This window comes from Thermococcus barophilus MP (assembly GCF_000151105.2).
Lineage (GTDB): Archaea > Methanobacteriota_B > Thermococci > Thermococcales > Thermococcaceae > Thermococcus_B > Thermococcus_B barophilus.
In genome coordinates, this window is record NC_014804.1 from 57,672 (window position 1) to 277,946 (window position 220,275).

Here is a 220,275-nt window from a genome sequence, read left to right on the forward strand (position 1 = left end):
CAAGCTTCATCTTCTCAAGCTCTATTGCCTTCAAGTTACCGTGTTCATCTCCTATAAAGCGCTTGGGTGAGACTAAGAACATGAATTTAACTCCTTCTTCTTCAGCGTGGTGAATTTCCTCTATACGAGCAGTCATCTCTTTTCTTGTTCTTCTGTAGAGGATCCAGACTTCAGCACCAAGCCTCAACGCAGAACGGGCTGCGTCCATTGCTGTGTTTCCGCCGCCGATAACAGCGACCCTCTTTCCTACTTTTATTGGAGTGTCATATTCGGGGAATTCATAAGCCTTCATGAGGTTTATTCTTGTTAGGAATTCGTTAGCTGAGTAAATTCCATTCAGGTTTATGCCCTCCCATTTGACAAATCTTGGCGTCCCTGCACCGGTTCCTATAAAGATGGCATCGTACTCTTCCCTCAGCTCGTCAAATGTAACTGTTTTCCCTACTAATGTGTTTGTCTCAATTTTTACTCCAAGCTTTTTGAGGTTCTCAAGCTCTTTTTTCACGATTTGTTTTGGTAGTCTGAATTCTGGGATTCCGTATATTAGGACTCCTCCCGGTTTGTGGAGGGCTTCGAAGATTGTTACGTCATAACCCATTTTTGCTAATTCTGCGGCGCATGTTAAACCAGCCGGTCCGGCTCCGATGACTGCGACTTTCCTTCCGTTCTTCTTTATTCCTTTTATTTGCTCCCCTAATAGCTCGGCATCTATTCCTTTTTCTCTTGCGTAGTCTGCTACGAATCTTTCGAGTTTTCCTATGTTTATTGGGTCGCCTACTTTGCCCATTACGCAGACTCCTTCGCATTGGTCTTCTTGTGGGCAGACCCTGCCTGTAATGGCAGGCAAAGAATTACAAGCCCAAATAACTTCTAAGGCTCCTCTAATGTCCCCTTCTTTAATCTTGGCTATGAAGGCGGGAATGTTTATGTTTACGGGACAACCTTTAATACACGGAGCGTATTTTTCTGGACACTGCAAACAGCGCTCAGCTTCTTTCTTTGCAAGCTCAAAATCATAACCGAGGTTAACCTCAAAGAAGTCCTTGTTCCTCTCCTCTGGTGGCCTCTCTGGAGTTGGAACCCTCTCCTTGATAATCTGCCTTTTTGGCATTTAAACCATCCCCCTCTCGCGCTTCCACTTCTCAAAAGAAATCTTCTCCAAATCCTTGTAATAGTCCAGACGCTTCATCAGCTCATCCCAGTTCACTTGATGTGCATCGAACTCTGGTCCATCAACGCAGGCAAATTTTATCTCTCCTCCAACTGTGACTCTGCACGCTCCGCACATTCCAGTTCCATCAACCATGATTGGATTTAAGCTGGCAACTGTCTTTATGCCATATGGCTTCGTGAGCTCTGCAACAAACTTCATCATAATTGTTGGCCCAACAGCATGGACAAGATCGATTTTTCTCCCTTCATCTATGAGCTTTTGAAGTGCATGAGTTGTGAATCCTTTCATTCCATAACTTCCATCATTTGTAGTTACTATGACTTCATCACTAACTTGTTTCAGCTTATCCTCCCAGAACACAAGCTCTTTTGTTCTGAACCCAAGAATTGATATGACATAATTGCCAGCCTCTTTCATGGCTTTTGCGACTGGGTAGATCTCTGCAACACCAACTCCGCCACCTATCATCACAACCGTTCCAAACCTGTCTATGTGGCTTGGCTTCCCTAAAGGACCAAGGAAGTCGAGGATGAAGTCCCCAACGTTGTATGTTCCAAGTTCGTGTGTTGTTTTTCCGACTTCCTGTGCAACTATTGTTACAGTACCCTTCTCTGGATTGGTATCGGCTATTGTTAGGGGTATTCTTTCTCCCCTTTCGTGGAGTCTTAGTATAACAAACTGACCCGGCTTAGCTTTTTTTGCAATCCTTTCGGCTTTAATTTCGAAGAGATTAATCCCTGGAGCTAATTTTTCTTTACGCAAAATTTCAAACATTTAAGCCCCACCATTTTTTAATATCTGTTTTGCGAATATAAAATTCTTTTCACTATTAGTTGATAACTAACCGTTGCAAAAATCCTTAAATCAGGTATTTGACAAATATAAACAAGAGAAGCAATCTTTCGGGTGATGATCTTGAGATATGTAAAGCTTCCCTCTGAGAATTTTGAGGAGTTTTTCAATTCTCTCAAAAACTGGGGAACCGTTTATGCTCCAGTGAAACAGGGGAACATTTATTCTTTTAAGCAAGTTGGTACTTTAGAAGAAGTTTCATTAAATTACACTCGAACCATGCTTCCCCCGAAGAAATTCTTTGTAAAGCCACGGGAGATACTTTTAAAGTTGAAAAATGGAAAATGGGAAGAAAACAGAAAAGCTGAAAAAATAGTTCTCTTTGGAGTTCACTCATGCGACGTTCATGGACTTCAAATTCTTGATAAGGTATATCTTGAAGAACCCGCGGATCCCTACTACAAAGAAAGGCGGGAAAACACCATTATCATAGGGATAAGTTGCATGCCAGATGAGTACTGTTTCTGCAAGAGCTTAGGAACGCACTTTGCAATGCATGGGTTTGATCTCTTCCTGCATGAGCTTCCAGATGGCTGGCTTGTGAGAGTGGGAAGTGTAAAAGGTCATGAAATCGCATGGGCAAATGAAAGCCTTTTTGAGGATATTGACGAGGAAGATCTGAAGCACTTCAAAGAATTTGAAGAAAAGCGTTCTGCATCATTTAAAAAGCATCTGAACAAGGAAGGGTTGGCGGACTTGCTTGATCTTGCATTTGATAGTCCAGTGTGGAAAAAGTATGAACGCATTTGTCTCGGCTGTGGAAACTGCAACATGGTGTGTCCAACATGCAGATGTTATGAAGTCTGTGACTACTGGGTCAACGCATATGAGGCGGTGAGGGTCAGGAGATATGATTCTTGTTTCATGGAAAGCCATGGGCTTGTTGCGGGTGGTCACAACTTTAGACCAACGCGTTTGGATCGTTTCAGACATCGATACTACTGTAAAAGCTATTTTGATCCATCTGCGGGTTTCAACTGTGTTGGATGCGGCAGGTGTGATGAGTTCTGTCCAGCTAAGATAGAACACGTTAAGGTTCTTGATGAGATTAGGGAGGCGTTGAAATGAACCCCTTTCAAACCTATGATGCGAGAATTTTGGAAGTAAAGGAGCTTACTCCGAGGGAAAAGCTTTTCACTCTTAGGTTTGTAGACCCAGAAATTAACAGGGAATTTACCTACCGGCCAGGTCAGTTTGTTATAGTTGACATCCGGGGTTTTGGTGAATTCCCAATAAGTCTATGTTCCTCCCCAACGAGGACGGGGTACTTCCAGCTGTGTATAAGAAGGGTAGGAAGGATGACAAAATATATTCACAAACTTAAAGAGGGAGATATTGTGGGCATTCGGGGACCTTATGGCAATGGCTTCCCTATGGAGGCTATGGAAGGCTCTAATCTGCTCTTGGTTGCTGGGGGTCTTGGGATGGCTCCGTTGAGAAGTGTTCTGTGGTATGCCATTGACAGCGGAAAGTACGAGCAGATATACCTGTTTTATGGAACCAAAAGCTATGAAGATATTCTCTTCAGAGATGAGATAATTCACCTTCTTAAACATGGAGAGGCTATGAACTGCAGGGTAAAGCTTGCCTATGAGGTTGAGAGCCCTTCCTGCATATACCTCGAGAAGGGCTTTGCTCCCAAGGTCTGCAAAGGGGTTGTGACAGATTTGTTCAGAGGGGAGGAGTTTGATGTGGACAATACATATGCCTTAATATGCGGACCTCCGGTAATGTACAGATTTGTGATAAGGGAGCTCTTGGACAGAAAGCTTGCCCCTGGCAGGATTTACATGACGCTTGAGAGAAGAATGAGATGCGGGATAGGGAAGTGTGGGCACTGCATTGTAGGAACCAGCACGTCAATAAAATACATCTGCAAAGATGGACCCGTCTTCACTTACTGGGAAGCTCTCTCCACAAGGGGGTTGATCTAAATGCTGAAGCTGGGAGTTTTTGAGCTTACCGACTGTGGAGGCTGTGCTCTAAACATCCTGTTTCTCTACGAGAAGCTGTTTGATCTGCTGGAGTTTTATGACATAAAAGAATTTCACATGGCATCAAGCTTTAAGGAGCATGATCACCTTGACGTTGCGATTGTTACGGGAACGGTATCATGCCAGAGGGATCTGGAAGTTTTAAGGCATGCTCGCAATTATTCCAATTACCTGATCGCATTGGGGACTTGTGCAACTCATGGCTCTGTTCAGGGAGCTGTTGAAGGAAAGCTCAGGGATAAGCTTGAAAAGGTGTATGGGACAAGGGCGAACACCATGAAAGCCCTTGATCCGAAGCCGGTAGTGGAATACGTGGCCGTTGACTTCGCTCTCCCCGGATGCCCTTATGATAAGATGGAGATTTATCAGCTTCTCCTCGATCTTGCAAAGGGTGTGGAGCCAATAAAGAAAGACTATCCAGTGTGTATTGAATGCAAGCTCAATGAATACGAATGTGTCTTGGTAAAAAAGGGACTCCCATGCTTGGGTCCAATCACAGTGGGTGGATGCAATGCTATATGTGTTAAATCGAAACTCGGATGCATAGGGTGCAGGGGGCCTTTGCCAAAGGAAGCAAATCCTGCTGGAGAGTTTGAGATACTGAAGAATCTTGGCTATGATGAAGAGTATCTGCGCAGGAAGTTCAAGACATTTGCAAGGGGTGAGCTGAGATGGTGATCCTTGAACTTGGGGAATTCACGAGGGTTGAGGGAAACGGAAAGGCGGAAGTTATCATTGAAAACGGGGAAGTCAAAGAAGCGAGGGTGAAAATAGTTGAGGGTCCAAGATTCTTTGAATTGCTGACACTCGGCAGGTATTATTGGGATGTTCCAGATTTGGAAGCAAGAATTTGTGCAATCTGCTATCTGGCGCATTCGTTTGCCTCGGTGCTTGGGATAGAGAATGCCTTCGGAGTTAAAGTCCCGGAGGAGATTCAGCTTTTGAGGGAGCTTGGTTTGATTGGAGAAATTCTTGAGAGCCACAGCCTTCATCTCTATCTTCTGGTCGCCCCCGATTTGTTCGGCTATCCAGATGCTATCAGAATGGCAAGCAAACATGGGGAGATAGTGAGAGAGGGACTCGCACTCAAGGCATTTGGTAACTACATCAGGGAAGTGATAGGGGGAAGAGAAATTCATGGAATAAATGTTAAGCCCGGAGGATTCGGGAGGTATCCTACAGAGGATGAGCTTGAAAAAATTGATAAAAGCTGTGATGCACTTTTAAGGTTTGCAAAAAGGGCAGTTAACATCTTTGCAACTCAAGAAGTTTTTGGGGCGGTTCCTGAATACCATGTTGCTACGGATGGTTACCTCTACGGAGAAAAGCTGATTGCATCTGATGGAGAAAGGTTCGATTATTTCGAGCATATCGAAGAAAAATCTCTGCCCTACAGCTTTGCAAAGCAGAGCCATTATAAGGGAAGTGTCTTCATGACTGGAGCCCTCTCAAGGTTAATGGTTAAATCTGACAGGCTAACACCGATTGCAAAGGAGCTGTTTGAACAGCATAAGGAAAAGTTATCTCGGGGGTATGTTAGCCTAAACAACTTAGCACAGGCAATTGAGCTTGTATATTCACTTGAGAGAGCTAAGGAGATTGTGAGTACTCTCTTGGATCATGGGATCAAAGGGGAAAATGTTCCAATAGAGCCTAAAGAGGGGGAGGGAATAGGATACGTTGAGGCTCCCAGAGGGGTTCTCATTCATCACTACAGAATTGACGAAAATGGAAACATCACTTATTCGAACATAATAACCCCCACTGCATTAAACCATGCATTGATGGAGCTGAGCCTTTATGAGGAAGCAAGAAAACAGTATGGCACTGTAGATGAAAACTTTCTGAAGCACAAGCTTGAAGAAACTGTCAGAGCCTTTGACCCATGTATCTCCTGTTCGGTACATTTTGTTAGGCTTTAGCCGTCTATTCAAAATTTCTCTATCTATTTTTGTTAAATCAAAATCATTATAAAATTTAAGGGATTTGATATAATTGGGGACACATTATGAGAAGAGCATTTGAAGCTGTAACCCGAATTATGGACTCCCTGAAAATGGGTGAGACTGTACTGTTAATATATGATGAATCATTAATTCCCGAATTTTCATTTTTGTTTTTTGTTGAGTATGCATCTCAGAAGGGTGTTCCAGTTATTGTAGATGATATTCTCGACTCACTTTATGTTATTAAACAGCACTTGGAGTTCATTGGGATAGATACTAAGTTTTTTGAAAACATCACCGTTATCAAAGTTGGAGGCACAAACATAGTTGGAAACGTTCGCCAGCACATACCATTGGAAGGTGCTTATAGGGAGAAGTACCGCCTGGCGGTTAGAGAAGTTTACAAGGAGAAGAGTAATGCCATAAATCTCGTACTGGGAATTGAAAACCTTTTTTACTTATCAACAAAACCCAGTGATGTCATGGATGTAATCTCCGAATTGATATCTTTCTTAGGCGAAAAAAGTCGCATAGCAGTATATATAATTAACAAAAATATCACGGAAAAAGCACCAGTGAATCCTCTTCCTTTCTTTGAGAGGATTGCAAGTACTGTTATATATACAGAATCCCATCCAAGAAAAGCAGTATTAAGGATTGGGAAATGCTCATCTCTTGAGTTGGTTGGAAAGTCTCTCGTAATAGAACTTGATGATCTACTCCAGTACTGGGGACGGTGAAAATGGGCATTTTTAGAAGGATCTTTAAAAAACCCAAAAGAGAAGTCAACAAAATTGAAATAGTTTCAAGAAAGCCAGTTGGAAGGTTTAGAGTCCTTCAGGTTTTTAATATTTTTGGGAAGCAGGTACTTGCTGGTGAGGTAATTGATGGGATTATATATCCGGGATACAAGCTGAAAGGGAGAGACGTTGGAATAGTGAGGAATATTGAGAAAAACCGCAAAAAGGTTGATTTTGCAGTTTCTGGAGATGTTGTTGCTTTAATGCTCGAGAACAAAATGGATGTTAATGATGGAGAACTTCTTGAAGTTTACCAATCATGACTTAAGGCTTAAAAGTCCATAAGCTTAGCTCTTTTTGGTGACAAAAATGATAATATTCGACAATCATTTTCACGTTGATCCCTTTAAGGGGCTCTTTCTTGAGGCAGTAAAGCAGTTCCACAGAGCAGGCGGGACACATCTTGCTGTTGTGTATAAAACAGCTCACGATTACGGCTTTGCTGGGATGAAAGCAGAGGACTTCATAGAGGCTATGGATTTCCACATAAAACTCGTTGAGAAAATAAACAAAGAGACTCCAGTGAAGGCTTTTGCAGTTGTTGGTGTTCATCCAGCTGAGTTTGTGTATTTGGCTGAAAAGAAGAGCTTAGAATATGCTAAGGATGAGGTCATGAAAGCCCTGGAATATGCTCAAAAGCTGTGCCTTGAGGGTAAAGCAATAGCCATCGGAGAAATTGGCAGACCTCATTTTGAGGTTAGCGGAGAAATATGGAGAGCAAGCATTGAGCTGATGAAGTATGGAATGGCTCTGGCTAAAGAAGCTGATTGTGCTGTTCAACTGCATACAGAGAGTTTCACGGAAGAGAAGTTCAGAGAGCTTGGAAAAATAGTTAAGGAAGTCGGAATAAAACCGTACAGAGTCGTCAAACACTATTCCCCACCTCTCGTGAAAATTGCAGAAGAAGTTGGGGTTTTTCCCTCAATTTTGGCGAGCAAAAAAGCTATGATGGAGGCTATAATGCAGGGGAACAGGTTTTTCATGGAGACCGATTACATTGATGATAAAAGAAGACCTGGAGCAGTGTTGGGACCAAAGACAGTGCCAAAGAGAACGAAAGCTTTCCTCCAGCAGAGAATCTTCACCGAGGAGGACGTTTACAAAATCCATGTTGAGAATCCAGAAAAGGTTTATGGGGTGGAGATGGAGGAGTAGTAACTTTAAGTTTCTACACTCTTCACGACCCTAACCCTTCCTGGCTTTCCCACTTCTCCCTCAACTTTAAACACTTTTCCAAAGAACTGCTCGACGACCCAAACATTCGTCACTAAATGCTTTGTAATCTCGCTGACCCATATTTCTCCACCGGCAAAAGCCAAGAACGGGATGAGCTGGTCTCCAAGAAACTTATCCACCGCATGCCTCGGCTTGAGCTGGTTCAAAAGCTCTATTGCCGCTTCTTCTCCGACCATTTCGGCAGGCTTGCCCCTCTTTCCAAGTGCATCACCGCCTAAGCGTAAGACATCGGTGTTTGCCCATACAACAATTCCGCTCCCCGGACCTAAGTGAGGGTCTTTGTCTCGCTCGTAGTACTCCTCTATAATATTAATAGGTATATTGGGATAAGCCCTCTCAATCACCTGCTTTGCTGCCTTTGCCTGCCTTACTGCAACGTGAGATGGTAGCTTTACTGCGTGACTTATCCCTTCAAAGCTCTCAATTTTTGTAAATCTTGTAGCCCTGAGCTCTCTTTTCTCTTCCCAGGGTTCAACTTTTCCCATAACACTCCCTCCACCTTTAGGATAATGCCCTCTCCTCCTTATTTCAATCTCCGCTCTAAGTCCTATCTTTTCAAGAGCGAAGAGGGTAACGTTTTTGAGATAATCAATAGGTGGTGACCAGGGAACATCTGTTCCTCCAGTTATCTCAAAGGTTACTTCCCTGTCAGCAAACGCCATTGCAGGTAATAGGGCTTGTAGAACGAGTGTTATGCTTCCAGCGGTTTTTATTGGAACCTTAATGTGTTTTGATTGGATTTTACCTGGATAGAACTCCAAAACTTTTGAACCCACTTCAGCCCCCTTGACCTTAGCGTTGCAGAGTTCTTTTAATGCTAAAATTCCATGCAGATGCTGGGGTCTTAAGCCAGGATTGGGTCTGTTAGCTCTTATGTTGATTATTTTAATCGGCTCTCCTGTAATAGCGGAGAGAGCGACAGCAGTCCTTAGGATTTGACCTCCACCCTCTCCATAACTACCATCAATAACCTTCATGACCTTCACCGATCATTATTACCAGTGCTGCCTTTAAAAGCTCTGATGTTTCCTTTTCTGGATTCCTGAGTTTAAGTTTTTCAACGAGCCTCTTTAGGTCTTTAAGAGCTTTCATTGTTCTGTATTCTTTGGGGAGTTGTCTAAGGACCGAAAGAGGAATTTCAACACCGAATTCTTTTAAGAAAAGCTTTTTCAACATTTCTTCATCAAAACTCGGGAACTTAATCCTAACTGGAAATTCTAAGCCTTCATACTTGCTGGCATCTTTAGTCTCAATTAGGAGGGTAAAATCGACTGGTATCTTGTAGTACCTGACTCCAATTGGAAACTTCACGTACCCTCTACGCTTTATTCTCTTGAGCTTCCTAACAAGCTCAATGGGCGGGTCTGAGAGCATCAAGTAGCCTCGGTAAGCCTTCAGAAATAGAGGCGCCGAGTAAACTCTATCCTCGACTTTTCTGAATTCAAACTCTTCTGTGCTGTCAACATAATAATCCCAGCAAATTACAGGTGTTTTTACCAATACCCATTCTGCATGGGAAGCCAGCTTTTCATGAATTTCCTCATCAAAAACCTGTATGATGTTTTCATAAATTTCCAAATACCTTGGTATTTTTACTTTTCCTTTAATGCACTTTTTGAGTATCTTGTCCAGCTCGAGTCCTGCCTCGTTGATTATTATTGCATCTTCTCTGAGTTCTAAGAGCATTAATGAGCTCAGAAATTCCTCAGGAACGTCATCTGTTATGGACTCTACGTCAACATGTGGCTCAGTCTCTGCAACTTCAAATTCTCCCTGATCTTCTTTTTGCCCTTTGATTTTTTCTAATAGCTCCTTACTCACAGTGGTTATCTGGTAGATTCTGTCTTTTCCCTCCAGATAAAGCACACCGTTAGAAAGCAACTTTAAACCTAACCTTGCTAAATATGCCGAAAGCTCATCCTCAGTTCGCGTGCTTATTATTTTTTTGTCTCTGACATCTTCAAATCCTTCATCTACGAGGATGAAGTCTGCTGGATGGAGGTTTTTTTCATTAAAGAAACTATTCAGAACCTCAAGTGCCTTTTCCTTGTCTTCTCCGTAAACTTTGATAAACTCTATCGTGCCATCCCGGGTCATTCCAACAAAAATTACAGAGTCATATCTTTCTCTTGGAGCTGACAGCTCATCCATATCTCTCTACCTTTTAGATTCTTTGTTCCTTTGGATTTATAGCATTTTTTACTAAAGGCTCATAAACCCAAGGGGTTCTTCTGTGTCAAGGTTAATTATCTTCACTTCTCTTTTCTTTGTGTCAAGAAATGCAACGCTTTTAATCCCCGTAACATATCCACACACTTCTCCAGGATTCACAAGTATGCTCCTCCCCGTTTCTCTAATCTCATATCTGTGAGTATGGCCCCGAATAATAACGTCGTACAGCTGACTCTTTGCAAAGGCATCAACTACCTTTTCATTTGTCCCATGGAGAACAATTATTTTCATACCGTCTGCTTTAACTTCAAGTATATCTTCCGAGATTCCCAGTGCCTTATTTAGACCCTTTTTCTCTCCGTCATTATTTCCGAAGACACCTTTTAATGGTGCCCTTAGCTTTAGGAGCTCTCTTCTGACGAACGGGGCAACGTAATCTCCTGCATGGATTACAAGATCAACACCTTCTCTGTTAAAAAGCTCAACGGCTTTTGCTATAGCAGATAGATTGTCATGAGTATCGCTCATTATTCCAATTAACATAAGCATCACCTTAGCTTTCTTTTTCTTTATGGGTTTATAGAGTTTCCTCCAATAATGCTGTTCATGTGGGAAAGTTTAAGAAATATTGGCATCCACATAATAGATGACATTGGGTGATGATTATGTTTGCGGGCAGAACTTTAATTGCTGTAAAACTGCTCAAATCCTTTGGCGACTGGAAAGCTGGTGATATGGTGCTAATTGAAGATTGGAAAGCCAAAGAGCTCTGGGAGAGCGGGATAGTTGAAATAATTGATGAGGCTGAAAAAGTTATAGGGGAGCTTGATAGGGTTATTGCTGAGGAAAAAGAAAATGAGCCCATAACCCCGATTCCAGAAGGATTGTACGAGAGGGCAGAATTTTACATCTATTATCTGGAGAATTTTATAAAGGAAAATTTTGAGGGAAATGTTGATGTGCTTAACGTAAAAATGACGAGACTGGCAAATTTGAAGAAGAAATACTACTATCTTAAAAAGCTTCGCTTTAACAAAATTCTTAATGCAATAATGTTCCGTCCGAACAGCTTAGAAGTTCTTTCAAGATTGTCTCCCGAGGAAAGGAGAGTTTACCTCCAGATATCAAAGATAAGAAATGAATGGCTGGGTGAGAAATGATGGATAAGGAAGAGATGATCAGCCGTTTTGTAAATTTTCTTAGAGAGTACTCTGACGATAAGGGCAGTAAGGTTTATCTTAACAAGATTAGTGATATCCTAACTGTCACTCCAAAGCGTTCAGTTTCGATAAACTGGGAGCATTTGAACGGGTTTGATCCTGAGTTAGCTCAGGAGCTTTTGGAGAATCCAGAGGAAACCTTGCTTGCGGCTGAAGATGCGCTCCAGATAATCCTTCAAGAAGAGTTCTTCAAAAAAGAACCTCTAAAGATTCATGCACGCTTTTACAATCTGCCAAAAACCCTCTTGGTTAAGGAGCTTGGCAGTGAGCATATAAATAAGCTCATCCAAGTTGAGGGCATTATAACAAGAATGAGCGAAGTCAAGCCATACGTTGCTAAGGCAGTTTTTGTGTGTAAAGACTGTGGAAATGAAATGATCCGTCTCCAAAAACCTTTTGCTCCATTAGTTAAACCGAATAAGTGTGACCAGTGTGGAAGCAAAAACCTTGAGCTTGATGTAGATAAGAGCAACTTCATCAATCTGCAGACGTTCAGACTGCAGGACAGACCAGAAAGTCTGAAAGGTGGGCAGATGCCTCGTTTTGTCGATGCAATCCTCTTGGATGATTTAGTTGACACTGCCTTACCGGGTGATAGAGTTGTAATAACCGGCATTTTGAGGGTTATCTTAGAGCAGAGGGAGAAAAGACCAATATTCAAGAAGATACTCGAGGTCAACCACATAGAACAGATAAGCAAAGAAATTGAAGAGCTTGAGATAACCCCAGAGGATGAGCAGAAGATTAGAGAATTAGCGAAGAGAAAGGACATAGTTGACGCAATTGTAGATTCAATAGCTCCAGCCATTTACGGTTACCGCGAGGTCAAGAAGGGGATAGCATTGGCTCTGTTTGGTGGTGTTACGAGGCAATTACCAGATGGGACCAAGCTGAGAGGAGAGAGTCACGTTCTGCTCGTTGGTGATCCTGGGGTTGCGAAAAGCCAAATTTTACGCTATGTCGCTAATTTAGCCCCGAGAGCGATTTATACGAGTGGTAAGTCAAGTTCGGCAGCCGGCCTTACGGCCGCAGCCGTCCGCGACGAGTTCACAGGGTCTTGGGTCCTTGAAGCGGGTGTTTTGGTCTTAGCAGATGGTGGGATTGCCTGCCTTCATCCAGATACAAGGGTTCTCGTTGATGGAAAATACAAACGAATTGAAGAGCTTTTCGAGGTAGAGAACTCCTATAAAGCTAAATCTGGAGATGAAATAGTTGATATTGAGGAGAAAAAGCTGGAAGTCGTGGCTATTGATCTCAGCAAGATGAAAACAAAAAGAGCAATATCCACGGTAATACGGAGGAAACCTTGGAAAGGTGAACTGACTAAAATAAAGCTCCGTTCTGGTAATGAGATAACATTAACCCCGGATCATCTACTCATAGATGGAAGAACTCTCGAATGGAAAGAGGCAGGGAAGTTTAAGGTGGGGGACTTGATAGTAGCGCCGTTAAAACTGCCCAATGTCAGGGAAAAAGTCTACATTCTTGACATACTGCCTGATGAGTGGAAGGTCAAGCTTACCGACGAAGAAAAGACGGAATTGAAGAGGGAAGTTCTCAAGAGATTTAGAAGTTTTGCAGAATTCAACCGATATTACGGTATTTCAAAGGATTTTCTTTCTGGGAAAGGCACTATAACTGTTGGAAAGTTCAGAGAGATTCTTAAAGATTTTGGGATCTATGAAGATTGGAAGAAAAAACCATTAGCAGTTGGCCCGCACTCGAGGCGGGAGAGGCTTAAAGTGGCTTATATCACACCGGAGCTTGCTTATTTCTTGGGATTCCTTTACGGGGATGGCTGGATTAAAAGGAATGGTTCGAGAGTACAAGTGAGGATAGTGCAGTCAAAAGTTCACAAAAAACAAATTGAAGCCATAAGAAATGTATTCCATGCGTTTTACGAGGGAGATCTTAGAGAGTACGAACGCGTAACGGAGAGCGAAGTGGCTGGAAATAAAATTTCAAGCAAAACGATAACGTTTCACATTAGTTCTCCCCTCATTGCATATATATATGAGTATTTAACCAAGAATGCTCTTGAAAACATCTTTGTTCTTGATGATGAAGCAGCGAAAGCCTTCATAGCAGGTGCCCTTGATTCAGATGGATGCGTCTCAATTAAAAAGAGCACAAAGGGTAGGGTAATCCATGTTGAGTTTCTCCTTTCAAACGACATTGAGAGTGACAGAGCATTTGCACTTTTGCTCAGGAGATTTGACGTCTATGCTCGGATAATCCCGGATAAGGGCGTAAACAGAATTCGCATAGCAGGAAGGGAAGATGTTAAAAACCTTCTCATCGCAGTGCGGAAGTACAGTGTCAAGGTTAAGGAAATCCCAGATATGAAACACCTTGTATCTTCAAGGAGTGATAAGGTCCCGGCTGAGCCTGTAAAGCAGATAGCAAGGAAAATAGTTGAGAGAGTTCCATCGACTGTTCTCCAAAAGAAGGGTCTGTGGAGCACCCTTTACGCCTACATGAAAGGGGGCTACCTCCCAAGTAGGGCACAGCTCAGAAAGATTCTTAAAAGACTTAACGATTTTCTTGACGAAGAAACGAAGTTCAAACTTAACATTCTGATAACAAGAGATTACTTCCTTGATGAGATTGTTTCGATTGAGCGCATTCCTTATGATGGCTATGTATATGATTTATACGTCCTAGATTTGCATAATTTTGTTGCGGGAGGAATAGTTGTGCACAACTGCATAGATGAATTCGACAAGATGAGTGACAGAGATAGGAGTGCCATACACGAGGCGCTTGAGCAGCAGAGCTATCATAAGGATTTTGAGTTACTTCTTGCTGACGGTAGAAAGGTGAAAATTGGCGAATTTGTGGATGAACTCATTGAGAGAAACCGCGATAAAGTTATTGTTGGAAAAGACACAGAAATACTGCCCGTTGATGATGTTTATCTTCTTGCCTATGATCTTGAGAGAATGAAAGTCATTAAGGTTAAGGCAGACAGGGTGAGCAGACATAAAGCTCCGGAGAAGTTCATACGGCTCCGTTTCTCCAACGGGAGAGAGATAATCGTAACACCAGAACACCCTATAATGGTATGGGAAAACGGAAAAATAGTTGAAAAGAGAGCAGATGCTGTAGAGAAAGATGATCTTGTTGTTGGAGTTAAGGATTATCCCCTTCTTGGAGACTTAGAGGGTGCCAGAGATCTGGCACTGTCTCTGTTTACCAAAAGCTACAGATTCAAAAAGAGCGCAAGACTGCCTCCAGAAGTTTTCAAACTAAAAAGAGAAGAGCTTGAAGAATTTTTGAGAACGATATGGGAAATCCGTGGAAGTATAATTAATGGAAAGCCGTGCATAAGGTTTCCAAATAGGGGGCTTGCTGAGGATATACAGGATATCCTCCTAATGCTTGGCATAAGTTCTTCCATATATGAGAGTCCAACCACCATAACACTGATCGTTCATGAAAAGGAAAGTGTAGAAAGGCTTATGAGGATAACCGGAAAGGCATTTGGAGTACAAAGGTCAAGTGAAATCATCCCGGGGGACTTAGCGAGGAGGTTCTTAGAAGTTTCAAAGCTTCTGCGCGTGTGGATTTCTCACAAAGATAGGGTTAAATTGTACAGAGACTACGTTCCAAGGGATGTCCTACTTAAGTATTATAACAATGCAAAAGCTGAACTTGAAAGATTGAAACAGGTTATAGAAAAGCAAAACTATGAACCTCTTCTCAAGATAATATCAACGTACAGGATATACTCCAAGTATGGCATATCCCCTCTGTCTTTGAAGAATCTTCTGAGAAAGGGTGATAAGAGGGCACTTGAAATTGTTCTAAGTGAGGCTAAGAAAGTTGTAGAGCATGCTGAGAATATCCTTGTTCAAATCGGGAAAATATTGAACTCAAATATCAAATTCATTAAAGTAATCAAAGTCGAGGAAGTTGAAAACAGGGATTCGGAATGGGTCTATGATGTTACAGTTGAGCCATATAATCTCTTTGTTTCCCACGGACTGATACTGCACAATACGATCAGCATTTCAAAAGCTGGAATTACGGCAACTTTAAACGCAAGAACAACAGTCATTGCAGCTGCGAATCCAAAACACGGAAGGTTCAACAAGATGAAGCCTCTTCCAGAGCAGCTTGATCTGCCACCAACCCTGCTCAGCAGATTTGATCTCATATTTGTTCTCATAGATGAGCCAAATGAAAAACTTGATGCCGAAATTGCGTCACACATCTTAAAGGTCAGAAAAGGGGAGGCAGAGGCTATAACGCCGAAGATTCCATACGATCTGCTCAAAAAGTACATAGCCTACGCAAGAAAGAACATCCATCCCGTTCTCAGCAGGGAAGCGATGGATGAAATCCTTCACTACTATGTCAAAATGAGAAAAGGTCTAAAAAGGACCACGGAGGCTGAGGGCGTTAAACCTATCCCAATTACTGCGAGGCAGCTTGAGGCATTGATAAGATTAGCTGAGGCACACGCCAGAATGCGCTTAAGCGAGATAGTTACAAGAGAAGATGCAAGGGAAGCAATAAAGCTGGTGGAATACACTTTAAGACAGATAGCCGTCGATGAAGAAGGGGTAATGGATATTTCGATCCTTGAGGTAGGGAAATCTGCAAGAAAGATAAATAAGGTTGATAAACTGTTGGAGATAATTGAGGCACTCCAAGACCAATCAGAATATGGAGCCCCAATAGATGATATAATCAAGGAGGCAATGAGGGCAGGAATTGACAAGAAAGAAGTTAGAAAGCTTATTGAAGACCTCAAGGCAAATTCAAGAATTTATGAGCCGAGGAATGGATATTATAAAGTGCTGTGAAAAGGTTATAAAGGGAAAGGAGTAGCATTTTTGGAGGTGTTGAAATGGGCGAGAAAGGAATCGAAAAAGTTGAATATGATTATTACGATTATGAAAAGCTATTGGAGAAAGCCTACGATGAGTTGCCGGAGAACGTTAAGCACCACACATCAAGATTTGAGGTTCCAGTTGCCATAGTTACAATTGAGGGCAACAAAACAATTATAGAGAACTTCAAGGATATAGCTGAAGCTATGAATAGAGATCCAAATCACCTGCTTAAGTTCATTTTGAGAGAAGTGGCTACCGCAGGAACCCTTGAAGGAAGAAGAGTCATCCTCCAGGGTAGATTTACACCATATCTCATAGCAAACAAGATGAAAAAGTATCTCAAGGAGTACGTTATCTGTCCAGTGTGTGGTTCACCAGATACAAAGATCACCAAGAAGGGCAGGTTCCATTATCTCAAGTGTGAAGCATGTGGTGCAGAAACACCAATTGCCCACCTGTGATTTAATTCACTCAATCCTTTATTTTTCTAATTTTGTTGTCGAGCGTTTCTGAGCAATTTCTGTGCAATAATTTTACAAAATTAAAAGAGAGGGGTTAGGTTTTGAGCGTTCAGCTGTAGGCATTTGTTCATTATTTTGCAATCATAAAAACCCTTTTAAACTTTACAAACTACAAAATTTAGACTAATGCTAACGGGGGATTTCTATGAGCATGGAGGAAAAGGTGAACGAACTGTATGAAAAGAAGAGGAAAATCTTGCAGATGGGTGGTGAGGCCAAGATTCAGAAGCAGCATGAGAAAGGTAAGCTTACGGCAAGAGAGAGGATTGAGAAACTCCTTGATCCAGGAAGCTTTGTTGAGATCGGTATGTTCGTTAAGCACAGGAACACTGAATTTGGCCTCGACAAAATGGAACTGCCGGCGGATGGCGTTATCACTGGATATGGAACAATCGATGGTAGGTTGGTTTTTGTATATGCCCAAGACTTCACAGTGATGGGGGGTTCATTAGGGGAAATGCATGCAATGAAGATTAAACGCGTCATGGAACTTGCACTTGAGGCTGGAGCCCCAATAATTGGACTCAATGACTCTGGGGGAGCAAGAATCCAGGAGGGTGTAGATTCACTTAAAGGCTACGGGGAAATCTTTAAGATGAACACGATTTTAAGCGGCGTTGTTCCCCAGATTACAGCTATTATGGGCCCCTGTGCTGGTGGTGCAGTTTACAGTCCAGCAATTGGCGACTTCATCCTCATGGTTGACAACCCTGCCACATTCATGTTCATCACCGGGCCACAGGTTGTTAAGGCAGTTACTGGAGTTGAAGTTTCGCCAACTCAGCTCGGCGGAGCAATGGTTCACGCGCAAAAGAGCGGGCAAGCTCATTTAATTGGCAAGAGTGATGAGGAAGTCCTCATGCTCATCAGAAAGCTGTTAAGCTATTTGCCATCAAACAATATGGAGAAGCCTCCGAGGGTTAAAACAAATGACCCACCGTTTAGAAAGAGCGACAGGCTTTACGAAATCGTCCCAGATGATCCGAACAAGGGGTATGATGTTAGGCAGGTGATTTATGAGATCGTTGACAGAGATGCAAATGGAAACCCAGACTTTCTTGAAATACTCCCATATTATGCACCAAATGCTGTCGTTGGCTTTGGACGTTTTAATGGTCAGACAGTAGGAATTGTGGCTAATAACCCCATACACTTGGCTGGTGTCCTTGACATTGACAGCTCGGATAAGATTGCGAGGTTCGTTAGAACTTGCGATGCGTTTAACATTCCAATTGTGACACTCGTTGATGTTCCAGGCTATCTACCCGGAGTCCAGCAGGAGTATGGGGGTATCATAAGGCACGGTGCTAAGGTTCTTTATGCCTATGCAGAAGCAACGGTTCCAATGGTAACTGTTATTTTAAGAAAAGCTTACGGTGGAGCTTACTTAGCCATGGGGAGCAAGCATTTGGGAGCGGATTTCGTTTTCGCATGGCCTACTGCTGAGATTGCCGTTATGGGACCAGAGGGAGCTGCAAATATTATCTTCAGGAAAGAGATCGCAAAAGCAGAAAATCCGGAGGAGTTCAGGCAGCAGAAGATTAGAGAGTACAGGGAGAAGTTTGCCAACCCGTACGTTGCAGCTGGAAGAGGGTACATTGATGATGTCATTGATCCGGCAGAGACAAGAGGAAAGATCATTATGGCTCTTGAGGCTTTGGAGAGCAAGAGGGTTAAGCTTCCACCGAAGAAGCATGGAAACATTCCGTTGTGAGGTGTTTTTAATGCCGGCTGTTACCATGCAGGAATTCCTTGAAGGGCTTTACATAACAATCCTTGGGGTTACAGTAGTCTTTACCGTCTTAACTATTTTAGCGATTGCAATGTATGCGATTGGTTACCTTGAGCGTAGGTTGGTTGAAAAGGAGAAAGCAAAGGAAGCACCTGTGATAAAGGAGGAAGCTAAAGTTGAAGAGAAACCTAAGATTGAACCTAAAAAGCTTGCTGTAATAACAGCTGCAATTTTAGCGTATATAGCTGAGAAAAATGCTCAGCTGAGACCTGTTCCGTTTAAAAGGAAACCTTCTGATACCTGGCGTTTGTATGGTTTACAAAGTCAAATGGAGGAAGTTGAGGATTTCAACTATGAGTTGGGGAAGTGGTGAAGATGAAAGGCAAAGTTAAGGTCATCGTCGATGGTGTCACTTACGAGGTTGAAGTTGAGGAACTTGGCACAGGCAAATTCAGAGTATCATTTGAAGGAGAGAGCTATGAAGTTGAAGCTAAGGACTTAGGGATTCCGTTGAGTGCAGTGGAGATGCCGGCTCAGGTGCAAGCTCCCTCAGCGCCGGCTCCAGCTCCGGTAACGGCCCCAAGTCCGGCGGTTTCGGCCCCGGTTCCAGCTCCAGTGACGGGTGGGGGTGTTGTTTCTGCGCCTATGCCTGGTAAGGTTTTGAGGATTCTTGTTAGGGAGGGGGATGAGGTTAAGGCTGGTCAGGGTTTGCTTGTGCTTGAGGCAATGAAAATGGAGAACGAAATCCCAGCACCAAAAGACGGCATTGTAAAGAAAATCCTCATAAAAGAAGGCGACACCGTAGACACAGGACAACCACTAATAGAAATAGGGTGAGGAAACATGGGATTAGAACAGGCAATAATAGACTTTTTTGCACACATGGGGTTGCTTAACCTAACTGTAGGCAACGTGGTTATGATACTTGTAGGGCTTACGCTTGTCTATTTGGCAGTTGTCAAAGGTATGGAGCCCCTGCTGTTGCTCCCAATCGGTATAAGTGCCGTGCTCGTGAATCTGCCGTTTACAGGAATAGCTGATCCACCTCATGGGCTGTTCTATCTGATCCATCGATACTTAATCAGCACAGAAGTAGTTCCCCTGCTAATATTCTTTGGTCTTGGTGCAATGACTGATTTTGGTCCAATGATTGCTGATCCTAAGACGGCACTACTCGGTGCAGCTGCTCAGATTGGTGTCTTCATTGCGATGCTCACAGCAGTTGCTTTGGGCTTCACTCTTCAAGAGGCGGCTTCGATTGGCATTATTGGTGGTGCCGATGGCCCTACAACGATTTATTTGACGACAAAACTTGCACCACACCTCTTGGGCGCAACGGCTGTGGCAGCTTACAGCTACATGAGTTTAGTTCCGCTGATCCAGCCACCAGTTATTAAAGCCTTGACAACTCCGGAAGAGAGAAAGATAAGAATGGAGCAGTTAAGACCGGTCTCAAAGCGTGAAAAGATTCTCTTCCCAATTGCATCTATGTTAATTATCGGTCTGCTCGTTCCTTCAGCGGCTCCGTTAATTGGCATGCTCATGATAGGCAACCTCTTCAGAGAGAGCGGTGTCGTTGAAAGGCTCAGCAAAGCGGCAAGGGAAGAGCTTATGAATATCGTCACAATTTTCCTTGGGCTTGGTGTCGGTTCAACAATGAGGGCGGAATATTTCTTAACAGCGAAAACCTTAATGATTCTCGCCCTTGGCGTTATCGCATTTGCAACAGCAACGGCCGGTGGTGTCCTCTTAGGAAAGCTTATGATGAAGCTCAGTGGAGGAAAGATAAACCCGATGATAGGAGCGGCTGGAGTTTCAGCAGTGCCAATGTCAGCAAGAGTCGTTCAGAAATTAGCAGCTGAAGAGGATCCAGGTAACTTTATATTAATGCATGCGATGGGTCCAAACGTTGCTGGAGTTATAGGGACTGCTGTCGTCGCTGGAGTCTTGCTTTCAGCGCTTGGATGACTTTCTCTTTTATTCTAATCTTCAGACAATGTTTGAAAGCTATTTGGTCTGGTATTTGACGATTTGTCAATGAAAAGTTTAAATAGGAGTACGGCATTTTAGTTAAGACCGGTGGTAAAAGTGAAAGTTAAGAGCATAATGACGCCAGATCCTGTCGTTATTGAACTGCCTGCAACGAGGGGTTATGCCCTTGAGCTGTTTAAAAAACATAAAGTTAGGTCTTTTCCGGTAGTTAGGAGAGGAAATAAAGAGCTGGTTGGTATTGTGAGCATTAAGAGGGTCCTTGTGAATCCTGATGAGGATCAGTTAGCAATGCTCGTTAAGAGAGATGTCCCTGTAGTCAAACCGACCGATGACCTTAAGAAAGCTGTTCGTTTGATGCTCGACTATGACTATAGGAGGGTAATTGTTGTTAATGATGATGGCAAGGTTGTTGGGATCCTAACAGTTGGTGATATTATTAGGAGATATCTTGCAAAGAATGAGAAGTATAGAAATGTTGAAATTGAACCGTATTACCAGAGAAATGTCAGTGTTGTGTGGAAGGGAACCCCATTAAAAGCTGCTTTGAAGGCTTTACTCTTGTGCAATGCAATGGCAATTCCAGTGATTGATGATGATGGAAATTTAGTTGGAATAGTTGATGAGACAGATTTACTTAAGGACAGCGAAGTTGTCAGAGTCATGAAGAGTTCTGCTTTGGCGGTCTCAAGTGAAGAGGAGTGGATTCTTGAGAGTAATCCAATCCTGCTCTTTGAAAAGGCGGAGCTTCAGCTTCCCAAGAAACCAGTTGAAGACATTATGACGAAGAATCCAATAATAGCGACGCCTCACATGAGTGTTTACGATGTTGCAAACAAAATGGCTAAATACAAGATTGAACAGCTTCCGGTCATTAAGGGAGAAGGGGACCTTGTAGGATTGATTAGAGACATGGACTTAATAAAGGTAATTGTGAACAGAAGATGACCGAGGTTTTCCTTTCTTTTATAGGTTTTGGAAATGTGGGGAGAGGGGTTGCGAGAGTTCTAATTGAAAAAGCGGAGCAGTTTAGAATAAAGTATGGTTTGAAATTTAGAATCGTCAGCATTTCTGATTCTAAGGCAACGATCTGGGATGAGAGCGGAGTAGACCTGAAAGATGCGTTAATGGTAAAGGAAACCTTTGGAAGTTTAGATAAATGGGGCAACGACTATGAGATTTATCAGATGTCCCCCATGGAGGTTGTAAAGGAAGTTGAAAGCGACGTTGTTGTTGATGTGACCAACGATGTAAATGCCTGGAAATGGCATATGGAAGCTTTCAGACATGGTAGGCATGTTGTAACTTCGAACAAACCACCTTTAGTTTTTCATTTCATGGAACTCACCCAGGAGGCGTATATGAGGAGAGTAAATTATCGCTTTGAAGCAACTGTGATGGCTGGAACTCCAATAATAACTCTTTTGCAGGAAAGCCTCTTGGGGGATGAAATTCTGAGCATTCGGGGAGTTTTCAACGGGACAACAACTTTCATTTTGAGCCAGATGGAGAGAGGACTGAGCTTTGAAGAGGCATTAAAAAAAGCTCAAGAGCTCGGAATAGCTGAGAGAGATCCAAGCACAGATATCAAGGGGATAGACGCTGCTTATAAGGCCACAATTCTCCACAATGTTGCTTTCTATCCAATAAGCTTTGAAAAGTTAAAGATCAGGGGTATCGCTGAAATATCAATGAGGGAGATAGAGAGAGCTAAAAAAGAAGGCAAGGTCATAAGGTTGGTTGCTGAAGTTAAAAAAGGGGAAGTTTCTGTTGAGCCGAAAACTGTTCCAAAAGATTCGTCATTAGCTGTTTATGGAACACAGAATGTTGCGGTTATTGAAACGGATTTGCTGGGGAAGCTTATAGTTAAAGGTGCAGGTGCAGGGGTTAAAGAGACAGCTTCAGCCGTTGTGAGTGATATCATTAAAGCCGTGATAAGAGAATAACCAAATCTTTATATTTCTATAGTCGAGCTTTCTTCGGTGAGAGCATGGAGCATGTGATTGCACTTCATCAGGTATATGGCGAGCTTATATTCAGAGGGTTGAAGTCTCACGAAATTAGACGTTCGAGAGTTTTTAATGAAGGGGATATTGTCTTCCTTTACATAGCGAGAGGGAATTTATTCACCCTTAAGAGAACACTTGAGAAACTCGGCTTAACTGAGGAGCAACTGTTAACTAAGAGGGGAACAATTGCGGGTGGTTTTGAGGTGGGAGAGGTCATAAAGGCTGATTTCGAGACCCTTTGGGAGCTTACAAAAGACACAAGCGGCTTAACCTTCGTTCACGGGGAAGAGCGGGGCAAGCGGTGGCTTAAGGAATATATCAAAAATTACGGCTACGCCTTTACCATTGAGGAGCCATTCCTCTTCAAGGAGCCTATAAGCAGAGAAGAGATGAAAGAAAAGTACGGTGTCTTTGTGGAGGGTATTATTCACCTCTCAAGCAAGACGAGACAACCTTGGGTTAGGGCTCTGCTTGAGGACTTAATGAGTAGGGAAACAGTTTTTATTTAGCATTTTCTTTCTCAAGTTCTTCTGGTTCAATTACCACATAAGGTCCTGTGCTGAGCTTTTTAATTTCTTCCTTTGTCAAAAGTCTGCTCTTGACTTTTTCACCTATCAATGCGCTGTTTCCGAAGGGATCCATAATTTTAACTGTTAATGACCTTCTACCTTCCTTAACATCTTCAATGTACTCCAAAAGCTCATCAATTCTATTAACTGCTTCTTTATCGTTTTCCTGTTCTTTAAAGTTCCTTGCCATCAGAAGAGTTTCTTTAACTCTCTCCAAAACACCTTCAACGTTGCTTACGAATCCCTGACTCGCTGGTCCGGGTTCGATCTTTATGCCGAGTTCTTCCAGTTCAATTGTCCCGCTCTTGCTCCTCACAACCCTCGTAAACAAATCTTTTTCGTCTTCAACCTTCACTGTGTATAGCTTTGGTTCCTTTTCCTCCAATATCATCACATCTGCACTTCTGTAGCCGCATTTTTCACAGATGATCGTTGACTCCATGACCTTGCCGAAGTAGGGGATATCATGAATATATTGAATGGCTTTGAGGGTATCTTTTCCTCCACAGATTGGACAGTTCCCAAGTCTGATCTCTTGAATATTGGCTGTCTTTTCGTTCATGAGAGTCACCAGTAGAAGAGTTCCAGGGGGGTTTATAAATTCATTGTTGAGGAAAGGAAAGAAAGGTTAGCCCCTGTATATCTTTATGTCTGGAGGTGTTACAATGAGCTTGATTTCATACTTAGAAACTTTTGCAAGATCCCCACCAAGCCCATGTACCATACCTTTTATTTGCTCCGCAATCTTCTCCAGTATCTCCTGCTTTGACTCAAGGGGGGTTAAGTCAACTATGACAATATTTCCTTCCTGAATTTCTTCGGAAATCTTTTCCAGATCAGTGTAGCTGGTGACAACGATTTTTTTGATGTATCTAATTTCGGGCTTTGCAATTTCCTTTGCAAGCTCATCTTCCTCCATGGGAATAACATCAATATCTGCCCTTACTTTCCCTTCAAGTTCCTTCCTTGAAAATTTTAGGGGCTTTCTTTTTGGCTCTTCTTTCTTAATAATTTTGTCAAACAGTCCCATTATTTTTCCCTCCATGAACCTTAGACTGAATTATTTTTGTGCATTGGTGTTTATATTTCTTGTGGAAGGGCGACAAGGGGCGAAGCCCCTTATCTCCCTTTACCCTCAATCCCTATCTTTCTCTATTGGGGAAACTACGTTTCCCACACCCTTCCTTTTTTCTTAGCTATCGGGGGAGCTATGCTCCCTTTGCCCCTCATATTTTTGAGTTCCAGAGATAAGACCTTCTCTTTACCTTCAATCTTATATTTATTAGGGAAACGCAGTTTTTTCAAACTTTTCTGGAGTTAATTTAGTGTTGTCTCCAAAGCTTGTTCCTCTTTTTCTTTCAGCGTCCTTTGAGCGCTTACTTGAGTGGAACATCGATAAGGTGAGGTCATTAAGGGAAGTTTACTCAAAACAACAACCTTGTAGGATGACGTACGAACTTTGATCAAACTTTGCCTTCGCAAAGTTTGCTTTGCAAAAATTTTTCACACCTCAAAGACAGAAAAAGGGTGGAAGGGTTCGAAAGTCTTTTAAATACTTTCCTTTTACTCCATCACAGCTTCCCCATGTGTATAAGTGAAGGATGAGCAAAAATGACATTACACATCTTCATTCCAGATTCGCTCCTTGAAGAGACAGCCGACCCGAAAATAAGGACATACAAAGTTGGGCAGATAGCAAGGGCAGCTGCAATCTTCGGTGTTGAACACATATGGATTTACAAAGCCGGCGGCAAGGATGGAAAGTTCATAAAACTGATCCTTGAATACGCAGAAACCCCCCAATACCTCCGCAAGACATTGTTCCCGATAAGGAAGGAGCTTAAATACGTTGGGGTGATTCCTCCTTTAAGAACCCCACACCATAAGCTCAAGGGAAGACCCAAGCTGGGGGAAATTCGGGAGGGTGTAATCATTAAAAAGGGAAAGCGGCTTTACGCGGACATTGGCCTTGATGAGCTGGCTCTCGTTGAAGGCTCTGGAGAAGGGCGAATGACGTTCAAAATAGTCTCAGTGAATCCCCTAAAGGTAGTTCCGGCAAAACCTGCTGAATATTGGGGATACAGGGTTCATCTCACGAACAAACCACTGGCAAAAACACTTAAAAAGGCAAGACTTGACTTAGCAATCGCAACCTCACGTAAAGGTGAGGATGTAAGGAAAGTTAAGCTCCCTCCGCTGGAGGGAGATATCGGATTCGTGTTCGGATCGCCGAGAAAAGGCGTGATGGAGATCCTGAGAGACTTCAATGAGGATTATCCCTTTGATCTAATCCTCAATACGATTCCAAATCAAAAGACAAAAACGGTTAGAACCGAAGAAGCCGTGTTGGCGACTTTGGCGGTGTTTAATTTCATAAGGAGGGATTGATATGGGTAAGATTAGCAAGCCAAGAAGAGGTTCACTGGCGTATTCCCCAAGAAAAAGGGCCAAGAGCATAGTCCCAAGAATTAGGAAGTGGCCTCAAGAGGAGGAAGTGAGGTTACTCGGATTCGCTGGATACAAGGCAGGAATGACTCACATACTCATGATAGATGACAGACCAGGACTTACAAAGGGCAAAGAAATATTCATGCCGGTTACAATAGTTGAGACTCCACCAATGGTTGTCTTTGGAATCAGAGCATACAAACAGGGTTATCTTGGTCTTGAAACAGCAACAGAGGTCTGGATTCCAAATCTCAATCCAGACCTAAAGAGAAGGATCAAAACACTTCCAAAGAACTACGATGAAGGGGCATTCCAGCAGAAGCTTGGCGAGCTTGAAGACTTAGTTAAGAGCGGTGAAATTGTTGAAGTTAGGGCATTGGTTCACACTCAGCCAAGGCTCATCAAGCTCAAGAAGAAGCCGGAAGTTATGGAATACGCCGTTGGTGGAAAGAGTGTGGAGGACAAGTTTGCCTATCTAAAGGAAAAGCTTGGAAAAGAAATCAGGGCTAAGGAAGTCCTCAAGGAAGGTGAGCTTTTAGATGTTATAGCCGTCACAAAGGGTAAGGGAACTCAAGGTCCAGTTAAGAGATGGGGCATTAAGATTCAGTTCCACAAGGCTCAGAGAGCTGGAAAGGGAAGGCACGTTGGTAATCTCGGCCCATGGCATCCAGCAAGGGTTATGTGGACAGTTCCACAAGCCGGTCAGATGGGCTTCCACCACAGGACAGAGTTCAACAAAAGGTTGATCGCTATTGGTGAGAACGGATTTCTTGAGCTCAATGGCAACAAGATCGAGATTACACCAAAGGGCGGCTTTCCACACTATGGAATCGTTAGGAGTGACTTCCTCATGATTGCAGGTTCAGTGCCAGGTGCGATTAAGAGAATCGTCAGAGTCAGACCAGCAATCAGACCACCAGCTAAGAAGCCACCTGTTGAGAGGCCACAGATTACATACGTTAGTAGAGAATCAAAGCAGTGAGGTGAGTTAGATGAAGGTTAAGGTATTTTCACTCAACGGCGAGCCAATTGAGGAAATTGAGCTGCCCAAGGTATTTGAAACTCCCTTCAGACCAGATTTGATTAGAAGAGCGGTCATCGCTTCATGGACACACAGAATTCAGCCCCAGGGTAGAGACCCAATGGCCGGTAAGAGAAGGGTCACAGAGAACATTGGTAAGGGTCACGGAATGGCAAGAGTTGAAAGAATAAAGACCGCTCCAAGGTTTGCTGCATTCGTCCCATTTGCAAGGGGAGGTAGAAGGGCTCATCCGCCAAAGGTCGAGAAGATAATCTGGGAGGATATCAACAGGAAAGAGAAAAAGCTTGCCCTCATGAGTGCAATTGCAGCAACAGCCAACTATGATTTGGTTAGAGCGAGAGGGCACATAATCGACAACGTTCCGCAAATTCCACTCATCGTTGAGGATGAGCTCGAGAAGATAGGTAAGACAAGGGAGACAAGGGAGATATTCAAGAAGCTCGGCATTTGGGATGATATTGAGAGAGCTAAGAAGAACACAAAGGTTAGAGCTGGAAAAGGTAAGATGAGAGGAAGGAGATACAAGAAGGCCAAAGGTCCACTCATCGTCGTTGCAAAGAATGAGGGAATAATCTTAGGCGCAAGGAACCACCCAGGTGTTGATGTTGTATTAGTAGATAACCTTGGAGTTGAGGTTTTAGCACCAGGTACACACCCAGGAAGATTGACAATCTGGACAAAGGGTGCAATTGAGAGATTGAGGGAGATTTACGGGTGATGGAAGATGGATCCGTACAAGGTTATTATTAGACCTGTTGTTACAGAAAAGGCAGTTTCATTGATTGAGAAAGAAAACAAGCTCACATTCATCGTTGACAGAAGAGCCACAAAGCAAGATATCAAGAGAGCAGTAGAGGAGATCTACAATGTTAAAGTTGAAAAAGTGAATACACTTATTACAATGAAGGGCGAGAAGAAGGCATATGTTAAGCTCAAGCCTGAATACAGTGCAAGTGAAATCGCTGCCAGGATAGGATTGTTCTGAGGTGGGTGAGAATGGGTAAGAGTTTGATTCAACAGAGGAGAGGTAAAGGAAGTCCAACCTTTAGGGCCCCGTCTCACAGGTATAGGGGAGCTGTGAGGTATATACCCCTTAACCTGACAAAGGAAAAGACAATCGTTGGTAAGGTCGTTGAAATCCTCCACGATCCTGGAAGAACCGCACCAGTTGCAAGGGTTAAGTTTGAAAACGGTCTTGAAAAGCTCATTATAGCCCCAGAGGGACTCTTGGTTGGAGATGAGATAGCAATTGGACCAAACGCACCAATCAAGATAGGCAACACACTTCCATTAGCTATGATCCCTGAGGGAACTTACATCTATGACATTGAGGCAGTTCCAGGTGATGGAGGAAAGTTCGTAAGAGCCGGCGGTAGCTATGCATTAGTTGTCAGCAGAGAAAAAGACAAGGTCATTGTTCAACTGCCGAGCGGTGAGCTTAAAGCATTCAACCCAATGTGCAGGGCAACAATTGGTGTTGTCGCCGGTGGTGGAAGGTTGGAGAAGCCATTAGTTAAGGCGGGTAAGGCATACTATGTCATGAAAGCAAGGAACAGGTTCTGGCCGAAGCCAAGAGGTGTCAAGATGAACGCTGTGAACCACCCACACGGTGGTAAAGAGCACCACATCGGCAGACCAAGCACCGTCTCTCGTAGAGCTCCACCCGGAAGAAAGGTTGGTCATATTGCTGCGAGAAGAACGGGTAGGAGGAAGTGAGGTGATTTGAATGGCAAGAAAAGAGTTTAGATATCGCGGTTACACCCTTGAAGAGCTCTTAAACATGCCTCTTGATAAGGTAGCTGAGCTTTTCCCTGCAAGACAGAGGAGAAGCTTGAAGAGAGGCTTTAGTCCAGAGCAGAAGAAGCTCTTGAGGAAGATTAGGCTGGCTAAGAAGGGCAAATACAAGAAGCCCATCAGAACACACTGCAGGGACATGGTAATCCTCCCAGAGATGGTTGGTATAACCATCTACGTCCACAATGGAAAAGAGTTCGTGCCCGTTGAAATAAAGCCAGAGATGATAGGACACTACTTGGGTGAGTTTGCATTAACAAGAAAGAGAGTCCAGCACGGTTCACCTGGTGTTGGTGCAACAAGATCATCAATGTTCGTTGCAATCAAGTGAGGTGGTATGAATGTCCAGAGGAAGATTTGGCTACTCTTTCCAAAATTTTGATCCAGAAAGGATGGCGAGAGCAAGTGGAAGGGACTTAAGAATCTCACCAAAGTTTTCCGTCGAGATATGCAGAGAGATTAGGGGAATGATGCTTAACGATGCAATAAAATTCCTTGATGATGTAATTGCAATGAGGAGACCAGTTCCATTGAGAAGATTCAACGACTCACAGGGACACAAGAGAGGAAAGGGCTTTGGTCCAGGTAGGTATCCAGTCAAGGTTGCAAAGGCAATAAAGAAAGTTCTCCTGAATGCAAAGAACAACGCAGAGCAGAAGGGACTTGATCCAGACAAGCTTAAGATCATCCATGCAGCAGCCCACAGGGGCCCAGTGCTCAGGGGGTACATCCCAAGGGCTTTTGGAAGGGCTACACCATTCAACGAGGAGACAACGCACATTGAGATAGTTGTTGAAGAGGTAAGGAGGTGAGCTCATGGCTATTGAGAGATACTTCATTAGAGAAGCAGTTAAAGAAATGCTCATCGATGAATATCTGGAAAAGGAATTAAGGAGAGCAGGTTACGGTGGACTGGACATTAAGAAAACACCTCTTGGAACAAAAGTTATAATTTTTGCAGCGAATCCTGGTTATGTTATAGGTAGAGGTGGGAGAAGAATCAGGGAGCTCACAAGGATTCTTGAGAGGCAGTTCGGATTGGAAAATCCACAGATTGAAGTTGAGGAAATTAAGAACCCTTATCTAAACGCAAAGGTTCAGGCAGTTAGGCTTGCCCAAGCTTTAGAAAGGGGCGTTCACTTCAGAAGGGCAGCTTATGCGGCAATTAGGGCAATTATGAGGAATGGTGCAAGAGGCGTCGAGATTCGCTTAAGCGGAAAGCTTACAGGTGAGAGAGCAAAGAGCATTAGATTTTACCAGGGCTACCTTGCAAAAGTCGGAAACCCTGCCGAAACCTTAGTCAGCAAGGGATATGCACAGGCTTTGCTTAAGCTTGGTGTTATTGGTGTTAAAGTCGCGATAATGCCGCCAGAGGCAAGGCTTCCAGATGAAATTGAGATTATTGAGAAGCCACTTGAAGAAGAGGTGAGCGAAGGATGAAGCCCAGTGAAATTAGGGAGATGAGCTTGGAAGAGATTGAGCAGAAAATCAGAGAGCTTAGGCTTGAGCTTGCTAAGGAAAGGGGAATGCTCACGATGGGAACGTCTTTGGAGAACCCAATGGTTATTAGGAATCTTAGACGGGATATAGCCCGTTTGTTAACAATTAAAAGGGAGAAGTTGAGAGAAAGAAGGTGATGTTTGGTGCCAAGGATAGTAAACCCTCTGGATGAGATGTTGTTTAAAGAGGTATTGAAAGAACAGCAGAGGATTAAGGTCTATATTGAACGTGCAAGGTATGGAAAGCTGAAGACAATAATTGAAGGTATAGACGAGAAGGAATTTGACCTTGAGGAAATAGCAAAAAAACTGAAGGCGAAGCTGGCATGCGGAGGAACAGTAAAGAAGGGAAGAATCGAGCTTCAAGGGGATCACAGAGAAAAGGTCAAGCAATTGTTGGCAGAGTATGGATTTTCAGAGGACTTAATAGAAATCGAGTGAACAAGAAAACATTAATATGGCACGAGCTAATAGGGCTGAAGGTGAGAATCAGGAAGAGCTCTCATCCAGAGCTGGTTGGCATTGAGGGTTATGTAATAGACGAGACCAGAAATACGCTTACAATCGTCGGGGAAAAGGTTTGGATAATCCCCAAGAACGTTGTTGAATTTGAGTTTGAAGTTGGCAATAAGAAAATCGTGATCGATGGAAAGGAACTGATTGGAAGACCCGAGATGAGATTGAAGAAGAGGTGGAAAAAATGAGAGACATTGGGTTGAGAATTCAACCTCCCGCTGAAAAATGTGATGATCCAAAGTGCCCCTGGCATGGGCACTTGAAGATCCACGGTAGGGTATTTGAAGGAATAGTTGTCAGTGACAAGCCAAGAAGAACAGTTACAGTTGAAAGGCAGTACTACCACTACCTTAGAAAGTACGAGAGATACGAGCTCAGAAGGAGCAAAATACATGCACACAATCCGCCATGCATCAATGCCAAAGCCGGTGATAGAGTGTTGATTGCCGAGACAAGGCCGTTAAGCAAGACAAAACACTTTGTCGTCGTTGCAGTTTTGCAGAAAGCTGGTAAGAGGTGATTGCGATGGCAAAGAGAGGAAAGAAAGGTGCTGGTGCAACCAGAGGTGTTTCCCCTGTAAGGCCTACAAGGGCTTTACCCGTTGGTGCTTACCTTAAAGTTGCTGATAACAGCGGTGCGAAGGTAATCCAGATCATTGGTGTCGTTGAATACCATGGCGTTAGAAGAAGGCTGGCAAGTGCAGGCGTTGGTGATATGGTAGTTGCGACGGTTAAAAAGGGAAGACCAGACATGAGGCACCAAGTCGTTAGGGCAGTCATTGTTAGACAGAGAAAAGAATACAGAAGATTGGATGGTATGAGGGTTAAGTTTGAGGACAATGCAGCTGTTATTACAACAGAAGATGGTGTTCCGAGAGGAACTGAAATCAGGGGACCAATCGCAAGAGAAGCAGCTGAGAAGTGGGTTAGATTGGGTGGTATTGCGAGCATAGTATTGTGAGGTGAGAGAGATGAGACTTAAGAGTAAGCAACCAAGAAAGCAGAGGAAGTTTTTATATAACGCTCCTCTCCACTTAAGGCACAAGATAATGAGTGCCACACTATCACCAGAGCTCAGGGAGAAATACGGCGTAAGGAACCTGCCAATAAGGACTGGTGATAAGGTTAGAATTATGCGCGGAGATTACAAGGGTATTGAGGGTAAAGTTGTTGAAGTTGACTTAAAGAGATACAGGATTTACGTTGAGGGAGTCACACTTAAGAAGGTCAATGGAACTGAAGTGTTCTACCCAATACATCCCTCAAACGTTATGATTGTTGAGCTTAACCTTGACGATGAGAGAAGGAAGAAGATAATTGAGAGGAGGGCTTGAATATGGCAAGGAAAGGTGCTAAGAGGCATTTAAAGAGGCTTGCAGCTCCAACTCAATGGTATATTGAGAGAAAAGCCTATAAGTGGGCTGTGAGACCAAGGCCAGGACCGCACAACATGAGAACATCAATTCCACTTCTCTACATTGTTAGAGATTACCTTGGCTATGCAAAGACGGCAAGAGAAGCAAGAAAGATACTCAACGAAGGCAAAATCCTCGTAGACGGCAAGGCAAGAAAAGACTACAAGTTTCCAGTTGGAATTATGGATGTTGTTTCAATCCCCGAGACTGGTGAGCATTACAGGGTTCTACCAAACAGAATTGGCAAGCTCATCCTCCATCCAATAAGCGAGGAAGAGGCTAAGATAAAGCCGCTTAGAATTACCAGGAAGGTCATGGTCAAGGGAGGAAACCTTCAGATTGGCTTCCATGATGGGACTAACTATCTCGTAAAGCTCAGCTCACTCACAGATGAAGTTAAAGACCGCTTCAAGACATCATACACGGTCTTCATGAAGATGCCGGAGAGAGAAATCACTGAGATACTTCCGTTTGAAATCGGTGCATACGTCTTCGTCACACAGGGTAAGAACGTTGCAAGAATCGGTAAGATAGTTGAGGTCAGACACTTCCCAGCGGGCTGGCCAGATGTTGTTACAATTGAAGATCAAGAAGGCGAACTCTTCGACACACTCAAAGAGTATGCCTTTGTTATTGGAAAGGACAAGCCAGGGATTTCACTGCCATGAGGTGAATTGAAATGATAGCAAATAGAGAGGCAATCTTAGCGGATTGGGAAGCTCATCCAATGAGGAGACCGAGGATAGCTAAGGTTACAATCAACATTGGTGTTGGCGGGAGCGGAGAAAGGCTAACCAAAGCAGAGACAATGCTCCAGCAGCTTGTTGGACAGAAGCCAATTAGGAGAAGGGCAAAGAAAACAAACAGGGATTTTGGAATTAGAAGAGGAGAGCCAATAGCTGTAAAAGTTACACTCAGAGGAAAGAAAGCCTATGAAATGCTCAAGAGACTTTTAGCAGCAGTTGACAACAAGCTCAAGGCATCAAGTTTTGATGAACACGGAAACGTCTGCTTTGGAATTGATGAGCATATCAATATCCCGGGAGTTGAATACGACCCAGAGATCGGTATCTTCGGTATGGATGTCTGTGTCACCCTTGAGAGACCAGGATTTAGAGTTGCAAGAAGGAGGAGAAAGAGAACAAAGATACCCACAAGACACAAACTGACAAAAGAAGAAGGTATGGTTTTCATGCAAGAGGAGTTTGGCGTTGAGATTGTGGAGGGATGATTAATGGCGAAGGCAGACTACAACAGGAGAAAACCGAGAAGGTTTGGTAAGGGTGCGAGAAGGTGCATTCGTTGCGGACAGTATGGGCCGATCATCAGAATCCACGGACTTATGTTGTGCAGGCACTGCTTTAGAGAGATGGCTCCAAAGTTAGGATTTAGGAAATACGAGTGAGGTGAGAGAAAATGACTTTGCTTGATCCGCTGGCAAATGCCCTGTCTCATATCACAAACAGTGAGAAGGTTGGGAAGAAAGAGGTTTACATAAAGCCAGCCTCAAAGCTCATTGGGGAAGTTTTGAGGGTCATGCAGGAAAACGGTTACATCGGTGAATTCGAGTTCATCGACGACGGAAGGGCTGGAATTTATAGGGTTCAGCTCATAGGCAAGATAAACAAAGCTGGGGCAATAAAGCCAAGATTCCCTGTCAAGGCGAGAGACTATGAGTACTGGGAGAAGAGGTTCCTCCCAGCATTCGAGTTTGGAATACTGATAGTCTCAACATCCCAAGGAGTAATGACCCACAAAGAAGCAAGAGATAGGGGAATTGGTGGAAGGCTGATAGCCTACGTCTACTGAGGTGAGAGAAATGCCAATTGATGCGTGGGTAAGGGAAGAAGTTGAAATTCCAGAGGGAGTTGAAGTCACCGTTGAAAATAACCTTGTTAAAGTAAAGGGGCCAAAAGGTGAGCTTGAAAGAGAGCTGAAGTATCCAGGAGTTAAGATATTCACAGAAGATGGCAAGGTTGTGATTTACAAGGACTTTCCAAGGAGAAAGGACATAGCAATTGCAAGAACATTCAAGGCACACATAAACAACATGATTAAGGGTGTAACAGAGGGCTTCACATACAAGCTTAAGGTTGTTTACAGTCACTTCCCAGTTACTGTTAAGGTTCAGGGAGATAAAGTTATCATCGAGAACTTCCTTGGTGAAAAAGCTCCAAGAATAGCTCAAATATTGCCGGGAGTCAAGGTCAAAGTTCAAGGACAGGAAATCATTGTTGAAGGAATCGATAAAGAAAAAGTAGGACAAACAGCTGCAAATATTGAGCAGGCAACGAGGATTACAAAGTGGGATAGAAGAGTGTTCCAAGATGGAATTTACATTGTTGAGAAGGCTGGCAAGCCTATAAAATTCTGAGGTGTGAGAAATGAATGAGAAAGCGAGACTCTTAAGAATTAGGGCAAAGCTCAAGAGGAAAAAGCCCAAGTTCCTCAGGCAGGAGTGGTGGCGCTTTCCAAAGTTCAAGAACGATCCAAAGTGGAGAAGGCCAAAGGGAATTGACAGCAAGATGAGACTCAAGAAAAAGGGTAAGCCAAGGTCACCAAGCATTGGATGGAGCTCACCCAAACTTGTTAGAGGATTACATCCAAGTGGGTATGAGGAAGTGTTAGTGCACAACGTCAAGGAGCTTGAGGCACTTGACCCGGCAAGACAGGCAGCAAGGATTGCAAGAACCGTCGGAAAGAAGAAGAGGATTATGATAGTTGAGAGAGCCAGAGAACTGGGTATTAAGGTGCTCAACGGGTGATAATCATGAGAATGCAGAGAAGAATTGCTGCTGAGATTTTGAAATGTGGTGAGAACAGAATCTGGATTGACCCTGAGAGAATTGAGGATGTCAAATCCGCAATCACAAGGGAAGATATCAAGCGTTTGATAAAAGAGGGAGTTATTAAGAAAAAGCCAGTCAAGGGACAGAGCACTTACAGAGCTAAAATAAGGCACGAGCAGAGGAAGAAAGGAAGACACAGGGGGCCAGGAAGCAGAAAGGGCAAGAAGACAGCGAGAATGGGCAAGAAAGAGAGATGGATTATGACCATCAGGGCATTGAGAAAAGAACTTAGAAAACTCAAGGCAGAGAAGAAGATAGATGTTCACACCTACAGGAGATTGTACATAAGAGCAAAAGGTGGACAGTTCAAGAACAAGCACCAGCTCTACCTGTTCCTTGAGGAGAAGGGAATATTGAAGAGGTGATATAAATGGCACACGGACCAAGATATAGGGTTCCATTCAGGAGAAGGAGAGAAGGTAAGACTAACTATCACAAGAGGCTTAAGCTCCTCAAGTCGGGCAAGCCAAGGTTAGTTGTTAGAAAAACATTAAACCATCACATTGCCCAAATCATCGTTTACGATCCAAAAGGAGACAGAACTTTGGTTTCAGCTCATACAAGGGAATTGATGAGAGACTTTGGCTGGAAGGGACACGGTGGAAACACTCCAAGTGCTTATCTGCTTGGTCTGCTCATCGGTTACAAGGCGTTGCAGAAGGGAATAAGCGAAGCCATCCTTGATATAGGCTTACACCCACCAACAAGAGGTTCGAGCATCTTTGCTGTCCTCAAAGGTGCAGTTGATGCTGGTTTAAACGTTCCACACAGCGAGGAAATTTACCCAGAGGATTATAGGATCAGGGGAGAACATATAGCCGAATATGCTAAGATGCTCAAAGAGGAAGATGAGGAGAGGTACAGAAGACAGTTTGGCGGTTATCTCCTTAAGGGTCTCGAACCTGAAAAGCTCCCAGAGCACTTTGATGAGGTCAAAGCGAGAATAATTGAAAAGTTTGAGGAGGCGAGAGAATGAGCCAAGACTGGAGGGAATACGCTCAAAGGGTATTGGAGGAGTGGCAGCCCAGGACTAAGTTAGGCATGCTCGTTAAAGAAGGACAAATTACCGACATTCATGAAGTGTTCAGAAAGGGGTACCAGATTAAGGAGCCGGAGATTGTTGACGTTTTACTGCCAGAGGTCAACGCAAGGGAAAACCAGCAAGTTCTTGACATTGCCCTGACAGTTAGAATGACTGACAGCGGTAGAAGGGTAAGATTCAGGGTCTTGGCTGCAGTTGGCAACAGAGATGGCTATGTTGGACTGGGCATTGGTCACGGAAAGGAAGTGGGAATTGCAATTAGAAAGGCAATAAACTATGCCAAGATGAACATCATTGAAATTAAGAGGGGCTGTGGTTCATGGGAGTGCAGATGCAAGAGACCGCACTCAGTCCCATTTGCAGTTGAAGGGAAAGAGGGAAGCGTTAGGGTTAAGCTCATGCCTGGACCAAGAGGTCTTGGTCTCGTCATAGGTGATGTGGGCAAGAAAATACTAACATTGGCGGGAGTTAAAGACGTCTGGAGCCAGAGCTTTGGTGAAACAAGAACAACAGTTAACTTCGCAAAGGCAGTGTTCGATGCACTCTACAACACTAACAGGGTTGCCATTAAACCAGAAATGATTGAGAAGTACGGTATAGTCGTTGGTAGAGAGATGCCCCAGAGCTTTGAACTGTGAGGTGAGCAAAGATGGCAAAAATAGCAATAATTAGGGTTAGAGGAAGGGTTGGAGTTAAGAGACCAGTGAAGGATACACTTGCGATGCTCAGACTTCATAAGGTTAACCATCTCGTTATAGTTGATGACACGCCAAGCTACAAGGGAATGATTCAGAAGGCAAAGGACTACATTACATGGGGTGAAATTAATGCAGAAACACTTGCAAAGCTCATAAGAAAGAGGGGCAGGCTAATTGGAAACAAGAGAGTTACAGATGAGTATGTTCAGGAGAAACTTGGGATGACAATTGAAGAGTTCGCCGAAAAGGTCATCAGCGGAGAAATGAAGCTCAGCGACTTGCCAAATCTCAAGCCAGTCTTTAGGCTCCATCCACCAAGGGGTGGCTTCAAGGGAAGCAAGAAGAGGACATTCAAAGAGGGAGGAGCTTTGGGCTACAGAGGCGAGAAGATTAATGAGCTTATAGAAAGAATGCTGTGAGGTGCTTATGATGATTAGGAGAAGGAAGAAAGTGAGAAAGCTTCGTGGTTCCCACACTCATGGCTGGGGATGCAAGAAAAAGCACAGGGGTGGAGGTCACAAAGGCGGTAGAGGAATGGCAGGAACTGGAAAGAGGAAGAAGACAAAGTGGACTTGGGTTATTAAGTACATGCCTGATCATCTCGGTAAGAGAGGATTCAGCAGACCAAAAGCTGTCCAGAGAGAAATCGTTGCTGTTAACTTGAAGTTCATTGATGAGCACTTGGACGAGCTCATGCAGATGGGAGTTGCATATGAAGAGAATGGAAAGATCATCGTTGATACAACCCAGTTCGCCGACAAAGTCTTAGGAACTGGAAAGCTTACAAAGCCTTTGGTCATTAAAGCTTATGCATTCTCCCCCAAGGCTCAGGAAAAGATTAGAGAAGCAGGGGGAGAGGCTGTCCTTGCTTGATCTTTTTATTTTAACTTTTGGCAGGTGTTAATCATGGGCGTAAGAGATGTAGTATATGCATTGGAAAGATGGTTTCCAGAAATCGAAAGACCAAAACGACATGTCCCCTTGAAAGAAAAGTTTGCTTGGACGGGTATTGTGTTGTTGTTATACTTTATACTCTCAGAAATACCCCTATTTGGCATGCCTCCAACTGTTCAGGATTATTTTCAAACTTTGAGAGTTGTTCTTGCGGGTAGAAGTGGAAGCATTCTAACTCTGGGTATTGGGCCTATAGTCACAGCCGGAATTATCATGCAGCTTTTAGTCGGTTCTGAAATTATTAAGCTTGATTTATCTGATCATGAGGATAGAAGGTTTTATCAGGCACTGCAGAGAGTATTCGCAGTGTTCATGTGCTTCTTTGAGGCAGCTATATATGTATTCGCTGGAGCATTTGGAAATCCTGCAACCAGTATTAAAATACTCCTGATGCTACAGCTGGCTATGGGCGGAATACTGCTCATCATAATGGATGAACTTGTGAGCAAATGGGGAATTGGGAGTGGTATAAGCCTTTTCATTGCGGCTGGTGTTTCCCAGACTATAATTACAAGAGCGTTCAATCCACTAACCACAACTCAAGTGATTGATCCCCTCACTGGAAAACCTGCTATAATTGGTGCGATTCCTGCGTTTATCCAGCATTTAATCAACGGTGATTTGACAGGTGGATTTTATAGAGGGAACCTGCCAGACATGAGCAATGTGCTTGCAACATTTGTTGTCTTCCTCATAGTGGTTTACTTAGAAAGCATGCGTGTTGAAATTCCACTCAGCTACGGAAGGGTCACGGTTAGGGGGAGGTATCCAATAAGGTTTATGTACGTTTCAAACATTCCAATTATCCTGACCTTTGCACTTTATGCAAATATTCAGCTCTGGGCAAGACTGCTACAGAGACTTGGCCATCCAATTTTGGGGCAGTTTGATCCAGAAACAGGTGCAGCGATTTCTGGATTTGTCAGATATACGATTCCTCCAAGGGACATTTTCCACGTTACTGCAGACCCAGTAAGGGCATTGATCTATGCTATCATGACAATATTCTTTTCCCTGATGTTCGGATTCCTCTGGGTTGAGCTAACTGGATTGGATGCAAAAAGTATAGCGAGACAACTGCAAAGAGCAGGGCTCCAGATTCCGGGATTCAGGAGAGATCCGAGAATACTTGAGAGGGTCCTCCAGAGGTATATTCCATATGTTACTTTCTGGGGTTCATTTACACTGGCAGTGGTTGCAATACTGGCAGATTTCCTTGGGGCATTAGGAACTGGGACTGGAATACTGCTGACTGTTGGTATACTCTACAGGTTCTATGAAGAGATAGCCAGAGAGCAAGTAAGCGAAATGTTCCCAATGCTTCGCAGGTTCTTTGGTTGACATTTCTTTTTCCAAAAAATCTTTAAACCCCCACTTCTTTTATCCCTTTGACAGCAAATCTCATTGAACTTAATCTCAGATTCATTAAGGTGATATCGATGCCGTTTGTGGTCATGATAACTGGTATTCCTGGGGTGGGTAAGAGTACTATAACAAGATTAGCTTTAAGAAGAACCCGGGCTAAATTCAGGCTCATCAACTTTGGAGACTTAATGTTTGAGGAAGCTGTAAAGTTGGGCTGGGTTAGGCACAGGGATGAGATGAGAAAACTGGATCTGCCAAAGCAGAGAATTCTTCAGCAGAAGGCAGCAGAAAAAATTGCAGAGATAGCAAAAAAAGAACCCGTCTTGTTGGATACCCATGCAACGATCAGAACTCCTCTTGGCTATCTGCTTGGATTTCCCCGGAAAGTTATTGAGACAATAAACCCGACTTTCATTGTAATAATAGAAGCAACTCCAAGCGAGATCCTCGGAAGAAGATTGAGGGATCTCAAAAGAGATAGAGATGTTGAAACTGAAGAGCAGATTCAAAGACATCAAGATTTAAATAGGGCTGCTGCGATAAGCTATGCAATGCATTCCAATGCACTTATAAAGATAATTGAAAACCATGAAGATAAAGGTCTTGAAGAGGCTGTTAATGAGTTGGTAAAAATACTTGATTTGGCGGTGGAGGAATATGCTTGAGCCTATATATGCTGTACTGGATAAGGTATTTGGACCGTTGCTGGTCTCAACTCATCCATTATGGGTAGTGACAATTTCAGGAATACTCTTGGGTGCATTCTTTACGTTGGTAAATTATTTCTTAGTTGACCAGGAAAAGATGAAGAGACTTCAGAAACTCAGCAAAGAGTTTCAAAAGGAATGGAATGAAGCAAAGAAGTCGGGAGATGAAAAGAAACTTAGAAAACTTCAGCAGAAACAGATGGAGCTTTTAAAGCTCCAGAATGAAGTTATGAAGGATACGTTCTTTAAACCAATGCTCGTGACAATGCCAATATTCTGGATATTCTTTGGATGGATGAGGAGATGGTACACCGAAGTTGTTGTTGTAAAGCTGCCATTCAACTTTTTCCTTGCTGACTTTTTCCACAAGTCATCGGCTCTCCATGCAAATGAGCTCGGCTACATTGGATGGTACATCCTGACTTCAATGGTAGTAGGACAGGTTTTAAGAAAGCTGCTTGACATGGCTTAGTTAAGTTTAAAAATGCTGAACAAAAATGCTAAGCGAGGTGGAGAAAATGAAACCAATGTATAGATCAAGGTCATGGAGGAGGAAATACGTTAGAACCCCTGGAGGAAGGACTGTCATACACTTTGAGAGAAGGAAGCCAAAGATAGCCCACTGTGCAATGTGTGGAAGGCCACTTAACGGCATTCCAAGAGGAAGACCAAGTGAACTGAGGAAGTTGCCAAAGACCAAGAAAAGACCAGAGAGACCAATGCCACACCTCTGTCCAAGCTGCATGCGCAAGGTTATGAAGGCTCAGGTTAGAGCTCAAATTTCCTGATTTTTTAAAACTTTTATAAGTGGTTGAGATGCCAAAAGGTTGCTTAGTGATAACAGTAAGCGGTTTAGCTGGTTCAGGCACAACGACGCTCTGCAGGAACATCGCCAGGCACTACGGATTTAAGCACATATATGCCGGCTTAATTTTCAGACAGATGGCAAGGGAAATGGGAATGACCCTGCAAGAGTTTCAAAAATACGCTGAGCTCCACCCAGAGATCGACAGGGAAGTAGATCGGAGGCAAGTTGAGGCTGCAAAGGAGTGCAACGTCGTGATTGAGGGTCGTTTAGCTGGTTGGATGGTTAGGAATGCTGACCTTAAAATATGGCTTGATGCCCCAATTAAAGTTAGAGCTGAAAGGGTTGCGAGAAGAGAGGGCATTAGTGTTGAAGAGGCATTCATGCAGATTGCCGAGAGGGAAAAGCAAAATAGGAAAAGATATTTAAACCTTTATGGCATTGACATCAACGACCTTTCGATTTATGATTTGGTTATAAACACTTCGAAATGGTCGCCCGATGGGGTCTTCGCTATTGTGAAGGCCGCCATCGACCACCTGTACCCCGATGGCGACACGGGGTTTAGAAAGAAAAAATGAGGAGGTGGGATGAATGCCAGCAATTGATATAGGGAGAATAGCTGTTGTTATTGCCGGAAGAAGAGCTGGACAAAAGGTTGTTGTGGTTGATATAATTGACAAGAACTTCGTCCTCGTTACCGGAGCTGGTTTGAACAAGGTTAAGAGAAGAAGGATGAACATAAAGCACATTGAGCCGCTTCCGGAGAAGATTAACATCCCGAGAGGAGCAAGCGACGAGGAAGTTAAGGCTGCTTTGGGAGCAGGCTGGAATCAGCTTGGCTTAGTTTCAAGCCAAGCTTTTTGACTTCTCTTTTCTATTCTTACCTGGGTGAGATTTATGAAAAATGCACTTGTTACTGGAGCTTCCGGTGGAATTGGAAAGTTAATTGTAAAGAAGTTGATTGAAGAGGGTTATTTTGTTATTGGAGTTGGCAGGAATGAAAAAGCCCTGAGAGAGCTTAGCACACTCGAAAATTTTGACTACATTATTATGGATTTAAGTGAAAAGGAAGCGGCAAAAAGGATTAGAAAGGCGCTGGAACAAAGGAGTATTGGGAGGCTTGACCTTCTCATCAACAACGCGGGCTTTGCTATAGCTAAACCCCTTCTTGAGCAGGATGAAGATGAGCTTGAGAGGCTTTTCAGGGTAAATGCAATAGCCCCAATTGCGCTTACGAAGGAGCTTCTGGACATGATTCCAAAAGGTGGGAAAGTAGTTTTTGTAATTAGTGGTGTTGCTTTTATAAATTCTGTGGATTTACCGGCTTATGGTGCATCAAAGGCAGCCCTCCACTATCTTGCAATGAATCTTGAAAAAGAGCTTAAAAATAGGGGCATTAGTGCCATTCGGATTTACCCAAAACAGGTTGCTACCCCTTTCTGGAAGAGAGTACCAAAGGGAGCAATCCCAGCAGAAAAAGTTGCTGATGCCATTATTGAAGCAATTCACAAAAACAAAAGTGAGGTTTTTGTTCCCTTTTACATCAGGATGGCGAAGTACTTCCCGGGATGGCCCGCATTTGATTATAAGTTCAAATTCTGAGGGCAGATTTATAAAGCAAAATACTAAATTTTAATGAGGTGAGAAAATGCTAACTCTTCACGCAGTGATATGGGAAGAAGAGGGAGTGTACGTGGTTAAGGAGGTCTTTACAGGAGTAACTACCCAAGGTGAAACTATTGAAGAAGCACTTGAAAATTTAAAAGAAGCTGTAGAGTTGTATTTGGAGGAGTTTCCGGAACTAAAAGAGGAACTTAGGAAAATAAAGCTTATTGGGGATTTCAATGTCCAGATTGCCAAAGCTCTCGGGTGAGGAAGTTATCAAAGTTCTCGTTAGGAAGTTTGGGTTCAAAGTTTCAAGACAAAAAGGAAGCCATGTAGTACTGGTTAAATATATTGATGGCAGAAAAATAGGTACTGTTGTTCCCTTGCATGAGGAGTTAAAACTTGGAACACTTTTAGGAATTCTTAAATTAGCTGGCGTAGATAAAGATGAATTTATTGAAGTTTTAAATGATCCATAGGTGATGCTCATGGCGAGAGATGAGGTTAGGAGAATCCTTCCTGCAGACATCAAGAGGGAAGTGTTAATCAAAGATGAAAAAGCTGAAACTAACCCAAAATGGGGCTTTCCTCCAGAAAAAAGACCAATAGAAATGCACATGCAGTTTGGTATAATCAACTTAGACAAGCCTCCAGGGCCGACAAGTCACGAGGTTGTTGCGTGGATTAAAAGGCTCTTTAACTTAAAGAAAGCTGGTCATGGGGGAACACTTGATCCAAAGGTCAGCGGAGTTTTGCCTGTCGCCCTTGAGAAAGCAACCCGTGTTGTTCAGGCCCTTCTACCTGCTGGAAAGGAGTATGTGGCTTTAATGCATCTTCACGGTGATGTTCCAGAGGATAAAATCTACAAAGTCATGAAGGAGTTTGAGGGGGAAATCATCCAGAGACCACCGCTTAGGAGTGCTGTTAAAAGAAGATTGAGAACAAGAAAAGTTTACTACATCGAGATTTTGGAGATTGACGGCAAGGATGTGCTCTTCAGAGTCGGTGTTGAAGCTGGAACCTACATACGTTCACTAATTCACCACATAGGACTGGCTTTGGGAGTCGGTGCTCACATGGCCGAGCTGAGAAGAACGAGAAGCGGGCCGTTTAAGGAGGATGAAACATTAGTGACTTTGCACGATCTTGTAGATTACTATCACTTTTGGAAGGAAGATGGAATTGAAGAATACTTCCGCAAAGCAATCCAGCCGATGGAAAAGGCTGTGGAACATCTGCCAAAGGTCTGGATTAGGGATTCAGCGGTTGCTGCCGTGACTTATGGAGCTGATTTGGCAGTTCCTGGGATTGTTAAGCTTCATGCTGGCATAAAGAGGGGGGATTTGGTTGCTATAATGACGCTCAAAGATGAGCTTGTTGCGTTAGGAAAAGCTATGATGACGAGTCAAGAGATGCTCAACAAGAGCAAGGGAATAGCTGTTGATGTTGAAAAAGTCTTCATGCCAAGGGACTGGTATCCAAAGATGTGGTGATTGTGGGGTTTTCATAGACTTCTTTTTTCCACTGTTGCACTCATTTGGATATCACTTTACTCCCTCTAAATAGGCTAGTGAAACTATAGCTGGAATACCTCAATTCCACAAAAAAGCGGAAATAATGACGTTTGGTAAAAGGAAAGGTTATAAGGAATTGAACATTAATTTGAGTGACCACTATGGAGATGTGGTAATATGATGTCATGGGACAAACTAGGAGTCTATGCTGGTATGTTTATTGGCTCATTGTATTTTCTTTTCCTTTTAGTGTATCGGAAAAGGATAGGTAGAGAAGGCTGGCTCTTAAATATTGAAATAGCGTTGTTTGTTTTGTCCATAAGCATTGCAAATTATATGTCTCTTCGAGGATATACAGGGGCAACTGTTCCTGGAGCCCTGTCTTGGGCATGGTTAATCATCATAGCTTTGACCACACTGTATGTAGTTAAATCCGGACATTGACAGGGTGATAACTTCATGTCTCTCAAAAATCTCTCCCTCATAGATTGGGGTAATCATTAGCTTTTTTCCACTGTTGCATAACACATTGTCTCATAGAGCCATCTTTTTAAACCCTCCAACAAATCTTCAACCATGAGCCACTACTATTCCAAAAATCCCAATGTTCCACTAAAAACCAAGACAATTAAGGTATTTATTAGAGGACAGTATTTTAAGTTCATTACAGCGAGCGGAGTCTTCTCCTTTGGTAAATATGATGAAGGCACTCGGTTATTGGTTGAAAATGCTATTCTCGAAAAAGACTGGCGTGTTTTGGATTTGGGCTGTGGGTATGGTGCAATTGGCATTGTGATATCTAAATTCGTTGATTACGTTGTCATGACTGACATTAACAGGAGAGCAGTAAGCATAGCAAAGAAAAACTTAAAAATCAACAATGTGAAGAATGCCGAGGTTAGGTGGGGCAATCTTTATGAACCCATCAAAGGAGAAAAGTTTCACAGCATAATTACAAACCCTCCGGTGCATGCTGGCAAGGAAGTTTTGAGGGAAATAGTTATAAATGCTCCCAAGCATCTCTACGATGGAGGTCTGCTCCAGCTGGTGATAAGAACTAATCAGGGCGCAAAGTTTATTAAAGCCCTAATGGAGCAAACCTTTAATGATGTAAGAGAATTAGCTAAAGGGAGTGGTTATAGGGTATATGCCGGGATCGCCTAGCCTGGGATGGCGCGGGCCTTGAGAGCCCGTGGGCGTTTGCCCGCCGGGGTTCAAATCCCCGTCCCGGCGCCAAAATCCTCTTTGAAGGATTGAAGCTGGAGGTGTAGTTATAATGGCAGATTTCAGACACATCGTTCGTGTTGCGGGAGTCGATTTGGATGGGAATAAGCAACTTAGATGGGCGCTCACAGGAATAAAAGGGATAGGCATAAACTTTGCCACGATGGTGTGCAGAGTTGCTGGATTAGATCCATTTCAGAAGGCAGGTTATCTAACAGACGAGCAGGTTAAGCTCATTGAGGAAATCCTTGAGGATCCAGTTAAACATGGAATCCCACCCTGGGCAGTAAACAGACCAAAGGACTACGAGACTGGAAGGGACATGCACCTCATTGGTGCAAAGCTTGTCATGGCATGGCGTGAGGACATCAACAGGCTCAGGAGAATTAGGGCATACAGAGGCATTAGGCACGAGCTTGGCTTGCCATTGAGAGGACAGAGAACAAGATCAAACTTCAGAAGAGGAACAACAGTCGGTGTAAGGAGAAAGAAGAAGTGAGGTGATATAAATGGGAGACCCTAAGAGACAAAGGAAGAAGTACGAAACTCCCTCTCATCCATGGATTAAGGAAAGGCTTGACAGAGAAAGAGTTTTGATGAAGAAGTATGCTCTCAAAAACAAGAAAGAGCTTTGGAAGCACGAGACTCAGCTTAAGGAGTTCAGAAGAAGAGCAAGAAGACTTCTTGCGGCAAGAGGGAAGCAGGCAGAGATTGAGAGACAGCAGCTCCTTCAGAGATTAACAAGGCTTGGGCTTCTTCCAGAAAATGCAGTATTGGATGATGTTCTCTCACTTACAATTGAAGACATCTTGGAGAGAAGACTTCAGACACTTGTTTATAAGAAGGGACTTGCAAGGACAATTAAACAGGCAAGACAGCTCATTGTTCACGGGCACATAGAGGTCAACGGGCAAATAATCAGGTCACCAAGCTACCTCGTTCTCAGAGAAGAAGAAGATGGCATAACCTATGCAAAGACCTCGCCTTTTGCTAAGGAGTCACACCCCGAGAGGGTTGTTATTGAGCAGGCTAAGCAGGCGGGTGAGGCTCAATGAGTGAGGAGGTAAATATTAAGAAGAAGGAGAAATGGGGAGTTGCTCACATTTACTCCTCATACAACAACACCATAATTCACATAACTGACCTCACAGGTGCAGAGACAATTTCAAGATGGAGCGGTGGTATGGTTGTTAAGGCAGACAGAGATGAGCCATCTCCGTATGCAGCAATGATCGCTGCCAAGAGGGCAGCTGAAGAGGCTTTGGAGAAGGGTATTGTTGGTGTTCACATTAAAGTTAGAGCCCCCGGAGGAAGTAAGAGCAAAACACCTGGACCTGGTGCTCAGGCGGCAATTAGAGCTTTAGCCAGGGCTGGTCTCAAAATCGGTCGCGTTGAGGACGTAACACCAATACCTCATGATGGTACAAGACCCAAGGGCGGTCGTAGGGGTAGAAGAGTTTAGCTTTCTTTACAACTTCTTTTTTGGTGAGAAAAAATGAAAATCAAAGTTCTTGAAAAAAGGGAAGATGCAATTCGCTTTATCTTAGAGGGCGTTGATGCAGCTTTCGCAAATGCACTGAGAAGGGTGATAATCGGAGAGGTCCCGACTTTTGCAGTTGATGAGGTTGAGTTCTATGAGAACGATTCAGCCCTTTTCGATGAGATTATAGCCCATCGCTTGGCTATGATACCCCTTACCACTCCATATGACAGGTTTGAGCTTGATGCTCTTGAGCTTGATGAATATACTGTCACTTTAAGCTTAGAGGCTGAAGGACCGGGTGTAGTGTACTCAGGTGATTTAAAGAGTGATGACCCTGATGTTAAGCCTGTGACACCAAACATACCGATTGTAAAGCTGGCTGAAGGTCAAAAATTGACTCTAAACGCCTATGCCAAGCTTGGAAGAGGAAAAGATCATGCGAAGTGGCAGCCGGGCTTTGCTTATTACAAATACCTCACAGAGATTCATGTCAGCAAAGAAGTTCCAGAGTGGGAGAAAATAAAGAAGCTGGCAAAGAAAAGAAAGCTACCTACCGAAGAAACCGAAGAGGAGCTGGTAATAAAGACAATAACCGCTTTCTATCTTCCAAGAGAATTTGAGCAGTACATTGGCACTCTGATTAAAGAAGAAATTGTGCCGGATACATTCGTGTTTACAGTAGAAAGCAACGGAGAACTGCCAGTTGAGGAAATAGTGAGCATAGCGCTCAAGATTTTAATGAGAAAGAGCGATAAATTTATAAACGAGCTTCATAAATTAGCCGAATAGCCGTAGTGCGGGGGTTGCCGAGCCTGGTCAAAGGCGCGGGATTCAGGGTCCCGTCCCGCAGGGGTTCCGGGGTTCAAATCCCCGCCCCCGCACCATAATGATCACCCCGTCCCTCGCTGCGAGAAGGAATTGAGGAGGAATGCTCATGAAGAGAACTGGTCCAACTGATATTAATTTGAGAAGGCTTATAAGATATTTAAGGAAGAAGTCAAACGAGGAAGGAGTAAAGATATGGAAGGACATAGCTTGGCGTCTTGAAAGACCAAGAAGGCAGAGAGCTGAGGTAAACGTCAGCAAAATTAACAGATACACAAAGGAAGGGGACGTTGTTATAGTCCCAGGAAGCGTTCTTGGTGCAGGAAACCTTGACCATAAGGTTATTGTCGCCGCGTGGAAGTTCAGCGAAAAAGCTAAAGAAAAGATTATCAACGCTGGTGGAGAGGCAATAACAATTGAAGAATTAATCGAGAGAAATCCAAAAGGTAGTGGAGTAATCATAATGGAGTGATGGGCTATGAGAATTATTAACGCTGAAGGTCTCATATTGGGAAGACTTGCATCAAAAGTCGCCAAGATGCTCCTTGAAGGTGAAGAGGTTATTATTGTCAACGCTGAAAAAGCTATAATCACTGGAAACAGAGAGGACATCTTTGCAAAGTATAAGCAGAGGACAGAGCTTAGAACAAGGACAAATCCAAGAAGAGGTCCGTTCTATCCAAAGAGAAGTGACGAGATCGTCAGAAGGACAATCAGAGGGATGCTTCCATGGAAGACCGACAGAGGCAGGAAGGCTTTCAAGAGACTCAAGGTTTACGCCGGTGTTCCAAAGGAGTTTGAAGGAAGAGAGTTTGAGACAATAATGGAAGCACATATGTCAAGGCTTAAGACACCTAAGTATGTGACGGTTGGGGAAGTTGCAAAGTATTTGGGTGGAAAATTCTGAGGTGATAATAATGAGGATCATTCAAACGGCCGGAAAGAGAAAGACCGCAATTGCAAGGGCAACGATTAGAGAGGGTAAGGGCAGGATAAGGATCAACAACAAGCCCGTTGAAATCATTGAGCCGGAAATCGCAAGATTCACAATCCTTGAGCCGCTTATCTTAGCTGGTGAAGAAATCGTCAGCAAAGTTGACATTGACGTCAAAGTACAGGGTGGAGGATTCATGGGGCAGGCTGAGGCTGCAAGAGTCGCAATTGCAAGGGCTTTAGTAGAGTGGACGGGAGACATGAATCTCAAGGAGAAGTTCATGAAGTACGACAGAACAATGCTTGTCGGTGACAGCAGAAGAACTGAGCCACACAAGCCAAACAGGTCAACAAAAGGTCCAAGAGCAAAGAGGCAAAAGAGCTATCGTTGAATTGGTTTGCTTTCCTTTAACACTTTAGGTGAAAACGTTAAAAGGTGATTTGGTTGATAGTTCCCGTGAGATGCTTTACATGTGGAAAGGTCATAGGTGATAAATACTACATCTTTAAAGAGCGCGTTGAGAATGGTGAAGACCCTGAGAAAGTGCTTGACGACCTTGGATTGGAGAGATACTGCTGCAGGAGAATGCTGCTCACTCATGTTGAGTTGATTGATGACATAATGCAGTATAGAGTGTATTGAAAAAACCACATTTCTTTAGGTGGGGCCGTGGGGTAGCTTGGTCCATCCTCTCGGCCTGGGGCGCCGGAGACCCGGGTTCAAATCCCGGCGGCCCCACCAAAATTGGCATATGTGATAAACATGTTCAAGTACACGAGATTTGAAAAGGCGAGAATCATTGGAGCAAGGGCACTGCAGATAGCAATGGGAGCTCCCGTCTTGATTGACGTTCCAGAGGGCATAACCCCGTTGGATGCTGCAATATTGGAGTTTGAAAAGGGTATAATACCAATAACCGTTATAAGGCCGAGCTGATGAAAGATGACGATAATAGAGAACGTTGTGGGTAGGGTTACAATCCTCAGAGGTGGCAAATATTCGATTGAAGTTGATGTTATAACCAGCTCTGGCTTTGGGAGATTTGCAGCTCCCGTTGACGAGAACCCTTCCCTATACATTGTTGAAGCCCACAGAGCTGTTAGCGAAGTAGATGAGATTATAGGCCCTGAATTAATTGGGTTTGATGCTCAAGAACAGGAGCTCATTGACAGTTATCTCTGGGAGATTGATGGGACGGACAATTTGAGCCATATAGGTGCCAACACTGCATTGGCTGTTTCAGTAGCTGTCGCAAAAGCTGCAGCTAACGTCAAGAAGATGCCTCTTTACAGCTACATCGGAGGGACATTTACAACGGAACTTCCAGTGCCGCTCATCGGCTTTGCAAGTGATGAGGCTTTTGAGTACTACGTTATGGTCAGAGATTTGATGGAGATAACAGATGTTGTTGATGCGATGGTCAAGATTGAAGAACACGCAGAAAAAACAAGTGTTGAGGAGCTTTCAAAGGCTTCAGAAGCCGCAAGTGATGAACTTGGATTGGATATTGCAATAGGGATTGTTCAAAAAAGACCTCTTGAGCTTGAAGAAGTTCTCAGGACGGTAGAGGACAACAACATAGCCTATATAAAGCCGCTTGGAGGGGAAGAGCTTTTCCTTGAGCTCATTGCCAGCACACATGGAGTTTTTGTTGATGGTGAATACCTCTTTAAGGAGAAGGATATAATTGATAGGAGGTACTACAACGCGCTTTCAATAAAGCCTATAAACTTCGGCACACTTACCGACTTATACAACCTTGTGAATGATGCGAAATCCGAGAGGATTACGCCCATATTGGCTGAGGCAAAGTTTGAATCAGCTGATGAGGCTTTGCCTCATATGGCTGTTGGGCTCAAATGCCCAGCTATAATGCTTTACAAAGATTCGCTCGTTAAAATAAACGAACTGATTAGGATAGCCGAAGATTTGGGTGAAAGAGGAAGGATAATAACATTTGAGGGGTGAAAGGAATGGATGAGTATTTGGTTCCACTTGACCAATATTTGGCGGCTGGAGTTCACATCGGAACACAGCAGAAAACTAAGGATATGAAGAAGTTCATATATAGGGTCAGGCAAGATGGTCTCTACGTTTTGGATGTTAGGAAGACGGATGAAAGGCTCCGCATTGCTGGTAAGTTCCTTGCAAAGTTTGAGCCAGACAAGGTCTTAGCGGTCAGCGTTAGACTCTACGGTCAGAAGCCTGTTAAAAAGTTCGGTGAAGTTACAGGGGCGAGGGCAATTCCGGGGAGATTCCTTCCAGGGACAATGACAAATCCAGCAGTCAAAAACTTCTTTGAGCCAGATGTTTTGATTGTCACAGACCCGAGGGCTGACCACCAGGCACTCAAGGAAGCTGTTGAAGTTGGAATTCCCATCGTAGCCTTAGTTGATACCGAGAACTTGCTCAGCTATGTTGACTTGGCAATTCCAACAAACAACAAAGGTAGAAAGGCTCTGGCCTTGATTTACTGGATACTTGCAAGGGAGATCCTCTACAACCGCAAAGAAATCGAGAACAGGGAGGACTTCAAGGTTCCAGTCGAGGACTTTGAGATGAGGATTATTAGGACTTAAGCTTTCTTTTCTTCATTCTTAGCTTAATGATTTTAACCAAAATGCTATAAGTTCTTCTGCGTAACTTATTTTGGGTGGTAGTGATGATTAGGTATCCTGCCGTAGCAGGCAGCTTTTATCCCACTGGCGAAGAGCTTGTGATAATGCTTGAACGCTTTTTCAGTGACTTGGGTGAGCTTGGCAGTGAGAGAAAGATAACAGCAGGCGTTGCACCTCATGCCGGCTATGTTTTCTCTGGTTATACGGCTTCAAGAACATACAAAGCTATTTATGAAGACGGTCTTCCAGAGACATTCGTCATAATAGGACCAAATCACACTGGCTTAGGCTCACCTGTTGCCGTATATCCAGAAGGAGAATGGATCACTCCGTTAGGAGGGGTTGAAGTGGATGCCGAGTTAGCCAAAGCAATTGTCAAGAATTCCAGCATTGCTGACTTGGATGAGCTGGCTCACAAGTATGAGCATTCCATAGAGGTTCAGCTACCATTTATACAGTACATAGCTGATAAAGCTGGCAGGAAAATCAAAATAGTGCCGATAACTCTTGGGCTTCAAGATGAGGAGGTTGCTGAGGACTTAGGAAAAGCAATTTTTGAAGCATCTCAAGAGCTTGGCAGAGATGTTGTTGTGATTGCAAGCACTGACATGATGCACTATGGCTACATGTACGGCTACATTCCCTTCAGGGCGAGAGGAGAAGACTTGCTCGGCAGGATTAAGGAGTGGGATTTCAGGGTTATTCAGAGAATCCTGGAGTTTGACTACAAAGGTATGTTCGATGAGATAAGGAAAATGGATCACACAATGTGCGGTCCAGGTGGAGTTGCCGCTGGGATAGTGTTTTCAAGGTTAGCTGATGCTAATGAAGCAGAACTTTTACACTACACTACAAGCTTTGAAGTCAGCAGAAGTACAGATGCAATAGTTGGCTATGCGTCAGTTGTGATGAGAAAGACGTGAAAAAGCCAAAAAGAGTGTTAACGATATGGCAGTTGATGGCATGACCCAAAAATTGCTTAAAGGCGTGGGCTTTCTCCTTTTTATACTTGCTGTTATCTACCTGCTGGAATTTCTGCTTAACATGGATACTCCTTATTTTAATGACTCAGATGCTGTGGAGCTTATCTTGAAGTCTGCCGTGTATTTCTTTTTAGTTGGTGGAATGCTGATATTATTTGCTGTAGCCTACTCTGAAATCAACAACTCATGTGTAAAAGCTTTAGGTGGAACAGTTCTTTTAGGGTTAGCTGCACTACCCGGATATAGTGTTAGTGTAAAGTATCTAACAAGGAAATGCTGTTCTTCCTGCAGTACATTTAAGATGCATTGGATTGTTGATGTTATAGGTTTGTTCATTTTTACATTTGCCGTTGGAGGTATAATCCTTCTATGGTTTCAATATCTAAGAGTCCTGTGTGAACAACCAAAAGGAAAATAAATTCGATGGATGTACTTTAAACCATGAAGATTGAAGATGCAGTAAGAAGAATCCTCGATCTTGACAAAGAGGGAAAAGTTAAATTCATAATTCTGTACGGCTCTCATGCGAGAGGAGAAGCTCGAAAGGATAGCGATGTTGATTTATGCATTTACTATGACGGCACAAAGAGAGAGGCTTTTGAATTCAGGATGAAGATCCTTGGGGAACTTCCAGATAATTACGATGTGCAAATCTTCAACTTGTTGCCAATCTTTCTCAGAAGGGAATGCCTAAAGGGTGTTGTGCTGTTTTGCAGGGATTGGGGATTTTTGTATGACATCGCATACAAGACCATTGAAGAGTTCGAAGATTTCAAGCGGTATTACTATGACTACATTGGTTTGGAGGCGATAGAATGAGAACCCTTGAAGAGATACAAAAGATACTCCAGACTCATAAAGAAGAACTCTACAAAAAATTTGGAGTTAAGAGGATTGGGATCTTCGGGTCTTATTCAAGAGGGGAGCAAAAGGAAACAAGTGATATTGACATTTTAGTTGAATTTGGCAGACCTATTGGATTTATTGAGTTCATTAAGCTTCAAGAATATCTCGAGAGTCTACTTGGAGTTAAAGTTGATTTAACTACAAAAAAAGCATTGAAGAAACCAATTAGAAAGCAAAATTCTCCAAGAGGTGAAATACATATGAGAAATCCATATCTGTATATTGGAGATATCCTTAGGTCAATTGAAAAAATAAAACGTTACACCGCCGGCATGTCTTTTGGAGATTTCATGAGAGATGAAAAAACTATCGACGCAGTCTTAAGAAACTTGGAAGTTATAGGAGAAGCTGCCAAAAATGTCCCAGAAGAAATCAAGCAAAAATACCCTCAAATCCCTTGGAAGGAAATTGCTGGAATGAGAGACAGGCTTATTCATGCTTATTTTGGAGTTGATTTAGAGATCGTCTGGCAGACTATAATCTCAGATTTGCCAAGCTGGAATTTGAATTATTTAAAATTATCAAGAAGGAGGGTCAGAAATGAGAGTTCTCGCTTCAGCTCCAGCTAAAATTATTCTCTTTGGTGAGCACAGCGTTGTTTATGGAAAACCTGCCATAGCAGCCGCTATTGATTTGAGAACTTATGTCTGGGCTGAGTTCAACAAGAACGGGAGAATTAGAATTGAGGCAAAGGATATTAAAATCCCCGGGTTAACCGTGTCTTTTTCGGAAAGTGAAATTTACTTTGAAACCGACTACGGAAAAGCAGCTGAGGTTTTGAGCTACGTAAGAGAAGCCATAAACCTTGTTTTAGAAGAAGCAGGAAAGCAAAAGGGAGTTACAGTATCTATAACGTCACAAATTCCTGTTGGTGCTGGTTTGGGTTCATCAGCAGCTGTGGCAGTTGCAACAATCGGTGCAGTTTCAAAGCTTTTAGGCTTGGAGCTCACAAAGGAAGAAGTTGCAAAGCTCGGACATAAAACTGAGCTTTTAGTCCAGGGAGCTTCGAGCGGAATTGATCCAACAGTTTCGGCAATTGGTGGTTTCCTTTACTATGAGAAGGGTACGTTTGAGGAGTTACCAGCAATAGAACTGCCGATCGTTGTCGGATACACTGGTTCAAGCGGCAGCACAAAGGAGTTGGTTGCAAAAGTGAGAAGGAGCTTTGAGGAGATGCCCGATATTATCACTCCAATCCTGAACTCAATGGGCAAGGTCGTTGAGAAAGCCAAGGAGGTTATTCTGGCGGATTATGATAAAGAAATTAAATTCCAGCTTCTTGGACAACTCATGAACATAAATCATGGTTTGCTTGACGCTCTTGGAGTCTCAACAAAGAGCTTAAGTGATTTGGTATATGCTTCGAGGGAGGCTGGCGCTTTAGGGGCAAAAATTACGGGCGCCGGTGGTGGGGGGTGTATGTACGCCTTAGCTCCAGGAAAGCAGAGTGAAGTGGCAACAGCAATAAAGATTGCCGGTGGAATGCCTATGATAACAAAGATCAGCAGGGAGGGTCTTAGAATAGAGGAGGTTGAGGAATGATAATCATCAAACTTGGTGGAAGTGTAATAAGTGACAAAGAGAAGGAATACTCGTTTCACAAGTACATAGTAGAGCAGATAGCTGAAGAAATTGCCCAGTTTTATCCAGAAGAGAACTTCATATTGGTTCACGGTGGCGGGAGCTTTGGGCATCCAAATGCAAAGGAATACAAAATCCCAGAAGGGCTTGTTGGAAATGTTGATAGAAAGAGAATTGGTTTTTCAAAAACGCATCAGGCAATGCTCAGGCTTAATGACTTGATAGTTCAAACTTTCTTAGAGAAAGGCTTGCCCGCTTATTCTGTATCTTCCTCATCGATTTTTCTGATTGAAAATAAAGAGATAGTTTATGCTGAGCTTGAGATTTTGAGAAAGCTTCTCGAGCTTAAGTTTATCCCCATTCTGTTTGGGGACACGGCAATAGCTCTCGATAAGGGCATAGGCATTCTTTCGGGAGATCAGATAGTAAGCTATTTAGCAAAGATGCTTAAGCCGAACAAAGTCATCTTTTTGATGGACGTTGATGGAATTTACAACAAAAATCCAAGGGAAAGAGATGCAAAGCTGATTGAAGAGCTCAATGCTGAAGAAATTAGGCATTTGCTGGAAAGTTCAGAGTCAGCTGGAATTGATGTAACTGGAGGAATTGGAAACAAGCTGAGAGAGGCTTTAAAGATAGCAGAGCACAGTGAAGTTTATTTCATAAACGGGAAAGTTAGAGGAAATCTGGGCAAGGCCATCAAAGGTCAAAGAGTTGGCACAAGGCTTAGAAAACTTGAGCATCCAAAAATCTCTTAACCTATTCTTGCACTTTTCATTTAGGAGGTGCTTTTATGGGCAAGGAGGAGCTCACGATAATTAGGAAGTTTGAACATATTGAGCACTGCCTAAAGCGGCAAGTTGAGGCTCATGTAACCAATCAATTCGAAAATATTCACTTTGTCCACACCTCTCTCCCGGAAATTGATAAAGATGAAATTGACTTGAGCGTTGAGTTTCTTGGAAGGAAATTTGACTATCCTATAATGATTGCTGGAATGACAGGTGGAACAAAGGGCTCTCAGCTCGCTGGAAGGATAAACAAAACCTTAGCTAAGGCTGCCCAAGAGCTGAACATTCCAATGGGGGTTGGAAGTCAGAGGGCGATGATTAGAAATCCAGAGACATGGGAGAGCTACTACGTTAGGGATGTTGCACCCGATATCTTTCTTATTGGAAACTTAGGTGCTCCCCAATTCGCTGAGACCATGCCAGATCGTTATGGTATTGAAGAGGCACTAAAGGCTGTCGAGACGATTCAAGCCGATGCTTTAGCTATCCACATGAATCCCCTCCAAGAGAGTGTCCAGCCTGAAGGGGATACTCAATACAGGGGGATTCTTAAAGCGTTGGCTGAACTTAAGAGTGAGTTCCCATATCCAATAATAGCCAAAGAAACAGGCGCTGGAGTTTCAATGGAGGTTGCGATAAAGCTTGAGAGCATTGGCATTGATGCGGTTGACGTTGGTGGTCTTGGAGGCACGAGCTGGAGCGGTGTTGAGTATTACAGAGCAAAGGACGAGAGGAGCAGAAATCTGGCTCTGAAATTCTGGGACTGGGGAATTCCCACAGCAATTAGTGTTGTGGAAGTTAAATATGCAACCGACTTGCCGATAATAGCAACTGGCGGAATTAGAGATGGTATAATGATTGCAAAAGCCTTAGCCCTTGGAGCAAACTTGGCTGGAGTTGCGTTGCCTCTGCTGAAACCTGCGGTTAAGGGCGATGTTGAAGGAGTCATTAGGGTTCTCCAGAGGTACATTGACGAGCTTAGAAATGCCATGTTTCTTGTTGGAGCGAGAGATGTGGAAGAGCTTAGAAAAGTTCCGCTGGTGATTACAGGCTTTGCAAAAGAGTGGCTGGAGCAGAGAATCGATTTGGCTGAGTTTCTCAGAGTAAGGCGGAGAAAAGCTTAGCTTTTTAAACCCTACCTTCAATTATTACTTAGCTTGACCTTATGCTCGTGAGAGCTTAGAGGTCAAACACGGGAGGAAAAGACATGATAAATATTTACACTTTAGGCGGTTATGAGGAAGTAGGTAAGAACATGACGGCTGTTGAATACAACGGGGAAGTTGTGATAATAGACATGGGCATTCGCTTGGATAGGGTTCTCATTCATGAAGATGTTGAATTTCAGAAAATGCCTTCAAAGGAGCTGAGAAAAATAGGTGCAATTCCTGATGACACTCCAATTAGAAATAAGAAAGTCGTTGCAATTGCCTTTTCTCACGGTCATCTCGACCATATCGGTGCGATAGCAAAGTTGGCCCCTCACTATCCAGACGTTCCAATTTACGGAACTTCATACACCATAAAGCTTGCAAAGAGCGAAGTTAAAAGTGAGCAGTATTTTGAAGTTAAAAACCCAATGTATGAAACTCAGTATGGTGAAATTGTCCAAGTTAGTGAAAATTTGGCAATTGAATTTGTTCAAATCACTCATTCAATCCCTCATTCTTCAATAGTTGTTGTCCACACTCCAGAAGGTGCTGTGGTTTATGCATGCGATTACAAATTTGACAACAACAGTCCTCTTGGGGAAAAACCTGACTATAAGAGACTTAAAGAAATTGGCAAAGAGGGAGTTAAGGTTTTAATAGCAGAATCAACGCGTGTTGCTGAGCAGACAAAGACTCCAAGTGAAGCGGTTGCAAAAATGCTCCTTGAAGACTTTTTCTACTACGACGGAATGGATGAAAAAGGGTTGATAGCGACAACTTTTGCTTCTCATATAGCCCGCCTTCAGGAGCTTATAGAGATAGCCAACAACATAGGACGGCAAGCTATTTTGGTTGGCCGTTCTTTGGCAAAGTACACCGGCATAGCTAAACAATTGGGGTTAATAAAAATGAAAGGATCGAGAGTTCTCAGGAGTCCAAATGCAGTTCAAAAAGTTCTCAGAGAAGTCTCTCAGGCGAGGGAAAATTATCTCTTAATTGTAACTGGACATCAAGGAGAACCAGGGGCGGTTTTAACAAGAATGGCAAATGGGGAGCTTTACAATATAGGAAAGGATGATACCGTTGTTTTCTCCGCGGGGGTTATTCCAAACCCTCTAAACATAGCTCAGAGGTATGCGCTGGAAACCAAATTGAAGATGAAAGGTGTTAGAATGGTAAAGAATCTTCACGTTTCTGGTCATGCCTCAAGAGAGGATCACCGTTATCTGATTAAGATGCTCAACCCTGAAAACATCGTTCCGGCTCATGGAGAGTTTAGAATGCTCACTCATTACGCTGAACTTGCAGAAGAGGAAGGATACCTAATTGGTAGAGATGTGTTTGTCTCAAGAAATGGATATAAAGTTGAAATTTCGAGGTGATACTATGAGCAAGTTTGACGCACTCTTCAGGTCAATAAAAGAAAAAGCAAAAGTCGTTGATGATGTCATCTTTGAGCTTTTACCTGAAAAAGAGCCAGAAGAATTATATGAGGCAACCAGACACTACCCATTAGCTGGAGGGAAAAGAGTTAGACCTTTCGTCGTTCTAACTGCCGCAGAAGCTGTTGGGGGAGACTGGAGAAAAGCCCTCTATCCAGCGGCGGCAATAGAAATTCTCCACACTTATACGTTAATCCATGATGACATCATGGATATGGATGAGACAAGGAGAGGAAGAGCAACAGTTCACAAAGTATGGGGTATTAACATGGCGATTCTTGCTGGAGATTTAATGTACTCTGTTGTCTTTGATGCGGCAACAAAAGCTCCAGTCAGTGCAGAAAAGATTGTTGAAATTGTCAGGGCGATAGCAAGAGCGGGCATTGAGATATGTGAGGGGCAGGCTCTTGACCTTGAATTCGAGACAAGAGATACAGTCACAATTGAGGAGTATCTGAAGATGATTGATGGTAAAACTGCAGCCCTCTTTGATGCATCGGCAAAGATAGGCGGCATAATTGGAACAGACAACCAAGAGTACATACAGGCTCTGTCAAAGTATGGAAGAAACGTTGGGATGGCATTTCAGATTTGGGATGATGTCCTTGACTTAATTGCCGATGAGAAAAAGCTCGGAAAGCCCGTTGGGAGTGACATAAGGAAAGGCAAGAAGACGCTTATAGTTGCTCACTTCTTCCAGCATGCGAGCGAGGAAGATAAAGCCGAATTCTTGAAGGTGTTCGGCAAATACGCTGGAGATGTTAAGGGAAAGGGAATAATTGAGGAAGACATCAGAGAGGAGGTTGCAAAAGTAATTGAGTTGCTCAAGAAGTACGGAAGCATTGATTATGCCTCAAGATTTGCCAAAAACTTAGTGAAGGAAGCCAAAGAAGCCTTGAAAGTTCTTCCAGAAAGTGAAGCAAGGAAGAATCTTGAGTTATTAGCTGATTTCATAGTGGAGAGGGAGTATTAGTGGATGCTCCCTACTCCCTTCGCTTGAATGATTACGAGGGGGAAATAATTTCGCTGGCTTTCATTTTATTTGTTTTATCTGGTTTAGTTTTGAGTCCGCTGGATTTCAGCATTAACTTTGCATCTTTTTGGAGTGTTTTACACTATTTGCTCCTTCCGTTAATATTTGTTGTTCTGACTCATGAAGGACTTCATGCCCTGACTGCAAGGCTCTTTGGAGCTAAGGTCGAGTTTGGAATTTCAGTTTTTGGAAAAATAAATTTGGCTCCATATACTGCCGTGAGGACTCCTCTAAGAAAGAAGAAATGGATGTACATTATAATTGCTCCTGTTTTGCTGTCTATCATAGCTTATGTTCTCGCCTTCACCTTGCAAAGCCCATGGTGGGGAATTGTTTTTGTTTTTAACACTTCTGGTTTAGCTGGTGATTTGTTAATCTTGATGATTCTCGGCAAAATGCCTGATGACGCTTTGATTGCGGATGAAGGAGTCGTGATGAAGTCCACACATGGATTCCCAGGAATTTCGAGGAGAGTTTCCATGATTATCAAGATCATTGCTTTAGCTTTGCTGCTCTATATCATTTTGAACTTTAAGGTTGAGGTTGTTGTGGAGAAGTGAAGTCACTAAGGTCAAACACCAAATAGCCTTTCTCCCTAAGTTCTTCTTTCCTATCGGCATGTTTTGCAATCAATCCGTAATGCTCTGCTTTTGTGTTTATTTTAATGCTTTTGCGCTTTTCTTTTAGTTCCTTTAAGATTTTTATTGCATCTTTGTACGAAAGTTCCTTCCATTTGACCTCAAAGAAACCCGCTTCGTGCGTGATGCTATTAATAATCACCAAGTCAATCTCTTTTTCTTTGTCCCACCATCTGCCAATTTTTGTGAACTTGAAGGGAAGTTTGCTTTCAATATTCAGTTTAATCAGAAATTGCCTTGCAACTATTTCAAAAACTTCTCCAAGATATTTATTGAAATCCTCTCTAAAATCTTCAAAGCTTATTGCTCCAATCTCTATGTCATCTTTGTAGGGATAAACAAAGCGAAGCCAAAAACGATAGTAAAAGTCTTTTACTCGGTAAACTCCAAACTTTCTGCGCTCTCTTTGTGTTATCGGAAACTCTTTGTAGACTAAGTCGAGTGTTTCAAGTGTTTTCAGGTATTTTGGTAGGTTTGTTATTGCAATCTTGGTTTCGTTGGCTATCTCCGTGAGCTTTGTTTTTCCTTCATTGATGGCTTTTAGAATATTTAGATAGTCTATTGGTTCTCTAAGTTCATCTTTTAGAAGTCTCTCGGCATCCTCATAAAGGATGCTCACCTTGTTGTAAAAATTGCGTTCGATGTTTTCTTCAACGCTCAGCGAGTTGTCAAAGTGCTGGAAATATGCGGGAATTCCATCGATGCATCCGTAAACTTTCACGAGCTCATCCCATGAGTAGCGGGGAAAAACTTCTTTTAAGTGGAAGAACCCAATAGGTGAGAGCTTTAGCTGAGCGGTTCTCCTTCCGTAAAGGGGGTTTTTGTAGCTCATCAAGCTTTCCATTGTGGAAATTGAAGATCCGAGAAGAATGAGCATAATCTGTGAGTCTTTTAAAATTTCATCCCATATGTACTGAAAAACTGAAGGAATTGATTTGTCCTCCTCCACCCAGTATGGAAACTCATCAATGACAAAGACAAGCCTTCCAAAATCTTTAACTTTTTCAAAGAACTCCTCCAAGCTGTGGGCTTCAATGAAGACGTTGAACTTTCTGTTAAAATTCTGGATTAGACGATTAAGCTCAAGTTCTATTGGCTGTTTTCTCGCTAAGAAATAAAAGCTCGGCTTGTCTTTTATGAACTGCTTTATTAGCTCAGTTTTTCCAATTCTTCTACGTCCATAGATTAGGATAAGGTGCGCTCTATTTTGAATGTAAAGCTCCTCGAGGGCTTTGAGTTCTCCTTCTCTATTGATGAATTTTAGTATCATGATATTTAATATCACGTTATTAAATTTAAGAATTTCGGTTGTGACTCTCTCGGAGAATATTTTTAATCAAGATGTTGAATATTTAAATATGGAGCAAACTATGAGCAAAGACAACCTAAAATATTGTTGGGAGGAGTACTATTATATTGGACTGCAAGAATTAAATTCATCGAAGTGTTTATTTGAGCACGATTTTTATCCTCAGGCATTATTTCATCTTCAACAAAGTGTAGAAAAGCTTGTTAAGACTGTATTCTTCATGACCATTTGGGGATTGTATTCCAGTAATTTTTCTTTGTTCAAAAAAGCACTAGAGGACTGCAATATTCTCAGAAAAAGCCAAATAGGGAAATTAACATTAGAAAATTTCTGTATTGAGTTACCAAGAATGTTTGGCCACAATCCCACCAAAAAATACTTGGAATTCCTCGTTTGCGTGGCTACTAAATACTATGAACAGGGTCCCCAGGTTGTGAGTGACAACAAGAAGGAGAAGGTGGACAATATGATAAAGGATCTCAGAGAGTTCTTAGGAAAACCTGGAAAAGTTATAAGGGGATTTACTCCAACCCTTGTCCTAGAAAAGGTAGCAGAAATAGAGCATATCAAAATGGATCCCGATGAAATGCGTTCTTATTTAGATGAGCATATTGATAGCATCTCCTCAGAAAATGATCGAATTCCATCTGAAACGTTTAAATATTTTTATAAGGAATTTTTACCTCTTTTCATAGGTTGGTTTAATGCATTTTTGGATATATTTGAGATAGTATGGCTTGGAATACTTTTTGAAGCAGATAATGTCCATAGTTGGACTAGGTATCCTACTGAAAGCATGACTCCCTTAGAACTTACAGAAGAGAAAATGAAAGAATTCAAGTTTCTTGAGTTACTGGATACTGTGGGTAGACTTTACACCTTGCCAGAGCAGATACTTCAAATGAAGACTAGTTTTGAGGAGAAAAAGCCTTTATTCAAGAAATTTTTTAAGCAACTTGTCCAAACTCAGGAAAAAAGAATATAATGTTATATAAAATAAAGAATAAGGGTTAAGATTTGGAATTACTCAATAAACACCGCAGGCTTCATCGGCATTGCCTGTTTAGCTTTTCCACCCTTGTCCTCCTCTGGATTAATGATTATTTCTAAGCCAAGCTCTTTCTCAATGAAGTCTTTTGCTTCTTTCAATGCTTTTTCCTCATCAATGCGCTTTATCTCAAAAGCCCTCTCCTTAATCAGCTTGTTCACCAAGCTTGCAACTTCTTTGCCCTTCTTTCTCATCTCTGGATCCTTCATGACTTCGCTCATCACGGCTTTAAAGTCTCTCTTCTCTGCGACAATCTCAGCAACCTTCCACTTCCACTCTGGGGCAGTGTAGATGTAAGCCCTCTTTGCATCTTCCAGCTTTGCAACCCTTATGATTTCCTTAATGTCCTCAATCAGCGACTTAATGTAATTTTCTTCCAGCTCTATTGTTTCGTTCCACCACTCTGGATTTGGCTCAGGCCACTTAGCCAGACTGACAAATCCATCTCCGCCCAACTTTTCCCACAGCTCCTCACAGATATGCGGTGTAAACGGTGCCATCAGGCGAACCCATACATCTGCCAGTGTTCTCAAGACATAGCGCTTTGCTTCGTCGTCTCTGCCTTCAGTTCTCCTCATGTACCATCTCAAGTCGTTCAATATGCTGTAGAATGCCCACTGGACAGCAGTCCTTGTTCTGAATTCTTCCAAGGCTTTAGTTGCTCCCTCAATTGCCTTATTTATGCGGTGCAGCATCCACTTGTCAATGTCTTTCAGCTCGGCTGGCTTCGCATCATATTCTGCAAATTCGCTTATCAGCTCATAGAACCTCTCCAGCTGTCCTTTCAGCTTTGATACCTCTTTGCTCCTCCAGTCAAAGTCGCTGTCATGCTCAGCCAGGCTCATTATGTACAGCCTCACAACATCGGCTCCGTTCTCATTTATTGCATCAATGAAGTTCAGCACGTTTCCTTTGCTCTTGCTCATCTTTTTGCCTTCCAGCGTTCCGTAGCCGTTGACGGCTATTCCCTTTGGCCAGTACTTCTTGTCAAAGATTGCTACATGGTTGAAGACGAAGAACGTCAGGTGGTTTGGGATTAGGTCCTTAGCGGAACATCTCCAGTCCAGCGGATACCAGTACTCAAATTCCTCCTTCATTTCCTTGATTACCTCTGCTGGGATTCCAGTCTTGTTACTCAGTTCCTTCTCTTTCTCTCCGCTCCTCTCTTCCAAGAAAATGTAATCGAACAGCTCTGGAATCAGTTGCTCCCCTTTGATGCCGTACTTGTTAATAGCTCTTGAGATTGTATAGTAAGCCATGTAAATCGTCGAATCGCTCAAGCTCTCAATCACCCATTCTGGATCCCAAGGTAGCGGGGTCCCCAGTCCAATCTTTCTGGCACATGCCTTCTTCTCTATCCAATCAAACACCGCTCTAAACTGGGCTCTCCTTGACTCTGGAATTATTTTCATCTGCTCCAAGCACTCAAAAGCCTTAGCTTTCCACTCTGGGTTTCCATAGTCAATGAACCACTGGTCGTGGATTATCTTAACCACAGCTCTGTTTCCAAATCTTGAAATAACATTCTTATCTGCGAACTCGTACATAATATCGGCGATTCCTTTCTTCTTCATGTCTTCGGCAACTAAGTCCTTGACTTTGCTGACTGGAATGCCCTTGTACGGCTCAATCTTGAAGATGCCCTTATGGTATTCAGCCTTGTATATTGTTTTTGTTGCCTGCTCCAGCTTTTCTTTATCCTCTTGACTTTTTACTCCCAATTTTTCTGCTTCCTCAACTGCTGGGAACTCGCCGTAGCCTTCCAGCTCAATCAGCGAGATGTATGTGATGTTTTCGACGATTCTTGGGTCAATATCGTATTTCAGCAGAATCTCTGTGTTTCTCTTTAAATCTTCTAAGGCGGCATGATCAAATGGAGCATGCGCTGGAACGCTCATAACGACACCTGTTGCATTATCTGGATCTACGAAATCTGCTGGTAGAATTATTACCTCATCTCCAGTGACGGGATTCTTAACCCACTTGCCTATCAGCTTCTCCCCCTTGAACTCCTCCAAGACTTCAATCTCTTTATCTTGGAAGCTCAGCTTATATGCTGCCTCTTTGCTGACTATCCACGTCTCTTCCTTCCCTTTGTATTTCACTTTAGCTTTGACATATGTGGCATTGGGATTCAGCCACATGTTGGTTACTCCGTAAACTGTCTCTGGCCTCAGTGTTGCAGCTGGTAAGTAGATAATCTCACCATTCTCCTCCAAGATGAACTTAATCAGGATGTACTCCAAAATTGGAACATCTTCTCCATCCATTAAATCGTGGTCACCGAGCGGAGTGCCGACTACGGGATCCCACCTAACCCTGTGGGCTCCCTTGACTATCAGTCCTTTCTCTTTCAGCCTCAAGAACTGCCAAGTTATGAAGGCGTTAAACTGTGGATGCAGAGAAGTTGTGTGAAACTCTCTACTCCAGTCAACGCTGAATCCAGCCCTAATGAATGTCTCTTTTGCTGCTTTCATGAAGTATTTGACGATGTTTATTGGGTCTTCAAACGTCCACAGAATTTCTTCCGGTACTTTGTAAACGTCTCTGTAAACGAAAATCGTCTGAGGATCGCGGTGCTTTATTCTTTCAGCAATTCCAACTATTGGAGAACCTGTGATGTGCCATGCCATTGGGAACAGGACATTGTAGCCCTGCATTCTCTTGAATCTCGCTATAACATCTGGGATTGTGTACGTCCTTGCGTGCCCAACGTGCAGATGCCCTGATAGGTATGGGAAAGCAACTGTAATGTAGAACTTTGGCTTATTTCTATCTATCTTTGGCTCAAAGATTTTCTCTTCGTTCCACTTCTTCTGCCACTTCTCCTCAATAGCCCTAAAATCTACCATAGTCTGACCTCCTTATGGTTGTTTGAACATCAAAAAGAATTGACGAGAATTTTTGAGAATGCCAAATAGGGGGATTATCGAAGAAATACTCAGCCTTGATAGTTGAGAACGCACTCCCCCCTCATTGGCATCGCCATAGATTTTGAATTGGAGTATTTAAAAGTTGTGGTTGTTTGAGTATCTTTGGAATTTTGATAGGAAAAATCGCAACTTTTAAAAACTCAGACTCTAAACTCACCTCGACCAGGCGGGGGAAACCCGCGGGATGTTCCGCTCTGCGGAGAACCACAAACAGCGAAAGCGAGGTGGAAGGAATGGGAATGTACAAATACATTAGGGAAGCTTGGAAGAGCCCAAAGAAAAGCTATGTTGGACAGCTTTTGAAGGTTAGAATGATTAAGTGGAGAAGGGAGCCAAGCGTTGTTAGGATTGAGAGACCAACAAGGCTTGACAGAGCAAGGAGCTTAGGCTATCAGGCAAAGCAGGGTTATGTGATCGTTAGGGTTAGAGTTAGGAGAGGAGGAAGAAAGAGGCCCAGGTGGAGGGGCGGTAGAAAGCCAAGCAAGATGGGTATGGTAAAGTACTCACCAAAGAAGTCTTTGCAATGGATTGCCGAGGAAAAGGCAGCAAGAAAGTTCCCCAACCTTGAGGTGCTCAACTCCTACTGGGTTGGCGAGGATGGAATGTACAAGTGGTTTGAGGTTATAATGGTCGATCCGCACCACCCAGTCATTAAGTCTGATCCTAAGATAGCTTGGATTGCAATGAAGGTTCACAAGGGCAGAGTCTTTAGAGGCCTCACAAGTGCGGGTAAGAAGTCAAGAGGACTTAGAAACAAGGGCAAGGGTGCTGAGAAAGTCAGACCAAGCATTAGAGCAAATAAGGGTAAGGGCAAGTGAAGCTTTTAGCTTTTTCTTGTTCTCTTTTCTGTTAGATTTTATGCACTGTTCTAATCTCTAATTTATGAATCAATGTTTTGAATAGCTTTGGTATGTGTATTATTTGTGATTTTAGGTGGTTAAACTAAACCTGAATAGCAGGGTAAAATTTCATTAATGCTAATATGAGTGTTAAAAAGTCAGAAAATTTAAATAGTCATAATAAGAACTATGGGTTGAAGTGATGTCATGGCAACATATGGATTGTGGTATTTTAAAGCATAAGATGGAAATTACTACAGTGCTAATATAAACAATGTTGATGAAGTGAGGAATTAATGTCCAGAGTGGTAGATCCCAAAAAATTACTGACTTTGTTTTTTGTTCTACTCTTATTTATAACTTCCCTATCTATCTCCTTAGCTCAGGATGTGGAAATTTTTAACGTCTATTCCTTTGGAGATAAAGCAGCTTTTATCGTTGTGAATACAACTACCTTTGAATCGTATGCTTTAATTTACAACGGAAGTTTTGTTGAAATATATCCTCTCAACTTCAGTCTTAGATACACACCCGTGCATTGGAACGGCAAATACTGGCTCCTCCAAAAGGGAAGGAGAGGAACTGTTGAGCTTTATATTTACAACGGCACCTTTAAACACATTAAAACCTTTAAGAACGGCAGTCTCTGTGTGGATAATGACCTAAAGATTAAGTGGAATAGCAAAGAGTACTTTCTAACCTTTATAGGAGCGAGTCCTTACGACAATCCCAACACTGGAGAGTGTATTCTCAAATTTAAGCACTTTCTCCTAAAAGATGGGAATCTAATTCCCATAAATGTCTCAGGATCACCTTACTGGATTCCACCCCTTAACGTTTGGCTCGTGGGGACTTCTTTTGTGGATGAGGATGGGAATATAACTCACCTTAACATTGTTAATGCAAGTCTGTACAGCGAGGGAGTTGCATATAACGATACTCATGTGTGGCTTATCATAGCATGGAACTCTGATACATACACAAATGTCGTGATATACAGGCTAAATTGATTTGCTCTCGTTAAAGTGTACTCCGCAAAACTCGAGGGTTATGCTTATCCTCCAGATTTCTGGAGGGGTAACCCAATTCTAATTCAAAGAACTACCACATCAAAAGGCTCCAATATGTCTGTTTTATTGTTCAATGGAAGCGCACTTTTGAAAATACACACCTGGGATGAATGCAGTATGCTCTATCCTGTTCCAGTTGGAGGAAGAATTTTTACTCTTTGTTTATCAAAAAGCAAGGCAAAATATACCTCTAATATATTAGAGCTCTTTGAAGTCAAAAACAAAAATAAGAAAGCTGAGCTTCTCAACATCTTCAGAACGAAGGGATATATCTATGTGTATGATGTTGATGATTTTAAAGGTTTTCCTGCCTTCAAATTATGGAAACACTCGAGCTTAATAATTTACACCAACGAGTCTATTTTTCTTTTCAACTCTACTCATGTCCTAAATCTGCTGACAAACGAGAGAATAGAGCTTTCCGAGGGTTTGAAGAATATGGAATACTATGTAGCCTATTGTTGCAATGGATGGATTCTTTTTACTAAAAGTGGAGCTTACAGCCTTAAGAATGATAAATTTGAAAACCTAACTCCAAAGCTCATAACTTTTCTTGAAAATGTCTCACTTGATTATTCTAAAGAATCTGTAAAATTGCCATCAACACTAGAAAATATAAAAAATGGTAGCATTTTCTTTCCCATAAACAAGATCTTCACAGTGATAATCATTGGAATTACTACAGTACTTATTATAATGATATTGCGGAGAAATCGCCGATGACCTTTTTAGAGGTTTTTGGTAGTTAAAAGCTTTTAAACCTTAACTCCACCCAATCTTTAAGTTAGTGGCAAAACTTTAAGCTTGCTGTGCTGTTAGTGCAAAATTATGCCTACCTTGCCTATGTTTCGATTTAGGGAGTGTTTTACAGCCGTTTTTTAGAAATGCTTAAATTTCATGAGCGACATATTTTAAAGTGAGAGAGTGAAAAGTGTTTGAGGTGAGAGCTATGGCAAAGCTTCAAGCTCATAGTGTAAAAATTAGAACGTTCATTCATGCAACTGAAGACCCTGAGAAAGTGCTGGAGGCTTTGGAAACTCTATTTCCGGAGGATTTGTCACCTCAAGATGTAGACTTCGAGATAATTGAAACAGAGGGTTACTTTGGAAACCCGATCCTCGTCATGGATGCAGAAATTAGGAAAAGCAAAAATGTAAGAAGATTCCTTGAAAACCTCAAAGCGCTGCTCAGTGAGGAGGACAAAGCCTACCTCATGGAGCATGCTGAAGAGAAAGTTGACGAGACTGGAACCCTTTACATTCGCTTTGATAAGCAGAGAGCATACTTAGGGGAGGTTAAAGTAACTGAGGGAGAAGATGTAATACATGTGAGAATTAAGGTCAAAGCTTTTCCAATGAAGAAGGAAAGCGTTGTAAAATCAGTTAAGGAGTGGCTGAGCGAATGAAGTTCATTGAGATGGATATCAGGGACGAGAAAGCTTACGAATTAGCTGAGGAATGGTATGATGAGGTTGTCTTTACAAAAAAGCTCCCATTAAACGGCAGTCCAGACTATGAAAAACTGAAAGAAGAAATCAGAGAGCTCAAGAAAAAATACGGCAAAGTTGCTCTTCTCGTGATTACAAATAAACCCTCACTAATTAGAGAACTTAAAAACCGTAATCTTAGGGCTTTAATTTATGTCCAGGGGGGCAATATGAAAGTTAACCGCTTTGCTCTTGAGATTGGTGTTGATGCCCTCATAAGTCCGGAATTTGGGAGAAAAGATAACGGATTTGATCATGTTCTTGCGAAAATTGCCGCTAAGAATGATGTTGCAATTGGCTTTTCTATATCCCAGCTTTTGAAGGCAAATCCATATGGGAGGGCTAATATTTTGAAGTTTATGATGAAGAACTGGCAGCTCGTTGAGAAGTACAAAGTGCCAAGATTCATTACATCCTCGGCAGAGAGTAAATGGGAAGTTAGGGCTCCAAGGGATTTAATGAGCCTTGGAGTTGCTATAGGGATGGAGATTTCTCAAGCAAAGGCTTCAGTTGGTTTTTATCCCGAAAAAATTGTAAAAAGAGCATATTAAGAGCCTTCTAAAATTGGAAACTCCTTGGGTTCGTAGTCATTAAGTCTTCCTTCAAGGAAGTCCTCGTATCCTTTAAGGTCAAGCAATCCATGTCCGCTTAGATTGAATAGGATAACTTTCTTCTCTCCATTTTCTTTTGCTTTTAATGCTAAGTCAATTACGCCTTTCACCGCATGGGCACTTTCTGGTGCTGGAACGATACCTTCGGTTCTTGCAAATAGAACTGCCGCCTCAAATATCTCCGTTTGATGATACGCCTTAGGCTTTACTATACCGTGGTTTATTAGAATGCTCAGTGTTGGAGCTAAGCCGTGATATCTCAGCCCTCCAGCATGAATTGGGGGAACATAATAGGTGTGTCCCAAGGTGTGCATCTTTATCTTCGGCGTTAGCCTTCCGCTGTCTCCATAGTCGTAAGTGTAAACTCCTCTTGTCATTGAGGGTGCTGCTCTCGGCTCTATCGCATAGAACTCATATCCTGCTTTGCCTTTCAAAACATCTCTAACGAACGGATAAGCTAAGCCAGCAAAGTTGCTTCCACCTCCAACACAGCCGACTATTGTTGTTGGCTCTTCATCAAGCAGCTCCATTTGAAGCCTTGCTTCCTCTCCAATAATTGTCTGATGCATTAAAACGTGATTTAAAACACTACCAAGTGAGTAGCGGGCATTTTCGTCATTCAAAACATCTTCTATAGCTTCACTTATTGCTATCCCCAATCCCCCTGGATGATTGGGGTCTTGAGCTAAAAACTTCCTTCCAATGCTTGTTCTGTCGCTTGGTGATGGATAAATCTCTGCTCCATAGGTTTGCATTAGTATTTTTCTGTAAGGCTTCTGCTGATAGCTTGCCCTTGCCATGTACACCCTAATTTTCAGCCCAAACAGAGCTCCCGCTAAAGATAGAGCTGTTCCCCACTGACCTGCACCAGTTTCAGTGACTAACCTCTCAATACCTTGATTTTTAGCATAATAAGCTTGGGCTAAGGCAGTGTTTATTTTGTGACTTCCTGTTATCGTTGCTCCTTCATACTTGAAGTAAATCCTTGCTGGTGTTTTGAGAGCTTTTTCCAAGTGTGTTGCCCTGAAAAGCGGGGTTGGTCTTCCAATCTTAATATACACCTCTAAAATTTCCTCCGGTATTTCAATGAACCTTTTACTGCTCATTTCCTGCTTAACTAACTCTTCAGCAAAAATTCTCTTCAGCTTCTCTGGATTTATTGGCTTATCTGTTTCTTGGTCTAATGGCGGAGCCAGCGGCTCTGGCAAATCGGGCAAAATGTTGTACCACTTCTTTGGCATTTCTTCTGGCTTCAAAACGGCTTTAACCTTTTCCATTTAAACCACCTCCGTAGTTTTTGTTCAAAAAAGTCCCAAAGGTGAGGGAATAAGAGTTGGGGGAATTAATTCCTTTAATTGTGCAGGGATGGACAGAACAGACTAACCCTGAATTATTAGATCCAAATAAGGACTCTCCAAAAATCCTCCCCCCAGATCACACTAAAGAACGAGCCAAAAACAATCCCGCCCTTCAGCTATAAGGCTAACCGAGAAACCTAAGAAACCTTCATTTTTAGCTCCAAAAACAATCACTCCTGATTACCATGGTACATCAACGCATAAAGATGCCCTTGCGTCTTAAATGCTTTTTGCTCATAGATTCAGCAGAATGCCAAAAATCACTTGGTTTTGATAGCAATTTTTGATATTATGCCAAAGGATAAAGCTTTAATACAGTTTTCCCAAGTTTTTAAACATGAAAGAGAGACCAAAAACTTTACCCCCAACGCTTCGCGATAAACACCGCTACATTGCTTTTCAGGTAATTGGGGAGAGGAACTTCAAAAAAGATGAAATCAAAAAAGCGATTTGGGATGCCGCCCTAAGAGTCCTTGGAGAATTAGGAACTTCAAGGGCAAAACCTTGGTTCATTAAGTTTAACGAAAGAACTCAAACCGGAATCCTCAGATGTGATAGAAAGCATGTGGAAGAAGTTCGTTTTGCTTTGGCTATGCTAACTGAAATTAATGGGTCAAAAGCTATAATAAGGACACTTGGGGTTTCTGGGACGATAAAGCGTTTGAGACTGAAGTTTTTGAAGGAATTTGGATGGTAAAACAACAAAGGGGAGAATCCTTTCCTTTTGTCCTTATAGAAAAGCTTAATTATCAACTCCAATAACTTATCAATCGGAGAGTATATAAAGCAAGGAACGCAAGTTTAACTTAATCAAAAATTACGATAACTCATGAGGTGATGTAAAATGGCGTTTGTACCACCACAAGCCGGGTATGATAGGGCTATAACTGTTTTCAGCCCTGATGGAAGGCTTTTCCAAGTACAATACGCAAGAGAAGCCGTTAAAAGAGGTGCAACAGCTGTAGGAGTAAAATGCAAAGAAGGTGTGGTTTTAGCTGTGGAAAAAAGGGTAACAAGCAGGTTAATTGAGCCAGAAAGTTATGAAAAGATTTTCCAGATTGACGACCACATAGCGGCTGCATCAAGTGGTATAATAGCGGATGCAAGGGTTTTGGTTGATAGAGCACGTTTAGAGGCTCAGATTTATCGCCTAACATATGGTGAACCAGTTCCCCTCACCGTTTTGGTAAAGAAGATTTGTGACCTCAAGCAGATGCACACCCAATATGGTGGTGTTAGACCATTTGGTGCTGCTCTTTTAATGGCAGGCGTTAATGAAAAGCCTGAACTCTTTGAAACAGATCCAAGCGGAGCATACTTTGAGTGGAAGGCAGTAGCAATTGGCAGTGGAAGGAACACAGCTATGGCAATCTTTGAAGAGAAATACAGGGATGATATGACCCTTGAGGATGCGATAAAATTGGCAGTGCTGGCTTTGGCAAAAACAATGGAAGAACCTTCCCCAGAGAACATAGAGGTTGCAGTGATCACAGTTAAGGAAAAGAAGTTCAAGAAGATAAGCAAAGAGAAAGTCGCAAAGTGCCTCGAGGAGGCAATAAAAGAGGCGGAAGAAGAGGAAGTTGCTGAGAAAGAAGAAGACTACACCGAATTAGACAGCAACTACTGAGGTGGTGGCTATGCCAATAAGTGTTGATAAGGCAGTGATTGCAAGGTTAAAGACACATGGGGAAACATTTGAAATTCTGGTTGACCCTTATCTTGCCAGAGATTTCAAAGAGGGTAAAGATGTACCAATAGAGGAAATTCTTGCCACTCCTTATGTTTTTAAAGATGCACACAAAGGGGATAAAGCAAGCGAGCATGAGATGGAAAAAATCTTTGGAACAAGTGACCCATACGAAGTCGCAAAGATAATTCTCAAGAAGGGAGAAGTCCAGCTTACAGCCCAGCAGAGAAGGGAGATGCTCGAAGAAAAGAAAAAGCAAATAGCTACAATAATTCACAAGCATGCAGTTGACCCAAGGACTGGTTATCCTCATCCTGTTGATAGAATCCTGAGGGCTATGGAGGAGGCAGGAGTCAGGGTTGACGTATTTAAGGATGCCGAAGCCCAAGTTCCAGACGTCATAAAGGCTATTCGAAGGTTCTTGCCGCTTAAGATTGAGGTCAAGGTGATAGCTGTAAAGATACCTTCTGATTATGTAGGAAAAGCTTATGGAGAAGTTAGAAAATTTGGAACAATTAAAAGAGAAGAATGGGCAAGCGACGGCTCATGGATGTTTCTTATTGAGATTCCAGGTGGAGTTGAAGAGGAATTTTATGAAAAACTTAACGCCCTTACAAAGGGCAATGTTGTGACTAAACTTATAGAGAGGAAGGGACTATGAGAAGGGTTTTTGTACAAAATAGAGAATTGGTGGTTCCAGGAACGCTGTTGGCACAGGGGCCGTTCAAGAACGGCAGAGGCACTTTCAAGGAAGGAAACAGAATTTACTCAACGGTTGTTGGTCTTGTGGACATAAGGAATGACTTCATAAGGGTCATTCCGCTTGAAGGACCATACATCCCAGAAGTCGGAGACAATGTCATTGGGAAGATAGTGGATGTAAAATTCTCAAGCTGGACTGTAGACATTGGAGCACCTTATCAGGCGACACTGAGAATACAGGATGCTGTTGAAGAAAAAATTGATCTCCTAAAAACAGATTTAAGGAAAATATTTGATATTGGAGACATAATTTATGCGAAAGTGAAAGCCTTCAATGAAGTGAATCAGATTGATTTAACAACAAAGGGAATGCCTTTTAACGGCGGTCCATTGAAAGGTGGGCAGATTGTAAAGATAACCCCCTCTAAAGTGCCCCGTTTGATTGGTAAAGGCGGTTCTATGATAAATCTAATCAAAAAAATGACCCAGACAAGAATTATAGTCGGGCAAAACGGATGGGTATGGGTCAGTGGGAGAAAAGAGGAGCTTGAGAGAGTAGCAATTGAGGCAATACTTAAGGTTGATAGAGAAAGTCACACACAAGGACTGACTGATAGAGTAAAAGAGCTGCTTTTGACAAGATTAAAGGAGCTTAAAGAGCAGGGAATTATTGGGGAAATACCTCAAATAGAAGAGGGTGAAGGAAATGATGGGAAAGCCTGAAGATATAAAGCTTATTGATGAGAATGGAAGAAGAATTGATGGCAGAAAAAAGTATGAGCTCAGACCAATTAAAATGGAAGTTGGTGTTTTGAAGAATGCTGATGGTTCTGCTTATATAGAATGGGGGAAGAACAAAATTCTCGCCGCGGTTTATGGGCCAAGAGAAATTCATCCAAAGCACTTACAGAGACCAGATAGAGCAATATTAAGAGTTAGATACAACATGGCTCCCTTTAGTGTTGAAGAAAGAAAAAAGCCCGGACCAGACAGGAGGAGTGTTGAAATAAGCAAAGTCATCAGAGGGGCATTGGAGCCGGCAATCATACTGGAGCTTTTCCCAAGAACTGCAATTGATGTTTTCATTGAGGTTCTCCAGGCAGATGCAGGAACGAGAGTTGCTGGAATTACTGCCGCTTCTTTGGCACTGGCAGATGCGGGAATTCCTATGAAAGACTTAGTTTCCGCATGTGCTGCTGGAAAGATCGAGGGACAGATTGTCCTTGACTTGAACAAGGAGGAGGACAACTACGGAGAGGCTGATGTCCCAGTTGCAATAATGCCGATAAAGAACGATATAACCCTTCTGCAGATGGACGGTTACTTGACAAGAGAGGAGTTCCTTGAGGCTGTGAGGCTTGCAATAAAAGGTGCAAAGGCAGTCTATCAAAAACAGAGAGAGGCATTGAAAGAAAAATACATCAAGATAGCCCAGGAGGTAGGTGAGTAAAATGGAAGTTATGGCTTCAATTATGAAAGATCACATCGTTGAGCTCTTAAAAGAGAAAAAAAGAATTGATGGAAGGAGTCTGGAAGATTTAAGACCTCTTGAAGTGAAGGTAAATGTCATCGAAAAAGCGGAAGGTTCAGCATGGGTCAAGCTCGGCAATACTCAGGTTCTTGTTGGAATAAAGCTTGATTTGGGTGAGCCATTCCCAGACCTGCCGGATAAAGGTGTTATGACAACGAACGTTGAGCTCGTTCCGTTGGCTTCCCCGACATTTGAGCCTGGTCCTCCAGATGAGAGAGCAATTGAGCTGGCAAGAGTTGTTGACAGAGGAATAAGGGAAAGCCAAGCAATTGACTTGGAGAAGCTTGTCATTATCCCCGGAAAGCTCGTTAGGGTTGTTTTCATTGACGTCCATGTCCTTGACCACGATGGGAACCTTGTAGATGCCACTGGAATTGGGGCAATAGCAGCTCTCTTGAGCACAAAGATGCCAAAAATTGAGTACAACGAGGAGACTGGCGAAGTTATGATGCTTGATGAGTATGAGCCATTGCCCGTAACTAAGATTCCAATTCCAGTGAGCTTTGCTAAGATTGGGGGAACAATAGTCGTTGACCCAAATCTTGAAGAGGAGCATGTAATGGATGGAAAATTAACAATAACAACAGATGAGAATGGTTACATATCAGCAGTGCAGAAGAGTGAGGGTGGAAGCTTTAAGCTTGAAGAAGTCATGTATGCAGTTGATGTTGCATTCAAGAAAGCTCAGGAGATTAGAGAGAAGATCCTTGAGGCTGTAGGAAAGAAGGAGTAGTATTTTTGTCTTCTTTTCCTTTTCAGACGAAAAATGCAAGAAAGATTTATAAACTAAATTTTTGTTCTCTATTTGGGTTTTAGGAAAAGCCTTTTAAATAAAACTCTGCTATACCCTTCAGCTTAAAGATCATTAGAGGTGATGCTCATGGCAACTAAAAAGGTTGGTTCAGCTGGAAGATTTGGCCCAAGGTACGGTCTCAAGATCAGAAGAAGGGTAGCTGCTGTAGAAGCAAAGATGAAGCAGAAGCACACATGCCCAGTCTGTGGAAGGAAGGCTGTAAGGAGAATAAGCACCGGAATTTGGCAGTGTCAGAAGTGCGGTGCAACCTTTGCCGGTGGTGCTTATCTGCCAGTAACACCAGCTGGAAAAGTCGCTAAAAGGATAGTTTCAAGGGCTTGAGCCCTGATAAATCTTTTTTTGGTGGGAAAAATGGTTGAAGTTGTTTATAGATGTGCAAAATGTGGAAAAGAGGTTAAGCTTGATTTAGCGATTACAAGGGAAGTCCGCTGTACATACTGCGGAAGCAAGATACTCTACAAACCGAGACCTAAAGTCGCAAGAAGAGTAAAAGCGATCTGAACTCTTTTGAAAGTTTCGATTTTTCAAAAAGCTTTTAATTGCTTTGCATTACTTATGAGTGATAGCGATGATGCTGATAACCACCTCCCACAGACCTACAAGAAGAACGAGGAGTTTTGGACATGATCTGGAGAGGGTGTTCCCCAACTCCACGTATTTAACAAGAGGAAAGAAGACAATCCAAGACCTGCTTATGGAGGCTTACGACAGGGGTTATGAGAGACTTTTGATAATAAATGTCTGGAAAGGAAATCCGCTTAAAATGACTTTCATCAAAGTTTCTCCTGACGATTGGGGATATCTCGGCTATCTCTACCTTCATGGAATTAAACTCCAGAGAGAGATTGGTTTTAGGAATATAAGGCCGATTCGTGAGGAGATGCCGTTTATTGTCACAACTGCAAAGAGGGTTGGTCTCGATCATATAGCCTTTGCCCAAGCTTTTGCTGAACTTACAAACGGAAAATTCATCCCAAGAGGGGATAAGAGCTTAACCTATATAGCGGACAAATACAATACTGATGTCCTTGGTGTTATTGAAAGACATCCGAGAGGGATGGCAATCAATTTCTACCGCTTAGATATAACAAAAGAAAGACCAGTTGGACCTTTAATCAGTGTAAAAATTTGGATCATGGAAGATGGAAGGAGATGGGACTATAAAGAGGCACTGGGCATTAAAGTCAAAAGGAGAGAGGGTGAATGAATAAGATAAGGGGAACCATAGAGATTGAGTTCCCAAGTGAGGAGATTGCGAAAATTGTTTACGAGAGCGTCCTTTTTGAGCATTTAAGTGTCCCCTATCGGAGAAGTGAAATTGAGTTTAAGAGGGAAGGGAATAGAATTATTTTGCACTTCACGGCTCAAGATAACTCAGCTCTAAGGGGAACTCTCAATTCCTATCTAAGATGGATTAAAGTTGCTATGGATGTTGCAGAGCTTTAGCAAAACCTTCTTAAATGTTCTCACTGATTTTTGGTTGGATTAACGATTATGGAGGTGTGTTGAAATGCAGAACATTCCACCGCAAGTTCAGGCTTTATTGGGGCAGCTTGAGAGCTATCAACAGCAATTACAACTTGTTATCCAGCAGAAACAGAAAGTTCAGGTTGATTTGAATGACGCTAAGAAAGCTCTTGAGGAGATTGAAAAGGTTGAGGAGAATACTCCGATCTACAAGACTGTTGGGACCCTAATAGTGAAAACCAGCAAGAATAAAGCCGTTGAAGAACTTAAAGAGAAAATCGAGACCCTTGAAGTTAGACTGAATGCCCTTAACAGACAGGAGCAGAAGCTCAATGAAAAAATCAAGGAGCTGACTCAAAAAATACAGTCAATGCTCAGACCAACAGCCGGCTGATTCTCTGCCTAATTTTAATCTTTAATCCTTGTATGGTGATTGGAATGACAAAAAGAGTTATTCACATCGGACTACCAGAGCTCAGTGAAGATGAGCTCATTGCTTTAGGGGAGTTAGCTCAAGAGACTGCAATTGAATATATATTTGAGCACCTAACAAGAAGTGAAGTGAAGGACATAGAGGTTACAGCCAGAATAAACAAGGAAGAGACGCTTGATTTGGAGCTTGAGATATACCTTGAGGTACCAATATTTGTGAAGGTTGATGTTGATAAGCTGGTTGAGGAGGCTTTAGAATTAGCCTATGAAAAAGTTGAGGAAAGGTTGAGGGAGATAGCTCATGAAGGATTACAAAAAAATAGCTGAGGAATTTGGGAGAGAGGTTTCAAAGCTTCTGGGAGATCAGTTGGTGAAGGTTATTCTCTTTGGGTCTGTAGCAAGAGGGAAGGAGAGGGAGAACTCAGATATTGATGTTCTAATTATAGTAAGGGATAATTCATGGAAAATCCAGCAAGATGTAAGCGGGATTGTTCTCAAGTATCTTATTAAATATGGTGTTTATATATCTGTCAAGGTCGTAACCGAAGAGGAATTTGAAATAATGAGGGATATGCACTCCTCATTTTATCATGAGGTTTTCAGGGAGGGTATAAGGATTGCATGAGTTTGAGGAATACCTTCAAAAGGCTCATGAGAAGCTAAAAGCTACAGAAATTTTATTGAGCAATGGTTTCTATGAGGATGCCATAAGTAGAGCATACTATGCAATGTTTTATGCAGCTCGAGCACTTTTATCTACTAAAAACATTTATCCAAAAACACATAGGGGTATAGTTCAGAAATTTGGGCTTGAATTTGTAAGCAAAGGGTTAATAGAGGGGTTTTATGCAAAGGCACTTATCGCAGTTCAGGAGAGAAGGGAAAGAGCTGATTATGACATATACTACATTCCAACTTTTGAGGAAGCAAAAGAAATCTTCGAAACTGCTCAACGTTTTGTGAAGAGAGTTGAACAAGCAATTTCGGAAATGGTGAAAAACAATGAGAGGCAAAATAAAACTTAAGCGATTTTTGGGGGAGGCAAAAGAAAAGGAATATTCTTTTCTGCTCTTATGTCACCACAATGCTGATCCAGATTCATTGGGTAGTGCAATTGCTTTTTCTCGATATCTCAACAGTATGGGTTTAAATAATCGAATTGGTGTTGCCCAAAGTGTCTCTTCTTATGCGAAGCGTTTGTTATCCTTTGCAAAAGTAGAAAAAGACCCTGAAGTTAAAGAAGATGTAGTTATCATATTCGATACTTCATCAATTGAACAGCTTGAACCAGTTGAAATTCCAAAAGATAAGTTTGTAATTGTAATTGACCATCACATCGAGAAAGAAAATCCAATAAAAGCTCACATAAGAATTGTTGATTCTTCAAGAACATCCACAGCTGAAATAGTGTGGGAGCTTTTAAAGTACTTCAACTTTTATGATGAAATTGCAGCAAAAGCAATACTTGCGGGAATAGCAACAGACACGGCTAATTTCAGATACGCAAATGCAAAGACATTTAAAACCGTAAGCGAAATTCTTGAGAGATTTCCAATCCAGATGGGGGAAATCTACAACTTAACAGCCCCGGTAAGTGATGAGAACATTGACCAAGCGAAGAGGATGGCTATTTTAAAGGCATGCCAGAGGATGGAAATTAAAAAATTCAGGAAATACATAATAGTGACATCCAAAGTCTCTGCTTATGAATCTTTAGCGTGTAAAGTCTTTCTCCAGCTTGGAGCGGACGTTGCAATAGTGGGGAGTGAAAAGAAGGGTGTTAGGATTTCTGCAAGAGCAAAGGAGCATTTAGTAAAGAGAGGACTTCACTTAGGCAAAATAATGGAAAAAGTTGGTCCAATCATTGAAGGTTCAGGAGGAGGTCATGCCGGAGCTGCTGGGGCAAATGGTAAGAGAAATCTTGATGAAGCCATTAAGTTTTTAGTGAAAGAGATTGAAAAATTCTTGAGGGGGATTTAAATGGCACGATGCCCAATATGTGGTGAGGCATTAAAATGGGAAGAGCTAATTGAGCAGATGCTCACGCTTGAGAACTTTAGTGAGTTGCTGACTGATAAGGGAGCATTTATTTCTGCATTTGAGGAATTTATTTTTATGTGTCCACATTGCAAAGAGGAATTTTATGGTAGGCACCTTGAAATGAAAGAAGCAGAAAAGGTCTTTGAGTTGTTGAATGATTTTAAAGGTGGGATAGATTACGAAAACAAAAAAGTTAAGCTGAAGCTAACCAACTTGCTTGCCCTTGATATGATGCTTGAGGAGTGGGATAAGAGGGTTAAGCGGTGAACTCGATGAGGGAAATTGAAAAGCTCATTAAGGAAAGGAAAATAAAGGATGCCATAGAAGTTGCCCTCAAGATGGAGAACACAATTTTAAAGCTTGAAGTTCTGGCGTATATTCTGCGGTCTGTTGATAATAGAGATCATCAGGAGTTCATTTTTTCTCAGATGTTTGAGGTTGCTGAATCTTTAGATCGCCCTCAGGACAAAGCTGTTGCTCATGCAATACTGGCATATTCCGCATATGTTATGGGAAAAGAGAAAGTTGATGAGCATCTTTTTCAGAAGGCTGTTGATGTTGCAAAATCTTTGCCCCATCCATCTTGGAAAGCAGATGCCCTGGCTGACATTGCATATTATATGGCAAAAGCTGATTTGTTTGAAGAGAGCTTTAAAACTTTCCTTTTAGCTTACAATACAATAAAAAGCTCAAAAGAGCCTTATTCAATTACAGTCTCTGTTCTTTCAAATATTGCAAAGCGATTAGTTAGGGCTGGGGATAGCATTCCAAACAGCCTCTCAATTCAATTTTACAGCCTTGCAAAAGAGATTTATCAGTCCATTCGCTTCATGACGCAGGCAAAACTGGTCAATGAAAAGATAGAATTTGTCCAAAATGTTCTCAAGCGGAAGAACTTGGCCATTGCTGAATTTCTTGGAAAAGGTGACATTGAAAAAGCAATTACCTCAATAAGGTACCTTGATCCAAAAGAACGAGTGCTGGGACTCTTAGAGATCTCTTATTGGCTGATTCTTCATGATAAACCGGAGCTTGCAAGAAAAATCTTGACTGATGCTTTCAACATGATGCTGACAGGCAAGTTCAAGCCCAATGACATGGAGTTGGTGAGAGTTGCCCAAAAGTTCATGAAAATAGGACTTCTTGAAGATGCGTTGATATTGGCAGGGATAATTGAAGATAGAGTCAAAGCCTCAGAAGTTCTGGGTGATATAGCCTTAACATATGCTCGCTTTGGAAAAAAGGAGAAAGCTCTTTCAATAGCTGAGGGCATTCAAAACGAAACTGTTAAGAGTAGAGTTCTAAAAGCTCTGAAAGGTGAGGGGAATGTGGGACACGAGTAAGGATTACCGCTTACTCACCGCAGAAAAAGCGGTTGAGCTATTCTTAAAGACAATTGAACATGCCAAATTTAAAGGCAGATGGGACAAGAAAAAGGCGATAAAGTTGGCCAAGGAGATGATTCCCGAGTTGCAGGCAATGAGATACTCATATCTTGATCCCAAGGAACTCATTGATACTCCACAAATGGAGGCTCTTAAAGAGAAAGCCCAAGGGATAATTGAGGCATTAGGTGGAGAGGAGTGGCATCACAAGTTCTTAAGCTTGGCCGACAAGAGTGAAAAAGAGAAAGTAGAGGAAGCAGTTGCTAAAGTTAGATTTTTCCTCAACACAATACTTAATTTGGACAAGAGATTGGCTTTAGGAAAAATCAATGACCCAGTAATTGCCGTGGATATAAAAGTTGGTGAGGTCATGAGCGTAGGAAAGCATCCAAATGCTGATAGACTTTTGGTTTGTAATGTGAACATTGGGGATAGAGCGATAACAGTTGTCACAAATGATTTAACAGTCAAAGAAGGGAACAGAGTAGCTGTTGCTTTGTTACCGCCAGCAAACTTCAGAGGAATTGTCAGCGAAGGAATGTTCCTCGGCGCTGGAGATGGAGTGCTGAAAGATGTGAAAGGAGAAATTGGAGGATTACCTAAGGGGATTCCGCTCGATGCCTTGAAGGAGACGAGGAACTTAGTGGAGGCATTCTTAAAAAGCTAAACACATTCTCTCGCTCTCTTTAAATCCTCTTCACTTAAACGCCAGCCCATAGCACCGAAGTTCTCCTTTAAATGTTCCTTATTGATTGCCTTGGGGATTGCAATTACATTTTCGTGCCAAATTAAATAGTTCAGTGCAACTTGAGCAGCCGTTTTGCTGTATTTTTCCCCTATTTTGGCTAAGCATGGATTTCGAGCCAACTGTCCCTTTTCCAGCGGTGTGTATGCTATCAGAGCTATATTCTCCTTTTTCATATATTCAAGAAGGCCTGTTCTTTCAACTCGTCTATCCATGAGGGAATACTTCACTTGGTTTGCTACAATTTCATGTTTCCTCATAACCTCTTGACTTCTCTTCAAGAGCTCCAAATCAAAGTTGCTGACACCAATGTAGCGTATAATCCCTTCATCAACCAAATCCTCCAGTGCCCATAATGTCTCTTTGATCCTCTCAAAATCATCAATTGGCCAGTGGAGCAAATAAAGATCAATATATGTTCCAAGCCTCTTTGCACTGTTCCGAGCAGCTTTCTTTGCTTTTTCATAACCAAAATTGGTGGGCCAAACTTTGCTGATGATGAAAATGCTATCCCTTTCATATTCCTTAATGGCATTTCCGACTATTTCTTCGCTATGTCCAGCACCATAGAATTCGGCAGTGTCAATTAGGTTAATTCCTAAATCCAGGCCGTAGCGTAAAGCTTCAACACTCTCTTTGTCTCTTGAATAATCTGCTCTTTCTCTTCCACCTATTCCCCATGTGCCCATCCCCACCGCTGTAACCTTGTCATCCCCGATTTTCTTTAAGTCGTTAAACGGAATTACCCTCTTCACGTCATTCACCCGAAATTAATTTTGTGTTAACATTTATTAATTCAATGATGGAGGTCTCATTGATGATGAATACGGGGCCACCTGAGTGATGATGAAATTTCCCCAATGCTGATATTCCAAAAATCTATATACTCTCACATCCCTAATTTTATTGTGGGATGGAAATGGTAAGCTTGCACTTCAAACATATTCTCCTCAAGCTTGGGCTTGACAAAGAGAGGATAGAGATCTTGGAAATGAAAGGTGGCATAGTTGAGGATGAATTTGAGGGTTTACGCTATCTTAGGTTTAAAGACTCAGCGAAAGGCCTAAGAAGAGGAACTGTTGTTTTTAATGAATCCGACATTATTCTTGGGTTTCCTCACATAAAGAGAGTTGTCCATCTAAGAAATGGTGTAAAGCGAATTTTCAAAAGCAAGCCCTTCTATGTGGAGGAGAAAGTCGATGGGTATAACGTTAGAGTTGCTAAGGTTGGAGAGAAAATTTTAGCTCTAACAAGAGGCGGTTTTGTTTGTCCGTTTACCACTGAAAGAATTGGGGACTTCATAAACGAGCAGTTCTTCAAAGATCATCCTAATTTAATTCTCTGCGGTGAGATGGCAGGTCCAGAGAGCCCATATTTAGTAGAAGGCCCGCCATATGTTGAGGAGGACATTCAGTTTTTCCTCTTCGATATTCAAGAAAAAAGAACTGGAAGGAGCATACCAGTTGAGGAAAGGATAAAGCTGGCTGAAGAATACGGTATTCAGAGCGTTGAAATCTTTGGTCTTTATAGCTATGAAAAAATTGATGAGCTTTATGAGCTGATTGAGAGGCTCAGCAAAGAGGGGCGAGAAGGAGTAGTCATGAAAAGTCCGGATATGAAGAAAATCGTGAAGTATGTAACGCCCTATGCAAATGTTAACGACATAAAGATTGGCTCAAGGATTTTCTTTGATTTGCCTCATGGCTACTTCATGCAGCGCATAAAGAGGTTGGCATTTTATATTGCAGAGAAGCGCATAAGGAGAGAAGACTTTGATGAGTATGCAAAAGCCCTTGGAAAAGCTTTGCTCCAGCCCTTTGTGGAGTCAATATGGGACGTTGCAGCTGGTGAGATGATTGCTGAGATTTTCACGGTTAGGGTAAAGAAGATTGAAACCGCTTATAAGATGGTATCCCATTTCGAAAGGATGGGGCTTAACATCCATATTGATGATATTGAGGAACTTGGCAACGGCTATTGGAAGATTACATTCAAGAGGGTTTATGACGATGCAACTAAGGAAATCAGAGAGCTTTGGAACGGGCATGCTTTTGTGGACTAATGCTGAGGGAGAAGAGAAATTTCAATTTTTAACTCTTTCCAACTTTCTCCACAAGCTCATCCAGCACTTCTTTGAACTTGGCAGCGTCTACCCATTTAATTCCCATTTTCTCGGCCCATGTTAGAATACCAACATCGGCTGAAACTATTATTGCATCGAGCTCTTTAGCCAATAAAATCAGCTCAAAATCCTCCTTGCTGTCCACTATTCCCTCTCTTAGAGCTTTTCTGTAGTTTCTACGAAGCTTTTGGATTATCTTGTCAACATTATCGGTATCGAGGACGCTCTCCCTAACAGCTTTCTCCGCAACTCTTAACCCTTTATCAATTCTCCGTCTAATGTCTTCAATCAGCTCATAGACTACAAAAGCCGGAATTTTGATGTCATGAACGTTTGGAGGCTTCTTTATTATGTAAAGCTCAACATCAGGAGAAACCTCGCTCTCATCAACGAAGTGCATAATCTCCCTATAAATTCCGGGAGACATATAAAATTCCACCTTACCAAACAGATTTTCAGCGTATTCTAAAAATTTTTTCATAGCTTCAGTTGGTGTTTTGCCAAATTTTGCCCTGACATCTGGATTGACAAAAATGCTGGTATCAAGGACAAAGCGAATCATTGCAACCACAAGTTTATTTAGTTCTTTTGGTTTAAAACGCTAACCTTAAATAAATTCGATCAAATTAAATAACAGGTGGAATTATGGAGGTCATAAAAATATCAGTAAAGCGGGACATAATTGAGAGCCTCAAGTTTTACAACAAAGACTTGAAGGATTTGGAGAGAGAAGCTAAGGTTCTCCTAGCTATTGAGCTCTTTAAAGAGGGTGTTTTATCTCTTGAACAGGCTGCAGAATTTGCCGAATTGCCCCTGCAGAAGTTCATAGATGAGCTTAAAGCTCATAATGTTCCGATTCTTGAATATGACGAAAGTGAGCTTGAGGAGGAGCTTGCAAGTGTCAATAGTCTCTAACTCCTCCCCACTCATACTTCTCGCAAAAATAGGGAGGTTTAACCTCTTGAAGCAATATGAAAATGTGTTTATTCCCAATGCCGTATATATAGAAGTATGTATCCACGGTAAAAGCTTGCCGGGAAGTGATGAGGTAAAAAGAGCTATACATGAAGGCTGGATCCAGATAAGAAAAGTCAAAACTCTCCCTGAATTGGAGTTTCTATTGGGTAGGGGAGAAGCTGAAGCAATAACTCTGGCAAAATCCCTCAACTTTCCTATTTTAATTGATGACCGGAAAGGTAGGATATTGGCAAGAAAGATGAATTTAACTGTTTTTGGAACGTTAGGAGTTTTAGTTAACGCTTATAATCATGGATTGATCGAAGATTTAGAGTCCGAAGTTCAAAAGCTGGTTAATGCTGGTATCAGAATAAGCCCCGTTTTATTAAGAAAACTGATGGAGGAAATAAAATGAAAGTAGGGGTTGTCTTTGGAGTTAGCGAAATTGCAGATCCAAAAAGGTTTGAGAAAAAAGCATCGCAGTTTTTAACAAAGCTTTCTGAGGAGTTTGAAGTTGTTGGTGGAACATTTATTTCGACAAAAAAGGAGTTCAAAGACCTTAAGGAGGAAATAGACTTCAATAAGGTTGATGCGATTGTTTTATACCCATTAACTGGGGGAACCGAAAATCCGCTGAAGGAGTTTGCTATCTACAGAAAGCCGGTGATTCTCTTTGGGGATTCCTTCAACAACTCAATAGCAGCTGCTGTAGAGATCAGGGAGTATCTAAGAGACAGGCTTATACCGTCAACACTGGTTACAAGTTATGAAGAGCTTAAAGCAGCCCTTCTTGGCTATGATGATATGAAAGAGATACTCGATAAGTTCCTAAACTTGAGACTTGGGTTAATTGGCAGAATTTCCCCATGGCTCATTAACGAGAAGTTTGAGCTGCCTTATGTTCATATAAGTCTGAAGAAGTTTTATGAATATTATGAATCTGTAACTGAGGCAGAAGGATGGAAGGTCATTGAGGATGTGATAGCAAAGGCAAGGGAAATCAAAGAGCCCAACAGGGAAGACCTTGTAAAAGCTGGCAGAATTTATGTTGCACTAAAGAGAATCATTGAGGACTATAAACTTGATGGCTTTACAATAGGTTGCTTTGATCTTATTGGAAAGATTAAAGCAACACCATGCTTGGCATTGGCATTGTTCAATGCCGAAGGAATACCGGCGGCATGCGAGGGGGAGCTTAACTCCCTGCTTGGAATGGCAATAATTAGAAAATTCTTCAATAAACCAGCATTTATGGGCAATATAGCCGATTACGGAGAGGATTATATCATCTTAGCTCACTGTACTGCTCCCTTAATCGCTGGCTATACTTTAAGATCCCACTTTGAAAGCGGTATGGGGGTTGGAGTTGAGGTAGATTTGCCTCGGAAAAAAGCATCGCTCCTTAAGATAAGAGGAAGAAAAGCTGTTGTAGCCAGTGTTATGGTAGCTGAAAGAGAAAAAAGTGAGCAGAGATGCAGAACCCAGCTTAAGCTCAAAATTGAGGACGCTAAAGACTTCGTGGATGGCACATTAGGAAATCATCATCTTTTGGTCTATGCTGACAGCGAAGAGCTGGCCGATCTGTTAAGTGAGCTTGGGTTTGAGGTCATGCTTTACTAACTTTTATTTTCCAAATCTCTTTGTGAAGAATCTTTTTATTTTTGAAAAAATTGATTCATGCTCGCTGTTTTCAAAGGTAGCATTTTGTTGGTATTTTCTTGCCTATAACTCGGCATCTTTTCTCTTCATTTCGTAACGTGATGTTGTATCTTTTACTCCCCACTTATGCTGGGACTCAGGATTACCACCGGGGATTATTACCATTGCATCCTATTTAAGTTTTTACTCATATCACGTAAACTGGCACAAGTTTTATAAATTCTCGATCTTTATTATACTTTGGTAATTAAAACTGAAAAAGATTAAGCTCTATAGTTATAGTGTTATAGTGTTAGTGAGGTGAGAATGTGGAGGAAAAGACAAAGAAAGTGGTTATCTGGTTAATAGACAAGTTTGTAGATTTTATCATTATAACAGCCGGTGTTGCTTTAGGCATAATAATTGCTGCAGGGTTTATCGCAAAGCACATGATTGCAGCACTTCCATAGGGGGGAGTAAATTGAGAGGACAAGCGGCAATTGAATATTTGTTCATGATTTTACTGGCCCTGCTCATAGTAAGCTTAGTTATACGATACATAAAGAACATAGCCAATGAAGCTGGTCAGACAATAGAAAATGCCACAAGGGTATTATTGAGGGAGCTTCAGAGTTCTTATTCAAATATTGGAAAATAAAAGAAATGTCAAGATTTTCTTGCATATAGTATAACACCCATAATTGAAAGCACAACCAAGGCTATTGGAATTGGGTGTAATGTCGCTCCTACTAGTCCAAGTGCACCAAAGATAACCCTGAGTTCTTTTCTTATTGGTTTCTTATAGTAACCCGTGATAGCTATTGATAGGAGATACATTATGAGTATTGTTGCTATGAAGTAGTAGAGTACTCTGAGTGCAACTTCTGGTGTCCACTGCTGAACTGTTATCAGGAACATTTCTGGATGGGTAAAGTATATGTATGGTCCAATGTAGCCGGCTAAGGCATATTTAACCGAATTAGTTGCGGTTTTCCAGAAGTCTCCTCCAGCTAATGCTGAACCCGCGTATGCTGCCAGGGCAACAGGAGGTGTTAGATCAGCAAGTATTCCAAAGTAAAACACGAAGAAGTGAGCTGCTAACAGCGCGATTGGGGTTGCATACCCTGGAACCGATGCAGAGTAAATTGGATTGTTTGCCACAGCGTTAAAGACTGCTGGAGCTGCTACCAATGACGTGATAACGTAGTTTGCGGTTGTTGGCACACCCATACCAAGTATTAGGCTGAATATCATTGCCATCATTAAGAGCAACAGTAGGTTTCCTCCGGCTAAGTCAACAAGTCTGTATCCAAGAGACGTTACCAGCCCTGTCATTGTAAGGACACCTTGAATTAAACCAGCACTTGCCGCTGCAAGCATAACTGTTGTGCTTGTTTTACCTGCACTTATCATGGACTCATAAGTTGCCGAATACATTGCTTTGCCGCCTTCTGTTTTGGATTTGTATCCAACTATTAGAGAGAAAATTATTCCAAAAACACCGCTCATTAAAAGGATTTCTTCTTTTCTCATATAAAGAAACTTCCCGAGTGCCACAAGGAATATGAACAGCATGCTTATGTAGAATTTTTCATTGAACTCTACTTTGTCTGTTGTAATTGCCATGATGATTAGTGCCAGTCCAATTATCAGGAGAATAATTCCCACAGGTTTTGCATGTTGTCTTCCTGTGAACATTAGGAGGGTTGTAATAAGAACTGTTGCCACATAAAGTGGTTCATGTCCAGGAATTTCATCTTTTGAAACCCATGCAACCCAGATTGCAATACCCAGTGAGGAAACTGCTGCAATATGTGGGGCAATACCCCATACCAACGCAACAGTAATTACAAGTATTGGCAACAATATGTACAGTTTCCTCAGAAAATACCTTATTGGTTTAAAGTGTTCTCTTGGCATTCCCTTCAAACCTAAGCGTTTAGTCTCAAGATCAATGAACAGATAGACCCCTGAGTAATAGATTAATGCCGGCAGTACTGCTGCAATGATAAGCTTATTATATGGGACACCAAGAAACTGTGCCATGATAAATGCAGCCGCACCCATTACTGGAGGCATCAGCTGACCTCCAGTTGAAGCCACGGGTTCAACGGCACCGGCGATCTCTGGCGGATAACCTGCTTTTTTCATAAGTGGGATTGTGAATGTTCCTGTTGTTAGAACGTTGGCAACTGAACTTCCGCTTACTGTTCCCATCATACCACTTGAGATAACAGCTGCCTTTGCAGGGCCTCCAGGTCTTGGGCCAAATATTGATATCATGAATTCGGTGATGTAGTCACTTACTCCAATTTTCAGCAAGAATGCCCCAAAGAATACGAATGCAAAGACGTAGATTGTCATGACGTAGAATGGAATGCCAAAAATACCCTGATCGAGGTAGAGATACTGAGCTATGCGTGTCCAGTTGAAACCCGCATCTTTTATACCATAGAGAAGGAATACAGTGACTATTGTTGGCAGGATCCATCCTATCGCTCTTCTGGTGGCTTCTAAGACCAGGATTATGGCGAGGAAACCAAATATAACATCTGTCTGGTTAACGTCATAGTACACCATATATGTCGGCCATCTCCAGAATTTATACAGTGCGGCTGCTAATCCAAGAAGTATTAAGATGTAGTCTATTAGCTGCACTTTCTTGAGGTACTTGTCCTTCTTTATTATTGGGTATCTAAGGAATGCTATAACAAATATCATGCCCAAAACAAACGCCATTACCTGCTGATCCTGAAAATCAAGCTTTAAAATTTCGATTCTTATGCCCAATCTGTCGAATAGGGAATATACTGTAAATGTAAAGTTAAATATAAACAGTATCTCGAAGATACCTATGAGTATTGCTGCAGCCTTTACTACATTTTCCAGCTTTGGTGGTAGTGTTCTCGTTTTTTCGAGTGCTATTTTCTTTTCAATTTTTTCAAGGTTCTCTCCCATAATCAACACCTCCTACTTATTATCAACAAGATTGGAACCCTCCTAATCTCAATTTTCATGATGCCGTCCTCTTTTGGCTGGACAAAAACAATTTTGTCATTGATTTTTATGGTAGCGTTGTTAATGGGAATGAACCAATACTCCCATTTCTTTCCAAGAAATTTGTTCATCTTTTTTACATAGAAACTCCCAGCTCGATAGTTAAAGTCCAGTGGTTGTCCTGCAAGAAACTCCTGCCATCGTTCCTCCACGGCAAAAATACCTCGCTTTGAAACACGATACACATCCACGACTTTGGTTAGCGATACGCTGTGAGTATAACTAATTTCGAGTGTGGAATTTGAGCCAAGGAAATAATAACATGCGGTATTCTCAAATTCTATTCTAATTACGGAAACCGGGACAAGCATTACAACTGCAATTAAAAGCAAGAAAAAAAGAAAAAATTTCTTCAAAAAGTTCACCCCATCATCCCTTAAGGTTGTCTGGAACTTTTATGCCGTGCTCTTCATAATATTTGACGGCTCCTGGGTGGAGTGGTATCATAAGACCATCAAAGGCATGCTTCATGTCGATCTGCTTTGCAACTTGGTGAGCCTTGGCTAATTCATCAATGTTCTCGTAGAGTATCTTAGTAATCTCATAAACAACTTCATCTGGCAAGTCTTTGTGAACGACAAGTGTTGCTTTGACTGCAATTGTCTGTGTGTCCTCGGTCATTCCTTTGTATGTTCCTTTTGGAATAATTACCTTAACATAGAAGGGATATCCTTGGTCATGAAGCTTTTTAATGACATCGTCCGGGATTGGAATTAATCTAACTGGGACCTTAACTGCAATCTGGTCAATTGCTGGTGCAGGATATGCAATAACTGTGAACTCAGCATCTACCTGTCCGAGGACTAAGCTTTGAGCAGCTTCCTCGAAGGTCTGGTAAACTGGTTCAATTTTGTCCCAGACTCCAGCTGCCTTGAGGACTCTCTCGGCTGTTGCAGCAACACCGCTACCTGCGGCACCAACAACAACCTTCTTACCGGCCAGGTCTTGGAGCGTCTTGATGTCGCTGTCGGCTCTTACAACAATCTGGACGGGTTCTGGATAGAGGGTTCCTATGCCTCTGAGAACCTTAATTGGATTGCCCTCGAACTGGTATTTTCCTTCCCAAGCATACCAGGTAACATCATTCTGAGCTATAGCAACTTGGGCTTCTCCTTTTCCTATTGCTTTACAGTTAGCAACACTTGCTCCACTTGTGACGGCTTTTGCGGCAATTAGGTTACTCTTTTTGTTTATAACTTTTGCAAGCATTGAACCAATTGCAAAATAGACGCTACCAGGACCAGAGCCGGTATATATTGTAATCTCATACTTGCCTTCCTCATTCTTTGTCACAATCGGTGCTTGAGTTTGTGTGCCGGTTGTAGTCGTTTTTTGGGTACATCCTGCGGCTACTAAGGCCAACACCAAAACAAAAACCAAACCTAAGGCTTTCCACCTTCTCATTTTTAGCCACCTCAAGGAAGTGGGGGACTATGTCCCCCAGCATCTTAATTGTTTACAAACTTAAACATTATATATTTTTTGTTTTTTTGGAAGATTTACATACAAGTAAACAAAGGAAATGGTAGAGAGGCGAAAATTTTTCAGTAGTAGTACCAGATTGTCCAGTAGTCATTGGGGTCTTCTCCTATACTTTCAAGATACTCAAGGTATTCTTTGATTGGGACATCTGGATATGTATAGAGCTTGGTCTCGCTGATACCCTTCTCCCATGGGTGCATGAGATAAATCCTGCTTCCATCCGGTCTGATTCCAACTAACTCTCTATCCTGCCATGCTCTCAGATGGTTCTTACCCATTCTTGGGACATTAAAGACAGGCTCGTCTGGTCTGAACTGTCCGGGTAATAGTCTTGCTTCCTCTTTTCTCTCCTGGACAACCCTTGCTATTGGCACGAGGTAATCTTTCTGCTCAATCTTGCCCTTTGGATAGAATGTATAGTATGGATCAATCCCTACTTTTCTCAGAGCAATTCTCAATGCAACATTTTCGAATCTCCTGCTAACATTTCTCTGGTAAACCAGCTGATTGTAGATGTAAATTCCTTGTCTTCTAATCTTGTATGTTGCTTCTGCTACTTCCGGGGTTACTTCATAGGCAGTTTCAAAGTGAGTTGAAATTGAGACATTTCTCTTTCCTGGCTCAATATAGCTTCCGAGAATTTCTGCCAAACTGTTGGTGATTCTCATTGGAACTGTTACAAAAATCCTGCTTCCCCACCTGATGTTGACAACATGGTCAAACTCCGAGAGCCTGCTCATAATCTTGTCAATAATCTTGTCACTTAGTGCTAAAGGATCCCCACCGGTGATTAGGACGTCAAGCATCGACTCATGTTCACCAAACCACTCTATCGCTGCTTCAATCTTGTCCCATCCTGGGAATGAACCTGCCATAAATGGCTCAAGAACTTCCCAGTTTCTCTGACAGTAAACACATATTTGTGGACATGTGTCGTAAGCTTTGAGAATAGCTATTGTGACATATCTCCTTGTAATAAGGTCAAGTGGTGAAGTGTCGTGTTCTCCCATGAAGTCGAAGTAGTATTCTCTATCCTCCCTATGCTGGAGCATGTTTGAGACATACCATGTGGGTGGCATTACTTGCCTTCTTACATGTCTGTCTTCTTTATATGGGTTCTCAAAGTCCCAGAGGTGCAAATAGTACGGAGTAATTCCCCAAGGTATGCCATACTTCACAGCGATTTCTACTTGTTTCAAATCTTCTTCTGGAACTTTTACTATCCCAAGTTCATTCAGTTCTCTAAGGGTTTCAAGACCTTTTTCTCTCTTTAGCACGTGGGAGAACTGCCATCTATAGTCAAACCACTCGTCTTCAGTTATGCCCCAGTATTCCATAAGTTTTTCTCTCTGTCTCTTTCTCTTTTCAATAATATGCTTGTCAAGACCGCTCGGATACTTTTTGAGATAGCTCTTAATGTATTCCCATACTTTGTCAAGATACTCCGATCTCATAAGGGCAGCTTTTCTTCCTTTTATTTTGCTGAAATCAACAAATTTAACTCCAGCAGCTTCCAGTTTTGGTCCAAGCCATCCTTTTGAATATCCTGTTACTCCAGCCATTGCCTTGAAGAGGTGCTTGAACTCTTCCACAAAACCTTCTGTGATTATGCTTAGAACCCTTTTGTCGCCTTTCGTAGCTTTCCAGAGATACTCCAATGTAGAAAATCCAGCAGCTTTTTCGCCATATTCAGAGATTATGTTTAAGAACACATTTATAGCCTCGATGGCAAGCCATCTGTCCATTGCATCGACATCAATGTCCCCATTCTTGTACTTCCACAGCAAATCTTCAGCGAATCTTCTTAGCTTGTCTCTTGCTTCCTCAACATTTTCGCTGGTGAGTAGGATCTCTTTAATTTCAGGAAGAGGATCAAAAATTTTCAAAAAATCTTCATGATTAATTCCCTGTTTTAATCCCCAGGGGGACTCTTCAATGTTAAACGTTGAAACTGCGCTTTCCATTTGCTTTTCCATACCTATCACCCCATGCCCATATTTGGGCATTAGTGCCCCTCAGATGCATAAGTGTACTTATCACATCATTGGGGCTATTTTACAGATGTTAATGGATATATGTAGTGTTATATATTTTGCGTTTACAAGCATGTAAAACATTACAAAATTCAAATTTATCAGTTAATATAATGAAAAAATTTTACATAATTGGTCATTTCTTTCTAAAATTTTGCTGAACATTTCTAAATACATGGCTTATAATCCAGATTGTCTTGATAAATGTAAATAATTGTTGAAAGAGTTGAAATGTTAAGGATATTGGTGTTGCTTGCTTGGATATATTGTCCATCATAAAGTAATCTAAACATTGTATTAAGAACATAAAACTTCACTGAGCTTTTACAAAAAGCCTTTTAATAATTTAAACACTTGTGGTCATTTGGGGATGATTGTATGAAAATCATAATGACGACTAAAATTGATTTGGCTTCAGCGAATATAAAGCAAAAACTAATTGAAAACTTTGGGTTTAAAGAAAGTGATGCCAAATTTGATAGTAACGTAGTGTACAAGAAGGGAGACATTCTGATTCTTACAACAAATCAAGAGATGATATATTATGATTATTTAGACAAAGAAATCGAAAGGCAACTAAGTATCAGACCAGAACTTATCATTTTTGCTTCAAGACATTCAAGCAAACAGAAACTGCCTACTTTGACAACTCATGTTACTGGAAACTGGGGTAAATCAATGTACGGTGGCAGAGATAACAGCTTGGCTATAGCCCAACCAACTGCAATGAAGCTGGCATTATTGAAAATGAGTGAGCTCAATGATTTGGGATGGATGGTCTGTTATGAGGCAACACATCATGGACCAAGTGAAGTTAATGTCCCCTCGCTTTTCATTGAAATCGGTTCAAGCGAAAAAGAGTGGGTTAATGACAGAGCTGGAGAGATCTTGGCAGAGACAATAATGTATGTCATCAGCAATTACTTAAAGAAGGACTTTAAAGTTGCTATTGGAATTGGTGGAGGGCACTATGCCCCAAAGCAAACAAAAGTTGCACTGAGTTCAGAGCTTGCTTTTTCTCATATTGCAGCAAAGTATGCTCACCCTGTATCCAGAGAGATGCTGCTAAAGTCTATTGAAAGAACAGCCGAACAAGTTGAGGCAATATACGTAGATTGGAAGGGCAGTAAAGGTGAAACAAGGCAGTTAGCAAGATCCTTGGCAGAGGAACTTGGCTTGGAGTTTATCAAAGATTAGCTGGACAAAATCTTTAAAGCATTTCACCTTCAAATTTAAGAATTAGCTGTGTAATCTTAGCTAAAATTTATATATTGCTTTAAACTACAGAATTTACCAGATGTTAAATTGTTTCCATAGGAGGGTGAAGAAATGTTAAAGTTAATTGAAAGTGCAATAGAAAGAACATCCCAAGAGGCGGGCAAGGTGAATGAAGTACAAGTTCCTCAAAGCGATGTTGATGAAGAGCTTAGAAGAATTTTAGAGCAGATACAGGCTAAGATCTATGTCGTTGGTGTCGGCGGTGCTGGTTGTAATACAATAAATAGAATGATGGAAGTTGGTATTCAGGGTGCTAAGGTTATTGCAATTAACACTGATGCTCAGGATTTGCTCAAGGTTAGAGCTCATAAAAAGATACTCATTGGTAAAGATCTCACAAGGGGGTTAGGAGCTGGAAACAATCCAAAAATCGGTGAAGAAGCAGCAAAAGAAAGTGAAAAAGATATCAGAGATGCTCTTGAAGGGGCGGATATGGTCTTCATCACCTGCGGCCTTGGTGGAGGTACTGGAACGGGTGCAGCTCCAATTGTTGCTGAACTGGCAAAGAAGATGGGAGCTCTAACAGTTTCCGTCGTTACACTTCCTTTCACAGTTGAAGGCATTAGGAGAATCAAAAACGCTGAGTATGGTCTTGAAAGGCTCAGAAAGAACAGTGATACTGTTATTGTAATACCAAATGATAAACTCATGGAAGTTGCTCCAAACTTGCCAATCCACTTAGCATTCAAAGTCGCCGATGAAATACTTGTCCAAGCAGTTAAGGGAATCACCGAACTCATAACGAAACCTGGCTTAGTTAACCTTGATTTCGCTGATGTTAGGGCAGTCATGAAAGATGGCGGTGTTGCAATGATCGGTATTGGTGAGAGTGACAGTGAGAAGAGAGCACTTGAAGCTGCAACACAGGCTTTAAACAGCCCATTGCTTGATGTTGATATCAGCGGTGCCAAAGGTGCGTTGATAAGCATTGCTGGAAGTGATGTAAAGCTTGAGGAAGCACAGCAGATAATTGAGCTTGTTACAAGCAAGCTTGATCCTGAGGCGCAGGTAATCTGGGGAATTCAGCTTGATGAGGAGCTTGGTAAGACTATAAGAGTTATGGTTGTAGTTACAGGTGTAAGCTCTCCATATGCTGTTGTTGAGGAGGAGGCAACATATTTCTCTGAAGAGGGTGAGAGAAAAGTCATTCACCTCGATCTGGAGGAACTTTGATCTTCTCTTTTTACCCCAAACTTTTAAAACCCAAACCCGTACCTAAGATTAACAAAAGACTTAAAAAGCTACTGGGGTGTTAGATGTGCCAACAAGAGGATACATGGAAAAACTTAAAAACTTCTTATCAGAGTCCAAAAGGGTTTTATTAGTCACAAAAAAACCAAGCGGCAAGGAGTATAAAATGGCCGCAAAAATAACAGGCCTTGGAATAATCCTTATAGGTCTAATAGGCATGATTATCCGTATTATAGGTACTTTAATTACAGGTCAATGACGGCATTTTGGTGATGAAGATGAGCGACAGCAAGATATTCGCAGTAAGGGTTACAGTGGGGCAGGAAGAAACAACCGCCAGATTAGTTTATAGTAAAGCAAAAACATACAACTTGCCAATCTACGCTATACTAACCCCCTCAAAAGTTAAGGGATACATCTTTATTGAAGCGCCGAGTAAGAGCGCGGTTGATGAAGCTATAAGAGGAATAAGACACGCGAGAGGGACCCTCCCGGGAGAGGTTGCATTCAGCGAGATTGAGCACTTCCTTGAAGAGAAGCCAGCTGTCAGTGGCTTCGAGCCAGGAGATATAGTTGAGCTCATTGCTGGACCTTTCAAAGGCGAAAAAGCCAAGGTCATTAGGGTGGATGAGGCGAAGGATGAAATCGTCGTTGAGCTCATCGGTGCAATAGTTCCAATCCCCGTTACAGTTAGGGGTGAATACGTTAGGCTTATAAGCAAACGGTCAAAGGAGTAGAGGGGTGAAGAGAATGCCAAAGCAAGTTGTTGAGGTTTTAGTTGAGGGTGGTAAGGCCACTCCTGGCCCTCCCCTTGGCCCTGCTATCGGTCCACTTGGGTTAAATGTTAAGCTCGTCGTTGACAAAATAAACGAAGCAACAAAAGACTTTGCGGGAATGCAGGTGCCAGTGAAAATTATCGTTGATCCAGCAACAAAGCAGTTTGAGATTGAAGTGGGTACACCACCAGTTAGCCAGCTTATCAAGAAGGAGCTTGGACTTGAAAAGGGTTCAAGCGAACCAGTGAGAAACATTGTTGGTAATCTGACAATGGAGCAGGTCATAAAGATAGCAAAGGCTAAGAAGCACCAAATGCTTGCTGCTGATCTTAAAGCAGCTGCAAAAGAGGTCATTGGAACAGCATTGAGCATGGGAGTTACAGTTGAGGGCAAAGACCCAAGGGTTGTGCAGAAAGAAATTGATGAAGGAGTTTACGACGAGATATTTGCAAAGGCTGAGGAGAGCTGATTTAGGGAAAAGTTTAAAAGCTCTTCTTTTTACGAAATTTTGATTTTTCAATTTAGCTTAAATAAAAAAGATTGGAGGTCAGAAAAATGGCCTTTGACAGGCAAAAAATCGTGGAAGCGGTGAAGGAGGCTAAAGCCCGGGCTAAGCCGCGTAACTTCACACAGACCGTCGAAGTGGCAGTGAACCTCAAGGATATTGACCTCAGGAAGCCTGAGAATAGGTTCAAGCTTGAGGTTGTTCTGCCACATGGTAGAGGGAAAGATGTGAAGATCGCGGTCATCGCTGATGGTGCCGTTGCTGAAGCGGCTAAAAAGCTCGGGCTTGATGTTATTAGTGGTGAGCAGCTTGAGGAAATAGCTAAGAGCCCAAGGGAAGCAAGGAAGTTAGCTAAGAAGTATGACTTCTTCATTGCCGCAGCACCACTGATGCCGAAAATTGGTAGATATTTGGGTAGATATTTAGGTCCAAGAAACAAGATGCCGGTGGTTGTTCCACCGACACTGACAAACTTAGAGCCAATTGTCAACAAGCTCAAGAAGACAGTAAGAATACAGCTCAAGAACAATCCAGTCGTCCATGCTCCGGTGGGAACAGAGACCATGGAGGATGAAAAGATTGCAGAGAATATAGAAACGGTTCTCAATGCAATCATTGGTAAGCTTGAGAGGGGAGAGAACCAAGTCAAGTCAGTGTACGTTAAGACAACAATGGGTCCAGCTGTAAAGGTGGAGGTGAGATAATGGCTCACGTCGCTGAATGGAAGAAGAAAGAAGTAGAAAGACTTGCCGAGATTATCAAAAGCCACCCAGTAGTAGCGTTGGTAGATGTCGCTGGGGTACCAGCTTATCCTCTCTCAAAGATGAGAGAGAAGCTCAGAGGAAAAGCATTGCTCAGAGTCTCAAGGAACACACTCATCGAACTTGCAATCAAGAAGGCAGCAAAAGAGCTTGGAAAGCCAGAGCTGGAAAAGTTAGTTGACTATATCCAAGGCGGAGCTGCAATCCTTGCAACTGAAATGAACCCCTTCAAGCTCTACAAGCTCCTCGAAGAAAGCAAAACACCCGCACCTGCCAAGCCCGGCGTTCCAGTTCCGAGAGATGTTGTTGTCCCCGCTGGTCCAACTCCACTGTCACCGGGTCCAGTTGTCGGTGAGATGCAGGCTTTAGGAATTCCAGCCAGGATTGAGAGAGGTAAGGTTACAATCCAAAAGGACACAGTTGTTTTAAAGGCTGGGGAGATTATCACCCCACAGCTTGCAAACATCCTTAACAAGCTTGGCATTGAGCCCCTTGAAGTTGGACTTAACCTGTTGGCAGCTTACGAGGATGGAATCATTTATACACCAGAAGTCCTTGCAATTGATGAGGAAGAGTACATAAACATGCTCCAACAGGCTTACATGCATGCATTCAATTTGTCAGTCAACATAGCATATCCAACAGCCCAGACAATCGAAGCGATAATACAAAAAGCATTCCTCAATGCAAAGAGCGTTGCTGTGGAGGCTGGATACATCACAAAAGAGACTGCTGGAGACATATTTGGCAAGGCATTCAGGGTTGCTCTGCTCATAGCACAGCAGTTGCCAGAGGAGTTGCTTGATGAGAAGACCAAAGAGCTTTTAAACCAACAAGCTCAATTAGCAGTTGCCGCTCAACCTCAGCCAGAAGAGGAGAAAGTCGAAGAGGTTGAGGAGGAAGAAGAGGAGGAAGCATCTGAGGAAGAAGCCCTCGCTGGATTGGGGGCATTGTTTGGTTGACGCGCATCTAATAATTGAAAACTAAAGCTAATTTGGAGGTGTAAGGAGATGGAGTATGTATACGCTGCTTTATTGTTACACGCCGCTGGAAAGGAGATAACTGAGGAGAACCTTAAGGCTGTATTGGAGGCTGCTGGAGTTACTCCAGACGAAGCAAGGATCAAGGCATTGGTTGCTGCACTTGAGGGAGTTAACATCGATGAAGTCATTGAGAAGGCTGCAATGCCAGTTGCAGTTGCCGCTGCTCCAGCTGCTGCTCCAGCCCCAGCTGAGGAAGCTCCAGCTCAGGAAGAAGAGGAAGAGGAGGAAGAAGAGGCAAGCGAAGAAGAGGCTCTCGCTGGACTTGGAGCCCTCTTCGGCTGAAGTCTCTCTTTTTCCCCCATTCTATTCCTTCATTTCGAATTTTCTGTTCGGCATAAAGCTTATCTTTTTGAAATCCAACTCACTCAATGGTGGCATACGTGAATGAAGTGTTGCCTCCCGATATTCAAAAAGGGGAGGGAAAAAGCGTTGATGAGTATCTTTCAGAAGGGTTTAATTTAATCATTTCAAATCCTAAAATTCTATTCCCGTTTGTAATACCCCTGATAGTTAATGTCCTTTATGGAGTTTATCTCCTTGAGCATTTCTTTAGAGGATTGCATTTCACTTCAATACAGCTTTTTAAAGTCTCTATTCCGAATTGGGGACATTTTTTGATGATATCAATATTGGCCGTCATAATAATTGTGGTTTTTATGCTGTGGGGAATTGAAAGCATTGCTTATTTTGTAATAAAAGAGCAAAATATATCTAAAGCAATTAGTTTTGGAGTAAAACGGCTGCCAGTAGCTTTTGTTAACTACATAATTGTCTTGTTAATTATCTCTGCTCTCTTTGTTCCTGTTGTCGTTGTCCACTCTCTGTGGCTTATCATCCCCTACAGCTTTTTAATTGCCATTTTAGTTTCTCCTCTGATTTTTCTTTTGTCACCGGTGATAATCGAGAAAACTTTTGGGATAGTTGATACCTTTGTACTTTACAAACGCACCTTCAAAAGGAGTCTGATTCTTGGGCTTCTTTACTCCCTTGTCTCATCTGCAGTTAGCTCTTTAATCCCAATAGTTGGAGGAGCGTTGAATGTTTTGCTCGTCATACCTGGGTTTGTTGCAACGTATTCTCTTCTCTATAGAGATTACAGAGAGAAGGGGAATAAGGAATCAGGGTTTATTTCTTCTCTTTGATAAAGCCAAGTGCTGGCTTCCTTGATAATTTCCTCTATATGGCTTTGATGTTGGTTCTTCTAAGCGATGGAATATTATTTGGACAAATCTCTCGCCGTATTCAAGTTCAATTTCCTCGTTTGAGCCGTTAAAAATTCCCAGAGTCAAATTTCCATCCCAGCCCGGGTCTACCCATGCAAAGCTTCCAATGAGTCCTTCCCGTGCTAATGAGCTTCTTAGTCTCATCTCACCCATAACATCATCTGGTAGCTTAATCCTCTCCAAGGTCAGAATTAAGGCATATCCTTTAGGTGGAATAACGACTTTCCCATCTTCTTTGACATTAATGAACTTTCCATTAACCATAGCTTCACTGCCGACCCTTAAGTCATATCCTGCAGGCTGAAGGGATTTTTCACTGAATGGTTCAATTAAAATTTCCTTCACAATTTTATGGTCTGGCAGTATCATTTAATCACCGTAAGCTTTATGTAAAGCGCAAATTAAAATCTTTCTGAGGGCCCGTGGCCTAGGGGATAGGGCGTCGGCCTTCGGAGCCGAAGGTCGCGGGTTCAAATCCCGCCGGGCCCGCCAACAAACTTTCCGATGAAAAGGATCAAAATTATTTGTCCTATTTTAATTGCTGTTCTTTTAGGTATTCCACTTAATTGGCAGTTCTTTAAAGGGTCATTCGAAAAGTGCCCTAAAGAATTTATAAGTTTCAACTAAACTTTGGGAAAAGTTTAAAACTGCATCCCCGTGTTTTTCCCGGCTCTCCTCAACTATTGGGGATAATGCTTTCTTAACGTCTTCTACTTCCTTCATTCCCATAGGCTACAGGTATGTCTTAGCCTCTGAAATCTATTAATTCTGAGCAGTTAGTTTTTCTTAAAAAGCATGCTTGTGTCTTTGTTGCTTAATGTTGCTGTCAAGTGTTGAGAGGGGACTCCCTATCTCATGGTGGAATCTGCTTTTGTGTCTTTTTTCGACCAATGAGAGTCGTGAGATTTATACCTCCATGTATCCCTATATTTGAATAGAAGGCACTACCCAGGTGGTGCCTTATATTTCGCTGATTGTCTATATATCGGGGTATATCAAATCCAGCATATCTAAAAATTTTCAGTTGGGGATTTACATGTGATATATTAACGTACAGCTGATTAAAAGCCATGAGATTGCTCTATTTACCGAAAGGTTTATATATCTTTAAACGCAGAAAGAATATTGAAGAACCCTTTAAGGAGGTGTTGTGAATGGCTGAGTTGCCAATTGCCCCAATTGACAGACTTATTAGGAAGGCTGGTGCTGAGAGAGTCAGCGAAGAAGCAGCCAAGGTTCTTGCCGAGTACCTTGAGGAGTACGCAATTGAGCTTTCAAAGAAGGCCGTTGAGTTTGCCAGACACGCTGGCAGAAAGACAGTCAAGGCTGAGGACATCAAGCTCGCTATTAAGGCTTGAGGATATTGCCCTTGCTTCTTAGCTTTTCTATTTTGATTTTTGGGCAATTTTTAAAAATCCATTCTGAAAGTTTTTTATCATGCATGAAATAGCAATCCGCATGACAAAAAGGAATCATAATGCTTTTGTTCACCTCCTTGGGGCATTAGAGAGCCAGGGATTTGACATTAGTGGTTTTTTAATAACTAAAGACTTCAACGAAATCCTCAAAGCGAAGCCCAAAGTTGTTCTGTATTCTTTCTTCACTGAGGAAATCTGGGAAGTTGAGAAGGAAGTTAAAATCCTGAAGGAAAAATTTAGCCCTCTCTTAATTGCCGGAGGTTATCATGCTACCGCAATGCCAAAGCACACTTTGAATGTTTTGGGCTTTGATATTGCTGTAATTGGAGAAGGAGAAGAGGTTCTCTATCAACTTCTGACAACTCTAAAACGAACCAAATTTAAAATTACAAAGGAGCTATTGTCTATTCGCGGTCTGGCATTCTATTTAAATGGAGAATTTGTATTCACAGGATTTGCCAAAGTTGATGATTTTGCTAAGTTTCCTCCCTTTGCGGAAAGCTCTTTTTTAATAGCACCTATTGAGATAAGCAGGGGCTGTCCCTTTGGGTGCTACTACTGCCAGACTCCCTACATTAAGGGATTTAAGATGAGACATAGGCCAATAGACCAGATTGTGAAGTATTCAAAAAGAATGAGGGATATGCGTTACATCACTCCAAACGCCTTTGCTTACGGAAGTCCAGGAGCAATTTTAAAACTTGATAAACTTGAAGCCCTTCTAAAAGCTCTTCAACCGTTAAGAAAAGAAGGACGGCGTTTATTTTACGGAACGTTCCCGAGTGAAGTGAGGCCAGAATTTGTAAAACCCGAAACCCTTGAGCTTCTCATCAAATATGCAGATAACAGAAGACTCGCCATTGGAGCACAGAGCGGAGATGATGTCATGCTTAAGGCTATGCACCGCTTACATACAGTTCGTTATGTGATGGAAGCTGTTGAGTATATGATTGAATACGGGATTGAGCCGGTTGTTGACTTCATTGTCGGCTTGCCTAATGAAAGTGAAGAAAGCCAGAGAAAGAGCATTGAGCTGATGAAGTGGATTATGCGTAAGGGCGGAAAGGTTAGGGCGCACTACTTCATGCCTCTACCAGGAACCCCTTGGGCGAGATGTAAACCCTCACCATTAAGCGAGGAGATGAAGAAGTTTTTGGGCAGGATGGCAGCAAAGGGCAAAATCGAAGGAGCATGGGGCATTCAGATTCAGCTTTCCAAAAAACTGCAGAAGTTGATTGAAGAATTTTATGAGGAACCTATGAGCTATGTTGGGAAAGTCAATGAGATTTGCTGAGTAAGATTGTCATATTTATGCAACCTTCTTCCCAAAAATTTATAACCTCATAAACTTCTCATCAACACGACGGCAAAATGTATGCCGAAAACTATAAAAGATTCGAACTGCTGATAGATAAATTGCGAGAGTTTGATGGTGCTATCATCGTGGAAGGTTTGCGAGACGAGGTGGCTTTAAGGAAATTGGGGGTCAGAGCGGAGATAATAAGGCTCTCACGCTTACCGCTCTCAGAAGTGGCTTTAATTGCTTCACAGTATCATGAGGTCATGATATTAACTGATTTGGACAGAAAAGGTGAAGAGTTGGCGAAAAAGCTGACTCAGTATTTGGAAGGCTATAAATGCAGAGTAGATACAGAGACAAGAAAAGAACTCAAAATGATTGCAAAAAAGGACATTAAGGGCATTGAGGACTTGTATGGGCTCTACACTAAAGTCACTCTCCGTTTCTGACCCCCTTAAGGAGGGGATTTCCTTGAAAAGAAAAAGGACAGTGCTCCAACATATTTTGTCGGAAAAGCAAAAGTTTGAAAAAAGAAAGGTAGGTGGGAACATGTCAGCAAAGGACGATTTTGGAACAACTAAATATGTGATCTATGCTGAATTTGAGGCAAATGGAGTTGTTGAAAGACCTGACGTTGTTGGGGCTATTTTTGGTCAAACTGAGGGGCTACTTGGAGACGATTTAGATTTAAGAGAGCTCCAAAAGACTGGTAGAATTGGAAGGATAAAAGTTGAAGTTCACACAAAGGCTGGAAAAACATACGGAACAATTACAGTGCCATCAAGTCTTGATAGAGTCGAGACAGCAATCTTAGCGGCTGCACTGGAAACAATAGATAGGGTTGGGCCATGTGAGGCAAGGATTAAAGTGATAAAAATCGAAGATGTTAGGGCAACAAAGAGGAAATACATCATTGAGAGAGCTAAGGAAATACTTGAAACGCTCATGGAGGAGGAAATTCCGGAGAGCCAAGAGCTCACTGAAGAAGTCAAAAAGGCAGTCAGGGCAAAGGAGCTCATTGAATATGGTCCCGAAAAATTACCAGCTGGGCCTCATGTGCCGTTCTCAGACTCAATTATCGTCGTTGAGGGAAGAGCTGATGTGCTTAACCTTCTCAAGCACGGAATAAAGAATGCCATTGCCGTTGAGGGAACTTCAGTTCCAGAGACAATTATCAGACTGAGCAAGGAAAGAATTGTAACGGCATTTACAGATGGAGACAGAGGTGGAGAGCTTATCCTTAAGGAGTTGCTGCAAGTTGCCGATATTGATTACGTAGCAAGAGCGCCAGAGGGAAAGGAAGTTGAGGAGCTTACAAAGAAAGAGATAATAAAAGCTTTGAGGAGCAAAGTACCAGCAGAGCAGGTTATAAATGAGCTGTTCTACAAAGGCAAAAGCTTCTATGATTTAATCAAGGAAAAAGAGAGAGAAAAGTCTGAAGAAACAAGAAAGGAGGAAGTTAGAGTAGAGAAGCCCCCTGTTGCAGTTAAAGAGGAGGGAAAAGAAGCAAGAGTCGAACAAAAGAGGGAAGAGAGATTTATAAAGCCGATTCAGGTTCCAAAAGCAGCAGAACTTGAGAAATTCAAGGAATTCGTCGAAAAAGTGAAAAACAATTCAATGGCTATCTTGCTGGATGAGGATAGAAACGTCATTGCGGAAATACCGGTTAGAGATCTACTTAGCTCTTTAAATGACAAAGAGGGGATACATGCAATAATATTCAACGGCATAATAACGCAGAGGTTAATTGACATTGTAAGTGAAAAGGGTGTCAAATACTTAATTGGGGCAAGAAAGGCAAATGTAGTCAGAAGACCAGTTGATTTGAAGATCATTACCTTTGCTGAGTGATTTTTATTTATTTCGCCTCAGCTAACCCTCTTTTCTTCATCAATTCAGAGTGGCTAACGATCATCATTGGCTAAGAGTTTTTAAAGAAAAGAGAATTAAAAGCTTTGGGATGATGTGCGTTTACCGGTCTGAGCTGTGATGATATCGGCACTGTCTGACCTATTCTTTTTTGTTTAAAATTTCATGTTCAACTAACGCAACTATATCATTGTGTATGTCCTCAATTGATGCAAGAGCATTTACAATTTTCATTTCTGGGAACATTTCAACGAGTTTAAGGTAGTTCTCTCTGACCTTTTTTTGTAGCTCTGCTATTCTATCAAACTCAGATTTTAGCTGTCTTCCATTTATCCTTTTCATACTCTCTTTAACAGGTAAGTCAAGGAGGATCACCAAATCTGGTCTGATTGCAAATTTGTTCAGATTTATAAGCCATTCCAAATCTAAACCACGGGCCCATTGATAAGCAAGGGAGGAATAGAAATATCTATCTGAGATTACAACTTTTCCAGTCCTAAGGGAGGGTTCTATTAATTTCTTCACATGCTCGGCCCTGTCAGCAGCGAACAAAAGGGCTTCAGCCTCATGGCTTATCTTTGCCCCATCTATAATACCCTCCCTGCCCCCTGTCAGAACGAGTTTTCGTATCAGTTTTCCAAATGCCGTATCTGTTGGTTCTTTTGTTAATACCACGTTATATCCTCTCTTTTCAAACCATTTTGCCAGTAATTTTGCTTGTGTTGACTTGCCTGCACCATCAATGCCTTCTATCACGATGAAAATACCCACAGCTGACACCTCCATGATCAAAACAACTGCATATGCTTAAATCTTAAAGTGAACATTTTGTTTTTAATCCTTTTTGCCAAGGTAAGAAATTAAATAGAACCAGGATATTACAATCTCTTTAAATATTCGAGAAACTTCCACATACTTCCAAAGGATTTTTCTTCCCCTGCCTTGTATAGCTCAATAATGCCTTCTGGCTTAAAGCGTAGCCCAAAGTCGTACTCTCCTTTCTTGAGTTTTTGCAGAAAGACCTCTTTTGGTTTCGGTGGCAAATAGCTTGTCATCATGTCATTTATCAAATCTGCCTCGAATCCAAAGTGTTCATTGAGTCTTGGGAACAAAAGCACTGCTGGGGTATTCATGCAGTCCACAAGGGCTTTTCCCTCCACTCTAAAGTTGTGATGCTTGAATATTTCATGCAGAAAGTCATCAAGGGCATTTGGATAATACACGGTTGCTCCGATATCATTTGGAGGAGCCTCGATGAAGTTCTTACTTTCAACTATTGCTTTAATTTCATCAACGTCAAGTCCGCTAACTTCAACCCGTACTCCCCCGTGGTAATAGACGTATGCCAATGGAAGCCCCTTCCTATGGGCAAAATCCTTTAGTGCAATCAACGGGATAAGCCTAACATCCATAATCGTTGAGCCAGTGCTTACGATACCAACAACAAGTGCTCTCTTTCCATACCTTGATATTGCCCTTCCATCCCTTCCCACTATTATGGTTCCTTGGGCAACAGTCCCGATTGCTCTACCCAGCAAAGCTAACTCTTCAGGATTAAATTTTTCCGAACGATAAATCTCCATTTGTATCACCTCAATCTGGCAGGATTATGCTTTCTTTTCCAATTCTTGACTCAACCCAAATCTTGACATTCGCACCAACTTTGCTGAACTCTTCTATTACGGTATTATCACCAATAACGCTTCCTGCCTCTATTTCAACACCTTTACCTATATACACATTTTCCCCGATTATCGCCTCCCTTATCTCGGCGCCTTCCTCGATCGTAACATTTGAGAATATTACTGAACGTTCTATTTTAACATTTCTGCCAATTTCGACATTATTTCCCAGCACGGCAAAACCCCTGACTTCAAATTTTCTGAGCTTGCATCTTCTTCCAGTGACTATAGCCCCTCCATATTCCAAGTTTCCTTTTAATGTGTCCACTCTAATCTCTGGCAATCTTAGCTTTCCGAGGAAAACATCTTCCGTTGCCTGAAGATAACTTGATGGTCTCCCTACATCGTTCCAGTATTCTTTAAAGGGAAATCCATAGAGAGGCAAATTCTCTTCAAGCATTTTGGGGAATAAGTGGAGAGAATAGTCAAAATTTGTTTTAGGTGGTATTAAATCAAAGACTTCTGGTTCAAATACATAAATCCCAGCATTAACAAGGTTGCTGAATGCTTCCTCTGGCTTGGGTTTCTCTTTAAAGCGAATTATCCTATTTTCGTTATCAACAATTGCAATGCCGTATTGGGTTGGGTCTTCTACTTCGCTGAGAGCTATTGTTGCCAATGCTTTTTTCTTTTTGTGATACTCATAGAGTGCCTTTATGTCAAGGTTCGTTAGTACATCGCTTGATGCAACTATGAAGGTGTCCTCAATTTTGTCCACTACTTTTTTTGTGGCTCCAGCAGTTCCGAGTTTTATGTTCTCCCCATTAGAATAATGGATTTCAACACCAAATTCACTACCATCTCCGAAGTAATCCATTATCCTTTCTTTTAAGTATCCAACGAGAACAAAGATTTCATCAACACCAGCATCTATAAGGCTCCTAAGTATGTACTCCATCAGCGGTTTATTGAAAAACGGTATCATTGGCTTTGGTCTGTAAACGGTGAGCGGTAACAAACGCGTTCCTTTGCCTCCTGCCATTATTACTGCTTGCATATTTAACACCTAAGAATTAGTTAAGTAAGGAGATATTTAATATACTTTTTGCTGCATTCCTTATAAATCAAAAGCTTTTATGGAAAACCTGGACTCATAAGGAAAAAGCTTGTGTGAAACTTTTTAAGATGCTCATTTAAACTTATGATGGTGATATTAATGGAGATCACACCCATTGAATATCTGAAAGAAAGACTTGAGCCAGAGCAGTTTAAGAAAATTGCTGCGATAAATAACCCTGAACTCCACGAGTTTCTCGCAAAATACATAAAGCTTCTCAACCCTTCAAAAATCTTTGTTGCTACGGACAGCAAAGAAGATGAGGAGTATATAAAGAAAAAGGCAATTGAATATGGGGAGGAGAAGCCATTAGCGACTCCGGGACATACAGTGCACTTTGACAACTATTACGATCAAGCGAGAGATAAAGCGAATACAAAAATCCTTGTTCCAAGGGGCGTTGATTTAGGACCATTCATCAATACTAAAGATAGAGAAGAAGGCTTAAGGGAAATTCACGAACTTATGAAGGACATAATGGTTGGAAAGGAGCTGTTCATATTGTTCTTCGTTCTTGGTCCAAAAAATTCAGTGTTCACTATTCCGGCTGTTCAGCTTACAGATTCAGCTTACGTAGCTCACAGTGAGTTTCTCCTTTACAGAAAGGGTTATGAAGAGTTCAAGCGTTTAGGAAGGGAAGCTAAGTTTCTTAAGTTTGTCCACTCTGCTGGCGAGCTTGATGAAAGAAAGACAAGTAAAAATCTTGACAAGAGGAGAATTTACATTGACTTAGAAAGTGAGACTGTTTATTCCGTAAATACACAATATGGCGGAAACACAATCGGTTTGAAGAAGTTAGCCTTCCGTTTGACTATAAGGAGAGCAGTTAAAGAGGGCTGGCTTTCAGAGCATATGTTCCTTATGAGGGTAAACGGTCCAGAGGGAAGGAAAACCTACTTTACTGGAGCATTTCCATCAATGTGCGGCAAAACATCAACAAGCATGATTCCGTGGGAGAACATAGTCGGCGATGATTTGGCATTTATAGTTGACATGAAAGGCGAGGCAAGGGGAGCAAATGTTGAGGCTGGAGTCTTTGGAATTATCCATGGGATAAACAAGGAAGATGATCCAATAATCTGGGAAGTTCTCCACTCACCTAATGAGATAATATTCTCGAACGTCCTAATTAAGGATGGAAAGCCCTACTGGACGGGAATGGGGGAGGAAATCCCAAATGAAGGCGAAAATCACAGTGGAAAATGGTGGAAAGGGAAGAAAGATGCTGAGGGGAACGAGATCCCACCAAGTCACAAGAATGCACGTTTTACAGTTAGACTTGATGCCTTCCCAAATCTTGATAAAGAAGCCTTAGATGCTCCCTGTGGAGTTAAAATAGGTGGAATGATCTATGGAGGAAGGGATAAAGATACTTGGCCTCCAGTGAGGGAGGCATTTGACTGGACTCATGGAGTAATAACTATGGGAGCAGCACTTGAAAGTGAGACAACCGCTGCAACCCTTGGCAAGGAGGGAGTTAGACAGTTTAATCCAATGTCGATCCTTGATTTCCTTTCAGTTCCAATTGGTGAATACATACAAAACTACATCCGCTTTGGAGAGAGGCTTAGGGAGAAGCCAAAGATATTTGCAGTAAACTACTTCCTTAGAGATGAGAATGGAAACTGGCTGAACGACAAGCTTGACAAAGCAGTCTGGCTAAAGTGGATGGAGCTTAGAGTTCATGGGGATGTGGATGCTATAGAGACACCAATTGGCTATATTCCTAAGTATGAAGACCTCAAGCGCTTATTCAAACAGGTACTCAACAAAGAATACAAAAGAGAGGACTATGAGAAGCAGTTCATGATAAGGGTTCCAGAGCTTTTAGCAAAGATTGATAGAATAGAGAAGATATACCGTGAGAAAGTCAAAGATGCCCCCGAGGTTCTTTTCAGGGTGCTTGAAGAGGAGAGGAAGAGACTTCTCGAGGCAAGAAAGAAATATGGTGACTACATCTCTCCATTCCAGTTTGAGAGGGCTTAAAATTTTCAGCATTTTTTCAACCTTTTTATGGAAAAACCTAAAAACGGGATATGCATACTGACCTTTGGTGAGGATAAAGGATGGAGGATATGGAAGAGTTTGAATATCAGCCAAGGAGTGTTAAAGATCTCTTTATTGAGATGAAGAACATTGCTGAACTCATGGTCGATCTGGCATATACCTCTATTCTGTTTGGTGATAAGGAAATTGCTGAGGAAGTTGTGGATTTGGAAGAGAGGATGGATTTACTTAACTACCAGATGACACTTCATGCTGTTTTAGCAGCAAGAAACGTAAAAGAAGCCGAAAAAGTGACATCAATTCTCCAAATGGCGAATGCTATAGAAGACATCTCCAACGCAGCTGGGGACTTAGCAAAAATGGTTCTTGAGGGCCTTGAACTGCATCCAGTTATAAAAGAAGCTATTCTTGAGAGCGAAGAAGTCATTGCAAAAATTGTTGTCAGTCCAGATTCAGTTCTTGTTGGAAAAACACTTGGAGAGCTTGACTTAGCAACGAATACAGGGGTTTGGGTTATAGCAGTTAGAAGAGGCAGAAGGTGGATTTTTGGTCCAGATAAGGATTTCAAGATAAAACCTCACGACGTTCTCATAGGAAGAGGAACCCATACTTCGGTTGAGCACCTAAAGGAAATAGCGAGAGGGGTCATTAGGGTGGTCGGCAATGAAAGAGCTTGAGGAGATTAAAGATTGTTTAGTTGAAATGAAGAACCTCTCATCTCTTATGGTAGATCTGGCATTTTCTTCCGTTATGTATAACAGTGAGGACATAGCTGATGAAGTGTATATTCTTGAAGAAAAAATGGATGAGCTAACTCTGAAGGTGAAAAAACTCGCGTTAAGGGCAGCAAAAAATGAAAGCGATCCAGAAAAGCTTTTGAGTATTATAGAGATGGCAACAATAAATGAGCAGATATCAGATTCAGCATATGAAATAGCGGATTTAATTTTAAGGGATGTAGAGCCGCATCCTATAATACGAAAAATAATGCACGATGTCGAAGAAGAGATTGGGCGTGTTAAAGTCAATAAAGGGTCGATTTTGATTGGCAAGAGCTTAAAACAGTTGAAATTGCCGACGAAGATAGGTGTCAGACTAATAGCTATAAAACGCGGAAGCAAGTATATATACAACCCTAATAAGGATGAGGAGATAAAAGAAGGGGATATTCTCATAGCGGTTGGTTCTGGAATTGATCGGTTGAGGGAACTTTCCAATGAAAAAGGCGAAGAAGGAGAAAGGATAGAGGAAGAATAACTTCTAATTTTTGTTTTTATCATGATGCTTTTCTTTTTCCAAAATACTTTTATGTATCACTGTCAATGAGTATGGTAGTAGGGAGTATAAAACTACGGGGTGTTGAAGAATGGTGGTCGAATCAACGATTAAAGAGAAGCTTCCTGAAAATATTAGGGGCTTGGCAAAGCTTGCTTATAACTATTGGTGGAGCTGGGATCACAAAGCCACAAAAATGTGGATGTATATCGATGAAGAGCACTGGAGGGAGTATAAAAATCCAGTGAAGCTTCTCCTCGATGTAGATAAGGAAAGATTAAAAGAGCTTGCAAGAGATGAATTCTTTCTTGATTTATATGAGCTTGTAATGAGCAATTTTGAAAGATACATGAGTGAGAAGAACACCTGGTTCTCTATTAATTATCCAAAGTGGGACAAGCCGATAGTGTATCTGTGCATGGAATATGGTATCGGAAAAAGTCTGCCCATTTATTCTGGTGGTCTTGGTATCCTTGCTGGGGATCATATAAAGACGGCAAGTGATTTGGGTTTGCCCCTTATTGCAGTGGGTCTTCTCTATAAGCATGGCTATTTCAAGCAGGAAATAGATGAAAACGGTAGACAAATTGAGGAGTTTCCAAGTTATGATCCAAAAGAAATGCCCATAAAGCAGATTCTCAAGGAGAATGGGGAGCCACTCCTAATTTCAGTTCCAATTGAGGATAGAGAGGTATATGCAAGGGTGTTTGAGGTAAACGTTGGGAGGATCAAGCTGTATCTACTTGACACCGATGTAGAACAGAATGAGGAGGACGACAGAAGAATATGTGACTACCTTTACAATGCTGAGCTTGACAAAAGAATTAAACAGGAAATTCTGCTTGGGATTGGAGGAATGAGGCTTTTAAAAGCTCTTAAAATTGAACCTGGGGTCATACATTTAAACGAAGGCCATCCGGCTTTTGCAAACTTTGAAAGGATTGTATGGTATATGGAGGAAGGACTAAGCTTTGAGGAAGCATTAGAAGTCGTTAGGGGAACGAGTGTTTTCACAACTCACACACCTGTTCCTGCTGGACATGATGTTTTTCCAGTCTGGTTTGTTGAGGAGAAGCTTGGAAAGTTCTTTGAGGGTTTACCCAAGGAAAAATTCTTGGCTTTAGGTAAGGTTGAGGAAAAAGATCCCAACTTTAATATGAGCCTTTTGGCTATAAAAACCTCTAACTTTATAAACGGCGTCAGTAAGCTTCATGCAGAAGTCACAAAGAAAATGTGGCTTAATCTTTGGAAAGGAGTCCCTATTGACGAGATTCCAATTGAGGGAATAACAAACGGGATTCATACACCAACATGGGTTCATGAAAAGCTTGCTCGTTTGTATGACAGATACATGGGGAAGGTCTGGAGAGAACATGTGAACTTGGAGGGTATCTGGTATGCCATCGAAAGAATTCCAGACAAAGAGCTCTGGGAAGCGCATCTAAAAGCCAAAAGAGAACTGATTGAACTAATCAAGAGAAAAATCAGGGAGAGAAATGCCCGTTTAGGTATTGAGGAGCCAGTTCCAGAAATTGATGAAAATGCTTTGATAATAGGATTTGCAAGGAGATTTGCAACATATAAGAGGGCAACTCTAATTCTGAGCGATCTTGAGCGCCTAAGGAGGATAATGAACAATCCGGAGATGCCTGTGTATCTAATCTTTGCAGGAAAAGCCCATCCAAGGGACGAAGCTGGAAAGGAATTCTTGAAGAAAGTTTACGAAGTTTCCCAAATGCCCGAGTTTAAAGGTAAAATACTCATTATAGAAAACTATGACATGGGTTCTGCCCGTTTAATGGTTGCTGGTGTTGATGTGTGGCTCAACAACCCAAGGAGACCTCTTGAGGCAAGTGGAACGAGCGGCATGAAGGCTGGACTTAACGGCGTCCTTAATTTAAGCATCTATGATGGATGGTGGGTTGAAGGATACAACGGAAGAAACGGCTGGGTCATAGGGGAGGAGACAACAGAACCAGAGACCGAAGAAGATGATATAAGGGATGCTCAGAGTTTATATGATATTCTCGAAAATGAAGTAATCCCCCTTTATTATGAGAACAAAGAAGCTTGGATAAGCATGATGAAGGAGAGCATAAAGAGCATAGCGCCAAGGTTCAGCACCCACAGGATGGTCAAGGAGTACATGACAAAATTCTATACAAAGGCTATGGAGCATGGAATCTGGCTTGTGAGAGATAACTTCCGCTGGGCAAGAGAGATAGCAGCTTGGAAAAAGAAAGTGCTTGAAAATTGGGGGAATGTAAGCATTGAAAAAATAATTACAGAGGATGCTAAGGCAATGGAAGTTGTCATAAACCTTGGAAATCTGAGTCCTGAGGATGTAAAAGTTGAGCTCTACTATGGAGTGAAGGTCAGGGACTACATAATTGAGAAGCCCCACATAGTTGAACTAAAGAGGCCCGAATCTCTGGGGAATGGAAAATACAGATACAGATATGAAGGAAACGCTTTGAGGAATATAATCAATCCATGCTGGCACTATGCTGTGAGAGTTTATCCCTACCATTCAAAGTTGCCATACAGATTCCTGATGGGGGGCATAATAAAGTGGCGTGGATTGCTTGAGTGACTCTTTTCTTTCTATTTAATTTCCTGATCCTCAAGAAATTTTATATACCTGTCCCAATTGAAATTATGATTAAATCAAGCAGCCTGGGGTGATTAAATGGAGGAGAGGACAAAATGGACTATTTACTTGACATTTTTAGTGGCGGGATTTGCTACAGGGATAGGCACCATGGGTCTGTTTCCCCAGTTTTGGCTTCAGTACGGGATAACAGGACTGACAGTGTACTTGATCTTCACACTATTCTTCACGTATCTTGCTATACTTGAGGCAGAATCAACTCAGAAAACGGCATATCACTTTGTAGAGCTTTATACAAAGCTCACAAGAACATCTGGTATGATCATTGCGATTTTACTTGCGATCATGGTGTTCTTATCCTACTACACAGCAAACACAGCCCTTATACTGCTGTCCCCATTCCTTGGAACTGGAGCTCTCGGAAGGCTTATTGCAAAGCTTATTTTGTTAGCTGTAACATTTATAATAATCACAAGGGCCAAAGAGAAAACATTCCTCATAATGGCTGGTGGTTCAGCACTTTTCGTGATCTTTGCTGTGATAACAGCAATAGCATTCAAGACAAAAATACCAGCTGAAAACTTTTATCTGGACCTTGTTAAGGGAATGATATTTGCAAGACAACCACTTTCATTAGCTTTGTTAAGGGATGCTGCTATTAGGGCTTTATATGGTGTCGGTTTGGGCTTTGCGTTCTACTTGATGATTGGAAGCTTTATGGGGAGAAACTTTAACTCTAAGGTAATTATTGGAACTGGCGTAGCTATCCAAGTATTTATTGGAATCATTGCAACGTTTACCGTGATATACTCAGTTGCTCCCGGAACTCCAGGGTTGCTTCTTACATATGCAACAGGTGGAGAAGAAGGTTCAATTAAATTCATGGAGGCTTTGCCTCATGTATTGGCTAATTATCAAATTTTGCTACTCATGATTGCGATGTCGCTCTTTTTTGCAGGTCTTACAAGCATTGTTCCAACAGCTGAAATTGGACTTCAGATTACCCAAATGCTAACTGGCCTAAGCAGAGAAAAGGCTGCAACATATTTTATCAGCTTTGTGGTTCTGCTTGGAATCATTGACTCATACCCTCCAGTTGCCGACATGATGCTTCAGGCAATAAATGTTTTTATCTTCATTGGGGCGATATTTGAGATATATCCCATACTAACAAAACTGAGAAGACAAAAAAGCCCAGTAGAGCATGCAATAGCGACTGTGGGAGCAGTAGTTTTTGCATTATTGGGCATATATGTCATGATTTCGGAGATCAGGATTGGAGGATACAGGGTGGTTTCAACAGTAATAGCCATCGTCCTTTTGATCATAGGAATTGCAATAAAGGAATTCGGAAAGGCTTCGAGATAACTTTTCACTCTTTTGCTTTTATCCACCCCACTGGAGGATGCTCTTCCCCATATTTTTGGAGTTTTTCGCAAGCACTCTCCCACTTTTTGAGTAATATTTCTCGCTTTCTTGTGTCTCTGATCTTCTCAGCATATTTTCTTGGAATATAAGCTAAGAAGTGCGGCAAATTTGGTTCAAAAGTTCCACATTCTTTTATTTTTCCGCCTGCTCTTTCCACAAACTCAATCAACTTTTCAAGCTGGAAATAATGCAGGTCATCCTTCCTACCATAAAGTGCTTCGAATATCTCCTCTCTAAGGTTGTACATCTCCAAGTGAGTCTCTTGTCCCTTTGTTCTGGCTATTGGCAAACTTTCAGCAATAAAAATTTCATCAGCAACGCGGAGCATCTCGCTAATTACTTTAACAATTGTCTCCTCATTTCTTAGACTTCTAATCCCATGAATTAAAACTGCCAAATCAAAGCTCTTGAAGGGAAATGGTAAATTTTGGGCATCAATTTTCATAGGAATGACTCTCCTCCAAAGCCCAGCGCTCTTAATAATCTCTTTAAAATACGTCCACCTTGCTAAATCCACAGCAACGACTCTTCCAGTTTCCCCAACCATGTAAGCTAACGGCACTGTTGATATGGCATGAGCTCCGCAGCCTATCTCAAGAATGTTCATTCCTTCTTTAATCCCAGCAAATTGCAAAACTTTAAAACGTTCGAGCATCTCAATCTGGAGCCAGTTATTTGGGAGGGGAGGCTCATTCCTCAATGGAATTTTTGGAAGGATTTCATTTTTGAACTTTTCTTCAGAATTCACAGCTGAACACCAATTGTATTGTAAAAACAGCTCTCTTTAAAGCTCTTTTGCAGAAAAAGATTTAAAAGCTGAAGTTGATATTTATGCAGACAAAAATTTTAACTTGCGATTGTTTAATTTTATGTTTGGGTGCTATGGCATAGAAATTATCTTTTAGAGCAATGAGGCAAAAAAGATTTAACTCTTCTTAAAGTATTTCTCCAAAATCAAATTACCAATTCATTCACAATTTTTTCACCAAATTTTTAAACGATTAATGCAAAGGTTAGAGTGGTGAGTTTGGTGGCTACAAAGATAAAGAACTCGGAAGGTGTTAAGCTTCTCATTAATGAAGTTGCAAAGGCTGTTGGTGTTTCGCCTAAAGAGCTTATAGAATATTATGAATGGAAGGCTAACTTAAAGAAGCTCAAGACCAAGAAAATAACCAGAAAGGAGATCCAACAAGTGTTGAACGAGTGGAAGAGCAAAAGGACTGGTATAAGCGAGGAAAAAGCAATTGAGATTTATTATGAGGCTGAGGAGGAAATTAAAAGATGGAAAGAAATCGAAAGAAAGCTCAAAAAGCTCGGTTTAGAGTAGTCGTTGATACTTCAGTTTTAATTGCCGCTCTGATGTCTTCTCAAGGATATGCCTTTGAAGTTATTGAAAAAGTCCTAACTGGTCAGATAACTAACTATTACTCTCGAAAAACACTCCAGGAATACAAGACTGTGGTGGCATATCCAAAAATAATAAAGAAGATTTCAGCTGAAGTTGCAATGTTAAGAGTTAGTGCTTTTGTAGCTTCTTCTAAGCTCATATCAATTAAGAAGAGCCTCCAAAAGAGTAAGCGCATTAAGGAGCTTGTGAAAGATGAAATGGATATTCCGTTTCTTGACGTTGTTTACAATGCTAAAGCTGAGTTTTTGATAACCTATGACAGGAAGCATTTGCTTAAAATCAGAGATAAAGCGAGAAAGTTTAAGCTGAACTCTCATGAGTTCTATATCCTAACACCAAAAGAATTCATCAAGGAATTTTATGAAGTAAAAAGTTAAAGTTGAAAACAAAAATCACTTGTGGGCAAATATTGCCTTAACGACTCCATTTTCAATGGTATCGATTCTGACAAAGCCGAACCTTTCGAACTGCACTATGTCGTCAACTTTAACATCTGCATCTTTCTCAAGCAGACCTTTCTTGACTATGAGCTCATCTCCTTCCGGAATTATAACTTCACACTCTTTTCCTTCTGGAACCCAGTGAATCATGTGCCATCTGTGTTCTCTCGCTTTTTCATATTCGATGCTGTCAAACTCTGCAACTATCTTCTCTTCGCTAACTTCAAGGAGTTTGACGTTGAAGAGATCTTTGAGCCTTATGTATTCGCTCTTCTTGAGCAGTTCTAAATCGTCTTTTGATACATAAACCGGCTTTTCTGGTGTGAATTTTAGCTCTCTGTACCCTTTCTCCGGATGATCTGGATGGAGCGGAACTTTTGCGGTGAATTCTTCCTCAAATCCTTTAATGTACATTGGAATTGGGTCGGCAACGAAGAAATAGCGGTTTGCTACCGGGTCAATCAGCTTTCTGTTTATCGCAGCCAAGTTGTCCCAGCTTATGGTTGTGTCACTCCTCTTGAGCCCAACGCTTATAATCAGTTCTCTTATTGCTTCTGGGAGAATTCCTCTTCTCTTTAAAGCTCTTATTGTTCCTAATCTTGGATCATCCCAGCCTAAGTATTTGCCCTCTTGAATTCCTTTTCTCGTTTTTGATTTGCTCAGAATTACCCCCTCAATTGACAATCTACCGTGATGAACAGTCACTGGATACTCCCAGCCGAAATAGTTGTAAATATAGCGCTGCCTTGTCTCATTCTCAGCATGCTCCTGTCCCCTGAAGATGTGAGTTACGCCAAGGTCATGGTCATCAATGGCTGATGCAAAGTTGTAGAGTGGCCAAACTCTGTATTTGTCCCCAGTTCTGGGATGATCTGGATTGTCAATTATTCTTAAAGCAGGCCAGTCCCTCACAGCTGGGTTCGGATGGTTTAAATCGGTTTTTATCCTAACAACAGCTTCTCCTTCTTTGTAAGTACCGTCAAGCATCTTCTCCCATCTTTCAAGCTGAATTTCAACGGGTTCATCACGGTGAGGGCATGGCTTTCCTGCATCTCTGAGCTTTCTGAATTCTTCTGGCTTGCAGGTACAAACATAGGCTTTTCCCATCTTTATTAGCTCTTCAGCATACTTGTAATAAATCTCAAGTCTGTCGCTGGCGTAATGAATCTCATCAATCCTGAAGCCGAGCCATTTCAAATCCTCGATTATCCACTCATAAAAGATGAGCTCGGGTCTCTTCACCTTTGGATCAGTGTCGTCAAATCTCAGTATGAACTTGCCATCATATATTCTCGCATACTCGTGGCTTAAAATAGCTGCACGAGCATTTCCCAAGTGGAAAGCTCCATCAGGGTTTGGAGCAAACCTTGTAACCACTTTGCCCTTTTCAGCTTTGGGAAGAGGAGGCAACCCTTTCTTTTCTTCATGTTTCTCTTCTTTTTTCTCAAAGAACTCCGGATAAATCTCCCTGAGCTTTGCCTCTTGCTCCTTTATACCCATCTTGTTGACTTCTTCAACTATCTTATTCACGAGAGGGACTATTTCCCTGGCTTTTGGTCTCAGCTCCGGATGACTGCCGAGAACTTTGCCTATGACTGCCTTGGGGTTAGCTTTTCCATTGTGCTGTATTGCATTGATGAGCGCGTACTTTAAAATCAACTCTTCCATGTTATCACCTCTAAGAGAGTGAGCGTTGAGAGAGTTATAAATCTTCTGAAATCATCCATGATAAAAATAGTGGAAGGTAAAGATCATTTTCTGTAGTTATCGGAGAATCTCAAAAATGCCGATGGAACCAGGAATACCATCGTAAATGTTGATATGGCAAATGTCGGTAATCCGGGAGCTCCAGATTTCCAGACAACATAGCCAGCCCCACTGACAAATAGACCAATAGCTGTCATTATCATTCTCTTTTTGAAGGGAATCTCCGATGTATCTGGTAAGTTAAATTGTTTAAATGATGAATATCCAACAACTGCGCCAATCAGGGAGCCCTCAACTATTGAGAATGTCTCATTGGCATATCCAATGCTTCTTGATATCACTGGAAGCAGAAGGCTTAGGATAATTCCTAATAAAGCAACTTTTGGCGTGTATTTGACTTTATTCTTTAGGTATACCCCCAGAGAAATAACTGCTGTTCCCAGTACAATTCCACCAAATATATCCCTCCAGTAATGGACTCTCAGAACTATCCTTGAAAGGGAAATCAAGGCTATCATAGTCAGGCAGAAAACTCTAAATCCAATTCCTTCCCTTGTGTAGGCAAAGTAACCAAAGACCATGCTCGAGCCTTGAGCATGTCCGCTTGGAAATCCATATCCTTCAGCTTCAACTATCCTAAGATTTTCTGGAGGTCTCGGCAGCTTGAAGAAGTTTTTAAGGAACAAATTGAGCCACATGCCAAGGATGAAGGGAATGAAGAGTGCTATTCCATATGATGAACTGTAGCCGAGATATATCACTGGGATTAAAACCATGTAAAATTTCTCGTATCCGAGGAATGTTATAGCCTTCCAAAATGCATAAACTTGAAAGTGGATAGCTAAAACGGAAGAAAGCATGAGAAAAATTGAAACTATAAGTAAGGCCTTGTCGAGTTTCCTCATGTCTGTACACCTTAGAGATGTCTCTCGAAAAACTCCAGAATTCTCTTCTTGTATTCATCCTTTGCTATGAGTATTGTCCTGACATGAGGAGCTTCTGTAACCCAAAGCTCAACGTTTGGATTGATTTTCTTGTTCCTTTCGTAGAACTCCTGAATTTCTTCAACTTTAACGAGCGGGTCTTTCTTTCCAGCTATTAGTAATAGGGGCTTCTTCACTTTGTCTGCATATTCTAATGGGTGAACAACTTTTCCCCCACTTATTATCAGTGTAAATGGCTTCACAAATATATACAGCCACTCTGGGAGCTTTGCAAAATACTTTAAACCACGTGCCCCGGTCTTATCAAGGTGCATTGGTGGAGAATCAGCAACTCCACAGCAAACTCTTTCGTCTTCAGCCAGAGCCCTTATAGTGACCATTGCACCCATTGAGAAACCTATAAGTCCGATCTTCTTAGCTTTCTCCGGATGATTCTCCTTAAGCCAGTCAATCGCTGAGATTAAATCAATCAGCTCTTTGTCTCCAACCGTCGTGTATTTTCCTTCACTCTTCCCATGTGCCCTGAAATCAAATGCAAGGACGTTGTATCCGGCGTTCAGCAGAATTTCCATTGTCGGCTTTATGTAGAGGTCGTTCCACTTGCTTGAGGTGTAGCCGTGAAGGGGAATTACAGTTTTTTCATTCCCTTGGTCAATCCACCATCCGTGAAGATTTAAGCCGTCTTTTGTTTGTATCGTTACTTCCTCGTAGTCATAACCCAAGTCTTTTGGTGTCCATCCTTTGATCTCTCTCGGCGGCTTAACCATTTTGTACGCTACAAAGACTACGAAGAGAAAAAACAGAATTAAAAAGAGGATTAAGATTTTTATAATCATTGCTTCTCACCCGGCTCAAGGTTTTTCATGCGCCATATCATGGGCATTGCCAACAGCACAAGCAATGCACCGATTGGGAACAGAATGCGGTAATTTTCACCGGCTAAGTCAACTATTGCACCACCAATTGTTCCTGCCAAGAGCACTGGTAGTGAGCGAGTAGCCTCAAAGAATCCATAGTATCTGCCTGTAAATGCTTCTCTTTCATAGTGCGTCAGTAGGTCTCCGATAACTGGATAGGATGCTGCCATTAGTATTCCCCATCCTATTCCAGCCAATCCGAGGGCTATCACTATCTCTGTTTGCGTACTTATGAACCATCCCCAGAGCTGTGGCAGGGCAAAGATGATGCCTCCAAGGATTATGCTGAGCCTTCTTCCAAGTTTGTCATAAATTATTCCACCAGGTAATGCTCCAAGCAACACCGTGATGTTAAAGAGTGCCATTAGGTACAGGCCGAGGGATGTTACGGCTTTAACGTTCTCTTCAGTGGCTGCGCCATGGAGGATAAACGCTAAGATTCCATATAGGAAGATCGCTATGAACTCAAAGCTCATCCACCAGAGAGTCTGGGCTGCATAAAACTTTAAGAAGTCCCTGTTTTCAACTATGCTCTTTAAATACCCTATGAGGCTTTCATCCTCTTCAATTTCTGGGGCTTTCGGCTCTTTAACTATGAAATACACGAACAATGCTGCACCAATGAGAAAGACAGCAGTTATTATGAAGGGTATCTTAAGGTAAGGGGTTTGGGCTAAGGCTTTTATGCCCTCAGCTTCTCCTGTTTCGGCTACAGCTTTGGCTATTAGAAATCCAGCCAACCCAAAGAGGAAAAGGTTACCTGCCCACTCCAAAAGCGTAATTACACCACTTGCTTTTCCCCTCTCACCGCTTTCTATTGTATCTGGCATTAATGCCCTAAACTGTGCGGTGTATAGGTGCATCGAGAAGTAGAAGAATGCTAAGGTTAGTGCAAAACCTGCCAGTGGGATTCCAAGTGCATAGGCAGTGTAAATCATCAGTGCTGCTATTCCTGCCAGAAATCCTCCAATCATTATGAAAGGTCTCCTCCTTCCGTGTTTTGATTTTAGTGTATCGCTGTAATACCCCAAAAGTGGTGGGATTAACAACCCTATGATCCCTTCAAGGGCTAAGATAGTACCCTTGACAAATGCAGACTGGGTATAGCTGGAAAGCAGTGGGAATGAAAGTCCTTTATTTAATGCCCACCCTACACTTCTGCTAAACCCAAGAAGTGCTAATCCCAAGACTATTCCCCAGCTAAACTTCTTGCGTTCCATCTCAGCACCCCCTTATTGCTAAATAAAGATTAACGCTCGGAAAGTTTTATGCTTTATGGTAAACGGAGAACAAGAAAAAAGCAAAAAGAAAGTCAATCCATATCTGGGATTAGCTCGTATATGTCCTGCGGTTTTTGTCCTACAATGTCTCCCCTTCTGACAAACTGCACTGCAATCAGTGCCAAGACAAAGAACATTGTAGCAAAGATGAGCAACGACTGATATCCGAAGTGGTCTATTGCTATTCCAGAGAGGGGAGGTGCAAATATGTTCGCTGCCATTGAGAAGAAGTAGTAGAGACCAGTGTATCCCCCAACTTTTTCCTCTGTTGTCATGTCAACGACCATTGGGAGTGAGTTTACGTTCACCATTCCCCATCCAAAGCCTCCGAGAAGGAATAGTGCGGCAAACGCCTTTACTACAAAGTTTACTTCAATTTTTCCGCTTGCGGCTTGGGTTCCGAGATATAAGGCAATAAGCATTACAGCTATTATCACAAATAGCCCGAGTGTTATTGTTTTCTTTCTCCCGATTCTTCCTCCTATAAATCCTGCAGGGATTGAGAACACCATAAATCCTAAGGCAAAGAGCCCAAGCAAGAATGCCCCAGTGCTTTCCTTTATTCCGAGCTCAAACTTGGCATAGCTCGTGAAGAATGTTTCAAGGGAATTGAATGCTATGAACCACAAGAATATTGCCAGCAAAATGAATAGAAGGCTCTTTTCTTGGCTTGCAAAGACATCTTTGAGGTTCTCTTTCAGCTCCCCAAAGCTCTCGTGGCTCGTTTTCTTGAGCAGCTCCCATAAGTTGACCTTTTTCTTTGAGGGCTTTCTGTATTCCTCCGGCTCTTTTATAAATATAACAACCAGCAAGTTGGCAATCAGCATCATTGCGGCTCCAACATAGAAAGGCAGGGCATAGTTAATATCATAGAGAGCTTTTCCTCCAAAGTAAGCGAAGAGTGCTCCTAATCCGCCCATGAAGTTTATTATTCCGTTTGCTTGGCTTCTAAATCTTGAAGGAGTTATATCCGGCATCAGGGCAATTACTGGAGACCTAAAGACTGCCATGAAGAAGTTCATCAAGATTATCGTTCCCATCATCAAAGCCAAGTTCTTATGCGCCCTTGCAACTGGTATCAAAGCAAAGAATATTGCTGCGGATGGTGCACCGATTAAGATGTAGGGCATTCTTCTTCCCAATCTTGTCCTTGTTTTATCACTTAGTGCTCCAAGGTATGGGAGCATAACTATTGCAAAGACATTGTCTATAACCATTACGATTCCAATTATAAACGAGCTGAGTGCAAAATCCTTTAGAAAAATTGGCACATATGCGTTGTACAATGCCCAGATGATGCTTATCCCAAAAAATCCAAATCCCAGAATGAATATCCTCTTATAGCTGAACTTCTCGTTCATTATTGTACACCTCCTGCATTTGATGCATATTTTTGTCTAAGTGACAAGACATTTTTAAGTTTTGAGTATGTGTATTGGAACAGTGATAAGCATGTCTCAAACCATAGTCCTTGGACACGGCGGGTTTAGGGATGTGTATCCGGAAAATACCATAATAGCCTTTGAAAAGGCGATTGAAGCTGGAGCGGATGGAATTGAGTTCGATGTTTGGCTCACAAAAGATGGAAAGCTGGTTACGCTTCATGACGGCAAATTTAGGACAAATGATGAAGTGTACTATATTAAAGAATTGAGCCTAAAGAGCCTCAGAAAATTTCATCCTTATGGCAAATTTATCCCCACCGTCGATGAGCTTTTTGAAATGTTCCCCAACTTGATTTTCAATATTGACGTGAAGGATAAAGAGGCTGTAAAGCCTCTTTTAAAGCTTGTTGAGGAGTTTGACAGCTTTGATAGGGTTATATTCTCATCTCCAAGCCCTGAGACGCTTAGACTTATTAGGAAACATTCCAAAGAAGCTAAACTTGGATTTTCTATAATCACTGAAACGGGAATAGTCAAGGTAGCATTGCTTAAAAGAAACTTGAAGTTATATTCTCTTCACGTGCCGTTAGATGGCATCAGCTATGTCGGATTTCCTATGTTTGTTGCCCTCTTAAAGTGGGTGAGAGGATTGGGAATTAAGATCTTTATGTGGAACTATGAAATGGATGAGCTCTTCTGGTTGCCCAGATTAAAGGGATTATATGACGGGATTATTGCAGATAATGCCGTAAAAGTGCTTAATCTCATAGAATTGGGTGTTCTTTAGGCAAAAAGTTTTTAAACTGCTGAAGATGCTTCTTTTGAGGCGATGAGTATGCCAAGCTGGGAAGAAAACAGAGTTTTAATCCTTGGGCATAGAGGTTTCATGTCGAAATACCCCGAAAACAGCATTTTGGCATTTGTTGAGGCAATTAGTGCAGGTGCAGATGGTATTGAGCTTGATGTCTGGCTGACCAAAGATGGAAAAGCGATAATAATGCACGATGAAACCTTAGAGAGAACTGCAAAGATAAAGAAAAAGACCAAAGACGTTACCCTTGAAGAAATAAAATCAGCTGATTTGGGAATGGGGCAGAGGGTTCCAACCCTTGAGGAAGTTTTTCAGGTCATTCCAGAGGACTCTCTCATTAACATTGAAATAAAGGATGTAGATGCTGCAGAAGAGAGCATTAAAATTGTCAAAAAATTTGATGCCTGCGATAGAGTTATGATTTCTTCATTCAACATCGATGCCCTCAGGAAAGTTAGAGAATACAGTAAAGATGTTAGGCTTGGTCTTTTAATTGATAATGAGCAGATAGTCCCACAGATTCCCAAGCTGAAGGAAGAGCTTAATTTATGGTCGATAAATGCACCTATGGAAGGAATCCCAATCATTGGATTCGAGAAGTTCAAGCAAGCCTTGGCGTGGGCTAAGAGCCTGGGATTAAAAGTTGTTCTCTGGACTGAAAATGATGAGCTGTTCTACGTAAATGACAACTTAAAGCGCTTAGTAGGTTTTTTTGATGTCGTCATTGTCAACGATGTTGTGAGAATGATTGACTATTTAAGGAGTTTGGGTTTGAGGTGATTCTTTTTCTCTCTTCATGCTTGAGCGAGCGAAGGAATTATATATTGCCGTCCTGACGATGTTCTTATATCGCTCAAGCTTCCCAGAAAGGAGCTTGAAAGGGAGCTTAAGCTTGAGTTAGCGGTTATTTTTTATCAGCGGGGAGCATTGTCACTTGGGAAAGCCGCTAAACTTGCGGACATTACAAAAAGGGAGTTTTTAAAGGAGCTTGCAAAAAGAGGGATTCCAAGACACTACACAGAAAAAGAGCTGAAGGAGGATTTGGAGTTTGCCTGTGGTTAAGTTTCTTTTGCCTTCAATCCCTTAACCCTCGACTCGCCAAGCTTTTCACCCATCTTTTCTGCGAGCTTTTCGAGCATCTCCTCCTGCTCGAAGCGCTTAAGACGGTGATAGGATATTACCGTTGCTACCGTGGCGATTAAAGAGGCAACGGATGCCAATTTGACTACCCAAGCAGAGTCTTCCATCACTTTCATGAGCGCTTCTGGGTCTGAGTATAGGAGCATTGAGCCCCCTATAATTCCTAAGAGAATTATCAAACACCGTTTAAAGTCCTCATCCGCTTCTTTTTTATCTTTAGGGTTCTCAATTAAGATGGCTAAAGCATAAAAGCCTCCCGCCATTATCGAAAACATCAATACCACTACACCAAGAGCACCTACCGAGCCCATTTCCCTTCTCCCGAAGGGTTAATATATAAGCTCTACAACATCCATAATTAGAGGGCTTACAATGAGCATTAGCGAGGAGATTAAGCTCCATATTAAGCTTGCCGAGGAAGAGCTTGCCCCAGCCAATGCGCTGCTTGAGCTTGGATATTATAGAGATGCCATAAGCAGGGCATATTATTCCATGTTCCATGCGGCGAAAGCTCTCCTTCTAACAAAAGGCATCAATCCAAAAAAGCATTCTGGAGTTGTCAAGATGTTTGGGTTGCATTTTGTAACGGAAGGGTTTGTTGAGGAAACATATGCCAAGGCTTTTAACCGTGCATTTGCCTTGAGGTCGAGGGCTGACTATGACATCTACTATTCCCCAGCAAATGAAGAAGCCAGAGAAATCGTTGAGAGTGCCGAGGCATTTTTGGAAAGGGTTAAAAGTGCATTGGAGATGATCAGCGATGAAGAAAAAGCTCTTGAAGCCTTTTTAGAAGAACTGAAGGGTAAGTTTGGGGATAGAATTGAGGAAATTATTATTTTTGGTTCCTATGTAAGAGGAGACTATGACGAGGAAAGCGACATTGATGTCATGATAGTTGGCAATGTATCGTTTGATGAAATTATAAATATCTCAACAAAAGTGCTCCTTAAGTATGGTGAGCTCATAAGCCCGATAATTATCAGTCCCGAAGAATTTAGAAGAAGAAATGATTCCTTTATAAAAACTGTTAAGAGGGAAGGAATAAAGGTTTAGGTCTCTTTTATTTGTTTAGAATTAAAGGTAAATGAAGATAAGTCGTCTCTCACCGAAGGATTAATATATCTACCTTGGTAATTTTTCATTTTGGTGGACATCAATGGGCAAGTTTATACTTTCTCTTGATGAAGGAACTACGAGTGCAAGGGCGATAATCTTCGACAGGGAAAGTAGCATCTTGGGGGTTGGACAGTATGAGTTTCCTCAGTATTACCCAAAGCCCGGCTGGGTTGAACATAATCCTGAAGAAATCTGGGATGCTCAGCTTAGGGCCATAAAAACAGCCTTAAAAAATGCCAAAATTACTCCAGAGCAGATAGCGGCAATTGGAGTAACAAATCAGAGGGAAACAACGATAATCTGGGACAAAAATGGAAAGCCCGTTTACAACGCTATTGTCTGGCAGTGCAGAAGAACCGCGGAGATGATTGAAGACATTAAGAGAAATTATGGAGAGATGATAAGGGAAAAAACCGGTTTAGTTCCAGATGCATACTTCTCAGCATCAAAGATAAAGTGGCTCCTTGACAACGTTCCGGGTTTAAGAGAAAAAGCTCAGAAAGGAGAAGTGATGTTTGGAACAGTTGACACTTTCTTGATTTACAAGCTTACAGGGAAGCATGTTACTGACTATTCAAATGCCTCAAGAACTATGCTCTTCAACATCAAGAAGCTTGAGTGGGATGAGGAGCTTTTGGAAATCTTCGGAATTCCAGATGCAATTCTGCCCGAGGTTAAGGAATCAAGTGAGATTTATGGTTATACTAAAAAAGAGCTGTTTGGTGTTGAGATTCCAGTAAGCGGAGATGCTGGGGATCAGCAGGCAGCTCTTTTCGGTCAGGCATGTTTTGATGAAGGGATGGTGAAAGCAACATATGGCACTGGGAACTTCATACTCGTAAATACGGGAGACAAAATAAAGTATTCCCAAAACCTTCTCACGACCATAGCTTGGGGATTGAATGGGAACATCAGCTATGCCCTTGAGGGAAGCGTTTTTATAACCGGCGCAGCTGTCCAGTGGCTTAGGGATGGGTTAAAAATTATCAATAGTGCAGCTGAAACTGAGGAACTTGCATCAAAGTTAGCATCAAATGATGGAGTTTACTTTGTGCCAGCCTTTGTCGGTCTCGGTGCTCCTTACTGGGATCAGTTTGCAAGGGGTTTGATAATTGGTATAACAAGAGGCACTACAAGGGAGCACTTTGCGAGGGCTACGCTTGAGGCGATAGCGTATCTCACGAAAGATGTGATAGGTGAGATGGAGAAGGAAGTTCCAATCAAAGAGCTTAGGGTTGATGGGGGAGCAACCAAGAACAACTTCCTCATGCAGTTCCAAGCTGATATCTTGGGAAAGACAGTCATAAGACCTGTTGTTCAAGAGACAACCGCTTTGGGAGCTGCATATCTGGCTGGTTTGGCGGTGGGTTACTGGGAAAGCTTAGAGGAAATTGGGGAACTTTGGAAAGTTGAAAAAGTGTTTGAGCCGAAGATGAATGAGAAAGAGAGGGAAAAGCTCTATAGAGGCTGGAAAGAAGCCGTAAAGAGAGCCTTAGGGTGGGCGAGGATTCTGGGAGTCTAAATTCCAAATAGTTTAAATTTTTTAATTTTAGGATGTCGTTGAAACTATTTTCACATTTAGAGCCTGTTTGAAGCAGAAAATATTTAAATTAATTCAATCTAAACTCTAAGATCTTTAACTGAAAGCCATGGAGGGGTATTCATGAAGACAAAAGTTGCTATTATCGGTGCGGGGATTGTTGGTGCGAGCATTGCCAGAGTTCTCAGCAAGTATGAGAACCTTGAAGTTCATCTCATTGAGAAGGAAGCTGATGTTGGTTGGGGAGTCAGCAAGGCGAATACAGCTTTAATCCATGGAGGTTACGACGATGACCCAGACAAATACCCAATGAGGGCAAAGCTGTGCATAAAGGGAAATCGCTTATGGCACCAATGGGTTAAGGAGCTTGAGATTCCCCACATATGGAATGGGGCATTGATTGTTGCCCTTAAAGATGAAGACTTTGATGAGCTTGAGCGGTTGTTAGAGAGAGGACAGAGAAATGGCGTTCCAGAAATGAGGATAATTGATAGAGAGGAACTGTTTCATCTCGAACCCAATGTGAATCCAAACGCCTTGGGCGCTCTTTATGTTCCAATAGTTGGTCAGATAGGGCCAATACCAGCTGTAATTGCAATTGTTGAGAATGCTGTTGCTAACGGGGTAAAGGTTCACTTAGAGACAGAAGTTAGAAGGATAAAAGTAGAGAATGGGGAAGTTAGAGGTGTTGAGACAAACAATGGCTTCATTGAAGCTGATATTGTAATAAATGCTGCTGGTCTCTATGCCGATGAAATATCAAAGATGGCTGGAATTGATTACTTCGAAATTCACCCGAGAAAAGGTGAATACTGGATTTTTGATGAAGGAATTCCAGGTCCAAATCATGTTCTCTTTCCAACACCGACTCCAATAAGCAAAGGTGTTGTTGTCACAACTGAAATTTCTGGTCATCTAATGATTGGGCCAAACGCTCAAGACCTGCCTAAGGACTACAAGGAGGACACAAGCACAACGAGGGAGGGTCTTGAGGAAGTTTGGCAAAAAGCTCAGGAAATCTGGCCGAATTTACCTCCGAGATGGAAGGTCATCAGGACTTTTGCTGGGTTGAGACCAGAACCTACTGGAGGAGACTTTATAATTAAGGCTGAGGAAGAGGTTCAAGGCTTCATAAATGTTGCTGGAATCAGGTCGCCTGGCTTAACTTCAGCTCCAGCAATAGGATACGAGGTTAGGGACATCATTGAGAGGGATCTGGGGATCAGGCTTAAGGAAAAGGAGAAGTGGAATCCATATCGCAGAGAAATCACTCACTTCTTCATGCTTCAGCCTAATCAAATCAATGAACTCGTAAAGAAGAACCCAGCTTATGGCAGAATTGTCTGCCGCTGTAACAAAGTTAGCGAAGGGGATGTTTTAGAGGCAATTGATAGGATGAAGTTCATTGGGGTTAAAACGCCAAGTGTTGATTCGGTTAAGTTCAGAACAAAAGCCACAACAGGAACTTGTCAAGGCTCATTCTGTAAGGTGGTGATAGTCAATTTGCTTGCTAAAGAATACGGTATTCCTCCGTGGAAGGTTACCCTCAAGGGCAAAGGCAGTGAGATTGGTATTGGGGATGTTAAAGTCCTCCTTAGGGGTGAGGCACAATGAATTCAACCATGCTCCAGTATGATGTTGTCGTTATCGGTGGTGGTCCAGCGGGTTTAGCTGCTGCTGTTAAAGCTAAAGAGTATGGATTAAATGTCCTTCTCCTCGATGAGAACGATTATCTGGGCGGAATTTTGCCCCAGTGCATTCATCCAGGCTTTGGGATTCACTATTTCAGGGAAGAGCTTACTGGACCGGAGTTCTCTCACAGATTCGTGCAGAGGGTTAAAGATCTTAAGATTGACTACTTTGTGAAGGCAAGAGTTCTTGAGATTAAGAACTATTCCGACTTGGAAAAGGTCGTTGTATTTACATCTCCTAAGGGTGTTTTTGAGGTGTGGACTAAGGCAATCATCTATGCCACTGGAGCAAGAGAGAGGCATGCATTTGAGATTGGCATTGTTGGGGATAGAGTGGCCGGGATTTACACAGCTGGAGAAGCTCAGACGCTCATGGACATTTACGGTGTCATGCCGGGAAAAGAAGTTGTGATAGTTGGCTCTGGAGATGTTGGCTTGATAATGGCTCGCCGCTTTGCACTTGAAGGAGCAAAAGTCAAGGCAGTGATTGAGCTGATGCCCTATCCTGGGGGTTTGGCGAGAAATGTGATGATTCTGAGGGATTTCAACATTCCACTATACTTGAGCCATAAAGTTGTTGAGGTCAGAGGGAAGAAGAGGGTTGAGAAGGTTAAAATCATGAAAGTTGATGAAAACCTAAGGGAAATTCCAGGAACTGAGTTCTGGATTGATTGTGACACTGTTGTGATTTCAGCTGGTTTGATTCCACAAGTGAAGCTCTTAACAGAGATAGGTGTTGAAATAGACCCAACCACTGGAGGTCCTGTGGTCAATGATCTCTTAGAAACCACAGTTCCTGGAATATTTGTCGCTGGAAATTCCCTGCTCATAAATGACCTGGTGGATTATGTCGCTGAGCAAGGTGAATTAGCTGCCTATGGAGCAAAGCTGTTCATTGAAAACAGGGGAATTCCAGCTGAAAAGTGGATAAAACTTGAAAAAGGCAACAACGTCCGCTTAGCTGTTCCTCATTACTTAAGCGGCAAGAGAGATGTTTACATTTATGCAAGAGTTAGAAAGCCAATGGAGAATGTTGTACTTAACTTTCCAGAGATTGACAAAAAGATAAGGCTGCCTGTTGTGAGACCCGCAGAGATGCTCAGAATTAGGCTCAGGAAAGAGGAGATAGCGAAAGCTAAAGACAAGATTACAATGGAGGTGGTTCAGCAATGACCGTCTATAAGTTTACGTGCATCATCTGCCCGCTTAGCTGTGATATTGAAGTGAAGGTAGAGAACGGGGAGATTAAGGAAATCAAAGGTTACACATGCCCAAGGGGGAAAGAATGGGCTATCGAGGAGATTAAAAATCCCAAACGTGTAGTTATGAGCGTAATTAAAGTCAAGAACGGCAATATGCCAACGGTTTCTGTCAAAACCACCAAGCCAATTCCGAAAACAAAGATTCCAGAACTCATGAAGCTTTTGGCAGAGATTGAAGTTGAAGCACCGATAAAAGTTGGACAGATAATTCTTGAAAATCCTCTCGGCTTGGATACAAAGATAGTTGCGACAAGAGAGGTTGAGAGGGCTTAGCCCTCCTTATGGACAAAAGTACCTGTGCCTTTACTTCTTTATCCTTTTAAGATCTTCGGCCCATTTTGGAGGGTTATATTCGTAGGAGAATTTTATCGTATAGTCTCCTGTTGCATCTATGGTTTCATTGGAATATAGGTATGTTATCTTTGCATTGCTTTTCATTTTCAGCAGCAGTGGCTTTCCGTCCTTGTCTACTAAGAGAACGCCAGCTATGTTTTCCCTCACGAGCTTCCTCATCACGTTCATATATTCCTGAACTTCACTTGCATTGCCGGGATATGACTGCAATATGCTTGGTGTTGAAATGTATTGCCTGTATAGAACAAATTTAATCTCATACCTGTCCCCTTTTTTTGTTATCTCTGTGATGTTTGCCTTTGAAAGCAGATCCTTAACATTGAGGATTTCATCTCTGCTCTCGATGAATTTATTGAGTACTTGATCTCTGGGTAGATCCGGGTAATACTGTTCATATGCCTTGTAAATGTCATTAATGGTGAATGCCCATGCTCCATTGGTTTCCTTTCCGTTCTCGTTGGTTTCCATCTTTACATAGTTTTTTGATCCATCGAAATATTGCAGCATTTTTGTTCTTTGAAATTGACCATTGGAGTACGTTGCATTTATCTCTAACAGCTCAAAGAACTGCTTTTCTTGTCTGTTTATCCCCGAGTATATATAAACCACCCTTGTCAGCGATGGGTATCTCATTATCATCTTTTTCTCATATGTGTAGGTATCAACACTGTCAATTGCCTGTAAAATTGTTTCTTTGGTTGGTGGCTTTGAACCTTGGAGGCATCCTGAAAAACTCATGATCAAAATGACTGCAACAAGCAGCCCGAGTACTTTCTTCATTTTTTCTCAACCTCATAAACCCATTCCGGAAGCTGGTATTTATAGGTGACGGTTACGTTGTATTCAACATGTCTATGCATTGTAACATTTGCCGCCCGATATTTCTCAATAATTGACTTTTCCACCTTGAATTTTACAGGTAGAGATTTGTTATTAACCCACACAATGCCCGTTATGTTCTCTGTAACGTTTCTTCTCAGTGTATTTATGTAACCTTGTATTGCTTCGGAATTTTCTGCATTTGTGTTCAGAAATGTTGGGGCTTTCTCATAGTGTCTGGTAAGTGTGAACGTGATTTTGTAAAGCTCTCCATCATTTTCGATTGAGGTTATGGTCGCATTTTCAATCATTTTTTTCAAATTGTTCAGCACATCTTTAGTCTTCACAGTCATTTCAATAAACTCTTCTCTGCTCATATTCTTATAGTATATGCTCATATTTTTGTAAATCTCATCAATTGAGGCTTTTCCTCCCCGGGTGATGTTTTTCTCCGAATCTTCAACTCTGAAATAAACATATGAACCATCAAAATACTGCCACAGCTTAAAAGTGTACTCCTCAGTCTCTATTTTGGTGAACTCAAAAAATTGGAGGGTTCTTCTATCTATCCCAATAAAGCTGTATATGCGGTAAGTCCTGTTTCCAATTATCCCCTTTTCACTAAGCTCATGGGTGTAATCATCGACATTATTAAGTGCGTTTATAATTGAGACTTTTGTCGGCTGTTGAGTCTGTTGAATGCAATCAGATACTTTAACGGTGAGCAGTATTACGAAGACAAGACTTAACATCTTCTTCATTTTTCTGTCACCCTCCTGACCCATTCTGGCCTTTTATACTCGTAGAAAAAGCTGATTCTAAGGTCGTATTTTCTAATTGTTGAGTGGTTTTCGTTTGTCTGTGCTATTCTCATGGCACTGATTTCCGCTTCTATGGGAAGATTGTTCTTAATCAGCATTTTTCCATTCCCTTTATTTGTTATGTAGAGGACATTCCCAAAGTTGCTGTATCTTTTTTGGATTTTAAATGTAAATTCAATAAGATGTCCCTTATTTGTTTTCTCAATTTTTGTTATGTTGCTGTTTTCTAAGAGCTCCTTTATAAAATAAAGAGGATTTTTCATTGGATCACTTCCTTTGAGGATTTTCCATTTGAGGTCCTCTGGACTTGTTATGTTGGTGTTATCTTTGATGGAGTCAAAGTATTCTTGGAGAGTTTCAGTCACTTGAGAATCCTCAACAATCCTACCCCCAGCCTTCAGGATGTATGAGTAGTACAGTAAGTCCCCTAAAATAGTCTCATTTATGTATCTAACGGCTTTTTCTTCGTGTATCTCAATCTCCCAATAAGCTTCCTCTCTGCTGTAATAAAAGCCTCCGCGAATGTAACTTGTGAAATTGTTTATCATCTTACTCCCGCTATCTCTAAGCTCGCCCTGAAATTCATATCTATCAACATCTTCAATCGCTTTAGCAACACTCTCCTTAGTTGGAGGCTTTGTTGACATACAACCAAAAGCAAGTACCAACAAGCTCACTAAGATAAGAACAGCAAGACCTCTTTTCATATTCTCACCAAAATATATTAAACTGTGGAGTTTGATAAAGTTTTTGCTGAACAAAAGTAAAAGTTAAAGGATCTCAAACTTCTGAAGGAATATCCTGAGGTCTGTCTTAAAAGGCTCCTGAGCCTTGGAGATTTCTTTTTCCACAAGTTTTCTGAATCCTTCTTCATCGGAAATCTTGTCTTTTAGTTTGTTGACAGTTTCCTTCAGCCTATCATAGTATTCCACATAGGGTCTTGCTTCAAACAGTGCTTTTTCAATTTTCTTTTCAAGTCCCTCCATATCTCCTTCCTCCCACAAACCAGTACCACCACTGCTTTTCTAAGTCTTCCTTCTGTCCAAGCATTATAAAGTATCTAATTAGCGCCAAGTTCAGGAAGAGCAACATTATAACAAGTATGTAATATGATGGAACCGCTATTGCAAGGAACGCATAGTAATCCCAGATGAAATGCAGTAAAATTACCAGTGCAAAATAGTTGGTTACGCTGTGAATTTTGCCCTCTGCTTTAAGCCCATATCCAACGCCAACTATGGCACTCCATGTTGCGTGAGCGATTGGCGTTAAGAATGCCCTTGTTATAGTAGTTCCAACTCCATAACCGAGACCGTATAATAAATTCTCGGTAGCTGCAAAGCCCAATCCCGCAGCAACACCGTAAACAACACCGTCCATTATACCATCCATCTGACCTGCTTTGTAGGGCCATCTGATTGCAAGAGCTTTTGCAGGTTCTTCTACAATACCTGCAGTCAGAGCCAGATAGAATGCTGTAGCTGGGAAGATAGTGTAGCCAAAATTTACCTTTCCTGGAGTCAAAATACTCTCAATTATGAAAGCAACTATAACTGAAAGTGTGCCTCCGAGTATGAATGTCCCTATCACGTATCTCTTTGGTTCCGGTTCAAATTTATCCTCATGATAGAAGTACCATAACAACGCCAATGCAGGTGCATAGGCAAAAAAGATTATTGTGCTCAGCACATCCATGCTATCACCGAATTGAGTTCTGCTTTTAAGCTCTTAAATTTTCCTGAGAACTTCTCTAAGCTGCTTCATAGTACTGAAGTTTAAGAGTTCATCTTCAATTGGCACAACAACTTCTGCATCCTCGATGTTGAACTTCAGAAGGAATGGGGAAACAATCTCCCTTAGAATGTCATTTCCATATGCCCAAGGCGTAAAAGCGGGCAGAACAATGAGTTCCTCACTCAGCAAGAAGATAGGAGCTTTAATCAATGCTCCAACTTCATCCCTAAGCCTGATTGCGGGATGTTCATGTCCTATTATGAACTTGTTTCCCTCAACAATCTTATGCCCATGAACTATTTTCCATCCGCTGATTTCAAGCTCATCAACAGCTTCAACTCCCAATTCCTTAATCCACACTATTCCGACATCATGATTGCCCTTGACGACAACAATCTCGTTTACGAGCGGAGAAATTTCCTCAAAAAACGCTTTTAATTCGAGCTTCTCCCTCCTAAATGGGATGAAGGAGTGCTTTAAATCACCGTTTATAATTAGCCTTTTTGGTTTCTCTTTTTGAAGCATGGTTTTTAAGGAGCTTATCATTTCATGGAATGCTTTTGGCAAGTATGCCCCTTCTCTGGCTAAGCTTTCTTCATACCCTAAATGTAAATCGGCGATAATGATGTTGTTTCCAATTTTCAATGCCTTATTTGGGAGAGGCTGGGGTCTCATGGTAGACAATAGATTGCTTCGATTTTTAAACCTATTGAATTTTGTTAGGTGAGCAAAACATTTTTAAGTTCGAACTCTGAATTAGTATCAGGTGGGGAATTTGGCATACATTGGGTTTGCAAGGACGAATTTTGGTCCTTATGAAACATATGAAAGAATCCTCGAAGAACTGGGAAAAAGGGGATTTGACATAACTTTTTCCAAGCATCATTGGATGGGGGATGCCCCGTTTGGCCTGATAATTGCGGATAGTGACAAAGGAAAAATAGCAGTTAGATGGTCGCTGGGAAAGGAGTTTGAGCTTAAGCTGGAAGAAGTAAGCGACGAAGATTGGGATGAATTCATTGAAGATACCCTTGAATACCTAAGTGGAGATTGATCATTTTAACTTCCTTTCCTGCTTAATCCTTTCAATTACATCAAATAAGCTCCATAAGTCTCTAATTACATGCAAATGGGGGATTTGAGCTAAGATTTCCTCCTTTACGTATTTTGCTGTTGGTGGAAAATAATACCACACATACTCTGTGTTCTCGTCTCCTCTGCCTATAAAGCGCCAAGGTTTGTCGTCCACCCATACAAAAATTTCATCTCCATATTTTTCCCTAACCAGTGAAAATGCTTCACAGAGAGTAATGTCTCTTCCGAAGATTATAACATCATCGAAAAGATCATAAAATCCGCTAACTTTTAAGCGGTATTCTTTCATGCCGTCTATGAAGTCTTCGGCTGAGAATGATATCACTATGTGTCCTTCTTCCTTCAGCTTTTTCAAAAGTTCCTTTGCGTTGTCAAGTTCTTTTGTTAGCTTTGCCCTCTCCTCAAACCACGTTCTGAAAAACTTAAACTTGAAGATAAACGGCTGTTTTATTTTCCCACCATGTTTTCCAAAGCGAGGTCTTTCAAGGTATTCCTCAATTTTTGTCAGGACTTTAGCCCAGAATTCTTTAAATGGAAGCCAGCGAAAGTGTTTTTCTAAAGCTCTTTTAAATGCTTCTTCAATTACCGAATAGCTGTCAACTAAGGTGCCATCAAAGTCAAACGCAACTATCACTTTCTATCACCTGGTCAGGTATCCGTTGCTCCATCCATTAAAAGTTTATCTCATATCACAAAGCATATATTCTATAGACGGGAAATATTTAGATGATCATTTAAAAAGGTGATGCCAATGGGAAAGCAGTATCTCCCTAATCTGGCACATAAAGAGGAAATGCTTAAGGAGATTGGATTTGACAGTATTGATGAGCTTTTCTCGGATGTTCCAAGAGAAGTAATGCATGAGTTCAATCTTCCAGAAGGGAAGAGCGAATACGAAGTGTTTTTAGAGATGAATCAAGTTCTCAACAAGAACAAGACGGTCCTGGAAATGCCATCGTTTTTAGGGGCTGGGACATATTTCCACTATGTTCCAGCACACGTTAAGTACCTCATAGAGAGGAGTGAATTTCTGACAGCTTATACACCCTATCAGGCAGAGATCAGTCAGGGAATGCTCCAGGCACTCTTTGAGTACCAAAGCTTGATAGCAGAGCTTGTAGGTTTGGAGATTGTAAATGCCTCGATGTACGACTGGGGAACTGCCTTAGGTGAAGCAGCATTAATGGCGGCAAGGGTTACCAAAAAGAATAAGTTCGTAGTTCCAAAACACATGAGCCCGGAGAGAAAGAAAGTCCTTGAGACATATGTCGCTGGGGCTGGGATGGAGATAGTTTATGTGGACTGGAACGAGAAGGGGCAGATTGACTTAGAGAAGCTCAAAGAGAATGTTGAAAATGCCGCAGGAGTTTATATTGAGATGCCAAACTTTTTCGGACTAATTGAAGAGAACATCGTTGAGGTTGGTGAAATTGCTCATGACAGCAGAGCTCTATTTGTCGTTGGAGTTGATCCAACAATTCTTGGGATAGTTGAAGCTCCCGGCGAATTGGGTGCGGATGTTGTGATTGGTGAGGCAGCTTTCTTTGGAAACCCAATGAATTTCGGCGGCCCAAGGGCAGGAATTTTTGCGACAAGGAATGATAGGAAGCTTATCAGGCAGATGCCAGGAAGGATCATAGGAATGACAAAAGATGCCGATGGAAAGAGGGCCTTCGTAATGACACTCCAGACAAGAGAGCAGCACATTAGGAGAGCAAAGGCAACATCGAACATCTGTTCAAATGAAGCCCTTGTGGCAGTTGCAGCAGCGATACACTTAGCTTCACTTGGTCCTCAAGGTCTGAGAAAGCTTGGAGAGATAATCCTCAAAAACACTGCATACTTCAAGAAGAGAATAAGCGAAGTTGCTGAGTTGCCTTTTGATGGAATTAACTTCAAAGATGTTCTTGTGCAATTTGAGGTGCCTTATGATGTGATTCACGAGCGCTTATTAGAAAAGAACATTCATGGCGGTTATTACGTCAAGCCACACTTCCCAGAGCTTGGCGAGAGTGCATTATTTGCAGTGACTGAAACAACAAGAAAGGAATGGATTGAGAAGCTTATAGTTGCGTTGAAAGAAATAATAGCCGAGGCCGAGCTGTGAGGTGATGAAAATGTACAGACAAGCTAAATGGGACGAACCTTTAATATTTGAACTCTCAAAGCCTGGAAGAATTGGCTTTTCACTTCCAGAACCAATTGAGGATGTTGAAGTTGACATTCCTGAAAAGCTCAAGAGAAAGAAGCTTGAGCTGCCAGAGTTGAGTGAGCCTGAGGTTGTTAGACACTACACAAGACTGAGCGAGATGAACTATGGTGTTGACAGTGGAATGTATCCTCTTGGCTCTTGTACAATGAAATACAATCCTAAGATAAATGAGGAAATTGCTGGGCATCCAAAGGTTGCATTTATACACCCATATCAGGATGAAAGAACAGTCCAAGGTGCTTTGCAAATAATGTGGGAGCTTGAACAGTGGCTTAAGGAAATCACAGGTATGGATCGCTTTACGCTACAGCCAGCCGCTGGAGCCAACGGTGAGTTTACCGGAGTTATGATCATCAGAGCTTACCATCTCGACCGCGGTGAGACACAGAGGAACGAAATAATTGTTCCGGACTCAGCTCATGGAACAAATCCGGCATCAGCGGCAATGGCTGGCTTTAAAGTCATTGAAATTCCGTCGAACGAGCAGGGAATGGTCGATTTAGAGGCTTTGGAGAATGCCGTGAGTGAGAGGACAGCCGGATTGATGCTCACAAATCCAAACACTCTGGGAATTTTTGAGGAGGATATCTTGGAGATCGCAAAGATAGTTCACAAAGCTGGAGGACTGCTCTACTATGATGGAGCAAACTTAAACGGCATTCTCGGAAAGGTTAGACCTGGAGACATGGGCTTTGATGTTATTCACGTCAATTTGCACAAAACCTTCTCAACCCCTCACGGTGGCGGCGGACCAGGGGCTGGACCTGTTGGTGTTAAAGACTTCCTGAAGGACTATCTCCCGGTGCCGGTTGTTGAATACGACGAAGAGAACAACCGCTATTACCTTAACTACGACTTGCCGAAGAGCATTGGAAAGGTGAAGGAGTTTTACGGTAACTTTGCCGTTCTGGTTAGGGCATTGACGTATCTCAAGATAATGGGCAAGAACGGGCTTAAGGCTGTAAGCGAGATCGCTGTGCTAAATGCCAACTATCTAACGCAGAAGCTCAAGGGAACAAGAGGCTACGCACTGCCTCACAAGGAGCTTAGAAAGCACGAAGTAGTCTTTAGCGCGGAGCCCATGAAGAAAGAGACTGGAGTCAAAGCCCTTGATGTGGCCAAGAGATTGCTTGATCACGGCTTACACGCGCCGACAATTTACTTCCCACTGATTGTGCATGAAGCTTTGATGATTGAGCCCACTGAAACGGTAACCAAGGAAGACCTTGACTATTACGTTGAAGTTCTCAAGAAGATCAGCGAAGAAGCTTATAGCAATCCCGAAGTAGTTAAGAGCGCTCCGCACAATACAGCGGTTAGAAGGGTTGACGATGTTTTGGCAGCAAAGAGGCCTGTCATAACTTGGAGAATGTACAAGCAGCTTAAAGAGAAGGGAGAGATTGACATTTGATGTTCTTCTCCCTTTGCTTATTTTTATGTTCTTAGGTTTAAACAGCGATTACTAATAGTGCGAGTTCGCTTTTGAAAACAGTCAACAGCTTATGATCAAACTTTCATCAGCTGGCTTATCAAGCAAAGATTGACTAAAGAGTAAACTCCTATCTAACTATTAGAGAAAATCTCCATACTTGAAAAGCGAACAATTTTAAAAGTGACATTATAGATCTTGGTCAGACTTTTGCCAGAAAAGTTTGCTGGTGGGCCCGCGGGGCTTCGAACCCCGGACCACGCGGTTATGAGCCGCGCGCTCTGACCAGGCTGAGCTACGGGCCCATAAAACTGTTGGCGCCGCCGCCCCGACTCGAACGGGGGACCACGCGGTTAACAGCCGCGCGCTCTACCAACTAAGCTACGGCGGCACAGCCCAATGATAGAGATACGAGGATGATTTATAAAGATTACGGTGCTCTTAAATTCAGCGAAAACTTTATATATCTACCGAAACTTTTCTTCATTCGGTGCCCCGGTGGCTCAGCCTGGGAGAGCGGCGGACTTGTAATCCGCAGGTCCCGGGTTCAAATCCCGGCCGGGGCTCCAGTCTTTTGGCTTGGGGCCGTGGGGTAGCTTGGTCTATCCTGCCGGCTTTGGGAGCCGGCGACCCGAGTTCAAATCTCGGCGGCCCCACCAGTTTTAATGCCCCGGTGGCTCAGCCTGGTGGAGCGGCCGCTTGGTAAGCGGCAGGTCGCGGGTTCAAACCCCGCCCGGGGCTCCATTCTGCGGTTTTAATGAGCCCGATGATATTTAAGCCTGTAGAATGCCCATCCATGTTCATCAATGTGGGTTTTCGGCTATAAGAACCCTTCTTAAACTTTACGCAAGGAATATAAACCCTATCTCCGATTTATCTCACGAAAAGCTTATATACCCAAAGCGAAAGCTGGAGGTAGTGAGAGATTATACTTTCTAAAAATTCTAAGGGGGCAATTCTCGGTGGCGGCGAAAAAGGAGTTTAATATATTTGATCATGAATTAGTTCCTGAACACAGAGTATTAAGCGAAGAAGAAAAGGAGGAACTGCTTAAAAAATACAGGATAAAGATTTCCCAGTTACCCCAGATAAAGGCTAAAGATCCGGCTGTTGTGGCATTAGGAGCAAAGCCGGGAGATATAATTGAAATCAAGAGAAAAAGTCCAACTGCAGGTGTTTACTATTACTACAGGATTGTTGTTGAGGATTGAATTTTTGAGGTGAGAACATGAGAGGTCCAACTGTTGTTGAGGTTACTCCGGATGACCTTTGGAGCGTTATGGAAAGTTATTGGAATGAAAAAGGACTTGTCAGGCAGCATCTTGACTCTTATAATGCATTTATAGACCACGGAATGCAAGAAGTCATCAATGAATTTGGCGGCATAAAGCCAGATATCCCAAACTTTGAAGTTAAGTTCGGAAAGATAAGACTTGGGGAGCCGGAATTCCAGGAGGCACAGGGTCAAAGAAAGCCACTTTATCCGATGGACGCAAGGATAAGGAACCTCACTTATGCTGCTCCGATATATCTTGAAATGATCCCAGTCGTTAACGGCATTGAGCAGGAACCCGTTGAGGTCAGGATAGGAGAGCTCCCGATAATGCTTAAGTCAAAGGCATGCAGGCTCTACGGGAAGAGCGAAGAGGAATTAATAAAGCTTGGAGAGGATCCGAAAGATCCAGGTGGTTACTTTATTATTAATGGGTCAGAGAGAGTTATTGTATCTATTGAAGACTTGGCTCCAAACAGAACCTTAGTTGAGAAAGATGAAAGACAAGATAAGGTTGTTGCAAAGTGCTTTTCATATAGACATGGCTACAGAGCTCTGATTGCTGTGGAGAGAAGAAAGGATGGCTTGCTTTACGTTTCTATACCCAATGTTCCTGGTGTTGTCAAGTTCGTTTATGTAATGAGGGCCCTTGGTCTTGAGAGTGATAAGGAAATCGTTGATGCAATAAGTGATGATCCAAGGATACAGCAGGTTCTTTTCGACAACCTTGAGGATGCAAGCGATATTCAGACCCAAGAAGAGGCTTTGGATTACATTGGTAAGAAAGCCCTTCCAGGGCAGCCAAGAGAGTACCGGCTAAGGAGGGCAGAGTCAATAATTGACAACAACCTCTTGCCTCACATGGGAGTTAGACCGGAGGACAGAATTAAGAAAGCGTATTATCTTGGCATGATGGCACTCAAAGTGCTTGAGCTTTCACTTGGTCTGAGAGGAGAAGACGACAAAGATCACTATGCCAACAAGAGGCTTCGTTTGGCTGGAGATCTGCTTAGAGACCTGTTCAGAGTTGCATTCGGTCAGCTTGTTAAGGACATGCAGTATCAGCTGACCAAGACCTATCAGCGGAAAGGAGAGAAATACGTTTTTGAAAACGTTCAGAGATTTGTGAGAAATTCTGTGAGACCGGACGTTCTTACGGAGAGGATTGAGCACGCCTTAGCAACAGGCGCCTGGCCTGGTGGAAGAACTGGTGTCAGCCAGCTTTTGGATAGAACAAACTACATGTCAACTCTCTCACACCTGAGAAGGGTCACCTCACCGCTGAGCAGAGACCAGCCGCACTTCGAGGCAAGAGATCTGCACGGAACCCACTGGGGAAGAATCTGCCCAACTGAAACGCCAGAAGGTCCAAATTGTGGTCTTGTTAAGAACTTAGCATTGATGGCTCAGATCACAACTGCTATTCCAGAGGAAGAGGTTCTCAAGTACCTGAGGAAGCTCGGCATTGTTTCAATTGAAGAGAGGAGACCAAACCCACATGTCTGGAGAGTATATCTTAATGGTGTGCTGATTGGGACGGTTGAGGATGGCATAGCTTTGGTAAACAGGATTAAAGCCGACAGAAGGGCTGGCAAGATTAGCGATGTCATAAACGTTGCATACTATGATGACGTCAGGGAAGTTTACATTAACAGCGATGACGGTAGAGTTAGAAGACCTCTTATCGTCGTTGAGAACGGTGTTCCAAAGCTTACAAAGGAGCACGTTGAAGGAATAAAGAATGGAACGCTTACATGGAGCGATCTAATTAAAATGGGTGTCATCGAGTATCTCGATGCGGAGGAAGAAGAAAATGCATACGTTGCAACCTGGCCGTGGGAAGTCACAAAAGAACACACCCACTTAGAGCTGATGCCCGCTGCAATCCTTGGTATTCCTGCATCACTCGTTCCCTATCCAGAGCACAACGCAGCTCCAAGAAACACCTATGGAGCGGGTATGGCTAAGCAGAGCCTGGGTTTAGGATGGGCTAACTTCAGAATCAGAGTTGACACCAGAGGACACCTCTTGCACTATCCACAGATCCCACTTGTCAACTCAAGAATAATGAAGGCTGTCGGTTTTGAGGAGAGACCTGCTGGTCAGAACTTTGTCGTTGCTGTCCTCAGCTACCAGGGTTACAACATGGAAGATGCCATCGTGATCAATAAGGCATCAATTGAGAGGGGATTGGCGAGATCAACATTCTTCAGAACATATGAGGCTGAGGAGAAGAAGTACCTTGGCGGTCAAACGGATAAGTTTGAAATTCCAGACCCAACTGTTAGGGGATACAGGGGAGAGAAGTACTACAGACACTTGGATGAGGATGGTATAATCTTCCCAGAGTCAAAGGTCAGTGGTAAGGATGTTCTTGTTGGTAGAACTTCACCGCCGAGGTTCCTTGAAGAGCAGAGCGGATTGGGTGGAATAATCCTTCAGGAGAGGAGGGAGACAAGCATAGCTGTAAGGCCAAGTGAGAAGGGTGTAGTTGATAAAGTCATAATTACTGAGACTGGAGATGGAACCAAGCTCGTTAAAGTTACCGTTAGAGACCTTAGGATTCCAGAGCTTGGAGACAAGTTCGCAAGCAGACATGGACAGAAGGGTGTTATAGGCTTAATCGTTCCACAAGAGGACATGCCGTGGACAGAGAGCGGAATAGTCCCTGATCTCATAGTCAACCCACACGGTATTCCATCTCGTATGACTGTCGGACAGCTCATTGAAGCAATTGGTGGAAAGGTTGCATCTCTTAAGGGAAGGAGAATTGATGGAACGGCATTCATTGGAGAGCCAGAAGAGAAGCTTAGAAAAGAGCTCGAGGAGCTCGGATTCAAGCACAGCGGAAGGGAGATCATGTATGATGGAATTACTGGGAGGAGATTAGAGGCAGACATCTTTATCGGTGTCATCTACTACCAGCGTTTGCACCACATGGTCGCCGATAAGATGCACGCTCGTTCAAGAGGTCCAGTGCAGGTTCTTACAAAGCAGCCAACTGAAGGTAGGGCAAGGGAAGGTGGTCTTAGATTCGGTGAGATGGAAAGAGACGTTCTCATTGGGCACGGTGCTGCAATGCTCCTTGTGGAGCGTCTATTGGAGGAGAGCGACAAGACAGAGGTCTGGGTCTGTGAGACCTGTGGTCACTTAGCGTTAGAAGATAAGAGAAGGGGACAAGTGTACTGTCCAGTATGTGGAGAGACTGAAAAGATAAGTAAAGTTGAGATGAGCTACGCATTTAAGCTGTTGCTGGACGAGCTTAAGGCTATGGTGATAAGGCCTGCTTTGAGATTAAAGGAGAGGGTGTGAGAGCGATGCAGTCAATTAAAAAGGTTATCGGTTCAATTGAGTTTGGTATCCTTTCCCCTCAAGAGATTAGAAAGATGAGCGCTGCCGAAATTACAGTTCCAGACACTTACGATGACGATGGCTATCCAATAGAAGGAGGACTGATGGACAAGCGCTTGGGCGTTATTGATCCGGGTCTGAGATGTGAAACCTGTGGTGCAAGATACGGTGATTGCCCTGGCCACTTTGGACACATTGAGCTCGCTCGTCCAGTAATTCACGTTGGATTTGCCAAGACAATCTACCGCATCCTGGAAAGCACTTGTAGGGAATGTGGCAGGATAAAGCTCACCGACGAAGAAATTGAGGAGTACATGAAGAAGTTTGAGCTGATCGGTGATAGGAAGAAAACAAAAGACAAGCTCATCAAAGAGATTCACAAGAAGGCAAAGGAAAGAATGGTCTGTCCCCACTGTGGTGCTCCACAGTTCCCACTGAAGTTTGAGAGGCCAACGATTTATTGGGAACTCAGAAGGGATGAGCAGGGTAACGAGTACAAGCACAGAATGATGCCCACTGAAGTCAGAGATAGACTTGAGAAGATTCCCGACAGGGATTTGCCTCTTCTTGGTCTTCATCCTGAAAAATCTCGTCCGGAATGGATGGTTCTCACGGTTCTGCCCGTTCCTCCTGTCACTGTAAGACCATCCATCACCTTAGAGAGCGGTATAAGAGCTGAGGATGATTTGACTCACAAGCTGGTTGATATCATTAGAATCAACAACAGACTTAAGACTAACATTGAAGCTGGTGCACCTCAGCTGATTATTGAGGACCTCTGGGATCTCCTCCAGTACCACGTTACCACCTACATCAACAACGAAACCTCGGGCGTTCCTGCTGCGAAGCACAAGAGCGGACGTCCATTAAAAACCTTAGCGCAGAGATTGAAAGGCAAGGAAGGAAGATTCAGAGGAAACCTCAGCGGTAAGCGTGTCAACTTTTCAGCAAGAACCGTTATTTCTCCAGATCCAATGCTCAGCATCAATGAAGTTGGTGTTCCCTTGGCAATTGCTATGGAGCTGACAGTTCCTGAAAAGGTTACAGACTTCAACATTGAGAAGCTCAGAAAAATGGTTTTGAATGGTCCAGAAAAGTATCCGGGAGCGAACTATGTAATTGATCCGCAGGGAAGAAGGATTAGACTCATGGAGAGCAACAGAGAAACAATTGCAGAGATGCTCGACATAGGTTGGACGGTGGAGAGGCACTTAATGGATGGGGATATTGTCCTCTTTAACAGACAGCCTTCTCTGCACAGAATGAGTATCATGGCTCACCGCGTTAGGGTAATGCCTTACAAAACCTTCCGCCTCAACTTGGCAGTATGTCCGCCTTACAACGCTGATTTTGATGGAGACGAAATGAACCTCCACGTTCCACAGACAGAGGAAGCACAAGCTGAAGCAAGGATTTTAATGGAAGTGCAGAACCACATAATTTCACCAAGATATGGAGGACCAATCATCGGTGGAATTCAGGATCACATCTCGGGTGGATATCTGCTTACAAGGGAGGGAGCATACTTCACAAGGAGCGAAGTTGAGCAGATGCTCATGTTTGCTGGTGTTGACATTGACAAGCTTCCAGAGCCGGATAAAGTTGAGGATGGTATTGAATACTGGAGCGGAAAGACAATATTCTCCCTCCTCCTTCCAGATGACCTAACAATATGGTACAGAAATAAGCTCTGTGACGACCCAAGCAAGTGCGAGCCGCTTGAAAAGCTCATTGAAGAAAAGCTCCTTCCGGATCCAGAAGAAGTTAGGAAACTGGCATATGATGGATTCGTTTACATTCAAAACGGTAAATTGTTAAGCGGTGCAATTGACAAAAAGGCTTACGGTAGAGAGGATGGCAAGATCCTTGACATAATAGTTAGAGAGTACGGCGTTGAGAGGGCGAGACAGTTCCTTGATCAGGTTACAAAGCTCGCAATCTGGGTGATAACGCACAAGGGCTTCACAACGGCAATTGATGATGAGGACTTGCCTGAGGAAGCAATGGACAGGATTAAGGAGATTATCAGGGAAGCTGAGGAGAGAGTAAAGAGACTCATTGAGGCTTACAAAGCTGGAGAGCTTGAGCCACTGCCCGGTAAGACTCTTGAGGAAACACTGGAGAGCAAAATCATGGCAGTCTTGGCTGAGGCGAGAGACAACGCCGGTAAAGTCGCCGAACAGTACCTTGGTATGAACAACTTCGCAGTTATCATGGCAAAAACCGGTGCAAGAGGTAAGATACTCAACATCACGCAGATGGCAGCTTTACTCGGTCAACAGTCAATCAGAGGTAAGCGTTTGTACAGGGGTTATAGAGGAAGAGTGCTAAGTCACTTTAAGCCTGGCGACTTAGGTGCGAGAGCGAGGGGATTTGTTATCAATTCATACAAGAGCGGACTGACACCACAGGAATATTTCTTCCATGCAATGGGTGGTAGAGAAGGGCTGGTTGATACAGCAGTCAGAACAGCCCAGAGCGGTTACATGCAGCGTAGATTGATCAATGCTCTGCAGGACCTTAAAGTCGACTACGACGGAACGGTTAGAGACCCAACTGGAATAATCGTCCAGTTCCGCTATGGTGAGGATGGTGTTGACCCAATGAAGAGCTGGCAAGGGAAAACTGTTGATATCGACAGAATTATTGTGAGGTCTCTGATTAAATTGAGGGCAAACAGCAAGTGAGGTGATTTGGATGGTTGCTCCTTCCACTATTAAATCTTTAATTGAGAAGAATGCTCCTCATCTTCCCGAGAAAACCAAGGAAGAGCTTTATGAGAAGCTTGTCAAGTACAACGAAAAGTACAAGCTCAAGAAGAAGGAAGTTGAGGCGATTATAGAGGAAGTTGTTAAAGAATATGAAAACGCTGTGGTTGAACCCGGTGAGGCAATTGGTACTGTGGCTGCTCAGTCTATTGGTGAGCCTTCAACACAGATGACGCTTAACACTTTCCACTATGCTGGTGTCGCTGAGATCAACGTTACCCTTGGTCTGCCAAGAATCATTGAGATTGTTGATGCAAGGAAAAATCCCTCAACACCAATCATGACGGTTTATCTTGATGAGGAGCATCGCTATGATAGGGAAAAGGCATTAGAAGTTGCGAGAAAGATTGAGGGGACTACTTTAATTAATTTGGCCCAGAGCATGACAATGGACATTCTTAACATGGAGTTTGTTGTTGAGATTGATCCAGAGCGCTTGGAGAGAAGCGGTTTAACAATGGAGAAGATTAAAAAGAAGCTTGAAAGCTCGTTCAAGACAGCTGAATTTGAAGTTGATGGATATACGCTTATAGTGAGGCCCAAGAAGGCGGAGAAGCTTTCCGACTTAAGAAGGATTGCCGAAAAGGTTAAAAGCCATCGCTTAAAAGGTCTCTCAGGCGTTGGAAAAACTATAATCCGCAAAGAGGGCGATGAGTACGTTATCTACACAGAGGGCTCAAACTTCAAGCAAGTACTGAAGGTTCCAGGTGTCGATCCAACAAGAACAAGAACAAACAACATCCACGAAATCGCAGAAGTTCTGGGAATTGAAGCAGCGAGAAATGCAATCATTGAGGAGATTGTAAATACTATGCAGGAGCAAGGTCTTGAAGTAGATGTGAGACATATCATGCTCGTCGCTGATATAATGACCCTTGATGGGATCGTTAGACCCATCGGAAGGCATGGTGTTGTTGGGGACCCGGCGAGCGTATTAGCAAGGGCAGCTTTCGAGATAACCGTTCAACATCTGTTTGAAGCCGCTGAAAGGGGAGAAGTTGACCCCTTAAACGGTGTCGTTGAAAATGTCCTCATCGGACAGCCTGTTCCAGTTGGAACAGGCATAGTTAGGCTCGCTATGAGGTTACCATTAAAACCAATAGAAGAAGAGTAGGAGGTGTGATTAATGGATGTAGCTTTCGAGCTTAGAAAGGCTCTCGAAACAGGAAAGGTAGTCATCGGTTCAAACAAAACTGTAAAATTAGCCAAGATCGGTGGTGCAAAGCTTATCATCGTTGCAAAGAATGCGCCGAAGGAAGTTAAGGACGATATTTACTACTATGCCAAGCTCAGCAATATACCAGTCTATGAATACGAAGGAACAAGCGTTGATCTGGGAACTGTCCTCGGTAAGCCATTTGTAGTGGCATCCTTAGCTATAGTAGATCCGGGAGAAAGCAACATTTTAGCCTTAGCTGGGGGTAAGCAGTGATGCCCCTGAAGTTAAATACCGACCAGATCAAGTATATTGCCCTCTTTGAGAGCTTCACAGGAGCTACAGTGCTTGACTGCATTATAGATCAAGACAGAAACCGCCTGATCTATGTTATAAAGAAGGGCGAGATGGGATTGGCTTTAGGGAAGAGGGGAATGAACGTTAGGAGAATACAGAGCATGCTTGGAAAGGAGATTGATCTCATCGAGCACTCAGAGAATCCAGAAGAGTTTCTCAGGAACATTTATAAAACAATGGGCGTAAGAGTTAAAAAAGTCCACATAACTGAAAAGAAGAATGGTAAAAAGGTCGCCCTCCTTGATGTTAATCAGAGGGATAAGCCGAGGGCGATCGGTAGAGGCGGTCATAATATAAATCTCGTTAAGGAATTAATGGAGAGACACCATGGAATTGAAGATGTGGTCATAATTTGAGGTGATGATCATGCCTGGAAAGAAAGCACCATATGGAGAATTTGCTGGAAGAAAGCTCAAGCTCAAGAGAAAGAAGTTCAGATGGAGCGATATCACATTCAAGAGAAGAGTGCTTAGACTCAAGGAGAAGAGCGATCCCCTTGAGGGTGCTCCACAAGCAAGAGGAATTGTCCTTGAGAAGATTGCCGTAGAGGCAAAGCAGCCCAACTCTGGAATGAGAAAGGCAGTTAGAGTTCAGCTCATCAAGAACGGTAAGGTCGTTACAGCCTTCTGTCCTGGTGATGGAGCTATTAACCACATTGACGAGCACGATGAGGTAATCATCGAGGGTATCGGTGGTCCAAAGGGTGGTTCAATGGGTGACATCCCAGGAATTAGATACAAGGTCGTTAAGGTCAACAGAGTTTCACTCAAAGAATTGGTTAAGGGTAGAAAGGAGAAGCCAAGAAGGTGATGCTCATGGCAAAGCCATTACAAGAGAGATTTTTCATCCCAAAGGACTTGAAGGTCTTTGGAAAGTGGAGCACTGAGGATGTCGTTGTAAACGACCCATCACTCAAGCCATACATCAACCTTGAGCCTCGCTTGTTGCCCCACACTCATGGAAGACACGCAAAGAAGCCCTTTGGTAAAGCTAACGTTCACATTGTGGAGAGACTCATCAACAAGGTCATGAGAAGCGGTGCATCAAGTTATAAAGTAGCGGGGCACTTCATGAGAAGAGAACACCGCTCGTTGATGAGCAAAAAGATGAAGGCTTATGAGGTCGTCAAGGAGGCATTTGAGATCATTGAGAAGAGAACAAAGCAGAACCCAATCCAAGTTCTCATCAGGGCTATCGAAAATGCCGCTCCAAGAGAGGACACAACAACTGTTATGTTTGGTGGTATCAGATATCACGTTGCCGTTGATATCTCACCATTGAGAAGGCTTGATGTTGCTTTGAGAAACATTGCATTAGGCGCATCTGCAAAGTGTTACAGAAACAAGATGAGCTACGCTGAAGCACTTGCAGAGGAAATCATTGCAGCAGCAAACAAGGACACAAAGAGCTACGCTTACAGCAAGAAGGAAGAAATCGAGAGGATTGCACAGTCCTCAAGGTGAGGGCTGTTTTTATTTCCCTCACTTTTCTATATCACCTGATCTTAAATTCACGAGATGCAGTGTTTGAGGATATTACGTTAAGAGGCTTTTTCCAACCATCTCTTTGGGCTTCTCAATTCCGAAGAAAGTTAAAACCGTTGGAGCTATGTCCATAAGACATGCATTCTCAATATTGACATTCTCAAATCCCCATAAAATTAATGGAACTTTCACAACTTGTTCATTCATTGAGCCGTGCATGCCCTTAACCCAGTAGCTTGTCCCCTTAATGCCTTTACACTTCGCATGGCTGCAGAACCAGTATCCCTCTTTAGCTGAAACCATCAGCTCTCCACTGTTCGGTGTATTTAGGTGAGGCAAATCATCTCTGAAAAAGACGTGCTTAACTCCTGGGGCTTTTAGTAAAACTTGATAGGCTTCTTCAGCTTGATTCGGATCTTTCAGATAGATATGCACTCCCCCACCTGAAGAAACACGGAGTGTTTCAATACCATGCTTCTTCAAATAAGTCTTGAGGTTCACCCAGGTGTGAACGTTCTCCTGCCCGTGGTCTGCAAAGATAATGAAAGCGTATTCATCTTTTAAACGCTTCCAAATCAGCTTGAGCATCTCGTCAACGGTTTTTACAGCTTTTAGAGCCTCTTCGCTCTTAATACCGTAATCGTGCTGCATTCCATCAATTGAGCAGAAGTGAACCAGCAATAGATCTGGCTTGCATTCCTCATAAAGGTATAATGCTGACTGTGCAACCCATACGTCTTTCCTCCAATCCCTTCCATGCTGTCTGTAAAGCTTGTCATCACTGAAGAATGGTGGAAAAATCCTCACGTTGGTTCCGCTGAAAGGTGGCATTGTATAGCCGCTGACAGAGGCACTCCTTATTCCTTTTTCCCTGAGAATATCAACAATTGTTCTTGCCTTTATCACCTTATGGGGATTAAATGCAACCTCATAATCGTAGAAGTTTATCTTCCTGTCAGATAGGCGGTCATAGTAGCCATTCTCAACAACACCGTGGTCTTTTGGATAAACGCCAGTCATTACAGAGGTGTGGACTAAGTCAGTGAGAGTGGGAAAGATGGAGTCAACTACCTCAAAGGATCCCTCTTCAATCAAACTGCGGAGGAAGGGCATGTGCTTAAGATTGTAAACTCCATTCCCATCGAGACTTATTAAAGCAAGCTTTTCTCTCATAAAAGCACCTCAATTAGCTGTCAGCCTGACGTGCAGTCATCACCACTCAGACCTAGCGAACTTCATCATCTACGGGATTTCTTAGATACCATAAAATTAAAAGTTTTTCAAAAATTCATCGAGTGTCATCTGTTTCTTCCGCATCTTTAAGAGCCAGCTCTTCTCGAGATATTTCTCAAGAGGGTGCTCTAAGAGCTTTTTAACTTCGTTTAAAGCCTCCTGCAGTGTGTCGAATTTCCCAACTGGGTTTTTCAGTGCCTTTTTAACTCCCAATCTAATCTGCCATACTCCAACAGGAGCATAATATTTCGGGGTCACTTCTCTGAATACTAAAATCCTTGCTTGCCTTTTTCTATTCCTTAGGAATTCAAGAACACTTAAGCGAGCCGCATAGTAGGCGCCGGTTGTTTCTTCAGCATACCCTCTGATGCCCCTCCAATCTTCATAGTCATGAATCACTTGGGGCTCTTCGCTTCCAAACAGCGAGCCCTTGAGCCACACCTCTAAGAGCTCAAATGCATAGCTCTCCGGCATCAAAAGCACAGCGTATCTGTTCCCAAGGAATTCGTAAAAGTAAAGCTCGAACTCGTTTATTGTGTCATATTTTAGAATCTCTTTTCTCAAATGCTTTCCAATGGTGTCTTGAACTGCTGTGATGCTCCATCTCGTTGGCACAAGCTTTCTGCTAATCCCCAACAAACCAGCTGAAAGCAATCGTATAATGTAATATTCGTCAAATTCCCAAGTGTAAAGCTTTATAATGGCTTCTTCAGCCTTTAATTCATCGCTTACAACATAGTCGATCTTCCTTGGGATTCTTGGATTTTCTGTAAGTTCAAAGTCTAAGAGTTCAGCCTTTGGTCCAACTGGTGGGGCAAACTCATTTGGCAGAACTTTTAAAATTGGCTTTCTCTTGAGAAGAATTTCGCTATCTACTGGTCTTATTGACATTGCCAACTCTTGAATTTCGCTCAGAATTCGCTGGCTTTTGCTCACTTTTACATCAGCCTTCGTTTCTCCCATAACCAAAAGCGAGCGGTATTTGAGAATGTCATTTATTGTTTTGTTTTCCCATTTAAGGGGGTTGTCAAGATAAGATGTGTTTCCTTCAATTGGCGGCACAAGGGGGCCAATTCTAACCCTTGGATATCCAAACTCCCCAACGAATATACTTGGCGGTGAAGAGCCAAAAATTTCCCTTCTGTTTACAATTCTCTCGACACTTTTAACTACCCTAAATCTCTCAAGAATTGGGCATGTGGGTCGCCCACAGAGTAATTTACGACCTTTGCATAATGCACATAGCCTTGAGTTAAAGAGCTGCATCATTATTAGTTTATGCACTGGTATTTATAATTGCCCCCTCCAAAAAGCTTAAATACCCACTGCTTATGAGTAATAACCGTGCCGCGGTAGCCTAGCCTGGTAGGGCGCCGGCCTGCTAAGCCGGTGGGCGTGGTCCCTCCGGGGTTCAAATCCCCGCCGCGGCGCCAGCCTTGCTTCTCTGGGTCAAATGCCGGGATAGCCTAGAGGTGAGGCGGGGGACTGCAGATCCCCTTTACGGGGGTTCGAATCCCCCTCCCGGCTCCATAAAACTTTTTCTAATAAAAAAGTTCGATCAAAGTTTGTTTTGTCTTTGTGTTTTTCTTAAAGTGGAGTTTCTTTAGATTGGCGTATTTTCAGGTCTTCACTAAAAAGCGTCCTATGAACGCAAGAAGAAAAGAGACTGCTTACTTAAAATGCTGCATCTCAAATAACTTTTAATCCAGATCCAGTTAAAGGCAACAGTACTTTTGAACCTTTTTCAAATTCACCTCTCTCAAGAAGTTTCTTAAATGCAGCAAAGACTACTGCAGAAGTTGGCTCAATCAAGAAACCCATTGAAATGAGGTCATTAAAGGCTCTGTCTATTTCGCTATCACTAACTGACATGCAGAATCCTTCGGTTTCTTTTAGAGCTTTGAGCATTTGCTCCTTTCTTGGAGGTTCTGGGATTGCTATCCCCTCTGCAAGCTTACTTTTCCTTTTGCTCCGCTTGCATAAGCTTTCATAACCTTCAGCTTGAACTGCAATTAGCTTCGGCATTTTAGCTTTTTCGAAATTCTTGATCTCTTTGAATCCTTTATACAGTCCTAAAAATAGTGTCCCACTTCCTGTTGGGACTAAGGCATAATCAACTTCTCCAATTTGCTCAAAAATCTCATATGCAGCGATTTTCGTACCCTCTAAGAAATAGGGATTATACCAGTGTGAAATATAAAATGCATCTTTAAACTCACGGGCTTTCCAATGTACTTCCATTCTTGAGCCTTTGATTTCATGAATTTCAGCCCCTAAAAGTTTTAAAATCCTTTTCTTCCCTTTGCTTGTGTGCTCTGGAATAAATACATGAACTTTAATCCCTTCAGCTTTTCCAAAAAGTGCAAAGCTTATGGCCGCATTTCCTGATGAATCGATGCTTATCTCCTTGATTTCTTCCTCTTTCAGCTTTGAAATTGTTACGTAAGTTCCTCTATCCTTGAATGAGCCGGAAGGCATCAAATATTCAAGCTTGAAAAGAACTTTCACGTTTTCAACATCCATCTCCACTGTTGGGGTTATTGGGAGGACTAACTTTGGAAGAACTCCTTCGTTGATTGGTAAGAAGTTCAAGTAACGTCTTACATCTAAATATTCCTTCTTTAAAAGCCTTTCAAAGCTCCCTTTAAACTCCATTACAACATCGAGAAGTCCACCACATTCACAAACTAAACGAAACTTTTCATACGTTTTTCCACATTTTTGACATTTTAGCATGTACTCACCACCAAGATTTATGCGAAGACTTTTATTTGCTTTTTGCAAAGCTTATGATAAGGTGATGGAGATGAAGTTTGTATCAGCAGATAGACCCCAAACCGAAGAAGGGTACCAGTACCATATAGCCTGCAAGCCAGGGGATGTGGCAAGATACGTTCTATTGCCTGGAGATCCAGAGAGGGTGCCTAAAATAAGTGCCCTGTGGGATGAGGCGAAGGAAATAGCCTTCCACAGGGAGTATCGGACTCATACTGGAAAATACAAGGGAATCCCAATAAGTGTAACTTCAACGGGGATTGGAGGGCCTTCTACGGCAATAGCAATTGAAGAATTGGCAGCTATAGGGGCTGACACCTTCATAAGGGTCGGTTCAACTGGAGCAATTCAGCCAGGAATAGAGATTGGTGACTTGATCATTGCAAAAGCTGCCGTTAGGCTGGAGGGAACATCAAAGCAGTACGTTAGGATTGAATATCCAGCGAGTGCAGATTATGAGGTGACCTTAGCATTGATTGAAGCCGCTGAGACGTTGGGAGTTCGCTATCATGTGGGAATTACAGCATCAACTGACAGCTTCTATGTTGGTCAGGCAAGACCTGGGTTAAATGGATATTTCCCAAGCTTTGCAAAGCATCTGATTGATGATCTGAGACAGGCAAAAGTCACGAACTTTGAGATGGAAGCCGCGACACTCTTTACATTGGCTAACATCTACGGTCTTAGAGCTGGCTGTGTATGTGCGGTCTTTGCGAATAGAGTTACCAATGAGTTCGGGAAAGCTGGAGAGAAAGAGGCGGCATTAGTTGCAAGTGAAGCCGTAAAAATTTTGGCGGAGTGGGATGAAGAGAAGGAGAAAAAAGGAAAGAAGTACTGGTTCCCAAGCTTGAGGAAGCTTTAGCTTCTCTTTTTGACTTTTAATTTCTTAACATGTGGAGTCTTGACTTTGAGCAAAACATTGTATTCTTATGGTAACTTTGCATGAAACAACTGAACTCCAATCAGGTCTTCTCAGAAAGGTTTGTGGTGCGGTGGCCGGGATTTGAACCCGGGCCCGCGGCGTGGCAGGCCGCTGTCCTAGGCCAGGCTAGACTACCACCGCACAGCCCGTTAAATACTAACATAAGAGTGCCTTTATAAGCTTTTCGCCAGCAAACTTTATAAAGAGCATTTTTTAAAACCCAATGAGCGCGCCCCGGTGGCCTAGTCTGGATAGGGCGCGAGGCTGCGGACCTCGAGGTCCGGGGTTCAAATCCCCGCCGGGGCGCCATTCTCCTAAAAACAGAATTAAAAAAGAGAATCAGTCTCCCGTAGCACCTTTTAGGGCATCTTTGCACATGCATCTCCTTTCCTTTGGTATGTATTCGATCGCCTTCATAAGAAGATACTTTATCTCCTCGCTCTTCTTGGCCATCAGCTCGACTACTTCTGTGTGAGTCAGCTTTTGGGAGCTTATTCCTGCAGCAAAGTTTGTAACTATTGCAACACTTGAATAACACATCTCAAGCTCCCTTGCTAAAATTGCCTCTGGACATTGGGTCATTCCAACGACATCTGCCCCTAAAATCCTTAATGCTCTGATTTCAGCTCTTGTCTCAAACCTTGGTCCTTCCATACAAGCATAAGTGCCCTTTGGGTGGTAGCTGAATCCGAGCTCCTTTGCTGCTCTAATAAGGGCATTCCTGATCTCTGGACAGTATGGGTCAGTAAAGTCTATATGGGCAACAAATTTCCTGTCATGTGGTGAATCTTCTCCATCATAGAACGTGTACACTCTGTTTTTTGTAAAGTCCATAAGCTGGTCAAGAATCACGAAGTCTCCGGGCTTCATAGCTTTATTCAATGAGCCCACAGCTGAAGTTGCTAAAATTCTTTCAACACCGAGTTCATATAGCCCCCAGATATTTGCACGGTAGTTTATCTTATGGGGGGGAACGCTGTGTTTTTCTCCGTGTCTTGCTAAAAAGGCTATTTCTTCGCCTTTATATGTCCCTATTTTCACTTTGATCTTTCCGTAGGGGGTGTTTATTTCCTCCTCTCTTATATTCTCTAAAAGCTTGGGATCATAGACTCCAGAACCTCCAATAATTGCTATCCTTACCATTTTTATCACCTTAAGAAAAGAGTATAACGGAAGGTTTAAAAAAGCTACTTTTCCCACAGTGTTTTCTGTTCATTAGCTCTTTTTTCTAAATCATCCTCAACCTCTTTGCTTTTAGCAAGTTCTAATATCTTCACAAGCAACTCTCCAAGGAGCCATGAACCCCATTTGGGGTCTTTAACTTCCAATGCTGTGTCAATAGCCCTGTCGATATCCCCCTCTTTGAGCAGATTCACAGCTATGCTACCAAATGCTAAGGAACGCAAATGGCTGTCCGTTACTCTATGGGCAAAATGGAGAGCTTTGTTATACTCTCCGACTTTTGCTAAGAATGTCACTACTTTCACAAGAATGGCTTCGTTTCCTGTCCTTGCTCCAATAGTTTCAACAACCTTGATATATTTTTTGTCGGGCTTTTCTAATAATTTTGTAAGCAGAAACTTCGCTACTGGGATAAACTCTTCCCTGCCGATTTTAATCATCAATATCCTTAGCAATTCTTCATCCTCTATAATCTTGGCTGAAATTTCCTTCAAGGTTTTAATTCTCTCTGCGGGAGGCATCTTTTTGATAATTTTGATAACAGAATCTATCTCTCCCGAACTGCCAAAGCCTACAAGCAAGTTTCTAAGGGCATCAAAGCTAAGTTCATCTGCCATGGTCAGTGCAGCATCAACAAATTTTTCAAAAGTAGCCCTTGGTGCCCCGTAGTTTTTTAGATGGATGGCAATTTCCTTCATCGCTTCGTTTATCCAGTATTTACTTCTTAAACTCTGCAATATTTTCATAGCACTCCCAAATTCTTCCCTCTTTAAATGTGTCTTGAGAAGTTCAACGGCTGCTATTGAGTACCATGGTTCCTCATCTATGATTTCGAGAATTGAATATGCTTTTCTAACTTTTCCAGTATTTATGTAGGAGATTAGCAGTCTGAGGAGCATTTCATTTTTTCTGATTTTATCCTTTATTTCAGAGGTGTACATGAGGGCTTCATCGTGCATTTTAAGCTCTATTAATGTGTTAACTATGCTCTCAATGAGTTCGTCATGCACCGGGTTTGGAATTGCCTTTGTCATCTCAAATGCTTGATGAAAGACTTTAACAGCTGCTGCGATCTTAGCTTTCCTTAAATATTTGCCGATTTCTATAAGCGTTTTTATCATTACGATTGGATCTTCAATCATTTTTACAGTTTCAACAGCCTTGGTAAATGCTTTTTTGTATCTGTTGTCCCTGAGCAGGAACAGCTGGTACCCAATCCGAGCATAGGAAATAGCGCGAAAATAGGGATCCCTTATCATTGATGTGAGTTTGAGAACTTCACCTGCAACATCTACCTTGGTCATGGTTACCAAATTGAAAGTCTGATTATGAAGTATTTAACAATTTTTGAGATTAAAGCGAATGGTAGAAAAGTATACGACAAAAAACGAAAGCTTACATCAGCTAAGATCGTCATACACAATGCTCACTGTCTCACCGTCATCTAAAGCTACAAAGCTGATCTTGACTTTTTTTCCTGTTCTTGGATCAACAACAATGAAATCTGGGTTATCAAGGTATCTACTTGATGGGATTTTCCAAACATCGCTGTAATGCTTCTTTAGCTCTTTTACAAATTTGTTGACATCTTTTTTAATAATAGCTGTCATAGATATCACCATATATATGTACAACCCTAAAGTATAAAAAGCTTTTTAATCGCTATTCGTTAAAGATATTATCGACAATTGTCTATTCAGAGGGTCTTGCAAATCATTGCACCTTGTGGAACATTTAACTCCCTTGCCACAGGTTTGCATTTTGCCTTCAGAAGAAAGAACACCCTATCATCTTTAATCTCACTTAGTGTTTCGAAGTTGCCTTGTCCTTTAGCTATTATCACATCGGCTTTATTAAATATCTCAATGAAATCTCTGCTGACTTTATTCATGGGAACACCGACTATTCTTGTTCCCGTAGAAATTATTTTTCCAAATTTGTCTATACCTGCCTCTTTTAGATCATTAACAGTTGCATCGTTTATTATGGCATCCTCTTTTCCAGCGATGTAAACTTCCAGCTTGGGGAACTCTTCTCTGATTTTTTCCAAGAGCAGTTTGTCAAAATAGATCTCTCCACAATTGTCAGTTATATACAACAGAATTTTTGACATCTTTAGTGTGTTAAACAGCTTTTTACTTTCATCAATGTATAGCCCCTCTTTTATCATTTCTAAAATGTCCTCCTCAATTTTTTCGGGATTATATCCAACGGCAAAGTCAATTACATTGCCTGCTATAGCCAGCTTAAGGGCAGTGTTTAGGTCAATCTTAAGCTTTCTTTTTAAGTCATCTGCCACTTTTCGTGCAAGTTTGTTAGACATCTCCTTGTATCCTTTAAATGGATCGTTAACCCCCAGATACTCATAGAGCCTAAGGAATATTTCACTTCCGACAACAGCTGGAATTGAGTTTTCATTGAAGTAATCTGCAAAAAGCTTGGATGAAAAAATCATAGCTCCTCTTCTTTTCTCTAAATCTTCAGTGCTGAATTCTGCTATTCTCTGGCACTGAAGCACTTGGCATGCAAGACACTCGTAATGTACCTTCATTTTTTCATCCCGCTTTTTTAAAGTTTTTACTCCTTCTTAATTCTTGCGCTGTGTTTTATGTTCATATCATGAAGTTATATCTCATAGCTTTTGGAGAATTTGCAGTTGCGGTAGTGAAAAGATTTTTAAGTTAGTTAACCGAACAAATGTTCGGTGAGGCAAAGTGGAGGTCATAGAGAATTCAAGGTTTGGAAAGTTCCATTACAGATTGCTGGCAGTCTTAGGCACAATATGGGCGTTTATAGCAATTAACACTCTCTCTGTGGCATTTATAATTCCGTTGCTGAAAAAAGAACCTGCATTTCAAGGGAGCCTAACGAAGCTTGGAGCAATGGGTTCAGCGGCATTATGGGGCATGCTGCTTGGAGCGTGGTTCTTCGGAATACTGGCTGACTATATAGGAAGAAAGAAGAGTTTGAGCCTGGCAGTGGCCACATTCGGCATTGCCTCAGTGGTGAGCTCATTTGTTCAAAGCTTGGATCAGCTGATTGTTCTAAGATTTATAGTTGGTCTTGGTTTGGGTGGTTCTCTCCCAGTTGCAAGCTCATACTTCGCCGAATTCATGCCAAAGAAGATCAGGGGTGCTATGATTTCAATTTTGGAAAGCTTCTGGGCAATTGGTACGATAATAATTGGAATTGTTGCTTTGATAGTGAAGGCAGATTGGCGGGGAATACTTCTATTTGGAGGTGCAATCATATTAGCATTGCCTTTCTTGGCTACACTACCAGAATCTCCTCGCTTTCTGCTTCTCAATGGGAAGATTAGAGAAGCTGAGGAGATAATAAGAAGAATCTTTGGAGTTTCTGTAAAACTGGAAATGCCCAAGAAGGAGCACAGAAAAATCACAATTGCAGAACTTTGGAGGAAACACGCCAAAACAACTTTCATGTTGACAGTTGCATGGTTCAGCATTGCATTCGCTTACTATGGATTCTTTATATGGCTTCCAAAGTTTCTTGCATCAACGCTTAACATCACTGTTTTTAAGAGCTTTCAGTATTTCATAATTACTGCACTTGCGCAGTTGCCGGGCTACTGGAGTGCTGCATATTTCATTGAGAAAGTTGGAAGAAAGAAAACATTATCTGGTTATCTATTCGTATCAGGTTTGGCTGGACTCTTATTCTATAAATTTGCAAGTTCTGGAAATGCTCCAATGATACTTCTGAGTGCTGTGTTATTCAGCTTCTTTAACTTGGGTGCATGGGGAGCAATCTATGCTTATACTCCTGAGCTATATCCAACAAGTGTCAGAGGCACAGGAACTGGCTGGGCTGGAGCCATGGCAAGAATAGGCGGCGGATTGGCACCTATAGTTGCTGGAAGAGTTATGGAAATCTCAACAGTCGGGATGGCAGTGCTCATAATAGCAATAATCTCAATAATAGGTGCCTTGGATATTGCAGTACTCGGAAAAGAAACAAAAGGAAAAGCCTTAGAGTAGTTCTTCTAAATATCCAAGCTCTTCCGGTACTGGCTTTTTCTTTTTCTTTTCCATCTCTCTAATGATCATGTAGCCGTGAAGGAGTGGTAACCATTCCATATCTCTCACCTCCTTTTTCTTTTTTCCTCATACTCAATAATTATTTGATATTTTGGGCTTAAAAGTCTTGTGCGCTCTGAAATGGCTGTGAATGTTCTTCTGAGGTCAAAACTCACGTAAAACAGCCTAAATGTTCCATTTCCAGATATAATGTACATGTTTGGACATAAAGAAAGGTTTGGATTAGACTATTTGATGAAAACGTATTCATTAATACAATTTGGCAAAACCTAAGGATTATAAAGTTGTCATCACTCTTTCTTATGGTGGGAAGAAATGGCTTTAGAGAGTCTTGGTAAGGCATTAAACGCTGCATTAAAAAAACTCGCACGTGCAGGTTCTGTTGATGAAGTGCTGATTAAGGAGGTCGTAAGGGATATTCAGAGAGCTTTAATAATGAGCGATGTTAATGTTAAACTTGTTCTTGACTTAACTAAGAAAATTCAAAAAAGAGCCTTAGAAGAAAAGCCTCCTGCTGGAGTATCCAGAAGGGAGCACATTATAAAGATAGTCTATGAGGAGCTCACAAACTTCCTCGGAAAGGAAGCGAAACCCATAGAGATAAAAGAAAAGCCAACTATTCTGCTTACGGTTGGAATTCAGGGTTCTGGTAAGACAACGACAGTTGCCAAGCTTGCTCGGTATTTCCAGAAAAGAGGATATAAAGTTGGACTGGTGTGTTCTGATACTTGGCGTCCCGGGGCTTATCACCAGCTTAAGCAATTGGTTGAGCCCTATTCAATTGAGGTTTTTGGTGATCCCAATGAGAAAGATGCCGTTAGGCTTGCTAAAGAAGGAGTGGAGTACTTCAAGCATAAAGGAGTTGACATAATCATAGTTGATTCTGCCGGGAGGCATAAAGAAGAGAAAAGTCTAATCGAAGAAATGAAACAGATAAGTGATGCGATAAACCCCCATGAGGTTATTCTCGTTATAGACGGAACGATTGGTCAGCAGGCTTATAGTCAAGCTTTAGCATTTAAAGAAGCAACCCCGATAGGTTCAATTATTGTAACAAAACTTGATGGTTCAGCAAAGGGAGGAGGGGCACTATCAGCTGTTGTGGCAACAGGTGCCCCAATAAAGTTCATTGGTGTTGGAGAGAGAATTGATGATTTAGAGCCTTTTGACCCAAAGAGATTTGTATCAAGGTTACTTGGCTTAGGTGACATTCAAGGTCTTTTAGAGAAATTTGAAGAGCTAAGCAAGGCTCAGGAACTCAAAGAAGAAGATTTGGAAAAGTTCATGCGTGGAAAGTTCAATCTTAAAGATATGTACGCTCAGCTTGAAGCTATGAGCAAAATGGGGCCCTTAAAGCAGATACTCCAGATGATCCCTGGTTTGGGATACTCCCTTCCTGATGATGTTGTCAGGGTTAGTGAGCAGAGGTTGAGGAAATTTAAAGTGATCATGGATTCAATGACTGAAGAGGAGCTTGAACATCCTGAGATTATCAACTACTCGCGCATTAAGAGAATTGCCAGAGGTTCTGGAACCACAGTGAAAGATGTTAAAGAACTGCTTGAGCAGTATAATCAGATGAAGAAATTCTTTAAGAGCATGAACAAAAGAAGTCTTAATAGGATGATGAAGAGATTGGGTATGGGAGGTTTTGGCATATGATGGAGGCATTTGTTTTGATAATTGTAAAGCCGGGCAATGAAGAAAAAGTATACAACAAGCTCAAAGATAAGCCAATGGTGAAGGAGATTTATCGGGTGTATGGCGAATACGACATCGTCATTAGGGTGGAGGTTAGTAACATAGCAGAGCTGGATAAGTTCCATGATGAAATACTCAGAAGAATAGGGGACATTGAGATGACGGAAACACTGATAGCAAGCTCATATAGAATTTAGGAGGTGGAGTGGTGAAGAAAAAGTGGATCGCCACAATTCACTTGGATACGCTTGAAATCGAATCCGATCCTTCTTTTAAATTTAAATGTCTTGAAAACTGTGCTGAGTGCTGTTTTAGACTTGAAGTTCCCCTTAGAGATGAAGATATTGAAAGACTTGAGGAGCTCGGATACAGCACTTGGGAGTTTGTTGATTATGAAAAAATGTTTTACAGAGGGGACAGGTTTTTGGGATATGCTCTTAAAAAGAGACCTTTTGATGGAGGCTGCATATTTCTTCAAGAGAATGGAAAATGCAAGGTATATCCACATAGACCCCTTGCTTGTAAGCTCTACCCTTTTGTGCTTATAAGAAAAGGCAACACGCTTGAAGTTTATATAAAGGAGGATGAGTTCTGCAAAGGGATAAACCATCCTCAAGGTGAGCCTTTCACTTTGGAACTCGTTAAAAAGTATTTCTGGGAGATTGTTGAAGACTACCGTAGAAAATTGGGATTTTCCGAAGTGTCTTAGACTGATAATACCCATGTAGATTGTAATTTTCACCGAAACCTATTTATACATTTTTTTGTCAATCATTTTTTCAAAGGAGGTGGAGGCATTGAGTCAGATAAAAGCAGTCAAGGAAAAGCTTAGGGTAATAAGAATCCTAAAACTGCTCAAAAAGAGGTATACATATGAGGAACTTTCAAAGATAACTGGGCTGCCAATTACAGTGCTCAACAGATATGTGAGGGGAAAAGTCCTTCCAAGCACTGACAGGGCTAAGGAGCTTCTGGAGATGCTATCTCCATACATTAACATAGAAGAAGAAGTGAAAAGAAGAATACAGTTTGATGAACATGGTCTCTTTGATAACATGAAGATATTAAGCGACACCAACTTAATGAGCCTGATAGCTGAAGAAGTTGCATCAAGATACATTAGTAAAGATATTTCAAAGGTTCTTACAGCGGCTACAGATGGCATACCATTGGCTGTTCACATAGCAAATGAGCTAAATGTTGATGTTGTATATGCAAAGAAGAAGAAAGAAGTTGGGGTTGAGAAATTCTATGAGGTCAATTACGTCCCCAGTGCCTCAGGGAGCGTTATGACACTATACCTGCCACAGTGGGCTTTGAAAAGAGGTGAAAAAGTTTTGATCGTTGATGATGTAATCAGGAGTGGAGAAACCCAAAAAGCCCTGCTGGAAATGTGTAAACAAGCTGGTGCTGTACCCGTTGGAATGTTTTTCCTAATAAGCGTTGGCAATGTTATCGATGTTCTCAAAAATGAATATAAGATTCCAGTTGAAAGCTTGGTGAGACTATGATTAGCACAGGGATACAAAGGCTCGATGACATATTAAAGGGGGGCATTAGAGAAGAGCACAGTGTAATGTTCTCTGGGCTATTTGATGAAGACCACAGAATATTAATGCACCAATTTGTTTTTTCTCTTCTATCTCAAGACTACAAAGTCCTCTTAGTAGAGTTTAAGCAGACTCCACGCTCTTTGATAGAATGGGTTAAAGAATACGGCATAGATTATTCGTCGTTTATGGAAAGTGAAAAATTGAGGATACTTGATGGTTATACAAACATATACTCTAAAATGACCGTTTCAGGAAAGGATATGCTCCCCAATCCCTTAGACTTACCAATAACAACAGCAATTATAAGAGATATCTTAATAAAGGAAAAGTATGATTTCCTCGTTATTGATGATTTATCAATCCTTTATGCCGTTTTATCAAGCAAGGAAGAATTCTTCAAAATTATCGTTAGATTCATAAACTCAATTTCCCTTGAGCATGTATCCACAGTTGCATCATTTATGGAAGAATTAACTTCTCCTGACTACTATTCCCTTCTGACCTTGCCTTTTGGGTACGTTATTTCAGTCAAGAACGGTAAAATACATGTTCTTAAGGCACCTCATCCTCTAAGTTCTGTGACATATTTCACTTATGTGAAAACAGAAAGGGGAATTCAGCCTTATGGAGAATATTATGAAACTGTGGAAAGGCTGAAAGAATCCCTATTTTTGGATGAAGAGGGTATGTTGTGGGCTGGAAATGAGAGGATCCAATTAGTGGAAGAGAACAGTGAAGCAACGCTTATTGAGGGCCTTTTTGAATATCTGGGGGAAGAGGAGGCTAAGAGATTTTTGTACTTTTGGGGGAGAAAATCATTCCAAGAAATAGGAAAAATATATGCAAAGGTTCACAAAAGTCTCAGGCACGTTTTAGAGAAAATATTTGATGAAACCAAGATTAGTGGGGGAGGAATGCTGGAAATTCTTCAATTTTCTAATGACATGATAGTAATTAAGGGAAAAAACCTGTTCCCAAGGATGCCAAACTTTGGATCTCAGGTTCACCTTCATTATGCCGGTGCACTTGCTCAAATAGTGGAAGAAATATCGGGCAGTGAATGGGAGGGTCATGAGGTTAAATGTGAAGCTAAGGGCGATTCATACTGCGAATTTGTAATAAAAAGAAAAGAGGAGTAAAAATGTTGGGAGAGTCTGGGGATGGGGGGGTTTTTGGTTTATAATGCAGAGGGCAGAAGCTTGGTTATTGATGCCAACATTGGAGAAAGATTCTCTTTTTATTGCCCCAAGGAGGAATGTGAAACAGAAATAGTAATTGAAGGAGTCATAAGGCATGCAACTTTTGATGAGTTTGTTAGAGTTAGGGATCATATTATTGAGCAGAACAAAGAATTTAAAGTACTTAGGGATGTACTTCCCAAAGAACCTGTCATTTTTGAGGGCACAGTAAACGGAAAGAAGGTGAAATTGCCAGTAGAAAAACTGGACGAAGCAGCAAAGCGATTCATTAATAAATATCTAACTAAATAGGTAGAACGAGGTCCTCTTTTACTATATCCATGGCAACGTGAGTATTTGTTTTTTCAACCCCATCAATTGCCAAAACTTTTTTCACGAACCTGTTCATATCCTCCCTTCCTTTGAATTTTGCAACTACAATTATGTCGTACTCTCCGGTAACATCATAGACACACAAAACATGGTCATCTTTAGCGATTTCTTTTTCAATTTGAATAATTCTTTTTCCTTGTGCCCTGACTCCTATAATAGCTGTCAGCTCATAACCGAGCTTTTCATAGTCTAACTTTGGGTAAAATCCTTTTAGTATGCCTTCCTCTTCAAGTCTCTTCAATCTATTATAAACGGTGCCAACAGCAACATTTAGTTTCTTGGCGATTTCTCTGTAAGATAAACGTGCATCTTTTTGGAGCAATGAAAGTATCTTCCTGTCAAGTTCATCTATCATTGTTCTCACCTTATAGAGCTCCACCGCAAAGTTTAAATATTCTTCTCCTACACCTCATACCGGGTTCAAGGACCGGTAGCCTAGCCAGGACAGGGCGGCGGCCTCCTAAGCCGCAGGTCCGGGGTTCGAATCCCCGCCGGTCCGCCATAAAAGTATTTTGCCCCTTTCTTAGACATTTGCAGATTCTTGAAGCATGGCTTTATACATCACAGATAAAACATCAGCAGAAAGTTTTATAAAACTAACAAAAATTAACTAAAATCTGAAAGTTCTTTAAAATTTGCAGGCGCATGAATAAAAATAGAAAATTCTGCGAGATTTTCAACAACAAAAATACAAGGAGGTGATGCCGATGATTGAAGATGCGCTGATGTTTTACATAATGACCAGCGTAAAAGAGGAGAACAAAAAGAAAAAGAGGAAATTTTTAGCCTTTTCCCGCTGAACTTTCTCTTTTTGCGAAACTTTTAAATATACCATTTTAGTAAAATAAAGTTAGAAAAAGTGGGGGGTGAGCGGATGAGATACGTAGCAGTGTTAGCAAACATAAATGGGAACTTCCCGGCTTTAGTTAAAGCACTTGGAAAAATTGAAGAACTCAAAGAAAATGGGTATGATATCGAGAAATACTATATCCTCGGGAACATTGTAGGATTGTTCCCATATCCGAAGGAAATCCTGGATGTTCTTGATGATTTAATTAAGAGCAACAAAGTTAAACTAATCCGGGGTGAATTTGACCAGATAATTGCTATGAGCGATCCCCATGCTGAAGGTCCGGATTACATTGATAATATCAGCCTTCCAGAGCATGTTAAAATAGCTCTAAAATACACATGGGAAAAGCTTGATCATGATGGAAGGGAGTTCATAAGAGACCTGCCAGTGTACCTTGTTGACAAAATTGGGGATAACGATATATTTGGAGTTTATGGAAGCCCATTAAACCCATTTGGGGGCATAGTACTTCCAGAACAACCAACTTCATACTATGAAGCAATAATGAGGCCAGTAAAAGAGTATGAAATTCTTTTAGTGGCTTCTCCAAAGATACCGGTGAATGTCATGACAAGATATGGGAGGATAGTCTGTCCAGGAAGCATAGGCTTCCCGCCAGGAAAAGAACACAAAGCAACGTTTGCCCTCATTGATGTAGATACACTTCATGTGAAATTCGTCGAAGTTGACTATGACAAGAGGATAGTTGAAGACAAGATAAAGAAGGAGGGTCTACCCGAAGAGCTTATTAGGATTCTCTACCATGGAAAGCTTTGATGCCCTCTTTTATTTTGTCCTTAATGGTTAACATATAAAGCAAGATTCCAGTGAACAACACTATTTTTGATGTAAAGACTAACAGCTGAAGTGGTATTGCAAACAGTAGTGGTTTATATGATTTAGGAGAAATTTTTAGCTTTTTATGACTGAGATACGCTGTTCCACACAATATTGTCAAGTATCCGAGCAATAATCCCATCACTGCTCCATACTCATTAAGCATTCTAATAAGGGGTATCCACGTAATTAACGCTACCAAAGCCCCAACAGTTGCAATAAAACTGCCCTCTTTCACGTATCTTGTGGAGTTTAAAGCAACGATGCTGGGGTTGTAGGCTATGTAAATTTCAACTGCCAGCAGTGCTATGTAAAACTCATTTCCAAGATTAAAACCAAAAAGAAATGAAATTACCTCTCTTCCGACAAGCAAGAGAGCAAAGACGACAAAAGCTGTGAAGGTTGACAGTAGTTCCGTGGTCCTTTCTGCAAGTAGCTTTACATAATTTAATTCCTCTTTCCCGTATTTGTACGAGTAGAGTGGCATGATTGCAGATTGGAGCACCTGGGGTAAATAAGTCAGCAGAAATGCTGCTGACAGAGATGCCGAGACCTTGCCAGCAATCAGTGCATTCCCAAGCTTTTCGCTTAGGAAGTAAGGTCCCTGAACTAAAAATACTCCAGAAAGGGTTCCGAGGAATGCAAAGGATGAATACCTAAGTAGAATGTGAAATTCATCTTTTCTGGGTTTTCCCAGTAAACCCTTTTTGAAGAGATATATGAAAGCAAAAGACGATATTGTAAACAGCAGTGCTATATACGGCAGATAGGGATCGTTAGAATAAAAGCTGGCAACAAAGGGTATGAAGCCGAGGAGCATAATATATGCATAAATCTCCCCTCTATGAATCCCGTAGATGAAATTCCTAAATGTGAGTTGAACGGCTCTAAGAACTGAAAGAATGGCAAGATGTATGTTCAACGGGGCAAGTAAAATCCCAATCAGTGGAAATGAAAATGAAATCGATGTCATAGACTTTATCTTCTCAACCTCTTCCTTTGCAAGAAATTCTGAAGAATACTTGCCCAATGCAACAGCAAAAAAGCTCAGTGGCATTGCCACAAGAAATGCCTGGGAAATCAGAGAATTTGCAGATCCTAAAGTTTCAACCCCAAATTTTCTTGAGATGATAATGCTGTAGAGAAATCTGCTAATTCCAAATAAAGCAAGAGCTACTATGCTTGCAATTGAATGTCTTATTAGAACTTTTCTCTCATAACTCATAAGAGAAAAATTAGGTGTAAAGGATTTAACCTTTGTGGAATCCTAAATAAAATCCAACTACAAATGCTCCTCCTCCTGGAAGAATACTCATGACTTTGTCTGCCAGACTCAGTGTCTGGGTTGCTGCGCTTTCTGTAAGGTTAAAAAGTGCATTTGTGTTTATTGTTATTACTCCCTTCTGCTGAAGCCAAAAGAGGCTGAGTACATATGCCCCAATTAGTGCTAATACAAGTTTGATGAACTTCTTTAGTGCATAACCGGTTATGAATCCCACAAGTCCTCCAACACCTATATCCCCAGCAATTCCACCAAAATTCACTTCCATTTCAATCCACCTAATCGGAATCTACACAGTTGGGGGTTAAATAGTTTTACGTTGGTTGTTTTATAGATACGAAATGTTTAAAGAATATAAAAGAAAAATATTTATAACTGGTGAGAGCTTTGATTTGATATACTTTATGTATCATTATAGGTGATACTTATGACTGCGCCAATGGAAAGGTTGAAAGAAAAGGTGACGAAAGAAGTGCTGTGGTTGTACATTTTAAGTCTTCTAAAAGAGAGACCAATGTACGCTTATGAGCTAAAGAGCAGAATAAGGGAAAAGTTTGGATTTGAACCGGCAACAGTCAGTTCATATGTAGTTCTGTACAAGCTTGAAAAAGATGGTTATGTTACCTCAAAATGGCAAGAAAGCGAAACTGGAAAGCCATCGAGAAAGTATTATGAGCTTACAGAAAAAGGCAGAAAACTTTTAGAAGAAGGAATAAACTTCATAGAAAATACCTTAGAGAAGCTTAAAAGTTAACGTCCAACTCCTCCTCTTGGCTCCCTGGCTTTTGGCCTTAGTCCCTTGTATCCACATTTTCTGCACTTTTCTGCCTTCCATGGATTGGTTGCTCCACACCTCATGCATATATACTTTTTAAATATTCTTGCCTCCGCTTCTGGAAACCTCGCCATGATAATCCCTCCATGATCCTGATGATGGTGCGGGGGACGGGATTCGAACCCGCGCAGCCCTCCGGCAGCGGATCTTAAGTCCGCCCCCTTTGGCCAGGCTCGGGCACCCCCGCTCATTCACTAAGATGAGAGGGTAAATTAAAAAGCTTTCGGTAAGCCTCGGAAGTGATGGCCCTCATCACCTTTCGGTGCCGGGCCTTCTCCTCATCGGCAATAATTAATTTTTCCCAGAAATTTATAAACCTAAACTTCAACGCTCATCTGGTGATGAAGATGATAAGGGTTAGGGTCATTGGAAGAAAAATCGAGAAGGAGATTGAATGGCAAAAGGGTATGAAAGTTGCAGATGTTTTGAGAGCTGTTGGATTTAATACAGAGAGTGCGATAGCAAAGGTAAATGGAAAGGTCGCTTTGGAAGATGATCCAATTAAAGACGGCGATTATGTTGAGGTCATTCCGGTGGTTTCGGGAGGATAAAAAGAAGAAAAATCAGCTGAGCCTTTCTTTCATGAATTTTTCTAAGTTATCCATAGCTTGCTCAAGGATTTCGACTGGCGGCAGGAAGACAGCTCTGAAGTGCCATTCTCCACCTTCTCCGAATCCTGAACCGTGAACCACTAAGATGTGAGCGTTTCTGAGCACATCAAGAACGAATTCCTTGTCGCTCTTCCACTTGCTCCTTTCCTCAATGCGTGGGAAGATGTAAAACGCCCCTTCTGGCTTTTGGGCACTCAAACCAGGAATTTCGTTCAGCCTCTTGTAGATATAGTCCCTCCTCTCTTTGAGCTTTTTCATGTATCCCTCAAGGTAATCCATTGGACCCGTGAGACCAGCAATGGCGGCTTTTTGAGCTGGTGTATTTGGACAGAGCCTTACTCTTGCGAGCTTTCCTATTGCCTCCCTTACTTCAGCAAGCTTGTCCTCTGGATCAACGAAGTACATGTACCCCAATCTCCACCCTGTTGCAAAGTAAACCTTTGAGAGGCCGTTCATTACAATTACTGGAACATCTTTTGTCAATGAGCCCGGAGAAACGTGCTTCCCTTCATAGGTCATTAAATCATAAATTTCATCGCTGATAACGGGAATGTCATATTCTCCAGCTAAGTCAAGAATCTCTTTGAGCGTCTTTTTGTCATACAAGGCTCCAGTTGGGTTATTTGGATTTATAACTGCTATAGCTTTTGTTTTTTCACTTATCTTCTTCCTCATGTCATCTATATCTGGTTGCCACCCTTCTTCTTCAATTCCAAGGTAGGCTTTTGGAACTCCATCGTAGAACTTTACAAGTGCTACGTATGGGGGATAACTTGGCCCTGGAATTAAAACTTCATCTCCAGGCTCAACAAGAGCACCAAAGACGAACTGCAACGCTTCCGTAACTGCCGCTGTTACCATCACATCATCCACAGTTATATCAACGCCATTCTTCTTCTTTTCCCTTTCTACTATTGCCTTTCTGAGCTCTATGTCGCCTTCACTCTCTCCATAGTAGTTGTGCCCCTCCATGATAGCTCTACAGTATGCCTCTTTCATGTGCTTTGGTGGCTGAAAGTCGAACTTAACTGGATCCCCGATGTTAAGCTTGATTATTTTTATCCCCTGCTTTTCAAGTTCTCTGGCGGGTAGAACAACATCTCTAATTGCATATTCAATTCCCATAGCCCTTTTAGATGCATGAATCATTTCAATCACCAACAAACTGCTTTCATAATTAGTTGAGCATTCTATCATAAAAGCTTACCTCTCCCGCAGTATCAAATAACAGAAAGTAGAAAGATGATGACGGTTTTATGTTTGCTTCAGCATTTATTAGAAAACACTTAACTTTAAAAGCAAAAGAAAATAGTAAAAATGGGCAATGACGAATAGCAAGCATGCTGAGTAATGATGACGTGAACACCCTCTGAGCCCTTTAATGGCTTTTGTTCATCTCGAACCTAATCTGTTCATCCTTCTTTTCAATGGTTATCCTGTATTTTATTCCTCCAATGATTACCTTCTTTATTTCAATCTTTTCAAGATGCTCTGGGAGCTGTGGATTTGCTGATACTCCCTCTGGAGTGAGCCCAAGCATGGCTGTTAAGAATGCAAAAGGGCTTGCAGCACTCCATGCTTGAGGGGCATTTGCTCTTGGAATGGGAAGTGGAATCTCACTTCTGACACCACTGAAAAGCTCTGGCAACTGATAGTTCATCAAATTCGCAGCTTTCAGAAATTTATCAGCCAGAAAAGCTGCTTTTTCAGTTTCTCCAATTTTCGCTAATCCCAATGCAATAAGTGCATTATCATGTGCCCAAACGCTGCCGTTATGGTAGCTGAAAGGATTATATGCTCTTTCTTTTGAGCTTAGAGTTCTAATTCCCCATCCTGAAAACATATCTTTTTCAAACAGCCTTTCAGCAATTTCTTTTTCATGCTCTGCGATGCCTGTGAAGAGCAAGTGACCAGGATTGGAGGAAATTACTTTTGAAGGCTTGTTGTTTCCGTTTAGAGCAATTGCATAAAATTTCTCTTTCTTCATCCAGAAATCCGTATTAAATTTCCTTCTTAGTTTTTTGGCTTCTTCCTTCAGGGTCGATTCTTCAAACTCCAAGATATCCGAGAGTCTCGCCATGTCTAATAGGGCTTTATACACATAACCCTGAACTTCAACTAATGCAATTGGTGGTTTTGTAGGTTCTCCGTGCTCATCTGGAACCCCTTCTTTTGAGTCTTTCCATCCTTGGTTCATTTGAACATAGGGGGAAGCCAACGAATACCTTACATATCCATCTCCCTCTTCAAGCTTCATAAAAATCCATTCAAGTGCCTTGTTTAGGGTGTCTTTAAGTTCTTTCACTGTGTTGTAATCTCTTGTCCATCTAACGTATTCCCCTGCTAAGATCAAATACAGGGGAGTAGAGTCCACTGTTCCGTAATATGGAGCAAAGGGCATTAAGTGTGCTTGAGAGAGTTCTCCAAGTCTGTATTCGTGAGGAATTTTCCCGGATTCTTCAAGTGTTTTTTTGTCAAATTTTCTTCCTTGGAGCTTTGATAGGATTTTCAATGTTCCTTTAGCGTATTCCGGAAAGTATGGCAAAAGGAATAAGGATGTTATTATACTGTCCCTGCCAAAGAGGCACATGAAATACGGGATTCCAGCAAAGACGGTTAGCCCGTGATTGGTCAATATTGTTAGAGAAGCCAAATCTCTCAGCGAAGTCTTGAATATGTTATTTACATCAATGTTGTTTGTGATCACTCTCTGCTCAAATTTGAAATTGAAGACACTCCTAATTAGAAATGGTGCACTTTTTATGTGGATCTTGGGAGAAAATTCGATGCTGATGCTCTTTTTTTCCAAAGGTCTTAGAGGAATCTCCGAGGTGAGATAATTGTTCTCAAATCGAAATCCCTCAGCTTTAATCTCAAGCTCTCTCTTTATTTTATCAACGCCAATGTAAGTATATTTAATCCCTTTTGGGGTCTGTTTTTTAATTATTTTCCTCTTTATTGGTTTGTGACTTCCCCTAACTTCGAATATGTCCTCAAAGCAAACTTCGAAGAAATATTTGGGGATTATTTTTGCTGGTTCCTTAGACATATTGTAGAAGGTCAGCTCTTCTCTATATCTCCAGCCATTCAATAGCTCACGTTTTCTCAGTAAGATTACCGACCCCCCTATAAGTATGTGGGATATTGCAGTCAGGTTATCATGCTCAATATGTCTTAAAAACATCTCTTTGTCAATTTCCAGGGAAATGTTTTTTACAAACCTTGTATCAAAAGCATAGAAGCCGTGATAGTGCTTGTTCATATCGCCTTTTTCATCTGAGAGAACGAATGCTCCATTTAATGCCAATGTCATCTTGGGCATCAACACACCGTCCATGACTTATGTTATCTGCTCCTTCAAGTGTGAAGTTTTATAATTTTCGTTTTCAAAAAAGAATAAATAAAATGAGTTACTTATGAAGGATTGTCTCCTTTCCGCGTTTTACCACTGCATTCCTACCAAAGGCTCGTATTTTGACTTCTTCACCCTTGAGAAGTTTTACCCGTACAGAATCTTTTCTGACCTCCAAGCTCAGCAATGCTTTTTTGAAGAAGAATCTCAGTCTCACGGCTTTCCATTTCTTTGGGAGCTTTGGGTTAATTTCTACTCCTTCGTTGTTTATGTCTATCCCGCATAAACCCCTAAATATTATCTGCCACACTCCCCCCGCCGTTGCTAAGTGGAATCCATCTTGGGTATTGCCGTAGAGATTGTGCAGATCTATGAAGGCACATTTCATGAAGTAGTCGTAGGCTAAGTCTTCGTAATCGAGCCAGGAAGCAACTATAGCATATGGGGGCATGGAAAGTGATGAGGCATGGGTTGTTCTAATTATGTAGTAGTCGAAGTTCTTCCTTATTGTTTCCAGGTCAAATTGATCTTTAAGGAGGTACTGGGCTGCTATCACGTCAGCTTGTTTTATTATTTTTGTTTTCCTTAAGTTCCTTCTTATCTCTTCAGGAAGCCTCTTTTCTCCAAGTCCATAAGGGTCGAGGGTGTAATCACTTAAATCAAAATAGCCTTCAAACTCCTCAAAGACGCCATTTTTCTGTCTCGGTATGTAAATTTTCTCTGCGATTTCAAGCCATCTTTGCACTTCTTTCTCAGTTATATTGATCCTCTTTAATGTTTTGCTCCATTCTCCACCGGAACGCCGGGCAATTTTGAAGTACTTAACAGCTAAGAGAAGGTTGTATCTTGCCATTAAGTTTGTGAAGAAGCTGTTGTCCACATGTTCATGGTATTCATCGGGTCCAATGACTTTTTTGATAACATAACCCTTTTTCTCATCATACTCAACTCTGCTTGCCCAGAATCTTGCTGTTTCTAAGATAATCTCGAGTCCATATCTGAACATAAATTCCTCATCACCAGTAAATTTATAGTAAAGCTCCACAGCATATGCTATGTCGGCTGTTATATGGTGCTCTTCTTCCCCTGTGTAGATTTTGACAACTTTTTTGCCCATCATGTCAAGAGGTATGACTGAGGGGGTTGCTTCATAACCATCATCAGCGGATTCCCAAGGAAACTGGGCTCCGCTATATCCGTTCATCTTTGCATTCTCTCTTGCCGCATTTAGATTGTTATATCTGTACATCAGCATTTCTCTGGCTTTTTCAGGAAAAACTGCCATGAAAAATGGTAGAGCATATATCTCGGTATCCCAAAAGATATGTCCTCTGTATCCAAAGCCGTGAATGCCTCTTGCAGTTAAAGAAATTCTACTGTCTATAGGCATTGATTGGATCAGATGAAAAATGCTGAAATTTAAGCCATTTTCGGCATTTTTATCTCCCTCAATTTCAATCTTCGCTCTTTTCCAAATTTCTTTCCAGTAATCTTTGTGCTCTTCGTAAAGCCTGCTGAAACATGAGTTTTTCGCTATCTGAAGTTTCTGCAGAACAGCTTCTCTTAAATTGGGGGTTGGAGTCTTGGAGGAGAGTATGGTAATGTATTTGATGAACTCATACGTCTTGTTTTTCTTAACGGAAAGTGTTAAAATCTCAGCAATGCCATCTGCAGACTTGATAACGGCTCTTTTAGCTTTGGTTCCACTGATAAGGGAGCTTGCTATGCCAATTCTGTATCTTCCGTCGAGGGTTTCAACTTCAGCATAGATTTCGTTTTCTCTGTCCTCCATCTGCATAACATTCAGGTGTTTTACCATTATTTCATTCCGATATGAGGGATTCACAACATTGGTTTTAATGGGGCTTATTATTGTCAGCATGCCGTCTTCATTGGCTTTAATCTTGAATTTTAAGAGAATCAGGTTTTTTATCTTTCCATGGACAATTCTTATGCTCTCATATTCTATGCGGGTTCTACTCTGAGTTTCGATTGCTATCAGAGTTTTTAGAGTAGCATCTTCAATGTTGAGTTCTCTCTCATATTTCAGAATTTTCTGAGTGCTTAGGGAGATTGGTTCCCCATTGAAGAAAATCTGAAGACCAATGACTCTTGGAGCATTTACAATTTCACGATAGAAATACGGAGCGTAGTCATAAACCCCCGCTATGGTTGTGCCGTAAATTGTTGGTTCAAGCTCTATCTCTCCCCTGATCCCGATGTATCCATTTCCCAAAGTTAGTATTGTACCATAAACTGCTTCTGCTTTAGGATCGTACTCCTTGAAACTGAAGTGAAACTTCACGCTCCACTCCTCCTTTTTAGTCGATCCAAAATTTTCTCCCAGCTAATCTCCCTGAAGTCCTTGAATGTTAAATCCGCATCAAGTTTTGCTTCTCTTTCATACCCAAGGGTGAAAATTCCAAGTTCTTTTGCTACTTCCACCCCAGTCGGGGAGTCTTCGATCACGATGAAGACTCCAAGTTCTGGAAATTTAGATTTAAGTTCTTTGATTGCCAGCTCAAACACAGCCTTTTTGGTGGGTGCCAGCCCACTAACATTAACATCAAAAAGATCGAGAAGGGTTTTTTCTTCTCCATTGACATAGATTTTAATCTTTTGAGCAAGTTTTGGTGCGTTTTTTGAGGCAGAAGCCAAAGCATGCTTAACACCAACTCCTTTTGTTTCTATGAGAAATTTTATTGCCTCATTGTTAATGCCGTATTCTCCTCTGTCAAACATTTCGTTTACAAGCTTGTTTTTGAATTCGGCAAATTCTTGGAGAATTTTTTGCTTTTCTTCTTCTGTACGTGCTCCCAATCTCTTATATATCCCTTTCAGTCTTAGGATATTATCTGCTCCTTCATATCGCGGCTTACCGGAGACATAATTAATAAAAAAATCATGGTCAAAATCTTTAACACCATAATGTTCAGCCGCTTTTTTCCAGGCTTCTTCATGAGGAGTAAAAACCAAAACTCCGTCAAAATCCCAAATTATCGCTGCTTTCAAGGAGATCCCTCCTTTTCTACTGTTTCTCGATTCTTTCTATAATAACGCGCTGAGCTTCTATATCCTCAACTTCAGCATCAAAGCCTCCAACTGTAACTTCACCATCATTTGTTTCAAGGACAAAATTGCTTATTATTCCGGAACGATTAACAGAACGTGCTCTTCCCACAATTTTTACTGGAGATCCTTCTTTTACATTTCTGCCTTCAACAGTTACTATTGGAATATATCCGAGCTTAAAGAGGGCTTCTATTTCGTCAAGCACTATAGAGAATTCTAAAAAGGTCTTTGGATAAGCCTCTGGCTCGTAATCCCAAGAGATTATTTCCTTGGCCTTTCTCCATAGGTTGTTATGGATGTTTAGAAGTCTCAAAAGTAGGTCCTTTTCTTGAATTTCATACCCGTAGATTTCAGAATTTGAAAGTGGTAGCTTGTTTGGACTGAAAAATCTTCTTTTTGAATAAACGGCAACTGAAAGGTCTGAAATTACTAAGAGAAAGTTGCCTAACTCTGAGGTTCTAATTTTTACCTGATTTTTGAACCGTTGGAACTCTTCAAAAGATTCTTTCCCTGGATATACAAGGAGATATAAGTTGACTCCTCTTTGGAGAGCACTGAGGAGATATGGCTTTATTTCCTTAAACACGTTATATGGCACCTCCGCTCTGATCTCAATTTCAGCAGAATTTATTGTCTCAATAACACTTGACATTACGCCTTCGAGGCTTCTTACGACAGATATGTAGGGTCCTTCCTCCTCTGTTCTGCTCCTGATTTTCATGAGCTCTTCTTTGAGAGTTTCTTTCAGTAAATCAAGCTTCATCTTATAAACATCAATAAGGGAAACGATGTCTGTGGCTGTGTAAATTCTTGGCCTTCCAGCGGAGGCTTTTACAAAACCCTTTCGTATTAGGCTCTGGATTATGTTGTAGAGCTGAGGTTGATGGACGTCAAGAGAGTCTAAAAGTTCTTTTACAGTTGCTCCATTCTTTGTCCATATTGTCAGGTAAACTTCAGCTTCTCTTTTTGTGAGTCCCAACTCTTGGAGTTTTTCAATGAGAGTTGCGGTTGACATTGTCATATTAACCACCCCTCACTGCATTATATTCTGAGTTTTTACTATTTAAATATTATTGGAAATAATAAAGAAAAGTTTATATAATATGATTATAGTATAAAAATCTGAAGACTCCCATATGAGGTGGGTTATATGAAAAAAGCATACAGCTTTATTCTGGTCTCAGTGCTTTTAATAGCGGTGGTAGCAGCTGGATGTATAGGTGGTGGGGGGGAAACATCTTCCCCCCCACCTACAACAGTGACAACAACAAAGGTTGAGACTCAAACAAAGATTCAAACTGAAACAAAGGTGCAGGAAAAGGTTTTTATAAGATTTGCTGGCTGGAGTGCTGGAGAGACTGAAATGAAAAACTACCAGAGAATAATTGGAGAATTCGAGCAAAAGTATCCAAACATCGGCGTTAAATATGAGGTAATTCCCCAGATGTTCCACGAGAATATCTTAGCATCATTTGGGGCTGGAGTCGCACCTGATGTATTCTACGTTGACAGTTCTTGGGCACCAATATTCATTGATAAGGGGGCATTGTACCCAATATCTGACCTTGCTGACAAGAGCTTTATTGACCAGTTCTATCCATTTCTCCTGAAGCCATTCATGAAGGATGGAAAGCTTTATGGGCTTCCAAAGGATTGGAGCATGCTTGCACTGTTTTACAACAAGAAGCTGTTTGAGCAAGCCGGTCTCACAAGACCTCCACAAACTTGGGAAGAGTTGGAGGAGTATGCAAAGATAATTGCTGATAAAACTGGTAAACCAGGTTTGGCTATTTATTTGGGTGGATTTAACAGATACGTCCCTGTTGCGGTCAGCAATGGTGCTCCAAAGCCATGGTTTGAAAAGCCAGAAGATGCTTCATGGTTCGACAATCCTGTTGTGAAGGAAACCTTGACATGGTACATCAACCTGTACAAGAAGGGCAAGATTGAGAGAGAGCAACAAGGAAAAACACCTTACGTTGTCCAGCCAAGCGATGTCGGTGCTGGATGGCTTGGAGATGCTTTTGGACAGCAACAGGTTGCAATGGTTATAAGCGGTAACTGGATGATTCCATTTTTAGCAGACCAGTTCCCGGACTTTAAGTACGGCGAAGACTGGGATATTGCACCAGTTCCTGCTGGGAAGAAAGGAAGAGTTACAATGGCATACACGGTCATTTTAGGAATAAATGCAAAGACTGAACATCCACAGGAAGCGTGGAAGTTTGTTGAATTTGTGTTGGGACCTTATGGACAGAAAGAGCTTGTTGTTAAGGCAGGTCATACGTTACCAAGCATAAAAGGTTTTGAAAACGATCCAGACATGTGGCCACAGCACAAGAAGACACTTTCTTTCAAGTATGACCAGATGATAGTATTTCTCTGGGGTCCAAAGTCAGGTGTTCTTGAAGGAAAATTCAGTGATGCAATGGCATCTGCAATGAGAGGAGAAATAACTGTTGATGAGGCTATTGAAGTCATGAAGCAGATTGTTCAGGAAGAATTAAGCAGCTGAGGTGGCTTTTTATGTTTTCTAAATTTTCTTCTTTTTATGAGAAGGGTAGAAATAAGGAGATTGTAGCAGGTTTATCTCTTATCTCGGTTGCAGTTGTATTGAATCTTGTTTTTGGGTACTTTGCAATGATATTTGCCTTTTACCTGAGCTTTTTCAAGTGGGATTATATCGGTCAAATGCAATTTGTAGGATTGAAAAATTTTGAAATTGTGATTAGAGATTTAATCAGGGGATTTCATGGCGCTCCTTATTTGCTCTCACCCTTTTACACTGGATTAAAGAACATTTTGATTTACACTGCAATAGTTGTCCCAATTCAGACTTTTTTGGCGGTAGTGCTTGCTGCATTTGCTAATCAGAAAATTAGAGGACAGCAGTTTTTCAAGGTCTCTTACTTTTTGCCAGCAACGACAAGCTCAGTTATCGTTGCTCTGATTTTCATTTGGCTTTTCATGAAAAATGGATTTATCAATTATGCTCTCGCTCATATAATCCCAGGCTTCCAGCCGATAGACTGGATAAACGACAGAAACTATCTGCTTTTGGCAATTGCAATGGTTGCTATCTGGGGAACGAGCGGACATTTCATGGTGTCCTTTCTTGCAGCAATGCAGGCAATACCCAGAGAAATTTATGAGGCAGCAATGCTTGATGGTGCTGGCCCAATAAGGAGGTTCTTCTTCATAACAATACCAATGCTTAGGCCCATGATTGTTTATGTCGTGGTTATGGGGTTAATTGGAGCACTTCAGATGTTCGATTTAGCTTGGGTAATGGCTGGAGCCAATGGTGGGCCAGGAGGAGCAGGATATACGGTTGCTTTGGACATATATAATGAGGCATTCACAAGAATACGGCCAGGAGTTGCAGCGGCTAAAAGCTGGTTCCTTTTTGCAATAATCTTCACAACAACTTATCTCTTCCAGAAGAAGTACGGGAGGGCTATGAGATGACTCCCAAGGAGAGAGAAAAACTCATTCGTAGAATCTGGATTGTGATAACTTATGTGGTCTTAATAACCTTTGCACTTGTCTATTTGATGCCTTTTATAAGATCTCTCGTTGCCTCATTTATGACATGGGCTCAAGCTTCTCGTTATCCTCCAGAATGGATTCCTCATCCTTTCACTCTGGAAAACTATGAAAAGTTATTTAGACTTGAACTTTTCCCCAGATGGATCCGAAATACAGCGCTTTATGCTGGACTTATAGTCGCTGGTAATATACTTTTTGCAAGCATGGCAGGTTACGCTTTTGCAAGGCTTAAGTTCCCTGGTAGGGATGCTATATTTTCAGCTCTGCTATCATTGCTAATGATTCCAATGTTTGTTACTTTAGTCCCCAACTATATCATAATCTACAAGCTTGGTCTGATTGACAACATCTTTGGTCTCTCTTTGTTAGGTTTAACAAATGTTTCAAGCATATTTCTGATGAGGCAGTATTTTATGTCGCTATCAAATGAAATCTTTGAAGCAGCCCGTTTGGATGGATGCGGACCAATAAAAGCATTCTTTTACATTGCATTGCCCCTTGCAAGACCAGCATTGGGTGCAGTTGCAGTTTACCAGTTCTTGGGTTCATGGAATGCTTTTATCGGACCGTTAATCTTCTTGAGATCTCCAGAGAACTTTACTCTGCCTGTAGGACTGAGCTTTGCCTTCCAGAGGTCTATGTGGACAGAATACACTCCCATAATTGCTGGCTCTCTTGTGGCATCTGCTCCCACAATAATCCTGTTCCTTGTGTTGAACAAGTACTTGATTAGAGGTATAGTCATCACAGGAGGGAAGGGCTGATGGCAAGGGTTTTGCTGAAAAATGTTACTAAAAAATTCGGCAATGTTGTTGCCGTCAACAATCTCAACCTTGAAATTAGAGATGGGGAGTTCATGGTTCTTCTTGGACCAAGTGGATGTGGAAAATCAACAACTCTGAGAATGATTGCTGGATTGGAAACTCCAACAGAAGGGGAGATATGGATTGGCGACCAGCTTGTCAATGACATCGATCCGACCAAGAGAAATGTTGCAATGGTTTTCCAGAGCTATGCCCTTTATCCGCACATGACCGTTTTTGGGAATATAGAGTTCCCGCTCAGGATGGCTGGCGTTCCTAAGCAAGAAAGGATTAAAAAAGTCAAGGAGGTTGCTGAATTTCTCGGAATTGCGGATTTACTAAATAGAAAACCAAGTGAGCTAAGCGGTGGTCAGCAGCAGAGGGTAGCGTTGGCAAGAGCATTGGTTAGGGAACCACAAGTATTCCTCTTAGATGAGCCTCTATCAAATTTAGATGCAAAAATCAGGACTCAAATGCGTTTTGAGCTTAAAAAGTTGTTGAGTTACGAGTTGGGGATTACAACAGTCTATGTGACTCACGACCAAGTCGAAGCAATGACGATGGCAGATAGGATAGCTGTCATGAACAAAGGTATTCTTCAGCAAGTTGGAACACCTGACGAGATTTTCTACAAGCCAAAAAATACCTTTGTTGCAACATTTGTCGGCAGTCCTCCAATGAACTTAATTGAGGGCAGCATTGTAGAGAAAGATGGTAAAATATTATTTGAGACTGAACACTTCTCCTTACAGCTTCCAAGTGATGTTCCAAAGGCTGAAGAAGCTATTCTTGGCTTTAGGCCTCAGCATGTGGAAGTCAGCTTAGCTCCAAAAGAGGGTTATGTGAAAGGCAATCTCTTAGGAGTTGAGAAGCTTGGAGTTGAGAACTATGGACACATAGGCTATGGACGTCTTGAGATTGTTGTTAGGCTTCCGGAGGAGATAAGAGTGATGAGGGGGGAAATCTACTGGAAACCTCAGGGGAACAGGATTTACATCTTTGATCCAAAGACCAGAAGAGCCATTTATGGGTAGCTGAAAAGCTTTAAAAGGCATCCTCCCAATTTTTCATCATGCTTTATGTAGAAATCCTTGGAAATCTACCGAGCTTGGCTAAAAGTGAAGTTAAAGCGCTCATTGAGCTTGCAGATAGGAGATTTAAAATTGCTGAGGAAGATTATCTGCTTCTGGCAATTAGAGGCAACGAGAGAGCTTTTCCCTTCTTAGATAGACTGGGGATGGCTCATGAATATGGGATTTTGCTTTTTTCAGCAGAGAATGTTGAGGAACTCTATGCCAAAGCGGAAAGCATTGATTGGAGCGAATATATAGCTGGAACTTTCAAAGTTGACAGAGAAACTATGAGAAATTGTGCTCATGATGTTGAAAATCTCGAAAAGAAGCTCGGCGCAATAATTTACAGACAAGGGTTTAGAGTAAATTTATCTAATCCCAACACCCTTGTGAGAGTTTACTGTGGGAAAAAGTTGTGGGTAGGAATTAGGGTTAGATTTTTTAAAGCAAAAACCTTTGATGAGAGGAAAGCTGATAAAAGGCCTTTCTATAAGCCAATTGCCCTGCCTCCAAGAATTGCAAGAGCTATGGTAAATTTAGCAAGGGCAAAAATGGAGATTCTTGATCCTTTTATGGGAACCGGTGGAATTCTAATAGAGGCTGGATTAATGGGTCTGAAGGTTTATGGTGTCGATTTGCGAAGAGATATGGTTGAAGGGGCAAGGATAAACCTCGAATATTTTGGGGTTAAATGTTATGTTTTAAAGCGGGGGGATGCAACCAAGCTTAGGGAAATCTTTCCAGATAAGACTTTTGAAGCAGTGGCAACCGACCCTCCTTATGGCTCCTCAGCAACGTTAGCTGGGAGGAAGAGAGAGGAATTGTATGAAAAGGCTTTGGAGAGCATTTACGAAGTCCTTGATGGTTATCTGAGTATAGCTTTTCCGGCTGATTTTAATGCTGAGAAAATTGCCGAGAAAATAGGGTTTGAGGTTTTGGAGAAGCACTATCAGAGGGTTCACTCTTCACTCGATAGGTATTTCTATGTAATGAAAACATAAAAAGAAAAATCAGCTCTCAAAGGGACTTTCCTTCAGCTTTTCGTTAACAAATCTGACAATGTGTCTTATGTCATCCTGAATTGTTTCTGGTTCGGGCTTCATTAGGATGTAAAATACATTTGTTTTTGGAGTTAATGAAACATGCTTAACATTTTCTGGTTTTGAAAAGCCTTGCAGGAATTCTCTAAGTAGCTCAACATCTCTTCGTTTCTCAAAGAGAGCTTCGTATTCTTTTCTCCCACTCTCAATGACATCCTTCTGGAGAAGTTCCTCATCTTCAATCTTTGGTTTTATGCGGTAATAGCGTTTCTGAATTAAATGTGCCTCTCTTTTTATCTGCGAATATGGTCTGACAACTATATAGAGCTTGTCATGTCTGCTTATCAACTTTGAAATTGGCATGTAGAATATGCTCTGTCTCGGGAGAAGGGTTAATGTATACTCAAACTTATCTATGTTGCCCTCACTAACCTTGTAGTACGCTCTAAACCCGATATACCCGCCAAGCCACACATATTCTTTATCTTTTGGCTTTATTGTATCTTCAAATGCCCTCAGGTAGTGTTGCATCAGCATAAGATTTAGCTTTCGTCCTTTGAAGAACTGAATTGATGCCACCCCAGCTAAAACCATGAGCACCAGCAAAAATTCTGGGGAAACCTTTATGTCCATTTTCAAACCTCCTCAAGTGGATAGTATCTTTGTAACGTCATGCTATCAATTATCTCAAATTCGGGGATTTTGTCTTCTAAAACTTTTACTATCTCCTTGACAATTTTTGCATGAACCGTCCAAGTAATGGCCATTTCAAATGGGCTTTGTGGTGTTCTCCGAGCTAAATCGAGATAAATCACTATCTTACCGTTGTCTCTAACTATTTTAGTGACTATTCCAAGCTTAACTATATTTTCTCCGCTTATTGGTTCTTTTACCGTTTTAAGGGACTCGTATATTCTGTCAATCTCCAATTATTGCTCCCCCTATTTTTTCGAGCAATTCCAAGCCTCTTGGTTCCTCTTCAAACATTGGGATTTTAACTATATCTACCCCTTTGAATTTATTCCTTACGAGTTCTAAGACTTTTTTCTGTGCTTCAATTTTAACTTTAAGTTTTGAAGGCAGTTCTTCAAGCTCAAGTATCTTATTGAGAACTATCAGCCTAAAGGATATTTTAAACTTGTTTAGACTTTCATATGCTCTCTCTGTCTCATAGAGCGGCAGCATTTCAGGATTCATAACTGCTACAACAGTAGTTTTCTTGGGATTTGTTATTATCCTATGAACAAACTCAATTTCTTCTTTATATTTCTTGAGCTCTTTCATTACAGCGTCCTCTTCCTCGTCACTTGGCAGCTTGTATTCTTCGCCTTCTATTACAAACTTTCTTTCACCCTGTATTTTTTCTATGGCTTTTCTTCTCTCAAGTATCTTTCTTCTTATTTCGATCAGCTTGTTGGTCCATATAAGAGATATTCTCGGTAGAGCAAGCACTCTCAGGGTTAGTCCAGTAGGAGGAGTGTCAAAAATAATAATATCCCATTTTTCCCCATCAATCAAAATCTCTCTAATTGCCTCGAGGGTTGCATATTCCTCGATACCAGGAGAAAATCTCAAAATTTCAAAATATTTCTCCAAATTTATCACGGTCAGATACTTATACATATGCTTCAGATTCTTCTCTAAGTGTTCTAAATAACTCTGGATGAGTTTTTCCATGTCAAGCTCCATTGCATAAAGATTTTTTATCACCTTCTTGGGCTTGTCGTTTAGTCTCATCATAAAAACATCTCCAAGGTTATGGGCTGGGTCTATTGAAACTATGAGTGTTTTGTATCCTTTCTTTGCGAGTGCTATTGAAGTAGCGGCAGCACTTGTTGTTTTCCCAACACCCCCTTTCCCTATGAAGAATAACACTCTGAACTTCTCTTCTGGAATTAAATAATCTTTCATTTTATCACCTCATGTGATTTCAAACAGTGCGGCCATTTCCCCAAAAATATCGTCCATATTGATAGCTCTTTGCTGCATAACGTATATCTCCCTGACCATGTGTGGCATTAACCTCATTACAAGTGTTGTGGGAGGAGAAGGAATGCCGACAAATGCTCCCATGAGAAGGAGCGCGAAAACATTTTCTAACTCTCTTTCTTCAAACTCAAGATATTCAGTAGATTGTTGCTTAAATGCGCTGATGAAACCTTTAATGAAGTATTTCACATTTTCCAGAATTCTCGCCATGTTACCACCTCTCCAAGAAAACTAAGAAAGAAATTAAGAAATGAAAAAGACCTCAAGCGGCCGCGTACTCCTCGGCTGGCTTCTTCCAGGCAGCGTACCAGTCGACGACGAGGAGCAAGTTGAGGAGTAAGCCGACGACGGTAATGAGGGACACCCAGAATCCAGGCTTAATGACTATGAGGAACCATACGAGTGCTGCTGTCACTGTAATCCACAGGAAGAGTGCGGGGATAACCACTGCCCACTTCCATGCTCCTTCTGGCCTCTGAACCTTTGCAACCCATAGAGAAGCTGTCATCATCGCAATACTTGCCAGCATTTGGTTCATACCACTGAATGCTGGCCAGATGATAAGCCAGCTTCCACCCCAAGCCATGTAAATACCGAAAATTGCAAGGATTATTGATGCAATCCACTTGTTCTTGAGAATCTCTGGACCGTGAACCATATCCATTATCTCCTGCCATGCGAATCTTCCCAGTCTTGTAGCTGTATCAAGGGTTGTCAATGCGAATGCTGAGACCCAAAGGCTTGCAAACACTGCACCGGTTTTGAAGGGAATTCCTAATGCATCTTGGAGTCCGTAGGCGTAGCTCTTTGCAAATATTCCGACCTTAATTCCATGCTTCACAACCTGGATTGCATATTGTGCACCCCAGTTTGTTGTATCGACTGGTATGTTCATTGTCTGGAATACTTTAAGACCGTAGACTGCAATTGAAGCAATGACGATTGTTGAGAGGAAGCCCTCTGTGAACATTCCACCGTATCCAACGAGCAGTCCGTGAAGTTCATTGTCCAGCTGCTTTGACGTTGTACCAGAACCAACGATGGAGTGGAATCCACTCAATGCACCACATGCGATTACCAGTGGAACAGTTGGCCAGAATGGTGAGGGCTTTCCACCAACAACGTTGGCTGACCACGTTGTGAATGCTGGAGCAGAGAATGTTCCAACGCCCTTGAGTCCCACGATTATGAATGCAACACCACCGAGGAGCAATCCGAACCAGAGGATGTACGCGTTAAGATAGTCTCTTGGTTGCAGGAGAACCCATACTGGGAGTGATGAAGCTATGACGATGTAAATGCCTAAGACAATCATCCATGTGTGTTTGCTTGCAGCAATGGGGAACTTGAAACCTAACCACACTGCAATTATTAGCAGAATGATTCCAATGGCAGTTCCTGCATAGAAATTGATCTTCATCTTGTACAGCAGATATCCGAGGATTATTGCATCAATCAAGAACAGCAGTGACGCAGTGGCTGCTTCTGGAGTTCCAACGAAAATACCGGAGATAACCGCTGCGAAAGCTGCGATAACAAGTACCAGGGCAAACCATACATAGAGCTCAAATGCCATACTTGTTCTCCTGCTCATTAGCCTGCCCGCAATCCATTGGATTGACTTACCGTCGTACCTTACGGAGGACATTAATGCTAAGTAGTCATGAACTGCACCGATGAAAACGTTTCCGAACCAAACCCAAAGCAGTGATGGAAGCCATCCCCATGCCATTGCTACCGCTGGACCAACTATTGGACCAGCTCCTGCTATTGAAGCAAAGTGGTGTCCGTAGAGTACAATTGGGTGGGCTGGGACGTAGTCGACACCATCATACAAACGGTGTGCAGGTGTTGGTCTGTTTGGATCTGCTTTAACTACTTTGTTCTGGAGGGATCTTCCATAGCTCATGTACAATCCGGCATATATCAAAGCGGCAACCAAAATAATAAGGGTGGAGTTCATTTTAGCACCTCCGGACCAAGGTTTTATCATTTTCTATTTTTGGGCATTGGATATATAAGAGTTTTTGAGATGTTCTTGAATAAATCGAATAAAATTTGGAAGATGTTTATCTAATAAATGTCAAAAAATTTAGAGAAGTGTACCAGAAATTGAATGAAAATTGACAATTGTATAAAACTTCACCCTATTTCTATTAGTGGTTGTCCTGTGTCTACGGTGTCGCCTTCTTTTATGAGGATTTTCTTTACAATGCCGTCTTTTGGTGCTGGGATTTCGTTCTCCATTTTCATTGCCTCAAGCACAAGCAAACCCTGACCAGCCTTAACCTCATCCCCCTCCCTAACAAGAATCCTCAAAACCTTACCAGGCATAGGCGCAGAAACAACACCCCCACCAACAGACACCCGAGCTGGAACCGGGGCCGAAACCGCCGGACTTGGAGCCGTTACCGGAGCTGGAGCTGGTGCAGGTGCAGACGTTGTTGGTTGTACAGCTCTCTCCTGTACTGAAATTGCAGGCATTACAAGGTTTTCAAGCTTTACCCCTTCAATGCCAACTTCGTACTCCCTTCCACCAATGTAAATCTTGATTATTTTGCCTTTTGGTTTCTCTTCAATAGGTTTGAGCTCTCCTTTCTCCCTCAGTTCAAAGAACTCAAGGGCAACTTGGGGGAAGAGTGCATAGGTTAGTATGTCTTCTTCTTTCTTCAGGTATCCCTTCTCTTCAAGCTCTCTTCTGCATTTTTCGAGCACAGGCTCAAGCAAATCAGCGGGTCTGACTGTTATTGGTTCTTCATCTCCAAGGATAAGCTTTCTAATTTCCTCCTTTATTGGTGCTGGCGGCTTTCCGTAAAGCCCCCTAACGTAGTTTTTGGTTTCCTCTGTAATCATTTTGTACCTTCCGAAAAGGACATTGAAAACTGCTTGGGTTCCGATTATCTGTGAAGTGGGAGTAACTAAAGGAGGGTATCCGAGTTCTTCTCTAACCCTTGGAACTTCTTCGAGAACTTCATCGAGCTTATCCAGTGCTTTAAGCTCGCTAAGCTGTTTTATCAGATTGGAATACATCCCTCCAGGAATCTGGTGGAGCAGAACATTTGGATCTCCGTGAAGGGCTCTCTTATTCATTAAATGCTCATATTTCTCGTCAAGGAGTTTCCTCAGGTAGCGGGAGATCTGAAAGACGAGTTTCATATCAATTTGAGGTTTATCACTTTCTTTTAACGCATGATAAATTGTTTGTATTGCAGGTTGTGCTGTCCCGTTGGCTAAGGGATATATTGCAGTGTCTATGAGATCTGCCCCAGCCTCTACGGCTTTTAAATACGTTGCTGATGCCAACCCGCTTGTTGCATGAGTGTGAACATTAACTTTAATACCATAGCGTTCCTTAATCTCTTTCACGAGTTCATATGCCATTTGAGGATCTAAAAGGGCTGCCATGTCTTTGATAGTAATGTAATCCACATCAAGCTCTATCAGCTCATCCACCTTTTTCATGTAGTATTCAACTGTAAATATTGGCCCGGTGGTGTAGCATATTGCTCCTTGAACTTCTGCTCCTATCTCTTTGGCTTTTTTAATCGCTGTTTTCATGTTTCTGACGTCATTCAGTGCATCGAATATCCTGAAAATATCAATTCCATTCTTATATGCTAACTCCACGAACTTTTCTACAACGTCATCGGGATAATGCTTATATCCAACGACGTTTTGACCTCTCAGAAGCATTTGGAGCTTTGTCTTTTTTATGTGCTCTCTTAGAGTTCTCAATCTTTCCCAAGGATCTTCTCTTAAAAACCTCAAGGCAGCATCAAAAGTTGCCCCTCCCCATACCTCCATTGAATAAAATCCTATTCTGTCCATCTTTTCGGCTATGGGAAGCATATCTTTTGTGCTCATTCTTGTTGCAATCAATGATTGGTGAGCATCTCTAAATGTTGTATCTATTATCTCAACCATTTTTATCACCGCTATTGTTTTTATTCAATATAACCAGTGAGTAGGGTATAAAACCTCTTTGAACAAGCTTTTGTTCAAAAGGAGCTTTATTTGAAAATTTTCTTGTCACTTAAAAAATCAATTTGTAGGTTTTTATGTGTTTTTGGACAAATTTGGATAAAAGTAAAAGAAGAGCAGCTTTAAATCAGTCCTTCAGCTTTTGCGGCTTCTTCAGGCTCTTCATTGCGGTGGATTACCCGGAGTATAGCTTTAATCATGGGTTCTGGATTTTCACGCTGGAATATGTTTCTACCAACGACTGCTCCAGCCCCTCCAGCTTCAATAACTTCGTAAACGACCTTTAGGAATTCAAGAGGGTTTTTAGCTTTTGCTCCCCCACTTAGGAGGACGGGAACACCAGCGGCAGCATCGACAACTTTGGCAAATGTCTCTTTTGAACCTGTCCAGTATGTTTTGATCATATCGGCACCCATCTCAGCAGCTGCTCTTGCTCCATACATAACAACCCTATAATCTTCTTTTTTGCCGTATTTTTCGTTGATGTAGGGTCCTCTTGGATAAGAAAACTGAACAACAGGCAATCCAAAATCATGTGCAATGCTTGCAACCTCTGCAAACTGCTTCATCATTATATCTTCATAGGGTGAACCCCAGTAAACTGTTGCTGCAACTGCATCTGCCCCAAGTTTAATTGCATCTTCAACAAAGCCGAGAGGGCTCTGTAAAAATTGGTCTTCTTTTGGTCTCAGATTGGTCTTGCTTGTGAGCTTAACCATTAAACCAACATTTGGATTCAAAACATCTCCACTTACCCTTGCAATTCCCGGAAGCAGCATAACACCATCTACTCCAGCCCTAATTACTTTTTTGAGAATTACTCTGGGGTTTACGTGTTCCCAGACTTCAGTAAAATCTTCTGGACCATGTTCAAATCCATGATCCATGGCAAATATTAAAGCTCTGCCGTCTCTTCTGAAGAACCTTCTGAGCCTTCTCCTAATCCCAATATTTTGAAATGCTTCCATACTAATCACCTTGGGTGATATAGTTATTTTTTGAATTTAAGCTTTGCCGTATAAGTTAAATTGGCTAAGCCATGAAATTTTCTTGGTGGTGTTTGTGCTTGATATCAATACAGAGATTATAGGGAGGAAGGTTATTTATCTTCAAGAGGTGGAGTCAACCAATGAGCTTGCCAAGAAAATAGCTCCCCAAGAGGAGGAAGGAACTATAATTGTTGCAGATATTCAGAGAAGGGGGAGGGGCAGGAAACTTAGAAAATGGATTTCTCCAAAAGGTGGACTATGGATGAGTGTTATTTTAAAGCCCAATGTACATCTAGTGCACATAACGAAGCTTGTATTTGTTTCTGCACTTGCAGTTGTTGAAACTTTGGCGGAATTCGGAATTGAAGGAAAGATTAAATGGCCAAATGATGTCCTTGTCAATAGGAAAAAAATTTGCGGGATTTTAAGTGAAGGAAAATATTCAACGGATAGTGTGGAGTATGTGGTTCTTGGTATCGGGTTGAATGTTAACAACGAAATTCCAGTGGATTTGCTGGATGTTGCGATATCCATGAAGGATGTACTGGGGTTTAGAGTTCCGCTTGTTGAGGTTTTTAGAAATCTTTTGGAAAAGCTGGACAAGTGGTATTTGAGATATCTTGATGGACAATACGCCCTCATATTGGAAGAATGGAAAGCTTACAGTGCTGTCATTGGAAAGGAAGTTAGAATTGTTGGGGATAATGAGGAGATCATCGGCACTGCGGTTGATGTAAGCGATGACGGGTCTCTTATCATTGCATTAAAGGATGGTACACTAAAGAAAATTTACTATGGGGATGTTTCCCTTAGATTTTCCTGAGTTACCTAAGTTATTATATCAATTGTCGAAGTGCTATTAGGCATAATGGAAAATTTAATATACCCAGCGAACATAACTGTCAACTGCCGCCTATTGAAGGAGGCATGTGGGTAGAGGTGAATAGCCATGGCACAGAAGGGTATTTTGAGGACATATCTTGACATTCCAGTGCTTCAGAAAATCTTCGCAGGACTAATTCTGGGTGTTATTGTTGGTCTTGTCTTGGGATCCTTGGGGTATGCAGATGCAGTGAAGACGTACATCAAGCCCTTTGGTGACATCTTTGTCAGACTGCTGAAGATGTTAGTGATGCCCATAGTCTTTGCATCCCTTGTCGTGGGTGCAGCAAGCATAAGTCCAGCAAGACTTGGAAGGGTTGGAGTTAAAATTGTCATTTATTATCTGCTTACATCAGCATTTGCAGTAACACTTGGTATAATAATGGCAAGAATCTTCAAACCTGGGCTTGGGCTCCAATTAGCCACTGGAGCTAAATTCCAAGCAAAGCAGGCGCCTTCTATGGTTCAGACTTTGCTTAACATAATTCCAAAGAATCCATTTGGAGCCTTGGCTAACGGGCAAGTACTTCCTACAATATTCTTCGCGATAGTTTTGGGTATTGCACTGACGTACTTAATGAACAGCAAGGATGAATTTGTGAAGGACAGCGCCAACACACTTTTCAAGGCAATAAACGGTCTCGCGGAGGCTATGTACAAGATTGTTGGTGGTGTCATGCAGTATGCTCCAATAGGTGTTTTTGCATTGATTGCTTATGTTATGGCGGAGCAGGGAGTTAAGGTCGTTGGTCAGCTGGCAAAAGTGGTTGTTGCAGTGTATCTCGGCTTGATCCTTCAGATTGTCTTGGTGTACTTTGTGCTCCTCAAGATCTTTGGACTCGATCCAATTAAGTTCATCAAGAAAGCTAAGGATGCTATGATTACTGCATTCGTTACAAGAAGCTCAAGCGGTACTTTACCAGTTACAATGAGAGTCGCTGATGAAGAGATGGGAATAAGCAAGGGTATCTACTCATTCACACTTCCACTTGGTGCAACAATCAACATGGATGGAACAGCTCTGTACCAGGGTGTCTGTACATTCTTCATAGCCCTTGCAATAGGTCAGCACCTCACCATCGGACAGCAGCTCACAATAGTTCTCACAGCAGTTCTTGCATCAATTGGTACAGCTGGTGTTCCCGGAGCTGGTGCGATAATGCTTGCAATGGTTCTCCAGAGCGTTGGGCTTCCGTTGACAGATCCAAGTGTTGCTGCAGCATATGCAATGATCCTTGGTATTGACGCTATCTTAGACATGGGAAGAACAATGGTCAACGTTACAGGAGACCTTACAGGTACCACAATTGTGGCAAAGACTGAAGGGGAGCTTGACTTGAGCAAGTGGCAGTGATAGTGTTCCTGTTTTCTTTCTTGCTCCCTATTTTCTCTTTATGAATTAAGGGATAATGTTAAATACTCAAACATAACGCTACTTCTTAGGACATTAATAATGGGGGTAATGAGGAATGAAAAAGTTGGGTATTTTGGTAATAATCCTCCTTTTGGGTGTCTCAATAGCTTATGCTCAGGAGGTTCCGTTTTATAAGGAGGAGTTTGTATTCACAATTAAGGTTTTGGACAATGGGAATGCTCAAATAACCTTAAAAACCTCTTGGCTTGAACCTAAGGATGAGATACAGAAGCAGATTGAGCAAATTCTAAATCAAACAAATCTAACAAAAGAAGAGGCTATAAAGAAGTATGAAAAAGAGCAGCTTGACAGGTATATAGCGAGCCTTGCTAACTATGGCATAAAGACCACTAATCAAAGTCTAAAAATTCTGGGAATCGATGAAGGAAAGAATTTAACGGTTGTGTTTACGGCTATTGCTGAGAAGTTTGCCAGATATTACTCATACGATGGCTACTGGGAAATCGTGGTTGATCCAACACGAGGTTACGGCACTGCTCCAATACCTGATACGGGTCTTCCATATAAGGTTGAGCTTCACAATATCTTCATAATTGAGCTTCCTCAAGATGCCAAGCTTTTGGAGTATCCAAAACCCATAACAAGAGAATACAATCAAAGTAAATTCTATGTGAGGTCAAAAGTTGAGGGGAACAAAATAATTGTAACTTCAGATATTTACCTTGAACCTTATCTGAGACCAGAAGGCTTTAAAGCACTTTTTGGTGATTACAACACATTCTATGTTAGATACACAACACCAAAACCAGGAGAAGAGGGACAGTACCAGAAAGTGGTCTCCGAGTGGTACTTGAGAGCTGAAGTTCTGCCGAATGGAACGACTAATTTGTTCATAAAGGACACATATATCGAACCAAAAGACCAAGTTGAGCTCAGGAAGCTCCAGATAAAGCTGATGGGCGTTCAAAATGTTACAGATTTAATTCTCCAGAATAATATTAAAGCCTTAGGAGGGCAGGGAATTAAAGTGGAAAACGCAAATGCAAAAATTATTGGTTTGAACGAAACGGGTCCACTTATCATTGAAGCTAATTATGTTGTCCAGAACTTCACAAAAAAAGTTAACGGAACCTATGAATATTCTTTTGATCCAACTCTTGGATACTCACTTTACAATATAGGCTACAGGGCTCAGAATGAGATAAACCAAACCCTAAAGTTAGAACTCATACTCCCAACTGATGCCAAAATAGTTGAAGTTCCTCAGAACATAACGAGGGAACTCAAGGGTAACAGATTCACTTTAACTACACTGGTTAATGGAAATAAAATCTCAATAACAGCAAATGTCTTTATCAGATATGGTGCCCATCAGGAAGATGTCCAGAAACTTCTTGCGAATATCAGCAGAGCATACATTAGATTTACACTTCCGGAAGCTTCTCAGGGACTTAACTATAAGCAAGTAGGGGCAGCAGTTGGTGCACTTGTGCTCATAGGGGCAGCAGTATTCTTGATTAGGCGGAGATGACAATCTTTTCTTTTTTAATGTTTTTATTAACGCTACCATTATATATCTCTGTTACAAATTTCTTTTCAGGTGATAGAAATGACGAAGAAGCTTTACTATGAGGATGCATATCTAAAAGAAGCAAAAGCAAAAGTTGTTGAAATAAAAGATAATGCACTGCTTTTGGATCAGACCATTTTCTATCCAACAGGTGGAGGACAGCCGCATGACAGGGGAACAATAAATGGTGTTCATGTTTTGGATGTTTACAAAGACGAGGAAGGTAATGTCTGGCATGTTGTAGAAGAGCCAGAGAAATTCAGGATAGGAGATGAGGTTGAGCTTAAGATAGACTGGGATTATCGCTACAAGCTCATGCGTATCCACACCGCGATGCATCTCTTGGATCATGTGTTGAATGAAGTTCTCGGCAAAGACAAATGGCAACTTTATGGCAGTGGAATGAGTGTGGAAAAGGGGAGATACGATATTCTTTACCCAGAAAACGTTAACAAGTACAAAGAGCAGATTATTGAGCGTTTCAACAAGTATGTGGACGAAGGGGGGGAAGTCAAAATCTGGTGGGAGGGAGAGAAAAGGCTCACACAAATCAGGGACTTTGAAGTTCTCCCATGCGGTGGAACCCATGTAAAGGATATCAGGGAGATTGGGCATATTAAAAAGCTGAAGCGCTCAAGCATAGGGAAAGGCAAGCAGAGGCTGGAGATATGGCTTGAAGATTGAGCTTTTTTACCTTTCTTTTTAAAAGTTGCCCTTTCCGATATAAGAGTGAATTGACACAATATGTTTAAAAAGTTCAGATTGTATTGGATACTGGGTGAACTTATGAGTGAGGTCATACTCCATTTGCCAGCGTGGATTGATGAAAGGGAGGCAAGAATAGCGTTGGCAGTTGAGCTCTATCGAGAAGGAAAAATAACCCTTAAACAGGCGGCTGAAATAGCGAATCTCTGTGTAGAAGACTTTATGAAAGAGCTTAGTAAGAGAAAAGTAAGTATATTAAACTGGAATGAAAAAGAGCTTGAGGAAGAGATTGAGAATGCCGATAATTTCTGATACGTCTCCTCTTATTCTTCTCAAGAAGACTGGTGGCATTTATCTGCTTGAAGAACTCTTCAATGAAGTTGTAATTCCTCTTCAGGTTCAAAAGGAACTTTATGTTAGAGAAGAACATTATTTCAGTAGAATTAAGTTCTTAAAAGTGCAAAATCCAAAAAAGGAGCTTTTTAAAATATTGTTACTAACTCTTGATGAGGGAGAGGCTGGAGCAATAGCTCTGGCTATTGAGCATGGCTTACCTCTCCTCATTGATGACCTAAAGGGTAGAAAAACTGCAAAGCAACTTGGATTAAAATACATAGGGACATTGGGAATTCTCAAAATTGCAAAGAACAGAAAAATAATAAGTGAGGTAAGACCGTTTATTGAAAAACTCCTGAGAAGCGGATATTACATTAGTCCTAAGCTTGTAGAGAAGTTCCTCCGGGAAATGGAAGAATTTTAACTAAATTCCCAATTTTTCCTTTACTTCCTCTATTGTTGCTCCTTTAATCAGCAAATCTTTTTCCCTTGAGGTCTCTCCTCTGAGTATAACAACCTCTTTTCCAAGGAGTTTTGAGAGGAACTTTGTTAATTCTTTATTAGCTTTTCCGCCAACAGGGGGAGCGCTAACTTTCACCTTAATCCTTCCTTTCCACTTGTCAACTCCCTCAATGCTGTTCCTTTTTGTATTTGGCTGGACATGGACGAGGAGAATAACACCGTCTTTTATCTGCTTTATCATTCTCTTCCCTCCAGATCATATTTCCATACAATTTTTGGAGGAAACCTCTTTTCTTTTACAGCCATAATTATTTCATCTGCAACTTTGTAGGCGAAATCAAAGGCATCTTTGTCGATTAGGCCATAATTGAGAGCCATTTCAAGCTCATCCTCATCTAACAAGAAAGCTTCGCCGTTTGGGAAGATGAATATGTCTAAAAACAGATCAAGCATCTCTAAAGTGTCTCCATATCTCTCTGTGTAAGCCAAAACGTCTACATAGAGTCCTTTGAAGTTTCCCTCTCTATCATAAACTTTCAAAACATCGTAATTTTTACCGATAAAGGCGAAGTAAATCATTGTGTAGTCGTTTTCAATGACCTTGACTCCATTTACATAAAGAGGTGCGAGCATTCCATGGAATTTGGACTTGGCAACGATGATATCCCCTAAGTCTGCTATGAGTTCATCGTATCTCTCAAGAACCCTGTTTGGAATGCGCTTATAGATGAGGTGAACTTTTTTGTTCATGATAGTTTTATTAACAATTTTAGGTTTAAAAACCTCAGCCATGCACAAAACTATTAATGTCCTTGAAGCTTAATAAAAGCATGGCGAGTAAAGATGGATGCAGGATTAATTTACCTCTCTGGCTTCTTGAGTGGTGTTGTTCTTTTCACTGTGGCAAGAATAATTTGGAGAAAAGTCAAGAAGAGCCAAAGATAAGCTCCTTCAGCTTCTCTGGTAATTCATCAATCTTGACCCTAATTTGCTCCCTCGTATCTCTGTCTCTGATTGTTACGGTGTTGTCTTCAGGTGTTTGGTTGTCAATGGTCACACAGTATGGAGTTCCAATTTCGTCGTATCTTGCGTATCTTCTTCCTATTGTGTCCTTTTCATCGTAAACTGCTATGAACCCCGCTTTCTGGAGTGTCCTAAAGACATTGTAGGCTATCGTTGTTAGTGGCTCCTTTGCAACTAACGGCAGAACGGCAACCTCTATTGGGGCCATGTCCTTCTTTATCTTGAGGTAAATTCTTCCGTCCTCATCAATTGTTAGTGAGTTCTCAAGGAGTAGATAGAAAGGTCTATCAATACCAAAACTCGGCTCTAAGACGTGAGGAACAATTTTTTCCCCGGTTATTTTTTCTTCAACTTCCTTGATTATGAAATCCTCTTTTTCAAGCTCGTAACCCTCAATGCTGACTTTACCTTCCTCTTCAAGTTCTTCAACAAGCTTTCTAAGTTCTTCCTCGCTCATCTCTTTGAGCTTCTCGTTTATTCTTTTTGCATCTTTCTTAAGCTTTGGACCAACTCTCTTCATATTTAGACTAACTTTGAGCCTTTTCACGGTCTTGGGCTCATCGTAGTGAATCATAACCGTCAAATCGGCACCACTCATCTTCATGTGTCTGCTCAAGTCGTAATCCCCTCTGTATGCGATACCAACACACTCAATCCATCCAAATCTTTCGCTGTAAATCTCAACATCCCATGTATCCTTTGAGTAGTGTGCCCTCTCTTCTGGAAGCTGTTGCCTGAATCTTATCGCCTTTTCTGGAATTCCTATGTCAAGGAGAATTCTCTTCACCATAGCCATGTAATAGGCAAAGAATGTGTTCATGACATATCCTTTTTTAACAGCTTCCTCAAGAGTTACCTCAATCATCCCCAAGTTCTTGAGCTGGTGTTCGATAGGATAAAGCCTTACAACTTCGTCTTTGACCTCATCGAAGTGCGGATGCTCGGTCTCTTTTGGATTGAAAAATATCTCCACTTCAGCTTGGGTGAATTCTCTAAGCCTGATCATTCCCTGCCTCGGTGAAATTTCATTTCTATAAGCCTTTCCAATCTGGAACACACCAAATGGGAGCTTGTTTCTCGCAAAGGCATTAAGCCTCTTGAAGTTCACGAAAATACCCTGAGCTGTTTCTGGTCTTAGATACCCTTTCTTGTCCTTGTAAGGACCGATGTATGTTTCAAACATCAGATTGAAGTACCAAACATCGCCCAGCTCTCCACCACACTGGGGACACTTTATGCCGTTTTCCTTTATTATCTTCGTGAGCTCTTCGGCACTCAAGCCTTCAACATCAATGTCCAAGCTCTCCTCGATGAGATGGTCTGCCCTGTATCTTGTGTGGCACTGGGTACACTCAACTAAGGGATCAACAAACTTCTCAACATGACCTGAAGCTATGAAGACTTCCTCAGGAGTTATGTCTGGAGTTTCAAGCTCAAAAAACCCCTCTCTTTGAAAGGCTTCTCTGATTTTACGCTCAATCTTTCTCTTTATTGTCGCTCCAAGAGGACCGTAATCGTAGAAACCTCTCGCCCCACCATAAATCTCGAAGCTTCCCCATGCAAAGCCTCTTCTCCTCATCAAATCCGAAAGGATTTCATACTTGTCTATCTTCATCCTCTAACCACCTTAAGGTTTTGACACTTCAAAATCCTAAAAACTTTGTGGAGTATCTTTTGACATTCTACCAAAGTTGATGTCCAACAACTCATCCCAGGGCTGTTATACGAAAGAGTTATAAACCAATTTTCCCGTTATGAATGTGAGCTTCAGCTTTGATTATTTAGGAGGGAAGAGAAATGGCGGAAAGACCACTTGATGTTATACACAGGTCACTGGACAAAGATGTGCTGGTTATACTTAAGAAGGGATTTGAGTTTAGAGGCAAGCTTATCGGTTATGACATTCACCTGAATGTTGTCCTTGCAGATGCTCAGCTTATTGAGGGCGGCGAGGTAACAAAGAAGTATGGTAAGATAGTGATTAGAGGAGACAATGTGTTGGCTATTTCACCAGTAGAAACTGAGTGAGGTGATTCTCTGTGGGAAGCGGAACAGCACCCCATGGAAAAAGGAACCGCACACCAACTCATATAAAGTGCAGAAGATGTGGAAGAAAAGCTTACAACGTTAGAAAAAGATACTGTGCTGCTTGTGGATTTGGGAGAAGCAGAAGATTAAGGAAGTACAGCTGGTCAAAGAAGTGGAAAAAAGCTAAGAACGTCCACTAATTTCTTTTTTATTTTGCTTTTTCTGATTAGTGGTTTGGGATAATTCTATAAACCTTTGTTTTAAATTCTAAAGTATGAGCGCAAAAAATGACATTTTGAAATATTTAAAATCAAAAGGACACGATGGAGCTCTTCAGAGTGAGCTGTACAATTTAGGTTATTCTCGTTCGACAATTGCTGAGGCGCTTGAGGCTCTTGAAAAGGAGAAGCTTATCGTGAAAAAGAATATCGGAAAAAAAGCATACAGAATATGGGCTATTGATGAGGCACCTTTCCCCATTAAAAATACTCTTAGACTTGGAATTTTAAGGGCTGTTGAGTATCCCCATGCTCTTTTGACAGCTTACGATTTGAGAGAAAAGTACAATGTTAGGGTTTTGGTTTACAACTCAGCCCTTGAGCTTACGAATGCCCTTGCAATAGGAAAGGTCGATTTAGCGTGTTCGCCATTAATCACTCAACTCCTTTATTCACTATTAATGAAAAGCATTAAAATTGTTTCTGGCTGTGGATTTGCTGGCAGTGGACTTGTTGTGAGAGGAGAGCTCGAAGAAGGAAAAACCATTGCGTCCTCTGAGCTTTCTACAATGGAAACCATGTTAAAATTGTTCCTTGAAAAAGGGGGATTGAAGAATATAAAGGTGACATATTTTAAAAATCCGGAGAATGCCGTGAGGTCTTTTCTTAGTGGGGAAATAGATGGGATAAGCATCTGGGAGCCCTATCTAAGTCTGCTTAAAAAGAAGGGCTTTGATGTCTATCACTACTCTAATTATTTTGGAAAATACCCCTGCTGTGCCTTGGGGGTTAACTTGAGCTTTTTGGACGTTAATAAGGATATTTTTAAAGAATTTTTTGAAAGATTTAAGTACAATACTGAAAACTTGGAGAAACGAAAAGAGGAGGCTATACGTCTAATGGTTGAGGTTATGGGCTTTGAGGAAAAACTTGTGAGGGAAAGCTTTGGGGGGTTTGTCTATGATTACAGACTCACAAAAAAGCAAGTTGAAGAAATGCTAAATCGATTTGGTCTCAAAGTGTTCAATCTTGAAAAGCTCTTCTTATCGCAAGATTTTTAACTTCTATTTCTCTTTTATCGCTTAGACATTCATCTAAGTGATTACTATGGACGGCGAATTAAGAAAAAGATTGTGGGAGCTTGCATGGCCGGCGATATTAGCAAACATATCTCAAACCCTTGTTAACTTAGTTGACATGATAATGGTCGGGCAGCTGGGTGCTCTTGCAATCGCAAGCGTTGGTTTGGGAGCACAGCTTTCATGGTTCATGATGCCTATAATGTTTGCAATCTCAACAGGTGTTTTGGCTTTAGTTGCGCGTTTTGTGGGTGCTAAAGAGTATGATATGGCTAATTTGACCTTGGAACAGGGAATTTACCTTGCCTTTCTGGTGGGGATACCAGTTATGGCATTTGGATTTTTGTTCGGAGATGATGCACTTAGAATAATGGGAGCCAGTGAAGATGTAATAAAACTTGGCTATGATTACATAAGGATGTATTTCCTATTTTATCCCATCAATTTCATGGGTTTTGCGGCATTTTCAGCTTTGAGAGGAGCTGGTGATACAAAGACACCAATGAAGCTGAGCATCTTAATGAACGTTCTCAATGTTGTTTTGAATTATCTCTTAATTTTCGGAAAATTTGGCTTTCCAAGGTTGGAAGTTAAGGGTGCTGCATTAGCCTCTGGACTTTCAATTGCAACGGCTTTTGTTGTCGGAATGTTCCTATTCTTAAGTGACAGGCTTGTTCTGAAGCTTAAGCTCAGCTTTAGATTTGATATTTCACTGGTTAAAAGAATACTCAGAATTGGAATTCCAGCAACAATTGAGAGGATTATCTTCAGCGTTTACAACTTCATCTATATAAGCATCGTTACAAGATTTGGAACAGTAGCTTTGGCTGCTCATCAAGTTGGCTTGAGGGTAGAGAGCATAGCTTATATGCCAGCTTTTGGCTTTAATGTTGCCACATCAGCTTTGGTTGGACAGAGCTTGGGTGAGGGGAATCCAGAAAAAGCTGAGAAGGTTGTGTATGAGTCATTGAAAATGGTAACGGCTTTCATGAGCGTCATGGCTGTGATTTTGATTGCTTTTCCAAAATACCTCGTTATGCCATTTATAACAAAAAGTGATCCCAATTATTGGCAAGTTATCCATTTGGCTGCAATCTATCTCATGATTGTGGGTATAAGCGAAATCCCATTGGGCTGGCTCTTTGTTCTCAGTGGAGCTTTGAGAGGTGCAGGAGATACGAAGAGTCCAATGTATATAACGGCTGTTAGCAAATTACTCTTTAGGATTCTTCCGGCTTATCTTCTGGGATTTGGCTTTGCAATTGGTTCATTCCGCTTTGAAGGGCTTGGGGTTATTGCTGCTTGGATTGCAATGAGCCTTGAGACATTTGCAACCGCTGGCTTTTTCTGGTGGGTATTTAGAAGGGGGAAGTGGAAGTACATAAAAGTATGACACAATGTTTATAAGCATGTATGACGCCTATATAAACGGTGATGTTATGGCTGTTGTCAGCATTCGTATTCCTGATGAGCTTAAAGCGAAAATGAAGGAGGTTAATATAAACTGGAGCGAAGAGATACGGAGGTTTATTGAAATGAAAATACGGGAGCAGGAAAAAAGAAAGTTGCTTGATGAGATTGATGCTTTTCTCGAAAAGGAAGTTCCTCTCATGAAAAAGGGACAAGCAGTGAAGCTTGTGAGGGATGCTCGTGATAGTAATTGACACCTCGTCTTTAGTCAAATATCTCCTTCGCGAAGAGGGCTGGCGTGACGTCTCGAAGTTCCTTCGTCAGAATCAGCTGGTTTCTTTAGAAATGGCATTAATCGAAGGGGCAAATGCAATTTGGAAGCGTTGTGTTCTCTACCAAGATATCCCTCTCAAAACGGCAGAGAAATTGCTTGGTTATCTTCACTCAACTAAAGGCATAATAATCTATGAGGACCCAATTGAATACTTGCCTAAGGCGGAAGAAATTGCTCTTGAGAATAATGTTACTGTTTATGATTCTCTTTACATTGCTCAGGCTCTCAAATATGGAAAGTTAGCAACCAGCGATGAAAAACAGGGAAAAGTTGCAGAAAAGCTTGGTATTGTGGTGTTCTACCTTTAGAGTGTTGAAACGTGGAATAGGGCTTCCATCAAGTGACCAAAGAGGTAGCTAACAAACGCTGCTCCCAATCCAGTAGTGACCATCTCTGTAACTTTCTTCTTTATTGAGATTCCTGAGAGCACCGATATAAAAGTCGCAACTACTGCCAGCGCTGTTCCCGCTAACAATACGGAGAATGGCAGTGCAACCAGTGATGATGATGCAAAGAAATAAGGCGTAACTGGGAACGCTACGCCAAGCAAGTAAAAGCATCCAGTATAAAGGGCTGCTCTTATCTCGTTTTCATCCTCTTCTTGGATAAGTAACTTAATTATTGCATCGTGGTTTGAGGATAATTTTTCAGCGACCTCTTTTGCAACATTTTCAGGCATACCGCTCTCAAGGAGCTTGTCTAAAAGTTCATCTTTTGCTCTATCTGGAGAAACTCTGAACAGGACTTCCATTCTCTGTCTGATGCTCTCATTTACCTGCCTCTGAGAGCGAACAGATATGAAAGTTCCAATCGCCATTGATAGTGCTCCAGCAACTCCAACTATGAGACCGCTAATTCCGACGAGCTTTGGATTGTAAACGTAAACTGCTGACAATCCAGTAACTGCCCCGAGGATCTCGACTAATCCATCGTTCATGCCGAGAACTAAATCTCGGATATTTTCGACATGGAGTCTTTTTTTGCTCTCGTAAAAGAACTTCTCGTGTTCAAGCTCATCCAAGATGACATCACTTAATTCTCTCCTCTCTTCATCATTGAGCTTCTCTTGATATGTCGTGAGGAATTTGAAGTACTTTTGGATTGCGCTGTTTTCTCCCATCTCAAGGAGTGAAGCAACAGCTCCAGGCCCTAAAATTTTCCTTAAAAGCCTTATGCTGTAAAGGCTCAGCTTGCTGATTTTTATCCTGGGGGTTCTGACATTTCTCCTTGTCAAGAAATCGTGCCAGAACTTTGCATGCTTTGCTTCAATGTTTGAAAGCCTCAGAAATTCCTTCTTTAAACTCTCGTCTTTTTCAGTTTTAGCAAGCTGAGCATAAAGAATTGAATCGGAGTATTCATCCTCATAAAACTGAAGTGCCGACTTTATCATCTCGTCCATCTTCCATCCCCTAAAAAGCTGAACAAAAGAGTTAATTAAAGTTACTGTAATGACTTTAAAGTCTCAAGCACTTTTTCAAAAGGAGCATCTGTCTTTAGAGCGGTTGGTGAGAAGTGAGTTCTCGTTGCTTTGTAGCCCTCTTCTTTAAGAATTTCAATGATTTTGGAAACTTTTCTTGCTTCAAGGTTGTTTCTCCTTGCTAATGCATGGGTATCATAGAAAAATGGAACATCAAGCTCCTCTTTGATGATTCCTAAAAACTTCAGCACTTTCTTTTTCTCTGCAATCTCCTCTCTCTCTGCTAGCTTATGAATCTCTTCAACAATTTCTTGATTCTTGAGCTCCCCAAGCCACAAAGGTCCATAAGCTTTAGCTTTGCTTGGCAGAAAGCTCCTCTCAATCTCGAATTTTCCATTCTTTTCATTAAAATACAGATACCCGAGCTTTTCTAAAGTCTCATCCCCTTTCTTCGCTCCATCTTTGAACCTTAAGAATGCCCTGAAGTAGTGGTCTTTGTAGTACGCAAAAAGAACTTCAAAGCCCATGTCATACTTTGCAACATATCTTGCAACGGTTCCTATTAAAATCCTCAGCCCCGCTTCATGGCAGAGCTCGCCTCTTATTGGCACTGCGTTGTATTTTCTTAGACATGCCTTTGGATGAGCTCCGCAGAGGGGAGCGGTATCTGTTGCGGTTATGGCTAAAACTCCTTTCCGCTTTACACTTCTCAAAGCAGAGTCTAAAAACTCCATTGGTGAGCCGAATGGATCAAGATCAATGAAGTCAAAGTATCTAAACTGGTCATTCATCAATCTGTTGGCATCTAAGTTTGTTGCGACTAAAACCTTGCTTCCTTTTAAAAATGCTCTCTTCTCATGTATCTCAATTTTACCAGGGAAGTTGAGTGCCAGATTTTTGATTATCAGCTCAAAGGCATCTGGATTTATGTCATTCATCCAAACTTCAGCTGCTGGAGTCTCTAAGGCATACCTGATCCCCCTAATCCCTGTAGCACTTAGAGCATCTAAAACTTTCTTTGGTTTAACAACCTTGAGGAGAAGGACGCTTAAATCCCTATTCAGAGCCATTACAGGGTTGTAAAAGACTGGAGCATCATAAATACGCTCAGCTTTTGGGACAAGAACCCTTGCTTTTCCTTCACTTATTTCTATTAGCTCCATGGTACCACCAATCTATTTACAAAAAGCTTAGGCTAAGAAGAAAAGAAATCAGAGAATTTGGACGTAATCACCAAGAGCTTGTCCGGGTAAGCCTTTTTCGAACCTTACCTTAACCTCGCCCCTAACTCCATGTGGCTTGACAATTTTGCCGGCAATTATTTTTCCGCTCGGGCTCTTCCAAATGACTTTCTTTCCTATGAGCTTTGCTGCCTCTTCTCTGCTCTCAATTCCGAGAGGCTTGATAATCATGTGGTGGTTGTGCTGATTCTCCTTACTCCTCATGTAGCTTAACACTATCCCCTTCATCGCCCTCACCGTTAATGCCTATTGAAGAGAGCTTTTAAATTTATTGATGATTGATGGAAAGGGTTTTATTCTCTCTTAGCTATTCAGCTTTGGTGGTGATCATGAAAATGGAAAGAATAAAGAAGCTTCAAAAGTTTATAAACGAGAACTCAATTGATGCAGCGCTTATCTCTAAACGTGAAAACTTGTTCTACTTTTCTGGAGCTTCTCCGTTAGCTGGGGGGTATTTGGTTGTTACTCCCGATGAGGCTATAATTTATGTTCCCGAACTTGAATATGAAGCAACAAAGGAAGAGACCGAACTACCCGTTGAAAAGTTCAAGAGACTGCCAGAACTTTATGAAAAGCTCAAACCTTACAGTATTTTGGGAATTGAAGGTTCAACAAGCTTTTCCTTCATGAATGCACTTAAAGAAAAAGCTGAGATAAAGGAGTTCAGGAACGTTGATGATGTTATAAAGGACCTTAGAATTGTAAAAACCAAAGAAGAAATCGAGATAATCAAAAGCGCGTGTGAATTAGCTGACATGGCTGTTATGGCAGCTATTGAAGAAATCAGCGAGGGGAAGAGAGAAAGGGAAATAGCAGCGAAGGTTGAGTATGTTATGAAGATGAACGGTGCTGAAAAGCCAGCCTTTGATACAATCATCGCCAGCGGTCACAGGGCAGCTCTCCCTCATGGGGTTGCAAGCGATAAGAGAATTGAGAGAGGAGATTTGGTTGTCATAGATTTAGGGGCACTTTACAGGCACTACAACTCTGACATCACCAGAACCATAGTTGTTGGAAAGCCCAATGAGAAGCAGAAAGAGATTTATGAGGTAGTTCTTGAGGCTCAAAAGACAGCTGTTGAAAAAGCTAAGCCAGGAATGACTGCGAAGGAACTCGACAGCATAGCAAGGAACATCATAGCGGAATACGGCTATGGGGATTACTTTATCCACAGCCTTGGTCACGGAGTTGGCTTGGAAATTCATGAGCCTCCGAGGATAAGTCAGTACGATGAGAGTGTTCTCAAGGAAGGAATGGTTGTAACAATTGAACCGGGAATTTACATTCCAAAGCTTGGTGGCGTCAGAATTGAGGATACAGTTGTTATAACGAAGGATGGGGCAGAGAGGCTCACAAAGATGGAGAGAGAGCTAATTTAATCCCTTTTTATTATCCTAACTTTTAAGCCATATTCAGTGAACAGTTCAAAGTCCTTATCACAGGTAATAAGCATTTTATCGTGAGCTATTGCATTGGCAGCTATCAATAAATCTTTAGCGGGCGGTAGATTGCCTTTTTTCTTTAAGTCTCTGTAGATTTCTCCGGCAATCTTTGCACTTTTTTCGTCAAAGTGCAGTTTTGGTAACTTTTCAATCATAAGCTCTTCCTTTTCCTTCAGAGTTCCACAGTAAAGCTCAAAAACCGTGATTGCAGAGAGACCGTAAACCCATTCAGAAGGTAAAGACTTGACGACTTTTGAATTTCCTTTAAAAACCTCAATTATCACACTTGTATCAAGGATTGCATCCATTTTTGTGCCTCCTTTAATTCCTTCTCAAGCTTTTCGGCCTCTTCCTTACTTCTTGTTCCAAATCCTATTAGCAGGATGTTGAGATTTCCTTCTTTCTTTATAAGTTCTCTGATAACTTCTGAGAAGCTCTTTTTTCCCTTAATCCTCACAAGCTCCCAATAAACATCATCTGATATGGTTATTGTTTTTCCCATTTTAATCACCTGTGCATGCATGCACGAATACATGTACTATCGAGATATTTAAAACCTTTCCTCCCGAGAACATAGGGGAGGTGAGAGAATGAAAATACTTGACCAGAATCCCAAGGAGGGCAAAATTAAAGTTAAAGCCGAAACTCTCGATGACCTCTGGCATCTCTATCACATCATTGAGGAAGGAGATGTAGTTTATGCAAAGACCCTCAGAAAGCAGAGTCAGAGAAGTGATTCCCTTAGACCAGAAAAGGTTCAGGCGATTCCAGTGTTTTTGGGTATTAGGGCTGAAAAAATCAACTTCCACAAGTTTGCAAATGCGTTGAGGATTACTGGTCCGATAGTGTATGCCTCAAGAGAGGAAGTTCCCCTTGGTAAGTATCACACAATAGCAGTTGAAGAGAACAGCATTATTACAATTCAAAAGCCCAAATGGAAGGCTCACCACTTGGAAAGATTAAAGCAAGCTGTTGAAGCTTCTCAGAGAGCAAGAATTATGATTGTTGTTGTGGATGATGGTGAGGCCGATATTGCTCTCGTGAGAGAATACGGCGTTGATATAATTGCCAACATAAGACACAACCTTGGGGGGAAGAGATACGGCACAAATAGGGAAGCTGAGGAAATGAAGTTCTTCCACGATTTAGCAAAGACAATTGCTGAAATTATGGAGAGAGAAAAGGTGGATAAAGCTATTGTCGCTGGTCCCGGCTTTGTGAAGGAGAACTTTTACAGGTTCCTCCAGGAGAATTATCCCGATTTGGCAAAGCGTGTTGTAATTGAGGACACGAGTGTTACAGGGAGAACCGGGATTTATGAGGTCATTAGGAGAGGAACCGTTGACAAAGTTTACCATGAAAACAGAGTCGCAAAGGAAATTCAGCTCGTGGAGAAGGTCATAGAGGAGATTGCAAAGAATGGATTGGTGGCTTATGGTATAAAAGAGGTCGAAGAAGCAGCGAATTATGGAGCAATTGAGACTTTGCTCGTTTTGGATGAGCTTTTGAAGGGAGAGATGAGAGAAAAGATTGAGCAGCTCATGGAGTTCGTCAGGCAGATGAGGGGGGAGATAGTAATTGTCAGCTCGGAACATGAGGGAGGTGAAAAGCTGAAAGCTTTGGGAGGAATTGCCGCACTGCTGAGGTATAAGGTTAAGTGATTAGTAAATCTCGGCATAGGCATCGCTTTCAAATCTTGGGAACTCCTCCTCTTCGCTGTTCTTCACTAAAACCCTGTCTTTTTCTTCTGTAAACTCACCAATGATGAAAGCTTTAATTCCATTCTTGGATAGCTCCTCAATTATTCTTGAGGAATTCCTTCTGGGAGAAATTATCACCAGCGTTCCGGTTGATGAGACAGTTAGAGGATTCACATCAAAAGCTTCAAGAACTTTTTTGACGAGAGGAGGGATGTAAATTTTGTCATAATAAACCCTAAAACCAACATTTGAATTGTCGGCAATTTCATGAAGGGCTGTTAAGCCTCCCTCAGTTGCATCATGCATACCTCTCACGAGCTTTCTCACAGCGAGGGCATCAGGGACGACGGTTTCAAGCTTGTACATTTCTCTGAGCTTGTCTATTTCGGCTGGAGTTAAAAATTTTTTAAGCTCCTCTTTCTTGAAGTAAGCCGCTCCAACGGCAAACTCTATCCCAATGCCCTTCGTTATTATTATATCGTCTCCGGGTTTTGCTAACGGTAGTCTCAGGTCTTCTTTCTTCACCAATCCAAGTGCCGTTGTGGTGGCAGTTGTTTCTTTAATCGTGGTGTAAACTCCTGTATGTCCCCCGATTACAGCTGTTCCGTATTCTCTACACTCTTCATTGAGTTCCCCCATTATTTGAGCGAGCTCTTCTTTAGTGGAACCTGGGGATAACAATAGGTCAATAACCAGCCATCTCGGCTTAGCACCAAAAACTGCAACATCGCTTGCTGCGAAATGATACGTGAAGAATCCAAAATGCTCCATTGGAACGCCTAAAACTGGATCAGTTGCTATGACGAGATAGTTTTCATTGCTATACTCAAGAACTGCAGCATCAAAGCCTTCTCTCGGACCGATAAAAACTTTCGGATCCTTAATATTAAGGTTATCCAGGATAATTTCATTTAGAACCTCACTTCTTATTTTTCCAAGCGGCAGCATTTTTGAACCTCCTAATGATTTCATCTGCTTCTCTTAGGATTTTTTCATTACATCCATGACACATCAGTTTTAAACTTGGCACTCTCACGCTCATCCGGACTTTATATTTTCTCGCAAGCTTGCTTATCTCGTAGTTTACCTCATAAGCCAAATTGAAATACTCCTGCTTAATGATTTCAAATTTGTCAATATACTGCAAAGGACATCCCTCTCTCCACTGCCTTCTTCTTCCATATTCATACATCCTGTAAGGTTTTATACCCGCTTCTTTTGCAAGCTTTTCAACTTCTTCAGCAGTGTACTTAATCAGAGGTCTGAATACTGGAATCCCGATCCTTGGTATCTCACTCAACCTTATGTCTCCTTTCCACTGATCGAGCAGGGCTCCAATTATCTTATCATTTGCATTGTCACCTTTTGCTAAAACTTTAAAGCCGTTAATTTTTGCAAACCAATAGGCATTTCTCATCATGACTTTTTTGCAGTGAATACATATTGGGCCCTTCTTTCCAATTGAATTCTTAAGAAGTCCTTCTGTTATATCAATAAGATAATGCTCGACTCTAAGTTTTTCAGTAAACCTCATTCCCCACAGCAGTGTTTCCCTCCAGCTCCATTTGTGGAAGAAGGTTATGGCAGAAACATCTAAACCAGCTTTTTTCATAATATATAGGGCTAAACTGCTGTCTTTTCCTCCAGAAAACATGAGGAGTATTTTCTTTTTATGAAGCCCAGTGTTTTCTGCAAACTGTTTTGTCTCCTTTATAATTTCTGCGAGCATGATGAAAATAAAAATAAAAAGTTTAAAAATTTAATTTCACGAGCTCATCTTTCTTACTTGATTCTCTGCAATGTCTCCCACAATTGGGAATTTATAGTACTCCCCTTGGTATGCTTTAACTATTCCAAGTATCCACAGGATAAGGCCAATTAAACCCAAAAGCATGCCTAAAATTGCTCCCAAAAATGGTATAAACATGAGGATTCTCTGAATTATGAATATTCCTAAGAATGTGATCGTTGACTGCATGGCATGGAATCTGACAAAATCACTTTCTTTCTCCAAGAGAAGGAAAATTATACCTGTCAGGAATCCAAGGACATAAGCCAGTGCCGCTTCAATGTTTTCTTCAAGTCCTAAAGACGTTTTGCTTTTTTCTACTTCTCCACTTCCATATTCCTCCACTCTCAACACCTCACATAGCAGTATATCAACTTATTTTTAACTTTCTTGGTTAAATACTTTTCTAAAACTGTTGAAAATGATTTCATGATAGTTGATACTTTTGCATAAATTGCTTTATAATTTTCAAAAAATATTCGAACCTTATTGAATTGGAAAGCATCTTGCTTTGTTTTAAATCTCGAACCCAATGTTTTGTTAGGCTCACCAAAACTTTTTAAGGTCTCCTATATACCAAATTATGATTGAATTAGGTTGTCCTAATGGTGATGATCATGTATGTGCATTTAACTCAGATGAAAGAAGGGGAGGAGGGAGTCGTTGTTGACATCCATGGGGGTATTGGGGCGAGACAGAAGTTAATCGGAATGGGAATTACTCCCGGAACCAGAATTCGTGTGCTCAAATCTTCGCCCCCCGGACCAATAATCATAGCTGTCGGTTCTTCACGAATAGCCATTGGCAGGGGAATAGCGGATAAAATAATCGTCCGGAGGGAACTTCAATGAAAAAAGTTATTGCCCTCGCTGGTAATCCAAACGTTGGTAAAACCACACTATTCAATGCCTTAACAGGACTGAGACAGCATGTTGGCAACTGGCCTGGGGTTACAGTAGAGAAAAAGGAGGGAATAATGAAGTATAAAGGTAGAGAGTTTTTGGTTGTTGATCTCCCTGGAACGTACTCATTGACGGCTCATTCTGTTGATGAACTCATAGCGAGAAATTTTATTCTTGAAGGAAATGCCGATGTTATAGTCGATGTTGTAGATTCCTCATGTCTTATGAGAAATTTATTTTTGACCATGGAAATTCTTGAAATGGGGGTTAAAAACGTTGTAATCGCACTTAATAAGATTGATTTGGCTGAGAAAAAAGGTATCAAGTTTGATTTTAAAAAAATGGAAAAAGTTCTTGGTATCCCTGTAGTTCCAACAAATGCAAAGGATGGAACTGGAATTGAGGAGCTTAAGAAAAAAATAGTGGCTGTAGCTGATGGTAAAATTACCGTTAATCCTGTTGTTCCTGTTTATGATGATATCATCGAGAGAGAAATTTCCCATATAAGTGAGATACTAAAAGAAACAGCTTTAGCTGAAAGATACAACCTTAGATGGTTGGCTATAAAACTTTTGACGAGAGATGAAGAGGTCATAAAACTGGTTCTTTCACATCTTGGACATGAAAAGATGGATGAAATTCTGCACCATATAGGAGAGCTGGAGGGGCATTATAAAAAATCTCTTGATATTATTATTGCTAATCAGAAATATGAGTTCATCGATAACTTAATCCATCAGTTTGTTACTCACTTTGCTGAGCAAAAAGAAATGTTAACCGACCAGCTTGACAGAATTCTGACGCACCCGGTTTATGGCATGATATCCCTTCTTGCAATCTTTTATCTTCTCTTTAAGTTTGTCTTTACAGTTGGAACACCACTTCAGGAAAGCTTGGACTCATTTTTTGGAGTATTGGGAGATAACATTGGGAGATATATAGTTAATGACACTCTAAGAGGCTTGATTGTTGATGGGATAATTGGTGGTGTTGGCTCAGTTTTGAGCTTCTTTCCTCTGGTGTTCCTGCTCTTTGTTGCAATGTCCCTCCTTGAAGATTCCGGGTACATGGCAAGAGCGGCTGTTGTCATGGAGAGAATAATGAGGAAGTTTAATTTGCCAGGGAAGAGCTTTATCCCAATGATTTTGGCATTTGGATGTAATGTGCCTGCAGTTATGGCAACTCGGGCATTAGATGATGAGAGAGATAGAATTCTAACAATGATCATAAACCCTCTTGTGCCGTGCAGTGCAAGAATGGTGGTTATAACTTTCCTTGCTGGAGTCTTCTTTGAGAGGCATAAAGCCTTGGTTGCCATCAGCATTTATGCTATTTCTCTTGGATTAGCATTGATTTCAGCCCTTATACTGAGTAGATTCGTAATTAAGGGGGAAGAAAGCCCATTCATAATTGAGCTTCCTGACTATCTAATCCCCTCATGGAAGAGTGTGGTGATTCACTCGTGGGAGAGAAGTAAGGAATTTTTGAAAAAGGCAGGAACTGTGATTCTTGCTGGGGCAGTTGCAATATGGTATCTGAGCAATTATCCACAGCCTGTTGGTACTGGTTTAAGCTATGCCGAAATCATTGGGCGGGCATTAGAACCCGTGACCAAACTAATGGGTCTTGACTGGAAGGCTGCTGTAAGCTTAATTTTTGGGATAATAGCAAAAGAAAATGTTATCGCTACATATGGTGTTATATATGGAATTGGGGGGAATGAAGAAGCATTGGGGGTCTTAATGAGGCAAGCAATGACACCACTGCAGGCGTTTGTTTTATCTCTTGTAACAACCCTTTACCTTCCCTGCATCGCTACAATTGCTGCAATAAGAGCTGAAGGGGGGACGAAGTGGGCTTTAGTTGCTTCGCTCTACAATCTTATATTAGCAACCGTGATTGGGATTCTTGTGTATCATCTGGGATTATTTATCATGGGGTGAAAGATTGTGGTAAACATTGAAGAGGTTCTTGAGCTTATCAAAGGTGGGTATACAAATCCCAAAGAAATAGCAAGGGTTATGGGTATAAATGTTGAAGAAGTTAGCGGGATAATAAAAATACTGGAAAGCTTAGGATATATCGAAAAAGTTGAGTTTGGAAGTTCTGTCTGTAGTAGGTGTCCAATGAAGAAGATATGCTCTGGGTCATGCATTCACTTTAAGGGACAGATTTACCAGATATCCGAGAAAAATTCATCCAATTCTTCAAAAACACCTTAAGCAGCAAAATATATAAGCGTTCGATCTTAATTATTATCGGTGGTGTTAATGAAAGCTGTTATTCTTGCTGGAGGATTTGGAACAAGACTGAGGCCAATTTCATCAACAAGACCAAAGCCAATGGTTCCCGTTCTTGGAAAACCTAATCTTCAGTATCTCTTAGAAAACTTGGAAAAGATAAAGGAGATTGACGAAATAATCCTGTCGGTTCACTATATGAGGGGAGAGATCAGGGAGTTTATAGAAGAGAAGATGAGTGATTATCCCAAAGACATAAGGTTCGTGAATGATCCGATGCCTCTTGAAACAGGAGGAGCATTAAAGAATGTTGAAGAGTATGTCAGTGATGAGTTCTTAGTAATTTATGGGGATGTCTTCACGAACTTCAACTTTGCAGAACTCATTGAATCTCATAAGAAAAACGATGGTCTTATAACAGTAGCTTTAACCAAGGTCTATGACCCAGAAAAATACGGTGTTGTAATAACTGATGAAGAAGGAAAAGTTGTGGAATTTGAAGAAAAACCAAAGAGACCAAAAACTAACTTAGTTGATGCTGGAATCTATGTGGTTGATAAGGAAATTCTGAAGGAGATACCGCGGGGAAAGGAAGTTTACTTTGAGAGGGAAATCCTTCCAAAATTTGTCAGTCAAGGCTTAGTTTATGGTCATAAAATGCCAAAGGAAAACTACTGGGTTGACCTCGGATCTCCGGAGGATTTGTTCTATGCGCATCAAATAGCTCTTGACGAAATTGCGAGGGAAGATGGATACTTTACGATAAAAGAGGACGCAGAAGTTCCGGAGGACGTTGAGATTCAAGGGCCTGTATATATTGACAGTGGAGCAAAAGTAGGACATGGGGTGAAGATCAAAGCATACACATACATTGGACCAAACACAATAATTGAGGATAAAGCTTACTTAAAGAGATCAATCCTTATCGGGAGCGACATAATAAAAGAGAAGAGCGAAATTAAGGACTCAATTCTTGGAGAAGGAGTAGTAATAGGGAAGAATGTCATCCTCAAAGAGGGTGCAGTTGTTGGGGATTATGCAAAGGTTTACGACAATTTGGTTATTTATGGAGCGAAGATCCTCCCCTGGAAGAAAGTTGAAGAGTACGAAGCATACATCAGGATAAAACTCGATCCAACGAAAGTGAGACCAGAGCTCACCCCAGACAGGTGTCCTCTCGGTCTGCCGGAGTGTATATACAAGAAGTTCAGAGCAATAGCTGGAGAAAAGCCACCATGTGATGAATGTATTGAAAACCAGTGGCTGTTCTGAGTATTCCATGTTTTCTATTTTTAATATCTCATTCTGGGATTATACTCGAGGATTATCTCGCCATTTTTAAATACCCTAATTACTCCACTTTCCGAGAGTGTTATTGCTGTTGCTTTTGTTTTCTTTGAGATAGCTGCGGCTGCAAGATGCCTGCTCCCCAGACCCGGAGGTAAGTGGACATCAAGCTTTTTTGGGTCAACATCAAGATATCTGCCTGCTGCCACAATCCTTCCAGTGTTGCTGATTATAAATGCCCCGTCAAGGGTTGCAAATTCTTTTATAACACCCTTAATGTTTTTATCCAGCACATTCAGCTTATGCCCCCTGAAGGGGTTTGGGACTATCTGATGTGAATATTTTAGAACATTTTTTGTGTCTCCGACCACAAATATTGTTCCAACAGGATATCCTTCCTTTCCCTCTAAGCTTAATTCTACTGCTATTTCAAGTAGCCTTTGAAGCACGGTTTGGGCTTCCTCAAAGAAACCCTTTGTAGTTGCTATGTTTCTTTTCACAGTTCTTATCCCGAGCGTATTTGGAGTGATGTAGAGGAATGTTTCTCCATTGGATATGATGTTGTTCTCAACAAGAAATGCGGAAATGAGATTTACCACGTTCTTTATCCCTAAAGATAGCGGTAGGGGAATCTTTTTAACCCTTTCATCGGAGATGTCAAAGTCCTTGCCAACAAGTATAATTGGGACTTCAACTTCAGGTATTTCCCCTTCAAATGAGGGGGTTATCAGTACCAGTGCTTTGGCATCAATTTCTTTAATTATCTCTAAGGCTTTATTGAGAAGAATTTTGGTGTATCCATTCTTCTTCATTTTTACACCGTCCTATAGTATTACTGTTTGATATTTATAAATGTTGTTCGTTAAATCCTGATTTTAATAATGAAAAACGTTTAATACTTTGGATAACCTACAAATTAAGGGGTGTTAATAGTTAAAAATCATAAAAATGCGGTCTTCAGTGGTGGGAGTATGAGGATTGTGGTGGGAATAACGGGAGCAAGTGGCGTAATTTACGGGCTCCGGCTTGTGGAAGTTTTGAGAAAACTGGGGCATGATGTTATTACAGTTGCGTCAGAAACAGGGCTGGCGGTAATTCGTCATGAGGTTGGTATCAATTTTGAGCCGGATTATAGGGAAGACGAGCTGTTTGCACCAATTGCCTCCGGTTCATACAGATTTGATGCAGTTGTAATTGCTCCATGTTCTATGAAGACCCTAAGTGCTGTGGCAAATGGTTATGCTGACAATTTGATAACGAGAGTTGCTGATGTTGCATTGAAAGAGAGGAGAAAGCTGATCCTGCTTGTTAGGGAAACTCCATTGAACTTGATCCATATTCAAAATATGTTGAAAGTTACACAAGCTGGTGCCATAGTTATGCCAGCATCTCCAGGATTTTACCATAATCCTAAAAAATTAGACGATATGATAAACTTTATAATTGGTAAAATCTTAGACATTTTAGGTATCCCCTATGATTTATACAAGAGGTGGGGTGAATAAAAGTGTTACAGTTAGATGATCTGGATAGGGCAATATTGAAACTGCTTAAAGAGGATGCCAGGTTGACTATCTCTGAAATCAGTGAAAAGCTAAACAAGCCAGAATCCACTATACACTTCAGAATCAAGAAGCTTCAGGAAAGGGGCATAATAGGAAGATATACAATTATCCTTGGAGAAACTCTTAGGCCCAAACATATTGCCTTCCTGATTTTAAGGGTTGAAAAACCTGTCATTGAGGATTTCCTTGAAAGATATCTTGAATACATAACAAAGACCCTTGCAATGCTACCAAATGTTCTCATGGTCGCTAAAAGCGAAGAAGACAAAATAATTGCCTTGGTTGGAGATGAGACTCAAGAAAAGCTCGAGAAGTTCATAGAAGACAATATAAAAACCATACCGACTCTGAAGGAGGTACTGGTGTTCCCAGTTAGAACGTTCAAGAAAGGTGGGGAAATTATTGGATTCCTTGCGGGGATTTGAATGGAAATTGAGGTAAAATTTAGGGTTAATTTCGAGAACATCAGAAGAAAAATCGAGGATTTGGGGGCTAAATTTGTAGGAGAAGAGATCCAAGAGGATTTATATTTCGCCCTCCCATCAAAACAGCTTTTGAGGATTAGGAAAATCGTTAATCTGGACGAGGTCATCCTTGGATATAAGCAGATTAAAGATGAAAGGAACGAAGAATTTGACGAAATTGAAGTTAAAGTTGGAGATTTTGAAAAGATGAGAGTTATTTTAAAGCGTTTGGGATTTACAGAAGATGTTTGGGTTAGGAAGCATAGATTCGTGTACAAGCTTGGAGATATTACCTTTGAGCTTAATAAGGTTGAGGGGCTGGGGGATTTCTTAGATATTGAGGTTATAGCCGAGGATGTCCAAGAGGCAAAAAGGAGAATTTGGGAAGTTGCACACATGCTGGGGCTGAGAGAAGAAGACGTAGAACCAAGATTATACCAGGAAATGCTTAAAGAACCTCTCAAACATGTACGGAAAGAGTAAAATATCCCACTATTTCATTATATTCTATATGGTGAGAAGATATGTGGATTAAGAAGGGTCAAGGCTCCCTTGAGTATCTCTTTATTGTTGCTTTAGTGATCATCATTGTTGCTATTGGAGTTATGTACCTTAAAGGGGCTGCCAAAGAGGTTCCTTATTATAATGAAATAACCTTAGATCCGGGGCTCTTTAACAACATAACTGCCGATTATGGAGATATAAAAGTTGAGGCCTATTTAATAAATAACGGTGATGGAACGTATAAAGTTGAGTACAAAGTCTGGGCAATAAAAGTCCCTATAAGAAAAGCCCAGTTGGCACTAATATGCATGAATAAACCGCCTAATGTGGCGGGGTATAAGGTAATAACGCATGAAGGTCTACTTACGCCAGTAAATTATTGGGCTAATTATTGGACTCCAATTCCGGAGGAATATTTTCCTTGTGAGATAAGATTCTATATTTGGAAAGAGTAAAGTGATTTCAAATGAAAAGATACTTAACTTTCATGACTTTTGCTTTTATTTCTCTTCAAACCCTTGTTTATGCAAGCTTTGCGGTTTATTATGGCGATGTATCCCCCACCAATATAGATGAACTCTCAAAGTTCAACCTTCTTATTCTTTCTCCTTTGGTGGAAGAAAACTATATCAAAGAGCTGAAATCCAAAAACATAATCGTTGTGGGTTATTTAAGCCTAGCAACTATTGGCGGCTGGGAGCCTTGGGCTGGGGAGGTTCCTGATAGTGTGATAATAGGACATTGGGAGACATGGAATGAGAGAGAAACTGATTTCTCTTCTCCACAGTGGAGGGACATAGTTCTCAATAAAGCTGTTCCGTATATCCTCTCAAAAGGTTTTGATGGTGTCTTTTTGGACAATCTGGACTACGTTGATAAATATCCCGAAAAGAGAGAAGCAATGGTCGAACTCATTAAAGCAATTCGTGAAAAATATCCCGATATAGTTATTGTAGCAAACAGAGGCTTTTCAATAGCTGAAGAAATTACCCCGTATGTTGATTACATCCTCTTTGAGGATTTTATAACATATTACGATTTCAATGGCAATAAATACAAGATTTATCAAGATGCTGATCTGCAGTGGGTTCTTGCTCAGGCGGAAATGCTGAAGAAGCTGAAGGCTAAAGTTTTGGCTTTAAGTTATGCAGATTTAGATAATGAGAAGCAGGTAGAGGAATTTTCCAAAATCGTTTGCAAATATGCAGGTGAATATGGCTTTGAGGTTTATATGGCTGATATAACCCTTCAAAGAATTGGACTTAACCCATGTGAGAACTTCACAAAAAGCCAAGTTCCTTCAAGCGAAGCAAAAATTGGGGAAGAAAATAAAAACATCTGCGGATCGGGAGCAATTTTGCTGGTGATATTCCTTCCGCGCTCACTTAGAGAACTCATCTTGCGGTAGCCACGATTTTTATAATATCGTTGAATTGAAGTTCATAATCTTCACCAACTCTTCTGCGCGTTCTTGCATTTACTGCATAGAGGAACGTCCTGCCCAAATCGGTGTGCACTTTGAACGCTAAATCTCTCGGTGTTGAACCTTTTTTCATTAAGAACACATGAGGCAAAACGTTTCCAAAGCTATCCGTAAGTTTATGCTCATCCTCAACGGGATAAACTGGAATCAACTGCAGTAATTCAAAAACAGCTTTATTGATGACCTCCTGAACTCCCGTTGAGCCAAATCTATCAAGAACTTTTTCTTTGATGAGTTCCAGTGCTCTCTGCTGCTTTGGGCTGAGAGGTTTTAAAATTTTAAAATCACTTTGACCTGGAAGATAATCTATATAGCCTGCTTTTGCCGCCTTTCTGAGAGTTAACTCCGCAGCAGCTGAAGTTGGCACGACAATGTAGTTTCTTTTCTTCCCCTCTTCAATAAGCCTCTTTATCTGCTCATCGCTTGCCATGTCTGCTTTGTTTGCGGCTATTATTATTGGCTTATTTATCCTTCTAAGCTCGCTGACAAAGTTATACAAATCTTCATCGCTCCATTTCGTTGGGTCGTTGCTTAAGTTTGTTTTGTGCAAAGCTTCGAGGATGTCCTCCTCACTGACTCCAATTCCAGTTAGCTGATCTGCAATGGCTCTTGCGAGATTTAGATGTTGAAGTTTAACCCTTTTAGCAAATTTTTCCCAGTTCTTCTTTAGAATTCCATATATCCAGTAGTTTATCTCCTTCTCCAAAAACTCAATATCTTTAACTGGGTCGTGATAATCTGTGGGCTGTCCTTCAGCATCGGTCTTTCCGCTTGCATCAACTATGTGAATCAGTGCTGATGCCATTCTTAAGTCGTCCAAAAATTTGTTCCCCAGACCCCTACCTTCATGTGCACCGGGTACAAGTCCAGCTACATCAATCATTTTTATTGGAATTAAAGCAAGTCCATCTCTGTATTCGTAGTTCTGCGGATTTGGAGCACAGCCAAGCTCTTTGCATGGATGCTCTGCTATAACATAGCTAACTCCAACATTTGCTTCAATAGTTGTGAAGGGATAATTGGCTATTTGAACGTCAACTAAAGTTGCCGCAGAGAAAAAGGTTGATTTCCCGACATTTGGCTTTCCTACAACACCGATTTCCATTTTTCATCACCACTCACTCTAAGCTGATTTTGTCTTATAAAGTTGAGGATTAAAAGAGGAGGAATTTCCCTTTCTCCATTATCCTCTCTCCGTCAACTTCAACCGTTGGATTGAGAATGAGACAATCAAAGTGATTCAACGCTGGAGCATCATTATCGTAGTTTGCCCCAATTGCTATATGGATTGTATTTCTGAGCTTCTCATCTTCAAGCAGCTTTCCACTCATCTTTGCTCTCGGATTTAACCCTATACCAAGTTCTCCTAAGTGCCACGCATTTTTAGCAAGCTCCTCCTTTCCCATTTTAAGCGCTCTCTTCTCCGCTTCCTTTATAGCCTCTTCAAGCTTTTTAGCTTCCTCTTTACCTTCAATCTTTTGCACAAAACCTTCTTTGACATGCACTTTTACAGTATTCTTAGGAAGTACGCTTTCTCCCCCTAATCCCAGAGTTCCATCAAAAACTATCACTCCCTCACTTTTTCCAACTGCCGGAGAAATGAATACCTCTCCAGCGGGCAAGTTGCCGCCTTTTCCAGGTTTTCTAAAATCACCATCGTCTTTGAATGCCTTTCTTCCTTTAATGTTTATCCACAAATCTGTTCCTTTTTCAGTTGCTACATGCACTTCTTTCCCTTTATCAAGAATTTCAGCTAAGACTCGTGCCTCATACCTAAGCCTCTCATAATCAATTGGAACAGCTCTCAGATACATGTCTACAGTGATTCCAGGACTCCAGAAGGAGCGTATTCTTCTATCTCCCCAGAGAAGCTTTTCAAAAATGTGGGTATATTTTTGGTTGTCCCTGCCTACATATCCGATATTTAGTCCGAACGCATCTTTACCTAACTTTTTCTCGGTTATTGAGATCACTATGTCCGGTTCACTTTTTATAGCTTCAATTACACTTCTTTCTGCAAATTCGAGTGAGGTCTTTGGCTCTTGGATAATGATGGTAGGCTTGGCATGAAATTCTTTAGCAGCACTGAAAAGGCTCAGTGAGATTTCCAAGACTTCTCCAGGGTTAGTTATTATCAGGACTTCCTCACCTTTCTGAACATCAATAACTTCATGCATGGCTATCTTTGAGACATCTTTTAGCTTCATAGAACCACCTAAGCGAGATTTGTTTTTAGTTCTAAATAACAATTATGGAAAAGCATAATTACCTTGAGTTCCTAATTTTCTGGTGGCACCTTTGCTGAGTATCAGTAGGTGTTAAAAATGGAGAATCCACAGATTACGCTCTTTGCATATTCAAAGAATAAATTCACGGAAAAGAGGCTTGAAAGTCTCGAAGAAGTCTTTAATTACAAGGATTACCCTGTGGTGTGGGTAAACATTGATGGTATTGCTTATCTGGACGAATTAAAGAACATCTTTGGTTTTTATGACACCTCAATAAGGTTGATCCTTCGTTCAAAAAGCAGACCAAAAGTTGAAATTTTCGGAGATTATCTGTTTATCCTCATCTATCAGGTCTATGAGTCCTCTGGGGGGTTGAAAAGAGAGAAAACCGCAATATTTCTGAAGGATAACTACGTGATAACTCTGCAGGAAGTAAAAGGTGATGTTTTTAACTCCATTAGGGAAAGCATTAGAAAAGGAGAGGGTCTTGTTAGGGAGAAAAAAGCCGATTATTTGATTTTCCTCCTCCTCGATGCAGTGATTAACAACTATATCCCAATTTTGGATAAGATAAATGCAAAAATGGAGGCAATAGAAGATAAAATACTCCGCAACAGCGACAGAGAAATGCTCAGGAAAATTCACACAATACGCAGAAGAATCCTCTTTATGAGGCGTGCTATTTTTCCTCTGCTTGAGGTCTTTAGGGAGCTACAGCTTGAAGGTACAAGGTTCTTTGAAGAAGACACAAAGCCGTATCTTAGAGAGCTTAATGCCCACGTTCTGGAAGTTCTTGACCTAATAGAAAGCCAGCGTGAGATGGCGAATGGTCTCATAGATATTTACTATTCTACAATCTCGATGAGGATAAATGAGATCATGAGGGTACTAACGGTAATTTCTACAATTTTCATACCTCTAACCTTCATAACTGGACTATACGGCATGAACTTCAGGTATATGCCGGAGCTGGGTTGGCGTTATGGATACCCTGCAGTTCTGCTGGTTATGTTGATGATATCACTTAGCATGCTCTATTATTTCAAAAGAAAAGGGTGGCTTTAGAGATTTAGAGCAAGCTTCACCGCTTTTTCAGCTATAACATCCATCGGGTCAATTAGTGGAACTTCCAAATCCTCGGGTTTCAGTGCAACACTCACCTCAGTGCAGCCAGCTATGATGCCTTCACTTTCCTTTTCAAGCTTTTTAGCTATCTCCAGCAGGAGTTCCCTTCCAAACTCGAACTTGTTAGCTTTGATTCCCTCGTAGATGCCTCTCATGACATTCTCCTGCTCTTCCTTATTTGGTATTATCACTTTTATCCCCTTCTTTTCCAAGGCTCTCTGATAGATTCCGCTAACCACTGTTCCTGTCGTTGCCAGCAGTCCAACTCGTTTAATCCCCAGTTGCTTAACATATTCCGCAGTTTCTTCAATCATGTTGATTAGCGGGATGTTTATTGCTCTCTGAATCTCATCGGCGAAGAAGTGTGCTGTGTTGCAGGGCATTATTATAAAATCTGCTCCCCAGCTTTCAAGCTTTTTTGCACTGTCAATGAGCTCTGGTAGGGGATTTTCACCTTTACCAAGAATGTAAGCTGTCCTATCGGGAATTTTTGGATTGTTGTAGATTATAATTCTTGGATGATCCTGATCTCTTTTTGCTGGGGTTTTCAGAACTATTCTTTTAAATAGCTCAACAGTTGCCATAGGACCCATACCGCCAAGGATGCCTATTATTTTTTCCTTTCCCATTTTAATCACTCAGCTTTTGCATATCTGAGTTTGCCCTCTTTCCACTCAATATAGCGCGCCATAATAAACAGTAAATCGCTTAAGCGGTTAAGGTATTTTAGGGCATCTTCCCCAAATCCATATTCCAAAAGAAGCCTTGCAACTTTTCTCTCTGCTCTTCTTACAATAGCCCTGCATACGTCAAGTTTTGCGCTCGCTATTGTTGAGCCGGGGATTACAAAGGCTTTTAGCTGAACTTCGTTCTCGAATTTTTTAATCAAGCTTTCCATCCATTCTACTTCTTTTTCTCCAATCTTCTTATATTTACCTTTGCTTGCTATCTCTGCCATGAGAGAATATAAATCAATCTGAACTTTCTCTACAATGCCTCTAAGCTCCTCATCCTTAATGTGGTGCTTTGCTTCTCCAAGAAAAGAACTTGCTTCATCAATTGTCCCGTTAGCTTCAATGATTGGGGAGAACTTTGCCAGTCTTTCTCCGGTAAAGATTCCAGTAGTCCCTTTATCACCAGTTCTTGTTGTAATTGGCATATGATCACCAAGTCCAGTTAAAGCTTGATCTTTTTATTCCTTTTGTTGCTTTTTTGTTGTCTAATGCAGCTATATATACACTGCTGGTGATACAAAAACATTGGGAAAAGTTATTTATACTTAGGAGCGTTTTTAAAATTTTGGTGATGCTATGAAGAGGTGGAGTCTGTTTTTGATTATTGTAATGATTTTTAGCATAGTTCCAGTAAGTACAATAGGCTTTGTGAATGCAGCGACATATGTTCCAATACCAGAAATACAGGGGTACAGCAGCAGCTCGCCTTATACCGGGCAGACAGTAATTACAACTGGTGTAGTAACAGCAGTTGCGTCGAAAGGATTTTTTATGCAAAATGGAACAGGTCCGTGGACTGGAATTTATGTTTATACTGGCTCAGCACCTTCAGTTCAGGTAGGAGATTTAGTGGAAGTTAGAGGGTATGTCAAGGAATACTATGGATTAACTGAAATTTCGGTTAATCCCAAATATGGAGATTACGTTAAGGTACTTGGCACGGCACCGGTGCCAGAGCCGGTTACCCTTCCATCAGGAAATGTTTCACAGGAGAAATGGGAAAGCGTCTTGGTAAAGGTCGTTGGTGTTACGGTAGTTGATCCAGACTTGGGTTATGGTGAGTGGCTTGTTGACGATGGAAGCGGCCCAGTTAGGATAGACGATTTAATTTATAGATACACCCCCGAATATGGGCAGAAGTTTGACTATATAATTGGTCCAGTTTATTATTCCTATGGTAACTTTAAGATTGAGCCAAGAGGGCCAGAGGATCTAAAGGAGTACATTCCAGAGATAAAAATTGCTGAGCTCAATGTAGATAGATCCCTTGTTAAGGGTGTTCCAGCACCAATTAGCGTTCTTATAAAGAATGACGGTATATTCAGTGAAAATGTAACATTACTTATCTATGCAAATGATGAAATTCTGTTAAATACGAGCCTAATTTTGGATCCGGGGATGAACTATTCCACAACCACTACATGGACTCCATCATCCACTGGGGATGCAGTAATAAGAGCCGAAATTGTTGGATATGATGAAAAATATGTCCCTGTTACTGTATATGAGAATCCACAGACTGTAGCGTTCACCATTGTAACATACTACCACTACCGTTATGAAAAGTATTGGACAATCCTTTCTCCGCTTTATGAGCAGTTTGATGCATTGATGACCGAGCTCCAGAAGTATAATGTTGACTTAGGCCCTCTTCAAGATGAGATAGAAAAAATTGAAAGCAACATGCAGCAGATAAATGAAGAATACTCAAAGTATGAAAGTCTCAAGATATATACAAGGAATGGTTATTATCTTCCACTTATGCCACACATAAGAAAAGCGGCGCTGTTAAGTAGGGAAACAATTTCAATGATTAACGACGTGCTTCCACTCCTGAACTCAACTCTCGAACAAATTAAAGCAATGATTCAACAGCAGCAGAATGCAA

The 220,275-nt window shown here is 41.6% G+C and carries 257 protein-coding genes, 15 tRNA genes and 2 pseudogenes (2 of these 274 running past the window's edge); 196 read left to right on the forward strand and 78 right to left on the reverse strand.

Going from position 1 to position 220,275, the window contains the following annotated elements; all coding sequences use genetic code 11:
• Both gltA and TERMP_RS00320 read right to left on the reverse strand, forming a co-directional pair.
• Nucleotides 1-1,111, reverse strand: partial view of an NADPH-dependent glutamate synthase gene (gene gltA / locus TERMP_RS00315; protein WP_013466341.1) — the 5' portion only. It extends 302 nt beyond the left edge of the window; 1,111 of the gene's 1,413 nt are visible here — the first part of the coding sequence; the start codon lies at nt 1,109-1,111; its stop codon lies beyond the left edge, outside the window.
• Entirely contained in the window at nt 1,112-1,948 is an 837-nt protein-coding gene (locus tag TERMP_RS00320; protein WP_013466342.1) for a sulfide/dihydroorotate dehydrogenase-like FAD/NAD-binding protein, read from the reverse strand.
• Between the two features lie 141 nt (nt 1,949-2,089).
• Between TERMP_RS00320 and shyB the strand changes: the two genes are divergently transcribed.
• The 7 genes from shyB (at nt 2,090) to TERMP_RS00355 (ending at nt 7,921) form a co-directional block, all read left to right on the forward strand.
• The gene (gene shyB / locus TERMP_RS00325) at nt 2,090-3,094 is read left to right on the forward strand and encodes an NAD(P)-dependent hydrogenase/sulfhydrogenase 2 subunit beta (RefSeq protein ID WP_013466343.1); all 1,005 of its coding nucleotides are present in this window, start codon (nt 2,090-2,092) and stop codon (nt 3,092-3,094) included.
• Entirely contained in the window at nt 3,091-3,960 is an 870-nt protein-coding gene (gene shyC, locus TERMP_RS00330) for an NAD(P)-dependent hydrogenase/sulfhydrogenase 2 subunit gamma (protein WP_013466344.1), read from the forward strand. Before shyB ends, shyC begins: the two co-directional genes overlap by 4 nt.
• 3 nt (nt 3,961-3,963) lie before the next feature.
• Entirely contained in the window at nt 3,964-4,698 is a 735-nt protein-coding gene (shyD, locus tag TERMP_RS00335) for an NAD(P)-dependent hydrogenase/sulfhydrogenase 2 subunit delta (protein ID WP_193385908.1), read from the forward strand.
• Nucleotides 4,695-5,942, forward strand: coding sequence for an NAD(P)-dependent hydrogenase/sulfhydrogenase 2 subunit alpha (shyA, locus tag TERMP_RS00340; RefSeq protein ID WP_048159869.1), 1,248 nt, complete (start codon nt 4,695-4,697; stop codon nt 5,940-5,942). The genes shyD and shyA overlap by 4 nt, the downstream gene beginning before the upstream one ends.
• Nucleotides 5,943-6,028: 86 nt before the next feature.
• Nucleotides 6,029-6,706, forward strand: coding sequence for a DUF257 family protein (locus TERMP_RS00345; RefSeq protein WP_013466347.1), 678 nt, complete (start codon nt 6,029-6,031; stop codon nt 6,704-6,706).
• A gap of 2 nt (nt 6,707-6,708) precedes the next feature.
• Nucleotides 6,709-7,029 (forward strand): tRNA-binding protein Pbp11, encoded by a 321-nt coding sequence (pbp11, locus tag TERMP_RS00350; RefSeq protein ID WP_013466348.1) that lies wholly within the window; start codon nt 6,709-6,711, stop codon nt 7,027-7,029.
• A 46-nt stretch (nt 7,030-7,075) separates the two neighbouring features.
• Nucleotides 7,076-7,921, forward strand: a complete 846-nt coding sequence (locus TERMP_RS00355; protein WP_013466349.1) for a TatD family hydrolase — start codon at nt 7,076-7,078, stop codon at nt 7,919-7,921.
• A 5-nt stretch (nt 7,922-7,926) separates the two neighbouring features.
• Here the strand turns inward: TERMP_RS00355 and rtcA are convergent, their stop codons facing one another.
• From rtcA to TERMP_RS00370, 3 genes are read right to left on the reverse strand one after another with little or no spacing between them, the layout of a single operon-like run.
• Nucleotides 7,927-8,979 carry an RNA 3'-terminal phosphate cyclase gene (gene rtcA, locus TERMP_RS00360; RefSeq protein ID WP_013466350.1) on the reverse strand — a complete coding sequence of 351 codons (1,053 nt, stop codon included), beginning with the start codon at nt 8,977-8,979 and terminating at the stop codon, nt 7,927-7,929.
• Complete coding sequence (locus TERMP_RS00365) at nt 8,966-10,153, reverse strand: hypothetical protein (RefSeq protein ID WP_013466351.1); 1,188 nt, start codon at nt 10,151-10,153, stop codon at nt 8,966-8,968. The genes rtcA and TERMP_RS00365 overlap by 14 nt, the downstream gene beginning before the upstream one ends.
• Before the next feature lie 51 nt (nt 10,154-10,204).
• Entirely contained in the window at nt 10,205-10,717 is a 513-nt protein-coding gene (locus tag TERMP_RS00370; RefSeq protein WP_013466352.1) for a metallophosphoesterase, read from the reverse strand.
• A gap of 122 nt (nt 10,718-10,839) precedes the next feature.
• Between TERMP_RS00370 and TERMP_RS00375 the strand changes: the two genes are divergently transcribed.
• The 10 genes from TERMP_RS00375 (at nt 10,840) to TERMP_RS00420 (ending at nt 22,995) form a co-directional block, all read left to right on the forward strand.
• Nucleotides 10,840-11,334, forward strand: coding sequence for a hypothetical protein (locus tag TERMP_RS00375; RefSeq protein ID WP_013466353.1), 495 nt, complete (start codon nt 10,840-10,842; stop codon nt 11,332-11,334).
• The gene (locus TERMP_RS00380) at nt 11,334-16,205 is read left to right on the forward strand and encodes an LAGLIDADG family homing endonuclease (RefSeq protein ID WP_048159695.1); all 4,872 of its coding nucleotides are present in this window, start codon (nt 11,334-11,336) and stop codon (nt 16,203-16,205) included. Before TERMP_RS00375 ends, TERMP_RS00380 begins: the two co-directional genes overlap by 1 nt.
• Nucleotides 16,206-16,249: 44 nt before the next feature.
• Nucleotides 16,250-16,696, forward strand: coding sequence for a translation initiation factor IF-2 subunit beta (locus tag TERMP_RS00385; protein WP_013466355.1), 447 nt, complete (start codon nt 16,250-16,252; stop codon nt 16,694-16,696).
• Nucleotides 16,697-16,901: 205 nt separating this feature from the next.
• On the forward strand, nt 16,902-18,470 hold the full coding sequence (locus tag TERMP_RS00390) for a carboxyl transferase domain-containing protein (RefSeq protein WP_013466356.1): 1,569 nt from the start codon (nt 16,902-16,904) through the stop codon (nt 18,468-18,470).
• Between the two features lie 10 nt (nt 18,471-18,480).
• The gene (locus tag TERMP_RS00395; protein ID WP_013466357.1) at nt 18,481-18,861 is read left to right on the forward strand and encodes an OadG family protein; all 381 of its coding nucleotides are present in this window, start codon (nt 18,481-18,483) and stop codon (nt 18,859-18,861) included.
• 2 nt (nt 18,862-18,863) lie between these two features.
• Nucleotides 18,864-19,325 (forward strand): acetyl-CoA carboxylase biotin carboxyl carrier protein subunit, encoded by a 462-nt coding sequence (locus TERMP_RS00400; protein WP_013466358.1) that lies wholly within the window; start codon nt 18,864-18,866, stop codon nt 19,323-19,325.
• Nucleotides 19,326-19,331: 6 nt separating this feature from the next.
• The gene (locus TERMP_RS00405) at nt 19,332-20,456 is read left to right on the forward strand and encodes a sodium ion-translocating decarboxylase subunit beta (RefSeq protein WP_013466359.1); all 1,125 of its coding nucleotides are present in this window, start codon (nt 19,332-19,334) and stop codon (nt 20,454-20,456) included.
• 120 nt (nt 20,457-20,576) lie between these two features.
• Nucleotides 20,577-21,425: a CBS domain-containing protein gene (locus TERMP_RS00410; RefSeq protein WP_013466360.1), complete on the forward strand. Its 849-nt coding sequence runs from the start codon at nt 20,577-20,579 to the stop codon at nt 21,423-21,425.
• On the forward strand, nt 21,422-22,423 hold the full coding sequence (locus TERMP_RS00415) for a homoserine dehydrogenase (RefSeq protein ID WP_013466361.1): 1,002 nt from the start codon (nt 21,422-21,424) through the stop codon (nt 22,421-22,423). The genes TERMP_RS00410 and TERMP_RS00415 overlap by 4 nt, the downstream gene beginning before the upstream one ends.
• 44 nt (nt 22,424-22,467) lie before the next feature.
• Entirely contained in the window at nt 22,468-22,995 is a 528-nt protein-coding gene (locus TERMP_RS00420) for an ASCH domain-containing protein (protein ID WP_013466362.1), read from the forward strand.
• Here TERMP_RS00420 and TERMP_RS00425 read toward each other — a convergent pair.
• Nucleotides 22,988-23,617, reverse strand: coding sequence for a ZPR1 zinc finger domain-containing protein (locus TERMP_RS00425; RefSeq protein WP_013466363.1), 630 nt, complete (start codon nt 23,615-23,617; stop codon nt 22,988-22,990). The two genes, TERMP_RS00420 and TERMP_RS00425, sit on opposite strands and share 8 nt — an antisense overlap.
• 66 nt (nt 23,618-23,683) lie before the next feature.
• Nucleotides 23,684-24,085, reverse strand: a complete 402-nt coding sequence (locus TERMP_RS00430; protein WP_013466364.1) for a cell division protein SepF — start codon at nt 24,083-24,085, stop codon at nt 23,684-23,686.
• 581 nt (nt 24,086-24,666) lie between these two features.
• Between TERMP_RS00430 and TERMP_RS00435 the strand changes: the two genes are divergently transcribed.
• The 61 genes and pseudogenes from TERMP_RS00435 (at nt 24,667) to TERMP_RS00730 (ending at nt 58,841) form a co-directional block, all read left to right on the forward strand.
• The gene (locus TERMP_RS00435; protein WP_013466366.1) at nt 24,667-25,443 is read left to right on the forward strand and encodes a putative RNA uridine N3 methyltransferase; all 777 of its coding nucleotides are present in this window, start codon (nt 24,667-24,669) and stop codon (nt 25,441-25,443) included.
• Nucleotide 25,444: 1 nt separating this feature from the next.
• Nucleotides 25,445-26,485 (forward strand): 50S ribosomal protein L3, encoded by a 1,041-nt coding sequence (locus TERMP_RS00440; protein WP_013466367.1) that lies wholly within the window; start codon nt 25,445-25,447, stop codon nt 26,483-26,485.
• Nucleotides 26,486-26,495: 10 nt separating this feature from the next.
• Nucleotides 26,496-27,263, forward strand: a complete 768-nt coding sequence (gene rpl4p / locus TERMP_RS00445) for a 50S ribosomal protein L4 (RefSeq protein ID WP_013466368.1) — start codon at nt 26,496-26,498, stop codon at nt 27,261-27,263.
• A 6-nt stretch (nt 27,264-27,269) separates the two neighbouring features.
• A complete protein-coding gene (locus tag TERMP_RS00450; protein ID WP_013466369.1) occupies nt 27,270-27,530 on the forward strand; it encodes a 50S ribosomal protein L23 in 261 nt (86 codons plus the stop codon).
• Nucleotides 27,531-27,541: 11 nt separating this feature from the next.
• Nucleotides 27,542-28,261 carry a 50S ribosomal protein L2 gene (locus TERMP_RS00455; RefSeq protein ID WP_013466370.1) on the forward strand — a complete coding sequence of 240 codons (720 nt, stop codon included), beginning with the start codon at nt 27,542-27,544 and terminating at the stop codon, nt 28,259-28,261.
• Nucleotides 28,262-28,271: 10 nt separating this feature from the next.
• The gene (rpsS, locus tag TERMP_RS00460) at nt 28,272-28,670 is read left to right on the forward strand and encodes a 30S ribosomal protein S19 (protein WP_013466371.1); all 399 of its coding nucleotides are present in this window, start codon (nt 28,272-28,274) and stop codon (nt 28,668-28,670) included.
• Between the two features lie 10 nt (nt 28,671-28,680).
• Nucleotides 28,681-29,151 carry a 50S ribosomal protein L22 gene (gene rplV, locus TERMP_RS00465; protein WP_013466372.1) on the forward strand — a complete coding sequence of 157 codons (471 nt, stop codon included), beginning with the start codon at nt 28,681-28,683 and terminating at the stop codon, nt 29,149-29,151.
• 4 nt (nt 29,152-29,155) lie between these two features.
• Nucleotides 29,156-29,779 carry a 30S ribosomal protein S3 gene (rpsC, locus tag TERMP_RS00470; RefSeq protein ID WP_013466373.1) on the forward strand — a complete coding sequence of 208 codons (624 nt, stop codon included), beginning with the start codon at nt 29,156-29,158 and terminating at the stop codon, nt 29,777-29,779.
• Nucleotides 29,776-29,976, forward strand: coding sequence for a 50S ribosomal protein L29 (gene rpmC / locus TERMP_RS00475; protein ID WP_013466374.1), 201 nt, complete (start codon nt 29,776-29,778; stop codon nt 29,974-29,976). Before rpsC ends, rpmC begins: the two co-directional genes overlap by 4 nt.
• A 3-nt stretch (nt 29,977-29,979) precedes the next feature.
• Nucleotides 29,980-30,279 carry a stress response translation initiation inhibitor YciH gene (gene yciH, locus TERMP_RS00480; protein WP_193385904.1) on the forward strand — a complete coding sequence of 100 codons (300 nt, stop codon included), beginning with the start codon at nt 29,980-29,982 and terminating at the stop codon, nt 30,277-30,279.
• Nucleotides 30,165-30,542 carry a ribonuclease P protein component 1 gene (locus TERMP_RS00485; RefSeq protein WP_081452192.1) on the forward strand — a complete coding sequence of 126 codons (378 nt, stop codon included), beginning with the start codon at nt 30,165-30,167 and terminating at the stop codon, nt 30,540-30,542. The genes yciH and TERMP_RS00485 overlap by 115 nt, the downstream gene beginning before the upstream one ends.
• On the forward strand, nt 30,539-30,874 hold the full coding sequence (locus tag TERMP_RS00490; RefSeq protein ID WP_013466377.1) for a 30S ribosomal protein S17: 336 nt from the start codon (nt 30,539-30,541) through the stop codon (nt 30,872-30,874). The genes TERMP_RS00485 and TERMP_RS00490 overlap by 4 nt, the downstream gene beginning before the upstream one ends.
• Nucleotides 30,875-30,879: 5 nt before the next feature.
• Nucleotides 30,880-31,314 (forward strand): 50S ribosomal protein L14, encoded by a 435-nt coding sequence (locus tag TERMP_RS00495; protein WP_013466378.1) that lies wholly within the window; start codon nt 30,880-30,882, stop codon nt 31,312-31,314.
• A 10-nt stretch (nt 31,315-31,324) separates the two neighbouring features.
• Nucleotides 31,325-31,687: a 50S ribosomal protein L24 gene (gene rplX / locus TERMP_RS00500; protein ID WP_013466379.1), complete on the forward strand. Its 363-nt coding sequence runs from the start codon at nt 31,325-31,327 to the stop codon at nt 31,685-31,687.
• A 2-nt stretch (nt 31,688-31,689) separates the two neighbouring features.
• Entirely contained in the window at nt 31,690-32,436 is a 747-nt protein-coding gene (locus TERMP_RS00505; RefSeq protein ID WP_013466380.1) for a 30S ribosomal protein S4e, read from the forward strand.
• 11 nt (nt 32,437-32,447) lie between these two features.
• Entirely contained in the window at nt 32,448-32,999 is a 552-nt protein-coding gene (locus tag TERMP_RS00510) for a 50S ribosomal protein L5 (RefSeq protein ID WP_013466381.1), read from the forward strand.
• Nucleotides 33,000-33,002: 3 nt separating this feature from the next.
• Nucleotides 33,003-33,173: a 30S ribosomal protein S14 gene (locus tag TERMP_RS00515; RefSeq protein WP_013466382.1), complete on the forward strand. Its 171-nt coding sequence runs from the start codon at nt 33,003-33,005 to the stop codon at nt 33,171-33,173.
• Between the two features lie 11 nt (nt 33,174-33,184).
• Nucleotides 33,185-33,577, forward strand: a complete 393-nt coding sequence (locus tag TERMP_RS00520; RefSeq protein WP_013466383.1) for a 30S ribosomal protein S8 — start codon at nt 33,185-33,187, stop codon at nt 33,575-33,577.
• Nucleotides 33,578-33,587: 10 nt separating this feature from the next.
• Nucleotides 33,588-34,142, forward strand: coding sequence for a 50S ribosomal protein L6 (locus TERMP_RS00525; protein WP_013466384.1), 555 nt, complete (start codon nt 33,588-33,590; stop codon nt 34,140-34,142).
• A gap of 10 nt (nt 34,143-34,152) precedes the next feature.
• The gene (locus tag TERMP_RS00530) at nt 34,153-34,533 is read left to right on the forward strand and encodes a 50S ribosomal protein L32e (RefSeq protein ID WP_013466385.1); all 381 of its coding nucleotides are present in this window, start codon (nt 34,153-34,155) and stop codon (nt 34,531-34,533) included.
• A gap of 5 nt (nt 34,534-34,538) precedes the next feature.
• Nucleotides 34,539-34,982: a 50S ribosomal protein L19e gene (locus TERMP_RS00535; protein ID WP_373419378.1), complete on the forward strand. Its 444-nt coding sequence runs from the start codon at nt 34,539-34,541 to the stop codon at nt 34,980-34,982.
• A gap of 5 nt (nt 34,983-34,987) precedes the next feature.
• The gene (locus tag TERMP_RS00540; RefSeq protein WP_013466387.1) at nt 34,988-35,593 is read left to right on the forward strand and encodes a 50S ribosomal protein L18; all 606 of its coding nucleotides are present in this window, start codon (nt 34,988-34,990) and stop codon (nt 35,591-35,593) included.
• Nucleotides 35,590-36,297 carry a 30S ribosomal protein S5 gene (gene rpsE, locus TERMP_RS00545; RefSeq protein WP_013466388.1) on the forward strand — a complete coding sequence of 236 codons (708 nt, stop codon included), beginning with the start codon at nt 35,590-35,592 and terminating at the stop codon, nt 36,295-36,297. The genes TERMP_RS00540 and rpsE overlap by 4 nt, the downstream gene beginning before the upstream one ends.
• A gap of 11 nt (nt 36,298-36,308) precedes the next feature.
• A complete protein-coding gene (locus tag TERMP_RS00550) occupies nt 36,309-36,776 on the forward strand; it encodes a 50S ribosomal protein L30 (protein WP_013466389.1) in 468 nt (155 codons plus the stop codon).
• Between the two features lie 10 nt (nt 36,777-36,786).
• Nucleotides 36,787-37,230, forward strand: coding sequence for an uL15m family ribosomal protein (locus tag TERMP_RS00555; protein WP_013466390.1), 444 nt, complete (start codon nt 36,787-36,789; stop codon nt 37,228-37,230).
• Nucleotides 37,231-37,263: 33 nt separating this feature from the next.
• On the forward strand, nt 37,264-38,652 hold the full coding sequence (secY, locus tag TERMP_RS00560) for a preprotein translocase subunit SecY (protein ID WP_013466391.1): 1,389 nt from the start codon (nt 37,264-37,266) through the stop codon (nt 38,650-38,652).
• Between the two features lie 98 nt (nt 38,653-38,750).
• A complete protein-coding gene (locus tag TERMP_RS00565) occupies nt 38,751-39,341 on the forward strand; it encodes an adenylate kinase (RefSeq protein WP_013466392.1) in 591 nt (196 codons plus the stop codon).
• Nucleotides 39,334-39,855, forward strand: a complete 522-nt coding sequence (locus tag TERMP_RS00570) for a DUF106 domain-containing protein (RefSeq protein ID WP_013466393.1) — start codon at nt 39,334-39,336, stop codon at nt 39,853-39,855. Before TERMP_RS00565 ends, TERMP_RS00570 begins: the two co-directional genes overlap by 8 nt.
• A 46-nt stretch (nt 39,856-39,901) precedes the next feature.
• Nucleotides 39,902-40,171 (forward strand): 50S ribosomal protein L34e, encoded by a 270-nt coding sequence (locus TERMP_RS00575; protein WP_013466394.1) that lies wholly within the window; start codon nt 39,902-39,904, stop codon nt 40,169-40,171.
• A 28-nt stretch (nt 40,172-40,199) separates the two neighbouring features.
• Nucleotides 40,200-40,769, forward strand: a complete 570-nt coding sequence (gene cmk, locus TERMP_RS00580) for a (d)CMP kinase (protein WP_048159697.1) — start codon at nt 40,200-40,202, stop codon at nt 40,767-40,769.
• A gap of 13 nt (nt 40,770-40,782) precedes the next feature.
• Nucleotides 40,783-41,035: pseudogene (locus tag TERMP_RS00585) on the forward strand (50S ribosomal protein L14e).
• A 53-nt stretch (nt 41,036-41,088) separates the two neighbouring features.
• Nucleotides 41,089-41,793 (forward strand): SDR family NAD(P)-dependent oxidoreductase, encoded by a 705-nt coding sequence (locus TERMP_RS00590; protein ID WP_013466397.1) that lies wholly within the window; start codon nt 41,089-41,091, stop codon nt 41,791-41,793.
• A 46-nt stretch (nt 41,794-41,839) separates the two neighbouring features.
• Entirely contained in the window at nt 41,840-42,064 is a 225-nt protein-coding gene (locus TERMP_RS00595; protein ID WP_013466398.1) for a type II toxin-antitoxin system HicB family antitoxin, read from the forward strand.
• Complete coding sequence (locus TERMP_RS00600; RefSeq protein WP_013466399.1) at nt 42,036-42,275, forward strand: type II toxin-antitoxin system HicA family toxin; 240 nt, start codon at nt 42,036-42,038, stop codon at nt 42,273-42,275. The genes TERMP_RS00595 and TERMP_RS00600 overlap by 29 nt, the downstream gene beginning before the upstream one ends.
• A gap of 9 nt (nt 42,276-42,284) precedes the next feature.
• Nucleotides 42,285-43,289, forward strand: a complete 1,005-nt coding sequence (locus tag TERMP_RS00605) for an RNA-guided pseudouridylation complex pseudouridine synthase subunit Cbf5 (protein ID WP_013466400.1) — start codon at nt 42,285-42,287, stop codon at nt 43,287-43,289.
• Nucleotides 43,290-43,487: 198 nt separating this feature from the next.
• Nucleotides 43,488-43,754, forward strand: a complete 267-nt coding sequence (locus TERMP_RS00610) for a hypothetical protein (RefSeq protein WP_048159698.1) — start codon at nt 43,488-43,490, stop codon at nt 43,752-43,754.
• 132 nt (nt 43,755-43,886) lie between these two features.
• A complete protein-coding gene (locus TERMP_RS11360) occupies nt 43,887-44,474 on the forward strand; it encodes a class I SAM-dependent methyltransferase (protein ID WP_081452193.1) in 588 nt (195 codons plus the stop codon).
• A tRNA-Ser gene (locus tag TERMP_RS00615) sits at nt 44,460-44,546 on the forward strand. Before TERMP_RS11360 ends, TERMP_RS00615 begins: the two co-directional genes overlap by 15 nt.
• Nucleotides 44,547-44,586: 40 nt before the next feature.
• Nucleotides 44,587-45,033, forward strand: a complete 447-nt coding sequence (locus TERMP_RS00620) for a 30S ribosomal protein S13 (protein WP_013466403.1) — start codon at nt 44,587-44,589, stop codon at nt 45,031-45,033.
• 10 nt (nt 45,034-45,043) lie between these two features.
• On the forward strand, nt 45,044-45,589 hold the full coding sequence (locus tag TERMP_RS00625) for a 30S ribosomal protein S4 (protein WP_013466404.1): 546 nt from the start codon (nt 45,044-45,046) through the stop codon (nt 45,587-45,589).
• Nucleotides 45,586-45,996: a 30S ribosomal protein S11 gene (locus tag TERMP_RS00630; protein ID WP_013466405.1), complete on the forward strand. Its 411-nt coding sequence runs from the start codon at nt 45,586-45,588 to the stop codon at nt 45,994-45,996. The genes TERMP_RS00625 and TERMP_RS00630 overlap by 4 nt, the downstream gene beginning before the upstream one ends.
• A 33-nt stretch (nt 45,997-46,029) precedes the next feature.
• Complete coding sequence (locus tag TERMP_RS00635; protein ID WP_013466406.1) at nt 46,030-46,806, forward strand: DNA-directed RNA polymerase subunit D; 777 nt, start codon at nt 46,030-46,032, stop codon at nt 46,804-46,806.
• Nucleotides 46,807-46,813: 7 nt separating this feature from the next.
• A tRNA-Leu gene (locus tag TERMP_RS00640) sits at nt 46,814-46,901 on the forward strand.
• A 50-nt stretch (nt 46,902-46,951) separates the two neighbouring features.
• Nucleotides 46,952-47,314, forward strand: a complete 363-nt coding sequence (locus TERMP_RS00645; RefSeq protein WP_013466407.1) for a 50S ribosomal protein L18e — start codon at nt 46,952-46,954, stop codon at nt 47,312-47,314.
• 6 nt (nt 47,315-47,320) lie between these two features.
• A complete protein-coding gene (gene rplM / locus TERMP_RS00650) occupies nt 47,321-47,749 on the forward strand; it encodes a 50S ribosomal protein L13 (protein ID WP_013466408.1) in 429 nt (142 codons plus the stop codon).
• A 10-nt stretch (nt 47,750-47,759) separates the two neighbouring features.
• Nucleotides 47,760-48,167, forward strand: a complete 408-nt coding sequence (locus tag TERMP_RS00655) for a 30S ribosomal protein S9 (protein WP_013466409.1) — start codon at nt 47,760-47,762, stop codon at nt 48,165-48,167.
• A 53-nt stretch (nt 48,168-48,220) separates the two neighbouring features.
• On the forward strand, nt 48,221-48,418 hold the full coding sequence (locus TERMP_RS00660) for a DNA-directed RNA polymerase subunit N (RefSeq protein ID WP_013466410.1): 198 nt from the start codon (nt 48,221-48,223) through the stop codon (nt 48,416-48,418).
• A gap of 21 nt (nt 48,419-48,439) precedes the next feature.
• Nucleotides 48,440-48,517: transfer RNA gene (locus tag TERMP_RS00665), tRNA-Pro, on the forward strand.
• 21 nt (nt 48,518-48,538) lie between these two features.
• Nucleotides 48,539-48,712, forward strand: a complete 174-nt coding sequence (locus TERMP_RS00670) for a DNA-directed RNA polymerase subunit K (protein WP_013466411.1) — start codon at nt 48,539-48,541, stop codon at nt 48,710-48,712.
• Between the two features lie 6 nt (nt 48,713-48,718).
• On the forward strand, nt 48,719-49,744 hold the full coding sequence (locus tag TERMP_RS00675; protein ID WP_013466412.1) for a hypothetical protein: 1,026 nt from the start codon (nt 48,719-48,721) through the stop codon (nt 49,742-49,744).
• A 5-nt stretch (nt 49,745-49,749) separates the two neighbouring features.
• Nucleotides 49,750-50,355: a 30S ribosomal protein S2 gene (rpsB, locus tag TERMP_RS00680; protein WP_013466413.1), complete on the forward strand. Its 606-nt coding sequence runs from the start codon at nt 49,750-49,752 to the stop codon at nt 50,353-50,355.
• 83 nt (nt 50,356-50,438) lie between these two features.
• Nucleotides 50,439-51,317: an MEMO1 family protein gene (locus TERMP_RS00685; RefSeq protein ID WP_013466414.1), complete on the forward strand. Its 879-nt coding sequence runs from the start codon at nt 50,439-50,441 to the stop codon at nt 51,315-51,317.
• Nucleotides 51,318-51,342: 25 nt separating this feature from the next.
• Complete coding sequence (locus TERMP_RS00690) at nt 51,343-51,795, forward strand: hypothetical protein (protein WP_013466415.1); 453 nt, start codon at nt 51,343-51,345, stop codon at nt 51,793-51,795.
• Between the two features lie 23 nt (nt 51,796-51,818).
• Nucleotides 51,819-52,196 (forward strand): type VII toxin-antitoxin system MntA family adenylyltransferase antitoxin, encoded by a 378-nt coding sequence (gene mntA / locus TERMP_RS00695; RefSeq protein ID WP_013466416.1) that lies wholly within the window; start codon nt 51,819-51,821, stop codon nt 52,194-52,196.
• Complete coding sequence (locus TERMP_RS11660) at nt 52,193-52,852, forward strand: HepT-like ribonuclease domain-containing protein (RefSeq protein ID WP_013466417.1); 660 nt, start codon at nt 52,193-52,195, stop codon at nt 52,850-52,852. Before mntA ends, TERMP_RS11660 begins: the two co-directional genes overlap by 4 nt.
• A complete protein-coding gene (locus tag TERMP_RS00705; protein WP_013466418.1) occupies nt 52,824-53,825 on the forward strand; it encodes a mevalonate kinase in 1,002 nt (333 codons plus the stop codon). The genes TERMP_RS11660 and TERMP_RS00705 overlap by 29 nt, the downstream gene beginning before the upstream one ends.
• On the forward strand, nt 53,822-54,622 hold the full coding sequence (locus TERMP_RS00710) for an isopentenyl phosphate kinase (RefSeq protein WP_013466419.1): 801 nt from the start codon (nt 53,822-53,824) through the stop codon (nt 54,620-54,622). The genes TERMP_RS00705 and TERMP_RS00710 overlap by 4 nt, the downstream gene beginning before the upstream one ends.
• A gap of 35 nt (nt 54,623-54,657) precedes the next feature.
• Nucleotides 54,658-55,779 carry a type 2 isopentenyl-diphosphate Delta-isomerase gene (gene fni, locus TERMP_RS00715; protein ID WP_013466420.1) on the forward strand — a complete coding sequence of 374 codons (1,122 nt, stop codon included), beginning with the start codon at nt 54,658-54,660 and terminating at the stop codon, nt 55,777-55,779.
• An 83-nt stretch (nt 55,780-55,862) separates the two neighbouring features.
• Nucleotides 55,863-57,188, forward strand: a complete 1,326-nt coding sequence (locus TERMP_RS00720) for an RNase J family beta-CASP ribonuclease (RefSeq protein WP_013466421.1) — start codon at nt 55,863-55,865, stop codon at nt 57,186-57,188.
• A gap of 4 nt (nt 57,189-57,192) precedes the next feature.
• Nucleotides 57,193-58,221 (forward strand): polyprenyl synthetase family protein, encoded by a 1,029-nt coding sequence (locus TERMP_RS00725; RefSeq protein WP_013466422.1) that lies wholly within the window; start codon nt 57,193-57,195, stop codon nt 58,219-58,221.
• On the forward strand, nt 58,221-58,841 hold the full coding sequence (locus TERMP_RS00730) for a DUF3267 domain-containing protein (RefSeq protein ID WP_013466423.1): 621 nt from the start codon (nt 58,221-58,223) through the stop codon (nt 58,839-58,841). Before TERMP_RS00725 ends, TERMP_RS00730 begins: the two co-directional genes overlap by 1 nt.
• Here TERMP_RS00730 and TERMP_RS00735 read toward each other — a convergent pair.
• Nucleotides 58,813-60,189: an ATP-binding protein gene (locus TERMP_RS00735; RefSeq protein ID WP_013466424.1), complete on the reverse strand. Its 1,377-nt coding sequence runs from the start codon at nt 60,187-60,189 to the stop codon at nt 58,813-58,815. The genes TERMP_RS00730 and TERMP_RS00735 overlap by 29 nt on opposite strands.
• An 88-nt stretch (nt 60,190-60,277) precedes the next feature.
• Between TERMP_RS00735 and TERMP_RS00740 the strand changes: the two genes are divergently transcribed.
• Nucleotides 60,278-61,213, forward strand: a complete 936-nt coding sequence (locus TERMP_RS00740) for a HEPN domain-containing protein (protein ID WP_158304562.1) — start codon at nt 60,278-60,280, stop codon at nt 61,211-61,213.
• 38 nt (nt 61,214-61,251) lie between these two features.
• Here the strand turns inward: TERMP_RS00740 and leuS are convergent, their stop codons facing one another.
• Nucleotides 61,252-64,128, reverse strand: coding sequence for a leucine--tRNA ligase (gene leuS / locus TERMP_RS00745; protein WP_013466426.1), 2,877 nt, complete (start codon nt 64,126-64,128; stop codon nt 61,252-61,254).
• 314 nt (nt 64,129-64,442) lie between these two features.
• On the opposite strand from leuS, the gene TERMP_RS00750 reads away from it, so the two are divergent.
• The 5 genes from TERMP_RS00750 to TERMP_RS00770 all read left to right on the forward strand — a co-directional run bounded on the left by TERMP_RS00750 (nt 64,443) and on the right by TERMP_RS00770 (nt 68,155).
• The gene (locus tag TERMP_RS00750) at nt 64,443-65,027 is read left to right on the forward strand and encodes a 50S ribosomal protein L15e (protein WP_013466427.1); all 585 of its coding nucleotides are present in this window, start codon (nt 64,443-64,445) and stop codon (nt 65,025-65,027) included.
• A gap of 317 nt (nt 65,028-65,344) precedes the next feature.
• Nucleotides 65,345-66,058 carry a hypothetical protein gene (locus TERMP_RS00755; RefSeq protein WP_013466428.1) on the forward strand — a complete coding sequence of 238 codons (714 nt, stop codon included), beginning with the start codon at nt 65,345-65,347 and terminating at the stop codon, nt 66,056-66,058.
• Between the two features lie 15 nt (nt 66,059-66,073).
• Nucleotides 66,074-66,841 (forward strand): hypothetical protein, encoded by a 768-nt coding sequence (locus TERMP_RS00760; RefSeq protein WP_013466429.1) that lies wholly within the window; start codon nt 66,074-66,076, stop codon nt 66,839-66,841.
• A gap of 226 nt (nt 66,842-67,067) precedes the next feature.
• On the forward strand, nt 67,068-67,523 hold the full coding sequence (locus tag TERMP_RS00765) for an RNA-binding protein (protein WP_013466430.1): 456 nt from the start codon (nt 67,068-67,070) through the stop codon (nt 67,521-67,523).
• Nucleotides 67,520-68,155: a Ribonuclease P protein component 3 gene (locus TERMP_RS00770; protein ID WP_013466431.1), complete on the forward strand. Its 636-nt coding sequence runs from the start codon at nt 67,520-67,522 to the stop codon at nt 68,153-68,155. The genes TERMP_RS00765 and TERMP_RS00770 overlap by 4 nt, the downstream gene beginning before the upstream one ends.
• Here the strand turns inward: TERMP_RS00770 and TERMP_RS00775 are convergent.
• Nucleotides 68,152-69,492 (reverse strand): TrpB-like pyridoxal phosphate-dependent enzyme, encoded by a 1,341-nt coding sequence (locus tag TERMP_RS00775; protein WP_013466432.1) that lies wholly within the window; start codon nt 69,490-69,492, stop codon nt 68,152-68,154. The two genes, TERMP_RS00770 and TERMP_RS00775, sit on opposite strands and share 4 nt — an antisense overlap.
• Before the next feature lie 418 nt (nt 69,493-69,910).
• On the opposite strand from TERMP_RS00775, the gene TERMP_RS00780 reads away from it, so the two are divergent.
• From TERMP_RS00780 to TERMP_RS00865, 18 genes are all read left to right on the forward strand, one after another.
• A complete protein-coding gene (locus TERMP_RS00780; RefSeq protein ID WP_013466434.1) occupies nt 69,911-70,270 on the forward strand; it encodes a ribonuclease P protein component 2 in 360 nt (119 codons plus the stop codon).
• Nucleotides 70,271-70,417: 147 nt separating this feature from the next.
• Nucleotides 70,418-71,200, forward strand: a complete 783-nt coding sequence (gene psmA / locus TERMP_RS00785; RefSeq protein ID WP_013466435.1) for an archaeal proteasome endopeptidase complex subunit alpha — start codon at nt 70,418-70,420, stop codon at nt 71,198-71,200.
• Nucleotides 71,201-71,210: 10 nt separating this feature from the next.
• The gene (locus TERMP_RS00790; RefSeq protein ID WP_013466436.1) at nt 71,211-71,921 is read left to right on the forward strand and encodes a ribosome assembly factor SBDS; all 711 of its coding nucleotides are present in this window, start codon (nt 71,211-71,213) and stop codon (nt 71,919-71,921) included.
• Nucleotides 71,918-72,685 carry an exosome complex RNA-binding protein Rrp4 gene (gene rrp4, locus TERMP_RS00795; protein ID WP_013466437.1) on the forward strand — a complete coding sequence of 256 codons (768 nt, stop codon included), beginning with the start codon at nt 71,918-71,920 and terminating at the stop codon, nt 72,683-72,685. Before TERMP_RS00790 ends, rrp4 begins: the two co-directional genes overlap by 4 nt.
• Nucleotides 72,669-73,412, forward strand: a complete 744-nt coding sequence (gene rrp41 / locus TERMP_RS00800; RefSeq protein ID WP_048159700.1) for an exosome complex exonuclease Rrp41 — start codon at nt 72,669-72,671, stop codon at nt 73,410-73,412. The genes rrp4 and rrp41 overlap by 17 nt, the downstream gene beginning before the upstream one ends.
• Before the next feature lies 1 nt (nt 73,413).
• Entirely contained in the window at nt 73,414-74,226 is an 813-nt protein-coding gene (gene rrp42, locus TERMP_RS00805; RefSeq protein WP_013466439.1) for an exosome complex protein Rrp42, read from the forward strand.
• Between the two features lie 141 nt (nt 74,227-74,367).
• Entirely contained in the window at nt 74,368-74,628 is a 261-nt protein-coding gene (locus TERMP_RS00810; RefSeq protein WP_145973154.1) for a 50S ribosomal protein L37ae, read from the forward strand.
• A 30-nt stretch (nt 74,629-74,658) separates the two neighbouring features.
• Nucleotides 74,659-74,808 (forward strand): DNA-directed RNA polymerase subunit P, encoded by a 150-nt coding sequence (locus tag TERMP_RS00815; protein ID WP_013466441.1) that lies wholly within the window; start codon nt 74,659-74,661, stop codon nt 74,806-74,808.
• Between the two features lie 67 nt (nt 74,809-74,875).
• On the forward strand, nt 74,876-75,514 hold the full coding sequence (locus TERMP_RS00820; RefSeq protein ID WP_013466442.1) for a ribosomal biogenesis protein: 639 nt from the start codon (nt 74,876-74,878) through the stop codon (nt 75,512-75,514).
• Nucleotides 75,511-75,753 (forward strand): KEOPS complex subunit Pcc1, encoded by a 243-nt coding sequence (gene pcc1, locus TERMP_RS00825; protein ID WP_013466443.1) that lies wholly within the window; start codon nt 75,511-75,513, stop codon nt 75,751-75,753. The genes TERMP_RS00820 and pcc1 overlap by 4 nt, the downstream gene beginning before the upstream one ends.
• Before the next feature lie 64 nt (nt 75,754-75,817).
• Nucleotides 75,818-76,168 (forward strand): prefoldin subunit beta, encoded by a 351-nt coding sequence (locus TERMP_RS00830; RefSeq protein ID WP_013466444.1) that lies wholly within the window; start codon nt 75,818-75,820, stop codon nt 76,166-76,168.
• Nucleotides 76,169-76,212: 44 nt separating this feature from the next.
• Nucleotides 76,213-76,533, forward strand: coding sequence for a DUF3194 domain-containing protein (locus TERMP_RS00835; protein WP_013466445.1), 321 nt, complete (start codon nt 76,213-76,215; stop codon nt 76,531-76,533).
• Nucleotides 76,508-76,831 (forward strand): nucleotidyltransferase domain-containing protein, encoded by a 324-nt coding sequence (locus tag TERMP_RS00840; RefSeq protein ID WP_013466446.1) that lies wholly within the window; start codon nt 76,508-76,510, stop codon nt 76,829-76,831. Before TERMP_RS00835 ends, TERMP_RS00840 begins: the two co-directional genes overlap by 26 nt.
• Nucleotides 76,824-77,231: a HEPN domain-containing protein gene (locus TERMP_RS00845; protein WP_013466447.1), complete on the forward strand. Its 408-nt coding sequence runs from the start codon at nt 76,824-76,826 to the stop codon at nt 77,229-77,231. The genes TERMP_RS00840 and TERMP_RS00845 overlap by 8 nt, the downstream gene beginning before the upstream one ends.
• Nucleotides 77,209-78,186, forward strand: a complete 978-nt coding sequence (locus TERMP_RS00850) for a DHH family phosphoesterase (protein WP_013466448.1) — start codon at nt 77,209-77,211, stop codon at nt 78,184-78,186. Before TERMP_RS00845 ends, TERMP_RS00850 begins: the two co-directional genes overlap by 23 nt.
• On the forward strand, nt 78,187-78,513 hold the full coding sequence (locus TERMP_RS00855; RefSeq protein WP_013466449.1) for a hypothetical protein: 327 nt from the start codon (nt 78,187-78,189) through the stop codon (nt 78,511-78,513). It abuts the gene before it with no gap.
• Nucleotides 78,514-78,518: 5 nt separating this feature from the next.
• Nucleotides 78,519-79,589 (forward strand): hypothetical protein, encoded by a 1,071-nt coding sequence (locus TERMP_RS00860; protein WP_013466450.1) that lies wholly within the window; start codon nt 78,519-78,521, stop codon nt 79,587-79,589.
• Entirely contained in the window at nt 79,573-80,298 is a 726-nt protein-coding gene (locus TERMP_RS00865) for a tRNA-binding protein (protein WP_013466451.1), read from the forward strand. Before TERMP_RS00860 ends, TERMP_RS00865 begins: the two co-directional genes overlap by 17 nt.
• Here the strand turns inward: TERMP_RS00865 and TERMP_RS00870 are convergent.
• Nucleotides 80,295-81,131 carry an aldo/keto reductase gene (locus TERMP_RS00870; protein WP_013466452.1) on the reverse strand — a complete coding sequence of 279 codons (837 nt, stop codon included), beginning with the start codon at nt 81,129-81,131 and terminating at the stop codon, nt 80,295-80,297. The genes TERMP_RS00865 and TERMP_RS00870 overlap by 4 nt on opposite strands.
• Before the next feature lie 164 nt (nt 81,132-81,295).
• Between TERMP_RS00870 and TERMP_RS00875 the strand changes: the two genes are divergently transcribed.
• Entirely contained in the window at nt 81,296-82,438 is a 1,143-nt protein-coding gene (locus TERMP_RS00875) for an RNA ligase (RefSeq protein WP_013466453.1), read from the forward strand.
• Nucleotides 82,439-82,466: 28 nt separating this feature from the next.
• Here the strand turns inward: TERMP_RS00875 and TERMP_RS00880 are convergent, their stop codons facing one another.
• Nucleotides 82,467-83,060 carry an RNA ligase partner protein gene (locus tag TERMP_RS00880; protein WP_013466454.1) on the reverse strand — a complete coding sequence of 198 codons (594 nt, stop codon included), beginning with the start codon at nt 83,058-83,060 and terminating at the stop codon, nt 82,467-82,469.
• A gap of 83 nt (nt 83,061-83,143) precedes the next feature.
• Between TERMP_RS00880 and TERMP_RS00885 the strand changes: the two genes are divergently transcribed.
• The 5 genes from TERMP_RS00885 to TERMP_RS11495 all read left to right on the forward strand — a co-directional run bounded on the left by TERMP_RS00885 (nt 83,144) and on the right by TERMP_RS11495 (nt 85,751).
• A complete protein-coding gene (locus TERMP_RS00885) occupies nt 83,144-83,413 on the forward strand; it encodes a UPF0175 family protein (protein ID WP_013466455.1) in 270 nt (89 codons plus the stop codon).
• Nucleotides 83,397-83,870, forward strand: a complete 474-nt coding sequence (locus TERMP_RS00890; protein ID WP_013466456.1) for a DUF3368 domain-containing protein — start codon at nt 83,397-83,399, stop codon at nt 83,868-83,870. Before TERMP_RS00885 ends, TERMP_RS00890 begins: the two co-directional genes overlap by 17 nt.
• A complete protein-coding gene (locus TERMP_RS00895; protein WP_013466457.1) occupies nt 83,867-85,075 on the forward strand; it encodes a hypothetical protein in 1,209 nt (402 codons plus the stop codon). The genes TERMP_RS00890 and TERMP_RS00895 overlap by 4 nt, the downstream gene beginning before the upstream one ends.
• A 347-nt stretch (nt 85,076-85,422) precedes the next feature.
• A complete protein-coding gene (locus TERMP_RS11570) occupies nt 85,423-85,563 on the forward strand; it encodes a hypothetical protein (protein ID WP_013466458.1) in 141 nt (46 codons plus the stop codon).
• 11 nt (nt 85,564-85,574) lie between these two features.
• On the forward strand, nt 85,575-85,751 hold the full coding sequence (locus TERMP_RS11495; RefSeq protein ID WP_013466459.1) for a class III signal peptide-containing protein: 177 nt from the start codon (nt 85,575-85,577) through the stop codon (nt 85,749-85,751).
• 8 nt (nt 85,752-85,759) lie between these two features.
• Here the strand turns inward: TERMP_RS11495 and TERMP_RS00900 are convergent, their stop codons facing one another.
• The 4 genes from TERMP_RS00900 to TERMP_RS00915 all read right to left on the reverse strand — a co-directional run bounded on the left by TERMP_RS00900 (nt 85,760) and on the right by TERMP_RS00915 (nt 91,608).
• Nucleotides 85,760-88,051 (reverse strand): TRAP transporter permease, encoded by a 2,292-nt coding sequence (locus tag TERMP_RS00900; protein ID WP_013466460.1) that lies wholly within the window; start codon nt 88,049-88,051, stop codon nt 85,760-85,762.
• Nucleotides 88,052-88,053: 2 nt separating this feature from the next.
• Nucleotides 88,054-88,506, reverse strand: a complete 453-nt coding sequence (locus TERMP_RS00905) for a DUF1850 domain-containing protein (RefSeq protein WP_048159701.1) — start codon at nt 88,504-88,506, stop codon at nt 88,054-88,056.
• 13 nt (nt 88,507-88,519) lie between these two features.
• Nucleotides 88,520-89,554 carry a TAXI family TRAP transporter solute-binding subunit gene (locus tag TERMP_RS00910; protein ID WP_013466462.1) on the reverse strand — a complete coding sequence of 345 codons (1,035 nt, stop codon included), beginning with the start codon at nt 89,552-89,554 and terminating at the stop codon, nt 88,520-88,522.
• A gap of 140 nt (nt 89,555-89,694) precedes the next feature.
• Complete coding sequence (locus tag TERMP_RS00915) at nt 89,695-91,608, reverse strand: KamA family radical SAM protein (protein ID WP_193385905.1); 1,914 nt, start codon at nt 91,606-91,608, stop codon at nt 89,695-89,697.
• Nucleotides 91,609-92,043: 435 nt separating this feature from the next.
• Here TERMP_RS00915 and TERMP_RS00920 point away from each other — a divergent pair, with 435 nt between their 5' ends.
• The 9 genes from TERMP_RS00920 (at nt 92,044) to TERMP_RS00960 (ending at nt 98,361) form a co-directional block, all read left to right on the forward strand.
• Nucleotides 92,044-92,862 (forward strand): D-aminoacyl-tRNA deacylase, encoded by an 819-nt coding sequence (locus tag TERMP_RS00920; RefSeq protein ID WP_013466464.1) that lies wholly within the window; start codon nt 92,044-92,046, stop codon nt 92,860-92,862.
• Nucleotides 92,863-92,994: 132 nt separating this feature from the next.
• The gene (ftsZ, locus tag TERMP_RS00925) at nt 92,995-94,116 is read left to right on the forward strand and encodes a cell division protein FtsZ (RefSeq protein WP_013466465.1); all 1,122 of its coding nucleotides are present in this window, start codon (nt 92,995-92,997) and stop codon (nt 94,114-94,116) included.
• Between the two features lie 103 nt (nt 94,117-94,219).
• Nucleotides 94,220-94,393 (forward strand): protein translocase SEC61 complex subunit gamma, encoded by a 174-nt coding sequence (locus tag TERMP_RS00930; RefSeq protein WP_048159876.1) that lies wholly within the window; start codon nt 94,220-94,222, stop codon nt 94,391-94,393.
• Nucleotides 94,394-94,412: 19 nt separating this feature from the next.
• Entirely contained in the window at nt 94,413-94,871 is a 459-nt protein-coding gene (locus TERMP_RS00935; RefSeq protein WP_013466467.1) for a transcription elongation factor Spt5, read from the forward strand.
• 13 nt (nt 94,872-94,884) lie between these two features.
• On the forward strand, nt 94,885-95,379 hold the full coding sequence (locus TERMP_RS00940; protein WP_013466468.1) for a 50S ribosomal protein L11: 495 nt from the start codon (nt 94,885-94,887) through the stop codon (nt 95,377-95,379).
• Between the two features lie 86 nt (nt 95,380-95,465).
• Nucleotides 95,466-96,119, forward strand: coding sequence for a 50S ribosomal protein L1 (locus TERMP_RS00945; protein ID WP_013466469.1), 654 nt, complete (start codon nt 95,466-95,468; stop codon nt 96,117-96,119).
• Nucleotides 96,119-97,138 carry a 50S ribosomal protein L10 gene (locus tag TERMP_RS00950; RefSeq protein ID WP_013466470.1) on the forward strand — a complete coding sequence of 340 codons (1,020 nt, stop codon included), beginning with the start codon at nt 96,119-96,121 and terminating at the stop codon, nt 97,136-97,138. Before TERMP_RS00945 ends, TERMP_RS00950 begins: the two co-directional genes overlap by 1 nt.
• A 48-nt stretch (nt 97,139-97,186) precedes the next feature.
• A complete protein-coding gene (gene rpl12p, locus TERMP_RS00955) occupies nt 97,187-97,501 on the forward strand; it encodes a 50S ribosomal protein P1 (protein ID WP_013466471.1) in 315 nt (104 codons plus the stop codon).
• Nucleotides 97,502-97,599: 98 nt separating this feature from the next.
• Complete coding sequence (locus TERMP_RS00960) at nt 97,600-98,361, forward strand: hypothetical protein (protein WP_013466472.1); 762 nt, start codon at nt 97,600-97,602, stop codon at nt 98,359-98,361.
• Here the strand turns inward: TERMP_RS00960 and dcd are convergent.
• Nucleotides 98,338-98,811 (reverse strand): dCTP deaminase, encoded by a 474-nt coding sequence (dcd, locus tag TERMP_RS00965; RefSeq protein ID WP_013466473.1) that lies wholly within the window; start codon nt 98,809-98,811, stop codon nt 98,338-98,340. The two genes, TERMP_RS00960 and dcd, sit on opposite strands and share 24 nt — an antisense overlap.
• A 47-nt stretch (nt 98,812-98,858) precedes the next feature.
• Between dcd and TERMP_RS00970 the strand changes: the two genes are divergently transcribed.
• Nucleotides 98,859-98,934, forward strand: a tRNA-Arg gene (locus tag TERMP_RS00970).
• A 93-nt stretch (nt 98,935-99,027) separates the two neighbouring features.
• Here TERMP_RS00970 and TERMP_RS11500 read toward each other — a convergent pair.
• Nucleotides 99,028-99,171 carry a hypothetical protein gene (locus TERMP_RS11500; RefSeq protein WP_013466474.1) on the reverse strand — a complete coding sequence of 48 codons (144 nt, stop codon included), beginning with the start codon at nt 99,169-99,171 and terminating at the stop codon, nt 99,028-99,030.
• A 425-nt stretch (nt 99,172-99,596) separates the two neighbouring features.
• Here TERMP_RS11500 and hpkA point away from each other — a divergent pair, with 425 nt between their 5' ends.
• The 4 genes and pseudogenes from hpkA to dnaG all read left to right on the forward strand — a co-directional run bounded on the left by hpkA (nt 99,597) and on the right by dnaG (nt 103,011).
• On the forward strand, nt 99,597-99,800 hold the full coding sequence (gene hpkA, locus TERMP_RS00975) for an archaeal histone HpkA (RefSeq protein WP_013466475.1): 204 nt from the start codon (nt 99,597-99,599) through the stop codon (nt 99,798-99,800).
• 79 nt (nt 99,801-99,879) lie between these two features.
• Nucleotides 99,880-101,154 carry a TIGR04013 family B12-binding domain/radical SAM domain-containing protein gene (locus tag TERMP_RS00980; RefSeq protein WP_013466477.1) on the forward strand — a complete coding sequence of 425 codons (1,275 nt, stop codon included), beginning with the start codon at nt 99,880-99,882 and terminating at the stop codon, nt 101,152-101,154.
• Nucleotides 101,155-101,231: 77 nt separating this feature from the next.
• Nucleotides 101,232-101,628 (forward strand): annotated as a pseudogene (locus tag TERMP_RS00985) (toprim domain-containing protein); the annotation flags it as partial.
• Between the two features lie 3 nt (nt 101,629-101,631).
• Nucleotides 101,632-103,011: a DNA primase DnaG gene (dnaG, locus tag TERMP_RS00990; protein ID WP_048159877.1), complete on the forward strand. Its 1,380-nt coding sequence runs from the start codon at nt 101,632-101,634 to the stop codon at nt 103,009-103,011.
• 159 nt (nt 103,012-103,170) lie between these two features.
• Here the strand turns inward: dnaG and tmk are convergent, their stop codons facing one another.
• The 3 genes from tmk to TERMP_RS01005 all read right to left on the reverse strand — a co-directional run bounded on the left by tmk (nt 103,171) and on the right by TERMP_RS01005 (nt 105,708).
• Nucleotides 103,171-103,800 carry a dTMP kinase gene (tmk, locus tag TERMP_RS00995; RefSeq protein ID WP_013466480.1) on the reverse strand — a complete coding sequence of 210 codons (630 nt, stop codon included), beginning with the start codon at nt 103,798-103,800 and terminating at the stop codon, nt 103,171-103,173.
• Nucleotides 103,801-103,907: 107 nt separating this feature from the next.
• Entirely contained in the window at nt 103,908-104,612 is a 705-nt protein-coding gene (locus TERMP_RS01000; RefSeq protein ID WP_013466481.1) for a phosphohexomutase domain-containing protein, read from the reverse strand.
• A gap of 10 nt (nt 104,613-104,622) precedes the next feature.
• A complete protein-coding gene (locus tag TERMP_RS01005) occupies nt 104,623-105,708 on the reverse strand; it encodes a sugar phosphate nucleotidyltransferase (RefSeq protein WP_013466482.1) in 1,086 nt (361 codons plus the stop codon).
• A 159-nt stretch (nt 105,709-105,867) separates the two neighbouring features.
• On the opposite strand from TERMP_RS01005, the gene TERMP_RS01010 reads away from it, so the two are divergent.
• From TERMP_RS01010 to TERMP_RS01030, 5 genes are all read left to right on the forward strand, one after another.
• Nucleotides 105,868-107,754 carry a phosphoenolpyruvate carboxykinase (GTP) gene (locus tag TERMP_RS01010; RefSeq protein WP_013466483.1) on the forward strand — a complete coding sequence of 629 codons (1,887 nt, stop codon included), beginning with the start codon at nt 105,868-105,870 and terminating at the stop codon, nt 107,752-107,754.
• Between the two features lie 80 nt (nt 107,755-107,834).
• Nucleotides 107,835-108,452 (forward strand): potassium channel family protein, encoded by a 618-nt coding sequence (locus TERMP_RS01015; RefSeq protein ID WP_013466484.1) that lies wholly within the window; start codon nt 107,835-107,837, stop codon nt 108,450-108,452.
• Nucleotides 108,439-109,032: a potassium channel family protein gene (locus TERMP_RS01020; RefSeq protein WP_013466485.1), complete on the forward strand. Its 594-nt coding sequence runs from the start codon at nt 108,439-108,441 to the stop codon at nt 109,030-109,032. The genes TERMP_RS01015 and TERMP_RS01020 overlap by 14 nt, the downstream gene beginning before the upstream one ends.
• 109 nt (nt 109,033-109,141) lie before the next feature.
• Nucleotides 109,142-111,643, forward strand: coding sequence for a maltodextrin phosphorylase (gene malP, locus TERMP_RS01025; RefSeq protein ID WP_013466486.1), 2,502 nt, complete (start codon nt 109,142-109,144; stop codon nt 111,641-111,643).
• 96 nt (nt 111,644-111,739) lie between these two features.
• Nucleotides 111,740-113,029 (forward strand): sodium-dependent transporter, encoded by a 1,290-nt coding sequence (locus tag TERMP_RS01030; RefSeq protein WP_013466487.1) that lies wholly within the window; start codon nt 111,740-111,742, stop codon nt 113,027-113,029.
• Nucleotides 113,030-113,033: 4 nt separating this feature from the next.
• Here the strand turns inward: TERMP_RS01030 and TERMP_RS01035 are convergent, their stop codons facing one another.
• The gene (locus TERMP_RS01035; protein WP_013466488.1) at nt 113,034-113,837 is read right to left on the reverse strand and encodes a class I SAM-dependent methyltransferase; all 804 of its coding nucleotides are present in this window, start codon (nt 113,835-113,837) and stop codon (nt 113,034-113,036) included.
• A gap of 282 nt (nt 113,838-114,119) precedes the next feature.
• Between TERMP_RS01035 and TERMP_RS01040 the strand changes: the two genes are divergently transcribed.
• Both TERMP_RS01040 and TERMP_RS01045 read left to right on the forward strand, forming a co-directional pair.
• Nucleotides 114,120-114,416, forward strand: a complete 297-nt coding sequence (locus TERMP_RS01040; protein ID WP_013466489.1) for a hypothetical protein — start codon at nt 114,120-114,122, stop codon at nt 114,414-114,416.
• On the forward strand, nt 114,371-114,874 hold the full coding sequence (locus TERMP_RS01045) for a putative toxin-antitoxin system toxin component, PIN family (RefSeq protein WP_013466490.1): 504 nt from the start codon (nt 114,371-114,373) through the stop codon (nt 114,872-114,874). Before TERMP_RS01040 ends, TERMP_RS01045 begins: the two co-directional genes overlap by 46 nt.
• 15 nt (nt 114,875-114,889) lie before the next feature.
• On the opposite strand, the gene TERMP_RS01050 is transcribed toward TERMP_RS01045, so the two are convergent.
• The 5 genes from TERMP_RS01050 to TERMP_RS01070 form a co-directional block, all read right to left on the reverse strand.
• Nucleotides 114,890-116,605, reverse strand: a complete 1,716-nt coding sequence (locus TERMP_RS01050; protein WP_013466491.1) for a glutamate--tRNA ligase — start codon at nt 116,603-116,605, stop codon at nt 114,890-114,892.
• 83 nt (nt 116,606-116,688) lie between these two features.
• The gene (locus TERMP_RS01055; protein ID WP_013466492.1) at nt 116,689-117,549 is read right to left on the reverse strand and encodes a phosphatase PAP2 family protein; all 861 of its coding nucleotides are present in this window, start codon (nt 117,547-117,549) and stop codon (nt 116,689-116,691) included.
• Between the two features lie 11 nt (nt 117,550-117,560).
• Nucleotides 117,561-118,424: an alpha/beta hydrolase gene (locus tag TERMP_RS01060; RefSeq protein WP_013466493.1), complete on the reverse strand. Its 864-nt coding sequence runs from the start codon at nt 118,422-118,424 to the stop codon at nt 117,561-117,563.
• Nucleotides 118,421-119,725, reverse strand: coding sequence for an MFS transporter (locus TERMP_RS01065; protein WP_013466494.1), 1,305 nt, complete (start codon nt 119,723-119,725; stop codon nt 118,421-118,423). The genes TERMP_RS01060 and TERMP_RS01065 overlap by 4 nt, the downstream gene beginning before the upstream one ends.
• Before the next feature lie 92 nt (nt 119,726-119,817).
• On the reverse strand, nt 119,818-121,146 hold the full coding sequence (locus TERMP_RS01070; RefSeq protein ID WP_013466495.1) for an SLC45 family MFS transporter: 1,329 nt from the start codon (nt 121,144-121,146) through the stop codon (nt 119,818-119,820).
• Between the two features lie 91 nt (nt 121,147-121,237).
• Between TERMP_RS01070 and TERMP_RS01075 the strand changes: the two genes are divergently transcribed.
• From TERMP_RS01075 to TERMP_RS01085, 3 genes are read left to right on the forward strand one after another with little or no spacing between them, the layout of a single operon-like run.
• Nucleotides 121,238-121,957, forward strand: coding sequence for a glycerophosphodiester phosphodiesterase family protein (locus tag TERMP_RS01075; RefSeq protein WP_048159702.1), 720 nt, complete (start codon nt 121,238-121,240; stop codon nt 121,955-121,957).
• 48 nt (nt 121,958-122,005) lie between these two features.
• Nucleotides 122,006-122,761, forward strand: coding sequence for a glycerophosphodiester phosphodiesterase family protein (locus TERMP_RS01080; protein WP_013466497.1), 756 nt, complete (start codon nt 122,006-122,008; stop codon nt 122,759-122,761).
• 39 nt (nt 122,762-122,800) lie between these two features.
• Nucleotides 122,801-123,043 (forward strand): UPF0175 family protein, encoded by a 243-nt coding sequence (locus TERMP_RS01085; protein WP_148221049.1) that lies wholly within the window; start codon nt 122,801-122,803, stop codon nt 123,041-123,043.
• Here the strand turns inward: TERMP_RS01085 and TERMP_RS01090 are convergent.
• The gene (locus TERMP_RS01090) at nt 123,040-123,432 is read right to left on the reverse strand and encodes a hypothetical protein (protein WP_148221050.1); all 393 of its coding nucleotides are present in this window, start codon (nt 123,430-123,432) and stop codon (nt 123,040-123,042) included. The genes TERMP_RS01085 and TERMP_RS01090 overlap by 4 nt on opposite strands.
• Before the next feature lie 61 nt (nt 123,433-123,493).
• Between TERMP_RS01090 and TERMP_RS11755 the strand changes: the two genes are divergently transcribed.
• The 5 genes from TERMP_RS11755 (at nt 123,494) to TERMP_RS01120 (ending at nt 129,003) form a co-directional block, all read left to right on the forward strand.
• Nucleotides 123,494-124,174, forward strand: coding sequence for a HEPN domain-containing protein (locus TERMP_RS11755; protein WP_013466500.1), 681 nt, complete (start codon nt 123,494-123,496; stop codon nt 124,172-124,174).
• Between the two features lie 103 nt (nt 124,175-124,277).
• Nucleotides 124,278-125,759 carry a glycerol kinase GlpK gene (gene glpK, locus TERMP_RS01105; RefSeq protein ID WP_013466501.1) on the forward strand — a complete coding sequence of 494 codons (1,482 nt, stop codon included), beginning with the start codon at nt 124,278-124,280 and terminating at the stop codon, nt 125,757-125,759.
• A gap of 141 nt (nt 125,760-125,900) precedes the next feature.
• Nucleotides 125,901-127,391, forward strand: coding sequence for an NAD(P)/FAD-dependent oxidoreductase (locus TERMP_RS01110; RefSeq protein WP_013466502.1), 1,491 nt, complete (start codon nt 125,901-125,903; stop codon nt 127,389-127,391).
• Nucleotides 127,388-128,641, forward strand: a complete 1,254-nt coding sequence (locus TERMP_RS01115; protein WP_013466503.1) for an NAD(P)/FAD-dependent oxidoreductase — start codon at nt 127,388-127,390, stop codon at nt 128,639-128,641. The genes TERMP_RS01110 and TERMP_RS01115 overlap by 4 nt, the downstream gene beginning before the upstream one ends.
• Complete coding sequence (locus TERMP_RS01120; RefSeq protein ID WP_013466504.1) at nt 128,638-129,003, forward strand: DUF1667 domain-containing protein; 366 nt, start codon at nt 128,638-128,640, stop codon at nt 129,001-129,003. Before TERMP_RS01115 ends, TERMP_RS01120 begins: the two co-directional genes overlap by 4 nt.
• Nucleotides 129,004-129,033: 30 nt before the next feature.
• Here TERMP_RS01120 and TERMP_RS01125 read toward each other — a convergent pair whose 3' ends face one another.
• The 6 genes from TERMP_RS01125 to TERMP_RS01150 form a co-directional block, all read right to left on the reverse strand.
• Entirely contained in the window at nt 129,034-129,864 is an 831-nt protein-coding gene (locus tag TERMP_RS01125) for a hypothetical protein (protein ID WP_013466505.1), read from the reverse strand.
• Nucleotides 129,861-130,664, reverse strand: coding sequence for a hypothetical protein (locus TERMP_RS01130; protein WP_013466506.1), 804 nt, complete (start codon nt 130,662-130,664; stop codon nt 129,861-129,863). The genes TERMP_RS01125 and TERMP_RS01130 overlap by 4 nt, the downstream gene beginning before the upstream one ends.
• Nucleotides 130,661-131,431, reverse strand: coding sequence for a hypothetical protein (locus tag TERMP_RS01135; RefSeq protein ID WP_013466507.1), 771 nt, complete (start codon nt 131,429-131,431; stop codon nt 130,661-130,663). Before TERMP_RS01135 ends, TERMP_RS01130 begins: the two co-directional genes overlap by 4 nt.
• Before the next feature lie 63 nt (nt 131,432-131,494).
• A complete protein-coding gene (locus tag TERMP_RS01140; RefSeq protein ID WP_048159704.1) occupies nt 131,495-131,710 on the reverse strand; it encodes a hypothetical protein in 216 nt (71 codons plus the stop codon).
• The gene (locus tag TERMP_RS01145) at nt 131,697-132,419 is read right to left on the reverse strand and encodes a PrsW family intramembrane metalloprotease (protein ID WP_013466509.1); all 723 of its coding nucleotides are present in this window, start codon (nt 132,417-132,419) and stop codon (nt 131,697-131,699) included. Before TERMP_RS01145 ends, TERMP_RS01140 begins: the two co-directional genes overlap by 14 nt.
• Nucleotides 132,420-132,452: 33 nt before the next feature.
• Entirely contained in the window at nt 132,453-133,133 is a 681-nt protein-coding gene (locus TERMP_RS01150) for a metallophosphoesterase (protein WP_013466510.1), read from the reverse strand.
• Nucleotides 133,134-133,233: 100 nt separating this feature from the next.
• Here TERMP_RS01150 and TERMP_RS01155 point away from each other — a divergent pair, with 100 nt between their 5' ends.
• Nucleotides 133,234-133,512 carry a hypothetical protein gene (locus TERMP_RS01155; protein WP_013466511.1) on the forward strand — a complete coding sequence of 93 codons (279 nt, stop codon included), beginning with the start codon at nt 133,234-133,236 and terminating at the stop codon, nt 133,510-133,512.
• Here the strand turns inward: TERMP_RS01155 and TERMP_RS01160 are convergent, their stop codons facing one another.
• A complete protein-coding gene (locus TERMP_RS01160) occupies nt 133,513-134,187 on the reverse strand; it encodes an HAD family hydrolase (protein WP_013466512.1) in 675 nt (224 codons plus the stop codon).
• Nucleotides 134,188-134,304: 117 nt separating this feature from the next.
• Here TERMP_RS01160 and gcvPA point away from each other — a divergent pair, with 117 nt between their 5' ends.
• Both gcvPA and gcvPB read left to right on the forward strand, forming a co-directional pair.
• A complete protein-coding gene (gene gcvPA / locus TERMP_RS01165) occupies nt 134,305-135,660 on the forward strand; it encodes an aminomethyl-transferring glycine dehydrogenase subunit GcvPA (protein WP_013466513.1) in 1,356 nt (451 codons plus the stop codon).
• Between the two features lie 10 nt (nt 135,661-135,670).
• Nucleotides 135,671-137,176 (forward strand): aminomethyl-transferring glycine dehydrogenase subunit GcvPB, encoded by a 1,506-nt coding sequence (gcvPB, locus tag TERMP_RS01170; RefSeq protein ID WP_013466514.1) that lies wholly within the window; start codon nt 135,671-135,673, stop codon nt 137,174-137,176.
• A gap of 245 nt (nt 137,177-137,421) precedes the next feature.
• On the opposite strand, the gene TERMP_RS01175 is transcribed toward gcvPB, so the two are convergent.
• A tRNA-Ile gene (locus TERMP_RS01175) sits at nt 137,422-137,499 on the reverse strand.
• Nucleotides 137,500-137,509: 10 nt separating this feature from the next.
• Nucleotides 137,510-137,585 (reverse strand) — tRNA-Asn (locus TERMP_RS01180).
• A 101-nt stretch (nt 137,586-137,686) separates the two neighbouring features.
• Here TERMP_RS01180 and TERMP_RS01185 point away from each other — a divergent pair.
• The 11 genes from TERMP_RS01185 (at nt 137,687) to rpsG (ending at nt 147,562) form a co-directional block, all read left to right on the forward strand.
• A tRNA-Thr gene (locus TERMP_RS01185) sits at nt 137,687-137,763 on the forward strand.
• A 12-nt stretch (nt 137,764-137,775) separates the two neighbouring features.
• A tRNA-Pro gene (locus tag TERMP_RS01190) sits at nt 137,776-137,853 on the forward strand.
• Nucleotides 137,854-137,861: 8 nt separating this feature from the next.
• Nucleotides 137,862-137,938, forward strand: a tRNA-Thr gene (locus TERMP_RS01195).
• Nucleotides 137,939-138,156: 218 nt separating this feature from the next.
• Complete coding sequence (locus TERMP_RS01200) at nt 138,157-138,405, forward strand: DNA-directed RNA polymerase subunit H (protein WP_013466515.1); 249 nt, start codon at nt 138,157-138,159, stop codon at nt 138,403-138,405.
• A 17-nt stretch (nt 138,406-138,422) separates the two neighbouring features.
• On the forward strand, nt 138,423-141,779 hold the full coding sequence (locus TERMP_RS01205; RefSeq protein ID WP_013466516.1) for a DNA-directed RNA polymerase subunit B: 3,357 nt from the start codon (nt 138,423-138,425) through the stop codon (nt 141,777-141,779).
• A gap of 5 nt (nt 141,780-141,784) precedes the next feature.
• Nucleotides 141,785-144,505, forward strand: coding sequence for a DNA-directed RNA polymerase subunit A' (locus tag TERMP_RS01210; protein WP_013466517.1), 2,721 nt, complete (start codon nt 141,785-141,787; stop codon nt 144,503-144,505).
• Between the two features lie 10 nt (nt 144,506-144,515).
• A complete protein-coding gene (gene rpoA2 / locus TERMP_RS01215) occupies nt 144,516-145,700 on the forward strand; it encodes a DNA-directed RNA polymerase subunit A'' (protein WP_013466518.1) in 1,185 nt (394 codons plus the stop codon).
• Between the two features lie 12 nt (nt 145,701-145,712).
• Nucleotides 145,713-146,018 (forward strand): 50S ribosomal protein L30e, encoded by a 306-nt coding sequence (locus TERMP_RS01220; protein ID WP_013466519.1) that lies wholly within the window; start codon nt 145,713-145,715, stop codon nt 146,016-146,018.
• Nucleotides 146,018-146,455 (forward strand): NusA-like transcription termination signal-binding factor, encoded by a 438-nt coding sequence (locus TERMP_RS01225; RefSeq protein WP_013466520.1) that lies wholly within the window; start codon nt 146,018-146,020, stop codon nt 146,453-146,455. The genes TERMP_RS01220 and TERMP_RS01225 overlap by 1 nt, the downstream gene beginning before the upstream one ends.
• A gap of 10 nt (nt 146,456-146,465) precedes the next feature.
• Entirely contained in the window at nt 146,466-146,909 is a 444-nt protein-coding gene (locus tag TERMP_RS01230; protein ID WP_013466521.1) for a 30S ribosomal protein S12, read from the forward strand.
• Nucleotides 146,910-146,914: 5 nt separating this feature from the next.
• Nucleotides 146,915-147,562, forward strand: a complete 648-nt coding sequence (gene rpsG, locus TERMP_RS01235; protein ID WP_013466522.1) for a 30S ribosomal protein S7 — start codon at nt 146,915-146,917, stop codon at nt 147,560-147,562.
• A gap of 72 nt (nt 147,563-147,634) precedes the next feature.
• On the opposite strand, the gene TERMP_RS01240 is transcribed toward rpsG, so the two are convergent.
• Nucleotides 147,635-148,756, reverse strand: coding sequence for an alkaline phosphatase family protein (locus TERMP_RS01240; protein ID WP_013466523.1), 1,122 nt, complete (start codon nt 148,754-148,756; stop codon nt 147,635-147,637).
• A 96-nt stretch (nt 148,757-148,852) separates the two neighbouring features.
• The gene (locus TERMP_RS01245) at nt 148,853-150,085 is read right to left on the reverse strand and encodes an Nre family DNA repair protein (protein ID WP_013466524.1); all 1,233 of its coding nucleotides are present in this window, start codon (nt 150,083-150,085) and stop codon (nt 148,853-148,855) included.
• A 77-nt stretch (nt 150,086-150,162) separates the two neighbouring features.
• Between TERMP_RS01245 and TERMP_RS01250 the strand changes: the two genes are divergently transcribed.
• Nucleotides 150,163-150,249, forward strand: a tRNA-Ser gene (locus TERMP_RS01250).
• A gap of 22 nt (nt 150,250-150,271) precedes the next feature.
• A tRNA-Cys gene (locus tag TERMP_RS01255) sits at nt 150,272-150,346 on the forward strand.
• Between the two features lie 159 nt (nt 150,347-150,505).
• Here the strand turns inward: TERMP_RS01255 and TERMP_RS01260 are convergent.
• A complete protein-coding gene (locus tag TERMP_RS01260; RefSeq protein ID WP_013466525.1) occupies nt 150,506-151,552 on the reverse strand; it encodes a pyridoxal-phosphate dependent enzyme in 1,047 nt (348 codons plus the stop codon).
• Nucleotides 151,553-151,616: 64 nt separating this feature from the next.
• On the opposite strand from TERMP_RS01260, the gene udp reads away from it, so the two are divergent.
• Entirely contained in the window at nt 151,617-152,453 is an 837-nt protein-coding gene (gene udp, locus TERMP_RS01265) for a uridine phosphorylase (protein WP_048159881.1), read from the forward strand.
• A 123-nt stretch (nt 152,454-152,576) separates the two neighbouring features.
• Here udp and TERMP_RS01270 read toward each other — a convergent pair.
• Nucleotides 152,577-152,654, reverse strand: a tRNA-Gly gene (locus TERMP_RS01270).
• Nucleotides 152,655-152,744: 90 nt separating this feature from the next.
• Here TERMP_RS01270 and TERMP_RS01275 point away from each other — a divergent pair.
• Nucleotides 152,745-152,822: transfer RNA gene (locus tag TERMP_RS01275), tRNA-Arg, on the forward strand.
• Nucleotides 152,823-152,852: 30 nt separating this feature from the next.
• Here TERMP_RS01275 and mtnP read toward each other — a convergent pair.
• The 4 genes from mtnP to TERMP_RS01295 all read right to left on the reverse strand — a co-directional run bounded on the left by mtnP (nt 152,853) and on the right by TERMP_RS01295 (nt 156,246).
• Complete coding sequence (mtnP, locus tag TERMP_RS01280) at nt 152,853-153,656, reverse strand: S-methyl-5'-thioadenosine phosphorylase (protein ID WP_013466527.1); 804 nt, start codon at nt 153,654-153,656, stop codon at nt 152,853-152,855.
• Nucleotides 153,657-153,700: 44 nt separating this feature from the next.
• On the reverse strand, nt 153,701-154,999 hold the full coding sequence (locus TERMP_RS01285) for a tetratricopeptide repeat protein (RefSeq protein ID WP_013466528.1): 1,299 nt from the start codon (nt 154,997-154,999) through the stop codon (nt 153,701-153,703).
• Nucleotides 155,000-155,095: 96 nt separating this feature from the next.
• Nucleotides 155,096-155,305, reverse strand: coding sequence for a hypothetical protein (locus TERMP_RS01290; RefSeq protein WP_013466529.1), 210 nt, complete (start codon nt 155,303-155,305; stop codon nt 155,096-155,098).
• An 86-nt stretch (nt 155,306-155,391) separates the two neighbouring features.
• The gene (locus TERMP_RS01295; protein ID WP_048159705.1) at nt 155,392-156,246 is read right to left on the reverse strand and encodes a damage-control phosphatase; all 855 of its coding nucleotides are present in this window, start codon (nt 156,244-156,246) and stop codon (nt 155,392-155,394) included.
• Nucleotides 156,247-156,409: 163 nt separating this feature from the next.
• On the opposite strand from TERMP_RS01295, the gene TERMP_RS01300 reads away from it, so the two are divergent.
• From TERMP_RS01300 to TERMP_RS01330, 7 genes are all read left to right on the forward strand, one after another.
• Nucleotides 156,410-157,693 carry an MFS transporter gene (locus TERMP_RS01300; RefSeq protein WP_013466531.1) on the forward strand — a complete coding sequence of 428 codons (1,284 nt, stop codon included), beginning with the start codon at nt 156,410-156,412 and terminating at the stop codon, nt 157,691-157,693.
• 375 nt (nt 157,694-158,068) lie between these two features.
• On the forward strand, nt 158,069-159,415 hold the full coding sequence (locus tag TERMP_RS01305) for a signal recognition particle protein Srp54 (RefSeq protein WP_013466534.1): 1,347 nt from the start codon (nt 158,069-158,071) through the stop codon (nt 159,413-159,415).
• Complete coding sequence (locus TERMP_RS01310; protein WP_048159706.1) at nt 159,412-159,651, forward strand: Lrp/AsnC ligand binding domain-containing protein; 240 nt, start codon at nt 159,412-159,414, stop codon at nt 159,649-159,651. The genes TERMP_RS01305 and TERMP_RS01310 overlap by 4 nt, the downstream gene beginning before the upstream one ends.
• An 11-nt stretch (nt 159,652-159,662) precedes the next feature.
• The gene (locus TERMP_RS01315) at nt 159,663-160,163 is read left to right on the forward strand and encodes a YkgJ family cysteine cluster protein (RefSeq protein ID WP_013466536.1); all 501 of its coding nucleotides are present in this window, start codon (nt 159,663-159,665) and stop codon (nt 160,161-160,163) included.
• Nucleotides 160,164-160,251: 88 nt separating this feature from the next.
• Nucleotides 160,252-160,965, forward strand: coding sequence for a phosphoribosyltransferase family protein (locus tag TERMP_RS01320; RefSeq protein WP_013466537.1), 714 nt, complete (start codon nt 160,252-160,254; stop codon nt 160,963-160,965).
• A complete protein-coding gene (locus tag TERMP_RS01325; protein ID WP_013466538.1) occupies nt 160,962-162,146 on the forward strand; it encodes an ATPase domain-containing protein in 1,185 nt (394 codons plus the stop codon). Before TERMP_RS01320 ends, TERMP_RS01325 begins: the two co-directional genes overlap by 4 nt.
• A gap of 33 nt (nt 162,147-162,179) precedes the next feature.
• Nucleotides 162,180-162,497: a hypothetical protein gene (locus TERMP_RS01330; RefSeq protein ID WP_145973160.1), complete on the forward strand. Its 318-nt coding sequence runs from the start codon at nt 162,180-162,182 to the stop codon at nt 162,495-162,497.
• Here TERMP_RS01330 and TERMP_RS01335 read toward each other — a convergent pair.
• Nucleotides 162,490-162,933: an Lrp/AsnC family transcriptional regulator gene (locus TERMP_RS01335; protein WP_013466540.1), complete on the reverse strand. Its 444-nt coding sequence runs from the start codon at nt 162,931-162,933 to the stop codon at nt 162,490-162,492. The genes TERMP_RS01330 and TERMP_RS01335 overlap by 8 nt on opposite strands.
• A 69-nt stretch (nt 162,934-163,002) precedes the next feature.
• Here TERMP_RS01335 and TERMP_RS01340 point away from each other — a divergent pair.
• Both TERMP_RS01340 and TERMP_RS01345 read left to right on the forward strand, forming a co-directional pair.
• Nucleotides 163,003-163,080, forward strand: a tRNA-Arg gene (locus TERMP_RS01340).
• 372 nt (nt 163,081-163,452) lie between these two features.
• Nucleotides 163,453-164,208, forward strand: a complete 756-nt coding sequence (locus tag TERMP_RS01345) for a metallophosphoesterase family protein (protein ID WP_013466541.1) — start codon at nt 163,453-163,455, stop codon at nt 164,206-164,208.
• Here the strand turns inward: TERMP_RS01345 and TERMP_RS01350 are convergent.
• Both TERMP_RS01350 and TERMP_RS01355 read right to left on the reverse strand, forming a co-directional pair.
• Nucleotides 164,180-165,493: a lipopolysaccharide biosynthesis protein gene (locus TERMP_RS01350; RefSeq protein WP_048159707.1), complete on the reverse strand. Its 1,314-nt coding sequence runs from the start codon at nt 165,491-165,493 to the stop codon at nt 164,180-164,182. The genes TERMP_RS01345 and TERMP_RS01350 overlap by 29 nt on opposite strands.
• Nucleotides 165,494-165,518: 25 nt before the next feature.
• On the reverse strand, nt 165,519-165,818 hold the full coding sequence (locus tag TERMP_RS01355) for an FUN14 domain-containing protein (RefSeq protein WP_013466544.1): 300 nt from the start codon (nt 165,816-165,818) through the stop codon (nt 165,519-165,521).
• Between the two features lie 159 nt (nt 165,819-165,977).
• Here TERMP_RS01355 and TERMP_RS01360 point away from each other — a divergent pair, with 159 nt between their 5' ends.
• Nucleotides 165,978-166,304: a PadR family transcriptional regulator gene (locus tag TERMP_RS01360; protein WP_013466545.1), complete on the forward strand. Its 327-nt coding sequence runs from the start codon at nt 165,978-165,980 to the stop codon at nt 166,302-166,304.
• On the opposite strand, the gene TERMP_RS01365 is transcribed toward TERMP_RS01360, so the two are convergent.
• A complete protein-coding gene (locus TERMP_RS01365) occupies nt 166,301-166,459 on the reverse strand; it encodes a 50S ribosomal protein L40e (RefSeq protein ID WP_013466546.1) in 159 nt (52 codons plus the stop codon). The two genes, TERMP_RS01360 and TERMP_RS01365, sit on opposite strands and share 4 nt — an antisense overlap.
• A gap of 25 nt (nt 166,460-166,484) precedes the next feature.
• A tRNA-Leu gene (locus TERMP_RS01370) sits at nt 166,485-166,572 on the reverse strand.
• Nucleotides 166,573-166,732: 160 nt separating this feature from the next.
• On the opposite strand from TERMP_RS01370, the gene TERMP_RS01375 reads away from it, so the two are divergent.
• Nucleotides 166,733-166,936 (forward strand): MoaD/ThiS family protein, encoded by a 204-nt coding sequence (locus TERMP_RS01375; RefSeq protein ID WP_013466547.1) that lies wholly within the window; start codon nt 166,733-166,735, stop codon nt 166,934-166,936.
• A gap of 12 nt (nt 166,937-166,948) precedes the next feature.
• On the opposite strand, the gene TERMP_RS01380 is transcribed toward TERMP_RS01375, so the two are convergent.
• The 5 genes from TERMP_RS01380 to TERMP_RS01400 form a co-directional block, all read right to left on the reverse strand.
• The gene (locus TERMP_RS01380; RefSeq protein WP_048159708.1) at nt 166,949-168,145 is read right to left on the reverse strand and encodes a pyridoxal phosphate-dependent aminotransferase; all 1,197 of its coding nucleotides are present in this window, start codon (nt 168,143-168,145) and stop codon (nt 166,949-166,951) included.
• A gap of 229 nt (nt 168,146-168,374) precedes the next feature.
• Nucleotides 168,375-170,318: a glycogen debranching N-terminal domain-containing protein gene (locus tag TERMP_RS01385; protein WP_013466549.1), complete on the reverse strand. Its 1,944-nt coding sequence runs from the start codon at nt 170,316-170,318 to the stop codon at nt 168,375-168,377.
• Nucleotides 170,319-170,406: 88 nt separating this feature from the next.
• Entirely contained in the window at nt 170,407-172,653 is a 2,247-nt protein-coding gene (locus TERMP_RS01390; protein WP_013466550.1) for a glycoside hydrolase family 65 protein, read from the reverse strand.
• The gene (locus TERMP_RS01395; RefSeq protein ID WP_013466551.1) at nt 172,650-173,360 is read right to left on the reverse strand and encodes an HAD family hydrolase; all 711 of its coding nucleotides are present in this window, start codon (nt 173,358-173,360) and stop codon (nt 172,650-172,652) included. The genes TERMP_RS01390 and TERMP_RS01395 overlap by 4 nt, the downstream gene beginning before the upstream one ends.
• 16 nt (nt 173,361-173,376) lie before the next feature.
• On the reverse strand, nt 173,377-174,441 hold the full coding sequence (locus TERMP_RS01400; protein ID WP_013466552.1) for a TrmB family transcriptional regulator: 1,065 nt from the start codon (nt 174,439-174,441) through the stop codon (nt 173,377-173,379).
• 129 nt (nt 174,442-174,570) lie between these two features.
• Between TERMP_RS01400 and TERMP_RS01405 the strand changes: the two genes are divergently transcribed.
• From TERMP_RS01405 to TERMP_RS01425, 5 genes are read left to right on the forward strand one after another with little or no spacing between them, the layout of a single operon-like run.
• The gene (locus TERMP_RS01405; RefSeq protein WP_013466553.1) at nt 174,571-175,935 is read left to right on the forward strand and encodes an ABC transporter substrate-binding protein; all 1,365 of its coding nucleotides are present in this window, start codon (nt 174,571-174,573) and stop codon (nt 175,933-175,935) included.
• 11 nt (nt 175,936-175,946) lie between these two features.
• Complete coding sequence (locus tag TERMP_RS01410; RefSeq protein ID WP_013466554.1) at nt 175,947-176,888, forward strand: carbohydrate ABC transporter permease; 942 nt, start codon at nt 175,947-175,949, stop codon at nt 176,886-176,888.
• Complete coding sequence (locus TERMP_RS01415; protein ID WP_013466555.1) at nt 176,885-177,733, forward strand: carbohydrate ABC transporter permease; 849 nt, start codon at nt 176,885-176,887, stop codon at nt 177,731-177,733. The genes TERMP_RS01410 and TERMP_RS01415 overlap by 4 nt, the downstream gene beginning before the upstream one ends.
• Nucleotides 177,733-178,806, forward strand: coding sequence for an ABC transporter ATP-binding protein (locus TERMP_RS01420; protein WP_013466556.1), 1,074 nt, complete (start codon nt 177,733-177,735; stop codon nt 178,804-178,806). The genes TERMP_RS01415 and TERMP_RS01420 overlap by 1 nt, the downstream gene beginning before the upstream one ends.
• A 38-nt stretch (nt 178,807-178,844) precedes the next feature.
• A complete protein-coding gene (locus TERMP_RS01425) occupies nt 178,845-179,846 on the forward strand; it encodes a TIGR01177 family methyltransferase (protein WP_013466557.1) in 1,002 nt (333 codons plus the stop codon).
• Nucleotides 179,847-179,855: 9 nt separating this feature from the next.
• Here TERMP_RS01425 and TERMP_RS01430 read toward each other — a convergent pair whose 3' ends face one another.
• The 7 genes from TERMP_RS01430 to fba form a co-directional block, all read right to left on the reverse strand.
• Nucleotides 179,856-180,518, reverse strand: coding sequence for a hypothetical protein (locus TERMP_RS01430; protein WP_013466558.1), 663 nt, complete (start codon nt 180,516-180,518; stop codon nt 179,856-179,858).
• A gap of 2 nt (nt 180,519-180,520) precedes the next feature.
• Nucleotides 180,521-180,814, reverse strand: a complete 294-nt coding sequence (locus TERMP_RS01435) for an iron-sulfur cluster assembly protein (RefSeq protein ID WP_013466559.1) — start codon at nt 180,812-180,814, stop codon at nt 180,521-180,523.
• A complete protein-coding gene (locus tag TERMP_RS01440) occupies nt 180,804-181,796 on the reverse strand; it encodes an ArsA family ATPase (protein WP_013466560.1) in 993 nt (330 codons plus the stop codon). Before TERMP_RS01440 ends, TERMP_RS01435 begins: the two co-directional genes overlap by 11 nt.
• 9 nt (nt 181,797-181,805) lie before the next feature.
• Nucleotides 181,806-182,084: a hypothetical protein gene (locus TERMP_RS01445; protein ID WP_013466561.1), complete on the reverse strand. Its 279-nt coding sequence runs from the start codon at nt 182,082-182,084 to the stop codon at nt 181,806-181,808.
• 52 nt (nt 182,085-182,136) lie between these two features.
• Nucleotides 182,137-183,837: a carbon starvation CstA family protein gene (locus TERMP_RS01450; protein ID WP_013466562.1), complete on the reverse strand. Its 1,701-nt coding sequence runs from the start codon at nt 183,835-183,837 to the stop codon at nt 182,137-182,139.
• A gap of 179 nt (nt 183,838-184,016) precedes the next feature.
• A complete protein-coding gene (oadA, locus tag TERMP_RS01455) occupies nt 184,017-185,798 on the reverse strand; it encodes a sodium-extruding oxaloacetate decarboxylase subunit alpha (RefSeq protein WP_013466563.1) in 1,782 nt (593 codons plus the stop codon).
• Between the two features lie 179 nt (nt 185,799-185,977).
• Nucleotides 185,978-186,823 carry a class I fructose-bisphosphate aldolase gene (gene fba / locus TERMP_RS01460; RefSeq protein ID WP_013466564.1) on the reverse strand — a complete coding sequence of 282 codons (846 nt, stop codon included), beginning with the start codon at nt 186,821-186,823 and terminating at the stop codon, nt 185,978-185,980.
• Nucleotides 186,824-186,917: 94 nt separating this feature from the next.
• Between fba and TERMP_RS01465 the strand changes: the two genes are divergently transcribed.
• The 6 genes from TERMP_RS01465 (at nt 186,918) to TERMP_RS01490 (ending at nt 192,136) form a co-directional block, all read left to right on the forward strand.
• Nucleotides 186,918-187,667 (forward strand): biotin--[acetyl-CoA-carboxylase] ligase, encoded by a 750-nt coding sequence (locus TERMP_RS01465; RefSeq protein ID WP_013466565.1) that lies wholly within the window; start codon nt 186,918-186,920, stop codon nt 187,665-187,667.
• Nucleotides 187,668-187,793: 126 nt separating this feature from the next.
• Nucleotides 187,794-189,080 carry a dicarboxylate/amino acid:cation symporter gene (locus TERMP_RS01470; protein ID WP_013466566.1) on the forward strand — a complete coding sequence of 429 codons (1,287 nt, stop codon included), beginning with the start codon at nt 187,794-187,796 and terminating at the stop codon, nt 189,078-189,080.
• Between the two features lie 115 nt (nt 189,081-189,195).
• Nucleotides 189,196-190,632 (forward strand): hypothetical protein, encoded by a 1,437-nt coding sequence (locus TERMP_RS01475; protein ID WP_013466567.1) that lies wholly within the window; start codon nt 189,196-189,198, stop codon nt 190,630-190,632.
• A 78-nt stretch (nt 190,633-190,710) separates the two neighbouring features.
• Entirely contained in the window at nt 190,711-191,355 is a 645-nt protein-coding gene (locus TERMP_RS01480; RefSeq protein WP_013466568.1) for an alanyl-tRNA editing protein, read from the forward strand.
• Nucleotides 191,356-191,457: 102 nt separating this feature from the next.
• Nucleotides 191,458-191,688, forward strand: coding sequence for a UPF0175 family protein (locus tag TERMP_RS01485; RefSeq protein ID WP_013466569.1), 231 nt, complete (start codon nt 191,458-191,460; stop codon nt 191,686-191,688).
• A complete protein-coding gene (locus TERMP_RS01490) occupies nt 191,642-192,136 on the forward strand; it encodes a DUF3368 domain-containing protein (protein WP_202795443.1) in 495 nt (164 codons plus the stop codon). The genes TERMP_RS01485 and TERMP_RS01490 overlap by 47 nt, the downstream gene beginning before the upstream one ends.
• Here the strand turns inward: TERMP_RS01490 and TERMP_RS01495 are convergent, their stop codons facing one another.
• The 3 genes from TERMP_RS01495 to glyS form a co-directional block, all read right to left on the reverse strand.
• Nucleotides 192,137-192,415: a DUF167 family protein gene (locus TERMP_RS01495; protein WP_013466571.1), complete on the reverse strand. Its 279-nt coding sequence runs from the start codon at nt 192,413-192,415 to the stop codon at nt 192,137-192,139.
• Nucleotides 192,412-192,924: a DUF402 domain-containing protein gene (locus tag TERMP_RS01500; protein WP_048159885.1), complete on the reverse strand. Its 513-nt coding sequence runs from the start codon at nt 192,922-192,924 to the stop codon at nt 192,412-192,414. Before TERMP_RS01500 ends, TERMP_RS01495 begins: the two co-directional genes overlap by 4 nt.
• A 175-nt stretch (nt 192,925-193,099) precedes the next feature.
• Nucleotides 193,100-194,812 carry a glycine--tRNA ligase gene (glyS, locus tag TERMP_RS01505; protein ID WP_013466573.1) on the reverse strand — a complete coding sequence of 571 codons (1,713 nt, stop codon included), beginning with the start codon at nt 194,810-194,812 and terminating at the stop codon, nt 193,100-193,102.
• Nucleotides 194,813-194,994: 182 nt separating this feature from the next.
• On the opposite strand from glyS, the gene TERMP_RS01510 reads away from it, so the two are divergent.
• The 6 genes from TERMP_RS01510 (at nt 194,995) to TERMP_RS01535 (ending at nt 198,574) form a co-directional block, all read left to right on the forward strand.
• A complete protein-coding gene (locus TERMP_RS01510) occupies nt 194,995-195,225 on the forward strand; it encodes an LSm family protein (RefSeq protein WP_013466574.1) in 231 nt (76 codons plus the stop codon).
• Between the two features lie 11 nt (nt 195,226-195,236).
• Nucleotides 195,237-195,425, forward strand: a complete 189-nt coding sequence (locus TERMP_RS01515; RefSeq protein WP_013466575.1) for a 50S ribosomal protein L37e — start codon at nt 195,237-195,239, stop codon at nt 195,423-195,425.
• Between the two features lie 74 nt (nt 195,426-195,499).
• Nucleotides 195,500-196,504, forward strand: coding sequence for an ABC transporter substrate-binding protein (locus TERMP_RS01520; protein WP_013466576.1), 1,005 nt, complete (start codon nt 195,500-195,502; stop codon nt 196,502-196,504).
• 46 nt (nt 196,505-196,550) lie between these two features.
• Nucleotides 196,551-197,915 (forward strand): MATE family efflux transporter, encoded by a 1,365-nt coding sequence (locus TERMP_RS01525; RefSeq protein ID WP_013466577.1) that lies wholly within the window; start codon nt 196,551-196,553, stop codon nt 197,913-197,915.
• A gap of 46 nt (nt 197,916-197,961) precedes the next feature.
• Nucleotides 197,962-198,186 carry a type II toxin-antitoxin system VapB family antitoxin gene (gene vapB, locus TERMP_RS01530; protein WP_013466578.1) on the forward strand — a complete coding sequence of 75 codons (225 nt, stop codon included), beginning with the start codon at nt 197,962-197,964 and terminating at the stop codon, nt 198,184-198,186.
• Nucleotides 198,173-198,574: a type II toxin-antitoxin system VapC family toxin gene (locus TERMP_RS01535; protein WP_048159709.1), complete on the forward strand. Its 402-nt coding sequence runs from the start codon at nt 198,173-198,175 to the stop codon at nt 198,572-198,574. Before vapB ends, TERMP_RS01535 begins: the two co-directional genes overlap by 14 nt.
• Here the strand turns inward: TERMP_RS01535 and TERMP_RS01540 are convergent.
• Genes TERMP_RS01540 through TERMP_RS01550 form a run of 3 tightly spaced genes read right to left on the reverse strand, consistent with a single transcriptional unit; the run spans nt 198,571 to nt 201,152 of the window.
• A complete protein-coding gene (locus TERMP_RS01540) occupies nt 198,571-199,665 on the reverse strand; it encodes a VIT1/CCC1 transporter family protein (RefSeq protein ID WP_013466580.1) in 1,095 nt (364 codons plus the stop codon). The two genes, TERMP_RS01535 and TERMP_RS01540, sit on opposite strands and share 4 nt — an antisense overlap.
• 41 nt (nt 199,666-199,706) lie before the next feature.
• Nucleotides 199,707-200,846 (reverse strand): tRNA (guanine(10)-N(2))-dimethyltransferase, encoded by a 1,140-nt coding sequence (locus TERMP_RS01545; RefSeq protein ID WP_013466581.1) that lies wholly within the window; start codon nt 200,844-200,846, stop codon nt 199,707-199,709.
• Nucleotides 200,847-200,894: 48 nt separating this feature from the next.
• Nucleotides 200,895-201,152 carry a 50S ribosomal protein L35ae gene (locus tag TERMP_RS01550; protein WP_013466582.1) on the reverse strand — a complete coding sequence of 86 codons (258 nt, stop codon included), beginning with the start codon at nt 201,150-201,152 and terminating at the stop codon, nt 200,895-200,897.
• 107 nt (nt 201,153-201,259) lie between these two features.
• Here TERMP_RS01550 and pepQ point away from each other — a divergent pair, with 107 nt between their 5' ends.
• Nucleotides 201,260-202,303: a Xaa-Pro dipeptidase PepQ gene (gene pepQ, locus TERMP_RS01555; protein WP_373419382.1), complete on the forward strand. Its 1,044-nt coding sequence runs from the start codon at nt 201,260-201,262 to the stop codon at nt 202,301-202,303.
• On the opposite strand, the gene TERMP_RS01560 is transcribed toward pepQ, so the two are convergent.
• Both TERMP_RS01560 and TERMP_RS01565 read right to left on the reverse strand, forming a co-directional pair.
• Nucleotides 202,300-202,674 (reverse strand): type II toxin-antitoxin system VapC family toxin, encoded by a 375-nt coding sequence (locus TERMP_RS01560; protein ID WP_013466584.1) that lies wholly within the window; start codon nt 202,672-202,674, stop codon nt 202,300-202,302. The genes pepQ and TERMP_RS01560 overlap by 4 nt on opposite strands.
• Complete coding sequence (locus tag TERMP_RS01565) at nt 202,647-202,868, reverse strand: antitoxin VapB family protein (RefSeq protein WP_013466585.1); 222 nt, start codon at nt 202,866-202,868, stop codon at nt 202,647-202,649. Before TERMP_RS01565 ends, TERMP_RS01560 begins: the two co-directional genes overlap by 28 nt.
• 88 nt (nt 202,869-202,956) lie before the next feature.
• On the opposite strand from TERMP_RS01565, the gene TERMP_RS01570 reads away from it, so the two are divergent.
• Nucleotides 202,957-204,027 (forward strand): mRNA surveillance protein pelota, encoded by a 1,071-nt coding sequence (locus TERMP_RS01570; protein ID WP_013466586.1) that lies wholly within the window; start codon nt 202,957-202,959, stop codon nt 204,025-204,027.
• Here TERMP_RS01570 and TERMP_RS01575 read toward each other — a convergent pair whose 3' ends face one another.
• The 3 genes from TERMP_RS01575 to TERMP_RS01585 are packed head-to-tail and all read right to left on the reverse strand — an operon-like array spanning nt 204,028 to nt 206,200.
• Nucleotides 204,028-205,014, reverse strand: a complete 987-nt coding sequence (locus TERMP_RS01575) for an AIR synthase family protein (protein WP_013466587.1) — start codon at nt 205,012-205,014, stop codon at nt 204,028-204,030.
• Entirely contained in the window at nt 204,986-205,795 is an 810-nt protein-coding gene (locus TERMP_RS01580) for a 7-cyano-7-deazaguanine synthase (RefSeq protein ID WP_013466588.1), read from the reverse strand. The genes TERMP_RS01575 and TERMP_RS01580 overlap by 29 nt, the downstream gene beginning before the upstream one ends.
• A 36-nt stretch (nt 205,796-205,831) precedes the next feature.
• Entirely contained in the window at nt 205,832-206,200 is a 369-nt protein-coding gene (locus TERMP_RS01585) for a DUF4870 domain-containing protein (RefSeq protein ID WP_013466589.1), read from the reverse strand.
• Between the two features lie 272 nt (nt 206,201-206,472).
• Here TERMP_RS01585 and TERMP_RS01595 point away from each other — a divergent pair, with 272 nt between their 5' ends.
• The 4 genes from TERMP_RS01595 to TERMP_RS01610 are packed head-to-tail and all read left to right on the forward strand — an operon-like array spanning nt 206,473 to nt 210,269.
• Nucleotides 206,473-206,706 carry a FeoA family protein gene (locus TERMP_RS01595; protein WP_013466590.1) on the forward strand — a complete coding sequence of 78 codons (234 nt, stop codon included), beginning with the start codon at nt 206,473-206,475 and terminating at the stop codon, nt 206,704-206,706.
• Nucleotides 206,703-208,700: a ferrous iron transport protein B gene (gene feoB / locus TERMP_RS01600; RefSeq protein ID WP_013466591.1), complete on the forward strand. Its 1,998-nt coding sequence runs from the start codon at nt 206,703-206,705 to the stop codon at nt 208,698-208,700. Before TERMP_RS01595 ends, feoB begins: the two co-directional genes overlap by 4 nt.
• A 6-nt stretch (nt 208,701-208,706) precedes the next feature.
• Nucleotides 208,707-208,979 carry a MarR family transcriptional regulator gene (locus TERMP_RS01605; protein ID WP_013466592.1) on the forward strand — a complete coding sequence of 91 codons (273 nt, stop codon included), beginning with the start codon at nt 208,707-208,709 and terminating at the stop codon, nt 208,977-208,979.
• Between the two features lie 48 nt (nt 208,980-209,027).
• Complete coding sequence (locus tag TERMP_RS01610; RefSeq protein WP_013466593.1) at nt 209,028-210,269, forward strand: sugar phosphate nucleotidyltransferase; 1,242 nt, start codon at nt 209,028-209,030, stop codon at nt 210,267-210,269.
• Nucleotides 210,270-210,289: 20 nt separating this feature from the next.
• Here the strand turns inward: TERMP_RS01610 and TERMP_RS01615 are convergent, their stop codons facing one another.
• Nucleotides 210,290-211,096 carry a DNA integrity scanning protein DisA nucleotide-binding domain protein gene (locus TERMP_RS01615; RefSeq protein ID WP_013466594.1) on the reverse strand — a complete coding sequence of 269 codons (807 nt, stop codon included), beginning with the start codon at nt 211,094-211,096 and terminating at the stop codon, nt 210,290-210,292.
• A gap of 159 nt (nt 211,097-211,255) precedes the next feature.
• On the opposite strand from TERMP_RS01615, the gene TERMP_RS01620 reads away from it, so the two are divergent.
• From TERMP_RS01620 to TERMP_RS01640, 5 genes are read left to right on the forward strand one after another with little or no spacing between them, the layout of a single operon-like run.
• The gene (locus TERMP_RS01620; RefSeq protein WP_013466595.1) at nt 211,256-211,789 is read left to right on the forward strand and encodes a UbiX family flavin prenyltransferase; all 534 of its coding nucleotides are present in this window, start codon (nt 211,256-211,258) and stop codon (nt 211,787-211,789) included.
• Complete coding sequence (locus TERMP_RS01625) at nt 211,786-212,274, forward strand: Lrp/AsnC family transcriptional regulator (RefSeq protein WP_193385910.1); 489 nt, start codon at nt 211,786-211,788, stop codon at nt 212,272-212,274. The genes TERMP_RS01620 and TERMP_RS01625 overlap by 4 nt, the downstream gene beginning before the upstream one ends.
• Entirely contained in the window at nt 212,275-212,796 is a 522-nt protein-coding gene (cyaB, locus tag TERMP_RS01630) for a class IV adenylate cyclase (protein ID WP_013466597.1), read from the forward strand.
• Nucleotides 212,797-212,837: 41 nt separating this feature from the next.
• Nucleotides 212,838-213,272 carry a class III signal peptide-containing protein gene (locus TERMP_RS01635; RefSeq protein ID WP_013466598.1) on the forward strand — a complete coding sequence of 145 codons (435 nt, stop codon included), beginning with the start codon at nt 212,838-212,840 and terminating at the stop codon, nt 213,270-213,272.
• A gap of 11 nt (nt 213,273-213,283) precedes the next feature.
• A complete protein-coding gene (locus TERMP_RS01640) occupies nt 213,284-214,225 on the forward strand; it encodes an endo alpha-1,4 polygalactosaminidase (protein WP_013466599.1) in 942 nt (313 codons plus the stop codon).
• On the opposite strand, the gene TERMP_RS01645 is transcribed toward TERMP_RS01640, so the two are convergent.
• Both TERMP_RS01645 and TERMP_RS01650 read right to left on the reverse strand, forming a co-directional pair.
• A complete protein-coding gene (locus TERMP_RS01645) occupies nt 214,212-215,405 on the reverse strand; it encodes a redox-regulated ATPase YchF (RefSeq protein WP_013466600.1) in 1,194 nt (397 codons plus the stop codon). The genes TERMP_RS01640 and TERMP_RS01645 overlap by 14 nt on opposite strands.
• A 49-nt stretch (nt 215,406-215,454) precedes the next feature.
• Entirely contained in the window at nt 215,455-216,507 is a 1,053-nt protein-coding gene (locus tag TERMP_RS01650) for an aminopeptidase (protein WP_013466601.1), read from the reverse strand.
• Nucleotides 216,508-216,624: 117 nt separating this feature from the next.
• On the opposite strand from TERMP_RS01650, the gene corA reads away from it, so the two are divergent.
• On the forward strand, nt 216,625-217,593 hold the full coding sequence (corA, locus tag TERMP_RS01655; protein WP_013466602.1) for a magnesium/cobalt transporter CorA: 969 nt from the start codon (nt 216,625-216,627) through the stop codon (nt 217,591-217,593).
• Here corA and TERMP_RS01660 read toward each other — a convergent pair.
• Both TERMP_RS01660 and TERMP_RS01665 read right to left on the reverse strand, forming a co-directional pair.
• Nucleotides 217,590-218,282 (reverse strand): cysteate racemase, encoded by a 693-nt coding sequence (locus tag TERMP_RS01660; protein ID WP_013466603.1) that lies wholly within the window; start codon nt 218,280-218,282, stop codon nt 217,590-217,592. The genes corA and TERMP_RS01660 overlap by 4 nt on opposite strands.
• A 5-nt stretch (nt 218,283-218,287) precedes the next feature.
• Nucleotides 218,288-218,812 (reverse strand): cob(I)yrinic acid a,c-diamide adenosyltransferase, encoded by a 525-nt coding sequence (locus TERMP_RS01665; protein WP_013466604.1) that lies wholly within the window; start codon nt 218,810-218,812, stop codon nt 218,288-218,290.
• 151 nt (nt 218,813-218,963) lie between these two features.
• Here TERMP_RS01665 and TERMP_RS01670 point away from each other — a divergent pair, with 151 nt between their 5' ends.
• Nucleotides 218,964-220,275 carry the 5' portion of a DUF4350 domain-containing protein gene (locus TERMP_RS01670; RefSeq protein ID WP_013466605.1) on the forward strand. Its footprint extends 752 nt past the window's final position, so 1,312 of the gene's 2,064 nt are visible here — the first part of the coding sequence; it begins with the start codon at nt 218,964-218,966; the stop codon falls past the right edge of the window.

Excerpts from the sequence above, each read along its gene's own strand:
- TERMP_RS00320 (WP_013466342.1), bottom strand. The coding sequence starts at position 1,948 with ATGTTTGAAATTTTGCGTAAAGAAAAATTAGCTCCAGGGATTAATCTC.
- shyC (WP_013466344.1), top strand. The coding sequence starts at position 3,091 with ATGAACCCCTTTCAAACCTATGATGCGAGAATTTTGGAAGTAAAGGAG.
- TERMP_RS00345 (WP_013466347.1), top strand. The coding sequence starts at position 6,029 with ATGAGAAGAGCATTTGAAGCTGTAACCCGAATTATGGACTCCCTGAAA.
- pbp11 (WP_013466348.1), top strand. The coding sequence starts at position 6,709 with ATGGGCATTTTTAGAAGGATCTTTAAAAAACCCAAAAGAGAAGTCAAC.
- TERMP_RS00355 (WP_013466349.1), top strand. The coding sequence starts at position 7,076 with ATGATAATATTCGACAATCATTTTCACGTTGATCCCTTTAAGGGGCTC.
- rtcA (WP_013466350.1), bottom strand. The coding sequence starts at position 8,979 with ATGAAGGTTATTGATGGTAGTTATGGAGAGGGTGGAGGTCAAATCCTA.
- TERMP_RS00365 (WP_013466351.1), bottom strand. The coding sequence starts at position 10,153 with ATGGATGAGCTGTCAGCTCCAAGAGAAAGATATGACTCTGTAATTTTT.
- TERMP_RS00370 (WP_013466352.1), bottom strand. The coding sequence starts at position 10,717 with ATGTTAATTGGAATAATGAGCGATACTCATGACAATCTATCTGCTATA.
- TERMP_RS00375 (WP_013466353.1), top strand. The coding sequence starts at position 10,840 with ATGTTTGCGGGCAGAACTTTAATTGCTGTAAAACTGCTCAAATCCTTT.
- TERMP_RS00380 (WP_048159695.1), top strand. The coding sequence starts at position 11,334 with ATGGATAAGGAAGAGATGATCAGCCGTTTTGTAAATTTTCTTAGAGAG.
- TERMP_RS00385 (WP_013466355.1), top strand. The coding sequence starts at position 16,250 with ATGGGCGAGAAAGGAATCGAAAAAGTTGAATATGATTATTACGATTAT.
- TERMP_RS00390 (WP_013466356.1), top strand. The coding sequence starts at position 16,902 with ATGAGCATGGAGGAAAAGGTGAACGAACTGTATGAAAAGAAGAGGAAA.
- TERMP_RS00395 (WP_013466357.1), top strand. The coding sequence starts at position 18,481 with ATGCCGGCTGTTACCATGCAGGAATTCCTTGAAGGGCTTTACATAACA.
- TERMP_RS00400 (WP_013466358.1), top strand. The coding sequence starts at position 18,864 with ATGAAAGGCAAAGTTAAGGTCATCGTCGATGGTGTCACTTACGAGGTT.
- TERMP_RS00405 (WP_013466359.1), top strand. The coding sequence starts at position 19,332 with ATGGGATTAGAACAGGCAATAATAGACTTTTTTGCACACATGGGGTTG.
- TERMP_RS00415 (WP_013466361.1), top strand. The coding sequence starts at position 21,422 with ATGACCGAGGTTTTCCTTTCTTTTATAGGTTTTGGAAATGTGGGGAGA.
- TERMP_RS00420 (WP_013466362.1), top strand. The coding sequence starts at position 22,468 with ATGGAGCATGTGATTGCACTTCATCAGGTATATGGCGAGCTTATATTC.
- TERMP_RS00425 (WP_013466363.1), bottom strand. The coding sequence starts at position 23,617 with ATGAACGAAAAGACAGCCAATATTCAAGAGATCAGACTTGGGAACTGT.
- TERMP_RS00430 (WP_013466364.1), bottom strand. The coding sequence starts at position 24,085 with ATGGGACTGTTTGACAAAATTATTAAGAAAGAAGAGCCAAAAAGAAAG.
- TERMP_RS00435 (WP_013466366.1), top strand. The coding sequence starts at position 24,667 with ATGACATTACACATCTTCATTCCAGATTCGCTCCTTGAAGAGACAGCC.
- TERMP_RS00440 (WP_013466367.1), top strand. The coding sequence starts at position 25,445 with ATGGGTAAGATTAGCAAGCCAAGAAGAGGTTCACTGGCGTATTCCCCA.
- rpl4p (WP_013466368.1), top strand. The coding sequence starts at position 26,496 with ATGAAGGTTAAGGTATTTTCACTCAACGGCGAGCCAATTGAGGAAATT.
- TERMP_RS00450 (WP_013466369.1), top strand. The coding sequence starts at position 27,270 with ATGGATCCGTACAAGGTTATTATTAGACCTGTTGTTACAGAAAAGGCA.
- TERMP_RS00455 (WP_013466370.1), top strand. The coding sequence starts at position 27,542 with ATGGGTAAGAGTTTGATTCAACAGAGGAGAGGTAAAGGAAGTCCAACC.
- rpsS (WP_013466371.1), top strand. The coding sequence starts at position 28,272 with ATGGCAAGAAAAGAGTTTAGATATCGCGGTTACACCCTTGAAGAGCTC.
- rplV (WP_013466372.1), top strand. The coding sequence starts at position 28,681 with ATGTCCAGAGGAAGATTTGGCTACTCTTTCCAAAATTTTGATCCAGAA.
- rpsC (WP_013466373.1), top strand. The coding sequence starts at position 29,156 with ATGGCTATTGAGAGATACTTCATTAGAGAAGCAGTTAAAGAAATGCTC.
- rpmC (WP_013466374.1), top strand. The coding sequence starts at position 29,776 with ATGAAGCCCAGTGAAATTAGGGAGATGAGCTTGGAAGAGATTGAGCAG.
- TERMP_RS00485 (WP_081452192.1), top strand. The coding sequence starts at position 30,165 with ATGCGGAGGAACAGTAAAGAAGGGAAGAATCGAGCTTCAAGGGGATCA.
- TERMP_RS00490 (WP_013466377.1), top strand. The coding sequence starts at position 30,539 with ATGAGAGACATTGGGTTGAGAATTCAACCTCCCGCTGAAAAATGTGAT.
- TERMP_RS00495 (WP_013466378.1), top strand. The coding sequence starts at position 30,880 with ATGGCAAAGAGAGGAAAGAAAGGTGCTGGTGCAACCAGAGGTGTTTCC.
- rplX (WP_013466379.1), top strand. The coding sequence starts at position 31,325 with ATGAGACTTAAGAGTAAGCAACCAAGAAAGCAGAGGAAGTTTTTATAT.
- TERMP_RS00505 (WP_013466380.1), top strand. The coding sequence starts at position 31,690 with ATGGCAAGGAAAGGTGCTAAGAGGCATTTAAAGAGGCTTGCAGCTCCA.
- TERMP_RS00510 (WP_013466381.1), top strand. The coding sequence starts at position 32,448 with ATGATAGCAAATAGAGAGGCAATCTTAGCGGATTGGGAAGCTCATCCA.
- TERMP_RS00515 (WP_013466382.1), top strand. The coding sequence starts at position 33,003 with ATGGCGAAGGCAGACTACAACAGGAGAAAACCGAGAAGGTTTGGTAAG.
- TERMP_RS00520 (WP_013466383.1), top strand. The coding sequence starts at position 33,185 with ATGACTTTGCTTGATCCGCTGGCAAATGCCCTGTCTCATATCACAAAC.
- TERMP_RS00525 (WP_013466384.1), top strand. The coding sequence starts at position 33,588 with ATGCCAATTGATGCGTGGGTAAGGGAAGAAGTTGAAATTCCAGAGGGA.
- TERMP_RS00530 (WP_013466385.1), top strand. The coding sequence starts at position 34,153 with ATGAATGAGAAAGCGAGACTCTTAAGAATTAGGGCAAAGCTCAAGAGG.
- TERMP_RS00535 (WP_373419378.1), top strand. The coding sequence starts at position 34,539 with ATGAGAATGCAGAGAAGAATTGCTGCTGAGATTTTGAAATGTGGTGAG.
- TERMP_RS00540 (WP_013466387.1), top strand. The coding sequence starts at position 34,988 with ATGGCACACGGACCAAGATATAGGGTTCCATTCAGGAGAAGGAGAGAA.
- rpsE (WP_013466388.1), top strand. The coding sequence starts at position 35,590 with ATGAGCCAAGACTGGAGGGAATACGCTCAAAGGGTATTGGAGGAGTGG.
- TERMP_RS00550 (WP_013466389.1), top strand. The coding sequence starts at position 36,309 with ATGGCAAAAATAGCAATAATTAGGGTTAGAGGAAGGGTTGGAGTTAAG.
- TERMP_RS00555 (WP_013466390.1), top strand. The coding sequence starts at position 36,787 with ATGATTAGGAGAAGGAAGAAAGTGAGAAAGCTTCGTGGTTCCCACACT.
- secY (WP_013466391.1), top strand. The coding sequence starts at position 37,264 with ATGGGCGTAAGAGATGTAGTATATGCATTGGAAAGATGGTTTCCAGAA.
- TERMP_RS00565 (WP_013466392.1), top strand. The coding sequence starts at position 38,751 with ATGCCGTTTGTGGTCATGATAACTGGTATTCCTGGGGTGGGTAAGAGT.
- TERMP_RS00570 (WP_013466393.1), top strand. The coding sequence starts at position 39,334 with ATGCTTGAGCCTATATATGCTGTACTGGATAAGGTATTTGGACCGTTG.
- TERMP_RS00575 (WP_013466394.1), top strand. The coding sequence starts at position 39,902 with ATGAAACCAATGTATAGATCAAGGTCATGGAGGAGGAAATACGTTAGA.
- cmk (WP_048159697.1), top strand. The coding sequence starts at position 40,200 with ATGCCAAAAGGTTGCTTAGTGATAACAGTAAGCGGTTTAGCTGGTTCA.
- TERMP_RS00590 (WP_013466397.1), top strand. The coding sequence starts at position 41,089 with ATGAAAAATGCACTTGTTACTGGAGCTTCCGGTGGAATTGGAAAGTTA.
- TERMP_RS00595 (WP_013466398.1), top strand. The coding sequence starts at position 41,840 with ATGCTAACTCTTCACGCAGTGATATGGGAAGAAGAGGGAGTGTACGTG.
- TERMP_RS00600 (WP_013466399.1), top strand. The coding sequence starts at position 42,036 with ATGTCCAGATTGCCAAAGCTCTCGGGTGAGGAAGTTATCAAAGTTCTC.
- TERMP_RS00605 (WP_013466400.1), top strand. The coding sequence starts at position 42,285 with ATGGCGAGAGATGAGGTTAGGAGAATCCTTCCTGCAGACATCAAGAGG.
- TERMP_RS00610 (WP_048159698.1), top strand. The coding sequence starts at position 43,488 with ATGATGTCATGGGACAAACTAGGAGTCTATGCTGGTATGTTTATTGGC.
- TERMP_RS11360 (WP_081452193.1), top strand. The coding sequence starts at position 43,887 with ATGAGCCACTACTATTCCAAAAATCCCAATGTTCCACTAAAAACCAAG.
- TERMP_RS00620 (WP_013466403.1), top strand. The coding sequence starts at position 44,587 with ATGGCAGATTTCAGACACATCGTTCGTGTTGCGGGAGTCGATTTGGAT.
- TERMP_RS00625 (WP_013466404.1), top strand. The coding sequence starts at position 45,044 with ATGGGAGACCCTAAGAGACAAAGGAAGAAGTACGAAACTCCCTCTCAT.
- TERMP_RS00630 (WP_013466405.1), top strand. The coding sequence starts at position 45,586 with ATGAGTGAGGAGGTAAATATTAAGAAGAAGGAGAAATGGGGAGTTGCT.
- TERMP_RS00635 (WP_013466406.1), top strand. The coding sequence starts at position 46,030 with ATGAAAATCAAAGTTCTTGAAAAAAGGGAAGATGCAATTCGCTTTATC.
- TERMP_RS00645 (WP_013466407.1), top strand. The coding sequence starts at position 46,952 with ATGAAGAGAACTGGTCCAACTGATATTAATTTGAGAAGGCTTATAAGA.
- rplM (WP_013466408.1), top strand. The coding sequence starts at position 47,321 with ATGAGAATTATTAACGCTGAAGGTCTCATATTGGGAAGACTTGCATCA.
- TERMP_RS00655 (WP_013466409.1), top strand. The coding sequence starts at position 47,760 with ATGAGGATCATTCAAACGGCCGGAAAGAGAAAGACCGCAATTGCAAGG.
- TERMP_RS00670 (WP_013466411.1), top strand. The coding sequence starts at position 48,539 with ATGTTCAAGTACACGAGATTTGAAAAGGCGAGAATCATTGGAGCAAGG.
- TERMP_RS00675 (WP_013466412.1), top strand. The coding sequence starts at position 48,719 with ATGACGATAATAGAGAACGTTGTGGGTAGGGTTACAATCCTCAGAGGT.
- rpsB (WP_013466413.1), top strand. The coding sequence starts at position 49,750 with ATGGATGAGTATTTGGTTCCACTTGACCAATATTTGGCGGCTGGAGTT.
- TERMP_RS00685 (WP_013466414.1), top strand. The coding sequence starts at position 50,439 with ATGATTAGGTATCCTGCCGTAGCAGGCAGCTTTTATCCCACTGGCGAA.
- TERMP_RS00690 (WP_013466415.1), top strand. The coding sequence starts at position 51,343 with ATGGCAGTTGATGGCATGACCCAAAAATTGCTTAAAGGCGTGGGCTTT.
- mntA (WP_013466416.1), top strand. The coding sequence starts at position 51,819 with ATGAAGATTGAAGATGCAGTAAGAAGAATCCTCGATCTTGACAAAGAG.
- TERMP_RS11660 (WP_013466417.1), top strand. The coding sequence starts at position 52,193 with ATGAGAACCCTTGAAGAGATACAAAAGATACTCCAGACTCATAAAGAA.
- TERMP_RS00705 (WP_013466418.1), top strand. The coding sequence starts at position 52,824 with ATGAGAGTTCTCGCTTCAGCTCCAGCTAAAATTATTCTCTTTGGTGAG.
- TERMP_RS00710 (WP_013466419.1), top strand. The coding sequence starts at position 53,822 with ATGATAATCATCAAACTTGGTGGAAGTGTAATAAGTGACAAAGAGAAG.
- fni (WP_013466420.1), top strand. The coding sequence starts at position 54,658 with ATGGGCAAGGAGGAGCTCACGATAATTAGGAAGTTTGAACATATTGAG.
- TERMP_RS00720 (WP_013466421.1), top strand. The coding sequence starts at position 55,863 with ATGATAAATATTTACACTTTAGGCGGTTATGAGGAAGTAGGTAAGAAC.
- TERMP_RS00725 (WP_013466422.1), top strand. The coding sequence starts at position 57,193 with ATGAGCAAGTTTGACGCACTCTTCAGGTCAATAAAAGAAAAAGCAAAA.
- TERMP_RS00735 (WP_013466424.1), bottom strand. The coding sequence starts at position 60,189 with ATGATACTAAAATTCATCAATAGAGAAGGAGAACTCAAAGCCCTCGAG.
- TERMP_RS00740 (WP_158304562.1), top strand. The coding sequence starts at position 60,278 with ATGGAGCAAACTATGAGCAAAGACAACCTAAAATATTGTTGGGAGGAG.
- leuS (WP_013466426.1), bottom strand. The coding sequence starts at position 64,128 with ATGGTAGATTTTAGGGCTATTGAGGAGAAGTGGCAGAAGAAGTGGAAC.
- TERMP_RS00750 (WP_013466427.1), top strand. The coding sequence starts at position 64,443 with ATGGGAATGTACAAATACATTAGGGAAGCTTGGAAGAGCCCAAAGAAA.
- TERMP_RS00755 (WP_013466428.1), top strand. The coding sequence starts at position 65,345 with ATGTCCAGAGTGGTAGATCCCAAAAAATTACTGACTTTGTTTTTTGTT.
- TERMP_RS00765 (WP_013466430.1), top strand. The coding sequence starts at position 67,068 with ATGGCAAAGCTTCAAGCTCATAGTGTAAAAATTAGAACGTTCATTCAT.
- TERMP_RS00770 (WP_013466431.1), top strand. The coding sequence starts at position 67,520 with ATGAAGTTCATTGAGATGGATATCAGGGACGAGAAAGCTTACGAATTA.
- TERMP_RS00775 (WP_013466432.1), bottom strand. The coding sequence starts at position 69,492 with ATGGAAAAGGTTAAAGCCGTTTTGAAGCCAGAAGAAATGCCAAAGAAG.
- TERMP_RS00780 (WP_013466434.1), top strand. The coding sequence starts at position 69,911 with ATGAAAGAGAGACCAAAAACTTTACCCCCAACGCTTCGCGATAAACAC.
- psmA (WP_013466435.1), top strand. The coding sequence starts at position 70,418 with ATGGCGTTTGTACCACCACAAGCCGGGTATGATAGGGCTATAACTGTT.
- TERMP_RS00790 (WP_013466436.1), top strand. The coding sequence starts at position 71,211 with ATGCCAATAAGTGTTGATAAGGCAGTGATTGCAAGGTTAAAGACACAT.
- rrp4 (WP_013466437.1), top strand. The coding sequence starts at position 71,918 with ATGAGAAGGGTTTTTGTACAAAATAGAGAATTGGTGGTTCCAGGAACG.
- rrp41 (WP_048159700.1), top strand. The coding sequence starts at position 72,669 with ATGATGGGAAAGCCTGAAGATATAAAGCTTATTGATGAGAATGGAAGA.
- rrp42 (WP_013466439.1), top strand. The coding sequence starts at position 73,414 with ATGGAAGTTATGGCTTCAATTATGAAAGATCACATCGTTGAGCTCTTA.
- TERMP_RS00810 (WP_145973154.1), top strand. The coding sequence starts at position 74,368 with ATGCTCATGGCAACTAAAAAGGTTGGTTCAGCTGGAAGATTTGGCCCA.
- TERMP_RS00815 (WP_013466441.1), top strand. The coding sequence starts at position 74,659 with ATGGTTGAAGTTGTTTATAGATGTGCAAAATGTGGAAAAGAGGTTAAG.
- TERMP_RS00820 (WP_013466442.1), top strand. The coding sequence starts at position 74,876 with ATGATGCTGATAACCACCTCCCACAGACCTACAAGAAGAACGAGGAGT.
- pcc1 (WP_013466443.1), top strand. The coding sequence starts at position 75,511 with ATGAATAAGATAAGGGGAACCATAGAGATTGAGTTCCCAAGTGAGGAG.
- TERMP_RS00830 (WP_013466444.1), top strand. The coding sequence starts at position 75,818 with ATGCAGAACATTCCACCGCAAGTTCAGGCTTTATTGGGGCAGCTTGAG.
- TERMP_RS00835 (WP_013466445.1), top strand. The coding sequence starts at position 76,213 with ATGACAAAAAGAGTTATTCACATCGGACTACCAGAGCTCAGTGAAGAT.
- TERMP_RS00840 (WP_013466446.1), top strand. The coding sequence starts at position 76,508 with ATGAAGGATTACAAAAAAATAGCTGAGGAATTTGGGAGAGAGGTTTCA.
- TERMP_RS00850 (WP_013466448.1), top strand. The coding sequence starts at position 77,209 with ATGAGAGGCAAAATAAAACTTAAGCGATTTTTGGGGGAGGCAAAAGAA.
- TERMP_RS00855 (WP_013466449.1), top strand. The coding sequence starts at position 78,187 with ATGGCACGATGCCCAATATGTGGTGAGGCATTAAAATGGGAAGAGCTA.
- TERMP_RS00860 (WP_013466450.1), top strand. The coding sequence starts at position 78,519 with ATGAGGGAAATTGAAAAGCTCATTAAGGAAAGGAAAATAAAGGATGCC.
- TERMP_RS00865 (WP_013466451.1), top strand. The coding sequence starts at position 79,573 with ATGTGGGACACGAGTAAGGATTACCGCTTACTCACCGCAGAAAAAGCG.
- TERMP_RS00875 (WP_013466453.1), top strand. The coding sequence starts at position 81,296 with ATGGTAAGCTTGCACTTCAAACATATTCTCCTCAAGCTTGGGCTTGAC.
- TERMP_RS00880 (WP_013466454.1), bottom strand. The coding sequence starts at position 83,060 with ATGATTCGCTTTGTCCTTGATACCAGCATTTTTGTCAATCCAGATGTC.
- TERMP_RS00885 (WP_013466455.1), top strand. The coding sequence starts at position 83,144 with ATGGAGGTCATAAAAATATCAGTAAAGCGGGACATAATTGAGAGCCTC.
- TERMP_RS00895 (WP_013466457.1), top strand. The coding sequence starts at position 83,867 with ATGAAAGTAGGGGTTGTCTTTGGAGTTAGCGAAATTGCAGATCCAAAA.
- TERMP_RS00900 (WP_013466460.1), bottom strand. The coding sequence starts at position 88,051 with ATGGGAGAGAACCTTGAAAAAATTGAAAAGAAAATAGCACTCGAAAAA.
- TERMP_RS00910 (WP_013466462.1), bottom strand. The coding sequence starts at position 89,554 with ATGAGAAGGTGGAAAGCCTTAGGTTTGGTTTTTGTTTTGGTGTTGGCC.
- TERMP_RS00915 (WP_193385905.1), bottom strand. The coding sequence starts at position 91,608 with ATGGAAAAGCAAATGGAAAGCGCAGTTTCAACGTTTAACATTGAAGAG.
- TERMP_RS00920 (WP_013466464.1), top strand. The coding sequence starts at position 92,044 with ATGAAAATCATAATGACGACTAAAATTGATTTGGCTTCAGCGAATATA.
- ftsZ (WP_013466465.1), top strand. The coding sequence starts at position 92,995 with ATGTTAAAGTTAATTGAAAGTGCAATAGAAAGAACATCCCAAGAGGCG.
- TERMP_RS00930 (WP_048159876.1), top strand. The coding sequence starts at position 94,220 with ATGGAAAAACTTAAAAACTTCTTATCAGAGTCCAAAAGGGTTTTATTA.
- TERMP_RS00935 (WP_013466467.1), top strand. The coding sequence starts at position 94,413 with ATGAGCGACAGCAAGATATTCGCAGTAAGGGTTACAGTGGGGCAGGAA.
- TERMP_RS00940 (WP_013466468.1), top strand. The coding sequence starts at position 94,885 with ATGCCAAAGCAAGTTGTTGAGGTTTTAGTTGAGGGTGGTAAGGCCACT.
- TERMP_RS00945 (WP_013466469.1), top strand. The coding sequence starts at position 95,466 with ATGGCCTTTGACAGGCAAAAAATCGTGGAAGCGGTGAAGGAGGCTAAA.
- TERMP_RS00950 (WP_013466470.1), top strand. The coding sequence starts at position 96,119 with ATGGCTCACGTCGCTGAATGGAAGAAGAAAGAAGTAGAAAGACTTGCC.
- rpl12p (WP_013466471.1), top strand. The coding sequence starts at position 97,187 with ATGGAGTATGTATACGCTGCTTTATTGTTACACGCCGCTGGAAAGGAG.
- dcd (WP_013466473.1), bottom strand. The coding sequence starts at position 98,811 with ATGATACTGCCAGACCATAAAATTGTGAAGGAAATTTTAATTGAACCA.
- TERMP_RS11500 (WP_013466474.1), bottom strand. The coding sequence starts at position 99,171 with ATGGGAATGAAGGAAGTAGAAGACGTTAAGAAAGCATTATCCCCAATA.
- hpkA (WP_013466475.1), top strand. The coding sequence starts at position 99,597 with ATGGCTGAGTTGCCAATTGCCCCAATTGACAGACTTATTAGGAAGGCT.
- TERMP_RS00980 (WP_013466477.1), top strand. The coding sequence starts at position 99,880 with ATGCATGAAATAGCAATCCGCATGACAAAAAGGAATCATAATGCTTTT.
- TERMP_RS01000 (WP_013466481.1), bottom strand. The coding sequence starts at position 104,612 with ATGGAGATTTATCGTTCGGAAAAATTTAATCCTGAAGAGTTAGCTTTG.
- TERMP_RS01005 (WP_013466482.1), bottom strand. The coding sequence starts at position 105,708 with ATGCAAGCAGTAATAATGGCAGGAGGCAAAGGAACGCGTTTGTTACCG.
- TERMP_RS01010 (WP_013466483.1), top strand. The coding sequence starts at position 105,868 with ATGGAGATCACACCCATTGAATATCTGAAAGAAAGACTTGAGCCAGAG.
- TERMP_RS01015 (WP_013466484.1), top strand. The coding sequence starts at position 107,835 with ATGGAGGATATGGAAGAGTTTGAATATCAGCCAAGGAGTGTTAAAGAT.
- TERMP_RS01020 (WP_013466485.1), top strand. The coding sequence starts at position 108,439 with ATGAAAGAGCTTGAGGAGATTAAAGATTGTTTAGTTGAAATGAAGAAC.
- malP (WP_013466486.1), top strand. The coding sequence starts at position 109,142 with ATGGTGGTCGAATCAACGATTAAAGAGAAGCTTCCTGAAAATATTAGG.
- TERMP_RS01030 (WP_013466487.1), top strand. The coding sequence starts at position 111,740 with ATGGAGGAGAGGACAAAATGGACTATTTACTTGACATTTTTAGTGGCG.
- TERMP_RS01045 (WP_013466490.1), top strand. The coding sequence starts at position 114,371 with ATGGAAAGAAATCGAAAGAAAGCTCAAAAAGCTCGGTTTAGAGTAGTC.
- TERMP_RS01050 (WP_013466491.1), bottom strand. The coding sequence starts at position 116,605 with ATGGAAGAGTTGATTTTAAAGTACGCGCTCATCAATGCAATACAGCAC.
- TERMP_RS01055 (WP_013466492.1), bottom strand. The coding sequence starts at position 117,549 with ATGAGGAAACTCGACAAGGCCTTACTTATAGTTTCAATTTTTCTCATG.
- TERMP_RS01060 (WP_013466493.1), bottom strand. The coding sequence starts at position 118,424 with ATGATTATAAAAATCTTAATCCTCTTTTTAATTCTGTTTTTTCTCTTC.
- TERMP_RS01065 (WP_013466494.1), bottom strand. The coding sequence starts at position 119,725 with ATGGAACGCAAGAAGTTTAGCTGGGGAATAGTCTTGGGATTAGCACTT.
- TERMP_RS01070 (WP_013466495.1), bottom strand. The coding sequence starts at position 121,146 with ATGAACGAGAAGTTCAGCTATAAGAGGATATTCATTCTGGGATTTGGA.
- TERMP_RS01075 (WP_048159702.1), top strand. The coding sequence starts at position 121,238 with ATGTCTCAAACCATAGTCCTTGGACACGGCGGGTTTAGGGATGTGTAT.
- TERMP_RS01080 (WP_013466497.1), top strand. The coding sequence starts at position 122,006 with ATGCCAAGCTGGGAAGAAAACAGAGTTTTAATCCTTGGGCATAGAGGT.
- TERMP_RS01090 (WP_148221050.1), bottom strand. The coding sequence starts at position 123,432 with ATGGGCTCGGTAGGTGCTCTTGGTGTAGTGGTATTGATGTTTTCGATA.
- TERMP_RS11755 (WP_013466500.1), top strand. The coding sequence starts at position 123,494 with ATGAGCATTAGCGAGGAGATTAAGCTCCATATTAAGCTTGCCGAGGAA.
- glpK (WP_013466501.1), top strand. The coding sequence starts at position 124,278 with ATGGGCAAGTTTATACTTTCTCTTGATGAAGGAACTACGAGTGCAAGG.
- TERMP_RS01110 (WP_013466502.1), top strand. The coding sequence starts at position 125,901 with ATGAAGACAAAAGTTGCTATTATCGGTGCGGGGATTGTTGGTGCGAGC.
- TERMP_RS01115 (WP_013466503.1), top strand. The coding sequence starts at position 127,388 with ATGAATTCAACCATGCTCCAGTATGATGTTGTCGTTATCGGTGGTGGT.
- TERMP_RS01120 (WP_013466504.1), top strand. The coding sequence starts at position 128,638 with ATGACCGTCTATAAGTTTACGTGCATCATCTGCCCGCTTAGCTGTGAT.
- TERMP_RS01125 (WP_013466505.1), bottom strand. The coding sequence starts at position 129,864 with ATGAAGAAAGTACTCGGGCTGCTTGTTGCAGTCATTTTGATCATGAGT.
- TERMP_RS01130 (WP_013466506.1), bottom strand. The coding sequence starts at position 130,664 with ATGAAGAAGATGTTAAGTCTTGTCTTCGTAATACTGCTCACCGTTAAA.
- TERMP_RS01135 (WP_013466507.1), bottom strand. The coding sequence starts at position 131,431 with ATGAAAAGAGGTCTTGCTGTTCTTATCTTAGTGAGCTTGTTGGTACTT.
- TERMP_RS01140 (WP_048159704.1), bottom strand. The coding sequence starts at position 131,710 with ATGGAGGGACTTGAAAAGAAAATTGAAAAAGCACTGTTTGAAGCAAGA.
- TERMP_RS01145 (WP_013466509.1), bottom strand. The coding sequence starts at position 132,419 with ATGGATGTGCTGAGCACAATAATCTTTTTTGCCTATGCACCTGCATTG.
- TERMP_RS01150 (WP_013466510.1), bottom strand. The coding sequence starts at position 133,133 with ATGAGACCCCAGCCTCTCCCAAATAAGGCATTGAAAATTGGAAACAAC.
- gcvPA (WP_013466513.1), top strand. The coding sequence starts at position 134,305 with ATGGGAAAGCAGTATCTCCCTAATCTGGCACATAAAGAGGAAATGCTT.
- gcvPB (WP_013466514.1), top strand. The coding sequence starts at position 135,671 with ATGTACAGACAAGCTAAATGGGACGAACCTTTAATATTTGAACTCTCA.
- TERMP_RS01205 (WP_013466516.1), top strand. The coding sequence starts at position 138,423 with ATGAGAGGTCCAACTGTTGTTGAGGTTACTCCGGATGACCTTTGGAGC.
- TERMP_RS01210 (WP_013466517.1), top strand. The coding sequence starts at position 141,785 with ATGCAGTCAATTAAAAAGGTTATCGGTTCAATTGAGTTTGGTATCCTT.
- rpoA2 (WP_013466518.1), top strand. The coding sequence starts at position 144,516 with ATGGTTGCTCCTTCCACTATTAAATCTTTAATTGAGAAGAATGCTCCT.
- TERMP_RS01220 (WP_013466519.1), top strand. The coding sequence starts at position 145,713 with ATGGATGTAGCTTTCGAGCTTAGAAAGGCTCTCGAAACAGGAAAGGTA.
- TERMP_RS01225 (WP_013466520.1), top strand. The coding sequence starts at position 146,018 with ATGCCCCTGAAGTTAAATACCGACCAGATCAAGTATATTGCCCTCTTT.
- TERMP_RS01230 (WP_013466521.1), top strand. The coding sequence starts at position 146,466 with ATGCCTGGAAAGAAAGCACCATATGGAGAATTTGCTGGAAGAAAGCTC.
- rpsG (WP_013466522.1), top strand. The coding sequence starts at position 146,915 with ATGGCAAAGCCATTACAAGAGAGATTTTTCATCCCAAAGGACTTGAAG.
- TERMP_RS01240 (WP_013466523.1), bottom strand. The coding sequence starts at position 148,756 with ATGAGAGAAAAGCTTGCTTTAATAAGTCTCGATGGGAATGGAGTTTAC.
- TERMP_RS01245 (WP_013466524.1), bottom strand. The coding sequence starts at position 150,085 with ATGATGCAGCTCTTTAACTCAAGGCTATGTGCATTATGCAAAGGTCGT.
- TERMP_RS01260 (WP_013466525.1), bottom strand. The coding sequence starts at position 151,552 with ATGCTAAAATGTCAAAAATGTGGAAAAACGTATGAAAAGTTTCGTTTA.
- udp (WP_048159881.1), top strand. The coding sequence starts at position 151,617 with ATGGAGATGAAGTTTGTATCAGCAGATAGACCCCAAACCGAAGAAGGG.
- mtnP (WP_013466527.1), bottom strand. The coding sequence starts at position 153,656 with ATGGTAAGGATAGCAATTATTGGAGGTTCTGGAGTCTATGATCCCAAG.
- TERMP_RS01285 (WP_013466528.1), bottom strand. The coding sequence starts at position 154,999 with ATGACCAAGGTAGATGTTGCAGGTGAAGTTCTCAAACTCACATCAATG.
- TERMP_RS01290 (WP_013466529.1), bottom strand. The coding sequence starts at position 155,305 with ATGACAGCTATTATTAAAAAAGATGTCAACAAATTTGTAAAAGAGCTA.
- TERMP_RS01295 (WP_048159705.1), bottom strand. The coding sequence starts at position 156,246 with ATGAAGGTACATTACGAGTGTCTTGCATGCCAAGTGCTTCAGTGCCAG.
- TERMP_RS01305 (WP_013466534.1), top strand. The coding sequence starts at position 158,069 with ATGGCTTTAGAGAGTCTTGGTAAGGCATTAAACGCTGCATTAAAAAAA.
- TERMP_RS01310 (WP_048159706.1), top strand. The coding sequence starts at position 159,412 with ATGATGGAGGCATTTGTTTTGATAATTGTAAAGCCGGGCAATGAAGAA.
- TERMP_RS01325 (WP_013466538.1), top strand. The coding sequence starts at position 160,962 with ATGATTAGCACAGGGATACAAAGGCTCGATGACATATTAAAGGGGGGC.
- TERMP_RS01335 (WP_013466540.1), bottom strand. The coding sequence starts at position 162,933 with ATGATAGATGAACTTGACAGGAAGATACTTTCATTGCTCCAAAAAGAT.
- TERMP_RS01345 (WP_013466541.1), top strand. The coding sequence starts at position 163,453 with ATGAGATACGTAGCAGTGTTAGCAAACATAAATGGGAACTTCCCGGCT.
- TERMP_RS01350 (WP_048159707.1), bottom strand. The coding sequence starts at position 165,493 with ATGAGTTATGAGAGAAAAGTTCTAATAAGACATTCAATTGCAAGCATA.
- TERMP_RS01355 (WP_013466544.1), bottom strand. The coding sequence starts at position 165,818 with ATGGAAGTGAATTTTGGTGGAATTGCTGGGGATATAGGTGTTGGAGGA.
- TERMP_RS01360 (WP_013466545.1), top strand. The coding sequence starts at position 165,978 with ATGACTGCGCCAATGGAAAGGTTGAAAGAAAAGGTGACGAAAGAAGTG.
- TERMP_RS01365 (WP_013466546.1), bottom strand. The coding sequence starts at position 166,459 with ATGGCGAGGTTTCCAGAAGCGGAGGCAAGAATATTTAAAAAGTATATA.
- TERMP_RS01375 (WP_013466547.1), top strand. The coding sequence starts at position 166,733 with ATGATAAGGGTTAGGGTCATTGGAAGAAAAATCGAGAAGGAGATTGAA.
- TERMP_RS01380 (WP_048159708.1), bottom strand. The coding sequence starts at position 168,145 with ATGATTCATGCATCTAAAAGGGCTATGGGAATTGAATATGCAATTAGA.
- TERMP_RS01385 (WP_013466549.1), bottom strand. The coding sequence starts at position 170,318 with ATGCCCAAGATGACATTGGCATTAAATGGAGCATTCGTTCTCTCAGAT.
- TERMP_RS01400 (WP_013466552.1), bottom strand. The coding sequence starts at position 174,441 with ATGACAATGTCAACCGCAACTCTCATTGAAAAACTCCAAGAGTTGGGA.
- TERMP_RS01405 (WP_013466553.1), top strand. The coding sequence starts at position 174,571 with ATGAAAAAAGCATACAGCTTTATTCTGGTCTCAGTGCTTTTAATAGCG.
- TERMP_RS01410 (WP_013466554.1), top strand. The coding sequence starts at position 175,947 with ATGTTTTCTAAATTTTCTTCTTTTTATGAGAAGGGTAGAAATAAGGAG.
- TERMP_RS01415 (WP_013466555.1), top strand. The coding sequence starts at position 176,885 with ATGACTCCCAAGGAGAGAGAAAAACTCATTCGTAGAATCTGGATTGTG.
- TERMP_RS01420 (WP_013466556.1), top strand. The coding sequence starts at position 177,733 with ATGGCAAGGGTTTTGCTGAAAAATGTTACTAAAAAATTCGGCAATGTT.
- TERMP_RS01425 (WP_013466557.1), top strand. The coding sequence starts at position 178,845 with ATGCTTTATGTAGAAATCCTTGGAAATCTACCGAGCTTGGCTAAAAGT.
- TERMP_RS01430 (WP_013466558.1), bottom strand. The coding sequence starts at position 180,518 with ATGGACATAAAGGTTTCCCCAGAATTTTTGCTGGTGCTCATGGTTTTA.
- TERMP_RS01440 (WP_013466560.1), bottom strand. The coding sequence starts at position 181,796 with ATGAAAGATTATTTAATTCCAGAAGAGAAGTTCAGAGTGTTATTCTTC.
- TERMP_RS01445 (WP_013466561.1), bottom strand. The coding sequence starts at position 182,084 with ATGGCGAGAATTCTGGAAAATGTGAAATACTTCATTAAAGGTTTCATC.
- TERMP_RS01450 (WP_013466562.1), bottom strand. The coding sequence starts at position 183,837 with ATGAACTCCACCCTTATTATTTTGGTTGCCGCTTTGATATATGCCGGA.
- oadA (WP_013466563.1), bottom strand. The coding sequence starts at position 185,798 with ATGGTTGAGATAATAGATACAACATTTAGAGATGCTCACCAATCATTG.
- fba (WP_013466564.1), bottom strand. The coding sequence starts at position 186,823 with ATGGAAGCATTTCAAAATATTGGGATTAGGAGAAGGCTCAGAAGGTTC.
- TERMP_RS01470 (WP_013466566.1), top strand. The coding sequence starts at position 187,794 with ATGGCACAGAAGGGTATTTTGAGGACATATCTTGACATTCCAGTGCTT.
- TERMP_RS01475 (WP_013466567.1), top strand. The coding sequence starts at position 189,196 with ATGAAAAAGTTGGGTATTTTGGTAATAATCCTCCTTTTGGGTGTCTCA.
- TERMP_RS01480 (WP_013466568.1), top strand. The coding sequence starts at position 190,711 with ATGACGAAGAAGCTTTACTATGAGGATGCATATCTAAAAGAAGCAAAA.
- TERMP_RS01485 (WP_013466569.1), top strand. The coding sequence starts at position 191,458 with ATGAGTGAGGTCATACTCCATTTGCCAGCGTGGATTGATGAAAGGGAG.
- TERMP_RS01490 (WP_202795443.1), top strand. The coding sequence starts at position 191,642 with ATGAAAAAGAGCTTGAGGAAGAGATTGAGAATGCCGATAATTTCTGAT.
- TERMP_RS01495 (WP_013466571.1), bottom strand. The coding sequence starts at position 192,415 with ATGATAAAGCAGATAAAAGACGGTGTTATTCTCCTCGTCCATGTCCAG.
- TERMP_RS01500 (WP_048159885.1), bottom strand. The coding sequence starts at position 192,924 with ATGAACAAAAAAGTTCACCTCATCTATAAGCGCATTCCAAACAGGGTT.
- glyS (WP_013466573.1), bottom strand. The coding sequence starts at position 194,812 with ATGAAGATAGACAAGTATGAAATCCTTTCGGATTTGATGAGGAGAAGA.
- TERMP_RS01510 (WP_013466574.1), top strand. The coding sequence starts at position 194,995 with ATGGCGGAAAGACCACTTGATGTTATACACAGGTCACTGGACAAAGAT.
- TERMP_RS01520 (WP_013466576.1), top strand. The coding sequence starts at position 195,500 with ATGAGCGCAAAAAATGACATTTTGAAATATTTAAAATCAAAAGGACAC.
- TERMP_RS01525 (WP_013466577.1), top strand. The coding sequence starts at position 196,551 with ATGGACGGCGAATTAAGAAAAAGATTGTGGGAGCTTGCATGGCCGGCG.
- vapB (WP_013466578.1), top strand. The coding sequence starts at position 197,962 with ATGGCTGTTGTCAGCATTCGTATTCCTGATGAGCTTAAAGCGAAAATG.
- TERMP_RS01540 (WP_013466580.1), bottom strand. The coding sequence starts at position 199,665 with ATGGACGAGATGATAAAGTCGGCACTTCAGTTTTATGAGGATGAATAC.
- TERMP_RS01545 (WP_013466581.1), bottom strand. The coding sequence starts at position 200,846 with ATGGAGCTAATAGAAATAAGTGAAGGAAAAGCAAGGGTTCTTGTCCCA.
- TERMP_RS01550 (WP_013466582.1), bottom strand. The coding sequence starts at position 201,152 with ATGAAGGGGATAGTGTTAAGCTACATGAGGAGTAAGGAGAATCAGCAC.
- pepQ (WP_373419382.1), top strand. The coding sequence starts at position 201,260 with ATGGAAAGAATAAAGAAGCTTCAAAAGTTTATAAACGAGAACTCAATT.
- TERMP_RS01560 (WP_013466584.1), bottom strand. The coding sequence starts at position 202,674 with ATGGATGCAATCCTTGATACAAGTGTGATAATTGAGGTTTTTAAAGGA.
- TERMP_RS01565 (WP_013466585.1), bottom strand. The coding sequence starts at position 202,868 with ATGGGAAAAACAATAACCATATCAGATGATGTTTATTGGGAGCTTGTG.
- TERMP_RS01570 (WP_013466586.1), top strand. The coding sequence starts at position 202,957 with ATGAAAATACTTGACCAGAATCCCAAGGAGGGCAAAATTAAAGTTAAA.
- TERMP_RS01575 (WP_013466587.1), bottom strand. The coding sequence starts at position 205,014 with ATGCTGCCGCTTGGAAAAATAAGAAGTGAGGTTCTAAATGAAATTATC.
- TERMP_RS01580 (WP_013466588.1), bottom strand. The coding sequence starts at position 205,795 with ATGCTCGCAGAAATTATAAAGGAGACAAAACAGTTTGCAGAAAACACT.
- TERMP_RS01595 (WP_013466590.1), top strand. The coding sequence starts at position 206,473 with ATGTATGTGCATTTAACTCAGATGAAAGAAGGGGAGGAGGGAGTCGTT.
- feoB (WP_013466591.1), top strand. The coding sequence starts at position 206,703 with ATGAAAAAAGTTATTGCCCTCGCTGGTAATCCAAACGTTGGTAAAACC.
- TERMP_RS01610 (WP_013466593.1), top strand. The coding sequence starts at position 209,028 with ATGAAAGCTGTTATTCTTGCTGGAGGATTTGGAACAAGACTGAGGCCA.
- TERMP_RS01615 (WP_013466594.1), bottom strand. The coding sequence starts at position 211,096 with ATGAAGAAGAATGGATACACCAAAATTCTTCTCAATAAAGCCTTAGAG.
- TERMP_RS01620 (WP_013466595.1), top strand. The coding sequence starts at position 211,256 with ATGAGGATTGTGGTGGGAATAACGGGAGCAAGTGGCGTAATTTACGGG.
- cyaB (WP_013466597.1), top strand. The coding sequence starts at position 212,275 with ATGGAAATTGAGGTAAAATTTAGGGTTAATTTCGAGAACATCAGAAGA.
- TERMP_RS01635 (WP_013466598.1), top strand. The coding sequence starts at position 212,838 with ATGTGGATTAAGAAGGGTCAAGGCTCCCTTGAGTATCTCTTTATTGTT.
- TERMP_RS01640 (WP_013466599.1), top strand. The coding sequence starts at position 213,284 with ATGAAAAGATACTTAACTTTCATGACTTTTGCTTTTATTTCTCTTCAA.
- TERMP_RS01645 (WP_013466600.1), bottom strand. The coding sequence starts at position 215,405 with ATGGAAATCGGTGTTGTAGGAAAGCCAAATGTCGGGAAATCAACCTTT.
- TERMP_RS01650 (WP_013466601.1), bottom strand. The coding sequence starts at position 216,507 with ATGAAGCTAAAAGATGTCTCAAAGATAGCCATGCATGAAGTTATTGAT.
- corA (WP_013466602.1), top strand. The coding sequence starts at position 216,625 with ATGGAGAATCCACAGATTACGCTCTTTGCATATTCAAAGAATAAATTC.
- TERMP_RS01660 (WP_013466603.1), bottom strand. The coding sequence starts at position 218,282 with ATGGGAAAGGAAAAAATAATAGGCATCCTTGGCGGTATGGGTCCTATG.
- TERMP_RS01665 (WP_013466604.1), bottom strand. The coding sequence starts at position 218,812 with ATGCCAATTACAACAAGAACTGGTGATAAAGGGACTACTGGAATCTTT.